We start from the raw sequence: 223,385 nt of genomic DNA, 5'->3' as shown, positions 1-223,385 counted from the left end.
GAGTCCGGCGCCGACCCGATGGCGATCCGGACGGCGCTGCTGGCCCACCACTACCGCTCCGACTGGGAGTGGACCCCGGACGCCCTCGACGAGGCCGGCCGCGGCTGCGCCTTTCGCTGCTGCTGTCGGCGCCGCTCGCCTGGCTGGTCGTCGTCTATCTCGGCGCGCTCGCCGCGATCTTCCTGACCGCGTTCTGGACCACGGACGTCTTCACCGGCGAGGTCGTCCGGCAGTTCACGCTCGCCAACTTCCAGACCCTCGTCGACGAGCCGGTCTACCGGACGGTCGCGCTGCGCAGCCTCGGCGTCGCAGCGGCCGTCACCCTCATCGACACCGCGATCGGCTTCCCGATGGCGCTGTACATGGCCAAGGTCGCCAGGCCGCGGCACCGGCCCTACCTGGTGATCGCGATCCTGGCGCCGCTGTGGGCCGCCTACCTCGTCAAGGCGTACGCGTGGCGGGTGATGCTGGCGGAGGGCGGCCTGGTCGACGAGGTGCTGGGGCCGTTCGGGCTCTCCAGCCCCGGCTACGGCCTCACGGCGACCGTGCTCGTGCTGGCCTACCTGTGGCTGCCGTACATGATCCTGCCGGTCTACGCGGGCCTGGAGCGGCTCCCGGACTCGCTGCTGGACGCCTCCGGCGACCTCGGCGCCCGCCCGCTGCGCACGCTGCGGTCCGTCGTGCTGCCGCTGGTGTTCCCCTCGCTGGTGGCCGGATCGATCTTCACGTTCTCGCTTTCGCTCGGCGACTACATCACCGTGAAGATCGTCGGCGGCCGGAGCCAGCTGCTCGGCAACGTCGTCTACGACAACATCGGCGCCGCCAACAACCTGCCGTTCGCGGCGGCGGTCGCCACGATCCCGGTGGTGGTGATGCTCGGCTACCTCGCCGCGGCCCGCCGCACCGGCGCGCTCAGGGAGCTGTGATGACCCTCTCGCCCGCCGCGCGGATCGCCCTGCGCGTCATGATGTTCCTCGGCCTCGCCGTCATCTACGTGCCGCTGCTGGTCGTCCTGATCAACTCCTTCAACGCCGACACCACGTTCGGCTGGCCCCCCTCGGGGTTCACCGGGCGCTGGTGGTCGCAGGCGCTGCACAACGAGGGCGCCCGGCAGGCCGTCCTCACCAGTGTCAAGGCGGGACTCGGCGCGACGGCCGCCGCGCTCGTCCTCGGCACCATGGCCGCCTTCGCGGTGTCGCGGTACCGCTTCTTCGGACGCGAGACGGTGTCGCTGGTCGTCGTGCTGCCGATCGCGCTGCCCGGCATCGTCACCGGCATCGCGCTCAGCAACGCCTTCCAGGTCGTGCTGAAGCCGCTCGGGATCGGGCTCGGCCTGTTCACCGTGATCGTCGGGCATGCCACGTTCTGCGTCGTCACGATCTTCAACAACGTGCTCGCCCGGCTGCGGCGGACGGGCACCAGCCTGGAGGAGGCGTCCGCCGATCTCGGCGCGGACACGTTCCAGACGTTCTGGCACGTCACGTTCCCGGCGCTGCGCTCGGCGCTGCTCGCCGGGGGGCTGCTGTCGTTCGCGCTGTCCTTCGACGAGATCATCGTGACCACGTTCACCGCCGGGCCGGGCGCCCAGACCCTGCCGATCTGGATCTTCAACAACCTGTTCCGGCCCAACCAGGCCCCGGTCGTCAACGTGCTCGCCGCCGCCCTGATCGTGCTGTCGGTCGTCCCGATCTGGATCGCGCAGCGGCTGTCCAGCGGCGCCCGCGGGGTCGCGTGAACGGGCTGGGAGCGCTGGTGAGCGGGGTGTGAGCGTCAGCCCCGCAGGCGACGGGAGGTGTCGATCCAGCGGTCGAGGAGGGCGGCGGCGCCTCCCGAGTCGACCGCTGCGGCGGCGTGCTCGTAGGCCGCCCCCAGCGTCGCGGTGAGGTCGGCGGCGGGCGGCGCCCCCTCGTAGGCGGTGATGAGCGCGGCGGCGTTCAGCAGGACCATGTCGCGGACGGGCCCCGGCCGCCCGGTGAAGATCTCGCGGGCCACCCGCCCGTTGAACACCGCGTCGGCGCCGCGCAGGTCCTCCGGCTTCGCCGGCGGGATGCCGAGGTCGGAGGGGTCGAAGGTCGTCTCCGTCGCCGTCCCGTCGCGCACGACCCACACCGTGGAGGTCCCCGTGGTGGTCAGCTCGTCCAGCCCGTCGTCGCCCCGGAACACCAGCGAGGAGCAGCCGCGCGCGGCGAACACGCCCGCCATCACCCCCGCCATCCGCGGGTGGAAGACCCCGACGGCCTGGGCCAGGGGACGGGCCGGGTTCGTCAGCGGGCCGAGGAAGTTGAAGACCGTGGGCGTGCCCAGCTCGCTGCGGGTGCGCGAGGCGTACTTCAGCGCCGGGTGGTAGAGCGGCGCGAAGCAGAACGTGATGCCGATCTCGTCGGCGACCCGCGCGGTGGCCTCGGGGGACAGGTCGATCGCCACGCCGAGGTGCTCCAGCAGGTCGGCGGCGCCGCACGAGGACGACGCGGCCCGGTTGCCGTGCTTGACGACCCGCACACCGGCCGCGGCCGCGACCACGGCGGCCATCGTGGAGATGTTGACGGTGTGGCCGCGGTCGCCGCCCGTGCCGACGAGGTCGGCGATGCGGCCGGGCACCTCGATGGGCGTGGCGTTGTCCATCATGCCCCTGGCGAGGCCGGTGACCTCCTCGACCGTCTCGCCCTTGGCGCGCAGCGCCACGGCGAAGCCCGCGATCTGCACGTCGGTGGCCTCGCCGGACATGATGCTGTTCATGGCCCAGGAGGTCTCCTCGCTGGACAGCGAGTCGCCCGACACGAGGGCGTTGAGCAGTGCGGGCCAGCTGGTGCGCGCGTCCATGTCGCCTACAGGGTCGTGGTGGGTGCGTCGTAGGGGTTTCGGTGCGTCGTGCGGGCTGCGTCGTGCGGGCTACAGGGCCGGCAGGCGGTTCTGGAGGCGCTGCCGCATGAGGCCGGCGAGGGCGTTCGCGAAACCCATCGGGTCGATGGGCAGGCCCACCACGGCGTCGGCACCCGACCAGGTGGCGAGCCAGCCGTCGTCGCGGCGCCCGATGACCGCGAGGACGGGCGGGCAGTCGTACACCTCGTCCTTGGCCTGCCGGCACACGCCGAGACCGCCCGCGGGCTGCGCCTCGCCGTCGACGATCAGGACGTCGACGCCGCCCTGGTCGAGCCGCGTGACGACGGCCGGCTGGGTGGCGCACTCCTCGAACTCGACCTTCGGGAGGTCGGCGGCGGGCCGGCGCCCGATCGCCATCCGGATCTCGGCGCGGGTGTTCGCGTCGTCGCTGTAGACGAGGATCTTCATCGGGCTCTCCGGGGCGGTGCTCATGGACGTGAGGGTACCGGGTCGCGGCACTGGTGACACGCTCGGGGAACTCTAGAAGGGGGGTCATGCGTCACTCACTGGATAGGGGCGCAATAATGCTGGCGTGACAGCATCCGCGATAGAGACAACACCTCACGCACGGGCGAACCGTCCCAATCTGGTCAGCGTGGGGACGATCGTTTGGCTGTCGTCCGAGCTGATGTTCTTCGCGGCGCTGTTCGCGATGTTCTTCACGATCCGCTCTGTGACGATCGGCCAGTCCGGCCACCACGCCTGGCCGGGCGCCCCCCTGGACCTGCCGCTCTCGGCGATCAACACGACCGTTCTGGTGCTGTCCTCGGTGACCTGCCAGATGGGCGTGTTCAAGGCCGAGGCGGGCAAGGTCGGACGTGACGGAAGCGTGTTCAACGTGGCGCGCTGGGGCCTGCGCGAGTGGTACGTGCTCTCGTTCCTCATGGGCGCCTACTTCGTCGCCGGCCAGGGCTTCGAGTACTCCCAGCTGGTCTCCAAGGACGGCCTCACCTTCTCGTCCTCGGCCTACGGCTCGGTCTTCTACCTGGCCACCGGCTTCCACGGCCTGCACGTCGTCGGCGGCCTCGTCGCGTTCCTGTTCCTCCTGGGACGCACCTACGCCGCGAAGCGGTGGACGCACGAGCAGGCGACGAGCGCGATCGTCGTCTCCTATTACTGGCACTTCGTCGACGTGGTGTGGATCGGCCTGTTCTCGGTCGTCTACCTGCTCGACCTCTGAACGACCCGACCGACCCGACCGACATGACCCGAACGGGGACTTCCGTGAAAAGGATCACCGCATGGCGACGGCGCCCGTGGGCGGGCTACGCCGTCGTGCTGGCGGCCCTGGCGGCGATCGGCGCGATCTACGCCGGCTTCTCGCCGCGGACTGACCGCGCAGAGGCGCAGACCACCGCCCAGGCGGCGCAGGACCTGAAGAACGGCCAGCAGCTCTTCAACAAGAACTGCGCGAGCTGCCACGGGCTGAACGCCGAGGGCACCAAGGACGCCAAGGGCAACCCGATCGCCCCGAGCCTCATCGGCGTCGGCGCCGCGGCCGTCGACTTCCAGGTCGGCTCGGGCCGCATGCCGGCGGGGAACCCCGGCGCGCAGATTCCGCGCAAGACGCCGATCCCCGAGTTCAACACCTCGATCAAGACCGACTACGAGGAGAAGGACAAGCGGGAGGCGGCCGAGAAGCAGAAGGCGCAGGCCGAGAAGAACCTGTCCGACCTCAGCGCCTACGTCGCCTCGCTCGGCGGCGGTCCGGCGGTCCCCCCGGCGTCGGCGGTGGACCCGAAGACCGGCAACGTCGCGCTCGGCGGGAAGCTGTTCCGCACCAACTGCGCGCAGTGCCACAACTTCACCGGCCAGGGCGGCGCGCTGACCGGCGGCAAGTACGCGCCCTCGCTGTCGGACCCCGAGGTCACGCCCACCCAGATGTACGAGGCCATGCTGACCGGCCCGCAGGCGATGCCGGTGTTCAACGACACCACGCTCACGCCGAAGGACAAGCAGGCGATCATCGCCTACCTCGTCCAGACGCGCGAGGAGCCGAACCCCGGCGGTAACGGCCTCGGCCGCATCGGCCCGGTGTCGGAGGGACTGGCCGGCTGGCTGGTCGGCATCGGCCTGCTGGTCCTGGCCGCCATGTGGATCACCGCGAAGAAGCCGAAGAAGCTGAAGAAGTCATGAGCGACGACAACAAGGACACGGCGGGCCGGCCCGGCCCGCGCGAACGCGTGATCGGCACGCCGTCCCCCGCGCGGGAGAAGGCACTGCTGGCCGAGGACAACATCTCGGCGCCCGCGGGCGTGGGAGAGCAGCTCGACGAGGCGTCGGCCAAGCGCGCCGAGCGGATCGTCGCGACGCTCTTCCTGGTCGCGTTCGCCGCCAGCGTGGCGTTCATCGCCTACTTCATCGGCTGGAGCGGCCGAGACGGCGGCATGCACGGCGTCACCCGGGCGCGCGAGAGCAACCTGTGGCTCGGCGGCCTGATGGCGCTGTCGTTCCTCGCGCTGGCCTTCGGCGTCACCATCTGGGTGCGCCGCCTGATGACCAGCAAGCCGATCGTGCAGGAGCGGCACGAGATGGCCGCCAGCGAGGAGACCCGGGCGGCCTTCACCGAGGACTTCCTGGAAGGCGCCGACGACAGCGGCATCACCAAGCGGCCCCTGCTGCGCCGCACGCTGCTGCTGGCCGCCGCCCCGCTCGGCCTGGCCCCGCTGGTGCTGCTGCGCGACCTCGGCCCGCTGCCGGAGAAGCGGCTCCGCCACACCTACTGGGGCGAGGCCGTCAAGAAGGCGCACTCGGAGGGCAAGAAGGGCGCCCGCCTGGTCGTGGACGGCACCAACAAGCCGCTGCGGGTCAGCGACTTCTCCTCCCCGGGCTCGATGATCACCGTCCTGCCCGAGGGGATCGAGGAGGAGCTCCCCGAGGACCAGGTGCTGACCCAGAACGCCAAGGCCGTCACCATCCTCATCAACGTCCCCGCGGACCAGTTCAAGCCCGCCAAGGGCCGCGAGAACTGGCACGTCAACGGGATCGTCGCCTACTCCAAGGTGTGCACGCACGTCGGCTGCCCCGCGGCCCTGTACGAGCAGACCACCCACCACATCCTCTGCCCGTGCCACCAGTCGACCTTCGACGCCACCGACGCGGCGAAGGTGATCTTCGGGCCGGCGGCGCGGTCGCTGCCGCAGCTGCCGCTGTCGGTGGAGGACGGGTACCTCATCGCCACGAGCGACTACCACGAACCCGTCGGACCGAGCTTCTGGGAGCGCGGATGAGCGAGGCGACAGCCCCGAAGGCGGTCGAGGCGCCGCTGACGTTCCTCGACGACCGCCTCGGCTCCACCACCTTCTTCAAGCGGAACATGAAGAAGGTCTTTCCGGACCACTGGTCCTTCATGCTGGGCGAGATCGCCCTGTACTCCTTCATCATCCTGCTGCTGACCGGGACGTTCCTGACGCTCTGGTTCCAGCCGAGCATGACGGAGACCGTGTACGACGGCTCGTACACGAAGCTGCAGGGCGTGAAGATGTCCGAGGCCTACGCCTCGACGCTGCACATCACGTTCGACGTCCGCGGCGGCCTGCTCATGCGGCAGATCCACCACTGGGCCGCGATCCTGTTCATGGCGTCGATCCTCGCGCACATGCTGCGCGTGTTCTTCACCGGCGCCTACCGCAAGCCGCGCGAGCTGAACTGGCTGATCGGCATCGGCATGTTCACGCTGGGCATGCTGGAGGGCCTGTTCGGGTACTCGCTGCCGGACGACCTGCTGTCCGGCACCGGCCTGCGCATCACGCAGGGCGTCGCGGAGTCGATCCCGGTGGTCGGCACCTACATCTACATGTTCCTGTTCGGCGGCGAGTTCCCCGGCCAGGACATCGTCCCGCGCCTGTACATGCTGCACATCCTGCTGATCCCGGGCCTGCTGCTCGGCATGGTCACCGCGCACATGATGATCATGTGGGTGCAGAAGCACACGGCGATGCCGGTCAAGAACCAGAGCGAGCAGCAGGTGTACGGCTACCCGTTCTACCCGGTCTTCATGGCCAAGACGGGCGCCTACTTCCTGTTCACCTTCGGCGTCCTGGCGCTGCTCGGCGCGTTCGCGCAGATCAACCCGATCTGGCTGTTCGGCCCGTACGACCCCGGCGCGATCTCCTCGGGCTCCCAGCCCGACTGGTACATGGGCGTCCTGGAGGGCGCGCTGCGGATCATGCCGAACTGGGAGATCACCGCCTGGGGCCACACGCTCAGCCTGAACGTGCTGATCCCGGCGCTGGTCCCGCTCGGCATCGTGTTCGGCGGCGCGGCCGCCTGGCCGTTCGTCGAGCAGTGGGTGACCGGCGACAAGCGCCACCACCACGTGAACGAGCGGCCGCGCAACGCCCCGGTCCGCACGGCCACGGGCATCGCCGCGGTCACGTTCTACGGGCTGCTGTGGGTCGCCGGCGCCAACGACGTCATCGCGGACAAGTTCCACGTGTCGCTGTTCGCCACGACGTGGTTCTTCCGGGTCACGTTCTTCCTCGGGCCGATCGTGGCGTTCATCGTCACCAAGCGGATCTGCCTGGGCCTGCAGCGCAAGGACGCCGACGTCGTCGGGCACGGCGTGGAGAGCGGCGTGATCATGATGTCGCCGGACGGGAAGTACTCCGAGCGGCACGAGGCGCCGCGCGACGAGGAGCGGCACGTCCTGCTCTCCAAGGAGAACACCCGGCCCGAGGCCCCGGCCCGGGACGCCAAGGGGATCCCGGCGCCCGGCACCAAGGGCCCGATCGGGCACCTGCGCTCGCGCCTCAACCGCGCGTGGACGTTCGACGACGTCCCCGTCGAGGAGCACGAGCACCCGCACGGCGAGCAGGCCGAGATCGAGGGCGGCGCCACGTCGCACGAGGTCAGGCACTGATCGTTCGCGCATCGGGGGCCCGTCACCGCATCGCCGGTGGCGGGCCCCTGCGCGTGCCGGGACGTCCGCGATGACCAGGACGCTGTTCGTCACCAACGACTTCCCGCCGCGGCCGGGCGGCATCCAGGCGTTCGTGCACGGCCTCGCCGTGCGGCGCCCGCCGGATTCGGTCGTCGTCTACGCCCCGGCCTGGAAGGGCGCCGCGGAGTTCGACGCGGCGCAGTCGTTCCCCGTCGTCCGGCATCCGGGCTCCCTCATGCTGCCGGAGCCGGGCGTGCTGCGCCGGGCCGCGGACGTGCTGCGCGCGGAGCGCTGCGACTCGGTCGTGTTCGGGGCGGCGGCGCCGCTCGGCCTGCTGGCCCCGGCGCTGCGGCGCCGCGGTGCCCGGCGGCTCGTCGGGATCACGCACGGGCACGAGGCCGGCTGGGCGGCGCTGCCGGTGGCGCGGACCCTGCTGGGCCGCATCGGGGACGGCGTCGACGTCCTCACCTACCTCGGCGAGTACACCCGATCCCGGATGGCGAAAGCCCTGTCGCCCGAGGCGGCGGCGCGGATGGCCCGGCTCGCGCCCGGCGTCGACGAGACGCTCTTCCACCGGGGCGCGGGCGGGGCGCGGATCCGGGAGCGGTACGGGCTGGGCGGCCGTCCGGTGGCGGTGTGCGTGTCCCGCCTGGTCCCGCGCAAGGGGCAGGACGCCCTGCTCCACGCCTGGCCCCGCGTCCTGAAGTCCGTTCCGGACGCCGCGCTGCTCCTCGTCGGCGGCGGGCCCTACCGCGGCGACCTGGAACGCCTCGCCGCGTCCCTCGGCGTCGGCCGTTCGGTCGTCTTCACCGGCGGCGTCCCCTGGGAGGAGCTGCCCGCCCACTTCGACGCGGGCGACGTCTTCGCGATGCCCTGCCGCACCCGTCGCCGCGGCTTGGACGTGGAAGGCCTCGGCATCGTGTACCTGGAGGCGTCCGCGACCGGCCTCCCGGTCGTCGCGGGCGACTCGGGCGGTGCCCCCGACGCCGTCCTGGACGGCGAGACGGGCCTTGTGGTGCCGGGCCGCTCCGTCCCCGACGTCGGCGAAGCCGTGGCGGGCCTTCTCGCGGACCCGGACCGGGCCCGCGCCATGGGCGAGAAGGGCCGGGCCTGGATCGAACGGGAGTGGCGCTGGGACGTCCAGGCGAGCCGCCTGGGAAACCTGCTGGTGCCCTGAACGACACCGTCCCCAGGGCGAGGACCCGCCCCCGCGCCGTAGGCGGGTCCTCGCCCCAGGGGCGGCGGCTCAGTGGCGCCCGAACACGCCGCACCCGCGGGCGCGCCGTTCCGGGCTCGGGCACCCGAGGGTGCCCGAGCCCGGAACGGCGCCGTGGGCGCATGCCCCGCCCCCGGAGACCGGTTCCACGCGGGCCGCCCCAGCCGAGGTGGGGTGGGTGTGATCCGCCGCCGCCCGGCCCGGCGCCCTCGTGGGGGAGGACCTGGAGACGGGCGCGCCGCGTGGGCCGGCCGGCGTGAACGGATCGGGTCCGCGTGGACGGGAGCGCGGGGCACGGCCCCGGCATCCGGCACCGTGGGGCCCGGCCCCGCGACGGTGCCCGGCCATGGACGCGCGGTGGGCACGGCCGCCCCCCGGGCCGATCCCGTGTCGCGGTGATCGTGTCATAGGGGCCACCTCCTGCCGCTTCCCGCGTCCATGGTCGCTGACGTTTCCGAAGTTAGAGCCGCCGACCGTCCGCGGCGGTACCGTTAACCCGCCCTTAATCAGCGGATCAGCCATCACTAAGCCACCCTCGGCCGAAATGCCGATCCGCCCAGGTCGGAGGGGTGCCGGCGCTGTGCGCCCGGAAGTGTGAACGCGGGGCGGCCCGCGTGCGTACAAGTGAGGAGCGCAAGCGCCGCGGGACAAGGCTCATCGGCCTTTTTTGGCACCAATGAACATCCAAGTGGCTTCAGGGGCGTATGCTCCCGAAGTGTTCGAGCGGATTCGCGAGAATCCGTTCGGGGATCGTGGTGGGAGCGAGCGGGCTCCTACACCGCGGTCCCGCCATGTCTCAGCGGGACGGCCACCGGGCGACAGGCCCGGCGGCGCGGAACCTGTCGGCGTTCGCCGTGCTCTCCGTCTCCTCCACAGGAGAGGGCATGGCGCGACGCGATTACGGGCATGCGTCCCGGAGCCAAACGCATGCTTCACCGTGGGCTGAGACGCCCGCGCGCCCGTCCTCGAGGCCCGAGCCCAAGCAGGGGCTCTGGTCCGAGGACCCCCAGTGGCCCGAAGGGTCCTGGTGGTCGGAGCAGCCGGACTGGTCAGAGCGGGGGCGCAGATCACCGCGGCGCGAGCCGTCGCGGCGCGAGATCAAGCGGCGCGAGGCCAAGGCCCGCGCGCGCCGTTCCGGCAAGGCATCCGAGCGGTCGCGCCCCCGGGCGCAGTGGCCGGAGCCTGCCGAACGGCGTGACGACGCGGGGGCCGAGCGTTTCGACGCGCGCGGCAGCTACGACCCCGCGGGCTATGCCGCCCGCACGAGGCGGGACGCGCGAACGGAGCGCCCCGACGCCCCGAGCGAGGGGTCGGAGCGCCGGGGCGAATCCCGTGACCCCAGGAAAGGCCGGAGGGATGCTCGCACTGAGCAGTTCGGTGCGCGCAACGAGCGGCGGGACTCCCGGACGACGCGCTCCGACGTCCGGGGCGAGGGGGCGGAGCGCCGGGACGAGTCCCGTGACGCCAGGAGTGGGCGGGGGGATGCTCGCACTGCGCAGTTCGGTGCGCGCAACGAGCGGCGGGACTCCCGGACGACGCGCTCCGACGCCCGCACCGAGCGGGATGCCCGGACCGAGCGTCCCGGTGGCCGCGGTAAGCCGCGCGACGAACGCACCGAAAGGTTCGATGCCAGGGTCGAGGGGCCCGGCGGGCGTGCGGAAGGGGCCGGGAGGGATCGGTCCCGCGAGTTCCCCGCGCGGGGCGGGCGCTCCCGCCGTGCGGAGCCGCCCCGCGCGGGGCGGGGCGGCCCCCAGCGGCGGCCCGCCCGGCCGGAGCAGCGGCGCCGCCAGTCGCCGCCGCGTCCCGGGCCGAAGGCGACGCCGCGCCGCGGCCGGCGGCCCGCCGACCGGCTGAGCATCGGCGCGATCGTCCTGTCCACCGCGGTCGGGCTGGCCCTGCTGGGCATCGCCGAGCGGGCCCTGCTCGACGGCGGACCCATCGGCGGCTCCTCGGGGCCGGTCGGCTCGCAGCGCGCGATCAAGCCGCCGAAGCCCGGCACCGGTACGCCCGCGCAACCCCAGCGGCCCCAGCAGCGGCCGGGAGCCGGCGGCGGCACGGCCACCGTTCCGGCGGGACCCGACCTCGGGGTCCTCGCCACGCAGGTCCGCAGGCTGACGCTGGCGCAGCGGGGCGCCGCGGCGCGGCAGGCCTACGGGGCGGCGCTGACCCGGCAGCCGTTCGTGGGCGCCACCCGCCAGAGCGCCGACCGGACCTGGGTCTTCGGCACCAGTGCGATCCCGGTTCCCGAGGCCAGCGCGGCCGGCCCCGAGCTCTCCTTCTACGCCGCCCACTGGACGGGCCGGCAGTGGCAGGTCGGGCTGTCGGGCGCGGCGGCGTTCGCCGCGCTCCTCGGCGCCGCGCCCGCGAACCTCATGTCGCCGTCGGAGTCGCGGCTCCTGCGCAAGTACGGCGCGCTGAGCGCCGCGCAGGCCACCACGCTCGTCAACGGGACGCGGGCGGGCGACCGGCTGATGCTGCCCTGGAAGATCGGCCAGGCGTGGTCGATGACGACCTCCGACGACGCCGCGTCCTCGCGCCCGCTGGCGTCGCTGGCGTTCTCCGGCGGCGACGGCCGCGTCCTCGCCGCGGGCGGCGGACGCCTCTACCGGTTCTGCTCCAGCCAGGCGGGCGCGGTGGTCATGGTGATCCACCCGAGCGGCCTCGCGTCCACCTACTACGGGATGCGGAGCGTGACCGAGCTGCGCGACGGCAGCGTCGTCGCGCGGGGCGACGCGCTCGGCCGCACCGGCGCCACCCGGCCCTGCGGCGGGGCGGCCGCGCCCCGCGCCGAGGTCGCGTTCGGGCTGCGCCGCGGCGGCGGTGCGGTCCCGCTCGACGCCGCCGAGATCGGCGGCTGGACGTTCCGCGAGCGCGCCAAGCCGCTCCTCGGCTTCGCCGAACGCGGCGTCCTCCAGGTGCTTCCCGGGGGCCTGCTGGCCAACCTCGGCCCGGTCCCCGCCGCGGACGACTCTCCGTCGTCATCGCCGTCTCCCGGCAAGAAGCCGAAGGACGGCGCCGGACCGGCCGGCGCCCCGGCGCCGGCCGCCACCTAGAAGAGGAGTCCGATCGGTGCGAATTCGCCACAGTGATGATCCCGCGGTGCCCACCTGGGCGCTGCGCGTGGTGCTCGCCGGCGCGGTGCTGGTGCTGGTCGGCGCGGCGACCCCGCAGGGCGCCGTCGCGGTCGCGAACGTGCAGTACTTCCTCAGCTTCTACGCCGGCGTCTTCGCGCTGGTCGCGCTGACCACCGCGGTGATGAGCGGGCTGCTGGCCACCGAGCGCCTCATCCTGAAGATCCGGCACCGGGTGCTCGCCCAGGCGGTGCACCGCGCCTCCGCCGTCATCGCGACGGCGATGCTGGTCGCGCACGTCACGGTGAAGGTGATGAGCGGCCTCGCGCTGCCCGTCCAGATCGTCGTGCCGGACGGCGGCGCGATCGGCCTCGGCACCATCGCCTCCGACCTGATGCTCCTCATCGTGGTCACCGGGCTGCTGCGGGCGCGGTTCGCGCTGCGCGGCAAGGCCTGGGTGTGGCGGTCGATGCACGCCGTCGCCTACGTGTCCTGGCCGCTCGCGATCGTGCACGGCCTGATCACCGGGCGCGCCGCGGCGCCGTGGGTCGTGCTCAGCTACGTGATGAGCGTGGTGTTCGTCGTGCTCGCCCTGGTCACCCGCATGGTCGTGGTGATCAAGCCGCGGGACGTCCACCTGGCCGGCGAGGAGGTCGAGGCGTACTCGCTGCCGGACGGCGCGGGCCGCCGCCGCGACCGGCGCGCCATGGCGGCGCGGGAGCACGAGGAGGGGCGCGCCGCCGCGAGGGCGCGCGCTCGGACGGGGGAGGACCGGTTCGACGACCCCCGCGACCTCGACGATCCGCGTGACTTCGACGACTCGCGCGACTTCGGGGGCCGCCGGGACTTCGCCGACCGGCGGGACGTCGACGACCCGCGCGACTTCGGGAACTCCCGGCGGACCGTCGCGGACCCGCGCGGCATGCCCGTGACCGGGCAGGGCCGCGACACCGAGGTCATCCGATGACCTCGACCGTCACCGTCTCCAACATCGGCGGGCCGCGGCTGACGCTCGGGTTCGACCGGTTCGACCGGCTGGACCTCGACCGGCACCTGGCGGTGCACGGCAGGCTCCGCGCGCCGGCGCTGGACGACCTGGTGCGCATGGCCGAGCAGGTCGACCTGAGGGGACGCGGCGGAGCGGGGTTCCCGTTCGCCCGCAAGCTGATGGCGGTCGCGGCGCGGGTCAACCACCCGACCGCCGACCGGACCGCGCTGCTGCCCGGCGAGAAGGGCGACGAGCGCGGGTCCAGCGAGGACGTCGTGGTGGTGGTGAACGGCGCCGAGGGCGAGCCCGGCAGCGCCAAGGACAAGGTCCTGCTCGGCCGGGCCCCGCACCTGGTGCTCGACGGCGCGCAGATCGCGGCGAACGCGCTCGGCACCCAGCGGATCGTGCTGGCCGTCGAGAGCGACGAGGCCGCCAGGTCGGTCCGCGCCGCGATCAGCGAGCGGCGGATGCCGGCCCGGGTCGTGCGGCTGACCGAGCGGTTCATCTCCGGGGAGAGCGGCGCGGTGATCCGCGCGATCAACGGGGAGACGCCGATCCCGCCGGGCGTCAAGGTCCGCGCGTCCGACGCGGGGGTGGACGGCTTCCCGACCCTGCTGTCCAACACCGAGACGTTCGCGCAGCTCGCGGTGCTCGTCTCGCTCGGCTCCGACCTGTACGCCTCGGCCGGGACGGACGACGAGCCGGGCACCACGCTGCTGACGATCGGCGGGACGCAGGTCGTGGAGGCCCCGCTCGGCACGCCGCTGCGGGCCGTCCTCGACCACTGCGACGTCCCGCCGTCGCCGGGGGTGCTCGTCGGCGGGTACCACGGGATGTGGCTCGACCCGGCCGCGGCGTCGCGGGCGGTGCTGTCGCGCGCCGGGATGCGGCGCGTCGGCGGGACGGTGGGCGCCGGGATCGTCCTGCCGCTCACCCAGGGCACCTGCCCGCTCGGCGAGGTCACGCGGATCGCCTCCTACCTCGCGGCGCAGTCCGCCGGGCAGTGCGGGCCGTGCCGGCTCGGGCTGCCCGACGTCGTCCGGTCCCTGATGGCGCTCACCGAGGGGGCCGGGACGGCGGAGGACGTGCGCCGCGCCGCCGGCATCGGCCGGGGCCGCGGCGCCTGCACCCACCCCGACGGGACGGCCAAGTTCGTCCTGTCGGCGATGGAGGCCTTCACCGCCGACATCGACGCGCACCGGTGGGGCGGCGGGTGCGGACAGTCGACCTACGGGGTCCTGCCGCTGCCGGTGCCGGACGGCACGGAGGGGCGGGTCGCGATCGACTGGAGCCGGTGCGACGGGCACGGCCTGTGCGCCTATGTCGTGCCCGAGCTGATCCAGCTCGACCGTTACGGCTTTCCCGTCGTGCTGGGCACCGACATTCCCTCGTGGATGGAGAAGGACGTCCAGAAGGCGGTCGCGATGTGCCCCGCATTGGCGCTCCGCGTCGTAGGCGGAGTTCCCGGGGCGCCCTCGCGGCGCTGAATTCGCCGCGCAGAAAAAAAATGACAACAGGTGGACATCGTTGAACCCGGTGAGGGGTCCGGTGCGTATCTCCGGACGAACCCGCGCCGGGTCCGTCGAGAGATCCTTGAAAGGAGGGACGAGAGCCCTTGAGGAAATCCTACGGAAACGCCGGAAAGCGCACGCTCCCGCGCCTCGGTAAAGGACGCCTGCTGCTGGTACTGGCGGCCGTGGCCGCCGTCGTGGCGGCCTTCGCGGTCGTCATGAGCCCGGTCGGCACACCTGCGAGCGGCGCGGCGAACCTCGGTGGCACCGTCAACACCCGCTGGGGTCGGCTCAGCACTCTGGACCGGCAGCTCCTGGTCAAGGTCCGGCAGGCCGGCCTCTGGGAGATGCCCGCGGGCCAGCAGGCCGCACAGCGCGCGTCCAGCCCCCGGGTGAAGGAGGTCGGCGAGATCATCATGCGCCAGCACATGCAGCTGGACGCCGACACCCGCGCCGAGGCGCAGAAACTGGGCGTGCTCCTTCCCAACGAGCCCAACGGCAGCCAGAAGAGCTGGCTGAGGGAGATGTCGGGAAAATACGGCGCCGACTATGACAAGACGTTCGTGCTGCGGTTGCGTGCCGCCCACGGGCAGGTCTTCACCGTCATCGCCAAGGTGCGCGCGGCGACCGAGAACACCGAGATCCGCGCGTTCGCCGAACGGTGCCTGAAATTCGTCAACACGCACATGTCGCTGCTGGAGAGCACGGGCCTGGTTCCCAGGCGCGCTCTGCACTGACGTACACCCCGCAAAGGGAGCAGTTTTTCGATGGGACGAAAGAAGAAAGCCTTCGCCGCGTTGATCCCGGCGCTCACCCTGGTCGCCACGGCGGGCCAGGGGACCCTCGGTGCGAACGCCTCCGAAACCCTCAGAACGGCGAACGCGGCCGCCTATCCGGCCTGGTCCGCCGACGGCGGCACCGGCACTCCGAGACTCCAGGGCGCCGGCCGGACGAACCCGCCCACCGCCGCGCCCACCGACCCCCAGGGCGGTCAGATGGGTGACGGCGGCCCGATGGGTGACGGCGGTCAGATGGGTGACGGCGGTCAGATGGGCGATGGCGGCCCGATAGGCGACGGCGGCCAGACGACTCCGCCGGCCGATCCCCAGGGCGGCCAGACATCACCGCCGACCGACCCTCAGGGCGGCCAGCAGAACGGCGGCCAGCAGAACGGCGGCCAGAACGGCGGGCAGGGGAACGGGCAGGGCAACCAGCCCCCGGCGAATCCGACCCTGCGCGCGGACCAGTTCGTCGACATCCGCAAGGCGCCGCGCGTGCAGCAGCCCCGCCGCGGCCGCCAGGCCTCGACCGGCGTGTTCGCGTCCAGTTGCGGTGTGAACAAGGGCCAGGCCCACAGCAACCCCGACAACGTGCTCGCGGCCCCGGGCGTCGTGAACGGCGCGCACCACATCCACGACTACGTCGGCAACCTCGACACGAACGCGTTCTCCACCGACGAGACCTTCGCGGCCGCCGGGACGACCTGCACCAATGGCGACAAGTCGGCCTACTTCTGGCCGGTGATCCGGCTCCGCAACGGTCAGGACAACTCGGACCGGGCGCAGCAGAGCCAGGCGGACGGCAACGTCGGCAGCATCGTCACCCCGTCGAGCGTGAAGATCCAGTACCTCGGCAACCCGCGCGCCAAGGTGACCGCGCTGCCGCGTTTCATCCGCGTCGCCACCGGTGACGCCAAGGCCGTGACGAACGGCCTGAAGAACGCGCACGCGAGCTGGACGTGCAGCGGCTTCGAGAACCGGGCCTTCACCGACAAGTACCCGCTGTGCCCGCGGGGCAGCAAGGTGGAGCGCGTGCTCAACTTCCCGAGCTGCTGGGACGGCCAGAACACCGACAGCGCCAACCACCGCGACCACATCCAGTTCGCGGACCCGCGGACGGGGCAGTGCCCGCAGGGCACCAAGGCCGTGCCGCAGCTGCGGATGACCCTGGCCTACAACCTGCCGGCCAAGCCGCTGGCGTTCGCGCTGGACAGCTTCCCCGAGTCGGGCCACGACCCGGTGACCGACCACGGCGACCTCATCAACGTGATGGACGAGCAGCTGATGGCCAAGGCGGTCAAAGCGATCAACGGCGCCAAGGCCGGGACGCGGATCAAGCGCCGCCGCTGAGCGGAACAGGTCCGGGGGACCCGGGCGCGCGTCCGCGCGCCCGGGTCCTCCGCGTCCTACGATCGCGGCATGAACATCGTGATCGCGGGCGGGCACGGGCAGATCGCGCTGCGGCTGTCCCGGCTGCTGGCCGCACGGGGGGACACCGTGCTGAGCATCATCCGCAACCCGGGCCACGCCGCGGACGTCCGGGACACCGGAGCCGGGCCGGTCGTGTGCGACCTGGAGTCGGCGACCGCCGACGAGGTCGCCGACCACCTGACCGGCGCGGACGCCGTCGTGTTCGCCGCGGGGGCGGGCCCGGGCAGCGGCGTGGCGCGCAAGGACACCGTCGACCGCGGCGCCGCGGTGCTGGCGGCGGACGCGGCCGAGCGCGCGGGCGTCCGCGACTTCGTGCAGATCTCCGCGATGGGCGCCGGCGAGCCGCCCGCGCCCGGGCGCGACGAGGTCTGGGAGGCCTACATCAGGGCCAAGGGGGAGGCCGAGGACGATCTGCGGCGCCGCGACGCGCTGGACTGGCTGATCCTGCGGCCGGGCCGCCTCACCGACGACCCGCCCACCGGCCTGGTGGCGCTGGCCGAGCCGCCGATCGGGCACGGCGCGGTCACCCGCGACGACGTGGCGGCGGTCATCGCGGCGCTGCTGGACGCCGGCGACGTGCGCCGCCACACGCTGGACCTGCTCAACGGCGCCACCCGGATCGAGGACGCCGTCGCCGCCCTGCGCCCCGCGCCCGGCGCCTGACCGCGCGGGACGCCCCGGCTCAGCCGGTGTAGAGGGCGTCGATCTCGTCGGCGAAGTCCTTCATCACCACGTTGCGCTTCACCTTCAGGCTCGGCGTCATGTGGCCGGCCTCCTCGGTGAAGTCGACGCCGAGGACAACGTGCTTCTTGATCGCCTCAGCGTGGCTGACCGACTTGTTGGCTTCGGCGACCGCGGCCTCGATCTCGGCGACGAGGTCGGGGTCGCGGCGCAGCTCGTCCACCGTCATCGCCTCGGGCTTGCCGTGCCGGGCCTTCCACGGGCCGAGCGCCTCCTCGTCCAGGGTGACGAGCGCGCTGATGAACTTGCGGCCGTCGCCGACGACCAGGCACTGGCTGATCAGCGGATGCGCGCGGAGCCGGTCCTCCAGCGGGGCCGGCGCCACGTTCTTGCCCGCCGCGGTGACCAGGATCTCCTTCTTCCGGCCGGTGATCCTCAGGAAGCCCTCCTCGTCGAGGGAGCCGAGGTCGCCGGTGTGGAGCCAGCCGTCCTCCAGGGCCTCCTTGGTGGCGGCCTCGTTGTTCCAGTAGCCGCGCAGGACGTTGATGCCGCGGACGAGGACCTCGCCGTCCTCGGCGATGCGCACGTCGACGCCGGGGATCGGCGGGCCCACCGTGCCGATCTTGAGGGCGGAGGGCCGGTTGACGGCGGCGGGCGCGGTCGTCTCGGTGAGGCCGTAGCCCTCCAGGATCGTGATCCCGACGCCGCGGAAGAAGTGCCCGAGGCGCTCGCCGAGAGCGGCGCCGCCGGACACCGCGTACTGCACCCTGCCGCCGACCGCGGCGCGCAGCTTGCGGTACACGAGCACGTCGAAGACCTTGTGCCGGGCCTTCAGCCCGAGGCCGGGGCCGCCGTCGTCCAGCGCCCGGCTGTAGGCCACCGCGGTCTCGGCCGCCGCCTTGAAGATCTTGCCCTTGCCGTCGGCCGCGGCCTTCTGCTCGGCGCCGTTGTAGACCTTCTCGAACACGCGCGGGACGGCGAGCAGGAACGTCGGCCGGAACGAGGCCAGGTCCGGCAGCAGGTTCGGGACGTCGCTGTGCCCGAGCACGATGCCGCCCTCGATGGTGGCGACCTCGATCAGCCGGGCGAACACGTGCGCCAGCGGCAGGAACAGCAGCGTGGAACTGCCCTCGACGGCGATCTCGGCGATCGCCCCCTGCACGGCGTTGCGGGCGGTCGCCACCAGGTTCCCGTGGGTGATCTCGCATCCCTTGGGACGCCCGGTGGTGCCGGAGGTGTAGACGAGCGTGGCGATGTCCGCGGCGCAGCGGGACCGGCGGCGCTCCTCGAGGACGCCGTCGCCGACGTCGGCGCCGAGCCGGGTGACCTCCGCGACCCCGCCTGCGTCGATGCCCCACACGTGCGCCAGCCCGGGGAGCCGGTCCCGGATCTCCTCGACGGTCGCCACGTGCGCCCCGGTCTCGGCGAACACGGCCTTGGCCCCGGAGTCGCCGACGATCCACTCGATCTGCTCGGCGGAGGACGTCTCGTAGATCGGGACGGAGACCGCGCCCGCCGCCCAGATCGCGTAGTCGAGGACCGTCCACTCGTAGCGGGTCGCCGACAGCAGGCACACCCGGTCGCCGGGCTCGACGCCGGCGGCGGCCAGGCCCTTGGCGACCCCCGCCGTCTCGGCGGCGAACTCCGCAGCGGTGACGGCGCTCCACGCGTCGCCGTTCTTGCGGCGCAGCACGATCCGGCCGGGCTCTTCGACGGCCCGGGTGAAGGGCGCGTCGGTCAGAGTGGCGGAGTCGGGTACCTCCACCATCGCGGGGACGCTGGACTCGCGCACGGCCCACTCCTGTCGTCGGTCTTCGAGGACGGCGGGGAGCCCCGCGGCGCACCGGGCCGTCCGGCCGGTGGCGCGCGAACTCCTCCGTTGCCGCATGATACCCACGAGTAGGAATCGCGCCGCGAACCACGGCGGTTAACGGCACGGCAAAGACCGCCCGGCGGCCCCCGGCGCGCGCCGCCGGGTCGCCTACCCTTGAGCCGGTCGCACAACGCAAACGGGTTCCGGGGGTCGCCATGTCGCTGCTCGAAGTGATCGCGCTGACCGTGGCCGACGCGCGCGCGGCGCAGGAGGGCGGCGCCGACCGCATCGAGGTCGTCGCCGACATGGCCGCGGACGGGCTCACCCCCGACCCCGACCTGGTCGCGGCCATCCGCGAGTCCACGTCCGTGCCGATGCGGGTGATGCTGCGCGCCAACGCGGGCTTCCGCACCACCGGGGCCGAGCTGGACCGGCTGCGGCGCGCCGCGGCGGGCCTCGCCGACGCGGGCGCCGACGGGTTCGTGCTCGGCTTCCTCGACTCCTCCGGGCACGTCGACGCGGGCGCCACCGGCAAGCTCGCCGCCGACACCGACCCGCTGCCCTGGACCTTCCACCGGGCGCTGGACCACGCCGCCGACCCCGCCCAGGCCTGGGGCGCCGTCCGCGCGTTCGGCGGCCGCCTGGACACGGTGCTGACGGCGGGCTCGGCCCGCGGCGTGGACGTGGGGGTCGACGTCCTCGTCCGGCGCGCGGTCGAGGACCCCGCCGCCGCCAAGATGATCATGGCCGGGGGCGGGCTGCGCCGCAAGCACGTCGCCGTCCTCGCCGCCGCGGGGATCACCTCGTTCCACGTGGGCACGGCCGTGCGTCCGGACGGCGACTGGGACGCGCGGGTCGACCCCGCCCTGGTGCGCGAGTGGCGCACCCTGGTGGCGGCCGCCGCCGGCTGACCGCTTCTCGCGGCCGTGCCTTCGCGGAGGACCGCGGGAGCGCCGGCCGCCGCGACCCGCCCGTTCACTCCGGCGGTCAGCGCTATTACATTCGGTTCATGAGGATCCATGTGGTGAGCGACGTCCACGGCCGCGCGGACGCGCTGGCGGGCGCGGCGGACGGTGCGGACGCGCTCATCTGCCTGGGCGACCTGATCCTGTTCATCGACTACCAGGACCACGGGCAGGGGATCTTCGCCGACCTGTTCGGCCAGGACAACGCCGACCGCTTCATCGGGCTGCGCACCGAGAAGCGCTTCGACGAGGCACGCGAGTTCTCCCAGGGCCTGTGGGCCTCGCTGGAGGGGGGCGCCCGGCCGCACATCGAGCGGGCCGTGAACCGCCAGTACGCCGAGCTGTTCGCGGCCATGCCCGCCCCGGCGTACCTGACCTACGGCAACGTCGACGTCCCCCGGCTGTGGGACGCGCACCTGCGCGACGGCCACCACGTCCTGGACGGCCAGACCACCGAGATCGGCGGCCTGCGGTTCGGGTTCGTCGGGGGCGGCCTGCGCACCGAGTACCGCACCCCCTACGAGCTGGACGAGGACGCCTATGCGGCCAAGGTCGAGGCGGTCGGCGAGGTGGACGTGCTGTGCTGCCACATCCCGCCCGCCGTCCCCGACCTGCTCTACGACACCGTGGCGCGCAGGTTCGAGCGCGGCAGCGAGGCGGTCCTGGAGGCGATCCACCGCACGCAGCCGAAGTACGTGCTGTTCGGGCACGTCCACCAGCCGCTCGCGAGCCGGATCCGCATCGGCCGCACCGAATGCGTGAACGTCGGGCACTTCCGTGCGCGCGGTGTGCCCTACGTCCTGACGGTGTGAACCATACTTCTCTAGGGACAGCGGGCCCGCAGGGGTTCGGGGCGAGCCGGAGGGAGACGCAGATGGCGGACCGCACGAGTTCCTCCGTCACGGTCAAGGCCGGGAGGTCCGAGATCATGGCGGTGATCGCCGATCTCGAGGCGTACCCGGAGTGGGCGAGCGGCATCCGCGAGTTCACCGTGCAGGAGAGGGGAGAGGACGGCCGGGCCGCCCGCGCCCGGCTCACGTTCGACGGCGGCCCGTTCAGCGACACCGTCGGGCTCGCCTACACGTGGGAGGGCGACGACCGGGTGACGTGGGAGTTGACGGAGCCGGGCACGGTCGTCACCGGGCTGCACGGCACCTACGGCCTGGCCGAGGAGGACGGCGTCACCGAGGTGACCTACGAGCTGGCCGTGGACGTCCGCATCCCCATGATCGGCATGGTGAAGCGCAAGGGCGAGAAGCGGATCATCGACTCGGCCCTCAAGGGCCTCAAGCGTCGCGTGGAGGGCTGAGCCCGCCCGCGGGTGGTGGCCTGAACACGGCGCGGAGGCGATACCGTTCACGCCGACGACGGATGGAAGATGGAGACATGAGCGACCAGTCGGGCGACGTCCTGGACGAGGCGGCCAAGCTCGTCGACGCGCTGATCAGGCGGGTGGGCGGCGGCGGCCGGGGCGGGCGCGCGGGCCGGGACGAGCCGGCCGGAGACGTGTGGGACCGTGCCATCGCCGACGAGCCGCCCGCCGGGCCGGCCGGGGACGCCCGCGGGCCGCACATCGCCACCGGCGCCCCCGAGTGCCGCGACTGCCCGGTCTGCCGGGCCATCGCCGTCAAGCGGGAGTCCGGCGGCGAGGTGGGACGGCACCTGCGCGAGGCCGGGCAGTCCCTGGTCGCCGCCGCCCTGGACGTCGTGGCGGCGTTCGACCGGACCCGCGGGCCCGACCGGGCGCAGGAGCCCCACCGGACGCGCGGGTCCGGCCCGACCGGGCCGCCGGAGGCGTCGGAGGGGGCGCGGGCGGGTACGTCCGATCGGTCGGAACGTCCCGATCCGGGCGACCCGTGGTCGGCCGCCACCGGCGGCCCCATCGACATCGGGTAGAGCGGGAGTGGCTCCAGCCAGGGGCGACGCGAGGAGGAGGAAGGGTTACATGGCCCTGACCATCGGCGTGGATGTGGGCGGCACGAAGGTGGCCGCGGGGGTCGTCGACGACCGGGGGACGATTCTGGAGAAGGTCCGCCGGCCGACTCCCTCGACCAACCCCAAGGAGACCGCAGAGACCATCGCCGAGGTCGTCGACCTGCTCAAGGGCAAGTACGAGGAGGTCGCGGCGGTCGGGCTCGGCACCGCGGGCTTCGTCGACGAGACCCGCTCCACCGTGCTGTTCGCGCCGAACCTCGCCTGGCGCGACGAGCCGATCAAGGAGAAGGTGGAGAGCCTCGTCGGGCTGCCGGTCGTCGTGGAGAACGACGGCAACGCCACCGCGTGGGGCGAGGCCCGGTTCGGGGCCGGGCGCGGCGAGAACTTCCTCGTCCTGGTGGCCCTCGGCACCGGCATCGGCGGCGGCATCATCATCAACGGCGAGCTGTACCGGGGCCGGTTCGGCATCGGCGCGGAGATGGGGCACTTCCGGGTCGTCCCGGACGGGCGCCGCTGCGGCTGCGGCAACCGCGGCTGCTGGGAGCAGTACGCCAGCGGCAACGCCCTCGTGCACGAGGCGCGCGACCTGGCCCGGGTGGCGCCCGCGATGGCGGGGCGCCTGCTGGAGCTCGGCGGCGGGCGGCCCGAGGGCATCAGCGGCCCGGAGGTGTCGCAGGCGGCCAGGGAGGGCGACAAGGCGGCGCTGGAGTGCTTCCGGACGATCGCGCACTGGGCGGGCCAGGGCCTGGCCGACCTCAGCGCGATCCTCGACCCGGGCGCCTTCATCATCGGCGGCGGCCTGTCGGACGCCGGCGACCTGCTGCTCGCCCCGATCCGCGCCGCGTTCGAGAACGCCCTGACCGGCCGCGGCCACCGCCCGCTGCCCGACATCCGGATCGCCGAGCTGGGCTCCGCGGCGGGCATCGTCGGCGCCGCCGACCTGGCCCGCGTCCGCCCGTTCCGGGACGTGATCGTCTAGGCGTGGCCGCCGTCCGGCTGCTCTCCTACAACATCCGGTCGCTGCGCGACGACCCGGCCGCCGTGGCCCGCGTCGTCCGCGCGAACGCCCCGGACGTGGTGTGCGTGCAGGAGGTCCCGCGCTTCTGGGGGTGGCGGCTGCAGCGCCGCCGCCTGGCGCGGGCCTGCGGCCTGCGGATCGCGGCGGGGCGGCGGGCCTGCGGGCTCGCCGTCCTCGCCGCGCCGCACGTGCGCCGCGTGGCCCGCGAGTTCCACCTGCTCACCCCGGACCCGGGCCTGCACCGCCGCGCCCTCGCGATCGCCGTCCTGGAGGCCGGCGGCGCCCGCCTGATCGCCGCGAGCACCCACCTGGACCTGGCGGACGGCCCGCGACTGCGGCACGTCCACGAGATCCTCGCCCACCTGGACCGCGCCCGCGACCGCCACGGCGCCCCGGTGGTCCTCGCCGGCGACGTCAACGAGGAGCCGGGCGGCCCGGCGTGGTCGCTGCTGGCCGAGCGCTTCCAGGACGGCTACGCGGGCGCTCCGGCGGGCGGGGAGCTCACCTTCACCGCGCGAGACCCGAAGCGCCGCATCGACGGCGTCTTCGCCGACCCGGCCGTGCGGATCAGCGCGTGCGGGGTGCCGCCGGACGACGCCGGCAACCACCCCCTGGCCACCGACCACCGGCCCCTGCTGGCCGAGCTGGCGCTGCCCTAGACGACGGCCCCGTCGTCGGGGTCGCGGGGCTCGTCGCCCATGCGCAGGACGAGGGTGACGAAGCCGCCGATGAACGCGGCGACGGCCAGGAATGCGGCCCAGCCGGGGACCTCCCAGTCGAGGATGACGGTGACCAGCAAGTAGACGGGGCCGCCGATGAGCGCGATCCAGGCGCCCTTGGTGAGGGGGTCGGCGCTCGGCAGCGGCGGGGGAGGGGGCGGGACGTAGTGCCCCTCGTCGTCATCGTCGTCACCGGCCGGGAACGCCGTTTCCTCGACGGGCTTGATCACGCGGGCGCGGGGCAGCCGCCCGGTGCGGTCCTCGCCCTCGCCCGGGGGGTCGGCGGGCTCGCGGATGTTCTCCTCGTCGGGCCACGGGACCTCGTCGCCCTCGGGGACGGCGTCGTACCCGGCGACGATCTCGGCCCAGATGGCGTCCTCGTCGCGCTCGGCGTCGCCGCCCGCCTTGCCCTTGCCCGGGTCGGCGAGGCCGGTCCCGGCGCGCTCGGCGGTGTCCGGCCGGTCGGTGCCGAGCGGGTCGGTGCCGAGCGGGTCGGCGTCGGCGAGCTCGGCGCCCTCGCGCTCGCCGTCGGAGCCGCGGGCGGAGGCCTCGCGCAGCCGGGCGAGGTGCACGCGCAGGATGCCCTCGGCGGCCGGCTTCATCTCGACGTCCACGTACAGCCGGTCGAGGACGTCGCCGGCGACCGGCTCGGCGGCCGCCTCGGCGATCTCCGGCAGTCCGGACGGGGACGCCGCGTAGGCCGCGACGCCCGCCTCGCCGAGCGCCGACAGCATCGCGTCCGCGAGATGCGGCGCGAGGTCGACCAGTGGGGCGTAGGTGTCCGCTGACAGTCCATTGCCACGGCGATTCACGGGGCCGGCTCCTTCGACGACTCCGGCGTGACCGACAGCACCGGCATGGCGGCCTCCGCTCCCCCCATTGACATGTGGTGCCCGGTCGCCCCCCGTGCGGAGGCACTCCCGGACACCCCGAAACGTGTGTCCCACGGTATTCGCTGCGCCGCCCGGGACAAGCCCCCGGGCGCACCCGATTGAGATTTACCGCTCCGAGCCTACGGTTATTCCCGGACCGCCGCCGGAGCGCGGCCGGGTTCCGGTGACGGGTACCGGCCGGTAGATCGCTGGGACGGAGAGTGGGAGGATGTCCCATCATCCCGTCGGCCAGGACCGGGGCACGCCCGCGCGGGGGCGTCCGGTCCGAGGGAAAGGTACCCGCATACGATGCTCTGGTTCTGGATCCTGCTGAGGATCGTCCTCTCCCCGGTCATGTACCTGCTGTGGTGGCCGCGGAACCGGGGGGCGGGCAACGTCCCGAAGCGCGGGCCGGCGCTGATGGTGAGCAACCACCTGTCGTTCGCCGACCACTTCTTCGGCCCGCTGCCCCTGATGCGCCCGATCTACTTCATTGGCAAGGGGGAGTACTTCACCGGCAGGGGGATCAAAGGCCTGGTGAGCAAGGCCTTCTTCACCGGCGTCGGGGTGGTCCCGGTCGACCGGACCGGCGGCTCGGCGGCCGAGGCGGCGCTGCAGACCGGGCTGCGGATCCTCGGCGAGGGCAAGCTGCTCGGCATCTACCCCGAGGGCACCCGGGCCCCCGACAACCGGCTGTACCGCGGCAAGACGGGGGTCGCGCGGCTGGCGCTGAAGTCGCGGGTGCCGGTGATCCCGATGGCGATGGTCAACACCTTCGAGCTGATGCCGCCCGGCAGGCCGTACCCGCGGCTCGGGATCCGGCCGGGCGTCCGGTTCGGCGAGCCCCTGGACTTCTCCCGCCACTACGGCCGCGAGGACGACCACGAGGTGCTCCGCGAGATCACCGACGAGATCATGATGGCGATCGGGGAGCTGTCGGGGCAGGAGTACGTCGACCGGTACGCCGCCGAGGTGAAGGCCGAGATGGCCGGCAAGGAGGTCCGTCCGGTCGAGGACGACGGAGGGCTGAGTGACGGCGGCTGAGCCGCGCGGGACGGGCCTGGAGACGGCGCTGTGGCGGGCCGTGGCCGTCTACCGCGGGCTCGCCCTGTGCTACGCGGCGGTCGTGATCGCCATGAACTCCGGCGGCTACGCCCACCCGCTCGGCGGATGGGCCGTCCTCGCCGTCATGGCCGGATGGACCGGCTACGCGTCGTTCGCCTTCGGGCCCGCCGCGTTCGCCCCGGGCGGCCCGGGACGCCGCGGCCGGGCGCTGGCCGCGGCCGACCTCGCCGTCGCGGCGGGGTGCGTACTGGCGACGGCGTGGGTGGAGACGCCCGCGAACATCGCCGCCGGGCGCCCGACGCTGCCGGTGTCGTGGGTGGCGGCCGCGGTGCTGGCGTGGGCGGTCGTGGGCGGTCGGCGGGCCGGCATCGCCGCCGCGGCCGTCCTGGCCGCCGCGAACCTGCTGGTGCACGCGCTCGCCGGGGAGAGCGGCGGCATCGGCGGCACGACGTTCAACGGCATCGTGCTGCTGTTCCTCGCCGGCCTCGTCGTCGGGCACGTCGTGCGGCTGGCGCGGGAGGCGGAGGCGCGGCTGGCGCGGGCCGTCGAGCTGGAGGCGGCGACCCGTGAGCGGGAGCGGCTGGCGCGCCGCATCCACGACTCGGTGCTGCAGGTCCTGGCGATGGTGCAGCGGCGCGGCGGCGAGCTCGGCGGCGAGGCGGCCGAGCTGGGCCGCCTCGCGGGCGAGCAGGAGGCGGCGCTGCGCTCCCTCGTCGGCGCGGGCCCGGCGGCGCCGCCCGCGGCCGCCCCCGGCGCCGGGACGGACCTTCGCGCGCTGCTGACCGGGCACGCCTCCACCTCCGTGACGGTCTCGACGCCCGCCACGGAGGTGCGGCTGCCGGCGCACGCCGCCGGGGAGGTCGAGGCGGCGGTGGCGGCGGCCCTGGACAACGTCCGGCGGCACTGCGGCGACGAGGCCCGCGCGTGGGTCCTGCTGGAGGACGGTGAGGGCGGGGTCACCGTCAGCGTCCGCGACGACGGCCCGGGCATGCCCCCCGGGCGGCTGGACCGGGCGGCGGCGGACGGGCGGCTCGGCGTCGCCCAGTCCATCCGCGGCCGCATCGCCGACCTCGGCGGCACCGTGTCGATCGTCTCCGCGGAGGGCGACGGGACCGAGGTCGAGATGACCGTGCCGCGGGCTAGGGTGTGACCGTGAGCGACGTTCCCCTCCGACCCCTCCGGATCATGGTCGTGGACGACCATCCGATGTGGCGCGAGGCGGTGGCCCGCGACCTGGCCGAGGCCGGCCACGACGTGGTCGCGACCGCGGGGGAGGGCCACGCCGCCGTCCGCATCGCCGCCGCCGCGCGCCCGCAGGTCGCCGTGGTCGACCTTCAGCTGCCCGACCTCAGCGGGGTGGAGGTGACCCGGCGCCTCGCCGCGGCCGACCCGCCCGTCCGCGTGCTGGTGCTGTCGGCGAGCGGCGAGCAGCAGGACGTCCTGGAGGCGGTGAAGGCGGGCGCGACCGGCTACCTGCTCAAGTCCGCCGCCCGCGAGGAGTTCCTCGACGCCGTCCGGCGGACCGGCGAGGGCGACGCCGTCTTCACCCCCGGGCTCGCCGGTCTCGTCCTCGGCGAGTACCGCCGCCTCGCCGCCGCCCCCGCCCGCGAGGACGACGACGCGCCGCGGCTGACCGAGCGCGAGACCGAGGTGCTGCGCCTCGTCGCGAAGGGGCTGACGTACAAGCAGATCGCGCAGCGCCTCGTCCTGTCCCATCGGACGGTGCAGAACCACGTGCAGAACACCCTCGGCAAGCTCCAGCTCCACAACCGCGTCGAACTCGTCCGCTACGCCATCGAGAAGGGCCTCGACGAGGAGCAGTAGCGCGGGGCGAACCGCCGCGGCGGCGCCTGCGTCTCATCGCCAAAGGCGCATAGCGACGGGAGCGCGTCATGGCGGACGAGATCCTGGGTCCCGCTCTGGGGTTCCTCGCGGCCCACGTCCTGGTCGGGCTCGTACTGCTGGTGATCCTCCGGAGAATGCGGGCCGCGGTGCTGCGGGGAAGGCCTCCCGCGCGCGAGTTGCACCCGTACGAGGTCGCCTACCTGAACGGCGGCGGCCGCCACGCGATCGCCGCCTCGGTCACGGCGCTGCGGCTGGACGGCGCGGCCGACGCCTACGCCGACGGCCGGCTGCTGGCACGCGAACCGTCCGCGGACGGCCCGCGCGCGGCCGGAACGCCCCTGGACACGGCGGTCCACTGGGCGATCGAGCGCCTGCGGGCCGAGACGCTCGCCCAGATCACCGCCGACCCGGACGTGCGCGCGGCGCTCCGGCGGCTCCGCGACGGGCTCGCCGCGCAGGGCATGGTGCTCGGGCAGGCCGGGCGCCGCCGGCTGCGCAACCTCCAGCTGGTCATGTACGGGTGGATCCTGCTCGGCTTCGCCGCCTTCGTCCTGAGCGACGCGTTCGACGGGTTCCCGGCCAAGCTCGTTCCGCTGGCCGCGCTGCTCGGCCTCGGCTTCGGAGCCCTCGCCCTCGGTCAGGGCGCCGAGCGGACGCGGGAGGGCGAGCGGGCCGTCGAGCGGCTCAGGGAGTCCCGGTCCGCCCTCGACCCGGCGAACGGGCCCTCCTACACCGGGCTGCCGGCCCCCGCCGCGCTGATGGGAGTGGCGCTGTTCGGCGCGGCCGCGCTCATGGCGCTCGACCCGGTGTTCGTCCAGACCGTCGGACTCGGCCGGTACCTGGAGATGGCCAGGGTCGTGGCCGCCTCCGGCGGCTCCTCGGGGGCATCCGGCTCGTCGACCTCCTTCGTGTGCTCGACGACCGCCGCGGTGTGCTCGTCCTCCTCCTGCGGTGGTGGGGGCGGTGGCTCGTGCGGCGGGGGGAGCGGCTGCGGCGGGGGGAGCGGGTGTGGAGGAGGAGGCGGTGGTGGCGGCGGCTGCGGCGGCGGAGGAGGGAGCTGAGATGCGGCTGGGCGTGGGGATCGGCTGGCGCCCCGAGATCGCCGGGTTCGTCGGCGCGCTGCCGGGGCTGCGCTTCACCGAGGTGATCGCCGAGTCGGTGCACCCGGCGGGCCCCGCCCCCGAGCTGCTCGCGCTGCGCGACCGCGGCGCGGCGATCGTCCCGCACGGGGTGCGGCTGTCGCTCGGCGGCGCCGAGCCCGTGGACGCCGGGCGCGTCGCGCACCTGGCCGCCTGCGCCGAGGCGCTCGGCGCGCCCCTGGCGAGCGAGCACGTCGCGTTCGTCCGCGCGGGCGGCGTCGAGGCGGGGCACCTGCTGCCGGTGCCGCGCACCCGGGCCGCGCTGGACGCGCTGACCGCCAACATCCGCCGGACGCAGGCGGAGCTGCCCGTCCCGCTGGCCGTCGAGCCCATCGCCGCGCTCTTCGACTGGCCTGACGCCGAGTACGCCGAGGCCGACTTCCTGACCGAGCTGCTGGAGCGCACCGGCGCCCTCCTGCTGCTGGACGTCGCCAACGTGTACGCCAACGCGCGCAACCGCGGCGAAGACCCCGCGGACCTCCTCGAACGCCTGCCCCTGGACCGCATCGCCTACTGCCACGTCGCGGGCGGCTCGCAGGAGGGCGGGCGCTACCACGACACGCACGCCGCCGCCGTTCCCGCCGAGGTGCTGGACCTGGTCGCGGAGCTGTGCGAGCGGCACCGCCCGCCCGGCCTCCTGCTGGAGCGTGACGGCCGCTACCCGCCCGCGGCGGAGCTGCGCGCCGAGCTGGACGCCATCGCCGCCGCCTCCGGGCTGGCGCCCGTCACATGAGGGGGTACGGGGCATGAGCGAATTCGACGCCGGGCTCGCGGCGGCGCAGGAGGCGCTCGTCCGGGCCATGACGGCGGGCGGGCCGTTGCCGGAGGGATTCGACGCCGAGGCGGTGGGGGCCGCCGCGCACGGAATCCTGCTCAAGCGGGCGGGCGAGGTCGCCCGCGCCTGGCCGGCGCTGGCCGCCTCGTACGGTACGTCCTGGAAGGCGGCCTTCGCCGCATGGGCCGCCGAGCGCCCGACGCGCGGCTCCTTCCGGGACGGCTGGGACTTCGCGCGCGCCGATCGGGGCCGGCTCGCCGGCGACGCGGCGCGGGAACTAGCCCTGGCCGAAGTCCGATGGTCGTATGACGGGCAGGACCCGCCGCGCCCGCGCGGCGCGGCGGCGCGGCGCGTGCCGGGGGGAGCGGCGGTGGTCTTCCGGGGGCGGGTCCGCGTCTTCGGCCGGGGCAGGTCCGGCTGAGGCCGCCGTCCCCGCGAACGACGTGCCGCGGGACCCCGCCACGGGCTATGGTCTAGACCAATGGCGGCGCGCGGGGACAGGTGGCGGAGGCCCGTGCCGCCGCGTGCGACGATCTAGTCTGTGAACGTGGACCGAGGGAGGAGCCCGGTGGCGGGAGAAGGTGACGGCATGCGCGTCGGAGTGCTGACCGGAGGCGGGGACTGCCCCGGCCTGAACGCGGTGATCCGCGCGGTCGTCCGCAAGGGCGTCCAGGTCTACGGCTACGAGTTCGTCGGCTTCCGGGCCGGCTGGCGCGGGCCCCTCGAAGGTGACACCGTGGCCCTCGACGTCCAGGCCGTGCGCGGGATCCTGCCCCGCGGCGGGACGATCCTCGGCTCCTCGCGGACCAACCCGGTCAAGGTCGAGGGCGGCGTCGAGCGGATCAAGGACAACCTCGCGGGCCTCGGCGTGGACGCGCTGATCGCCATCGGCGGGGAGGACACCCTCGGCGTCGCGAGCGAGCTGTACGCCAACGGCGTCAACGTCGTCGGCGTCCCGAAGACGATCGACAACGACCTGAACGCGACCGACTACACCTTCGGGTTCGACACCGCGGTGAACATCGGCATGGAGGCCGTCGACCGGCTGCACACCACCGCCGAGAGCCACCACCGCGCGCTGATCTGCGAGGTCATGGGCCGGCACGCGGGCTGGATCGCGCTGCACGTCGGCATGGCCGCCGGCGCCAACGTCATCCTCATCCCCGAGCGGCCCTTCGACATCGAGAAGGTCTGCCAGTACGTGGAGAGCCGGTTCAAGACGCGCTACGCCCCGATCATCGTGGTGTCGGAGGGCGCGCACCCCGTCGACGGGCAGATGCAGCTGCAGACCGGGGAGCGGGACGCGTTCGGGCACGTCCGGCTCGGCGGCATCGGGCAGGCCCTCGCCGACGAGATCGAGAAGCGCACCGGCAAGGAGGCCCGCGCCACCGTGCTCGGGCACATCCAGCGCGGCGGCACCCCCACCGCGTTCGACCGCGTCCTCGCCACCCGCTTCGGTCTCCAGGCGATCGACGCGGTCAAGGACGGCGACTACGGCAAGATGGTCGCCCTCCAGGGCACCGACATCATCCGCGTCGGCCTCGACGAGGCGACGAAGGAGCTCAAGACGGTCCCGCTGGAGCGCTACTCCGAGGCCGAGGTCTTCTTCGGCTGATCGCCCCCGGGCGGGAACAGGGAATGCGGGTCGCGGTGTTGGCTTCTCTGGGCCACACTGGAGGTTCCCTCTTTACCTGTTCCCGCCGGGAGGATCACGCATGACCACGCTCGACACCGCGCCCGACGCCGCGCCCGGCACCGCGGCGGCGGACGTCCGGGAGCAGTCGCCGGTCAACGGCGAGCCGTGCGTGCTGCTCAAACTGGGCGAGGTCGTCCTCAAGGGCAAGAACCGCGAGCAGTTCGAGCGCCGCCTCGCCGACAACGTGCGCACCGCCGTCCGGCCGATCGCCCGGGTGGACGTCGTCCGGCGGCACGGCGTGTTCATCGTCCGCCGACCCGGTGCCGATCTTGCCACCATGGAGCGGGTCGCGCAGCGGATCACCGACGTCATGGGCATCGTGTGGGCGCACCGCGCCTGGCAGGTCGGCAAGGACCTCGCCAGCGTCGAGCGCGCCGCGCTGGAGCTCATGGACGGGCGGACCGGCACGTTCGCCGTCCGGTCCCGGCGCCGCGACAAGCGGTTCCCGATGACCTCCACCGAGCTCGACCGGCACATCGGCACGCTCGTCACCGCCCGCTACGGCCAGCCCGTCCGGCTGAAGAACCCCGAGCACACCCTGTCGATCGAGGTCGACCGCGACGAGGTGTTCGTCTACTCCGGCGGCCTGCCCGGACAGGGCGGCCTGCCCGTCGGGATGAGCGGCCGCGGCCTCGTGCTGATGTCGGGCGGCATCGACTCGCCCGTCGCCGCGTACCGGATGATGCGCCGCGGCCTGCGCGTCGACTACCTGCACTTCTCCGGCATGCCGTTCACCGGCCCCGAGTCGATCTACAAGGCGTACGCGCTGGTCCGCGAGCTGGACAAGTTCCAGACCGGGTCCCGGCTGTTCGTCGTGCCGTTCGGCAAGGCGCAGCAGCAGATCAAGTCCTCCGGCGCCGACCGGCTCGCGGTGATCGCGCAGCGGCGGCTGATGCTGCGCACCGGGGAGGTCCTCGCCCGGCGGCTGCGCGGCTCCGCGCTGATCACCGGCGACGCGCTCGGCCAGGTGTCCAGCCAGACCCTCGCCAACATCACCGCGCTGGACGACGCCGTCGAGCTGCCCATCCTGCGGCCCCTCGTCGGCATGGACAAGGTCGAGATCATGGACCAGGCGCGCCGCATCCGCACCCTGACGATCTCCGAGCTGCCCGACGAGGACTGCTGCACCCTGCTCGCGCCCCGCCGCGCCGAGACCCGGGCCAAGATCGGCGACCTGCGGCAGATCGAGAAGCGCCTCGACGTCGGCGAGCTCGCCGACCAGCTCGCCGCGTCCGTCCAGGAGCACCGCCCCGCCTACGGCGACCCGGCCACCTGATCCGGCCGCTCGCGCCCGCCGCTAGCTAGCGGGCGTCGAAGTCCGTCGGGCGCGGCGGCTCGGGGCCGTCCGGGCCCATCAGGGTGATCCGCTCGATGCGGACGATGCGGAAGCGGCGGCCCGCGACGGCGATGCCGTTGCGGCGGCTGTCGTCCTCCATCAGCTCCGCCGCCTCGGCGAACCGGGCGACGTCGGTCGCGGCGGGGCTCTCCACCGCCGGCACCACGTGCCTGAAGTAGGTGGCCAGCGAGTCGCGGGCCTGCTGCGGCGCGTCGTACAGGCGCCCGACGGGCCGCCAGCGCCGCTCGCCGCGCTCGGCGACGGTGAACGCGGGCGCCAGCGCGACCGGGGTGAGGAACGCGCCGGACGGCTCGTTGCCCGTGGCCGCCGCGGCGTCCAGCACCTGGCACAGCAGCTCGGCGGTCGCGAGGTCGGACGCCGGGCCGTCGTCCGGCAGCAGCTCGTGCGGCCGGGCGGGCGGGACGCGGCCGCCCGCCGGCAGCGGGTCCAGGTCCGTCGGGCGGGGCGGCTCGGGCCCGTCCGGGCCGGTGCGGGCCAGTTGCTCGATCCGCACGATCCGGAACCGTCGCCCGGCGGCGGTCACCTCGTCGGCCGGCTCGCGCCGCAGCGTCCGGGCCGCGGCCGCCAGGTCGCGCGCCCGCGCGCCGGAGCCCGGCGCGGCCCGGTCCTCCAGATGGTCGGCGAGGATCTCGCGCGCGCCCTGCGGCAGCGGGTCGAACGGGCACACGACCTGCCAGCCGCCCGGAACCCGCTCGGCGGCGGTGTACACGGCGCCGAGGGCCACAAGTTCCGGGTAGGCGGCGAGGGCGCGGCGGGCATCCGCCAGCAGCACCGCGGCGACCGGGTCGACGCCGTCCAGGTCCTCCGGGAACAGCCGCCCCCCGGCGTCACCATCTCCCGTCGTCATGCCGGTCATCATCCTCGCCGCGCCGCGCCCGGCCAATGGTTCAGACCATTTCGTTACCGCCCTGTGCGCCTTCCCCGCGGCCCTGTGCGCCTTCTCCGCGGCCGCGCCGCCGGGGCGCCACGAGGACCACCAGGCTCGCCGCCAGCAGCACGAGGCCGCCCAGCGCCGAGCCGCCCAGCCGCTCGCCCAGCAGGACCGTGCCGAGCACCGCCGCGACCGCCGGCTCCGCGAGCGTCAGGGTCGTCGCCGTCGTCGCGGGCGTCGTGCGCAGGCCCCGGGCGAAGAGCAGGTAGCCGCCGCCCGTGGTGATCACCCCGAGGTAGAGCGCGATGAGCGCGCCGCTCCCGGTGACAAGCCAGCCCGTCGGGCCGGCGAGCAGCACGGGCACCAGCGGGAGGGCCGCCGTGCCGAACAGCGCCGCCGCGACGGCCCGGTCCTGCTCGCCCCGGGTGATGAGGACGGACGCCACCGTCGCGTACGCCGCGTACGCCAGCCCGGACAGCAGGGCGAGCCCGATGCCGAGCGGCTCCGCGCCCGCGTCCCGGCCGCCGCCGACGAGCAGCGCGCAGCCCGCGACGGCCCCCGCCGTGGCGAGCGTCCACCGCCCGGTCGGCGCGGACCTGCGCGCCAGCAGCCCGATCACGCCGGTGAACACGGGCGCGCTGCCGATCGTGACGATGGTGCCGACCGCGACGCCGGTGCGCCCGGCGGCGACGAAGAACGCCGTCTGGTACACGGTGATGGCGACCGCCCCGAGGCCGACGAGCGGCAGGTTGCGGCGGTCCGCCACCAGGTGGCGCAGCCCCGCGCCGCCGCGCGTGAGAGCGGCGAGGGCCAGCAGCACCAGGCCGCCGATGATGATGCGGATCGCGGCGACCGAGTACGGGGACGCGCCGTCCGCGAACGTGCGGACGGTGCCGGTCGTCCCCCACAGGGTCGCCGCCAGCAGGACGTCGGCGCCGCCGCGCCGGGCACGGGACCGCGAGGACTTTTCAGGCGCGCGGCCAAGGGAGGTGTTCTGTGACACGGAGAGAGGCTCCTGGGCTCGAATCGGAAGGAGAGATCCGGATCCGGGGCGCAGGACGGCACGGCCGGGCGCGTGATCGCGCCGGGCCGTGCCGTGATCAGCAGGGAATGCGGTCGTCGCGCCCCGTCAGGAGCGCGGCGGCCCGCAATCGGGTGCCCAGTAAGCCATGGTTCAGAACGATACCCGCTCCCCGTCCGGCGGGACGCCTGCCGGTCAGGCGGGGCCGGCGGGTTCGGCGGACCGGCGGGTCAGGCGGGCACGGCGTCGGGGTCCTCGCTCCGGGTGAGGGAGCGGCCGACGATCGGGGGCAGGTCGCGCACGAGCTTGGCGAGCTCGCGCAGGTCGCCGTCCACCAGGGCCTGCGGGCCGTCGCACAGGGCCGTCTCCGGGTGCGGGTGCACGTCGATGATCACGCCGTCGGCGCCGACCGCGATCGCCGCGCGGGTCAGCGGCAGGACGAGGTCGCGGCTGCCCCCCGAGTGCGACGGGTCCACGATGACCGGTAGGTGGGAGAGGCGCTGCGCCACCGGGACCGCGGAGATGTCGAGGGTGTTGCGGGTCGCACGCTCGAACGTGCGGATGCCCCGCTCGCACAGCACGATGTCGAGGTTGCCGCGCTGCGCGACGTACTCGGCGGCCATCAGCCACTCCTCGATCGTCCCGTTCATGCCGCGCTTCAGCATGACCGGCCTGCCGGACTCGCCGGCGGCCTGCAGGAGGGCGAAGTTCTGCGCGTTGCGGGTGCCGATCTGCAGCATGTCGGCGTAGGAGGCGACGAGCTCGACGTCGGCGGCGTCCACGACCTCGGTGACGATCGGCATGCCGGTCTCCTCGCGGACGTCCGCGAGGATGCGCAGCCCGGCCTCCCCGAGGCCCTGGAACGCGTACGGCGACGTGCGCGGCTTGAACGCGCCGCCGCGCAGCAGGGTCGCGCCGGCGGCCTGCGCCATCTGCGCCGCGCCGAGGGTCTGCTCGGGAGTCTCCACCGCGCACGGGCCGGCGATCAGCGTCATGGTGCCGGGGCCGATCGGCACCCCGCCGACCCGGACGACCGACCGCTCGGCGTGGTTCTCGCGGCTCACCAGCTTGTAGGGCGCCGAGATGCGGATGACGTCGCTGACGCCGCGCATCCCGCGCAGGTTCAGCGAGCCGAACTGCTGGACGTCGCCCACCAGCCCGACGATGGTGCGCTCCACTCCGCGGCTGACGAAGGCGTCGCCTCCCGCCGTCTCGACCAGTGAGACGACGGCTCTGACATCCGCTTCGCTGGCCTCCGGGGCCATGACGACGACCATGGGTTGCTGCCTCTCCTTCAGGCCCCGGGAGGCCGGCCGGTCCCCGGAACGACGAAAGCCCCGGGCCGGCCGGCCCGGGGCTTTCGCCTTCGTGGTCTGTCAGCGCAGCGTCTGGCAGACCAGCCGTCCGGGCTGGTCGGGCCAAAAGAAATACACGACGCTGCGCATGGGGCAAGCGTAGCCGATGTCCAGGTGCGCGGGCCCGCACGCACCCCGGATATGGCTCAGCTCACTCCGGATGGCAGGATGGCCGCGTCATGACCCACCCCGAACAGTCCGCGCCGCAGCCGGGCGAACTGCCGCCCGGGCAGTACGTCCCCCGGGGCTGGCCCGTCCTGCACTACGGTCCCGTGCCGAAGTTCCGTCCCAAGGACTGGGACTTCCGGGTCTTCGGCGCCACCGAGTCGGGGGAGCAGCACCGCTGGACCTGGGACGAGTTCGAGGCGCTGCCGAAGGCCACCTCGGTCGCCGACTTTCACTGCGTCACCAAGTTCACCATCCCGGACAACGAGTGGCAGGGCGTCCCCGGCGCGGTGATCATCGAGCTGGCGCCGCCCGCGCCGGAGGTCACGCACGTCATGGTCTGGGCCGAGTACGGCTACAGCGCCAACATCCGGATGAGCGACTTCCTCACCGACGGGACGATGTTCGCCACGCACCGCGACGGCGAGCGCCTGACCCCCGACCACGGCTTCCCCGTCCGCATCGTCATTCCGCACCTGTACGCGTGGAAGAGCGTGAAATGGGTCCGGGGCGTGGAGTACCTGGTGAAGGACCGCCGGGGCTTCTGGGAGGAGCGCGGCTATCACAACGTCGCCGACCCGTGGCGGGAGCAGCGCTACTCATACCAGGAGGACGAGGGCGAGTCGCCCCCGCTGTGATCGGTCCGGCGCGAATGGTCCGCTGGTACGCGCCTTCCGGCGGGCCGAGCGTGTCCCATTCGAGACCTCGGTAAATCGGCAACAGGCGCACCCGCGGCGATGATAGCCATTACCGTAAGTTTCCATGGACCTACCGTCCGTCACAGATGTCGTGGTGTGCGCCGCGGCAGCCGGGGCCAGCGGGGTCTGGGCGCCGCGCCGGTGGTGCCTCCTGCCGCGGCGCGGTCCCGCCGATCCGGCGGAGGCGGCCGCCCTGGCCGCCCTGCACCTGATCGCGCACGCCGCGCCCCCGCTGCGGGCCGGCCTCACCGGCGACGCGGCGCGCAGGGCGACCCGGCTGCTGCGCTCGCTCCTCGGCGCCGAGGCGGTCGCGATCGTGGGGGTGCGCCCGCCCGACGATCCGGACGACCCCGATGGACCTGACGAGCCGGGCGGCGACACGAGGGACGTGCCGCGGCTCCTGGCCTGGGACGGCGCCGGCCGCGGCGCCCACGCGGGCGAGGCCGTCGCGCACGCGCTGCCCGTCCTGACCTCCGGCAGACCCCGGGTCGTCACGCCGGAGCCGCTCGCCTGCGGCGACCCGCACTGCGGCGTCCGGGCGGCGATGATCGCCCCCCTCACCGTCGAGGGCCGCGTCGCGGGCACGCTGACCGCGTACTGGCCGAGCCCGTCCACCGCGCGGGTCCGCGCGGTCGGGGAGGCGGCCCGGCTCGTCACCGGGCAGCTCGAACTGGCCGGGCTGGACTCGGTCCGCGGACGCCTCGCCGAGGCCGAGATGCGCGCCCTGCGCGCGCAGATCTCGCCGCACTTCGTCTACAACTCGCTGACCACGATCGCCTCGTTCGTCCGCACCGACCCCGAGCGGGCCCGCGGCCTGCTGCTGGACTTCGCCGACTTCGCCCGCTACTCGTTCCGCAACCCGCGCGACTTCACCACGCTCGCCGACGAGCTGCGCTCGATCGACCGCTACCTGCTTCTGGAGCGCGCCAGATTCGGCGAGCGGCTGCAGTGCAACGTCGAGGTCGCGCCCGAGGTGCTGCCGGTCGCCGTCCCGTTCCTCGCGCTCCAGCCGCTCGTCGAGAACGCCGTCCGGCACGGCATGGCCGGGGGCCGCCGGGCGTTCCACATCTCGATCGTGGCCCGCGACTCGGGCGCCGAGGCCGCCATCAGCGTGGAGGACGACGGGATCGGCATGGATCCCGAGCGGCTCGAAGAGATCCTGTCGGCGCCCCTCGGACGTCCCGGGCCCACCGGCTGGGGGAGCGTCGCCACCCACGACCGGCCGGGGGGCGGCCCCGGCATCGGCCTCGCGAACGTCGACGCGCGCATGCGCCAGGTCTACGGGGACGAGTACGGCCTCACCGTCGAGACAGCGCTCGGCGCCGGAACCAAGGTCAAATTGCGCGTCCCGAAGTATCGTCCGGGGGTCTTTCCCGACTGAGGCGCGATCCGGGCGACACGCCACTCACTTTTCGGAACCGATTGCGGACAGACGGTAATCGCGGCAAAGTCGCCCTCATGCTTCACGTCCTCGCCGTCGACGATGAACGCCCGGCCCTGGAGGAGCTGACCTACCTGCTCAGCAAGGACCCGCGGATCGGGCGGGTCACCGGCGCCGGAGACGCCTCGGCCGCGCTCCGCGACCTGAGCCGGATGCTCGTCGAGGGCGAGCGCCTCGACGCCGTGTTCCTCGACATCCGCATGCCGGGCCTCGACGGGCTCGACTTCACCCGGCTGCTGACCGCGTTCGCCGCGCCGCCGCACGTGGTGTTCGTGACCGCGCACGACGACTGCGCCGTCACCGCCTACGAGCTCGGCGCGCTCGACTACCTGCTGAAGCCCGTCCGCCCGGAGCGGCTTGCCGAGTCCGTCCGGCGCGTGGCGGCGGCCGTGCGCCGGCAGTCCCCGCCCGCCGGGGAGGCCTCCGCCGACCCCGACGACGAGATGATCCCCGTCGAGCTCGGCGGGCGGACGCGGCTGGTGTCCCGCCGCGCCGTGACCCATGTCGAGGCGCAGGGCGACTACGTGCGGCTGCACACCGCCGACGGCGGCTTCCTGGTCCGCATGCCGCTGTCCGCGCTCTCCAAGCGGTGGGAGGGCGCGGGGTTCATCCGGATCCACCGCAGCACCCTCGTCGCGGCCGCGCACATCACCGAGCTGCGCTTCGACGGCGGCCGTGCCGCCGTCCAGATCGGGGACGAGCTGCTGCAGGTCAGCCGCCGCCACACCCGCGAGGTCCGGGACCTGCTCGTCCGCAAGTTCCACCAACCGGACGAGGACGCCGGGGACCCGGGGGAGGGCCGCGATGACCGATGAACGCCGCGACACGATGGCGGGGACGGCGGCCGCCCGCCCCGGCGCGCCGCCGGAGGGCGCGGCGTCGGGCACGGCGCAGGCCACCGAGACCGCGGCGCCCGCGGCCGGCCCGGCGGACCCCGATCCGCCCGATACCGACCCGCTCCCTTCCGGTCTGCCGATCGGCGCCGCCGAGACCCGCCTCCTCATCCGCGCCCAGTTGCGCACCGCCCTCGGCACCGGCGCGTTCGTCATGACCGTGGTGACGGCGCTCCCGGCGCTGATGGTGATCGTCCCGGCGGTGGCGCGGGCGCGCGTGCACGGCGTCCCGCTGCCCTGGCTCGTCCTCGCGTTCGGCATCCAGCCGGTCTGGGTCGCGGCGTCGTTCCGCCAGCTCGGCCGCGCCGAACGCGCCGAACACGACCTCACGCGACCGGCGGGGCGCCGATGACCGCCGTGGCGGTGGCGGCGGCGCTCCTGGCGCTGCTGGTGGCGACCGTCGCGTTCGGCACCTGCGACCGCCGCTCCGCCTGCACCGCCTCCGACCTCATGGTCGCCTCCCGGGGCGTCACCCCCTGGCGGAACGCCTCGGCGATCAGCGGCGAGTACCTCTCCGCCGCCGCGTTCCTCGGCACCGCCGGACTGGTGCTCGCCTACGGCGCCGACATGCTGTGGCTGCCGGTCGCGGCGACCGCCGGACACGTCCTGCTCCTGGCGTTCGTCACCGCGCCGCTTCGCCGGTCCGGCGCCTACACCGTCTCCGACTTCGCCGAGTGGAGGCTCGGCTCCCCGGCCGTGCGGCGCATCGTCACCTGCTGCGTCTGCTTCATCGGCTGGTTCTACCTGCTGCCGCAGTTCCAGGGCGCCGGCGTGACCCTGCGCGTGATGACGGGCGCCCCGGTGTGGGCGGGCTGGGCCGTCGTCGTCGCGGTCACGCTGCTCCTCGTCGCCTCCGGCGGGATGTGCAGCATCACCGCCGTCCAGAGCATCCAGTTCTGGGTGAAGCTGGTCGCCTTCGCCGTGCCCGCCCTGGCACTGCTGGTCGTGTGGCAGATGGACGGCCGCCCCGACCCCGTCGGCGACGGGCCCGCGCGCTTCGTGCACACCACCCGGGTCCACGTGGGCACCGAGGTGGCGGTCACCGCTCCCGCCGACGTCCTCGTCACCGCCCGGGGACGGGTGGACGGCGTCCGCCACGGCGGCGGGGCGATGACCCTCGCCGCGGGCCGGCACACCATCGGGCCCGGCGCCGAAGTGGTCTTCCCGGCCGGCGCTCCGGTGCCCCATGCCGAACGCCTGCCCGTCCAGAGCGGCGAGACCTGGGCCACCCCCTTCGGCCGCGGCGAGGAACACGGCTTCTACCGCACGTACTCGGCGCTCCTCGGCATCCTGCTCGGCACCATGGGGCTGCCCCACATCCTCATCCGCTTCTACACCAACCCGAGCGGAAGCACCGCCCGCCGCACGGCCGCCCTCGTGCCGGTCCTCCTCGCGCTCTTCTACGTCTTCCCCACCGTCTACGCGTCCATGGGACGCCTCTACGCGCCCGAACTGCTGATGACCGGCGACACCGACGCGACCGTCCTGCTGCTGCCCCAGCGCATCCCGGGACCGGCCGGCGCGCTGCTCACCGGGCTCATCACCCTCGGCGCCTTCGCCGCGTTCATCTCCACCTCCTGCGGCCTCGTCGTCACCATCGCCGGCACGGTCACGCAGTGCGCCCGCCGCAGCGGCGTCGCGTCCTTCCGCATCGCCACCTTGTTCGCGCTCGTCGTCCCCCTCGCCCTGCTCCCGAGGATCGGGACGCAGAGCGCCGCCGGCCTCGTCGCCCTGGCCCTCTGCGTGTCGGCGTGCTCCCTGTGCCCGCTCCTCCTGCTCGCCATCTGGTGGCGCGGCCTGACCGCCGCCGGCGCCGGCGCCGGCCTGCTCCTCGGTACCGGTCTCGCCGTCGCGTCCGGGGTCCTGCACCTGTACGAGGTCCCCCTGACGGGCTGGCCCGCCGCCGCCGTGGCCGAACCCGCCGCCCTGATCGCCCCCGCGGCGTTCGCCGTCATGGTCGCGGTCTCGCTCCTGACCCGCCGCCGCGTCCCCCGCCGCGCCGACCGCGCCCTGACGAAACTGCACCTTCCCGAGGACGTGTTCGCCCGCTGAGTCCCGTTATGAACCGTTCGCGACGGCGCTCCGCTCACCGCGCCCCGCCCTCGGACCGCTCGTCCCGCCGCAGAGACCGCTCATCCGACGACTACGCTCCGTATATCTCTGACTACACACCGTTCATCGAACGCCGCGTCGTCCCCGTGTCCAGGGGTGGCGAACCCCTCTAATGTTCTCAGTGGCACCACACGTCACACCGCCCGAGGAGGGGCGGGCGGTCCCCGGCCGCGAACCCTCCCACAAGAGCAAATCCGGAGATCCGGCGACACACGCCGGATCGTGAGTCGCAGGATCCCGTACCGGGGGGGTGGGATCCCGCGACCTGTGGCTCGGGCGTCGCTGAACAGTCGGGGGGTTGTTCAGCGGCGCTCGAGTCTTTCTTATTGCTTTTTTCTCCTCCTTCGGGCCTGGCGGCCCTCCATCGTCGATAAAGCGGGCGATCGCTGGCATCGCTTCGTCTCGCCTGGCGGCTCGCTTCGCGATCAGATTCTTGCTTCGCTCGAATCTGCCTTCGGACGCGATCGCGGCCCCCGTGTCGTCGCGGGGTTGCTGCACCGGCTGCGGCGGTTGCAGTAGTCGGTGCGGGTCGGCGCTCCCCCCAACGACCTCACCTGTTGCGATCGCATCCGACAGCAGTTTCGGGCTTGCAAGATGCCCGCGCATCCAGCCGTCAGGCGAGCGCTACGCGCCAACCTGCACCCACTACTGCGAAAATCCCAGGCCGCACCGCAACCACACAACGACCTCACGGCTGCGATCGCGTCCGAAGGCAGTTTCGAGCTTGCGAGAAACTGATCGCGCAGCGAGCCGCTGGGCGAGTCGGAGCGATGCCAGCGATCGCCCGCGGTGCCCGACGATGGAGGGCCGCCAGGCCCGAAGGAGGAGGGCACTGCAATAAGCACAGCAGGGCCGCCAGGCCCGAAGGAGGAGAAAAAGCAATAGGCTCAGCCGCGTAGGCGTTTTAGGGTTTTTATGTCTTCTGCGTGGGGGGCGGGGGCTCGGCCCGGGGTTTCGATGATGAAGGGGACGCCGGTCGTGGCGGGGTGGCGGAAGAGGTCGGCGAAGGGGGATTCGCCTATCTGGCCGGCGCCGATGTTCTCGTGGCGGTCCTTGGCGGAGGCGCAGGCGTCCTTGGAGTCGTTGGCGTGGACGAGTTTCAGGCGGCCCTCGCCCACGGCGGCGACCAGGGCGTCGAGGGTGTCCTTGGCGCCGCCCGGGGCCGCCAGGTCGTGGCCGGCGGCGAAGGCGTGGCAGGTGTCGAAGCAGACGCCGAGCTTCGGGTGGTGGTCGAGGCGCTCGAAGAACGGGGCCAGGTCCTGGACCTTGGCGCAGAGCATGTTGTTCTGGCCGGCCATGGGCTCCAGGAGCAGGTCGGGGCCGTCCTCGGGGATCTCGTCGAGGAGCGGCAGAACGTGCTCGCGGACCTGGGCCATGGCCTCGTCGTAGGTCCGGGTGACGGCGGAGCCGGTGTGGACGACGACGCCGCGGGCGCCGATGGCGCGGCCCCGGGTCAGGGAGTGGCGGACGGCCGCGAGCGACCTGTCGAGCGTCTCCGGGGCGGGGGAGCCGAGGTTGACCAGGTACGGGGCGTGGACGTAGACGGGGATGCCCTCGTCCCGGAGCTTGGCGTCCTCGGCCGGCTTCCCCTCGGGCAGGGCCCAGCCGCGGGGGTTGGAGACGAAGACCTGGACCGCCTCGGCGCCGATCTCGGCGGCGTACTTCAGGCCGCCGGTGGCGAGGCCGCCGGCCACGGGGACGTGCGCCCCGACGGGGCTGGTGGGTGAGGTCATGGCGCGTTCAGACTAGCCGGTCAGGGGCCCCGGACGATCGTGATGGTGGAGCCGCGCGGGGCCTCGCCGCTGTTGGGCGACTGGAAGCGGACGACGTTGCCGCCGAAGCCCGTCACGTTCACGCGGAAGCCGGAGTCCTCCAGCGCGCTCCTGGCGTCGTTGACGCGGCGGCCGGTGAGGTCCGGGACGGGGACGTTCTGGTTGCCGTCGCCGTCGTCGCAGCCGAACTGGAAGGGGCCCGCGTCGACGATGCAGTCGCGCTTGTTGACGACGATGGTGACCTTGTCCCCGCGGGAGACGCCGGTGCCCTCGGACGGGTCCTGCTCGATCACCGTGTCGGGGTCCTTGCCGTCCGCCTGCTTCTTCTTGACGGTGACGTCCAGGCCCATGGAGCGCAGCTGGTTGGCTGCGGTGTCGCCGTTCTGGCCGACGAGGCCGGGCATCGACATCCCCGTGGAGACGACGATGGAGACGCGCTCGTCGGGGGACTGCTTCTCGCCGGCGTCCGGGTCGGTGCTGATGACGTCGCCCTTGGAGACGGTCTGCGAGGGGGTGGTGCTCGTCCGGCCGACGGTGAAGCCCTTGTCCTCCAGGGCCTTCTTGGCGTCGGCGAGGGACTTGCCCCCGACGTCGGGCACCTCGCGGGGCGTGATGCCCCGGGAGGGCGTGAGCGTGACCGTCTGGCCCTTGGCGAGGCGGGCCCCTGCGGGCGGGTCGGACTTGGCGACGCCGCCCTTGTGGACGCGGTCGCTGTAGACCGCCTTGGCGGTGCGCACGTCCAGGCCGTCGGACTCCAGCTGGTCGCGGGCGTCGGCGACCTTCATCCCGATGATCGAGGACGGGACGTGCTCGTACTGGCCGGACGTCTGGTACCAGACGGCCCAGCCGAGGATGACCGCCGCGATCAGGCCGATGGCGATCAGGACGTAGCGGCCGGTCAGGGCCCCGATGGCGCGGTCGGCCCTGGTGGGGCGGGCGGCGTACTCGGGCGCCAGGGTCTCGGCGTCCATGACGGCGGTGCGGCCGTGGGCGGGCGGGGCCTCCAGGACGCTCGTCGCGTTGCGGGACGCCTCCTCGACGCGGCGGTCGAAGTCGCGGGGCAGGCCGCCGAACACCTCGGTGACCTCGGCCAGGTACTGGTTCGCGTCCTGCGGGCGGCGCACCGGGTCGTGGCTCGTGGCGTCGGTGACCAGGGCGTCCACCTGCGGGGGGATGCCGGGGACGACGCCGGACGGCGGCGGCACCGTCTCGTTCACGTGCTTGTAGGCGACCGCCAGGGGGGTGTCGCCCTGGTGCGGCAGCCGCCCGGTGATCAGTTCGAACAGCATGATCCCGGCGGCGTAGACGTCGGAGCGGACGTCGGCGTTGCCGGACAGCACCTGTTCGGGCGCCAGGTAGCCGACCGTCCCGATGATCATGCCGGTCTTGGTCATCTTGCTGGCTGTCTCGGCCCGCGCGAGGCCGAAGTCGGCGACCTTGACCTGGCCGTCCTCGGTGATCAGCACGTTCTCGGGCTTGACGTCGCGGTGCACGAGCCCGGCCCGGTGCGCGGCGCCGAGCGCGGCCAGCACCGGCTGCATGATCTCCAGCGCGGCGCGGGGGCCGAGGCGCCCGAGCGAGTTCAGCGCGTCGCGCAGGGTGCGGCCGGCGACGTACTCCATCACCAGGAAGACGTGCTCGCCGTCGGTGCGCTGGTCGTAGACGGCGACGACGTTGGGGTGGGACAGCGCCGCGGCGGCCTTGGCCTCGCCGATGAAGCGGGCGACGAAGTCCTCGTCGGAGGCGAGTCCGGCGTGCATCACCTTGATCGCGATGATGCGGTCGAGCCTGAGGTCGCGCGCGAGGTAGACCGTGGCCATGCCCCCGCGCGCGATGCGGGACTCAATGCGGTAGCGCCCGTCGAGCACCCGCCCGACGAGAGGATCTGCAACCGTCGTGTCCATCGGTGCGAGTTTACGGGCGAATCCGCATGGATCTCATCAGTCGCGAGTATGAGCATCGATGAGCCCGGAGGGTGACACCTCCGGGGCGCCCGGTTCGGGCGTGACGGGCGGGACGCGGCGGCGCAGCGTCCGCGTGCTGCGGGAGACGGCCACGCCGGCGAGGCACAGCAGCCCGCCGCCGAGGGTGACCAGCCCGGGGACCTCGTCGAGGAACAGCCACGACATCCCCACCACGAGGGCGGGCGCGGCGTAGGTGGTGGCGCCCATCTTCCCGGCGGTCGTGCGGGCCAGGGCGTATCCCCAGGTCGTGAAGGCGACCGCGGTCGGGAAGACGCCCAGATAGACCATGTTGAGGGTGGCGCCCGCGGAGGCGTCCGCGGCCTGCGAGACGAGCTGCCCGGAGAACGGCAGGCAGGCGACCGCGCCGATCGCGCAGGAGAACGTGGTGAACTGCAGCGCCGACGCGTGCCTCAAGGCCGGCTTCTGGGCGACGACGCCCGCCGCGTAGGTGACGGCGGCGGCCAGGCAGAGCAGCACCCCGCCGACGGACGAGCGTCCGTCGCCCGACATCGACAGTCCGACGACGGCGGCGCCGGCGAACGACACGGCCATGCCGAGCATCAGCCGGGACGACAGGCCCTCCTTCAGCAGCCAGCCGCCGAGGAGCGCGATGAGGATCGGCCCGATGTTGACGACGAGGGCGGCGGTGCCCGCGTCCACCAGCTGCTCGCCCCAGTTCAGCACGACCATGTAGGCGCCGAACCACAGGACGCCGGCGGTGACGATGCCGGGCCAGGCGGCCTTGGGCGGCAGGCCCCCGCCCCGGACGAGCCAGATCGTCCCCAGCACGACCGTCCCGGAAAGGAGGCGGCCGAGGGCGAGGGCGCCGGGACTGTACTCGGCGCCCGCACTGCGGATGGCGACGAAGGCCGAGGCCCAGAACACCACCGTGACCGTCGCCGCCGCCACCGCGAGCTTGCCGGCGCGCGCGCCGCTGTCCTGCTGCATGTCACGCACCTTAGGGAGAGGACGTTTCCATCAACACCGAAGCGTTCTGTGGGGTTGCGCCCCGGTATGCCCAGTCTGATGGCGCGTGACTTTTCAGGTCCAGCGAAATCTTCTACAGGTGGATCTTTAGCATCGCTACGAGGTCGCGAGTCCGTCGAACGGGGAGGACGCCTGGGCGTAGCGGCGCTTGGGGATGCGCCCGGCGAGCCGCGCGAGCCGCCCGCCCTCGACCGCGTGCCGCATCGCGGCGGCCATCCGCGCCGGGGACTGCGCGCGGGTGACGGCGGTCGCGAGGAGCACGGCGTCGCAGCCGAGCTCCATGGCCAGGGCCGCGTCGGACGCCGTGCCGAGCCCCGCGTCCAGGATCACCGGGACGGTCGCGCGCTCGACGATCAGCTCGATGTTGTGCGGGTTGCGGATGCCGAGGCCCGACCCGATCGGGGAGCCGAGCGGCATCACGGCCGCGCAGCCGATCTGCTCCAGCCGGTGCGCCAGGACCGGGTCGTCACTGGTGTAGGGCAGGACGACGAAGCCGTCGTCGACGAGCTGCTCGGCGGCCTCGACCAGCTCGATCGGGTCGGGCAGCAGCGTGCGCTCGTCGGCGATCACCTCTAGCTTGACCCAGTTCGTCCCGAGCGCCTCCCGGGCGAGCTTGGCGGTCAGGACGGCCTCGCCCGCGGTGAAGCAGCCGGCGGTGTTCGGCAGCACCCGGATGCCGCACTCGGTCAGCACGTCCAGCACCGAGCCGCGGGCGGACGGGTCCACCCTGCGCATCGCGACCGTGGTGAGCGCCGTCCCGGACGCGGTCAGCGCCTCGCGCAGCACCGCCATGCTCGGCGCCCCGCCCGTTCCCATGATCAGCCGCGAGCCCAGCTCCTCGCCCGCGATGACCAGCCCGTCGGTGCCCGCTTCTCCGGGGCCCGCTTTTCCGGTGTCCATCCTCAACCTCCCTGGACCGCGGTCAGCACTTCGATGCGGTCGGCGTCCCGCAGGGGCGTGGCCTCCCACTCCGCGCGCCGGACGACCTCGTCGTTCAGCGCCGCCGCCACGCCCGTCGCGACGGCCGTGACGGACGCGACGACCTCGGCCACGCTCACGCCGTCGGGCAGCTCGCGCGCCTCACCGTTGACGATCACTTTCATGCGCTCACCTCGGGGGAGAAGCGGTCGGGGGCGAACGGCCCGGCGACCTCGGGGACGGGCCCGTCCAGCAGCATCGCGGACAGGATGTCGGCGCTCACCGGCGTGAGCAGGATGCCGTTGCGGAAGTGCCCGGTGCCCACGAGCAGCCCGGGCAGCGCGGTCGGGCCCATCACGGGCGCGTTGTCGGGGGAGCCGGGCCGCAGCCCGGCGCAGACCTCCGCGAACTCCAGCTCGGTGATGCCGGGCAGCAGCTCGCGGGCGTCGCGCAGCAGCTCCCACAGCCCGCCGGCGGTGACGCGCGTGTCGAAGCCCAGCTCCTCCTGCGTGGCGCCGAGGACGATCTCCCCGTCCGCACGCGGCACCAGGTAGACCGACGACCCCCGGACGAGGCCGCGGGTCGCCCGCCGCAGGAACGGCGCGCGGGTGCGCAGCCGGATCACCTGGCCCTTGACCGGGCGGACGGGTGGAACGGTCCCGGGAGGCAGGCCGCCGAGGTCGCCCGACCACGGCCCCGCGGCCAGCAGCACCCGGTCCGCGCGGATCACGGTGCCGTCGTCCAGGCCCACGCCGGCGGCGGCGCCGTTCTCGACGACGACGCGCTCGGCCCGCCGCCGGACGAGCCGGACCCCCAGCCGCTCGCACGCCGCCAGCAGCGCCGGGGCGAGCCGGCGGGGGTCGACCGAGCCGTCCTCGGGGGCGAGCAGGCCGCCGCGCACGCCGGGCGCGAGCATCGGCTCCAGCCGCCGGCACTCGCGGCCGGTGAGCGCCTCGGCGGGGATGCCCAGGTCCTCCTGGAAGCGGCGCAGGTCGTCCAGGTGCCGCAGGTCGTCGGAGTCGAAGGCGACCTCGAGGATCCCGTCGGTGCGGTAGCCGGTCTCCAGGCCGGTCAGCTCCTCCAGTTCGGCGACGAAGGCGCCGTACCGGTCGCGGGAGGCGAGGCCGAGCCGCAGCAGCGGCTCCTCGCCGTAGGTCAGCTCGCTGACCGGGGTGAGCATGCCCGCCGCCACGGAGGACGCCCCGGACGCGGGCGCGGGATCGACGAGCGTCACGGCGGCGCCGCCGGCGGCGGTGCGCCAGGCGGTGGCCAGGCCGATCACCCCGGCGCCGATGATGACGATCTGCATGCGCGCTCCCTTCGCCGGCATGATCCGGATCAGGTCGTGGCGGTCGGCGGCCCGTTCAGCCGCCCTCTCAGCCCGGTCGCACCGGACTCCCGCGCTCTGTGCTGTTCTGCTGCCCCCACCTTACGACCTCGGCGAACCGGGCAACTGCCTGGACACCTGTCCATCCCCGGATCGCCGCCCGTTAGGGTGACCTTCATGGAGAGGGTCATCGTCGTGGGTGGCGGGCTGGCCGGCGTGCGCGCCGTGGAAGCCCTGCGGAGCAAGGGGTACGAGGGCGCGCTGACCCTCGTGTCGGCGGAGCGGCACCGGCCCTACGACCGGCCGCCGCTGTCGAAGGCCGTCCTCGCGGGCGAGTCCGACGACACGACCGTCGACGCCGACTGGGACGCGCTGCGCTGCGAGCTGCTGCTCGGCGAGCGCGCCACCGGCCTGCGGCTGGACGAGCCCGGACGGGGCGGAACGGTGGAGTCCACGGCGGGCGACCTGCGCTTCGACGGGCTCGTGATCGCGACCGGCGCCGCCCCGATCACGCTGCCGGGGGAGGGACGCCAGCACGTGCTGCGCACGATCGACGAGGCGCGCGACCTGCGCGCCCGGCTCACCGCGGGCGCCCGCATCGTGATCGTCGGGGCGGGCTGGATCGGCGCCGAGGTCGCGACCACCGCGGCCCGCCGGGGCTGCGCGGTCACCGTCGTGGAGGCGGCCGACACCCCGCTGGCGGGCGCGATCGGGCCCGAGGTCGGCGCGCTCACCGCCCCCTGGTATGCCGAGGCCGGCGTCGAACTGCGGACCGGGGTCAAGGTCGCGGAGGTGCGCGACGGGGGCCTCGCCCTCGCCGGCGGCGGCCGCGTCGACGCCGACGAGGTGGTCGTCGGCGTCGGGGTGCGGCCCGTCCTGTCGTGGCTGGAGGGCTCCGGGCTGCTGCTGGAGCGCGGCGTCGTCACCGACGGCTCGTTCCGGACCTACATGGGCGAGGAGGACACCGGGGCGCCGCGCCCGGACGTCGTGGCGGTCGGCGACTGCGCCGCCTGGTGGTCGCACCGCTACGGGCGGCGGCTCCTCGTCGAGCACTGGGACACCGCGCTGAACGCCCCCGAGGTCGCCGCCGCGGCCCTCCTCGGCCGGGACGCCGTGTACGACGCCGCCCCGTACTTCTGGTCGGAGCAGTTCGGGCGCATGGTCCAGTACGCGGGCGACCACTCGGCGTCCGAGCGGCTCGTGCGCAGGGGCGACCCGTCCGACCCCAGGTGGGCGGTGGCGTGGCTGACCGGCGACCGCCTCGACGCGATCCTCACCGTCGGCCGGCCCCGCGACCTGGTGCAGGCGAGGCGTGTGATCGCCGCCGGGACGCCGGTGGATCCGGAGGCGATCGCCGACCCGGACGTCCCCGTCCGGCAGGCTGTTCGCGCAGAGCGATCGGCGGGGACGTAACGGCTGCGCAGCGGGTTTGAGTCTTCCGAAGGCGTGGTAGCAAGGGGGCGTGACGCAGATGCACGCAACCGTTGACAGCGCACTGGACCCCCGCACCGACGCCCTGGCCGGCGAGTGGCTCACCCTCGGGGAGACCGCCGAGAGACTCGGGATCAGGCCCAACCGGATCAAGCAGCTCATCCACGAGCACCGCATCCTCGCGGTGCGCCGCGGCGGGGAGCCGATGGTGCCCGCGGCCTTCATCAAGGACGGCCAGGTCATCAAGGGTCTTCCCGGTACCCTGACCCTCCTGTCGGACGCCGGCTTCGACGACGCCGAGACGATCCGGTGGCTGTTCACGGCCGACGACACGCTGCCGGGGACGCCGGTGGACGCGCTCACCGAGAACCGGGGGACCGAGGTCCGCCGCCGCGCCCAGGCGCTCGCCTTCTAGGCCGCCGCCGGCGGCGCACGACGCACGTGACACGATCGCGGGGTCGCGCGCGGCGGGTCACCGCGCGCGCGACTCCGTGATCACCTGTGGAAAGGACGTCCCCGGCCGTGTCCAGGCACCTCCCCACCGAGCGCGCCGTCGCGCTGCGCGCCCGGCTGAGCCGAGCCCGCCTCTACCTCTGCACGGACGCGCGCGAGCGCCAGGGTGACCTGCCGGCCTTCCTCGACGCCGTGCTCGCGGGCGGCGTCGACCTCGTCCAGCTCCGCCAGAAGGGCCTGGAGGCCCGGCAGGAGACGGCCTACCTGGAGGTGTTCCGGGCGGCGTGCGAGCGGCACGGGGCGCTGCTGGCCGTCAACGACCGGGCCGACATCGCGCACGCGGTCGGCGCCGACGTGCTGCACCTCGGCCAGGACGACCTGCCGGTGCCCGCCGCCCGCGAGATCGTCGGCGGCGACATGCTGATCGGCCGGTCGACGCACTCCGGCGAGCAGGCGTCGGCGGCGGCCGCCGAGCCCGGCGCCGACTACTTCTGCGCGGGCCCGGTGTGGCCCACGCCGACCAAGCCCGGCCGCCCCGCCCCCGGCCCGAAGCTGCTGGAGTACGTCGCGGCGCAGCGCGTCGCGCGGCCCTGGTTCGCGATCGGCGGCATCGACCTCGGCAACCTGGACGAGGTCCTCGCCGCGGGCGCGGAGCGCGTCGTGGTGGTCCGGGCGATCACCGAGGCCGACGATCCGGGCGCCGCCGCGGCGCGGTTCGCGCGCCGGCTGGCCGCCCGGCCGCTCGGCACCGGCTGACCGCACGGTTTGACGCGGATCACGGTGCGGGCCGCGGCCCCGTCGCCGACAATGGGGATCATGAGCGTGGGACCTGACGACGACCGCACGGTCGACCTGGACGACGACCTGGACGTCCTGCCGGACCAGACGTCCGACGACACCGACGCCGGCTGGGGCGAGTGGCGTACCGGCGACGACGACGCGCGCCTGCTGGAGGACCGGCCGCCGCACTGGTGAGCGGCCGCCCGGGTCAGGTCAGGACGCCGAGGAGGAACCCGGCCGCCACGACGGCGCCGAGCGCGACCATCATCCGCCACCGGTAGCGCGGGATCCGCGTCGGGCGCGGCTTCGGCGCCGGGGCCTGACCCTCGCGCAGCGCCCGGACGATCTGCGACGCGGTCGGGCGCGCGGCGGGGTTCTTGTCCAGGCAGCGGGCCGCGAGTTCGCGCAGCGGGCCCTGCATGTCGCCGAGGTCGGGCTTGCGGGACGTCACGCGCCGCATGACGGCCGCGCTCGGCCCGGTGCCGAACGGCGGGCGCCCGGTCGCGGCGAACACCATCGCGGCGCCCCACGCGAACACGTCGGCGGGCGGCCCGACCGGCTCGTCCTCGATCTGCTCGGGCGCCATGTAGGCGGGCGTCCCGACCGGGCCGGTGGTCAGCGGGGTCGCGTCGGCGGTGCGGGCGATGCCGAAGTCGATGACCTTGGCGCCGTCCGGGCCGAGCAGCACGTTGCCGGGCTTGAAGTCGCGGTGCACGATCCCGGCGCGGTGGATCGCCGCCAGCGCGGCGGCGGTCCGCAGCGCGAGCTTGCGGAGCCGCGGCGGGGCGAGCGGGCCGTGGTCGGCGACGACGTGCTGGAGCGAGGGCCCCTCGACGAACTCGCTGACGATGTAGGGGCGGTCGCCGGTCATGTCGGCGTCCAGGACGCGCGCGGTGTGCCGCCCGGACACCCGCAGGGCCGCGTCCGCCTCCTTGGCGAAGCGGCTGCGCGCCCGCTGGCCGGCCGCCACGCCGCCGCGCAGCAGCTTGACGGTGACGAGATCGCCGTCGCCGTCCCGGCCGAGGTAGACGACGCCCTGGCCGCCCTCGCCGAGCCGCCCGAGCAGCGTGTAGGCGCCGAGGCCGCACGGGTCGTCGGGGCCGAGCGGGGCGCCGGCCCGGTGGTCGCGGCCGTGCGCGGGCCGGGCCGGGACGCGGCCCGGCCCCGGGTGCGCCTTGGCCGGGCGGCCGGCGTGCGCGCCGTGGGGCTGGCCGGCGCGGGCGGCGCGGCCGGGGCGGGGAGAAGAGGATCGCGGGGGATGGGGGTCCGTCCTCCCGCGGGAGGTGTCGTGCGGCACTGGGGACTCCGACTCGGCGGGGGCGGACGAAGATCTCCCCATTTGTACCGCGTAATCGGAACGTGGGGCAGGGGAACCGGGATCTTCTCCGTCAGCGGCACGCCCCGAGTGCCGCGGAGCCGACGATCCGCCGGGACGACTCGCCCACCATGATCTTGTAGCAGCCGGCGGCGACCTTCCACGCCTTCGCCTCCTCGTTCCAGTAGGCGAACGAGCGCGACGACAGCGGGAACGTCACCTTCGCGCTCCGCCCGGGCGCAAGGGCGACCTTGGCGTATCCCTTGAGCTGCTTGGGCGGTTGCGGGACCTCCGCGCCCGGCGAGGGCATGCCGATGTACAGCTGCGGCACGGCGACCCCGGCTCGTCGACCGGTGTTGGTGACGGTCAGCTGCACGGACTTGGAGGTCGCGACCAGCCCGCTGTAGGCGAACGTGGTGTAGGACAGGCCGTGCCCGAACGGGAACCGGGGCGCGATGCCCTTCGCGTCGTAGTGCCGGTAGCCGACCATGACCCCCTCGGAGAACGTGGTGTTCTTGTCGAGACCGGGGTACTGCGCCGGATTCCCGGACACGGGCGCGTCGTTCTCGTTGGCGGGGAACGTCACGGGAAGCCGTCCGCCGGGGTCCACGTCCCCGTACAGGACGCGGGCCAAGGCGTCCCCCGCTTCCTGACCCGGATACCAGGCCTCGACGATGCCCCTCACCTGTCCCGCCCAGGGCGTCAGCACGGGCCCGCCCGTGTTCAGCACGACGACCGTGTTGGGATTGGCCTTGGCGACCTCGGAGATCAGCCCGTCCTGGTCGCCCCTGAGCGGCTCACCGCATCGCAGCGTCAGGCACGACTTGTCGAAGAACTCGCCCTGGCTGTCGGTCGCGAACACGATGGCGAGGTCGGCGGCGCGGGCAGTGTCGGCGGCGCCCCCGCGGTCGTCGCCGTCGTGGTAGGTCACCCTGGTTCCGGAGCCCGCGCGGCGGGAGAGGCCGTCCTGCGCGCTCACGGTCGCGAACGGGACGACCTTCGCCGAGCCGAAGCCGCTCGGGCTCTGCCGCGCGGCCCGCCCGATCAGCGCGATCGACCCCGGGGCCCGGAGCGGGAGGACGCCGTCGTTCTTCAGCAGCGTGATCCCGCCCTCCTCGACGACCCGGGCGGCGTTCCGGCTCGCCGTCCGGTCGGCGCGGCCGAGGTCGTTGGGATACGCCTGCCGGTCGAACACCCCGAACCTGAACATCGTCCGCAGGACGGCGCGCACGTGTGCGTCGATGGCGGCCTGCGTGACCTTCTTCTGCGCGACGGCCAGCTTCAGCAGGAACGCGTTGTACTTCATGCCGAAGGGCAGTTCCATGTCCAGCCCGCCGTTGGCGGCGCCGGCGGCGTCCTGCACGGCGGTGTGGTCGGACGGGACGAACCCCGTGAACCCCCACTCCGACCGGAGGATCCCGTTGAGGACGGCGTCGTCCTGGCAGGCCCACCGGCCGTTCAGCTTGCCGAACCCGCACATCACCGTCGCGGTGCCCGCGTCCTTCACCGCGGCCTCGAACGGCGGCAGGTAGATCTCGCGGAGCGTGCGCGGGTCGACGTTCATGCCGAGCGACAGCCGGTCGGTCTCCTGCGTGTAGACGGCCATGTGCTTGACCGAGGTCATCACGCCCTGCGCCTGCGCGCCCCGGATCCACGGCACGCCGAGGGTCGCCGACAGGTAGGGGTCCTCGCCGAACCCCTCGAACGTCCGGCCGTTGCGGGGCGTGCGCAGGACGTCCACGGTCGGGCCGAAGACCAGGTCGTTGCCCCGGTGCCTGGCCTCCCACGCGACCGTCCCGCCGTACAGCCGGGCCGCCTCCGGGTCGAAGGCCGCCGCGAGCGCGATCGGCGCGGGCAGCGCCGTCGCCGTGCCCTGCCGGACGCCGGCCGGGCCGTCGGCCATGCGGACCGGCGGGATGCCGAGCCGGTCGATCCCGTCGGCGGTGTCGGCGTGCGCGTTCTCGGAGAAACCGCCGAGCGGCCCGCCGAGCGGATCGTCCGACGCGAGCATCGAGATCTTCTCGTCGTCGGTCATCCGCGGCAGCAGCAGCGCCGCCCGCCGGTCGGGCGCCAGCGCGGCGTCGCACCACGGCCGCCGGGCCGGGTCGCCGCAGCGCCCGGCCGCCGCCCGCGCCTCGCCGGGCGCGGACGCCGCGGTCACCACCGCCGTCAGGGCCAGCGCGGAGGCGACCGCGAGCGCCGCCGGCAGCCCGCGTCCCGGCCTCATCCGCCCGCCCCCTCCTCGCGCGGAACCTGATCCTCGTGCCGGCCGTCATCCTCGTTCTGGACGCGCAGGGCGTTCAGCGTGAAGGCGACCATGTGGTAGTGGCCGATCAGCATCACCAGCTCGATCAGCTCGTGCTCCCCGAAGCGCGTGGCCAGCTCCGTCCACGTCGCGTCGCTGACCGTGCCGCGCTCGTGCAGCTCGTCCGCGGCCGCCAGCACCATGCGGTCGTCGTCGCTCCAGCCGTGCCCGTTCGGATCCTCGCGGAGCGCGGCGATCTCGTCCTCGGTGAGCCCCGCGTCCAGCGCGACCCGGCGGTGGTGGTCCCACTCGTACGCGCAGGACCGGTGGTGCGCCGTGCGCAGGATCGCCAGCTCGCGGTCGCGGGCGCCCAGCGTCCCGTTCATCAGCAGCATCGAGCCGAACCCGATCCACGACCGGAACAGCTCCGGGTGCCGGGCGAGCGTGGTGATGACGTTGAGGGGCCCGATCGTCTCGGTCACGGCCCTGACCACGTCGTCCCACTCCTCCTCGGGGAGCGGGTCGAAGCGCGGGACGCGGTCTCCTGAGGTGTCGGCGCACATGGCGACATTTCTGCCACCAATCAGTGGGAAAGTTCTAGTGCGCCGGGGAAAGTTGGCCGAATCGTGTCACGGGAGGCGCGTGCGACGGCGGCCTCACGTGTTGCGCGTGGTGGCCGCCACCGCGAGCTCCGCCAGCGCCTCCCGGGCGCCGGCGGTGACGGGGGCCGCCCGCAGGGCCTTCTCCGCCTCGCGCAGGTAGCGCTCGATCATGGCCTCGCACGCGGCGAGGCCCCCGGTCTCCTCGATGATGGCGCGCAGCTCGTCCACGCCGGGGCGGTCCAGCGCCGGGTCGCCGAGGCGGCGCTCCAGCGCCGCGGCCTGGGCCGCGGAGGCACGTTCCAAGGTGAGGGCGACCAGGACGGTCCGCTTGCCCTCGCGCAGGTCGTCGCCGGCGGGCTTGCCGGTCTCGGCCGGGTCGCCGAACACGCCGAGCACGTCGTCGCGGAGCTGGAAGGCGATGCCGAGCGGCAGACCGTAGCCGGTGAGCGCGGCCGCCACGTCGGGACGGGCCCCGGCCAGGGCCGCGCCGAGGTGCAGCGGGCGCTCGATCGTGTACTTGGCGCTCTTGTACTCCACCACGCGCAGCGCCGTCGCGACGTTCGCCTGGCGGCGCGCCCCCTCCAGCATGTCGAGGTACTGGCCGCACATGACCTCGGTGCGCATGAGGTCGTAGACCGCCCGGCCGCGCAGCCTGCTCGCGCCGTCCAGCCCGGAGGTCTCGAACATCTCGCCCGACCAGGCCAGGCACAGGTCGCCGAGCAGGATGGCGGCGCCCCCGCCGAAGGACTCGGCGTCGCCCGGCCACGCCTGCGCGCGGTGCAGCGCCTCGAAGCGCCGGTGGGCGGACGGCTGGCCGCGCCGGGTGTCGCTGGAGTCCATCACGTCGTCGTGGATCAGCGCGCTCGCCTGGAGCAGCTCCAGGGACGCGGCGGCGGCCACGATGCCGGGCCCGTCCTCGCCGCCCGCCGCGCGCCACCCCCAGTAGCAGAACGCCGGCCGCAGCCGCTTCCCGCCGCCGAGCAGGGCGTCCAGGGCCGACAGCAGCGGTGCGAGGTCCTCGCTGATGGCGCGCAGCGCGGGGCGCCGGAGGTCGACGAAGGCCAGCAGCGCCTCGTCGACCTCCTTGCGGATCCGGGTGGTCGACATGCCGAGATCGTATCCACCTGGGTGCTTTCCACCCTCCATCACGAGCGTGTGATGTCACTAGATCTTCAGAAATATGGACATAACGCATGTTGGGTGTGGCGAGCATCACGCGGATCGGCGGCCCCGGGCGGTGCCCTCCGCCGCCCTCCGCTGCCCTCTGTTCCGGTCCGCCCGGGCGGCGCTTCTGTAGGCTTGGGGAATGCGACGCGTACGCCCCGACAGGCCCCCCACCGTCCGAGAACTGCTCGCTTCGGGCGAGCGCTCGTTCTCGTTCGAGTTCTTCCCGCCCAAGACCGACAAGGGCGCGCGGAACCTGTGGCGTACGATCCGCGAGCTGGAGTCCCTGCACCCGACGTTCGTGTCCGTCACCTACGGCGCGGGCGGCGGCACCCGCGACACGACCGTCGACATCGTCGAGCGCATCGCCACCGACACCACCCTCACGCCGGTCGCGCACTTCACCGCCGTGAACCACTCGCAGGCCGAGCTCCGCAACCTGATCGGCCGGTTCGCCGCCGTCGGCGTCCGCAACGTCCTGGCGCTGCGCGGCGACCCGCCCGGCGACCCGATGGGGGAGTGGGTCAAGCACCCGGACGGCGTGGAGTACGCCGCCGAGCTGGTCCGGATGATCCGCTCCTACGGCGACTTCAGCGTCGGCGTCGCCGCGTTCCCCTACAAGCACCCGCGCTCGCGCGACATCGAGAGCGACACCCGCCACTTCGTGGCCAAGTGCCGGGCCGGCGCCGACTACGCGATCACCCAGATGTTCTTCCGCGCCGAGGACTACTTCCGGCTGCGCGACCGCGTCGACGCCGCCGGCTGCGACGTGCCGATCCTGCCCGGCATCATGCCGGTCACCCGGCTCAGCACGATCGAGCGGTCCGAGCAGCTGTCGGGCGCGCCGTTCCCGCCCGAGGTCAGGGCACGCTTCGAGGCCGTCGCCGACGACCCGGAGGCCGTCCGCCGGCTCGGCATCGAGCACGCGGCCGAGCTGTGCTGCGAACTGCTCGACCAGGGCGCGCCGGGCATCCACTTCATCACGTTCAACCAGTCCACGGCGACGCGCGAGGTCTACTCGCTGCTGGACGGCGCCGGGTACGGCGCCAGGGGCAGCGTCCCGCCCATCACCGCGTAGCGGGGTCCGCCGCCCGGGAACTCGAAGTCGGTCAGCAGGTCGACCATGCCGACCGAACGGTAGAGGGTGCGCGCCGGGGTGTCCGGCCTCCTGTCGAGCGTCGACAGCACGACCGTCCGCTCCGGCCGCCCGTTGCAGAGCGCGGTGAGCAGGGCCCGGCCGAGGCCCTTGCCCTGCGCCTGCGGATGGACGTGCAGTTCGGCGACCTCGAAGGCGTTCTCCAGCCACGAGTCGGCGTGCTCGGGCCCCTCCCGGTCGGACAGCGCCTGGTGGACGACGTCGTGCCACCACTGGCCGCGCGCCCCGTGGAATCCGTAGGCGAACCCCTGGACGGGCGCCGGCATGACGGGCAGCGCTCCGCGCCGCTCGACCACGCACGCGCGGAACCCCGGATACGAGGCATGCCGCTCCATGATGGTGTGCCGGCCCGGGAGCTGCTCGTTCGGCGGCTCCATCGCGGCCGCGTACACGTCCAGCATGGGGCTCAGCCTGCGTAGGAAGGCACGTTCGTCGATCTCGCGCAGCTTCGGGTCCCTCACCCGACAGAGACTAGACCCGCGTGACGGTCCGCTGGGTGACGGAAAGCCGATCGTAGAGGTCCCAGAGGATCCGGTCGGCGGCCTTCCGCAGCGTTCCGCGGTTGGCGTCCAGCTGCCCGCCCCACTCGCGCGCCTCCGGGCCGAGCCACGCGTCCGTCCCGCCGAGCGACTTCACGGGCCCGTCCAGTGCCTGGCGGAGCCGGTCGATGCTGCCGTAGGCGTCCGCGTACGCCTGGTAGAGCTGCTGGTACTCCGGATTCGGCTGCTCGGCGGGCGACAGCCGCGCCGAAGCGGCGCCCGTGATCGGCGGGGGCAGGCTGCCGGGAGGCGGTGGAGCGGCCATGGCGACCTCTCAGGCGGTGGCGGTGGACGGGTGCAGGTCGAGCCTGGCGATGGCCTCGCGCGTGCGGCCGCTCATGTCGGCCCCCAGGAGCACCTGGACGGCGACGGGACGGACCCCGGCGTGGTCGGCCCCGGCCAGGAAGGCGCGCAGCCATCTCACGTCCATCGTCAGATGGTGGCTGGACGTGCCGAGGGACTGCTGCACGGCCTCCAGCCTCGCCTTGTCCCCCTGGGCGGCCTTCAGCAGACCGGCGGCGCCCGCCGGGCCGAGACGCTCGTACAGCTTCTCGGTGTAGTCGGGGTCGCCGGCGTTGGCCTCCAGGTGTCTCCACACCGGGTCCGGGACGGGGCGGCCGTGCTGGACGGACGCCGCCGCGGCCAGTGCGTCGGCCTTGGCGGCCCGGGCGGCGGCCGGCCGGTCGGGGAAGCTGCCGAGATCGCCGGCGCCGTGCGGGGTCGGCCGCGGCGCCGCCTTCGGGGGCGAGGTCCGGTGCGGCGGCGCCTTCACCGGGCGCGGCGTCCCCACCGGGCCGCCGCCGGTCTTGCGCGGCACCGGAGCCGGGGTGGGCGCCGGCGGCATGTCGATGCCACCGCCAGGGGAGGGATGCGTGACCGCGAAGTTGTACCGGCGCGTCAGCATCCCGAGCTGCTCGGCGGCCCACCGCGCCACCTCGTCGGCCTGCCTGTACCCGGCCGTGGAGACGCCGGGCGGCGGGCGATGGCCGTTCAGCCACCCCTGGATCGCGTTCTGCGCGTCCTGGAGCTGCCTGATGACCTGGTTGAGCGCGGGCGGGTCGATCCCCCGGAACTCCGGGTCGCGCGCCGCCGGACCCGTCCGCATCTGCGTCGCCATCACCCCTCCGGTGCTCGTCCTTCGCCGTTTCCCGACTCCCCAGAATCACACTGGTGTCACTGGCTGTCGAGTGCCCTGCCCACCGATTCGGCATCGCGCGCCACGACGGCGGTCTCGTCCGCCACGACGATCGGACGCTGGATCAGCACCGGGTTCGCCACCATGACCTCGATCCAGCGGGCCCGGTCGCGTTCGAGGTCCCTGAGCCCGAGCTCCTTGGCGACCGGCTCGTTCAGCCGCGCCACGTCCCACGGCTCGGCGCCGATCCGGGTGAGGACCTCGTCCAGCTCCTGCGCCGTGGGCGGCTCGTCCAGGTAGCGGCGCTCGGTGTACCGCACGCCGGCCTCGTCCAGCGCGGCCTTGGCGGCGCGGCTCTTCGAGCAGCGCGGGTTGTGCCAGAGTTCCATCACTCCACCTCCGCCGGGGCTCCCCCGGTGATCCTCAGCAGTTCGCCGTACGACGTGGGGAAGACGGTGTGCGGGTGCCCGCCCGCCGCCCACACCTCGTCGTACCTTTCCAGCCAGATGTCCACCAGCGTGCGGATCGGCTCCGGATGGCCGACCGGCGCGACGCCCCCGATCGGCTGGCCGGTCGCCTCCCGGACGAACTCCGGCGACGCCCGCCGCACCTTCGCCGCGCCCACCAGCGCCGCGACCTTCACCGTGTCGACGCGGTGCGCGCCGCTGGTCATCACCAGCAGCGGCGACCCGTCGGCGTCGAACACCAGGCTGTTGGCGATCGCGCCGACCTCGCAGCCGAGCTGCTCGGCCGCGGCCTGCGCCGTCCTCGCGGAGTCGGGCAGCTCGACGATCGCTCCCGTCGCGCCCAGGTCGAGCAGAGCCTTCGCGACGATTTCGGCATTCGGATGCATGGGTAGAACTTTAAGGTCAGTGCATGCGAGGGAGAGCGATCGACGTGCGGAAGAGCGCGGTTCTGCTGATCGGGGCCGTCGTCCTGACGGGCTGCAACGACATCGACGCGGCGGGGTCCGCCCCGTCGGAGGAGGCGCCGAAGGGGACGCCGTCCAAGGCGCCGGCGACGCCCACACCGAGCCCCGGGCACCGCAAACTGAAACCGGGCGCCAAGGGGCCCGACGTCCAGGCGCTCCAGCGGCGCCTCAAGGCATTGCACTACGACCCCGGAAAAGCGGACGGGAAGTACGGGCCGTCCACGCAGACGGCCGTGTGGGCGTTCCAGGCGGTGAACCGCCTCAAGCAGAAGAGCACCCTCTCCGCCTCGTTCTGGAAGGCCCTGGACGCTCCCAAGGAGCCGCGGCCGGTGGCCAAGAAGCGCGAGAAGAACCGCGTCGACGTGGATCTGAAGCGCCAGTACCTCGTCCTCTACAAGAGCGGCAGCCCGCGGCTCATCACGCACGTGTCGTCGGGTTCGGGGGAGTACTACTGCGCCAAGGACCGGGGCGCGACCGTCGCGCGCTGCCGCTACGCCACGACCGGCACGGGCGACTTCCGGACGGGACGCCGCGCCTCCGGCTGGGAGACCTCGCCGCTGGGGCAGCTCTACAACCCCATCTACTTCAACGGCGGCATCGCGTTCCACGGCGCCCTGGACGTGCCCATGCACCCCGCCTCGCACGGCTGCGTCCGCATGCCGATGCACATCGCCCGGTACTTCCCGGACGAGGTCGGCACGGGCGTCCCCGTGCATGTCAGGCGGCCTCGCTAGCCTCCGCGCGGGAGCCGCGTCCGGGCCGCTGTCAACCCCGCTGACCTGCGGGATACGACACGCGTTCGAACACGTTGACGAATCGCCGTCAGGGCGGTTTACTGTGAAGCGCGTCGAACTTATGTTCGATGTGGTGCGGGACTCGCGGCCCGCGCCAGGGCGACGTCCCCGCCGATCGCGGTGTTTCGGCGGGACGGACGGCCGGGCGGAGTGAGGGGAAGCTCTCCGCCCGGCCGGCCCGAGCCCCGGAAGGAGGCAGACATGTCCGGAACGATGACCGCACGCGGAGTCCACTCCGCAGCCCAGTCCGTCCCGTCCCCCAGTCCTCGCCCACGCCACCGGCCGATGCCCGCGCCGCGTCCGGCGCACACGGCCGTCGGGCAGTTGCACGCCGCCCGCATGGGCCTCGCCGAGGCGGCCGAGGCCACCTCGCCCGCCGTCCGCTACGTGTGCGCCCACCTGGCGGCGCTGCGCGCGGCCGCCGCGGTCCTGGCGTCCAAGGAGCCTTTGGAGACCCACCGCCGCGGCCGTCCGCGCAGCGTCTGGGTGCTGCTGCCCGAGGCCGAGCCCGCGCTGCGCGAGTGGGCCGCCTTCTTCGCCGCCGGCGCCGACAAGCGCGCCGCCGCCGAGGCGGGCCTGCCGCGCGCCGTCACCCCGCGGGACGCGGAGGAGCTCCTGCACGACGCCGAGGTCTTCGTCACCCTCGTCGAGGACACCCTCGGAGTCGACGGGCAGCCTACGCTCCCCGTCCCCGAAGCCGGCTGAGCCACCCCGGAGGCCGTCCCCCTCCCCGGGCCGGCCCCCGCCGGAGGCCGGGACGCCGCCCCGCCATGGGAGCGGCGTCCCCCTCCGGCGGCCGGACCGATCGCGCCGGCGGGGCCGCGACCCCCCGAGCCGGCCCCTCCGGCGCGGTCTCACCCCGGTCCCCGCGCGGGCGAGGGCCGGTTGGTAGACATGGCCGGATGACCGACCTACTGCCGCTGGACGGGATGCGCGTCGTCGAGTTGTCCAGCTTCGTCGCGACGCCGCTGGGCGGGATGACCCTGGCGCAGCTCGGCGCGGACGTCATCCGCGTGGACCAGATCGGCGGCGGGCCCGACATCGACCGGTGGCCGCTCGCGCCGTCCGGCCGGAGCCTGTACTGGGCCGGGCTGAACAAGGGCAAGCGATCGGTCGCCCTCGACCTGCGCTCGCCCGAAGGCCGCGAACTGGTCGCCGCGCTCGTCGCGGAGGGCGGTGTCGTCCTGACCAACGCGCCGCCGCGGCCAGGGTTGTCCTACGAGGAGCTGAAGGCCGCGCGGCCCGACCTGATCCACGTCCGGCTCCAGGGGACGCGGGAAGGCGGCAACGCCGTCGACTACACGGTGAACGCCGCCATGGGCTTCCCGTCGATCACGGGGCCCGCGGACCTGGAGGCGCCCGTCAACCACGCGCTGCCCGCGTGGGACGTGGCGTGCGGCCTCTACATGGCCGTCGGGCTGCTGGCGGCGGAACGGCACCGGTCGCGCACCGGAGAGGGCCGGCGGATCCAGGTCGCGCTCCAGGACGTCGCCCTGGCCACCGCGGGGAACCTCGGCTACCTCGCAGAGGCTCAGCTCGGCGAGCCCAGAGCGCGCCTGGGCAATCACCTCTTCGGCGACTTCGGTCGCGACTTCGCCACGTCCGACGGACGGGTCATGGTCGCGATCCTCACCGCCCGGCACTGGCGCGACCTGGTGGAGGCGACCGGTCTCGGCGAGGTGGTCGAGGCCCTCGAACGCGCCCTGGGCGCCGACTTCCGCCGCGCCGGCGACCGCCACGCCCACCGCGGGGCGCTCGGCGGCGTGCTCGCGTCCTGGTTCGCCCGCCGCACCTGCGAGCAGGTCGCGGACGGCCTGCGGCGGACGTCCGTCCTGTGGTCGCGCTACCGCGACTTCGCGGAGGTGGCCGCCGGGCTGCGGGACGAGCCGCTCATGGCACCGCTCGACCAGCCGGGCGTGGGCCCGCACCTGGCCCCGGGCTCGCCCGTGCGGCTCGGTGAGACGTCCCCGCCCCCGGTCCCGGCCCCGACCCTCGGCGAGCACACGGACGAGGTGCTCCGGGACGTCCTGGCCCTGTCCGCCGAGCGCGTCGAGGCCCTGCGGGGCAATGGGACGATCATGGGCTGGTGACGCGCGCGGGCTCGCGTCGGCGGCGGCGCCGATAGGCGACGGCCAGGGCGGCGAGGAGCGGGGCCCAGGCCACGAGGGGGAGGTAGAGGAACCCGACCACGGTGTGGCCGGCCGGGGTCATGTCGTCGCCCGGCATGCTCCACCAGGCCGCCAAGGGCGTCCACAGCACGGCGAGGACGGCTACACCGGCCCACGCGGGGATCAGGACCGCCGAGGGCGCGATGGTCCGGCCGCCGATGACCGGGATCCAGCGGGGGACCACCTCGCCCCAGCGCTGCACGAGTCCGAGGGCCGACAGGGCGGCGCCCTCGCTGAGGACGGCGAGCAGGACCAGGTAGCCGGGTCCCCAGAAGCCGGGCGGGCAGACCGTCCGGTAGCCCTCCTCGGTGTATCCGAGGTGGAGGCCCAGGGCGAGGCCGAGCCGCCAGATGCCGGACGGCAGCGCGAGCAGGGTGATCGTGTGCGCGGCCAGGTGCGCCCATCGGGGGGCGGGCCGCACCGCCGGTCGCGCGGCGCGGGCGGGACGGGAGAGCACGGTCATGCGGACGAGCATGTCCGCCCGGGGCGCGGCCGGTCCTCCCGCCGGAGGCCGAACCGGGTCCCCCACAGGGGGGAGGAGGGTGGTTCGTCCCGGTATGAGATTGTTAGGGGAGCGAACTTCAGGAGGGCACGGTGGCGGGGCGGGGCGGGCGGGGGCTGGTGCCGCTGCTGGCCTTCCTCGGCGTGATGGCGTACTCGCTCTCGATGGCCGTGGTGACGCCCGCGCTGCCGCAGATCCAGCACGGCCTGCACACGACCCCGGCGGGAGCGGCGTGGGCGCTCACGGCGATGACGCTGTCCGCGGCCGTCGCCACGCCGGTGGTCGGACGGCTCGGCGACCTGTACGGGGCGCGCCGCGTGCTGCTCTGCGTGCTCGCCGTCGCCACCGCCGGGACGGTCGTCGCGGCGCTGGCCGCAACGGTGCCGGTCATGCTCGCGGGGCGCGTCCTCGGCGGCGTCGGCGGCGGCGTCTTCCCGCTGGCGTACACGATCATCCGGGACGTCCTGCCGCCCGCCCGGCGGGCCCCCGCCGTCGGCCTCATGTCGTCCATGCTGGGCCTCGGCGGCGCCGTGTCGTGGTGCCTGGCCGGTCCGATCATCGACCTCCTCGGCTGGCGGTGGCTGCTGTGGCTGCCCGTCATCGGCCTGGTGCCCGGCGTCGTCCTCGCCTGGTGGATCGTTCCGGCCGGACGCCGCGACGGGTCGTCCCGCGCGGCGGCGCGCGTCGACTGGTGGGGCGCCGTCCTCTTCGCCGCCTGGCTCGTGGCCGCGCTGACCGCCCTCACCGAGGGGATGGACTGGGGCTGGACGTCCCCCGGCGTCCTCGGGCTGCTCGCGCTCGCGCTCGCGGGGGCCGGCGCCTGGCTGTGGGTGGAGGGCCGCGTCTCCGAGCCCCTGATCGACCTGCGCCTCATGCGGGTGCGCGGGGTATGGACGGCGAACGCCGCCTCGCTTCTGTCGGGCTATGCGCTGATGGCGGGCGGCCTGCTGTTCCCTCTGCTCGTCCAGCTCCCGGAGGACACCGGGTACGGCTTCGGCGGGACGGCCACGCAGGCGGCGCTGCTCCAGCTCCCCGCCAGCGTCGGGATGACCGTCGCGGGCATGACGGCGGGCCTGCTCGACCGGCGCGTCGGCTCCCGCACGGTGCTGCTCGGCGGCGCGGTGATGACCGGCCTCGGCTACGCGTTCGTGGCGTTCGAGCACGGCGCCATGTGGCACCTCTACGTCGGCGGCCTGGCGCGGGGCATCGGCCTGGGCTTCGCCTACGCCGCCGTGGCGACCCTGGTGGTCGCCGCCGTGCCGCCGGAGGAGACCGGCGTGGCCACCGGCATCAACACGCTGCTCCGCACCGTCGGCGCGTCCCTCGGGACGCAGGTCAGCGCGGTCATCGTCGTCGCGGTCCCCGGTGAGGGCGGGTTCTCCGCCGGGTTCGCGGTGAGCGCCGCGGTCACGGCGGCCGTCCTCCCGCTGGCCCTGCTCGTCCCGCGCCCGGGGCGCAGGCGCGAACACGGAACGGGGCCCGGCGCGGTGCCGGACCCCGTCACGGTCGTGCGGTGAATCGGGTGGTGCGGTGAGAGGCGGTGAATCAGAACGACTCGACGGCGCGGCGCGCCTCCGGGTCGAGGACGCCCCAGCCGATCAGCTCTTCGGTGAGCTCGGTCGGGGACTTGTCATAGATGACCGCGAGTGAACGCAAGTCCTCCTGACGGATGGACAGGACCTTTCCGTTGTAGTCGCCCCGCTGGCTCTGGATCGTCGCGGCGTAGCGGGCGAGAGGACCGGCCTTGTCTTTCGGAAGCTGCTGCAACCGCTCAAGATCGATAACGAGCTTGGGTGTAGGCCCGAGCGGGCTCGGCGCGGCTCCGCCGGGCAGCAACTCGGAAACCGGCACGCCGTAGAAATCGGCGAGCTCGGCCAGCTTCTGAACGGTGACGGCGCGGTCGCCCCGCTCGTACGAACCCACGACGACGGCCTTCCAGCGGCCGCGTGACTTCTCCTCCACACCGTGCAGGGACAGGCCCTGCTGGGTGCGGATGGCGCGCAGTCGCGCGCCGAGAGCCTTTGCATATTCAGACGGCATTCTGCGGCCCCCCAGGCTCACTTTCGTCGTCGTCGGACCCCGGCTTGTCACCGGGGGGAGACAGATTCGCGAAGCCAGGGGGCCTCAGGACTCTGTCTCCAGGGATGGTTACGGACAGTGACGGTAAAACGGGTAGGGCCCCAGGTCAAGCTGATTGGAAAAAAGCGGTCGAATCCGCAGGACTCGATCCGGGCCGTCCGGATCGCGTCCGGCCCGTGCGGACGGGGGCGCGGCGGGCCGGACGGGCGGCCGGGGCTCTCCCGAGCGCCCCCGAATGTGACCCCTCTCACCTGCGAAGACGTGGACGGTGCCGGGTGTCGGGCAGGCGGGACCGGCTGCTAACGTGTGGGGGACACGACGTCCTTTAAGGCCCGTCCCGTGAGGCGGGGAAGGAGGTTTCGGCGGTGAACGCTGCCTTCAGGCAGGAGCATCGCGTGGCGGACGGTGACCCCCGGCCCAAGGCCGTTCTGGAGGGTCCCGACATCCGGCGCGCGCTGACCCGCATCGCACACGAGATCCTCGAGCGGACCAAGGGCGGCCACGACGTCCTGCTGCTCGGCATCCAGACCCGCGGCGTGACGCTGGCCGAGCGGCTCGCCGGGGCGCTGCGCGAGGTCGAGGGCCGCCCGGTGCCCTGGGGCTCGCTCGATGTGACCATGTACCGGGACGACCTGCGGATGCGGCCAGCCCGCGCCCTCGGCCGCACGGAGCTGCCCGCCGAGGGGATCGACGACAGGGTCGTCGTGCTCGTCGACGACGTGCTGTTCTCCGGCCGGACGGTGCGCGCGGCGCTGGACTCGCTGAACGACCTCGGCCGGCCCCGCGCCGTCCAGCTGGCGGTGCTGGTGGACCGCGGGCACCGGCAGCTGCCGATCCGCGCCGACTACGTGGGCAAGAACCTGCCCACCTCCATGCGCGAGACCGTGAAGGTCCTGCTGGACGAGAACGACGGGCGCGACGCGGTGCTGCTCGGCCCGACGGGGGGTGCCGAATGAACCGCCATCTGATCTCCGCCGCCGACCTCAGCCGCGACGACGCGCTGCTCGTCCTCGACACGGCCGAGGAGCTCGCGCAGATCGCGGGCCGCTCCATCAAGAAGCTGCCGACGCTGCGCGGCCGGACGGTCGTCAACCTGTTCTTCGAGGACTCCACCCGCACCCGGATCTCGTTCGAGGCCGCGGCCAAGCGGCTGTCGGCCGATGTGATCAACTTCTCCGCGAAGGGCTCCAGCGTGTCCAAGGGCGAGAGCCTGAAGGACACGGCGCTCACGCTGGAGGCGATGGGCGCGGACGGCGTCGTCATCCGGCACAACGCCTCCGGGGCGCCGCACCGGCTGGCCGGCTGGGTGCAGGGCAGCGTGGTCAACGCCGGCGACGGCACCCACGAGCACCCCACGCAGGCGCTCCTGGACGCGTTCACGATGCGCAAGCGCCTGGGCGACCTGGAGGGCCGCAAGGTCACGATCGTCGGCGACGTGCTGCACAGCCGCGTGGCACGATCCAACGTCCTGCTGCTGGACACGCTCGGCGCCGACGTCACCGTGGTCGCGCCGCCGACGCTGCTGCCGGTCGCGATCGACACCTGGCCCTGCTCGGTGTCCTACGACCTGGACGCCGTCATCCCGAAGAGCGACGTGATCATGATGCTGCGCGTCCAGCAGGAGCGCATGAACGCCGCCTACTTCCCGACGGTGCGCGAGTACAGCCGCCGCTACGGGCTGGACGCCGAGCGCATGGCCGAGCTGCCCGACCACGCCATCGTCATGCACCCCGGGCCGATGAACCGCGGCGTCGAGATCGCCGCCGAGGTCGCCGACTCGGTCCGCTCCACGATCGTCGAGCAGGTCGCCAACGGCGTCAGCGCGCGCATGGCCGTCCTCTACCTGCTGCTCGGAGGCTCCGAGCCCGCCATCGGCCAGGAGGTCCCCCAGTGAGCACCCTCATCATCAAGGGCGCGCGGATCCTCGGCGGCGAGGCCGCCGACATCCTCGTGCGCGACGGCGCCATCGCCGCGGTCGGGACCGGCCTGGACGAGGCCGGTGCCGAGGTCGTCGACGCCGGCCGGCTGGTTGCCCTGCCCGGTCTCGTCGACCTGCACACCCATCTGCGCGAGCCGGGCCGCGAGGACGCCGAGACCGTCGAGTCCGGCACGCGGGCCGCCGCGATGGGCGGGTACACGGCCGTCCACGCGATGGCCAACACCGACCCCGTCGCCGACACGGCCGGCGTGGTGGAGCAGGTGTGGCGCCTCGGGCGCGAGGCCGGGTACTGCGACGTCCAGCCGGTCGGGGCCGTCACGCGCGGCATCGCCGGCGAGCAGCTCGCCGAGCTGGGCGCGATGGCCGACTCCGCCGCCGAGGTGCGGGTCTTCTCCGACGACGGGCACTGCGTGTCGGACGCGGTCATCATGCGCCGGGCCCTGGAGTACGTGAAGGCCTTCGACGGCGTCGTCGCCCAGCACGCCCAGGAGCCGCGCCTCACCGAGGGCGCCCAGATGAACGAGGGCGAGATGTCCGCGGCGCTCGGCCTGGCCGGCTGGCCCGCCGTCGCCGAGGAGGCGATCATCGCCCGGGACGTGCTGCTGGCCCAGCACGTCGGGTCGCGGCTGCACGTGTGCCACGTCTCCACGGCCGGATCGGTGGAGATCATCCGGTGGGCGAAGAGCAAGGGCTGCCCGGTGACCGCCGAGGTCACCCCCCACCACCTGCTGCTGAACGACGCCAGGGCCGAGTCCTACGACCCGATCTTCAAGGTCAACCCGCCGCTGCGCACCGCCGACGACGTCACTGCGCTGCGGCACGCCCTCGCCGACGGGACGATCGACTGCGTCGCCACCGACCACGCCCCGCACCCGGTCGAGGCCAAGGAGACCGAGTGGGCCGTGGCCGCCATGGGCATGATCGGCCTGGAGACGGCGCTGCCGGTCGTCCAGGAGGCCATGGTCGAGACCGGCCTGCTCGACTGGGCCGGGGTCGCCGACCGCATGTCGGTCCGCCCCGCCCGCATCGGCCGCCTTTCCGGACAGGGCCGTCCGCTGGAGGCGGGTTCGCCCGCCAACATCACGCTGTACGACCCGTCGCCGCGTCGCGCCGTGGACCCGTCCGCGCTGACCTCCAAGAGCCGCAACACCCCGTTCGCGGGGCTGGAGCTGCCCGGCCGGGTCGTCGCGACGTTCCTGCGCGGCAAGCCGACCGTCCTCGAAGGGAAGCTCCAATGAACCCTGCTCTGCTCGTTCTGGAAGACGGCAGGGTGTTCCGCGGAGTCGCGTACGGGGCCGAGGGGGAGGCCTTCGGCGAGATGGTCTTCAACACCGGCATGACCGGCTACCAGGAGACCCTGACCGACCCCTCGTACGCGCGCCAGATCGTGGCGATGACGTCCCCGCACATCGGCAACACCGGCGTCAACGCCGAGGACCCCGAGTCGCCCCGCATCCAGGTGGCCGGCTACGTGGTGCGCGAGCCCGCCCGGGTGGCGTCCAACTGGCGCGCCACGGGCTCGCTCGGCTCCGAGCTGCGCGAGCAGGGGGTCGTGGGCATCGCCATCCCCGGCACCCGGGCCCTGACGCGGCACCTGCGCGACCGGGGCGCGATGCGCGCCGGCATCTTCAGCGGCGCGGACGCCGCCCTGGCGGGGGAGGACGCCCTCGTCGAGCGCGTCCGGCAGAGCCCCTCCATGGAGGGCGCGGACCTGGCGCGGGACGTCTCCACCCGGGAGCCCTACGTCGTCCCGCCGTGGGGCATGAGGCGCTACAAGGTCGCGGCCCTGGACCTCGGCATCAAGGCGATGACGCCGTTCCGGATGTCCCAGCGGGGCTGCGAGGTGCACGTCCTGCCGGCGACCAGCACGGCCGAGGACCTCCTCGCCCTCGCCCCCGACGGCGTGTTCCTCTCCAACGGCCCCGGCGACCCGGCCGCCGCGGACTACGCCGTGGACGTGCTGAAGGGCGTCCTCGACACCGGGACGCCGTTCTTCGGGATCTGCTTCGGCAACCAGATCTTCGGCCGCGCGCTCGGCCTCGGCACCTACAAGCTGAGGTTCGGCCACCGGGGGATCAACCAGCCCGTCCAGGACCGGACGACCGGCAAGGTCGACGTGTCGGCGCACAACCACGGATTCGCCGTGGACGCGCCCGTCGACGGGCCGTTCGACACCCCCTACGGGCCCGGCGAGGTCAGCCACGTCAACCTGAACGACGGGTGCGTCGAGGGGCTGAGGCTGCTGGACCGCCCGGCGTTCAGCGTCCAGTACCACCCGGAGGCCGCGGCCGGCCCGCACGACGCCTCCGGGCTCTTCGACCGTTTCTGCGACCTGATGGAGGCGTCGAGGTAATGCCGCGCCGCGAAGACCTGAACTCCGTCCTGGTGATCGGCTCCGGGCCGATCGTCATCGGGCAGGCGTGCGAGTTCGACTACTCCGGGACCCAGGCGTGCCGGGTGCTCAGGGCCGAGGGCCTGCGGGTCACGCTGGTGAACAGCAACCCGGCCACGATCATGACCGACCCCGAGTTCGCCGACGCCACCTATGTCGAGCCGATCACCCCGGAGGTCGTCGAGAAGATCATCGCCAAGGAGCGGCCGGACGCGCTGCTGCCCACCCTCGGCGGCCAGACGGCCCTCAACACCGCCATCGCGCTCTACGAGAGCGGCGTCCTGGCCAAGTACGGGGTCGAGCTGATCGGCGCCGACGTGGACGCGATCCAGGCCGGGGAGAACCGGGAGCGGTTCAAGGACGTCGTCGCCAAGGTGGCCCGCGAGCAGGGCCTGAACGCCGAGTCCGCCCGATCGGTCATCTGCCACTCGATGCCGGACTGCCTGGCGGCGGCGGGCGAGCTCGGCTACCCGCTCGTCGTCCGGCCGTCCTTCACGATGGGCGGGCGCGGCTCCGGCTTCGCCCACGACGAGGACGACCTGCGCCGCATCGCCGGGGCCGGGCTCGACGCGTCCCCCACCGGCGAGGTGCTCTTGGAGGAGTCGATCCTCGGCTGGAAGGAGTACGAGCTGGAGGTCATGCGCGACCGCCACGACAACGTGGTGATCGTGTGCTCGATCGAGAACCTCGACCCGATGGGCGTGCACACCGGCGACTCGATCACGGTCGCGCCCGCGCTGACGCTGACCGACCGCGAGTACCAGAACATGCGGGACGTCGCGATCGCGGTGATCCGCGAGGTCGGCGTCGACACCGGCGGCTGCAACATCCAGTTCGCCGTGCACCCCGGCACCGGCCGGATGATCGTCATCGAGATGAACCCGCGGGTGTCGCGGTCCTCGGCGCTGGCCTCCAAGGCCACCGGGTTCCCCATCGCCAAGATCGCGGCAAAGCTGGCCGTCGGGTACACGCTGGACGAGATCCCGAACGACATCACCCGCGAGACGCCGGCCTCGTTCGAGCCGACGCTCGACTACGTCGTGGTGAAGGTGCCCCGGTTCGCGTTCGAGAAGTTCCCCGGCGCCGACGGCACGCTCACCACGCACATGAAGTCCGTGGGCGAGGCCATGGCCATCGGGCGGTGCTTCACCGAGGCCCTGCAGAAGGCCCTGCGGTCCCTCGAACAGAAGGGCACCTCGTTCAGCTGGGCGGGCGGCGCCGACGCCGCCGAGCTCGTCGAGTCGGCCCGGCGCCCCCACGACGGGCGGCTCAAGGACGTCCAGCGCGCGCTCTGGGCGGGGGCCACCGTCGAGGAGCTGTACGAGGCGACCGGCATCGACCCCTGGTTCCTGGACCAGATCGCCGCCATCAACGAGGTCGCGGACGAGATCCGCACCGCCGACGACGCGCTCACCAAGGACAAGCTGCTGCGCGCCAAGCGGCACGGGTTCTCCGACGCCCAGATCGGCGAGCTGCGCAACCTCTCCGAAGAGGTCGTGCGCGAGCTCCGGCACGCCCTCGGCATCCGCCCGGTTTACCTGACCGTGGACACCTGCGCCGCCGAGTTCGCGGCGCAGACCCCCTACCTCTACTCCGCCTACGACGAGGAGACCGAGGTACCGCCGGGGACCAAGCCGAAGGTCATCATCCTGGGCAGCGGCCCCAACCGCATCGGCCAGGGCGTCGAGTTCGACTACTCCTGCGTCCACGCGTCGTTCACGCTGGCCGAGGCGGGCTACGAGACCGTGATGGTCAACTGCAACCCCGAGACGGTCTCCACCGACTACGACACCTCCGACCGGCTCTACTTCGAGCCCCTCACGCTGGAGGACGTCCTGGAGGCCGTCTACGCGGAGCAGCAGTCCGGCGAGGTCGCGGGCGTCATCGTCCAGCTCGGGGGCCAGACGCCCCTCGGGCTCGCCCAGAAGCTGAAGGACGCCGGCGTCCCGATCGTGGGCACCTCGCCGGAGAGCATCCACCTCGCCGAGGAGCGCGGGGCGTTCGGACGCGTCCTGCACAGGGCGGGCCTGCTCGCCCCCAAGCACGGCACGGCCACGTCCTACGAGGAGGCCCGGGAGATCGCCGCCGAGATCGGCTACCCCGTCCTCGTCCGCCCGTCCTACGTGCTGGGCGGGCGCGGCATGGAGATCGTGTACGACGACGCCACGCTGGAGTCGTACATGGCCCGCGCCACCGAGGCGAGCCCCGAGCACCCCGTCCTGGTCGACCGTTTCCTGGACGAGGCCATCGAGATCGACGTGGACGCCCTGTTCGACGGCGAGGAGCTGTACCTCGGCGGCGTGATGGAGCACATCGAGGAGGCCGGCATCCACTCCGGCGACTCGGCGTGCGCCCTCCCGCCCATCACGCTGGGACACGACGACATCCGCCGCATCCGCGAGTCGACGGAGGCGCTCGCGCGCGGCGTCGGCGTGCGCGGGCTGATGAACGTCCAGTACGCGCTGTCCGCGGGCGTCCTGTACGTGCTGGAGGCGAACCCGCGGGCCTCCCGCACGGTGCCGTTCGTCTCCAAGGCGACCGCCGTGCCGCTCGCCAAGGCGGCGGCCCGCGTGATGATGGGCACGACCATCGCCGAGCTGCGCGCCGAGGGCCTGCTGCCCGAGGCCGGCGACGGCGGGACCCTGCCGCTGGACGCGCCGATCGCGGTGAAGGAGGCCGTCCTGCCGTTCGACCGGTTCCGCAACGAGCACGGGCAGGGCGTCGACATCGTCCTCGGCCCCGAGATGCGCTCCACCGGCGAGGTCATGGGCATCGACGAGGTGTTCGGCACCGCGTTCGCCAAGTCGCAGCAGGCCGCCTACGGGTCGCTGCCGACCAAGGGACGCGCGTTCGTGTCCGTGGCGAACCGCGACAAACGGCACATGGTGTTCCCCGTGAAGCGCCTGGCTGACCTGGGCTTTGAGATTCTTGCCACGGAAGGGACCGCGGAGGTCCTGCGCCGCAACGGCGTGCGTGCCAAGATCGTGCGCAAGCACAGCGAGGGTCCGGGCCCGTCCGGTGAGCCCACGATCGTGCGGCGTGTCCTGGACGGCGAGGTCGACCTCATCGTCAACACTCCCTTCGGCAGCCCCGGCCAGTCCGGGCCGCGGCTCGACGGCTACGAGATCCGTACCGCGGCCGTGCTGCGGGGCGTACCGTGCGTGACGACCGTCCAGGGGCTCGGGGCGGCCGTGCAGGGCATCGAGGCCGTCGCCGGCGGCCAGGTCGGCGTCCGCTCCCTCCAGGAGCACGCCGAGCGGCTCAGCGGCGCGCACGGCCGGGCCGGCGCTTCCGGCCAGGACGGCGCGGACGGCGCGGCGGCCCCGGACGGGGACGGCGCCGTGTCGCCCGGCTGACAGGACCGGGCGGGCCGGGCGGGGAGGACGCCGCCCGGCCGGCCCGGCGCACGCGATGAGGAGAGGGAGACGGGTGTCCGACACGCCGGTGCAGACCTCGGCGACGGTTCTGACGGTCCGCCAGGTGCAGGACTACCGTGCGATGACGCTGGTGGCCCCGGCCATCGCCGAACGGTTCAGGCCCGGCCAGTTCGTGGCGCTCGCCGTGGGCGGCGAGCACACCTCCCGCCTGGTGCGCCGGTGCATCGGGGTCCACGAGGTCAAGTCCGACTACGGCGGCACCGTCGAGCTGGTGTTCGCCGACACCGAGCCCGGCACCGCCTGGCTCGCCGGCCGTCGCTCCCGCGACCAGATCGACCTCCTCGGGCCGCTCGGCCGCCCTTTCCGGCTGCCCCGCGACCCCGTGACCTGCCTGCTCGTCGGCGGCGGGCCCGGCGGCGCGGCCGTGTTCGCGCTGGCCGACTCGCTGTTGCGGCGCGGCTGCCGGGTGCACTTCGTGCTCGCCGGCGCCTCGACCCGGCAGGTGTTCGGGTCCCGCATGGCGCAGCGCATCGGCGACAGTTCGACCGTCGTCACCGAGGACGGGTCGATGGGGGAGCGGGGCACCGTCCGCGACGTGCTGCCCCGCGTGATCGAGGAGACGGGCGCGGACGTCGTCTACGGCTGCGGACCCACGTCCCTGCTGCGCTCGGTCACCCAGATCGCCGGCGACTTCGGCCTGCCCTCGCAGGTGTCGGTCGAGGAGTTCCTCCAGCAGACGGGCGCGTGCGGCATCGGCGTGTGCATGACGTGCATGCTGCCCGTCCACGGCGAGGACGGCGTGACCCGCATGGTCCGCGCCTGCGCGGACGGGCCCGTCCTGCGCGGCGACCGCGTCCGCTGGGGCGACCTCGGCACCATCCCGTTCGACGCGCTCGGCGCGCCGCGCGTCCTGAGCGTCTCTGAAGGGGGCTCGCAGTGAGCGACCGGGTCACGACCACGCTCGGGCCGCTGGAGCTGCCCAATCCCGTCCTGACGGCCTCAGGGTGCGGCGGGACGGGACGGGAGCTCGCCCAGTTCTTCGACCTCACCCGCCTCGGCGCGTTCGTCACGACGTCGGTGATGGCGCAAGCGCGCGCGGGACGTCCCACACCGCGTGTGACCGAGACCCCGAGCGGCCTCCTGACCGCCATGGGCCTGCCCGGCCCCGGCGTGGAGACCTTTCTGGAACGTGACCTGCCCTGGCTCATCGAGCAGGAGGTCCGGACGATCGTGTCCGTCGCGGGCAGCAGCGTCGAGGAGTACGGCGACCTCGCGCGCCGCCTCCGCAACGTCCCGGGCGTCGCCGCGATCGAGGTCAACGTAGCCTGCCCCAACGTCGAGGACCGCGGCCGCATGTTCGGCTGGCACCCGGCCGCCGCCGCGTCCGTGGTGCGGGCCGTGCGCGCGCACGCCCGGCCCGGCGTCCCGGTCTTCGCCAAGCTCGCCCCCGACGTGACCGACATCGTCACCATCGCGCTCGCGTGCGTCGACGCGGGCGCCGACGGCCTCACCCTGATCAACACCATGGACGCCATGGCGATCGACCCGCAGACGCTGCGTCCGGCCCTCACGGGCGTGTCCGGCGGCCTGTCCGGGCCCGCCGTGCGGCCGGTCGCGGTCCGCTGCGTCTACCAGGTGCACGCCGCGCTGCCCACCACCCCCATCATCGGCGTCGGCGGCATCGCCACCGGCCTGGACGCCCTGGAGTTCATCCTCGCCGGGGCCTCCGCCGTCGCCGTCGGCACCGCCCTGTTCCACGACCCCGCGGCCGGCCCGCGCGTCCTGCGCGAACTGGAGGAGGCGCTCGCGGCCCGCCGCATCGGCCGCCTCGCCGACGCCGTCGGCCTCGCGCACAAGCCCGCCGGGTACGTCCCGCCCCAGGTGCGCCGGCAAGAACCCGAGAAGGAGAAGCTGTGACCGCCGCCCCCATCGCCGTCGCGCTGGACGCGCCCGACCTGGAGACGGCCGCGCGCTGGGCCACCCTGGTCACGCCGCACGTCTCCACCGTCAAGGTGGGCCTGGAGCTGTACCTGCGGTACGGGCCGGACGTCGTCGCCAGCGTGCGGGGCGCCAGCCGCGTCCAGGTGTTCCTCGACCTCAAGCTGCACGACATCCCCGCCACCGTCCGCGGCGCCGCCCGCGCCGTGGCCCGCCTCAAGCCGGCCTACCTGACCGTGCACGCCGCCGGAGGGCCCGCGATGATCCGCGAGGCGGTGCAGGCCGTCCCCGCCACCAAGATCGCCGCGGTGACGGTCCTGACGTCCCTCGGGGACGCCGATCTCGCCGCCCTCGGCCTCGCGGGGCCCGCCCCGGACGCCGTCCGCCGCCTCGCCGTCCTCGCCGTCGAGGCGGGCGCTCAGGCCCTCGTGTGCTCCCCGCAGGAGGCCGCCGCCGTCCGCGCGGAGGTCGGCCCGGACATCACGCTCATCACGCCCGGCGTCCGCCCCGCCGGCTCCGGCAACCAGGACCAGGCCCGTGTCGCCACTCCCGAGGACGCCCTGGCCGCCGGCGCCGACCTGCTGGTCATCGGCCGCCCCATCACCGCCGCCCCCGATCCCGGCGCCGCCGCGGCCGCCATCGCCGCCGCGCTGCGCCGCACGTCCGCCGGCACGGCCTGAACGCGGCCCGAGCACGCCCCGAGTGGGCACGGCCGCCCGCGCGGGGACATGCTCGGCGCGCCATTGGTGCGCGGGCGCACAGAACCGCTTTGTGCGTGTGAGTTTTGTGGCGCGGGCGATCGCGATTGTGGTTTTAGTCGCATGCGAATGCCGGGACGGAGTCGTCGCATTGCGATACGTGCCGAACGGCGAACTCGTTCACGCGGAGGGGCGATTCCGGACCGGGGGGAGTCTCCGGACGGGACGGCCGGCGTCTCCGCGTCCATGGGGTGCCCTGGCGGCGGGCTGGGGGGAGCTGGTGCGGTGCGGGTGTCCTCCGGGCCGAGCGGACGATCTTGGCGGGTGTTGTCGAGGATGACAGTAACGGTGCCGGGGCGACGTGCGGAACGGCGTGGCGTGACGAGTGTCACTCGGTCGGGATCATTTGTGGGAGGCCCCGCCACCGCCCTCCGGCGGGGCCCCGGGGGGCGGTGGCGGGACCGTGGCGGCCCGGCCGTCCGGGGGCGTGAAGTGCAGCGGCAAGGCGGTACCGGGTGCCACATTTGCGGTCAGAATGGGCGGATTTTCACGATCATGCGAAAGTCCCAGCAAGGCAAGGGGATGCGGCCCCGAGGGGGCCGAGTTGGGTACACTCTGTATTCAGGACACTCCGAGGAGTGATTTTCGTGAATTTGTGGCGGGCTAAACGGCACTTCACGTTGCCTTATGGGTGGTGAACTCGCTAGTTTCCCAACCCGTCCGACTCCGTCGAGTGGAAACCTGAGGTGACCCGGCGTGGCTCTTCCGCCCCTAACCCCCGAACAGCGCGCCGCAGCCCTTGAGAAGGCTGCCAAGGCTCGCAAGGAGCGGGCCGAGGTTAAGAACAAGCTGAAGCACGGGGGAACCTCGCTCGCCGAGGTTCTCAAAGAGGGTCAGTCCGACGACGTCATCGGAAAGATGAAGGTGTCGGCCCTTCTGGAATCGCTGCCCGGTGTGGGCAAGGTCCGTGCGAAGCAGATCATGGAGCGCCTGGGCATCGCCGAGTCCCGCCGTGTGCGGGGCCTCGGCGCCAACCAGCGCGCATCCCTGGAGCGTGAGTTCGGCGGAAGTGCGAACCGCTGACGCGCGACTCACGGGCGGGCGCGGCGGTCAGGCCGCCGCGGCCGGCTCGGGGCGACCCGTAGACGGCACCATCCCGCCCGGCTCCGGCGCACCCATCGCTGCGCCGGAGGACTCCAGGCCGCATGGCCCGCTCGCGCGGCGGCTGACGGTCCTGTCCGGGCCGTCGGGCGTCGGCAAGAGCACGGTCGTCGCCGAGATCCGGCGCTCACACCCCCGGGTGTGGCTGTCGGTCTCGGTGACCACCCGGGCCCCCCGCCCGGGTGAGACCGACGGTGTGCAGTACTTCTTCGTCGACGACGCCGGTTTCGACCGGCTCGTCGCCGAAGGGCAGCTCCTCGAATGGGCCGAGTTCGCGGGCAACCGCTACGGCACCCCCCGCCGGCCCGTCGAGGAACGCCTCGCCCGCGGCGAGCCGGTGCTCCTGGAGATCGACCTCCAGGGCGCCCGGCAGGTCCGCCGGTCCATGTCCGAGGCGCGCCTGGTGTTCCTCGCTCCCCCCAGCTGGGAGGAGCTCGTCCGCCGCCTCACCGGACGCGGCACCGAGCCCCCCGAGGTCATCGAGCGCCGCCTCGACGCGGCGCGCGTCGAACTCGCGGCCGAGAAGGAGTTCGACGTCACGCTCGTCAACACGTCCGTGCAGGACGTGTGCGACGAGCTGCTAGCCTTGATGGCTGACCAGTAGCCTGTTCAATCTACGGAAGGCCACCGAGTGGCAGCCAGCAACGAGGGCATCACCAACCCTTCGATCGACGAGCTCCTCGAGGTCGTCGACACCAAGTACGGCCTCGTGAGCATCGCGGCCAAGCGCGCCCGGCAGATCAACGCCTACTACGCCCAGCTGGGCGAGGGCCTGCTGGAGTACGTCGGCCCGCTCGTCGAGACGCAGGTCCAGGAGAAGCCGCTGTCGATCGCGCTCCGCGAGACGCGCGAGGGCCTGCTGAACGCCGAGCCCATCGAGGGCTGAGGCTTCCGGGGCGGCCGGCGCCGCTCGCCGGCCCGCCGCCTCCGCCGATGGCCGCGTCCGCGGCGTTCTCCGGGGGCCGTCCTCAGGCCCCGGAGCGGATACGCGCACCCCGGGGGGAGAGCGGGCGGCGTCTGATGGGATCGTGGGCCCTATGACCTCCCCCAAGCCGCGCGTCGTGCTCGGAGTGAGCGCCGGCATCGCCGCGTACAAGGCGTGCGAGCTGCTCCGGCGGCTCACCGAGTCGGGCCACGACGTCACCGTCGTGCCGACCGCGGACGCGCTCCGCTTCGTCGGAGAGCCCACCTGGGCCGCCCTGTCCGGCAAGCCGGTGTCCCCGCGGGTCTGGGACGGCGTCGCCGAGGTCCCGCACGTCCGGCTCGGTCAGCAGGCCGACCTGGTGTTCGTCGCCCCGGCCACCGCCGACCTGCTCGCCAAGGCGGCCCACGGCCTCGCCGACGACCTGCTGACCAACACCCTGCTCACCGCCCGCTGCCCCGTCGTGTTCGCGCCCGCGATGCACACCGAGATGTGGCAGCATCCGGCCACGCAGGCCAACGTGGCGACCCTGCGGGAGCGCGGCGCCGTCGTCGTCGAGCCCGCGTCCGGGCGCCTCACGGGCAAGGACACCGGGCCCGGCCGGCTGCCCGACCCCGCCGAGCTGTTCGAGGTCGCCCGGCACGTGCTGGCCCGCGGCGCCGCCGGACGCGACCTCGCCGGCCGGCACGTGGTCGTCTCCGCCGGGGGCACCCGGGAGGCCATCGACCCCGTCCGCTTCATCGGGAACCGCTCGTCCGGCCTGCAGGGCCACGCCCTCGCCAGGACGGCCGCGGCCCGCGGCGCCCGCGTGACGCTCGTCTCGGCGAACGTCGCCCTGCCCGACCCGGCGGGCGCCGAGGTCGTCGCCGTCGGATCGGCCGAGGAGATGCGCAAGGCCGTCGTGGAGGCCGCCGGATCGGCCGACGCGGTCGTCATGGCCGCCGCCGTCGCCGACTTCCGCCCGGCCGGCTACCGCGGCTCCAAGATCAAGAAGACCGAGGGGGCGGAGCCCGAGCCGATCCGGCTCGTCAAGAACCCCGACATCCTGGCCGAGCTGGGCAGGATCCGGAGGCCGGGCCAGGTCGTCGTGGGATTCGCGGCCGAGACCGACGACGTCCTCGCCAACGGGCAGGCCAAGCTCGCCCGCAAGGGCAGCGACCTTCTCGTCGTCAACCAGGTCGGCGAGAACCTGACCTTCGGCCGCCCCGACAACGCCGCGGTCATCCTCGGCGCCGACGGGTCGCGCACCGAGGTGCCGCGCGGGGCCAAGGAGGCGCTCGCCGAAGTCGTGTGGGACCTCGTCGCCGCGCGGCTGGAGCGCACGTCGTCAGGCGTACGTCAGGGTGAAGGGCATCGTGCCCGCTAGACTTCTGCCCCTAACATCGTGGGGAACCCATGGCGGGGGGCGGCCTCCCTCGCCGAACTCGACAAAGAATCCGTTCTGCGACGTCAGTCAGCAGCCGCTGCAAGGAGTTCACGTACGTGTCTCGCCGCCTGTTCACCTCCGAGTCGGTGACCGAAGGTCACCCGGACAAGATCGCGGACCAGATCAGCGACGCGATCCTCGACTCGATGCTCAAGGACGACCCGAAGAGCCGGGTCGCCGTCGAGACGATGATCACGACGGGTCAGGTGCATGTGGCCGGTGAGGTCACCACCGAGACCTATGTGGACATCCCGGGCGTGATCCGGGAGAAGATCCTGGAGATCGGCTACGACTCGTCCAAGAAGGGCTTCGACGGCCACTCCTGCGGCGTTTCGGTGTCCATCGGCGCGCAGTCGCCCGACATCGCGCAGGGCGTCGACGACGCCTACGAGACCCGCGAGGGCGAGGGCGTCGACGACCTGGACCGGCAGGGCGCCGGCGACCAGGGCCTGATGTTCGGGTACGCCACCAACGAGACGCCCGAGCTGATGCCGCTGCCGATCACGCTGGCGCACCGGCTCGCCCGGCGGCTGTCGGCGGTCCGCAAGAGCGGCGACGTGCCGTACCTGCGCCCCGACGGCAAGACCCAGGTCACCATCGAGTACGACGGCGACCGCGGCGTCCGCCTCGACACCGTCGTGGTGTCCAGCCAGCACGCTCCCGACATCGACCTGAAGGAGCTGCTGGGCCCGGACGTCAAGGAGCACGTCGTCGACCCGGTGCTCGCCGAGTTCGAGCTCGACACCGAGAACTACCGGCTGCTGGTGAACCCCACCGGCCGCTTCGAGATCGGCGGCCCGATGGGCGACGCCGGCCTCACCGGCCGCAAGATCATCGTGGACACCTACGGCGGCATGGCCCGGCACGGCGGTGGCGCGTTCTCCGGCAAGGACCCGTCCAAGGTCGACCGCTCCGCCGCGTACGCGATGCGCTGGGTCGCCAAGAACATCGTCGCCGCGCAGCTCGCCGACCGCGCCGAGGTGCAGGTCGCCTACGCGATCGGCAAGGCCCACCCGGTCGGGGTGTTCGTGGAGACGTTCGGCACCGAGAAGGTCGCCCCCGAGAAGATCGAGAAGGCGATCGGGGACGTCTTCGACCTGCGCCCGGCCGCGATCGTCCGCGACCTGGACCTGCTCCGCCCGATCTACCAGCAGACGGCCGCCTACGGCCACTTCGGCCGCGAGGAGCCCGACTTCTCCTGGGAGTCGACCGACCGCGCCAAGGACCTGGCCTCCGCCGCCGGCCTGTAACCGGTCTTCCGCGAAGAAGGGCCCCGGGGTGTCCCGGGGCCCTTCTTCGCGCGTCTGTGCCTGTCCTGCGCCCGGCGCGGTGGGCTGTCCCGTGAACCCCTCCCTGTACGTGCGGTGGGCGTCGTGCGGACCACGCAAGGCCGCTGCTTGTGCGGACGGGCGGAGGGGGTCAGCGGGCGCAGTGGTTGCCGCGGTGCAGGCCGTAGCGGGCGGCGATGGTGTAGCGGCCGGGGGTGTGCGCCTCCAGCCGGACGAACTCGCCCGCGCGCCTCAGGCAGGCGTCCCCGCCCGTCGCGCTCAGCCAGGGGGACCAGGAGACGCGCACCAGGACGGACCCGGGCGAGGGCATGTCGACGACGAGCTTGCCGGAGTCGAGGGTGCTGACGAACGCGGGCCTGTCGACGAGCGGCGTGGGGCCCGCCACGCGGTACAGCCGCCAGTGCTCGTCCCGCCAGATCTCCGTCAGGTACGGCTGGCCGCCTTCGACGAGGGCGGCCTCCTCCTGCGCCGACCAGTCGACCTCCTGCTCGGGCAGGACGACGTACTGGACGGCCCACTTGTGCAGCCAGTCGCGGTACGAGGCGGGCGTCAGCGCGCCCTTCTCGTAGAACAGCCCGTGGCGTTCGGCGTCGACCTGGCGGTTCCAGCCGCGGGCGAGCGCGAAGTGGCGGCTGAGGCCGGAGGACTCCCAGTGGGAGCGCAGCGGGACGACCTCGATGCGCGCGTCGCCCGCGCCGACGGCGCCCATCTGGGCGACGAGGCCGCGGGCGTGGTCGGCGGCGGTGGCCGCGGGCTCGGTGTGGATGAGGTCGTCGACGGGCTTCACGACCTGCCAGGACGCCGTCACGATGAACGCCAGCGACAGCACGGCGATCCGGACCCGCCCGTGCGCGCGTGCGACGGCCGACAGCAGGAACATGCCGCCGAACAGCAGCGAGAGGCGTTCGACGTTGCTGCCGATGGGGGAGGGGATCAGCCAGGTCAGCACGATCCCGGCCAGGTAGACGGCGGCGCCGGTCCGGACGAATCTCCAGCCCTTCGGCGCGCAGAACAGGATCGCGGCGACGCTGGTGACGGCGGGCAGCACGATCGCGTTCAGGGAGATCGGCTGGACGCCGCTGAACGGGAAGAGCAGGCTGGTCGTGCCGACCACGACGGGGAGGCCCACGGCGACGCAGACTCCGGCGCGGCGGCGTCCGGTGAGGAAGAGCGCGGCGGCAAGCACCAGCAGGAACAGGCCCGCGACGGGGCTCGCGAGCGAGGCCAGCACGCTCAGCACGACCATCGCGGCGGCGCGCAGGGCGGGCGTCCCGCGCGGGGTGAACGCCACGATGGCCGCCATCAGCGCGAACATCAGCCCCAGGCCGAACGTGACGCGGCCGGAGGCGGCGTTGCAGGACAGCGCGAAGGCGGCCCAGAGCGAGGCGGGCAGCGCGACCGGGGCCCTGAACTGCTTGAGCAGGTACGCGGTGAGCGTGGCGCAGAACGTGCCCGTGATCACCGCGACCGTGCGGATGCCGAACAGCGCCATGAGGTACGGCGACATGAGGCTGTAGGAGGCGGGGTGCATCCCGCCGTACCAGGCGAAGCTGTAGGCCGCGCCCGGGTGCTTCCAGGCGAAGTCCGTCCACGCGGCCTGCGCCGCGAGGTCGCCGCCCTCGGTCGCGAGGAACAGGCCCCACACCAGGTGCAGGACGGCGGCGGCCAGCGTGGCGGCGACCACGGGGTGGCGTGCCCACTTCTTCCACCGGGAGGCGGTTGAGGGGCCTGGGGAACGGCGTGACGCCCCGTTGCTGTCCGGGGAGTCCGTCCGCTCATGGGCATGAGCTGTGGTCACATCGCCTGCAGGGCTCGTCGGACGGCGAGGGTGCGGACGGCGTCGGGCAATGGGCCGGAGGACGCGCACCCGTTCAAACGGACCAACCCTAGCGCGCGAGTTCGGCTGTCGGATCGATCTGGTAGGACGGGGACGTGACGAAGGACGGCGGGGGAACGGACCTGATCCCGGGGCTGGACGCCCTTCCGGGCGCGGCCGCCGCCAAGCCGAACAAGCCCGGAGGACCCGCAAAATCGGGGAAGAAGGGGGCGCGCCGCCCGGCCGCGGAGCTGCCCGTCGCGCGGATCGCGGTCGACATGTCGCTCCCGCACCTGGACCGCCCCTTCGACTACCTCGTCCCCGCCGAGCTGGACGCCAGGGCGGTCCCCGGCTGCCGCGTGCGGGTGCGCTTCGCGGGCCAGCTCGTCGACGGCTTCCTCCTGGAGCGGGTCGCCGAGAGCGGCCACGGCGGCAAGCTGCTGTTCCTGGAGAGGGTGACCTCGCCCGAACCCGTCCTGGCCCCGGAGATCGTCGCGCTGGTGCGGGAGGTGGCCGACCGCTACGCGGGCACGTTCGCGGACGTCCTGCGGCTCGCCGTCCCGCCCCGGCACGCCCGCGTCGAAGCCGAGCCCGTGGAGGAGACCGCCCCCGTCCTGCCCGAGGCGCCCGAAGCCGGCGTGTGGCGGGAGTACCCGGCGGGGGAGTCGTTCCTGAGCGCGCTGGCCGCAGGGAGGGCGCCGCGGGCCGTGTGGACGGCGCTGCCCGGCCCCGACCGGACGGCGGCCATCGCGCGCGCGGTCACCGCCACGCTGAGCGGCGGGCGCGGTGCGCTGATCGTGGTCGCCGACGGACGCGACGTGGCGCGGGTCGACGCGGCGCTGGAGGCGGAGCTGGGAGAGGGGCTGCACGTCGCCCTGACGGCGGAGCTGGGCCCGGCGGAGCGCTACCGGAGATGGCTCGCCGTCCTGCGCGGCAAGGCGCGGGTGGTCGTCGGCACCCGCGCCGCCATGTTCGCCCCCGTCGCAGACCTGGGGCTGGTCGTGCTGTGGGACGACGGCGACGACGTCCACGCCGAGCCGCACGCGCCGTATCCGCATCCCCGTGACGTGCTGGCCCTGCGCGCCCACCGGTCGGGGGCCGGCGCCCTGATCGGCGGGTTCACCCGGACGACCGACGCGACGCAGCTCGTGGAGACCGGCTGGGCCCATGCGCTCGCCGCCGACAGGAACCGCGTCCGGGCGAGGATGCCCCGCGTCCGCTACGTGGGGGAGGACGCCCAGCTCGCCCGGGACGGCGCCGCCCGCACCGCGCGCCTGCCGAACGTCGCGTTCGAGGCCGCCCGGCAGGCGCTGGAGAGCGGGCCCGTTCTCGTCCAGGTGCCGAGGCGCGGTTACGTCCCCGGCATCGCCTGCGGGAGATGCCGCACGCCGGCGCGCTGCCAGACCTGCCAGGGGCCGCTGGCGCTCGCCTCGTCGCACGCGGCCCCGTACTGCGGCTGGTGCGGCCGCATCGCGGGCGACTGGCACTGCTCCGAATGCGGCTTCTTCCAGGTGCGCGCCGTCGTGGTGGGCGCCAAGCGCACGGCGGAGGAGCTCGGCCGGGCGTTCCCCGGTGTGCCCGTCCGCACCTCCGGCCGCGAGGCCGTCCTCGACCGGGTCGGCCCGGAAAGGGCACTCGTGGTGGCGACGCCCGGGGCCGAGCCTCCGGCGGAGAGCGGATACCTTGCCGCGCTGCTGCTGGACGGCTGGGTCCTCCTCGGACGGCCGGACCTGCGCGCCGGTGAGGAGACGCTGAGGCGCTGGATGAACGCGGCGTCGCTCGTCCGCCCGCAGGGCCCGGTGATCGTCGCGGCCGAGGGGGCGCTGCCGGAGGTCCAGGCCCTCGTCCGCTGGGATCCGGTCACCTACGCGGAGCGGGAACTGGCCGAGCGCAGGGAGGTGGGCTTCCCGCCCGCCGCGCGCATGGCGTCGCTGACCGCGTCCCCGGCCGCCATACGGGAGCTGCTGTCCGACACCCGGTTGCCCGATGGCGCGGAGGTCCTCGGGCCCGTTCCCGTCCCGCAGGCGGGCGCGGATGCCCAGGACAAGGAACGCGCACTGATACGAGTACCGCGCGCCGCAGGCAACGCCCTGGCGCGCGCGCTGAAGGAGGCCCAGGGCGTACGCAGCGCCCGCAAGGCGACCGAGACCGTACGCGTCCAGATCGACCCCCTGGAACTGATCTGACCGTGCCGAACTGATCTGACCGTGGGGAACTCGGCCGACCGCGTGGAACTCGACCGACCGTGGGGAACTCGGCCGAGGCTGTGGAACTCAACCGACCCCGGGGAACTCCACTGACCAATAGGGTTCTGGGGTGGCCGACAACTGGGTGGAGACCACCGCGGGCGACCTGCGGCGCTGGTCGGAGGAACGCGGCGAGGCGCTGGACGAGCAGGGCGTCCGCATCCTGCTCGATCTGGCGCGGGAGGAGATGGGCCTCGCGGGCCCGGAGGCGCTGGAGCCGCGGCACGTCCGCGAGCTGCTCCTGGAGGTCTTCCCCGAGTCCGTGGTCGCCGGGCGCGACGACGTCCCGACCATCCTGGGCGCCCTCCGCCGGGTCGTCGCCTACCTGCGCGACACCGGCGCCGTCCCCGCCGCGGCCGCCGGCGGGCTGGAGGCGGAGATCGACCGGACCGGCACCGAGTTCGCCGAGGTCGTCGCCGCCGTCGACAGCGAGGAGCGGCAGGCGGCCGCCGAGGTCGTCGCCGGGCTGATGCAGGTCGACGGGATCGACCTGGACGACCAGGACGCCGTCGACGCGTGGGTGCGCGACTTCGAGGCGCAGCCGGAGGAGGAGCGCTTCGCCCGCACCGAGGAGTACCTGCGGCAGGCCGGGGAGCTGGTGGTCCCGCCCGTCCGGCTGGCGCCGCAGGCCGAGGTCGCGGACGCGGCGCGGCGGTCCGGCCTCACCGGGGCGGTCCTGGACCTGGCCCGCTGGACGGGCGAGCGGCCGCTGACCGAGCACGGCGCGCTCACCGAACCCGACGCCGAGGCCGCCCGGCTCGCCCTCGGCCTCGACTCACCGCGGCGCCACGGGCAGATGGAGGACGACGGCGCGCTGGAGCGGCTGTGGTGGGCCGCCGTCGAGGCGAAGGTGATCGACGCCGGGAACGGCCGCGGCGCCCCCGGCCCCGCGCTGCCGGGCCTGGAGTCCGGCGACGACGCGGCGCTGCTCACCGCCTGGCTGCCGCTGTTCGACGCCGTCGTCGTCCCCGGCCACGACTACGCCGACGGCCTGGACGCGGTCGAGCTCGTCCAGAACGAGCTGACCGGCGTCCTCATCCACCTGTACGAGCAGGAGGAGCCGGCCGGGCCCGAAACCCTCGCCGAGGCGCTGCTGGGCCACATCGAGGAGGCCTACGACCTCACCGACGCCGACACCATGTACGCGCTCGTGGCCGACGCCCTCGCGCTGGAACTGGCGACCCTCGGGGACTGGGGCGTCATCGAGGCGTCCGGCGCGGGCCGCGTGCTGACGCCGCTCGGGGTGTGGGCCGTCAGGGAGCTGCTCCTCGCGGACGGGTTCACCGCCCCCGTCGTCGGCGAACTGGCCGGCGCCCGCGCGTCCGAGCTCGTCGACGGGCTGACCTGGTACCGGCCGGACGCCGCCGACGAGGAGATCGACGGCTGGCTGGCGTCCCACGACCCCAAGGACGCCGCCGCCGACCTGCTGGACGTCATGCGGACCGGCGGCCCCGGCGCCCGCAACCTCGCCGCCGCCGTCCTGCACCGCGTCGGCCCCGAGGCCGCCGGCGTGGTCCGCGCCGCGCAGGAGCACCCGTTCGTGGCGCCCTATGCCGCGATGTGGCTGAACGCCGCCGGCGACCCGGCGGGGCGGGAACTGGCCCGCGAGGAGTACCTCTGGGTGTTCGTCGACACGGTCGCCGGGATGCTGGAGACCGCGGAGCCGGAGGAGGCGGTCGACGCGGCGCTCACCGACGCGCCCCCAGGGGCGGAGATGAGGACCATGGTGGACGAGCTCTGGCGCACCCATCATCCCGGCGTGGCCGACGTCCTGGAGGCCTTGGGCGCCCACCACCCCGACAAGGCGACGGCCAAGGCCGCCCGTACCGCCGCCTACAAGGCGCGTTCGGCGCGCCAGAGCGCGCACCGCGGTGTGTGAACATGGCGTGAATGTTTCGGGCCCGCGCCTCCGTAGACTTGAGGGCGCGTCCCCGTAGTCGGTGGCACCCGGGATGACCGGGTGGCACTCGCAGTGATCAGCGACATTCGCAGGAAACGGAGTCCCCTTGGCCGTCAAGCCCATCCGCCTCTTCGGCGACCCCGTGCTGCGCACGCCCGCGGAGCCGGTGAAGGACTTCGACAAGGAGCTGCGCCAGCTCGTCAAGGACCTCACCGACACGATGATCGACGCCCCCGGGGCCGGCCTGGCCGCCCCCCAGCTCGGCGTCGGGCTGCGCGTCTTCACCTACTACGTCGACGACCGCCTCGGCCACGTGGTCAACCCGACGCTCGACCTGTCGGACGAGCAGGAGACCGACGACGAGGGCTGCCTCTCCCTGCCCGGCCTCACGTTCCCCACGCCCCGCTCCCTCGGGGTGGTGGCGAAGGGCTTCAACATGCACGGGGAGCCGATCACGCTGGAGGGCACCCACCTGCTGGCCCGCTGCGTCCAGCACGAGACCGACCACCTCGACGGGATCATCTTCATCGACCGGATGGACGCCGAGCAGCGCAAGGCCGCGATGAAGGCGATCCGGGAGGCCGAGTGGTTCGGCGACCCGGCCCCCGTCGTGAAGGAGTCGCCGCACCGCACCTTCGGGAAGGCGATCTAGATGCGGCTGGTCTTCGCCGGGACGCCCGAGACGGCGCTCCCGGCCCTGACGGCCCTCCTGGGGTCCTCGCACGAGGTCGCGGCGGTCGTGACCCGGCCCGACGGGCGTTCGGGGCGGGGGAGGCATCTGAGCGCCAGCCCGGTCGCCTCGCTCGCCGCCGAGGCCGGCGTCGAGGTGCTCAAGCCCGCGAAGGCCCGCGACCCCGAGTTCCTCGACCGGCTCCGGGAGATCGCGCCGGACTGCTGCCCGGTGGTCGCCTACGGCGCGCTGCTGCCCCGCGAGGCCCTGGACATCCCCCGGCACGGCTGGGTGAACCTGCACTTCTCGCTGCTGCCCGCCTGGCGCGGGGCCGCCCCGGTGCAGCGCTCGATCCTGCACGGGGACGACGTGACCGGCGCGGCCACGTTCCAGATCGAGGAGGGCCTGGACACCGGCCCGGTCTACGGCGTGCTCACCGAGCCGATCCGGCCGGACGACACCACCGGTGACCTGCTGGGACGGCTGGCCGTCGCCGGTGCGGCCCTTCTGCTGGACACCATGAACGGCATCGAGGCGGGCGTTCTGGAGCCCCGGCCGCAACCGACCGAGGGGGTGTCCCACGCGGCGAAGCTGACGCCCGAGGACGGCCACGTCGACTGGAAGAGCCCGGCCCTGCACATAGACCGCCTGATCCGCGCCTGCACCCCGGCGCCCGGTGCGTGGACGAACTTCCGCGACACGCGGGTCAAGCTCGGCCCCGTCCGTCCGGTGCCCGACGCCGCCAGGCTGGCGCCCGGCGAGATCGGCGGGGGCAGGAACGAGGTGCTGGTCGGCTCGGCCACGCATCCCGTCGCGCTGGGCGAGGTGCAGCCGCAGGGCAAGCGCCGCATGGCCGCCGCCGACTGGGTCCGCGGCCTCAACCTCATCGGCAAGGACGCGCTGCACTGATGCCTCCCGCCCGCGACCGACGACGCGCCCCGAACCGCCGACCGGGCGGTCCCCGCAAGACGGGCCGCCCCCAGGACCTCGTCCGCCGTACCGCGTTCGACGTGATCCGGGCGGTGGAGACCCGCGACGCCTACGCGAACCTCCTGCTCCCCGCACGCCTGCGCGACCGCGGCCTGACCGGACGCGACGCCGCACTCGCCACCGAGCTGACGTACGGGACCCTGCGCGGCAGGGGAACCTACGACGCGGTGCTCGCGCTGTGCAGCGACCGTGAACTGCGCCGTGTCGACGCGCCCCTCCTGGACGTCCTGCGCCTCGGCGCCCACCAGGTCCTCGCCACCCGCATCCCGCCGCACGCCGCCGTGGCGACGACGGTGGAACTGGCCCGCTCGGTCTCCGGCCCGGGCCAGGCCAAGTTCGCCAACGCGGTGCTCCGCAAGGTCGCCATGCGCGACATGGACGCCTGGCTGCAGATCGTGGCGCCCGCCGACGCCGACGCCACGACGCGCCTCTCGGTCGCCCACAGCCACCCGAAATGGATCGTGTCCGCCATGCGGGACGCCGTCGGGGCGGCCGAGATCGGCGAACTCCTCGCGGCCGACAACGCCCGCCCCCGCGTGACACTGGTCGCACGCCCAGGCCGGGCGACACTGGAAGAGCTGTACGGCGCGGGCGCGGAGCCCGCCCCCTACTCGCCCTTCGGCGCCGTTCTGACCGAGGGCGACCCGGCGGGTATCGACGCCGTCCGCGACGGGCGCGCCGCCGTCCAGGACGAGGCCAGCCAGATGGTCGCCCTGGCGCTCGCCGAAGCCCCCCTGGACGGCCCGGACGCACGTTGGGCCGACCTCTGCGCCGGCCCCGGAGGCAAGGCGGGGCTCCTGTCGGCCCTCGCCGCCCAGCGCGATGCCCGGCTCCTCGCCGCGGACCTCCAGCCGCACCGCGCCGGGCTCGTCCGGCGCGCGGTCGACGACCGCACGGGCGTGGTCGCCGCCGACGGCACCGCGCCCGCCTGGCGTCCGGCCTCGTTCGACCGCGTCATGGTGGACGCTCCCTGCACCGGCCTGGGCGCGCTCCGCCGCCGCCCCGAGGCCCGCTGGCGCCGGGGCCCCGAATCGGTCGCCGAACTCGGGCCGCTCCAGCGGAAGCTGCTCGCCACGGCACTGGAGTCCGTCCGGCCCGGCGGCGTGGTCGCCTACGTCACCTGCTCGCCCCACCTGGCGGAGACCCGCGTGGTGGTGGACGACGTCCTGGGCAAGCGCGAGGACGTCGAGCGACTCGACGCACCCGCCGTCCTGGCGGCGATCGCTCCCGGCCTCACCGGGCTGGGGGACGGCCCGTACGCCCAGTTCTGGCCGCACCGCCACGGCACGGACGCGATGTTCCTGGCGCTGCTCCGCCGGACCTGACCGCTGCACCGACCTCTGGGGGAGGCCCTCTGCTGACCGGCTTCATGATTTTCATGTCGTATCTGGGCAGCGCGGCCTTCTACGTCCCGCTGCTCCTGGCGCTGTTCTGGTGCGTGGCGCCGCGGCAAGCCGCGAGGGCCGCCGTCGTCCTGATGTTCGGCGCGGTCCTCAACGCGCTCCTCAAGCTGGTCTTCCACGCGCCCCGCCCCTACTGGACGGACCCGTCCGTCAAGGGCAGGCAGTCGCTGACGTCCTTCGGGATGCCGTCCGGCCACGCACAGAACAGCATCGCGGGCTGGGGCTTCTTCGCGGCCCAGACCAGGCGGTGGTACCTGTGGGCGGGCGCGGTGGCCGTGATCCTCCTGATCGGGGTGTCCCGCGTCTACCTGGGCGTCCACTCGACAGGGCAGGTACTGGCGGGCTGGGGCGTCGGCCTGGCCGTCCTGGTCGCCGCCCTCGGGCTTGAGCCCATCGCCGTCCCATGGTGGCGGCGGCAGCATCTGGCCCTGCAACTGGCGCTCTCCCTGACGGTCTCCTTGCTGATGCTCGCGGCGTCGTGGGGCGCCGCACGGCCGCTCCGGGACTGGCGGTGGCCCCAGGCGTGGGCCGAGGCCGTCCGGGCGGCCGGAGGCGTCGCCGAGCCCGTCACGCTGACCGATTCGGCCCAGGCGTCCGGCGCTCTCTGCGGCCTCCTGATGGGCCTGTCCCTCGTCGCGTGGCGCGGCTGGTTCGAGCCGGGCGGCAGGGCCTGGCAGCGCCTGGCGCGCCTCCCGGTCGGCCTCGCGGGGGCGGCGGTCATCGCCTTCTTCGAAGGGGCCGGCCTGGTCCAGGCGTTCGCCGTCCAGGCGCTGCTCGTGCTGTGGGTGACGGCGGGCGCGCCGGAGGTCTTCGTCCGCCTGCGCCTGGCGGCCCGTCCCACCCCGGGCCTCACCCGGGCGGGTGACGATCGGGCGGGGCTGCGCCAATAGAATCGGGGCATCATGGCTCCTCAGATCGCACCCAGCATCCTGTCCGCCGACTTCGCCCGCCTGGCCGAGGACGTCGCGCGCGTCGCCGACTCCGCCGACTGGGTCCACGTCGACGTGATGGACAACCACTTCGTCCCGAACCTCACCCTGGGACTGCCCATCGTGGAGGCGCTGCTCAGGAACAGCGCGCTGCCCCTCGACTGCCACCTGATGATCGAGGACCCCGACCGCTGGGCGCCGCAGTACGCCGAGGCGGGGGCCGGGAGCGTGACCATCCACGCCGAGGCGGCGAAGGCGCCCGTCCGCACCCTGCGGGCCATCCGCGCCGCCGGCGCGCGCGCGGGGCTGGGCGTCAACCCGGCCACCCCGGTGGACGGCTTCGAAGACATCCTCGGCGAGATCGACATGCTCCTGCTGATGACGGTCGAGCCCGGCTTCGGCGGCCAGAAGTTCCTGGACGTCGTCCTGCCGAAGGTCCGTCGCGCGCGGGAGCTCATCAAGGGCCGCGACCTGCCCGTCTGGCTCCAGGTGGACGGCGGCGTCAGCGCCGAGACGATCGAGCGCTGCGCGGAGGCGGGCGCGGACGTGTTCGTCGCGGGCAGCGCCGTCTACGGGGCCGACGACCCGGCCGAGGCCGTCCGCAGGCTCCGCGCCCAGGCCGAAGAGGCGACGGCGAAGGCGGACTGGTGAACGACCCCGCGGAGCGGGCGGGGGGTGTGGGGGGTCGTCCCCCCACAGTGAACGGCCCCGCGGAGCGGGCGGGGGGTGTGGGGGGTCGTCCCTCCACGATGACCCTGCCCTGCGCCGCCGTCCTGTTCGACGTGGACGGGACCCTCGTCGACTCGACGCCCCTCGTCGAGCGCGCGGGCCGTGAATGGGCCGCCGAGTACGGCATCGACCCGGACGCGTTCATGTCGGGCGCCCACGGCCGCCGCACGAGCGACCGTGTGGCCGAGTTCCTTCCACCCGAACGGGTCCGTGAGGCCACCGCTCGCCTGGACGCCCTGGAGGCGACCAGCACCGACGGCATCATCGCCCTGCCGGGTGCCCTGGAACTGCTGACGGACCTGGGCGGCCTGCCCCACGCCTTCGTGACGTCCATGGACCGGGCGCAGCTCAAGGTGCGCACCGGAGTGGCCGGTGTCCCCTCCCCGCCCGTCGTGGTGACCGCCGAGGACGTGGCGGACGGCAAGCCCGACCCGTCCGGCTACCTCCAGGCGGCCCGCCGCCTGGGCGTGGACCCGTCCGCCTGCGTGGTCGTCGAGGACGCCCCCGCCGGGATCGCCGCGGGGCGCGCGGCCGGGGCCACCGTCCTCGCACTGGTCACCAGCCATCCGGAGGAGTCGTTGGCCGCGGCCCACCACGTCGTCCAGGACCTGAGCCGCGTGCGGGCCACCCCGACCGGCCTGCGCCTCACCATCGCCTGAACACCCGGGGCCTCAGCCCCTGGCGCTCCCGGCCTGCGCGCCGTCGATGCCGAGCGAGGCGTGGAACATCGCGTGGACGCGGAACCGGCGCACGGCCGCGAGGTTGAGGTGCTGCACCTGGTGGCTGCCGAGGAACGGCCCGTCCGCGGAGGCCCGCGCCGTCAGCAGGCCCGCCCGCCACAGGATCTCGATCAGCTCGTTCGGGTCGCACGAGGGAAGCCACGACCCGGTCCCGTGCGTGGGGACGTCGCCGCAGGCCAGCTCCAGGCACAGCAGTTCGAGCTCGTCGCGGCCGAACGCCGGGGGACGGCTGCGGAACACCTCGAACACGCTCAGCAGGCCCGGGTACTGGGAGCGGTACTCGGCGGCGATGTCCTTCGTGCGCTCGGCGGAGTAGCCGTACTCCGACCGCTCGATCGACGAGTACGGCACCGGGAGCCTGGAGCGCCGGGCCCTGGCCTGCTCCAGCGCCTCCGAGCAGAACTGGATGAGCTCCCTCGGCCGGTACAGCGTCCGGTCGACCATGTAGCCGAACGACCCGTCCCGCCCCTTGCCGGGCGGCGGCGGCGCGAAGACCGCCGACCAGCAGGCCCGGTCCCCGGCGCGTTCGAGGGCGTCCACGGCGAAGCCGTTCTCGTGGGCCGAGTGCCGGATCCGCCTGGCGATCAGTTCGAGCAGCGAGTCCTCCGACCAGGAGATCTTCTCCAGCAGGTCCCGGTGCTTCTGCGCGTCGTCGTACAGGGCGGGGATGTCGTCGTACAGCTCCTGCCGCAGCGAGATGTAGACGCGCAGGTTCGGGTGCAGCGCGTTGATGGACACGCACGCCTGGAACAGCCCGGACACGAACGCCTTGGCGTCCTCGGAGGAGTCCCAGCCGCGGTCCAGCTCGTCCACGAGCACCACCACCCGCTGGTTGTCCAGCACCTTGCGCAGCGCCGGCAGCAGGTTCTGGATCTCCTCCAGCTGGTAGAGGCGGTCCAGCTCGCGGGTCCGCAGGCCGGCCTCGATCGGCCCGATCTTCACGGCCTCCAGCCGTTTGAGGTAGGAGACCAGCAGCGACAGGGGACCGAGCTGCTGGGCGCCGTGGATGTCCCGGATGTAGTTGTGGATCTGCCGGCCGCCGTTCCTGGTGAGCCGCATCCCCTTGCGCGCCAGCGCCTTCATGACGAGCACGTAGATCAGGTACTTCCACGCGGCGGCGTAGGCGCCCTGTTTGGCCCACGAGCCCGCGCTCTCCGCCGCCATCGTGGAGCTGAGCAGCTCGTAGGAGTAGTCCTCGGGCGACAGTTCGATCACGTGGCTGCCCTCGGAGCGTTCCCGCTTGGCCAGCACCTTGAAGATCGCGCTCTTCCCGGCCCCGCGGTTGCCCATCAGGATCGTCTTCGCCCCGGACCGGACGCGGTGGTAGGCCGAGGACTCCACGAAGTACTTCTCCAGCCCCCGCGAGATGTCGCGCTCGGCGGACGGCGTGCCGAAGTCGAGAACGTCAAGGATCTTGGGCGACAGGTTCAACCTCGCCATGGGCCTTCCCGAAAATGAAGAACAGGGGTTTGTTAACAACTTGCACCGCGCACTCCCTCCACGGCAAGAGCTGACGTCGGCGCCCGCGGGGCGATGGCACGCGCCGGGCCCCGCGCGGCGGCGCCGTGGCGATGGTCACAGGGGCGCGGAAGGGAATGCGTGGCACACTGGTTGGCAAAGCATGAAACGCGTGCTCCGGGGTCGGTGAAATTCCGAACCGGCGGTGACAGTCCGCGACCCGGCCGAAGCCATCGGCCGGTTGACCCGGTGGAACTCCGGGACCGACGGTGAAAGTCCGGATGGGAGGCAGCGCGCGGTACACCCCTGACCAGGGGTGTATTCGGACGCACGTACGTCCCCCGGAGCCACTGATCTAGGAGGCCCGGGAGATGTTCACCGGCATCGTCGAGGAGCTCGGCGAGATCGTGGCGATCGACCCCCAGGGGGACTCGGTCGCGCTCGCGGTCCGCGGGCCGCTGGTCGTCCAGGACGCCGTGCACGGCGCGTCGATCGCCGTCAACGGCGTCTGTCTCACCGTGGTGGACGTCAAAGGCGAGGTCTTCACCGCCGACGTCATCAAGGAGACGCTCGACAAGTCCAGCCTGGGCGTGCTGGAGCCGGGCTCCAAGGTCAACCTGGAACGTCCCGTGCGGCTGTCGGACCGGCTGGGCGGCCATCTCGTCCAGGGCCACGTCGACGGCGTCGGCGCGATCATCTCCCGCGAGCCGGGGGAGCGGTGGGACGTGGTGACGGTCTCCCTGCCTTCCGAGCTGAGCCGCTACCTGGTCGACAAGGGCTCGATCACCGTCGACGGGATCAGCCTCACGGTCGTCGAGGCGGGCGCCGACCGGTTCAGCGTCGCCCTCATCCCGACGACGCTCGCGCTGACCACCCTCGGCCGCAAGGGGCCCGGCGACCCGGTGAACCTCGAAGTCGACGTCGTCGCCAAGTACGTCGAGCGCATGCTCGGAGACCGGTCATGAACTGGCTCGGCGCCGGTTTCGAGGTCTTCGGCGAGCACATCCTGTGGACCGATCTCGCCGGCAACGTCCTGTCGCTCGCCGTGGTCTGGCTCGCCATGCGCAAGACCCTCTGGACCTGGCCGGTGCAGCTGGTCGGCGCCCTCCTGCTGCTCGCGGCCTCGCTGCACGCGCACGTCCCAGGAAACGCGCTCAAGCAGATCCTGTTCTGCGGGCTCGCCCTCTACGGGTGGTTCATGTGGACCCGCGGACGGCGCGAGGCCGACGGGCTGGCCGTCCGGCAGGCGACGGCCAGGGAGCGCGCCGTGCTGCTCGGCGCCCTCGTGGTCGGCACGGCCGTGGTCGCCGAGCTGTTCGTGCACCTCGACTGGCTGAAGGTCGCCTGGTCGCCGTGGGCGAACGCCTACATCTTCGTCGGCAGCGCGGTCGCGACGTTCGCGCAGAGCCGCGCGCTCGTCGACTTCTGGATCGTCTGGGTGCTGGTCGACCTGGTCGGGGTGCCGCTGGCGCTCAAGTCCGGGCTGTACGTCTCCGGCGCGGTCTACGGGATCTTCTTCGTGATGGTGATGGTCGGGTTCAGGAACTGGCTCCGGGAGTCCCGGAGCGCGCGCAACTCCACGCAAAGGGCGGTGACCGCATGAGCGGCAACGACACGGGGATCGACAACACGAGGCTCGACAACACGGGGCCCGACGACACGGGGATCTTCGACTCCATCGAGTCGGCGGTCGCCGACATCGCCGCGGGCCTGCCCGTCGTGGTCGTCGACGACGAGGACCGCGAGAACGAGGGCGACATCATCTTCGCGGCGTCCAAGGCGACGCCCGAGCTGCTGACGTTCACGATCCGCTACACCAGCGGCGTCATCTGCGTCCCCATGGAGGGCGCCGACCTCGACCGGCTGCAGATCCCGCTGATGACCGCGCAGAACACCGAGCGCATGCGCACCGCGTACACGGTCAGCGTGGACGCCCGGCTCGGCGTCAGCACCGGCATCTCCGCCGCCGACCGGGCGCGCACGATCCGCACGCTGTGCGACTCGGCGTCCGAGCCCGGCGACCTGGTCCGTCCCGGCCACATCTTCCCGCTGCGCTACCGCGAGGGCGGCGTCCTGCGCCGGCGCGGCCACACCGAGGCCGCCGTCGACCTCGCCAGGCTCGCCGGGCTCTCCCCGGCCGGCGTCCTCGCCGAGGTGGTGAACGAGGACGGCACCATGGCGCGCCTGCCCGAGCTCCAGGTCTTCGCGAAGGAGCACGGCCTCAAGCTCATCTCCATCGAGCAGCTCGCCGAGCACCGCAGGCGCACCGAGGCGATGGTGACCCGCGTCGTCGAGACCGGCCTGCCCAACCGGTTCGGGATGTGGCGCGCGGTCGGGTTCTCCAGCGCCATCGACGGCGGCGAGCACATCGCGCTCGTGCTGGGCGACATCGGCGACGGCGAGGACGTCCTGGTCAGGGCTCACTCCGAGTGCCTCACCGGCGATGTCCTGCACTCCGAGCGCTGCGACTGCGGAACCCAGCTCGACGCCGCCATGGAGCGGATCGCCGAAGAGGGACGCGGCATCGTGCTCTACCTGCGCGGGCACGAGGGACGCGGGATCGGCCTGCTCGCCAAGCTCCGGGCGTACGCCCTCCAGGACAACGGCTCCGACACCGTCGACGCCAACCTGGAGCTGGGGCTGCCCGCCGACGCGCGCGAGTACTCCAACGCCGGCCACATGCTGCGCGAGCTGGGCGTACGCTCGGTCCGGGTGCTCACCAACAACCCGGACAAGCTCAGGGGGCTGGGCGGTTTCGGGGTGGAGGTGCGGGGGCGCGAGGCCATGCCCGTCATCGTCACCGAGCACAACCGGCGCTACCTGACGGTCAAGCGCGACCGTCTGGGACACCAGATCGAACTGGACCACCAGAGCGAGGGACTCTCATGAGCGGCGCGGGACGCCCTGAGGACATCACGGTCGACGCTGCCGGGCTCACGCTCGGCATCGTGTGCACCCGCTGGCACGAGCAGGTCACCGACCGGCTGCTGGAGCGGGCGCTCGCCGCGGCGAAGGCGTGCGGCGTGGACGAGCCGGTCGTGGCCCGCGTCGCCGGCGCGCTCGAACTGCCCGTGATCGCCCAGCAGATGGCCCGCGAGTTCGACGCCGTCGTCTGCCTCGGCGCGGTCGTCCGGGGCGCAACCGCCCATTTCGACTACGTGTGCGACTCGGTGACCGCCGGTGTGACCCGCGTCGCGCTGGACGAGTCGACTCCGGTGGGCAACGGGGTGCTCACCTGTGACACCATTGAGCAGGCACTGGAACGCAGCGGGCTGCCGGGCAGCTCCGAGGACAAGGGATGGGAGGCGACTGTGGCCGCACTCGACACGGCACTGACCCTGCGAGGTCTGCGGCATCACGGTCACGCCGGGCACGGCCTGGAGCATCTGGGCTTCTAGGCGAGGAGCGCCTGAGCTCCCGAACGTCCCGGTATCCCGTACCCATCCTCATCGAAAGGCCGATCCGTGCTGTCACTCGTTCTGCCCAAGGGGTCGCTGGAGAAGGCGACCATGCAGCTGTTCGACGCCGCCGACCTCACCGTCCAGCGCGCCTCGGACCGCGACTACCGCGCCTCCATCGACGATCCCCGCATCGACCGCGTCCGGGTCCTGCGGCCGCAGGAGATCCCGACCTACCTCGAACAGGGCCTGTTCGACCTCGGCATCACCGGCCGCGACTGGATCACCGAGACCGACGCCGACGTCGTCAGCCTCGGCGAGCTGAAGTACTCCAAGGCGACCTCCAACCCCGTCCGCGTGATCATGGCGGTGCCGGACGGCGCGCCCTGGCAGTCGGTGGCGGACCTGCCGGAGGGCGTGCGGATCTCCACCGAGTTCCCGGCGATGACCAAGCGGTACCTCGACAGGCACGGCGTCAAGGCCACGGTCGTCCCGTCCTACGGCGCGACCGAGGCGAAGGTGCCCGACATCGTGGACGCGATCGTCGACCTCACCGAGACCGGCTCGTCGCTGCGCAAGAACGGCCTGCGCATCCTCGACACGCTCCTGACCAGCTACACCGAGCTGGTCGCGAACCGCGAGGCCTACGAGGACGCCGAGAAGCGCGCCGCGATGGAGGACATCTCCCTGCTGCTGCAGGGCGTGATCCGCGCCCGCGGCAAGGTGCTGCTCAAGCTGAACGTGGCGCACGGCGACCTGCAGAAGGTCCTGGACATCATGCCCGCGATGTCCTCGCCCACGGTCACCTCGCTCGCCGGCGGCGAGTCCAACGCCGTGGAGTCGGTGGTGGCCAAGCGCGGCGTCAACACGCTGATCCCGGCGCTGAAGGCGGCGGGCGCCCACGACATCCTCGAGATCCCCATCGCGAAGATCGTTGACTGACGTCCCGGCCCTGCCGGCGGTGTGGCGCCCCCGCACCACCCGGCTCGTCGCCTACACCACGGCGGGCGTGATCGTGCTCGGCATGATCGTGCTCGCCGTGGTGGTGGCGCCGCAGTTCAAGACGTTCGACCGGATCCTGATGGTCGCCTTCGGCGCGGTGGTGGCCTGGGTCCTGCACATGCTGGCCCGCTGCCGCGTCGGCGCAGACGAGTCCGGCCTCACGGTCGTCAACGCCTTCCGCACCCGCCGCCTGGCATGGCCCGAGGTGGTCGACGTCTCCATGACCACAGGCGACCCGTGGCCCACCCTCGACCTGGCCGACGGCACCACCCTCCCCGCCATGGGCATCAACGGCGCCGAGAAGGCCCGCGCCGCCCACCAGCTCGCCGAACTCCGCGCCCTCCTCCACACCCGAGGCGAAGCCCCCGACCCCACCTGACCCCGTCGCCCGGCCCTCCCGTACCGGCTCCCTGGGGTCACCAGGCGGTGAAGGCGGTCATGGTGCCGGCGCCTATGAGGGCGACGGCCCAGAGGCGGTCGAGGTTGAACCAGGCGCGGCGCAGGACGGCCAGGCCGACGACCTCGTAGACGAGCACGGCGATCACGCCGGCCACGGCGAACATCGACAGGGTGTGCACGGCGGTGACGAACACCCCGGTCGACAGGGCGCTGCCGGAGGACGACGCCAGGCCGTGGTCGTGGCCCGCCGGGGCCGTTCCGGACGCGGTGAGCACGGGCAGCAGCATCAGGCCCGCGCCGTGCACCGACGACATCAGGAACGACCAGCCGGCGAGCTGCCACAGCGAGATCCGCATGCCGACCCACCGGAAGTGCCGCCGCGACAGCAGCCGCCACAGGCCGAAGCCGACGAGCACGGCCCCGCCGCCGATCGCGACCGCGCGGGTCGCGACGACGGAGCGGGTGAGGGCGACCAGGACGGCGACGGCGCCGACGGAGGCGGCGTGGCCCGCGGCGATGGCCGGGAGCGACTGCAGCACGAGGGCACGGCTGCGCTCCTGGAGTCCGCGGGCCACGGCGAACAGCCATCCCATGGCCGGGTTGAGGCCGTGGAAGGCGCCGAGCGCGACGAGTGCGGCGAGCGACCCGTCGTTCACGGGTAACAGTAGGAGTCCGAGGAGGCGTCGCCGCCCTGGAGGCGCGTCTGGTGCGGGCGGCGGCCGCGGAAGTCGTCGCCGTTGGGGAAGAACCGCTCGTCGAACGAGAAACCGTCCGGGGTGGAGTCCAGCTTGGCCATCCACGCGCCGACGCCGTCGGGGTAGAACTGGTCGTCCCACGAGCCGTAGAGCGAGTTGGTGACGTAGACGCGTTCGCCGTCGCGGCTGACCTCCACCATCTGCGGCCCGCCCGCGAGAGGGCGCCCGGGGTCGGCGGGGTGGGGGGTCCGGCCGACGATGCCGCCGATGCGCACCGAGCCCGCCTCGACCGGGTGGAACGGGTCGCTGACGTCGTAGCGCTTCAGCTCGCCGGTGCCCCAGCACGAGACGTACAGCCACTGGTCGTCCACGGACAGGTCGATGTCCGTCACGAGCGGGGGCACGGCCCCGAACGGCCGGATGACGGGCGGCAGGGCGTCCGGGTCGGCCGGCTCGGCGGGGATCGTGATCACCTTCGTCGCGGCCCACCGGTCGCCGTCGCGGTGCCAGACCCACACCGACGCCGACAGGTCCTCGACGCTGACGACCACGCCCGCGAAACCGTACAGCTTCGTCGGGTCGTGCGCGGGACGCAGCTCCAGGACCATCTGGTGCTCGTCCCCGAGGTCGACGGTCTGGACGTGCTTGCGCTTGCGCAGGTCGAAGAAGTTCAGCGAGTGACCGTACTTGCGGCCCAGCAGCAGTTCGCCGACGACGCCGTCCTCGATCATGGACGGTGTGCCCCACTCGGACGCGACGAGCACGTCGTGCGCGATGTGCCACCAGGCGTCGTAGGCGAAGTACTGCGGGCCCCGGTCGACCTCCCAGCGTCCGAGCACCTCGAACGAGGCGTGGTCGATCAGTGCGATCCCGCCCGGGCCGTCCTCGCCGTTCGCCCCGCCGAGGGCCGTCAGGTAGAGGCCCTCCGGCCCGCAGTGGACGGTGTGCGGGCGCGAGTACCCGGCGCGCTTGGCCAGCTCGTCCGGCTCCAGCGTCTTGACGATCTTCGGGGCGGTCGGGTCGTCCTTGGTGTCGATGACGTAGATCCGCGACGACCGCAGCCCGGGGACGATCAGGTAGCGGCGCTCGACGTGCGGGTGCGGGGAGCCGGGGCACAGGGCGCTGCTGCACGCGTTCCATCCGAAGTGGTGCAGCTCGTCCCCGAGATAGGGCAGCTCGGTCCACCCCACCACGGAGCCGTAGGAGGCGGAGCCGGGGTCCACGTCGAGCACCGCGATCGCGTCCGGCTTCTCCGCGGCCCGGTCGAACGCCGCGACGTAGGCGAGCTTCTCCGGAGGCGCGGAGGCGGCGTCGCGCGGGGACGCGTAGAACGTCGGGTCTGGCTTCCACAGTGGCATGGGTGCCCTTTCAGGTGATGGTGACCGGGTGCCGGACGACGGCGCCGAAGAGATAGCCGAGCGTGTTGTAGGGGGCGGTCGCAGGCTGGGTGGTGCCGGTCTCGTCGGTCGCGCGCGCCAGGAGCTCGTGCCGGCCCGGTCGTTCGGGACGCCACGGCAGCTCCCAGCGGACCCATCCGCGAGGACTGGGGTGCCGGTCCCGCAGGCGGGCGCGGCGCCACGTCCGTCCGCCGTCCACGCTGACCTCGGTGTGCCGGATCCGGCCGTTGCCCGACCAGGACCGGCCGTGCAGGACGTGCGGGCGCGCGGGCAGGGAGGCATCCCAGGGCAGCTCGAACGCGGACTTGACGTTCATGCGGGTCAGGGGCGGCGACCCCTCCTCGGGGTAGCCGGGCCCGAAGAGCCGGTAGTAGCGGGTGTTCCACGGTGAGAACAGCGGCTCGTCGGCCACCTGGATGTCCCCCAGCCATTTGATGGACGCGATGCCCGCCCACGAGGGCACGACCAGGCGCACCGGATGGCCGTGGTCGGGAGGCAGGGGAGCGCCGTTCATCTCGTAGGCGAGAAGCGCGTCCTTCATGGCCTTCGCGATCGGCAGGGGACGCCGCACGCGGCCGAGGTTCTCGCCCTTGTCCACGAACTCAGCGTCCAGCCCGCGCGGCATGATGTCCACCGCCTCAGGGGTCACACCTGCGCGACGCAGGACGGTCGCCAGGCGGACGCCGCGCCAGCGGGCCACGCCGGCCGCGCCCAGCCGCCAGGGCGTCCCCGACACCTCCTGGCCCTGCTGGGAGGTGTAGAACCCGCGCGCGTTGCCCGTGCACTCGATGAACGCGGTGAGCTCCTCCGCCGGGAGCCGGAGGAGGTCCTCGTAGGTGAACTCGACGGGACGGTCCTCGGCGGGCGCGCCGCGCAGGCCCGTTCCCCACAGCCTCAGCCGCCAGGTGCGCGCGTCGATGAGCGGCGTGGCGACGTGGTTGCGGACGAAGAACCGGTCGGCGGGCGTGAGGTACCCCTGCCCGCGCATGGCCTCCCACCGCATCTCGGCGTTCGTGCCCTGCGGGATGAACAGCTCCGGGGGCAGCGGCTTCACGATCCCCGTCGCGGCGCCCGCGGGCCTCGGGCCGAGGGCCGCGGAGAGGCCGGCGGTCAGCCCGGCTCCCGCCGACAGCCGCAGCAGTCCCCTCCGGGTCGGGAACCGGACGTGCTCGTAGGTCGCCTCGTCGGTCAGGTCGTCCCCATGGGGCAGGTCACCGGGATCACCGCTTCGCATGGTTCCGATGCTGCTCAGCCCGCGTCCAAAAGTCAACTTTCCCTACTGCTTTAACAGGTTTTTGCAGAGGGGTGAGGTTCGTGGAACAGGACAAGACAGACGGCCGGCCGAACCGGATCCGTGCCGGGACCAGATGTGTGACTCGGGTCTCGGGCTGAGTAGCCTGTGATCCGTGGGGGAGGCGGCGCCGATGACCGTGGATCAGGTCGGATCGCCCGCGGAGCTCGCGGGCCTGCTCGACAGGCATGGCTACCTGTGCGACGAGGGGCTCGGCACGGCCTGCTTCCTCGCCCTGCGGATGGGGCGGCCCCTGTTCCTGGAGGGGGAGGCCGGCGTCGGCAAGACCGAGCTGGCCAAGACGCTCGCGCGGGGCCTCGGCGCGCCGCTGATCCGGTTGCAGTGCTACGAGGGGCTCGACGCGTCGCAGGCCCTCTACGACTGGGACTTCCCCCGCCAGCTCCTGCACCTGCGCGCCGCGGAGGCCGCGGGCGTCAGCGACGTGTCGCGGCTGGAGGGCGAGCTCTACGACCGGCGCTTCCTGCTGGCGCGGCCGCTGCTCCAGGCGCTGGAGACGTCCCCCAGCGTGCTGCTCGTCGACGAGCTGGACCGTGCCGACGACGAGTTCGAGGCCTTCCTGCTCGAAGTCCTCAGCGACTTCACGATCACCGTCCCCGAGCTCGGCACGATCCGGGCCGAGCGGCCGCCGGTGGTCGTGGTGACGTCCAACCGCACCCGCGAGGTCCACGACGCGCTGAAGCGCCGCTGCCTGTACCACTGGCTGGAACATCCGTCCTTCGACCGCGAGGTCGCGATCATCAGGCGCCGGCTGCCGGACGCGGCGGAGCGGCTGGCCGGGCAGGTGGCGCGGGCCGCGCAGCGGATGCGCGAGACCGACCTCCTGAAGCCGCCGGGCGTCGCCGAGTCCCTGGACTGGACGGAGGCGCTCGTGGCCCTCGGCGTCCGCGACCTCGACCCGGGGGCGGCGGCGGTGACGCTCGGCGCCGTCCTGAAGTACCGCGAGGACCAGCAGCGCGTGCTCGGCGGCGGTGGCGCGGCCGGGCTAGAGGCCCTGCTCAACGGGGGTTAGCCGTGGACCGGGACGTCACCGAGACGATGGTCGGCTTCGCCCGGACGGTGCGGGCGGCGGGCGGGGCGGCCGATCCCGAGCGCGTCCAGGCGATGCTCGCCGCGCTCGGCCACCTCGACGTGCTCGACGCCCGCGACGTGTACTGGGCGGGCCGGCTCACCCTGTGCGCCGACCCCGACGACCTCGCCCGCTACGACCGCTGCTTCGCCGCGTACTTCTCCGGCGCGACCGCCCGCCCCGGGCGCAGGACGCCGCCCGTCGTGGTGCGCCGGGTGCCGATGGCGGAGCCGGGCGGGCGCGGCGGCGGGCAGGAGCCGGAGGAGCTGGAGGCGGCCACGGCCAGCGACGTCGAGGTGCTCCGCGACCGCGACGTCGCACGGCTCGGCGCCGCCGAGCGCGCGGAGGTCGCGCGGCTCATCGCCCTGCTGGACGCGGGGGCCGAGCGGCGCAGGTCGCGGCGGTTCGCGCCGACGCCGACCGGGCGGCTCGACCCGGCGCGCACCGTCCGGGAGACGCTGCGGCGCGGCGGCGAGACGTCCCTGCTCCGGCACCGGAGCCACCGCACCCGGCCGCGCCGGGTCGTGCTGGTCGTGGACGTCAGCGGGTCGATGAGCCCCTACGCCGACGCGCTGCTGCGGTTCGCGCACGCCGCCGCGCGCTCGGGCGGGAGGAACGTCGAGGTGTTCAGCGCCGGGACGCGTCTCACCCGCCTCACCCGGGAGCTGCGGCACCGCGACCCGGACGCGGCGATGGCGGCGGCGTCCGCGGCCATCCCGGACTGGAGCGGCGGCACGCGGCTCGGCGAGGAGCTGAAGGAGTTCCTCGACCGGTTCGGGCAGCGGGGGCTGGCGCGGGGCGCGGTCGTGGTGATCGCCTCGGACGGGTGGGAGCGCGGCGACGCCGGCCTGCTCGGCGCGCAGATGGCGCGGCTGCACCGCCTCGCGCACCGGGTGGTGTGGGCGAACCCGCACAAGGCGCGGCCCGGGTACGAGCCGCTCACCGCGGGTATGGCCGCGGCGCTCCCGCACGTGGACGACTTCACCTCCGGGCACAGCCTGGCGGCACTGGAGGAGCTGGCCCGCCTCGTCGCGGGCACCGGAAAGGGGAGGGCTCATGCGTGACGTGCTCGGCGACATCGCCGGTTGGTACGGGTCCGGGCGGACGTTCGCGCTCGCGACCGTCGTGAACACCTTCCGCAGCGCCCCGCGCCCGCCGGGGGCCGCGATGGCCGTCTCGCCGGACGGGGAGGTCGCGGGCAGCGTGTCCGGCGGCTGCGTCGAGGGCGCCGTGTACGAGCTGGGGCAGACGGTGCTGGAGACCGGCGAACCCGTCGTCCAGCGGTACGGGGTGAGCGACGACGACGCGTTCGCCGTCGGACTGACCTGCGGCGGGATCCTGGACGTGCTGGTGGAGCCCGTCGGCCCGGACACCTTCCCCGAGTTCGCGGACGTCGCCGCCGCCATCGGGGCGCGCGAGCCGGTCGCGGTCGCCACCGTCGTGGCCGGGCCCGGTCGGATCGGCGCCCGCCGCGTGGTCTGGACCGACCGCGCGTCCGGGTCCCTCGCGCCCGGCGCCCCGCACGCGGCGCGGCTCGACGCGGCGGTGGACGACGACGCGCGCGGCATGCTCGCCCAGGGCCTCACCGGCCAGCGGCACTACGGGCCCGAGGGGGAGCGGCGGCTGGACGACCTCACCGTCTTCGTGCACTCCTTCGCGCCGCCGCCGCGGCTTCTGGTGTTCGGCGCGATCGACTTCGCGGCGGCCGTCGCCCGGGTCGGGAAGTTCCTCGGCTACCACGTGACGGTGTGCGACGCGCGGCCGGTGTTCGCGACGCCCAAGCGGTTCCCCGAGGCCGACGAGGTCGTGGTGAAGTGGCCGCACAAGTTCCTGGAGGAGGCGCGCGACGCCATCGACGGGCGGACGGCGATCTGCGTCCTCACCCACGACCCCAAGTTCGACGTGCCGCTGCTGGAGGTGGCGCTGCGCACCGAAGCCGGCTACGTCGGCGCGATGGGCTCGCGCCGTACCCACGACGACCGGACGGCGCGGCTCCGCGAGGCGGGCCTGTCCGACGCCGAACTGGCCCGGCTGCGCTCGCCGATCGGCCTGGACCTCGGGGCCCGCACCCCGGAGGAGACGGCCGTGTCGATCGCGGCGGAGCTGGTCCAGCTGCGCTGGGGCGGTTCCGGCCGCCCGCTCTCCGACACCAGCGGCCGGATCCACGCCGAGTCGGTCTGACCGCACTACCCTCGCGGGATGACGTTGCGCAGTGAGGAAGCGCCGGCCGGCCTGCTGCTGGCGGCGGGGGAGGGCCGCCGCCTCGGCCGCCCCAAGGCGACACTGGAGCTGGACGGCGAGCGGCTCGTCGACCGGGGCGTCCGCACGCTGCGGGACGGGGGATGCTCCCCGGTCCTGGTGGTGGCGGGCGCCGCGCAGATCGAGGTCATCGGCGCCGTCGTCGTCCCCAACCCGGACTGGCGCGACGGCATGGGCTCGTCCCTGCGCTCCGGGCTCGCCGCGCTGCCGCCCGGCTGCCCCGCCGTGGTCGTCGCGCTGGTCGACCAGCCCCTGGTGACGCCCGCCGCCGTGGAACGGCTGATCGCGGCGTTCGAGGAGGGCGCGGGCATCGCCGTCGCCACCTACGGGGGAGCGCCGCGCAACCCCGTGCTGCTGGGCGCCGGTCATCTCGCGGGCGTCGCCGAGGCGGCGGTCGGCGACCAGGGCGCGCGCGGCTACCTGCGCGCCCACCCGGACCTGGTGATGCCGGTCCCGTGCGACGACGTCGCCGCACCCGACGACATCGACACCCCCGAAGACCTGGCCGCGCTCAGCCGCCCGCGGGCAGGGCGCTCTCGTCCAGTGCCCCGCAGTCGACCGCGCGGCGCAGCCGGGCGGTGAGCGCCGTGATCGTGGCGGGCTCGTCCAGGACGCCGCTCGCGTTCCCCGCCTGCTCGTGCCAGGCGCGGACCCGTCCGATCACGTCGTCGACGCCGCTCAGGTGGAAGGCGTACACCGCCGCGTACCGGCTCGGCAGGTGCGCGGGATGCAGGTCCCAGCCCTGGTAGAAGCCGTGCGCCAGCGAGTGCCGGACGTGCGCGGCGTGCGCGGCCCACGCGGCGTTGACCTCGTCGGGCCCGTCGTTGCGGGGGATGATGTTGGTGGAGCCGCCCGACAGCCGCACCCCGGTGCCCGCCAGCGACACCTGCATGATGTGCCGGGCGAAGTCGCAGGCGGGGTGGTCGAGCCGCTGCTCGTGCGGCGGCAGGCCGAGCGCGGCGGTGTAGTCGAACACGCCGAAGTGGGCGGCGGTGATGCGGCCCCGCGCCTCGGTGACGAAGGACTGGAGCCCGATCCGGTCCTCCTCGGCGTCCATCAGCGCCTGCGGCGTCTCGATCTGGACCTCGAACCGCAGGATGCCCTGCGGCAGCCCGAGGGAGGTCTCCAGCCGGTCCAGGAACTCCACGAACAGCTTGACGTGATCGATCGAGGTCGCCTTGGGGAAGGTGATGGTGAACCCGCCGGGCAGCCGGCCGAGCCGGTCGCGCAGCGCGGTGAGGAAGCCGTCCAGCGTCCGCATCGCGCGCTCGTGGCCGCCGTCGGTGAACGACTTGACCCGCAGCCCCCAGTAGTGCGGCAGGCCCTTCACCTGGTACGCGGCGGCGACCGCCTCGACGACCTGCTCGACGTGGGCGTCCTCCTCCGCGTCGTCGCGGACGCCGTAGCCGTCCTCGAAGTCGATCCGGATGTCCTCCACCGGCTCGGCGGCCAGCTTCGCCGCGACGCGCTCCCGCACCGGCCCGGCGAGTTCGGGATCGAGCCCGAACGCCGCGCCGAACGACCCGGCGCCGGGCGTGTGCGTGTTCAGCAGCCGCAGCGCCTCGGCGCCGAAGTCGGCGGGCGTCGAGCGGGAGAACCGGTCCGCCGGGACGTAGACCGTGTGGACCGGCTGGCGGCCTTCCGCGCCGCCGGGGAAGCGCTCGCCGTGGACGTCGCGGACGGTGGCGATGCGCGCGGACAGATCGTCGTACGAGGAGACGCTGAGGTTCACCCTGCAATGATCCCCCAATCGCCACCGGCTAGGGAACCGTCCCGGGTGATCAGGACGCCTGGATCCCCCAGGTTCCGCTGAACACCGCGCCCGGTTCGAGGTCCACGACGCCCTCCCCGGAAGCGAAGGCGTTGGGCGGGCACGTCATGGGCTCGACGCCGAGCCCCGTGCGCGGTCGCGCGGCGTTGTCGGCGGTGTAGATCTCCATCCACGGGTGCGCCTCGTCGGCCCAGAGCCGGACCGTGCGGCCGCCGGTCAGGGTCACCCAGGTGCGGCCGCGGCCGTCGCGGTTGAGCCCGGTGAACGCGTTGTCGATCCTCCGGTCGCCGAACACGGGCCCGGTGCGCAGGTCGTACGGGGTGCCGGTGACGTCCAGGGACGGCCCGGACGGGATCATCCGGTCGTCCACGGGAAGGTAACGGTCGGCGCCCAGCGTGACCGTGCAGCCGTCGATGGGTTCGCCGACCGTCAGGTACGGGTGCGCCCCGTGGCCGTAGGGGGCCGTCCTCGTTCCGGCGTTGCGCGCGGTCATCCGCACGCGCAGTCCCGCGTCGGCGTCGAGGGTGTACTCGGCCTCCAGGTCGAGGCGGAACGGGTACCCGGCCGTGCCGAGCAGCCGGTGCGTGAGCCGCACGCGGTCGGGCCCGTGCTCGGCGGCCGTCCACGACGCCCAGCGGACGAGCCCGTGGATCGCGCAGTCCCGGTCGGGCTCGGACACGTCGAGCCGGTGCGCCTCGCCGCCGTACTCGTAGCGGCCGCGGTCGATGCGGTTCGGCCACGGGACCAGCAGGTGCCCCAACGCGGCGGGGGCCGGCTCGTCCGCGCCGTGCGTCAGCACCAGCGGGCGCCCCCGGTGGCTCAGCTCGCGCAGGCTGGCGCCCGACTCGGTGACGACGGCCTGGTAGTGCCCCGCGCTCAGGGCGTACTGCTCGCCCGTCAGGGCGGACTGCTCCCTGGTGATCGACTCGCTCATGCGGGCGACGTTACCCCCGCCGCGACCGCTACACCTCACCCGCGACGGCCGCGCCCCGCCGCGACCGCTACGCGGTCTCCGCGAGGGCGTGCAGGGCGTCGGTGAACACGTTCGCCGGCGGCTCGACCAGGCCCGCGCCGACCTGGCCCGTGCCGGCCTCCCGCCCGGCGATGCCGGTGTCGATGACGGGCAGGATCCCGGTGCGGACGACGCGGGCGACGTCCACGCCCACCGGGGTGCCGCGGAACGACAGCAGCGGGATCTGCAGCACCGGGTGCTCGGCGAGGGTGATCTCGTACATGCGCTGGGTCGCGGCGACCGCGTCCGGGACCTCGCCGCCCACGAACCGGACGATCGCGGGCGCGGCGGCGAGGGCGAACCCGCCCATCCCGGCCGTCTCGGTGATCGCCGAGTCGCCGATGTCGGGGTTGGCGTCGTCCGGGCCGTAGCCGCCGAGGTAGAGGCCGTCCGGGACGCCGGCGGGGCCGGTGAACCAGCGGTCGCCCGTCCCCGAGACCTGGATGCCGAAGTCGGTGCCGTTGCGGGCCATCGCCACGACGAGGCTGGAACCCGGCACGCCGCGGGCGGCGTCCGCGCACGCCTTCGCCGCCGCCATCCCCGCGTTCAGGAAGAAATGGTCGTTCCCCGCGGCGAACCGCAGCGCCTCGGCGGCCCTCGCGCGGGGCACCTCCTCGGCCGCCGCGAGCGCGGGCGCGAGCTCGCGCAGCAGCAGCGACGTCGCCGCCCGGTTGCGGTTGTGCAGCTCGTCGCCCATCTGCAGGGCCTGCGCGATGAGCGCCATCAGGTCGATCGGCCCGTGCCGCCGCACGGCCTCCCGCAGCGCCGGGCCGAGCACCTCGCCCATCCACGCCAGCCGCTCGATCACCTCCGGCCCGTAGGCCCCGTACCGCAGCACCTTCCCGAGGCCCTCGTTGAGCGAGCAGTAGGAGGTCCCGCCGTGCTCGGCGTCCTCGACCACGAGCATCCACATGGACGGGCTGACGACGCCCGCCATCGGGCCGACCGCGGCGTGGTGGTGGCACGGCTCGAACACCGCGGAGCCGCGCTCCAGCCGGCGCTCGGCGCCGCGCGGCGTCTCGGCGAGCCCTTCGAGGAGCATCGCGCCGACGAGGGCGCCGCGCATCGGGCCGGACGCGCGGTCCCACTCCAGCGGCGGGCCCGCGTGCAGGAACGTCCCCGGCTCCAGGCCGAGCACATCGCGCGCGGGGCGCACGTCCACCAGGTGCGGGCGCGCCGTCACCATCCTCCGGACGGCGCGCGCGTTGGCCTCGGCGTGGCCGGGGTCGCCGAGGACCGCCGCCAGCGCGGACTCCGTCCCGGCGGGCGGCGGCCGCCAGTCGACGGCCTCCACCGGGACGGCCTGGTAGGCGAGCGCGCTCGCGAGCACCTCCACCCCGGTCGCGACGACGCTCGGCTCACGGGAGAGCAGCCCGCCCAGCCGGTGCCCACGGTGCGTGTCCCGGTGGTCGCTCATCGGGGCGTCCCTTCGACGATCGACCCGTCCACCAGAGTGAGGGCGTGCCGGGTCGCCTGCGCGTTGGAGGCGAACACGTCGGCGCCCGCCTCGCACAGCGCGACGGCCTGCCGGTCGCGGTCCTGCGGGTCGGCCGGCGTCCCGCACAGCGACACCACGACCGCGAGGCCGGGACGGTCCCGCAGCGCGGCGGCGATCGCCGGGGCGAGCGCGGCGGCCGGATCGGGCTCGGCGCCGTACCCGAGCACCACGTCCAGGAGCAGGACGCCGCAGCCGTCGTCGGCGGCCTCGGCGCGCAGGGCCTCCAGGCGCAGCGTCGGGTCGATCATCGGGTGCGCGCGGCCGCGCGTGTAGGCGTCGTCGCCGAAGTCGGTGAACCGGTGCCCGCGCGCCTCCAGCTCCCAGCCGAGCGCGTCCCGCGCGATCATCTCGGCCTCGTCGCGCAGCGTCCCGCCCGCGAACAGGCCGCGCAGCGCCCGCCCGGACGCGGACGCGTCACCGCGGGACGAGGTCCAGCGCGGCCATGCCGGGACGGGCCGGCCGAGCGCCCTCAGCGCCTTCTCCGCCGCCCGCGTCAGGTCGTCCTCGCCGGGCAGCGGCAGCGCGAACACCACGGGGGTGTCCAGGCGCCGCGCCGCCTCCCGGATCAGGTCCAGCACCTGGGGCGCGGGCGGCTTGGACACCAGCACGATCAGTTCGGTGGCCGGGTCGGCGTCCAGCGCGGCCAGCGCCGCCAGCGCCGACCGCCCGCTCACCTCGGGCGACAGGTCCCGGCCGCCGACGCCGAGCACGTGGCTGACACCGGCGCCCGCCGCGTCCAGCAGGCACATCAGCTGCTGCGCGCCCGTCCCGGACGCCGCGACGACGCCCACCGGGCCGGGCCGCACCGCGTTGGCGAACCCCAGGCCCGCGCCGCCGATCACGGCCGTCCCGCAGTCCGGTCCCATCACGATCAGCCCGCGCCGCGCCGCCGCCTCCTTCAGCGTGATCTCCTGCGCGACCGGCACGTTGTCGCTGAAGATCATCACGTTGAGGCCGGCGTCCAGGGCGTCCATCGCCTCGGGGAAGACGTGCGGCCCCGGCACCGACAGCAGCGCCACGGTCGCGTCGCCGCGGGCCGCCGCGGACCCGGTCGTCCTGGCCGGTGCCGGCGCCCCCAGCACCCCCGCCTGCGCGGGCGGGCGGGACGCCTCGCGCAGCAGCCCGTCCACCGCCTTCCTGGCCTCTTCCAACCCGGCTTCGTCCGGTCCTTCGCCTTCGACCCGGATCGCCACGACGAGGTCGTCGGGCCCGGCCTCGTCCGGCACGGCGAAGCCCATGCGGCCGAACATCTCGCGGTTCAGCCCGGTGCCCATCGCGACCATGGCGCCGGCGACGTCCGGCCGCTCCGACAGCTGCCGGCTCACCCGCATCAGCGTGACCGAATCGTGGTAGCCTCCCCGCCGCACCTCGACCCAGTCCCTCATACGCGCACTCCGAGGGCGGCGCGGCACCCGGCGAGGACGCCGTGCGCCAGGTCCGTGCCCGACGTGTGGCCCACCGCCAGCAGACGCCGGACGGCGGCCTGCGGCGGCTCGTGGCCCGCGACGCCGCGCAGGACGGCGGCCACCTCGGCGCCCGCCTGGCCCGCCGCCGCGCAGTGCAGCAGCGTCGCGGACAGCGCGGTCGTGCGGGTGCCCGCGTCGGCGGTGACGGCCGCGCCGAGCCAGTCGGCCAGCCGTACCGCCCCGCCGTGCCGGACGGCGCCGCCGACCAGCCGCAGCGCGACCAGCAGGCCGCACAGGATGTCGTCGCCGGTCGGCGTCAGCCCGGGGCCGAGGCCCACGATCCGCTCGGCCGCCTCCACCGCGCCCGCGAGGTCGCCGGCGGCGCAGGCGGCGGCGAGCGCGTCCGGGTCGGGATGCCCGGCGAGGCCGCCGCCCGACGGCCCGGCGGCGGTGAGCGCGCCCGCCGCCGTCAGTTCGGCCTCCAGGGCGCGCACGCCCCGGGCGAGCGCGTCCGGCCGCAGCCCGCCGAGCGCGGGCGAGGGGTCCCACCAGCGGCGCACGCGCACGGTGAGGCCCTCCGCCTCGATCCGGCCGTCGCCGACGAACGCGTCCGCGCCCTCGCGGACGGACCGGAACGGGTGCTCGCGGCGGGTGGCGACGACCACCATCGCGTTCGGCAGGCGTCCCGCGTCGGAGGTGACGACGGCGAGCACGCGCGGCTCGGGGCGTCCCCGCATCTCCAGGTACAGCGCGGCCGGGAACACCGCGATGACGCGGGCCGGGCGGCGCGGCGGGTCGAGCAGCGGCCGCAGCGTGAGGCTCGCGGCGCCGGCGGCGGGGGGCCGTCCCGTGGGACGGGCCGGGAGCCGGATCGGGTCGCGGACGAGTGCGGTCACGGATCCTCCCGAGGCCGGTGTCGGCGGCCGCACGGCGTGCGGGCGGCCCGGCCTCCGGCATGACGGTAGAACGGGCCCGGCATCGGACGTATGGATAATTCTGCCAAGGATGGTTGTCATCGTTCGTCTTTGTTGTCAGTGTTGATCAGGAATCGGTAGCGATCACGCCGTTACGGGCGATGTACGCACCAAAAGGCGAGGTGACCCCTGGCATGAGTTACACCACTGCGGACCCGGGCCCACCGGCCCTCAGGCTCGCGAGTACCGGAACACTGACCTACGGCCTTTCGGTCGGCGAGGTCCTCGGCGTCAGCACCCTGAACGGCGCCCGCCTCATCGCCGGACGAGCCGGACTCGAACGCGTCGTCCAGCGGCTGAACGTGATGGAGGTCCCCGACATCCTGTCGTGGGTCAAACCGAACGAACTGCTGCTGACCACCGGCTACCCCCTCCGCAACACCCCCCAGTCGCTCGACAACCTGGTGTCCGACCTGGACGAGCGCGGCCTGGCCGCGCTGGCCATCAAGCTCGGCCGCTACCTGGACTCGCTGCCCGCCGAGATGATCGCGCAGGCGGACCGGCGCGGCTTCCCCCTGATCCTGCTCCCGAACGACGTCGGCTTCGACGACATCCTGAACCAGGTGCTGACCGACATCCTGAACCGGCAGGCGGCCGTCCTCGCCCGCACCGAGGAGGTGCACCGGGCGCTCGTGCAGATCGTGCTGTGCGGCGGCGGCCTCCAGGAGGTCGTGGACGAGGTCGCGACGCTGCTGGACGTGGCGGTCGTGGTGCTGGACGGCGAGCAGCGGGCGCTCGCGGGCGCCGGTCCCGACGAGCACGTCCAGGCGATGCGGGCCTTCGACGCGGGCCGGCACGCGGCGTGCGGCCGCGGCGGCTGCGGCATCATCGGCGCGCACGGCACCGGCGACCACCTGGTCGTGCCCGTGATGGCGGGCGGCTTCGACCACGGCCGGATCGTCGCGTTCAGCCCCGGCGGCACCCTGCGCGGCACCGACCTCGGCATCCTGGAGCGCGCCGCGACCGTCGCCGCGCTCGTGGTGACCAAGCAGCAGGCCGTCGCGGCCGTGGAGAGCAAGTACCGCGCCGACTTCCTGCGCGACATCCTCGCGGGGCGCGCGGGCGGCGACGACCGGATCGTCGCGCACTGCGGCGGGTTCGGCTGGGACCTGGACCGCCCGATGATGGTGGTCGTCGCCGAACTGGACGGGCGCCCGCGCGGAGCCGTCGCCCAGGAGGCCGAGGGGAAGGGCCGCGGCAGGGCGGCCGAGCCCGACGGCGGCCCTCGCGGCGTCCGCGGCACCGAGGAACGGGCCGCGCAGGAGCGGCTCGCCGCCGCGTGGACGACGGCCGTCCGGCGGCACGACCGGGGCGCGGCCGTCGCGAGCTTCGCCCACGAGGTCGTGGCGATCGTCGGCGCCGAGGGCGACGACCCCGCCGAGTGGACGGCGGGCCCGGTCCAGGCGATGGTCAAGGAGGCTTCGTCGATCTTCGCCGAGCACCTGCCGGTGCGGCGGACGTTCTCCACCGGCATCAGCCGGACGGTGGCGTCGCCGGCCGCGCTTCCCGAGGCCTACGAGCAGGCGGTGAAGGCCGTGCGGGTCGGGCGCCAGCTCAACGGCGCGGGCGCGCGGGCGCACTTCGACCAGCTCGGCGTGTACCGGCTGCTGAGCCTCGTCTCCGACCCCGAGGAGCTGCACGCGTTCGTCCGCGAGACGCTGGGCGACCTCGCCACCGACGACGAGCCGGAGCTGGTGGACCTGCGCCGCACCCTCCAGGTGCTGCTGGAGACGAACCTCAACGTCGCCGAGACGGCGCGCCGGCTGCACTTCCACTACAACACGCTGCGGTACCGCATAGGGAAGCTGGAAAGGATGCTCGGAGCGTTCACCGAGGACGCCCATCTGCGACTCAACCTCACCCTCGCCCTTCACGTCCTGCGCATGCGGGGTATCTGAGGGTAGCGCCGCCGTCCCGGTCGTCCCGGGACGCCGCACCGGAGCGTCCGGAGGGTCGTCCCCGACCGGCCCGCCGGCGCACCGGCCGGTCCTCCCAATCCTGGGCGCGGGGTTTGGCAGATGTCGCCGATGCCCGCCCAACAGGGTAGATCTACCTTGCCCGCATGACAGGCCCGCGGGAACGCGGCCGGCTGAGCAGGAGGACCCCCGATGGTGATCGGCTGGAAGCTGCACGGGGACGGGCGGACGCCGCCGCCCGGGGAGGTCGTGCGGCCGGACGAGCGGCTCTCGTGGCCGCGGACCGCGGGTATCGGCGCCCAGCATGTGGTCGCGATGTTCGGGGCGACCTTCGTGTTCCCGGTCGTGATGGGCCTGGACCCCAACCTGGCGATCATGATGTCCGGGATCGCGACGATCCTGTTCCTGCTGATCGTGGGCGGCCGGGTGCCGAGCTACCTCGGGACGAGCGCCTCGTTCGTCGGCGCGGTCGCGGCGATCCGCGCGGCGGGCGGCGACAGCGCCACCGTCACCGGGGCGATCTTCGTCGCGGGCCTGGTGCTCGCGGTGGTCGGCGTGCTCATCCACGTCGTGGGCGGCGAGGTCATCCACAAGGTGTTCCCTCCGGTGGTCACCGGCGCCGTGGTGATGCTGATCGGGTTCAACCTGGCCCCGGTCGTCGCCACCGTGTACTGGCCGCAGGACCAGTGGGTGGCGCTGGCCACGCTGGCGTTCGCGGTGCTCTGCGCGGTGCTGCTGCGGGGGTTCTGGGCGCGGATCACGATCCTGCTGGCGCTGGTCTTCGGCTTCGTCCTGTCGTGGCTCCTCGACGCCACCGCAGGCAAGATCACCTCCGTGCTGCCGGGTCAGAACCTGCTGGACGGCGCGGGCAAGCCGTGCGCGGCCGAGGGCCCCTACTGCATCGCCACCGCGTTCCCGCACGAGCGCGTGAACTTCACGAGCGTCAAGGCCGCCGACTGGTTCGGGTTCCCCGACCTGCACGCCCCGGACTTCAAGACCTCGGCGATCCTGCTGGCGCTGCCCGCCGTCATCGCGCTGATCGCGGAGAACACCGGGCACGTCAAGGCCGTCGCGGCGATGACGCACGACGACCTGGACCCGGTCCTCGGCCGGGCCATCGCCGCGGACGGCGTCGGCACCGCCCTCGCCACCGCCGTGGGCGGCTCGCCGACCACCACCTACGCCGAGAACATCGGCGTCATGGCCGCGACCCGCATCTACTCGACGGCCGCCTATCTCGTCGCCGCCATCGTGGCGATCCTGTTCGGTCTGTGCCCGAAGTTCGGGGCCCTCGTCGCCTCGACGCCGGGCGGCGTCCTCGGCGGCATCACCGTCGTCCTCTACGGGATGATCGGGCTGCTCGGCGCGAAGATCTGGATCGAGAACCGGGTCGACTTCGCCGACCCGGTCAACCTCGTCCCGGTGGCGGCCGCGATCATTCTGGCGATCGGGAACGTGACACTCCAGATCACCGACGACTTCCCGCTCCAGGGCATCGCGCTCGGTACCATCGCCGTCCTGGTCGGTTACCACGTCCTGAACGTGCTGCGCCGGCCGGAGGACACCGGCGGCGGCGTCATCGCCCCGGCGGAGGAGGAGATCGGCGGTCCCGTCCGGCACTCCGGGCACGAGCCGCCCGAAACGGGTACACCGAGGAACGATGCGAGCTGACGGAGCGGCGCGGTGAAACCACCTCCGTTCGGGTACCACGCGCCGGGCACGCTCGGCGAGGCCCTGGACGCGCTGGCGGCCGCGCCCGGCGGAAAGGTCCTCGCGGGCGGGCAGAGCCTCATCCCGCTGCTGAACATGCGGCTCGCCGCGCCGTCCGACCTCGTCGACATCAACCGCGTCGCGGAGCTGGACACGCTGCACGTCGGCGACCAGGGCGTGCGGATCGGCGCGCTCGCCCGGCACGCGCGGGTGGAGCGCTCGGCGGAGGCGGCGGCCGTGCAGCCGCTGCTCGGCCGGGCGCTCCGGCACGTCGCGCACCCGGTGATCCGCAACCGGGGCACGGTCGTCGGCAGCCTCGCGCACGCCGACCCCGCCGCCGAGATGCCCGCGGTGCTGGCCGTCCTCGGCGGGACGGTCGAGGCGGCGTCGGCGCGGGCCCGCCGCACCATCCCGGCCGCCGCGTTCTTCCGCGGGCCGCTGGAGTCGGCGCTGGAGCCCGGTGAGCTGGCCGTCTCGGCGTTCTTCCCGGCCGCGCCGCCCCGCACCGGCACCGCGTTCGCCGAGACGGCGCGGCGGCACGGCGACTACGCGCTCAGCGGCGTCGCCGCCGTCGTCGGCCTCGACGAGGACCTGCGGGTCGTCTCCGCGCGGGCGGGGTTCCTCGGCATCGCGCCGACGCCGCTCGTCCTCGACCTGACCGGCGCCGCCGGGCCCCGCGGCGACTGGGCGGCGGCGGCCGCGCACGTCCGGGAGCGGATCGACCCCGAACCCGACATCCACGCGGGCGCCGACTACCGGCGCCACCTGACCGGCGTGCTGGCCGAGCGCGCCCTGAACGCGGCCGCGGCCGAGGCGCTGCGGAGGGCGGAGGACTGATGGCCGAGAGCTTCGAGGTCGCGCTGACCGTCAACGGGACGCCCCGCACGGCCCGCGTCCCCGCGCGGCGGCTGCTGTCGGACCTGCTCCGGCACGACCTCGGGCTCACCGGCACGCACGTCGGCTGCGAGCACGGCGTCTGCGGCTGCTGCACCGTCCTGCTGGACGGGGACCCGGTGCGGTCGTGCCTGATGCTCGCCGTCACCGCCGCGGGCCACGAGGTCACGACCGTCGAGGGGCTCGCCGATCCCGACGGGACGCCGTCGCCGGTGCAGCGCGCGTTCCGCGAGTGCCACGGGCTGCAGTGCGGGTTCTGCACGCCCGGCTTCCTCTGCACCGTCACGGCGCTGCTGCGGGAGACGCCGCGCCCGACGGAGGACCAGGTCCTGGAGGGGATCTCGGGGAACCTGTGCCGCTGCACCGGCTACCAGAACATCGTCAAGTCGGTGCACCGCGCCGCCGACCTGCTCAGCAAGCCCGGGGGGTGCGGGGGGTCGTCCCCCCGCAATGAACACAGCGGGTCCGGGGGGTGCGGGGGGTCGGCCCCCCGCGATGAGACAGCTGAGGAGTCGTGAATGGGCACCCGGGTCTTCGGTGAACCGGTCGAGCGGCGCGAGGACGACAGGCTCCTCACCGGGCGCGGCCGCTACCTCGACGACCTCGGGCGGGACGCGCTCGCGGCGGCGTTCGTGCGCTCCCCGCACGCGCACGCCCGGATCGCCGACATCGACGTGTCGGAGGCGCTCGACGTCGACGGGCTGGTCGCCGTCTACACCTGGGAGGACCTGCCCGGGAATGTCGGGGACCCGCTGCCGCTGCTCATCCCGCACCCCGCGCTGACCCACGGCCGCACCGGGTACCCGCTCGCCCGCGACATCGTCCGGCACGTCGGCGAGCCCGTCGCGATGGTCGTGGCCCGCGACCGCTACCTGGCCGAGGACGCCGTCGAGCGCATCCGCGTGGAGTACGAGCCGCTGCCCCCCGTCGTCGGCATCGAGACGGCCGAGCGCGCCGAGCACCTGGTCCACGACGACGTGCCCGGCAACGTGGGCGCCGTCCTGGTCCAGGAGAACGGCGACGCCGCCGCCGCGATCGACGCCGCGCCGCACGTGCTGGAGTTCCGGCTCTCCATCGAGCGCAGCGCGTCCATGCCGCTGGAGGGCCGCGGCGTCTACGCGCGGTGGGACGCCGACGACGGGTCGCTGCGCGTGTACTCCTCCACGCAGACGTCCACCAGCGTGCGGGCGGCGATCGCGGCGCGGCTCGGGCTGCCGGGCGGCAAGGTCGAGGTGATCGCCCCGGACGTCGGCGGCGGCTTCGGCGTGAAGATCGTCCACCCGTGGCCGGAGGAGGTCCTCGTGCCGTGGGCGGCGCGGCTGCTGGACCGCGAGATCAAGTGGACGGAGGACCGCCGCGAGCACTTCGTCTCCGCCGCCCACGAGCGCGGGCAGCTGCAGGACGTGCGCGTCGGCTTCGACGGCGAGGGCCGCGTCCTCGGCCTGGACGTGCGGATCCTGCACGACCACGGCGCCTACACCCCGTACGGGATCATCATCCCGATCGTCACCTCCACCCAGCTCCTCGGCCCCTACAAGATCGGCGCCTACCGGGCGGAGGTCGTCAGCCTCTACACCACCACCCTCATCGTCACCCCCTACAGGGGCGCGGGCCGCCCGCAGGGGGTGTTCTGCATGGAGCGGACGATGGACCGCATCGCGCGCCACCTAGGCCTCGACCGCGCCGACGTGCGCGCCGCCAACGTCATCCAGCCCGACGAGTTCCCCTACGACCAGGGCCTGACGTTCCAGGACGGCCGCCCGCTGATCTACGACTCGGGGGACTACCCCGAGCTGCTCCGCAAGGCCCGCGAGCTGATCGGCTGGGACGGCTTCGAGGCCGAGCGCGCCGCCGCCGCGTCCCGCGGGCGCCGCCTCGGCATCGGCCTCGGCGTCTACGTGGAGGGCACGGGCGTCGGCCCCTACGAGGGCGGGCACGTCGAGATCGACACCGCGGGGCGGGTGCACGTGTCGACCGGGCTCACCTCGCAGGGCCAGGGCCACGAGACCGTGTTCGCGCAGATCGCCGCCGCCGAGCTGGGGGTCCCCATCGAGGACGTGCACGTCACGACGGGCGACACCCGGCGGTTCGGGTACGCGGTCGGCACGTTCGCGTCCCGCGCGGCCGTGATGAGCGGCAACGCGATCGCGCTGGCGTGCCGGAAGGTCCGCGGCAAGGCGCTGCGCATCGCGGGGGAGGCACTGGAGGCCGACCCGGAGGATCTGGAGATCACCGACGGGGTCGTGCACGTGCGCGGCGACTGGTCGGCGGCCGTCCCGCTGCGGACGGTGGCGGTGCTGTCCAACCCGCTGCGGTACGCGTTCGACGAGGAGGCCGCGGCGGCGACGCAGTTCGCGGTGGGGCGGCCGGTCACCGAGCCGCCCGTCGCGGCCGGGGACGAGCCCGGCCTGGAGGGCCGCGACTACTACTCGCCGGTGCGCTCGACGTTCGCCTCCGGCGCGCACGCGGCGATCGTGGAGGTCGACCCGGACACGGCCGAGGTCGCGATCCTGCGGTACGCGGTGGTGCACGACTGCGGGCGGCTCATCAACCCGATGGTGGTGGAGGGCCAGATCCACGGCGGCGTCGCGCAGGGCATCGGCGGCGCGCTGTACGAGCGGATGGTGTACGACGAGTCGGGGCAGCTGCTCAACGCCTCGTTCATGGACTTCCTGATGCCGTACGCGACGGAGGTCCCGCGCATCGAGACCGACCACCTGGAGACGCCGTCGCCGCTGAACCCGCTCGGCGTCAAGGGCGCGGGGGAGGCCGGCGTCATCCCGGTGTCGGCGGTGATCGCGTCGGCGGTCGAGGACGCGGAGGGGATCCGGGTGGACGCGATGCCGCTGTCCCCGGACGACCTGTACACGCTCCGGCTGCGCGCCGCGGACGACCCGTCGCTGCGCGTCCGCGAAGGCGCCGACGTCACCTGAGGCGGGGCCGGTTCCCGGGGCGGTCCTGTTCGATGCTGGCGGGGCCGGCTCGGGAAAGCAGGGGACCTCGACCCCGCCAGCGTGTTGACCTTAGGCACAGACCGCCCGGGCCTCCGGCCCAACCGGGTTTCCTCCGGGAAGGTCGCTTTCAGGCGTGGGACGGCTGGTCAGGGGCATTTCCGCCGAGCGACCGCGGCAGGTAGTTCTGCACGGCGGCGGGCCGGAAGCCGGCCTGCCGGATCCAGCCGAGGATCATCTGGAACTCCTGGGCGAGCCCCTTGCGGTAGTGCATGAGGATGATGTCGCCGGGCTTGAACCCCTTGCCGCCGTCGGCGCGCGCGAAGCCGTTGTAGCCGACGCCGGGCCCGGAGGTGCCGTTGTAGAACTCCGCCGACCACAGCAGCACCGACTTGATGCCGCACTCCTTGGCGACCTGCAGGGTGGTCTGGTTGTAGCTCCCGAACGGAGGACGGAAGACCTGCGGCCGGTGCCCGTACTGCTTCTGGATGGCGTCCGAGGAGTCGCAGATCTGCTTCTTCTGCGCCTCGGCGCTCAGCGTCGCCATGTTGGGGTGCGTGACGGTGTGGTTCTCCATCTGCGAGCCCGCGTTGCGCATGGCCCAGAAGTACTGTCCCTGCCCCTTGATGTAGGTGGAGGTCAGGAACGTCAGGATGGGGACCTTCTCCTTGCGGACGAGGTTCACGAACTCCGAGTCGTAGGTGTAGCCGTCGTCGATGGTCAGGAAGACGACGCGCTCCCGCGTCTCGATCTGCTTGACGACGGGCGGCAGGCCGTTGGCGGCGGGCCGCGGCATCGTCCAGGACCCGGGCTCGGGCGTCGCCCACCGCTGGTCGTCGAGCACGGAGGCGAGCTGCGTCCGCATGGACGGGCCGGACTCGCCGCCGAGCCCGGCGGTCACGACGGGCCAGCCGCCCGCGGCCACGCCGAACACTCCGGCGGCGACCATGGCGATCACGGGCGTCTTCCCTGGCATCGGCCGCGTACTCCGTTCGCTCGGGGGGTGCAGTTCTCAGGGGCGGGCGGTTCTCCGCGTGCTGAGGGTCCGCATCGGTTGACGCGCGAGCGGCGATCGGGGTTCGCGCCCGCGCACAACCTGGCGGACATATCTGACCATTCCCAGAGCCCCCGGGAGCGCATCTGCCCAATCCTCGGCGTGTACTCGGCAGATGTTGCCGTTCGGGGAGGCGGCGGGGTTCTCTAAAGTCGGGTCATGCAGCTCACCGGCAGTGCCAGCGTCGCCGCGCCGCTCGACCGCGTCTGGGACGCGCTCCAGGACCCGGCCGTGCTGGCGAGGACGATCCCCGGATGCCGCTCCCTGGAGGAGACGGGGGACGGCACCTACCGCATGACGGTCACCGCGGGCGTCGCGTCGATCCAGGGCACCTACGTGGGGCAGGTCGAGCTGGCCGACCCCGACCCGCCGCGCTCGTTCGTGCTGCGCGCCCGCGGCCAGGGCGCGCCCGGCACGGTGGACGCCACGGTCCGCGTCCGGCTGTCGGACGGCGACGGCACGACCCGGATCGACTACGACGCGGACGCGGTCGTCGGCGGGATGGTCGGCGGCGTCGGGCAGCGGATGCTCGGCAGCGTCGCCAAGCGCACCGCGGGCGAGTTCTTCACCGCCGTCGAACGCGACCTCACGGCGCCCGCCCCGGCCCGCGCCCCGGCCCCGGAAACGGCGCCCGCGGCCCCGGCCGCCGCCGGGGCCGTGTACCCGGGACGCGCCGCGGCCGCGGCGCCGCCCCCGGCCTGGCTCCCGATGGCCGTCGCGTTCGGAACCGGCGGCGCGGTCGCCCTCGCAGGCGTCGCGGTCGGCTACCTCATCGGCCGCCGCGGCCGCTGACACGCCCGCCGGAAACGGCGACGGCGGGCGCCCCGGGCGCTCTCGCCCAGGGCACCCGCCGTTCGGGGCGGCTAGCTGACGCCCACCAGGTCGACGACGAAGATGAGCGTCTCGCCGGGCTTGATGGCGGGGCTCGGGCTGCGGTCGCCGTAGGCCAGGTGCGGCGGGATGACGAGCTTGCGGCGGCCGCCGACCTTCATCCCGGCGATGCCCATGTCCCAGCCCTTGATGACGCGGCCGGAACCGAGCTCGAAGTCCAGCGTGCCGCCGCGGTTCCAGGACGCGTCGAACTCTTCGCCGGTCGACCACGACACGCCGACGTAGTGCATCGACACCTGCGAGCCCTTGACGGCCTCCGGGCCGTCGCCCTCGGTGATGTCGGTGATGTCGAGGTAGGCGGGCGGCTGGCCCTCGGGGAAGTCGATCTCGGGGCGTTCAAGCGCCATGAACGGGCTCCAGCGTCTCGTCAGATGTGAGGACAGAACAGAGCTGCTCAGCCTATCCGCACGCGGGTCACGAAAGAACGAGGCTCCCGTTGGCAGATTGCGACGGTTTCGCAGGTGGCCGGCGTCCGGTAGACCTCTGTTCATGGTGAGGCGGCTGCGGATCGGCATCGACACGGGCGGGACGTTCACCGACGTCGTCGCGCTGGACGGGGACGGGACCCTCGTCACCACCAAGACGCCCTCGACGCCCGCCGACCCGGCCGAGGGGTTCGCCGACGGCGTCGCCAAGATCCTCCGGCTGACCGGCGCGGGACCGCGGGACGTCGCGGCGCTGTCGCACGGCACGACGGTCGCGACGAACCGGCTCCTGGAGGACCGGATCGACGACCTCGGATTCGTCACCACCGAGGGCTTCGCGTCGATCCTGGAGATCGCCAGGCAGAGCGTCCCGGACGGCTACGGCAACAGCTACTTCTGGGTGAAGCCGCCGCGGATCGTCCCCGCGCACCGGGTGCGGGCGGTCGGCGGGCGGCTCGACCACACCGGCGCCGAGCTGCGCCCGTTCGACGAGGATTCGGCGGTCGCGGCGGCCCGCTGGTTCCGCGACCAGGGCGTTCTCGCGATCGGGGTGTGCTTCCTGCACTCCTACGCCGACCCGTCCCACGAGCTGGCGATGCGGGACGTGCTGGCCCGGGAGCATCCGGACGCGGTCGTGTCCCTGTCGTGCGAGGTGCTGCGCGAGTACCGGGAGTACGAGCGGTCGGTGACGACGCTCGTCGACGCCGCGGTCAAGCCCGCGATGAACGGCTACCTCGCGCGGATCGCCGAGCGCGTCGCGTCCCGGCTGCTGGTGATGAAGAGCAACGGCGGCGTCCTGTCGGCGGACGAGGTGGCGCGGCAGCCGATCACGACCGTGCTGTCCGGCCCGGCGGCCGGGGCGCTCGGCGCGGCGTTCGTGGTCGCGCGCAGCGGGCACGGCTCGGTGGTGACGCTGGACGGCGGCGGGACGTCCACCGACGTCGCGGTCGTCCTGGACGGCGAGCCCACCCTCACCACCGAGGGGTCCATCGGCCGCCACCCCGTCAAGATCCCGATGATCGACATCGTCACCGTCGGCGCGGGCGGCGGGTCGGTCGCGTGGCGCTCGCCGGAGGGCGCGCTGAAGGTCGGGCCGCGCAGCGCCGGCGCCGACCCCGGGCCGCTGTGCTACGGGCGCGGCGGCGCCGAGGCCACGGTGACCGACGCGCACGCCGTCCTCGGCCGCATCCCGCCGCATCTGCTGGGCGGCGAGGTGCCCCTGGACGTGGACGCCGCCCGCCGGGGCCTGGAGGCCCTCGCCGGGGACCTCGGCCTGCCGGTCGAGCGGGCCGCCGCCGGGATCCTGGAGATCTCCGCGTGGAACCAGGCCAACGCCATCCGGCAGATCACCGTCAAGCGCGGCCTGGACGTGCGCGACTATCCGCTCGTCGCGTTCGGCGGCTCCGGGCCCCTGCTGGCGTGCCGGCTGCTCGACGTCCTCGCCCTGCCCGCCGCCGTCGTCCCGGAGAACCCCGGCAACCTGTCGGCGTTCGGGCTGCTCACAGTGGACGTGAAGAACGACTACGTCCGGACCCGCGTCGTCCGCGACGCCGAGCTCGACCCCGCGCTCCTCGCCGGCGTCTACGCCGACCTCGAAGCCGAGGCCGCCGAGGCCCTGGCCCGCGAGGGGTTCCCCGAGGACCGCCGCCGCTTCGCCCGCTCCGCCGACCTGCGCTACTACGGCCAGGCGTTCGAGGTGCGGGTCGCCGCCCCCGCCGGGCCGCCGGACCAGGGGCTGCGCGCCGAGGTCGTCCGCCGCTTCCACGACGCGCACGAGGCCCTCTACGGCTACTGCTACCGGGACGACCCGCGCCATCCGGTCGAATGGGTCAACCTGCGGGTCTCCGGCATCGGACCCATCGAACGGCCGCGGCCGACCGAGCGTCCGCCCGGGGACGGCGACCCGTCGCGGGCCCGCACCGGAACGCGGACCGTCTACTTCGACGCGTGGGAGGAGGCGGCCGTCTACCGGCGCGAGAAGCTCGCGCCCGGGGACACCGTCGAGGGCCCGGCCGTCATCGAGGAGTTCGGCTCGACGCTCCCGCTGCACCCCGGCTTCACGGCGACCCTGGACGGCCACGGCAACCTGGTGGTGACCCGATGACCGGCCCCACGCCCGACCCGGCGACCGACCCGATCCTGCTGGAGATCGTCGAGGGGACGCTGGCGTCGGTGGAGCGCGAGGTCGAGACGGCCATCGCCCGCACCGCCCGCTCGCCGATGATCCGCGACGCGCACGACTTCCGCGCCGGGATCCACGACCGCCGCCTGCGCAAGCTGACCGGACGGTCCTACTCGGCGCTCGTCCAGCCGGTCGCCCGCGACTTCCCGCCGGACGAGATGCGGCCCGGCGACGTGTTCTTCCACAACGACGTCTACCTGTCCGAAGGCGGCATCGGGCACCTGCCCGACCTGTGCGTGACGGTCCCGGTGTTCCACGAGGACGAGGTGGTCGCGTTCGTCCAGGCGTTCGGCCACCACGACGACATCGGCGGCGCCGTCCCCGGGTCGATGCCGAGCCACGCCCGCAGCGCGTTCGAGGAGGGCCTGATGGTCCCCCCGATCAAGCTGTGGGACCGGGGCGTGCCGAACCGCGCGGCGCTGACCATCATGACCCGCAACTCGCGGATGCCCGACTCGCTCGCCGGCGACCTGGACGCCGAGTGCTCGGCGTGCCTGATGGGCGCCCGCCGCCTCGGCGAGCTGTTCGCCCGCTACGGCCGCGCCGACGTCGAGGCCTGCTTCGACGCGATCATCGACCGGACCACCGAGACGTTCCGCCGCGAACTGCTCGCCAAGATCCCGGACGGGACGTTCGTGTGGGAGGACTACGCCGAGCACGACGGCGTGGACCCGCCCCGCCTGCACGCCCAGCGCATCACGCTGACGGTCGACAAGGCCGCCGCCGTCCCGCTCGTCATCGACTTCACCGGGACGTCCCCGCAGGCCAAGGGGCCCATCAACCACGCCGGCGACTACTCGGGCGGGGTCTTCCTGAAGAAGTGGCTGGCGCCCGTCCTGCGCAACCTCGCCGACACCCCCGAGCGGGCCGCCGAACTCGACGTCAACGAGGGCGTGGTGCCGCTCATCGAGATGCGGTTCCCGGAGAAGGGCACCCTGCTCACGCCCGTGTTCCCCGCCCCGACGAACGCCCGCACGTTCGTCATCCTGCGGCTGCTCGGCGTCCTCGCGGGCGTGCTGGCCAAGGCGACGGGCGGCCGGATGCCCGCCGACCAGGAGACCATCCGCTACACGGGCGTCTACGGCGAGGACGACCGCGGCCCCTACCTGATGCGGGAGGTGCTCGGCGGCGGCTCCGGCGGCCGCTACTACGCCGACGGCGAGGACACCATCCACGTCGTGCCCGACTCCCGCAACATCCCCGCCGAGTTCGCCGAGGCCCGCTGGCCGTTCGTCGTCGAACGCCTCGGCCTCGCCGTCGACTCGGGCGGGCCGGGGGAGCACCGCGGCGGCCTCGGCTACGACAAGCACATCCGGATGCTCCGCGACGCCCGCTACATGTCGATCGCCGACCGCTCCATCCTGTCGTGCTGGGGCGTCAACGGCGGCCGCGCGGGACGTCCGTTCCGCGTCGACATCGACGGCGAGGAGATGGACGGCCTCGTGGACGACCGGCCCGTCCGCGCCGGGCAGGTCATCCGCATCCGCACGACCGGCGGGGGCGGCTGGGGCGACCCGCTGGACCGTGACCCGTCCCGCGTGGCCGCCGACGTCCGCGACGGCAAGGTCTCCCCGGCCGGCGCCCGCGACGACTACGGCGTCGTCCTCACCGAGGACGCCGCGCCGGCCGGCCGCTCCGTGGACGCCGAGGCGACCGAGATCCTCCGCGCACGGCTCCGCGCCGAACGCGGCCCCGTCCCGTTCTTCGACCGCGGCCCCGGGTACCCCGCGCTCTCCGGCGGCGCCACCTCCGCCGACGTCGACGCCCTCGACCCCTGAGAGGGCCTACCGCCTGGGTTCGCGCCCGGCGGCGAGCTCGGCGAAGACGTGGTCGGGGTCGTGCTGCATCCAGTACCGGAACATGAGCGAGACCCTGCCCCCGTCGTCGCCGAACGAACTGATCGGCCCGGACGCGTCCACGAGGAAGCGCGGCTCGTCCCACTGCTGCGCCACGACCGCCAGCGGACGATCGGCCACCAGGATCCACGTCGCCCGCCCACCGGCGATCATGGCGAGGAAGCGCCGTTCCAGCAGCCCCGCGACCACGTCGCTCAACGGGGTCTCGGGCGGCACGTCGATGCTCCGGGCATGGGGCAGGACGTCGTCGCCCGCGGCCACGCTGCCGCGGTCCACTTCGATGATCATCGTTCGACCGCCCCTCCGCGTCCGCCGGGCCTGGCCGGCCCGCCATCCGGGCGGCCAGCCTATCCACGGGGTCATCGCCGCCCTCGCACGCGCCCTGCGGCTCACCGACGCACAGTCGGGCCTGGTGCCGAAGGCGCTTGGTGGGGCGGTCGCATTTCGATTTGGTCTTCGGGTGGCTGGTCTTCCTGGTGGGGCACATTTTGAGGCGCGGTAAGGGCCATGGCCCGGCGGCGGTACGCTCGGTGTCCGGGTGCGTGCATTGTGTGGTGGGAAATGATGTCGATTCACTCACACCCACGGCACGGCGGCATGAAATGCGAATCCGGGGGGACGCATCCCGGCCGAGCGGCGATCACTTTCGTGCTTTCGGTGTGGCGGCACCAGTCCGTCGATCGTCGGCCTTGGCGTGAGGAGAAGACAGCAGATGACCGTGTCGCAGCAGGAGCCGACGCCCCCCGGAGACGACCTGCTCTCCTCTCCTTCCGATGACCGCGCGCACCGGATCCGCCGCGCCCTGGAGCGGCTGATCGGCGTGGCGGCGACGGAGGGCAATGCGGTGACGCCCCTGCGCAACGGAGATGAGATCTTTCCCCGGATGCTGGAGGAGATCGCCGGGGCGCGGAGCACCATCGACATGATGACCTACGTGTACTGGCGCGGGGACATCGCGCACCGGTTCGCCGACGCGCTGTCGGAGCGCGCCCGCGACGGGGTGCGGGTCCGGTTGCTCCTGGACGGCATCGGCGCCTGGCAGATCGAGAAGGACCTGGTGGAGCGGATGGAGCGGGCGGGCGTGACGGTCGCCTGGTTCCGCAAGCCCGTGTACGTGTCGCCGTTCAAGCAGAACCACCGCTGCCACCGCAAGGTGCTGGTGGTGGACGAGCAGGTGGCCTTCACCGGCGGGGTCGGCATCGCGGAGGAATGGGGCGGTGACGCCCGAGACGAGAGCGAGTGGCGCGACAGCCATTTCCGGGTCCGCGGGCCCGCGGTGGACGGGATCGCGGCAGCGTTCGCGCAGAACTGGGCCGAGTGCCACGACACGCTGTTCGACGACCGCGACCGTTTCATCGGCCATGAACCGGCCGGTGACGCCGTGGTGCAGGTGGTGCGAGGGTCGGCCAGCGTCGGCTGGCAGGACATGCAGACCCTTCTCCGCGTCGTCCTGCAGTTGGCCGAGCGGCGGCTGCGGCTCGCCTCCGCCTATTTCGCCCCCGACGACTACTTCGTCGATCTGCTGTGCAGGACCGTCGCCCGCGGTGTCGAGGTGGAAATGCTCCTCCCCGGCCCGCACGCCGACAAGCGCGTGAGCCGCCTGGCGAGTCAGCGCCATTACGAGGACCTTTTGAAGTGCGGTGTGCGCATTCACCAGTTCCAGCCGTCGATGCTGCACACGAAAATCCTCACCATGGACGGAATGGTCTCGCTCATCGGGTCCACGAACTTCAACCGGCGGTCGATGGATCATGACGAGGAGGTCATGCTCGCCGTGATCGACCAGGATCTGACCGCGACCCTGGACGCCCATTTCGACGAGGACCTCGCCCGCAGCCGGCGGGTCGACCATGCGCGGTGGGCCCGGCGTTCGGTGAGGCAGCGCGCCAAGGAAATGTCGATCACGCCCATCCGCCGTTTCCTCTAGGCCCCGGGGACCGGTCGGCCGGCGTTCCGGGGGAGGACCCCGAAGCGGTACGGGGTGAAGGTGGTGCCGTCCACGAGGAGGTCGCAGCGGTCGACGGTGGCGTCGGCGGTGAAGTGGGCCTGCTCGCGGACGGCCCAGTCCTCCCAGGCCCCGGCGTACTCGGGGCCGTCCCGGTCGAGGGCGCGGGCGCGGCGCAGGTCGTACGGTGCGTCGATCCAGATCCGGTAGGCGGCGGGCGCCTTCGCCCAGGCGGAGCCGACGCCCTCGACGATCAGGACGGGTGCGGGCGGGACGCTCTCCTCGGGGCCGTAGCGGTCGTGGTGCCAGTCGTAGCGGCGCAGCACGACGGGGCGCCCGTCCCGCAGCGGGCCGAGCACCGCGTGCCGCAGGGGGCGCCACCAGGTGAGCGGGTCCGCGTCCCACGGCACCCGGAAGTCGTCCGACCGGACCACCGGGGCGCCGACCAGGACCTCGGCCAGGTGGCCCGCGAACGTGGACTTGCCCGCGCCGCTCGGGCCGTCCACGGCGACGATCCGCACCGGGCCGCAGGACGGCGGCAGCGCGAGCAGCCGCGCGGCGAGCGCGGGGTAGGTCACGCTGGAACGGGCCCCACCGGGGTAGGACGCGGCGGACTGCGACACGGACGGCATACTTCCAGGTACCGGCCCCCCGAAGGAGCCGCCCCTCCAGACGGTCCCCCAGGAGCCCCCAGAAGGAGAACGTCCTTTGCCCGGACCGCTCGAAGGCGTCGTGATCGTCGACCTCAGCCGCGTCGTGGCGGGCCCGCAGGCCACGATGGCCCTCGCCGACCTCGGCGCCCGCGTGATCAAGGTCGAGCAGCCCGGCACCGGCGACGAGACCCGGGGCTGGGGCCCGCCGTTCGCGGGGGAGGACCGGGTCAGCACCTACTACCTGTCGATCAACCGGAACAAGGAGTCGATCGCCCTCGACCTGAAGTCGGACGAGGGCCGGGACGTCCTCACCCGGCTCGTCCGGCAGGCCGACGTGCTGGTGGAGAACTTCCGGGCCGGCGTGCTCGACCGGCTCGGCTTCCCGGTGGAGCGGCTGCACGAGCTGAACCCGGCCCTGATCGTCCTGTCCATCACCGGGTTCGGGCATGACGGGCCCGAGGGCGGACGGCCCGGCTATGACGCGATCATGCAGGGCGAGGCGGGCGTCATGAGCGTGACGGGGCCGCCCGGCACGCCGAGCAAGGTCGGTTTGTCGATCGCCGACATCCTCGCCGCGGGCAACGGCGTCGCGGGCGTGCTGGCCGCCCTGTACGAGCGGACCCGCACCGGGCGCGGGACCGTCGTCCGCACCTCGCTGCTGGCGTCGGTGGTCGGCGCCCACATGTTCCAGGGGACGCGCTGGACCGTCGCCCGGGAGGTCCCCGAGTCGGTCGGCAACGACCACCCGTCCATCGCCCCGTACGGGACGTTCCGCTGCAAGGACGGGCAGCTCCAGATCGGCGTCGCGAACCAGAACCTGTGGCGCAGGTTCGCGCCGATCGTCGGCCTGGACCCGGACGACGCCCGCTACGCGACGATCCCCGACCGCGCGGGCCGGCGTGCCGAGCTGACCGCCGACATCGAGCGGGTCCTCGCAACCGACACGCGCGACGCCTGGCTCGCGCGGTTCGGCGAGGCGGGCGTCCCGGCCGGGGCGATCCGGTCGATCGACGAGGTGTACGAGTGGGAGCAGACCCGCTCGCAGGGCCTGGTCGTCGAGGTGGACCACCCGCAGCTCGGTCCCATCGAGCTGCCGGGGCCGCCGCTGCGCTTCGACGGCGCGCCGCCGCGCGGGCACACCGCGCCGCCGCTGCTCGGCGAGCACACCGGCGCGGTCATGGCGTGGCTCCAGGAACGGGAGAACGAGGAGAGGGGCGAGTGATGGACCTGCTCGGCGGGACGGGCGGCCCGGTGCGGATCGCCGGACGTGAGCTGCCACGCGACGAGCTGTTCGGCTGGGCGTCCGCCGTCGCCGCGGAGATCCGGGGCGCGGACGCGGTCGCCGTGATCGCCACGGCGTCCCTGGAGACGGTCGTCGCGGTCGTGGGCGGCCTCCTCGCGGGCGTCCCCGTGGTGCCGGTGCCGCCCGACTCCGGGCCCGCCGAACGCGCGCACATCCTCGCAGACTCCGGCGCGAGCATGCTTCTCGCGGACGGAGGGGCGAAGGTCTCCCCGAGCGAGCCGCCCCTCCTCCCGGTCGACTGGCTGCCGCGCCATGGAGACGGCGGGAACGGCGGAAACGGCGAGGTCCCCGCCGACGCGACGGCCCTGATCCTCTACACGAGCGGGACGACGGGCGCGCCGAAGGGCGTGCTGATCTCGCGGAGCGCCATCGCCGCCGGGCTCGACGCCCTCGCCGAGGCATGGGCCTGGACGCCCGGCGACGTCCTGGTCCACGGGCTTCCGCTGTTCCACGTGCACGGGCTCGTCCTCGGCGTGCTCGGACCCCTGCGGGTCGGTTCGCCCCTCGTCCACACCGGGCGCCCCAAGCCGGAGCTGTACGCGGCGGCGGCGCGGGACGACGGCGGCAGCCTGTTCTTCGGCGTCCCCACCGTCTGGTCGAGGACGGCGGCGGACCCGTCCACCGCCGAGGCCCTGCGCGGCGCGCGGCTGCTCGTCTCCGGCAGCGCGCCGCTGCCCGTGCCCGTCTTCGAGCGGCTCTCGGCCCTCACCGGGCACCGCCCGGTCGAGCGGTACGGCATGACCGAGACCCTCATCACGATCAGCGCCCGCGCGGAGGGCGACCGGCGCCCCGGCCACGTCGGCACGCCGCTGCACGGCGTCCGGACCCGCCTCGCCGCCGAGGACGGCTCGGCCGTCCCCTCGGACGGGGAGACGCCCGGCGAACTGCACGTCCGAGCGCCGCTGCTGTTCAAGGGGTACCTCAACCGGCCCGAGGCGACCGCGAAGTCGTTCACGCCGGACGGCTGGTTCCGCACCGGCGACATCGCCACGATCGGCCCGGACGGCTGGCACCGGATCGTCGGGCGGGCGTCCACCGACCTCATCAAGAGCGGCGGCTACCGGATCGGCGCCGGCGAGATCGAGAACGCGCTGCTCGCCCACCCCGCCGTGCGGGAGGCCGCCGTCGTCGGCACGCCGCACGACGACCTCGGTGAGCAGGTCACCGCCTACGTCGTCGCCGACGGGGTGGGCGAGAAGGCGCTCATCGACTTCGTGGCCGAGCGCCTGTCGGTGCACAAGCGGCCCCGCGTCGTCCACCTGGTCGGCTCCCTGCCCCGCAACGCCATGGGCAAGGTCGTCAAGACCCGCCTGAGCGAGCTCTAGGGGAGGAGCTCGGCGAGGACGGGCCGGACCAGGTCGCGGGCGAACGGCTCGGGATGGCCGGGAGCGTCGTCTCCTTTCGCGAAGTAGAGCAGGAAGCCCTGCTGGAAGCACGCGCCCATCAGCAGGGCCGCCGCGGCCTGCGTGTCGGCGGACGGGGCGACCCGGCCGAGGTCGCGTTCGGCGTCCAGGTAGCGGGCCAGGGCGCGCACCGGCTCGTGCGGGCCCGCGCCGTACCTGCGCAGCGACTCGCGGGTCGCGTGCAGCAGCCGCGGCTGCGCCGCCATCGAGACCATCATCGGGAACGACCGCCGGTAGAAGTCCAGCGCGCCGTGCACGATCTTGACGAGGTTCGACTCGACGGTGCCCTCACCCGGGACGCCCATCGAGGTGAACGGCGGCATGCGCTCCTTCAGGACGCTCAGCATCAGCTCGTCCTTGTCGCGGAAGTGCTTGTAGAGCAGCGCCTCGGAGTAGCCGGCCGCCTTCGCGATCTCCTTGGTGGTGGCGCGGGCGACCCCGTGGCGCCGCATGATGTCCGCCGCGGCGTCCAGGATCCGTTCGCGCGCGCTCAATGAGGCCCCCTTGACAGGTGAGTGAACGCTCACCACCATAGGGGTTAGTAAGTACTCACTCACCCCCTTCTCCCCACCGATCTCCAGGAGGACACGATGAGGCTCACGGTGTTCGGGGCGACCGGCGGCACCGGCGTCCAGGTCGTCCGGCGCGCGCTGGACGCCGGGCACGAGGTGACCGCCGTCGTCCGCGACCCGGCCGCCCTGCCCGGCGAGATCCGCGCCTGCGCCGACGTGGTCCGGGCCGACGTCATGGACCCGGCCGCGATCGAGGAGGCGGTCAAGGGCCGCGACGCCGTCGTCACCGCGATCGGCACCCGCGACGGCCGCCGTCCGACCAGCGTCTGCGCGACCAGCACGGGCAGCATCATCGCGGCCCTGCGGGCGGCCGGGGCCGAGCGGTTCGTGCTGACCAGCGCGTCCGGGCTCCACGCCGGGCCGGGCGACGACCCGCTCACCCGGTTCGTGGTCAAGCCGCTGGTCCTGGGCCCGCTCCTCAAGCACGCGTTCGCCGACATGCGCGCCGCCGAGGCCCTCACCCGCGACTGCGGCCTCGCCTGGACGATCGTCCGCCCGCCGCGCCTCACCGACGGCCCCGGCAACGGCCGCTACCGCAGGGCGCTGGACCGCAATGTCCTCGGCGGCGCGTCCATCGCCCGCACCGATCTGGCCACCGCGCTCCTCGACGTCACCGGCGACCCGTCCACCATCGGGCACGTCGTCAGCGTCGCGGGCTGAGCCGCCGCGAAGGCCATGACACCTGTCACGCCGATCGCCTGACGGCGCGCCGCCGGAACCGGTGACACGCGCTTCTACCGGGGCGCCCCCGCGGTCGCGACGCTGGAGGCATGGAGACCAACCCAGCCATCCGCGTCGACGGCCTCCGGCAGCGGTACGGGGACTTCGAGGCCGTCGCCGGGATCTCGTTCGACGTCGCGCCGGGGGAGCTGTTCGCCCTGCTCGGCACCAACGGCGCGGGCAAGACCACCACCCTCGAAACGCTGGAGGGGCACCGGACCGTCCACGAGGGCACGGTCCGGGTCCTCGGCCACGACCCGCACCGGGAGCGCCGCAAGGTCCGCCCGCGCATGGGCATCATGCTGCAGGACGGCGGCTTCTTCGCCGACCTCACCGTCGCCGAGACCGTCGAGCACTGGCGCGGCTTCACCCCCTCCGCGCGCGACCGCGACGAGGCCGTCGCCATGGCGGGCCTCACCGAGAAGGCGGGGGTGCGGGTGCGGCAGCTGTCCGGCGGCCAGAAGCGCCGCCTCGACCTCGCGCTGGCCCTGCTCGGCAGGCCCGACGTCCTGTTCCTGGACGAGCCGACGAGCGGCATGGACCCCGAGGCCCGGCGCGCGACCTGGGACATCGTCAGGGAGGTGGTGGCCGGCGGCACGGCCGTGCTCCTCACCACCCACTACCTGGAGGAGGCCGAGCACCTCGCCGACCGGCTCGCGATCCTGCACCGCGGCCGGATCGAGGCGTCCGGCACGGTCGCCGACGTCGTCGCCGGGCACGGCGACCGCATCGACTTCCGGCTGCCCGGGCGCCTCCAGGTCGCCGAACTGCCCCCTCTGCGGGGCACCCGCGCCGACGTCCGCCTGGAGGGCGGACGCGCCGTCGCGTCCTACGCCCTGCCCTCCCGCGGCGGCGAGGACCCCGGGCTCCAGGCGGGGCTCTACGAGCTGCTGCGCTGGGCCGACGAGGAGGGCGTCCGCCTGGACGGCCTGCGGGCGCGCAGCGCCTCCCTCGAAGACGTCTTCCTGCGCACCGCCGAAGGAGCCTCCCGATGAGCCTCCCCCTGGTGAACATCCCCTCGGTGAACGCCGCCGCCGTACTGCGCGTCGCCCGGCTCGACCTCACCCTGCTCTGGCGCAACCGGACGGCCCTGTTCACCGCCGCCGGCCTGCCGGTCCTGTTCGCGGCCATGCTCGTCCCGGTCCGCGGCGAGAAGATCGACGGCGTGGACGGCGCCCTCCTGCAGGGCACCGGCCACCTGGGGTTCTTCCTGGTCTTCGCCGTCTTCATGAACCTCGTCAACGTGCTCACCGCCCGCCGCGAGGACCGCACGCTCAAGCGGCTGCGCGGCACCGCCCTGTCGGACGCGGAGATCACCGCGGGCAGCGTGCTCACCGCGACCGCGCTGTACGCGGTGCAGGCCCTCGCGCTGCTGGTCCTGCTCGGCGCCGCGATGGGCGGCGGGATCCCCGCCGACCCCGTCCTGGTGCTGGCGGGGCTCGCGGGCGGCGCCGCCGTGTTCGCGACGCTGGCGTTCGCCGTCTCGGGGATCACCCCGAACGCGGAGCTGGCGCAGCTCACCGTCCTGCCGATCATGTTCGGCTGCATGCTCGGGGCCGGCGTGATGTTCCCGATGGACGGCCTGCCCGGCTGGGTCCGGGAGGCCTGCCGCTGGGTGCCGCTCAGCCCGGTCGTGGAGATCGTCCGGACGGGGTACTTCGGCCAGGACTTCGTGCACCGCCCCGGCCACCCGTCCGTCGGCCTCGCCGAGGGCTGGCTCACCTGCGTGCGGCCGTTCCTCGTCCTGGCCTTCTGGGGCGCGTTCGGCCGCCTGCTGGCCGCCCGCTGGTTCCGGTGGGAGCCGCGCCGCGCCTGAATCATCGCGGGCCCGGCGTTACAGTGCGATGCGAGGAGGAACAAGGACATGGCGGTCGCGACCACGGCGGACATCGAGGAACAGGCCGCCCGCAAGCTGGAGCGGTATCGGCGGGTGACGTACCGCTCGTTCATGTTCGCCGCCGTGGGCTTCATCCTGCCGGGCCTGTACGGGCTCGAAGACGCCTACACCAACGGCGACGTGGGCGTGCCCGTCCTCGTCGCGGTCGTCGCGGGGCTCGCGGTGCTCGCCTGGTGCTACGCGCGTCTCGTGCGGGCGGGCCTCGAAGGCGCCGTGTCCAGGCGCAACGTCGTGGGCAGTGGCGTCGTCGCCGCCGCGTTGAGCCTGATGATGCTCACCGGCCCGTGGTTCAGCGTCATCCCCGTCTTCTGGGTCTCGGCGGTGGTGCTGGCGCCGATGGGGCGGGGACGGATCGTCGCGCTGTGCGCTGGCACCGGGGCGTACTGCGGGGTGGTCGCCACGGTCGCCGCGGGGCGCCTGTACCCCGAGGGCGACGCCCACTGGTACGAGATCTTCCCGGTGCTGTGCGCGCTGTACACCGCGGTCTGCGGGTTCGTCGTGTTCGTCAACCGGTACCAGCGGCGCATGTGGGAGCTGCACCAGGAGGCGTACGAGGCCCGCGACGCCCTCGCCCGTCTCGCGGTCACCGAGGAGCGGCTCCGCTTCTCCCGGGACCTGCACGATCTGCTCGGCCACAGCCTGTCCCTCATCGCGGTGAAGAGCGAGCTGGCCAGGCGGACGGTGCGCGACGACCCCGACCGGGCGGGGGCCGAGATGGCCGACGTCCAGCGCGCCGCCAGGGAGGCCCTCCGGGAGGTCCGCGCCGCCGTCCGCGGCTACCGGGCCGTGGAGCTGGACGCCGAACTGGCCGGGGTCCGGGCCGTGCTGGAGGCCGCCGGGGTGCGCTGCGAGATCGGCCGCCTGCCGGACGGGCTGCCGCCGGAGGTCCGCTCGGTGCTCGCCTGGGTGATCCGCGAGGGCGCCACCAACGTCATCAAGCACAGCGAGGCGAGGAACTGCGCGATCAGCCTCGGCGTGTACCGCGACTCCGCTCCCGGCGACGCACTCCACGGTGACTCCGTGGTCCTGGAGGTGCGCAACGACGGCGTCCGCGGCGCCGAGACCGCCGCGGGCTCGGGCCTGACCGGCCTCACCGAACGCGTCGCCGTGCTCGGCGGCGAGATCACCGCGGGCCGGCACGGCCGCGACGGGTTCCTGCTGCGCGCCGCCGTCCCGCTCCCGCCCGTGGACGGGCCGGTCGGCGGCGGCCCGCTGGGAAGCGGTCAGGGCGGGACCGGGACGGACGCCGGTCAGGTGCTCCCGGCCGGGAGGCCGGCGTGATCCGCGTCCTGCTCGCCGACGACGAGCACCTCATCCGCGGCGCCGTCGCCGCCCTCCTCGGGCTGGAGCCCGATCTGAAGGTCGTCGCCGAGGTCGGCCGCGGCGACGAGGTCGCCGCCGCGGTCGCCGCGCACGCGCCGGACGTGGCCGTCCTCGACATCGAGATGCCGGGCGCGGACGGCCTCGCCGTCGCCGAGGAGCTGCACGCCTCCGGCGCCCGCTGCGCGGTGTGCATCCTCACCAGCTTCGGCCGTCCGGGCTACCTGCGCCGCGCCATGTCCGCCGGGGTCCGCGGCTTCGTCGCCAAGGACGCTCCCACCGACGAGCTCGCCAGCGCCATCCGCAAGATCCACGGAGGCGGCCGGTACCTGGACGCCGAGCTGGCCGCCAGCGCGATGGCCGCGGGGGACAACCCGCTCTCCGAGCGGGAGCGCGACGTCCTCCGCCTCGCCGGGGCGGGCGCCGAGACCGCCCGCATCGCGGCCGACCTGCACCTGTCGGAGGGCACCGTCCGCAACTACCTGTCCACCGCCATGGCGAAGATGGGCGAACCCACCCGCATCCGCGCCGCCCGCGCCGCGATCGACATGGGCTGGATCTGACCGCGCTCCGAGCACCGTGGGATCCCCCGACACGATGCTCCCCGCGTGTGCGGGGACGGCGGGCGTTTAACCTTGCTGTGTGAGTGAGCCACTGGTCGAGCGCATGCGGGGATTCGGCGAGACCATCTTTGCTGAGATGTCCGCACTGGCCGTCTCGACGGGATCGATCAACCTCGGCCAGGGATTTCCCGATTCCCATGGTCCGCAACCCATGCTGGACGTCGCGATCGAGGCCATCCGGTCGGGGGCCAACCAGTACCCGCCCGGTCCCGGACTGCCCGAACTCCGGGAGGCGGTGGCGGCGCAGCGGCTGGAGCGGTACGGGCTGTCGTTCGATCCGGCGACCGAGGTGTTCGTGACGGTCGGGGCCACCGAGGGGATCGCCGCGTCCGTGCTGTCGCTGGCGGGGCCGGGCGACGAGGTCGTCGTGTTCGAGCCGTACTACGACTCCTACGCGGCCGTGATCGCGCTCGCCGGGGCGGTGCGCAGGCCCGTCACGCTGCGCCCGGTGGAGGGGCGCTTCACCTTCGACCCGGGCGAGCTGCGCGCCGCCGTCGGCCCGCGCACCCGGGCGATCCTGGTGAACTCGCCGCACAACCCGGCCGGCACCGTGTTCACGCGCGACGAGCTGGAGACCATCGCGGACGTCTGCCGGGAGCGCGACCTGGTGGCGATCACCGACGAGGTGTACGAGTACCTGACGTTCGACGAGACCGAGCACATCCCGCTGGCGACGCTCGACGGCATGCGCGAGCGGACGGTGTCGGTGTCGTCCGCGGGCAAGTCGTTCTCCGTCACCGGCTGGAAGACCGGGTGGGTGACGGCGCCCGCCCCCTACATCCGGGCCGTCCAGACCGTGAAGCAGTTCCTCACCTACGCGGTCAGCGCCCCCTACCAGCGCGCCGCCGCGTACGCGCTGCGCAACGAGATCCCGTGGGTGGAGGAGCTGCGCAAGTCGCTCCAGGCCAAGCGGGACCGGCTCATCACGGGCCTTGAGGCGGCCGGCTTCACGACCTGCCGTCCGCAGGGCACCTACTTCGTGCAGGCCGACATCCGCCCGCTCGGCTTCACCGACGGAAGGGAGCTGGCCCGGGCCCTGCCGGAGAAGGCGGGCGTCGTGGCGATCCCGAGCCAGGTGTTCTACGACCACGCCGAGGCGGGCGCCCACTTCGTCCGGTTCGCGTTCTGCAAGAAGGACGAGGTCATCGACGAGGCCGTGAGTCGCCTGGCGCGCCTGCGCTGAGGGATCCGCGCGGTGCGGGCGCCGTGGAGAACCGCCGGAACTTGCCGAAGAAACGGCGTTCGTTAGGCGGAATTCGCCCGTGAGCGGCGACCGCCGCGCGGGTTAGCGTCCGTCCCGTGACCTGGGGCCATGCAGGAGGACACGGCGGGACGCTCGGCGGCGAGCGGATCCTGATCGCCCTCGGCGGCAACGCCATGACCGCGCCGGACGGCAGCGCCACCCCGGACGCGCAGGCGGCCGCGATCGAGGCCGCGATGACGCGGGTGGCGGACCTGGCCGCGGCGGGCGCGCGGGTCGCGCTCACGCACGGGAACGGCCCGCAGGTCGGGAACCTGCTGATCAAGAACCAGCTGGCGGCGGGCGTGGTGCCGCCCGTCCCGCTGGACTGGTGCGGCGCGCAGACCCAGGCCACCGTCGGTGTGATGATCATGAATGCGCTGGAGCGGGCGCTGGCCGCGCGGGGCGCCGCCCGCCCGGTGTCGACGGTGGTGACGCGGACGCTCGTGGACGCCTCCGACCCGGGCTTCGCGGCCCCCGCCAAGCCGATCGGCCGCTACTTCCCCGAAGCCGAGGCCCGCCGATCGATGGCGCTCGGCCAGGTGTGGAAGCGGTTCGGCGCCCGGGGCTGGCGGCGCGTCGTCGCCTCACCCGAGCCGCAGGAGATCCTGGACGCCGACGCGGCGGCCGTGCTGCTGGAGGCCGGGCACGTCGTGGTCGCCGCGGGCGGCGGGGGAGTGCCCGTGGTCCGGGCGGACGGGGCGCTGCGGGGCGTCGAGGCCGTCGTCGACAAGGACCTGGCCGCGCAGCTGCTGGCCCGCCGCCTGGAGGCGACCACCCTCGTGATCGTCACGGACGTGGAGAACGCCATGACCGGGTTCGGGACGCCGCAGGCCCGCCCGCTGCACCGCACGACGGTCGCGGAGCTGACCGGGCTGGCCGCCGCCGGGCACTTCGCCGGCGGCAGCATGGGGCCGAAGGTCGAGGCGGTGCGGCGGTTCGTCGCGGGCGGCGGGCGGCGGGCGGCGATCGCCTCGCTGGCCCGGCTGGGCGACGCCGCGCACGGCGAGGCCGGGACGGTCGTCGAGAGCTGACCCCGGGTAGGGACGGATCAACACAGCAGGTGAGGAGCGATGACGGTGCCCGATCCGATCGAAGTCCGCAAGATCCCCATCGAGAGCGTGACCGACGCGTCCGGGCTGGCCCGGCTGATCGACGACGGCGTCCTGGAGGCCGACCGGGTCCTGGCCGTCGTCGGCAAGACCGAGGGCAACGGCGGCGTGAACGACTACACGCGGCTGCTGGCCGACCGGGCGTTCCGCGAGGTGCTCCTCGCCAAGGGCACCCGGACGGCGGACGAGGTGGCGCGGGTCCCGCTGGTGTGGTCGGGCGGCACGGACGGGGTGCTCAGCCCGCACGCGACCGTCTTCGCGACCGCCGATCCCGCCCGCGTCCCCGCCTCTGACGAGCCGCGGCTGTCGGTCGGCGTCGCGATGAGCGAGGTCATCCTGCCCGAGGACATCGGCCGTCCCGCGATGGTGGAGACCGTCGCCGCCGGCGTCCGCGAGGCCATGAAGGCCGCCGGAATCGACGATCCGGCCGACGTCCACTACGTGCAGACCAAGACGCCGCTGCTCACCCTCGACACGATCAACGACGCGAAGACCCGCGGCCGCGACGTGGTCACCGAGGACACCCTCAAGTCGATGGACATCTCCAACTCCACGACCGCGCTCGGCATCGCCGTCGCGCTCGGCGAGATCGAGGCGCCGTCGGCCGAGCAGATCCACAAGGACCTGGCGCTGTACTCGTCGGTGGCGTCGTGCTCGTCCGGCGTGGAGCTGGACCGGGCGCAGATCGTGGTCGTCGGCAACGTGCGCGGCGTCGGCGGCCGGTACCGCGCCGGGCACGGTGTGATGAAGGACGCGCTCGACGCCGACGGGATCTGGGACGCCGTCCGGTCGACGGGCCTGGACCTGCCCGAACGGCCCCGCACGTCCGACCTCGGCGACCGGCTCGTCAACGTGTTCATCAAGTGCGAGGCCGACCCGGGCGGCTCGGTCCGGGGCCGCCGCAACATCATGCTGGACGACTCCGACGTGCACTGGCACCGGCAGATCAAGGCGTGCGTCGGCGGTGTCGCCGCGTCCGTCACCGGCGACCCGGCGGTGTTCGTGTCGGTCGCGGCGGTGCACCAGGGGCCGTCCGGCGGCGGCACCGTCGCGGCCATCGCCGACCTCGGCTGAGGGCGCCGGAGACGCGGAGAGTATCCATGGAGTAGCCCCTTGTGGCCGCCGGAGGTTATAGCCTTCCTGGCGTGTCCGGACTGACCATTCCCGAACCACAGTTCCCCGGGGACGACGGAAGCGCCGATCCCCGGTTGTGCGAGGCGCTCGCCGGGTACGCGTCCGGCCGCGTCGGCGTCCACACGGTGCTGCGGCGGCTTCAGGGCGCGCGGCTGCTGGTGCCGATCGTCGCCGTCCTCACCGAGGAGGAGCCGGCCGCCCCCGGCGAGCTGCGGCGGGAGAAGTCGAGCGACATGGCGCTGCCCACCCTGATCGGCGACGACGGGCGGCGCGGCGTGCTCGGCTTCACCTGCGCCGAGACGATGAAGGCCTGGCGCGCCGACGCACGCCCGGTCGCGGTGCGGGCCGGCGACGCCTGCCGCGCCGCCCTCGACGAGGGCGCGGACGCCCTGGTCGTGGACGTGGCGGGCCCTGTCCCGTTCGCCGTGGACGGGTTGCGCCTGCACCTGCTCGCCGACGGCCGCGCCGTTCCGCCGCCCCACGAGGACCCCGACATCCTCGCCGCGGTCGAGGCCGCGTTCGGCTCCGACCCCTCCGTCAGCGGGGTCCGCGTCGTCGAGGGCACCTCCGCGGAGATCGCCGTCCGCTTCGCCGTCGTCCCCGGGCACGACGAGCGCGGCACCGTCCAGCGGGTCTCCGACCGCCTCGCGGAGCTGCTGCGCGGCCGGATCGTCGGCGGCATCGAGCTGAACGTGCTGCGCAGGTAGCCCTCCACGCGGGCGGGCCCGGGGGCGCGGTAAACCGCTGGCGTCCGCCGCGGCCGCTCTGCGACGCTGGCGCCATGATCGACGTTGACGCCTTCCTCGCCGACGGTTACGTCCGGGTGGAGCAGGCGTTCCCCCGGGAGCTGGCCGCCGAGTGCCGTGACATCCTGTGGCGCGACACCGGCTGCGACCCCGACGACCCCGCGACGTGGACGCGTCCGGTCGTGCGGCTCGGCGACCACACCGAGGAGCCGTTCCGGGCCGCCGTGAACACCGGCGCACTGCGTGCCGCGTTCGACGCCGTCGTCGGGAAGGACGCCTGGCTGCCGCGCGGCGGCCTCGGCACGTTCCCGGTGCGGTTTCCCAGCGACCAGCCGCCCGGCGACGACGGCTGGCACATCGACGCGAGCTTCCCCGGCGACGACCCGGCCGACTTCATGTCCTACCGGGTGAACGCCGCGTCGAAGGGCCGCGCGCTGCTGATGCTGTTCCTGTTCTCCGACGTGGGGGAGGACGACGGGCCGACCCGCATCCGCGTCGGCTCCCATCTGGACGTCCCGCCGATCCTGGAGCCCGCGGGGGAGGCGGGCCTCACGTTCATCGACCTGGCGGGCAGGGCCGTCCCCGCGACCGAGCACCGCCCGCTCACCTTCGCCACGGGGCAGGCGGGCGACGTGTACCTGTGCCACCCGTTCCTGGTGCACGCCGCGCAGGCGCACCGGGGCGCCGTCCCCCGGTTCATGGCACAGCCGCCCCTCCACCCGGCGGGGCCGCTTCCCCCGACGTCCCCCGTGCGGGTCGCGATCGACCGAGCCCTCGGCCGATCCTGACGCCGGGGACGAGGGCGTAGCGGCTTAGAACCAGGTGGTGGGGAGGCCGTGGGACGGGCCCTCGCCGAGGATCACCGGCTCCCCGCCCGGCCACAGCCGCAGCGTCACGACGTGCAGGACGTCCAGCCGTGAGGCGTCGCGCCCCTCGAACGACAGGTGCGCCACGGGTGCGTCGGGGGTGGCCGCCGCCCCGGCCCGCTCGATGCTCCGGTCGACGCGCGCGGCCTCGTCCCGCGACATGTACGCGCGCATCGTCGAGTGCCACACGACCGTGGCGACGCCCTGCTCGGGGGCCAGCCCTTCCAGGAAGTCCGCCGCGCCCGCCTTCACGACCGTCGCGGGTACCCGCGCGGCGACCTCGAACGCCGCCCGCAGCCGCGCCACCCGCGCCGCCTGGTCGGGCCACACGTACGACAGGAGCCGCTGCCGCCCGGCGGGCGAGGTCGTGTCCAGCGGGTTCGGGTCGCATCCCCGCCGCTCGGCGATGGCGAGCGGCGCGCCCACCGGGGGAAGGCCCCGCCAGGCGTCCGGCAGGACGACCGGCGACTCCGGCCCGTACGCGCCGCTCTCGTGCAGGAACCGGAACCGGTCGGCGCGCAGGTTCAGGCCCGCGCTGGCCCCGATCTCCAGCAGCCTGACCGGCGGGGAGGGCGCCGGGGTGCGCGTGGGACGGCAGGCGTCGGCGATCGTGAGGAGCCCGCCGACGAGCGGCGCCGACCGCCCGACCTCGTTGGTCTGCGGCGGGTCGAGGAGGCCGTCGCGGATCTCGGCCGCGTGCCCGGCCAGCACGTCCCGGAACGCGGGCCAGGCCTGCAGCGGGTCCTCCGTCCCGCCGGCGGTCGGGTAGTGCGCGGCCAGGTCCGGCACCCGTCCCTCAAGGACGAGCCGGTGCACCGTCCCCAGCATGCCCAGGATGTATCCGGTCTCCGTGCGCTCCCCGAGCACACCCGTCACGACCTTGCCCGGATCGTCCGCCGCCCGCGTGAGCAGTTCGGCGTACATCGGCGACCCCAGCTGGGCGGACGCCCGCGCCTGGGCCAGCAGCGCCCGCCTGGTCTCGGCCCCTTCCGAACCGGCTCTCCTCATCGCCACCTCCGCGAGGAGCCTCTCAGATGCTGGACGCCGTCACGGGCGGGCGCGCGGAGTCAATAGGATTCGTCCCATGCTGCGATGGTTGACTGCGGGGGAGTCCCATGGCCCGGCTCTGACCGCGATCGTGGAGGGGCTGCCGGCCGGTGTGCGCGTGACCTCGGGGGACATCGCCGAGGAGTTGCGCCGCCGGAGGCTCGGCCATGGGCGGGGCGCCCGGATGAAGTTCGAGCAGGACCAGGTCACGATCATCGGCGGCGTCCGGCACGGGGTGACGCTCGGCGGGCCGGTCGCGATCGAGGTCGGCAACACCGAGTGGCCCAAGTGGGAGACGGTCATGTCGGCCGACCCCGTGGACGCCGACGTCCTCGCGGCCCAGGCCAGGAACGCCCCGCTGTCGCAGCCGAGGCCCGGCCACGCCGACCTGGTCGGCATGCAGAAGTACGGCTTCGACGACGCCCGGCCCGTCCTGGAGCGGGCGAGCGCCCGCGAGACGGCCGCGCGGGTCGCGCTCGGCACCGTCGCCAAGGCGTTCCTCAAGCAGGCCCTCGGCGTGGACGTCCTGAGCCACGTGATCGCGCTGGGCGAGGTCGAGGCCCCCGAGGGCGTCCTGCCGGAGCCCGGCGACCTGGGGCGGGTGGACGAGAGCCCGGTGCGCTGCTTCGACGGCGAGGCGTCGGCGCGGATGGTCGCGCACATCGACGAGACCAAGAAGGCCGGCGACACCCTCGGCGGCGTGGTGGAGGTCCTCGCCTACGGGCTCCCGCCCGGCCTCGGCAGCCACGTCCACTGGGACCGGCGCCTGGACTCCCGGCTCGCCGGCATCCTCATGGGCATCCAGGCGATCAAGGGCGTGGAGCTCGGCGACGGGTTCACCACCGCCCGGCGGCCCGGCTCGCGGGCGCACGACGAGATCGACGCGACCCCCGACGGGATCCGCCGCCGCACCAACCGGGCCGGCGGCGTCGAGGGCGGCATGACGACCGGCGAGGTGCTGCGCGTACGGGCCGCGATGAAGCCGATCTCGACCGTCCCGCGGCGGCTCGACACGATCGACGTCACGACCGGCGAGCCCGCCAAGGCGATCAACCAGCGCAGCGACGTGACGGCCGTCCCGGCCGCCGGGGTGGTCGCCGAGGCGATGGTCGCGCTCGTCCTCGCGGACGCGGCGCTGGAGAAGTTCGGCGGCGACTCCGCCGAGGAGACCGCCCGCAACCTGCGCGGATACCTGTCCTCTCTGACGATCAAGTGAGCGGTGCCATGCGACCGAAGGCAGTCATCATCGGGCCGCCCGGCTCGGGCAAGTCCACGATCGGCGCCGCGCTCGCCGGCCGTCTCGGCGTCACGCTGCGCGACACCGACGCCGACATCGAGCGGGCGGCGGGCAAGCCGATCGGCGAGATCTTCATCGACGACGGCGAGGAGCGCTTCCGCGAGCTGGAGCGCGCCGCCGTCGCCGAGGCGCTGGCCGGGCACGAGGGCGTCGTCGCGCTCGGCGGCGGCGCCGTCCTCGCGGCCGAGACGCAGGACCTGCTCGCCGGGCACACCGTGGTCTACCTGCGGGTGGGCCTGTCGGAGGCGATCAAGCGGGTCGGCCTGGCGTCGGCGCGGCCGCTGCTCGTGCTGAACCCGCGCAGCCAGATGCGCAAGCTCCTGGAGGAGCGGCTCCCGATCTACGAGCGGCTCGGCGGCGTGCACGTCGACACCGACGGCCGCGAGCCCGCCGACATCGTGGAAGAGGTCGTGAAGGCCCTGGAGGGTGACGCGTGACGCGGGCGCGGGTGCACGTCGGCGGCGCCGATCCCTACGACGTCGTCATCGGGACGGGCGTCCTCGGTGAACTGCCCGCCATGATCGGAGACCGGGCCCGGACCGTCGCCGTCGTCCACGCCGAGGGGCTGCCGGAGATCGCCCGCCCCGTGTGCGGGGCGCTCGAACAGGCCGGGTACGCCGTGCACGCGCTGCCCGTCCCGGACGGCGAGGCCGCCAAGGAGGTCGGCGTCCTCGCCGGGCTCTGGTCGTCCTTCGCCCGCCTCGGCATGACCCGGACGGACGTCGTCGTCGGCGTCGGCGGCGGCGCCACCACCGACCTCGCCGGGTTCGCGGCGGCCTCGTGGCTGCGCGGCGTGCGGGCGGTGCTCGTCCCGACGACGCTGCTCGGCATGGTGGACGCGGCGGTCGGCGGCAAGACCGGCATCAACGTCCCCGAGGGCAAGAACCTCGTCGGCGCGTTCCACCCGCCCGCCGGCGTCCTGTGCGACCTGGCCACGCTGGTGACGATGCCGCGCGAGGACTACATCAGCGGCCTCGCCGAGATCATCAAGGCCGGGTTCATCGCCGACCCGGAGATCCTCGCCCTGGTCGAGGCCGACCCGAAGGGCGCCGCGGCCCCCGACGGCCCGCACACCCGCGAACTGGTCGAACGGGCCGTGCGGGTCAAGGCCGGCGTCGTGTCGGCCGACCTGAGGGAGGGCGGTCTCCGCGAGATCCTGAACTACGGCCACACCCTCGCGCACGCCATCGAGAAGAACGAGGACTACCGGTTCCGGCACGGCCACGCCGTCGCGATCGGCATGGTGTTCGCCGCCGAACTGTCCCGCCTCGCCGGGCGGCTGCCCGCCGACGTCGTCCGGCGGCACCGGGACGTCCTGGAGTCCGTGGGCCTGCCGGTCTCCTACGCCGCCGACTGGCCCGGCCTGCGCGCCACCATGACCATCGACAAGAAGTCGCGGGGCGCCACGCTCCGGTTCGTCGTCCTCGACGGCATCGCCGAGCCGGGCCGCCTCGAAGGCCCCGACGAGGACCTGCTCGCCGCCGCCTACCGGGAGATCGCCCGATGACCCGCGTCCTCGTCCTGAACGGTCCCAACCTGCGCCGCCTCGGCGTCCGCGAGCCCGACACCTACGGGACGGCCAGTTTCGACGACCTGGTCGCCGTCTGCCGCGACGCCGGGCGCCGCCTCGAACTGCACGTCGAGGTCCGGCAGACCGACGACGAGGCCGAGATGATGCGCTGGCTGCACGAGGCCGCCGACGAGCGCGTCCCCGTCGTGCTGAACCCGGCCGCGTTCACGCACTACTCCTACGCGCTGCGGGACGCGGTCGCCCAGCGCACCGCCCCGCTCATCGAGGTCCACATCACCAACCCGGCCGCCCGCGAGGAGTTCCGCCACAACTCCGTCGTCGCCGGCGTCGCCACCGGCACCATCGCCGGCTTCGGCACCCTGTCCTACGTCCTGGCCCTCCAGGCCGTGGCCGAGCTGGTCGCCGAGAACTCCTAGCCCTCTCCGGCGGGGCCCCTATCCCTCTTCGGCCGCGCTGCGGGCCATGGCCTTGAGCTCGGAGACGACGTCGTCCAGCGGGGCGACGTCGCGGTGGGCGCGGCACAGGATGGTGGCGCCCTCGACGGCCGCGACGATGAGGCGGGCCAGGCGGGACGCGCGGTCGTCGGGGACGCCGGCGTTGCCGAGCCCGGTGGCGAGGGTGTCCTGCCAGCGCCCGAACGCGGCCGCGGCGGCCGCGGCGAGCTGCGGGGCGTCGTCGTGGGACTCGACGGTGACGGCGACGACGGGACAGCCGGCGCGGAACTCGCTCTTGATCAGGACCTGCCGCCACCAGCCCACGAAGGCGTCCACGGCGGACGCGGCGTCGCCGCCCTCGGTGGCGGCGAGGATGCCGGCGTTGAGGAACTCGCCGGCGTAGCGGACGGCCTCCTCGGCGAGCTGCGCCTTGCCGCCGGGGAAGTGGTGGTAGATCGACCCGCGCGGTGCGCCGCTGTGCGTGATGACGTCGCGGAACCCGGTGCCGCTGTAGCCGCGCTCGCGGAAGAGGTAGGCGGCGCTGCGCACCATGCGTTCCCTGCTGTCCGTCCCCATGCGACGATTATGACATTCATCATACGGTCCTCGCGTTGACTATGACGACCGTCATGGAGAACTTTGGCTATGCCGTACGTCATAGTTAGTACCCGCGAGTAGGGTCGGCTGAGGCACGCGATGAGGGCACGTGCTCCGAGACGGGGCCGGGCGGGAAGAAGGAGACGTTCGTGATCGACCTCCAGCGCGACGGAGACGTGTACGTCCTGCGGTTCGACGAGGGTGAGAACCGGTTCGGCCCCGACTTCCTCGACGCGGTCGAGGGGGCCCTCGACACGGTGGCCAAGAACGACGGTCCGGGCGCGCTCGTCACCGTCGGCACCGGCAAGTTCTACTCCAACGGCCTGGACCTGGACTGGCTCGGCGCCAACCAGGACAGGTTCGAGGAGTACCTGCGGCGCGTGCACGCCCTGTACGCGCGCGTCCTGTCGCTGCCGATGCCGACGGTCGCGGCGCTGAACGGCCACGCCTTCGCGGGCGGTGGCATGCTCGCCCTCGCCCACGACTTCGCCGTGATGCGCACCGACCGCGGCTACTTCTGCCTGCCCGAGGTCGATCTCGGGATGAGCTTCACGCCGGGGATGAACGCGCTGATCACGGCGCGGCTGTCGACGGCCACCGCGCACGAGGCGATGCTCACCGGCCGCCGCTACGCCGCGGAGCAGGCGCGCGAGGCCGGGATCGTGCAGCGCGTCGCGCCCGAGGAGGAGGTGCTTCCCGCCGCCGTGGAGTGGGCGGCCTCACTGGCGAGCAAGAACGGGCCGGGCGTGGCGACGATCCGCACCGCGATCTACCGGCAGGCGCTGGACGCGCTGAACGGCCCCGCGCTGCCGTGAGCCCTCCTCTCGGACGCGGGCCGGGAGTAGGTTACGTTCGACTGGAATCGGATTCGGTTTAGGAAGGGGCGCGGGACACCATGCGCATCGGTATGGCGCTCAGCTACTCGGGCGGTTTCAAGGAGACCGTCGAGGAGCTCGCCGACTACGAGAAGGCCGGCCTCGACATCGTCTACGTCGCGGAGGCCTACAGCTTCGACGCGGTGAGCCAGATGGGCTACATCGCCGCCAGGACCGAGCGGGTGGAGATCGCCTCCGGAATCCTCAACATCTACTCGCGCACCCCGACCGCGATCGCCCAGACCGCCGCGGGGCTGGACTACGTCTCCGACGGGCGGTTCACGCTCGGCATCGGCGCGTCCGGCCCGCAGGTCATCGAGGGCTTCCACGGGGTCCCCTACACCGCGCCGCTCGGTCGCACCCGGGAGATCATCGAGATCTGCCGCAAGGTGTGGCGCCGCGAGCGGGTGCAGCACGACGGCAGGTACTACCACCTGCCGCTGCCGGAGGGGCAGGGCACCGGCCTCGGCAAGGCGCTCAAGCTCATCAACCACCCGGTGCGCGCCGACATCCCGATCATGGTCGCCGCCATCGGCCCGAAGAACGTCGAGCTGACCGCCGAGATCGCCAACGGCTGGGAGCCGATCTTCTACGTGCCGGAGAAGGCCGCGGACGTGTGGGGCTCCTCCCTCGCGGCCGGGAAGGCCAAGCGCGACCCCGCGCTCGGCGAGCTCGACGTGGTCGGGCAGTCCCCGCTCGCCATCGGCGACGACGTGAAGGGCTTCCTGGAGTTCGGCCGTCCGATGGCCGCCCTCTACATCGGCGGCATGGGCGCCAAGGGCAAGAACTTCTACAACGACCTCGCCCGGCGCTACGGCTATGAGAAGGAGGCCGAGGAGATCCAGGACCTCTACCTCGACGGCAAGAAGGACGAGGCCGCCGCGAAGGTCCCGCAGGAGCTGCTGGAGAAGATGTCCCTCATCGGCCCCGAGGCCCACGTCCGGGAGCGGCTCGCCGCGATGAAGGAGTCCGGCGTCACGACGCTCAACGTGGCCCCGATCGCGGGCGACCACAAGAGCCGGCTCGCCCTGATCGAGAAGGTCAAGGAGATGGCGGCCGGACTCTGACGGACCGCCTCCGCCGCCGGCGGCGGCGGAGGCGGCCGAGCCGGAGGCCCGTCCCGGGCCCGAACGGCGGGACGTCCAGCTCGAACAGCACGCGGAGCAGGACACCGCCGCCGAACAAGGCGGCCCCCCATTTCAGGGAGGTGCCCGGATCTCCCACCGAGCCGGCGGGGCGCGGGTCGAGGCGGCCGCGCGGGTCGTACACGACCTGGATGCGTTCGCCTCGGTCCGCGACCCTGGACCCGGTCGTCATCGTCCGCACCCGCGGCTCCGCGCAGGCGAGGTCGTGGTCGTAGTAGACGTCCGTGGTCGTGTTCCCGTCGCTGTCGGTGCTGGTGACCTCGCGCCGGTCGACCTTCTGAACCGTGCACGCCGTGGTCCGGCCGCGCTCGTGCAGAGCCTGGTCCGACACGGCGTGCGCGAGCATGGACGCCCCGATGACCAGCAGGAGGAAGGCGCCGAAGAAGACCAGGACGTTCTCGTAGCGCAGCTGTGTGAAGACCAGCAGGGCGTATCCGGCCATCATCATCACGAAGAGCAGCGCCGTGCCCGCCCAGTTGTCCGCCAGCGTCGACGGCCCGTAGGCGACCAGGGCGGCCTGCGCGACGATCAGCGCCGTCCCGGTCAGGGGCGCGCCGACCGCCAGCAGCGCCGCCAGGGCCCAGTCCGGCCGCTTCCCGTACCCCGCCATCGGAACCCGTTCCGTCGTCGATCCGTGTCCCTGATGAGATGCGCGGATCGGCCGACCGGATCGCCACCTGATCCTTACTTCTCGCGGCGGGCGGAACCGTAGGGGGAGAAGCCGGGGAGGGACGGGCTCACAGGGCCGCGTCGACCTCCTTGGCGACGCGCTCGCCGGAGCGGACGGCGCCGTCCATGTAGCCCGTCCAATAGCCGGACGTCTCGGTGCCCGCCCAGTGGATCCGGCCGCAGGGCTCGCGCAATGCGGGGCCGAACGCGGTGAGCGCGCCGGGCGGGGCGACGCCGACGGGACCGCCGCCGCTCCAGGTCTCGTTGTCCCAGCGCTGGAAGGCCGTCAGCGTCGGGTTCGCGGCCTTCTCGCCGAACAGCCTGGTGAACGAGTCGAGTCCCGCCGCCCGGACGTCCGCGGCGGGCGCGCCGTCCAGCTTCCTGATGTTGGCCTGGTTCATGAAGCCCATCAGGATGCCCCGCGACCCGTCCGGCGGGCTGTTGTCGAACGTCGCGTCGATGGCGCCGCTGTCGGCCACGGCCTGCCCGGTCAGCCCGTCCGCCCGCCAGAACGGCGTGTCGTAGACGGCGACGAACTTGGCGACCGAGCCCATCGGGTACCGCTGCACGAGCTGCGCCCGGCTCGCGGGCAGCGCCGGCGAGAAGTCGATCTTCCCGGCGATCGCCGGGGACATCGCCACCACGACCCGCTCGGCCGACACGGTGATCCCGTCGGCGGTCACCGTCGCACCGCCCGCTCCGGTGACGATCGACCGGACCGGCGCGTTGTAGTGGACGATGTCGCCGAGCCGTGCCGCAAGCCGGATCGGCACCTCCTGCGAGCCGCCGACGAACCGCGACTCCTGCGCCCCGCCCCTGGTGTTGATCAACCGGTCGATCGTCCCCGGGTTGGCCTCGTTGCCCGCCGAGGCCGCGTAGTTCAGCAGGTAGAGCAGCGAGACCTCCTGCGAGCGCATCGACAGCGTGGAGGAGGCGAACGCGTCCATCAGGAACCGCGCCCCGCTGCTCAGCGAGTTGGACCGCGACCAGGTGTGGAAGGTCTGCGCGTCCCATTCCTCGGCCTTGGCCGCCTTCCACGGCTCGCCGACCGGCACCTCCTTGACCATGCCGCCGAGCTTGAGCAGCGCCAGCTCCAGGTCGACCACGCCCCAGTCAGGCGGGACCGCCCCGAGCAGGCCGTCGGTCGCGTACAGCGACCGCTTGCCGCCCCGGTAGTAGACGTTCTTGCCCTCGTTGTAGGTGGCATAGGTGTCGACGCCCATGTCCTTGGCGAGCGCGGCGATGCGGTCCTGCGTCGGGCCGATGAACTCGGCGCCGCCCTCGTTGGTGGTGCCGTCGCCGAGCGGCATCCCGTAGACGCGGCCGCCGGGACGGTCCCGCGCCTCCAGCACGACCACGGACCGGCCCGCCGCGACGAGGTCGCGGGCGGCGGTGAGGCCGGAGAGCCCGGCGCCGACGATCACCACGTCGGCGGTGAGCGGCGCCGTCCGGGCGGCGGCGGAGGGGGCCGCGGCCGCGGAGACGACGGCTCCCGCGGCGGTGAGCGCGCCTGTGCCCAGCAGTCTTCTACGGCTGACTCGGGTCAAGGGGAATCACTCCTGGGGGAAGTCCATGAGGGGGAAGGACATTCGGGGGACGGAGCACACGCCCGGTCACGCTAGGCCAGCCCTCAGTCAGAAGTCGAGGGTTCTTCATGTTCGTGACCGCGTTGAGACGGCCCCTCCCGCGATGATCTAGAGTCCTGGCCATGGGGGAGACTCACTACGCGCGGCGCCGCCGGCTGGCCGCGCTCGTCGCCGACCGGGGCGCCGCCGCGCTGCTGGTGACCCGCCTGGTCAACGTCCGCTACCTGACCGGCCTGGACAGCTCGCGGGCCGCGCTGCTCGTCCCGGCCGACGGGCCGGCCGTGCTCGCGACCGACGGCCGCTACGCCGGAATGGCCGCGCAGGTCTGCCCGGAACTGCCCGTCGTCGTCGACCGGCAGGTGGCGGAGGCGCTGGTGACGCGGGCGGCCGAGGACGGCCACGGCCGCGTCGGCTTCGAGGCCCACGACCTGACCGTCGAGCACCACACGGCCCTCCTCGACCTCGATCTTCCTGCCGGCGCCGGGGCCGAACTGGTGCCGCTCGGCCGTCTCGTCGAACAGCTGCGCATGGTGAAGGACGAGGAGGAGATCGGCCTGCTCCGCGAGGCGTGCGCCGTCACCGACCGCGCCTTCGAGGCCGTCCTGCCCGAGATCCGCGCCGGGGTCACCGAGCGCGCCGTCGCGATCGCCCTCGAACGCGCCATGGTGGACCACGGCGCCGAAGGCCCCGCGTTCGAGTCGATCATCGCGTCCGGCCCCAACGGCGCCGTCCCGCACCACCACCCGGGCGGCCGCGAGCTCCAGCGCGGCGACCTCGTCACCCTGGACTTCGGCGCCCTCTACGGCGGCTACCACGCCGACATGACCCGCACCGTCGCGATCGGCGAGCCCGCCGCCTGGCAGCGGGACCTCTACGACCTCGTCCACCGCGCCCAGGCGGCCGCCCTCGCCGCGGCGCTGCCCGGCGCCGACACGAAGGACGTGGACGCCGCCGCCCGCGACGTCATCGCGGAGGCCGGGCACGGCGAGGCGTTCACCCACGGCCTCGGGCACGGCGTCGGCCTGGAGATCCACGAAGCGCCGCTCATGGGGTACGACAAGACCGGTAAGCTGATGGATCGGGTGCCGATCACCGCGGAGCCGGGGGTCTACCTCACGGGCCGGGGCGGGGTCCGCATCGAGGACACGCTGGTGGTCCGCACGGGCGGGCCGGAGCTCCTCACCACAACGACCAAGGACCTGCTCGTCCTGTAGGGCGCGCGGGCCCGCGACCGGGAGAACAACGCAGTGGCGACGACGAACGACCTGAAGAACGGCATGACGCTGAACATCGACGGCCAGTTGTGGACCGTCCAGGAGTTCCAGCACGTCAAGCCCGGCAAGGGCGGCGCGTTCGTCCGCACCAAGCTCAAGAACGTGCTGTCGGGCAAGGTCGTCGACAAGACCTTCAACGCCGGCACCAAGGTCGAGGTGGCCAGCGTCGACAAGCGCGAGATGCAGTACCTCTACCGCGAGGGCGAGGACTTCGTCTTCATGGACACCGAGACCTACGACCAGCCGCACATCCCCGCGGCCGTCGTCGGCGACGCCGCGAACTACCTGCTCCCCGAGCAGAACGCCGTGATCGCCTTCAACAACGAGAACCCCCTGTACGTCGAGCTGCCCGCCGCCGTCGTGCTGGAGATCACCGAGACCGAGCCCGGCCTGCAGGGCGACCGCTCCACCGGCGGCAGCAAGCCCGCCACCCTGGAGACCGGCGCGCAGATCCAGGTCCCGCTGTTCATCACCACCGGCGAGAAGGTCAAGGTCGACACCCGCTCCGGCGAGTACCTCGGCCGCGCCTGAGATGGCCGCGCGCACCAAGGCCAGGAAACTCGCCCTGGACATCCTGTTCGCCGCGGAACTCCGGGAGGAGGAGCCGACGGCCGTGCTCGCCGCCCGCGGCCGTCCGAACCAGGACGAACTCGCCGAGTTCCCGCACGCCGTCCGGCTGATCGAGGGCGTCCAGGAGAACCGGGAGCGCATCGACGACCTGCTCGCCACCTACGCGACCGGCTGGACGCTCGAACGCATGCCCGTCGTCGACCGCAACATCCTGCGGATGGGGACGTTCGAACTCCTGTGGGTGGACGACGTCCCCGACGGCGTCGCGGTGAGCGAGGCGGTGGGCCTGGCCACCGAACTGTCCACCGACGAGTCCCCCCGCTTCGTCAACGGCCTCCTCTCGCGCCTGCAACAACTGAAGCCCTCCCTGACGCTCTGATTGCGTTTTTCTCCTCCTTCGGGCCTTGCGGCCCTCCATCGTCGAGAAACGCGGGCGATCGCTGGCATCGCTCCGGCTCGCCTTGCGGCTCGCTTCGCGATCAGGTTCTCGCTTCGCTCGTACCTGCCTTCGGACGCGATCGCGGCTTTCCAGGTTGTCGCGGGGTTGGGGGGCTGGGGGTGGTGCGATCGTCAGCGGGTTGCTGAGGTTGCGGTTGTGCTCGGCTTGCACCGCTCGCTTCGTGGGCGGGTCTGCTTCGCTCGAATCCTCCTGCGGGCGCGCGACCGTCGGGGTGTCGGTTGTGGCGTCGGCGAGCCGGAGCGATGCAGCGATCGTCCGCGTTTCTCGACTATGGCGGCGGGCGGCCCGAAAGAGGAGAGAAACCCATAAGCTGAGCTCTGATGACGAACGTTAGGGGAGCGGCCGTGACCGGCCGGCAACAGAAGCGGGTGCGGGGCGGCAGCCGGGTGCGCAGCGCCGTCCTGTGGGACGCCCTGCGCGCGGTCCTCGACCGCATCACTCCCGAGGCCGGCCTGAGCGACGTCGTGGACGTCGGCGGCGGGACCGGCGGGTTCGCCGTTCCGCTCGCCGAACTGGGGCACCGGGTCACCGTGGTCGACGCCAACCCGGACGCGCTGGCCGCGCTGGAGCGCCGGGCCGCCGAGTCCGGGGTGCGGGTGCGCGCCGTGCAGGGCGACGCCGTCGACCTGCCCGACCTGCTCGGCCCGGACGCCGCCGACCTCGTGCTGTGTCACAGCGTCCTGGAGTACGTCGACGACCCGGACGCGGCGATGGCGGCGCTGACCGGCGCCGTCCGCCCGGGCGGCTCGGTCAGCGTGCTGGTGGCGGGGCAGATCGCGGCCGCGCTGCACCGCGCCGTCTCGGGGCACTTCGACGACGCGCGGCGGGTCCTGACCGACCCGTCCGGGCGGTGGGGCGAGGGCGACCGGATGCCCCGCCGGTTCACCCGCGAGTCGCTGTCGGCGCTGGTGCGCGACGCCGGGCTTCGGGTCGCCGAGCTGCACGGCGTCCGGATCTTCGCGGACCTGGTGCCGAGCGGCCTGCTGGACGGCGACGCCGACTCCGCCGACGCGCTGATCGCGCTGGAGTCCGTCGCGGCCGTCCATCCCGTCCTGCGGGACCTCGCCACCCAGCTCCACCTGGTGGCGGACAAACCGGCCGGCTAGCACCGTGAGCCGCAAGCAGCAGCTGCATCGGCCGGGGCCGCAGCCGGGTCCGCCCGCCGACGACACCGGCTGCGCCGTCCTGCACGTCGACATGGACGCCTTCTTCGTCAGCGTCGAGCTGCTGGAGCGGCCCGAGCTGCGCGGGCGTCCCGTCGTCGTGGGCGGGACCGGGCCGCGCGGCGTGGTGTCCGCGGCCTCCTACGAGGCCCGCAGGTTCGGCGTGCACTCGGCAATGCCGATGTCGCGGGCGCGGCGGATGTGCCCGCAGGCCGTCGTGCTGCCGGTGAGCCACGGCAAGTACGGCCGCGTGTCCGCCGCGGTCTTCGAGATCTTTCGCTCCATCACGCCGCTGGTCGAGGGCCTGTCGCTGGACGAGGCGTTCCTCGACGTGGCGGGCGCCCGGCGGCGGCTGGGCCGTCCCGCCGCGATCGCGCAGCTCATCCGCGACCAGGTGCGCGACCAGCAGGGCATCACCTGCTCGGTCGGCGTCGCCAACACCAAGTTCGTCGCGAAGCTGGCCTCGACCCGGTGCAAGCCCGACGGGCTGCTCGTGGTGCCGGCCGACGGCGTCGTCGACTTCCTGCACCCGCTGCCCGTCGCGGCCCTCTGGGGGGTCGGCGAGCGGACGGAGCAGGCGCTCACCCGCCTCGGGCTGCGCACCGTCGGGCAGCTCGCCCGGGTGCCCCTCGCCACGCTGCAGCGCGAACTCGGCAACGCGCTCGGCGCGCACCTCCACGAGCTGGCGTGGGGACGCGACCCGCGCGAGGTCGTCCCGCACACGCCCGACAAGAGCATCGGCGCCGAGGAGACCTTCGACACCGACGTCGACGATCCCGAGATCATCCGGCGGGAGCTGCTGCGGCTGGCGGAGAGGGTCGGCGCCCGGCTGCGCGAGAGCGGGAACGCCGGTCGGACGGTCAGCGTCAAACTGCGGATGGCCGACTTCAAGACGATCACTCGGGCGCGCACCCTGGCCGAGCCCACCGACCTGGCTCGTGTGATCTATGTCACAGCCCGCGAGCTGTACGAGGCGTCCGGCCTGGAACGGGTACGACTCCGTCTGGTCGGGGTACGGGTGGAGAACCTGGGTCCGGCCGGCGAGGCCCCCCGTCAGCTCGCCTTCGACGAGCCGGACAGCGGCTGGCGTGAGGCCGAGCGAGCCATGGATCAGGTCGCGCACCGGTTCGGGCGCGGCGCGGTGCGCCCCGCCGCGCTGGTCCGGCGTGCGGCGGAGGGTGACGCACGGGACGGCAGGGACGGAAGACAATGAAAAAAGGCTGTGAGGTGACCGGCGCCGGGCCCTCGGCGGGCCGTTCGCTTTCGTACGCTCGAGAGTGCTCGTATTCTGGGCATATCACCGTTGACGTTCGCGTCCCGCATCGGATACTCCGTCGCGGAGCTGTCGCTGGGAGGTGCCGTGCCGCTCTCTGAGCACGAGCAGCGCATGCTCGAACAGATCGAATCGGCGTTGTACGCCGAGGATCCGAAGTTCGCTCACGCGGTTCGCTCGACCAACCCCCAGGTCCATTACAAGCGCCGGATCGTCAAGGCGGCCCTCGGCTTCGTGGTGGGCGTGTGCGCACTGATGGCCGGTCTCGTGATCAACGAGGGCACGGTCACGATCGCCATCAGCGTGACGGGTTTCCTGCTGATGGTCGTGTGCTGCGTCTGGGCGCTGACGAGTTGGAAGCGGATGACGGGCATCGGCAACGAGTCCGCGCGCGGAGGCGGCCGGCAGGCGCGTCCCGCCAAGGCGGGCTTCATGGAGCGCATGGAGGAACGCTGGCGCCGCCGCACCGAGGGTGACTGAGCGGGAGACGACGCTCGGTCCCGTCCCGGGGTCTGGGGGCGTCCCCAGAGTCACCGGGCGCTGACGAGGGACCCGTCCCGGCCGTACGCGGGGTGACCGCGGGGCCGGGACGAACGCGTGTCCGGGCGCGATGCCCGGGGAGGATCATCCCTCACGAGCGCCGAGGCCGCCGAGGCCGCCGGCGATCGTGTCGGCCACGAGCCGGGCGTACCCTCCGCCGGAGTCGAGGTCGGGGTCGAAGACGCAGACATCGGCGCCGACCGCGCCGGCGGCCAGCTCGCCGAGCAGCGCGGTCAGTTGGCGGGGCGCGAGTCCGCCGGGGTCGGGGCTGTCGACGGCGGGCATGTACGCCGGGTCGAGGACGTCGATGTCGACGTGCAACCAGTAGCCGTCGAGGCCGTCGGCGGCGACGGTCCTCCGGATCGTGTCGAGCGCGCCGGCCGGGTCGGTGATCCACTGGCGTGCCGGCACGACCCCGGCGAGGACCTCCCGTACTTCGTCGAGTTCCTCGTCGCCGTCGCGGCAACCGACGTGGACGACGTGCTCCGGGGCGAAGTAGGGGGACAGGCCCTCGATGTCGGACACCGCCGTCCAGTGCATGCCGACGGCGGCGGCGAGGTCCTCACCGGCCACGCTCGCGCATCGGTCCGAGTTGCCGGGGTGGCGGAAGTCGGTGTGACCGTCGATGTGGACGAGGCCGTAACGGCCCCTGCGGGCGAGTGCGACTCCGGTGCCGACGAGGACGCTGCAGTCGCCCCCGAGGACGAGCGGAGCGCGCCCCTGGTCGAGGATCGCGTCGATGCGGCCGGCCAGCCGGGTCGCGTGGTCGACGAGGGCGTCCTGGTTGCGCACCCTGCCCGCGCCGGAGACCCAGTCGTCGACGTACCTCCCCGCGATGACGACACCGGCGTCCTCGGCGCCGTCGCGCAGGAGGCGGGCGTGGAGTCCGGCCTCGCGCAACGCCTCGGGCGCCTTGGCGCACCCCGGGACACTGGTCTCCTGCGGCGGCCGCAGTCCGAGGTTCGTCGGAGCCGCGAGAATGGAGATCATCAGTGGTCCTCCGTGGTGAGATGCCCGGTCAGCCATGCGATCGCGGGCGGGTAGCGATACTCGATGCGAGCGTGGGTGCCGTCGAACAGCTCGAAGTACATCCGCTCGGGTGACACGCCGATGTCCGTGAGCGCCTGGTGGAACGCGGAGGCACCCAGGTCGAGGTAGTACTCGTCCCGGCGTCCGGCGTCGATCCAGATGGCCCGCATCGAGCGGAGCGCCTCGGCGTGGCCCGCCGCCATCCGCACCGGGTCCCAGGCCAGCCAGCGCTGCCAGATCTCGGGGATGAGCCTGCCGGTCGCGGGATCGAACGGCACGTGCACCGTGCCGTCGGCGTCCGAGGAGTACGCCGCCGCGTAGCCGTAGGTTTCGATCAGCAGTTCGTCCAGCTCGTGCAGGAGCGGGACTTCGCAGTTCCGGAAGTACTCCAGGAACGTGTCGTACGACCCGCCGAACTCGTCCCGCAGCCTCCTGGCCAGCCGGGGGAAGGACGGCGTGTACGAGGCGTCGAAGAGCGCGTCCCCCGCGTGCGTGGCGAAGGCGCCGAACAGGTCGGGACGCAGCATGGCCGTCACCATCGCTCCGTACCCGCCGCTGGACTTTCCGGTGATCGCGCGCGCGTCGCGGTGGGCGAGGGTGCGATAGTGCTCGTCGACCCACGCCACCACGTCGTCGCACAGGTAGGTGTGATACGCGCCGATGGCCGGCGAGTCGAGATACTGGCTGCCGCCGTAGCCGGTCCAGGCGTCCACGTACACGACCAGCGCGGGCGCCACGTCCTCGCGGGCGAAGAGCGCGTCGATCAACTCGGGAAGGGTGCGGCGGAACGGCGTTCTGTTGCGCCACATGGAGATGGTCCCGCAGTAGCCCTGGATGATGTAGATCGTCGGATAACGGGCGTGATCGCCATAGCCGGGCGGGGTGTGGACCCACAGCTGCCGCTCGTGCGGATCGCCCAGCGGATTGCCGCGCAGTGCCTCGCTCGTGACGACATGTTCGTGCAGCTCCCCCTTGAGGTCTTCGGACCACGGCACCATGCGACCTCCCGGCTGTGCGTGTAACCGATGAAGAAGTTAGATGGTTAGAAGTTTGCGTGTCAACCAGTGATGGGGTTTGCTGGTTAAGGCGAGAACCATCAGGAGCGGGCATGCGAGAACTTCCTCCGGCGGTGCGACCCGTCGTCGACTTCCTCAACACCGTCGACGTCGAGGACGGCACGGACGTGTTCGGCGACGGTCCGGAGGCCCTGGCGGACTGGCTTGTCGAGAAGAGGCTGTGTCACTCCAGGCCGTCCGTCACCGCGGCGGACGTCCAGGCGGCGATCGACCTCAGGCGCGGGCTGCGCGGCCTGGCGCTCGCCAACACCGGCGAACCGGTCGACCCCGAGGACGTACGGGCCGCCCAGGAGGTTCTGGCCGCCCTGCCCCTGACCCTGCGCCTTCCGGCCGGCACGGACGCGGCGAAGGACGGACCGGACCTCGACGCGAGCGGCGGGTCGTTCTCCAAGGCCCTGGGGCGGATCGCCGCCGCCTACTTCGCCGCGTCTGCCGGGGGCGACTGGTCGCGAGTGCGACGCTGCCCGGCGCACGACTGCGCCTGGGTCTTCTGGGACTCCTCCAAGAACGCGTCCCGGCGGTGGTGCTCGATGCGGGTGTGCGGCAACCGCGCCAAGGCACGCGCGTTCACCGAGCGGCGAGCGACCCGCCCTGCCTGACCCCGGTCCTCGCGCGCCTACCTGCGGCGGAGGCGGGACGGCAGGTCGTTCACGCGGGCGGTGACGTCGAGGGCGCGGTCTCCGGCGGTGCGGAGCGCGGTGCGGGTCTGCGCCATCGTCGACGGCGGCAGCAGGCGGGCGCGCCACCGCGTCCGGCGGCCCACCGACCCGGCGAACGCCTCCCGGACCGTCCGCACGTCGGCGCGCAGCCGTTCGGCGGGCTCGAAGGTGCGGCTCCGCGAGTAGCGCGCCAGTTCCTCGGCGCGGGCGATCCGGGTGAGGGCCTGCACGCTCGGCGCGTCCATCTCCAGCAGCTCGCCGAGACGGCGCGCGGCGGCGCGCGGGGAGTCGCTGGCCCGCCATTCCAGGCCGTGGTCGAGCGCGTCCGCGCGCATCTCCTGCCAGGCGGCGTGCGCCGCCCCGGCCGGATCGGGGGCCCGCGTCCCGTTCGCGGGTTCCACCGTTCCGGCCGGATCCGGTGTCCGCTTCCGCCGCGCGGCCTTCGCCTCACCGGCCGGATCGGGGGCGGACGCCCCCGCGGGCGTCGGCGTCCCGGCCGCTGAGGCGGCCAGGGCCGCCCAGCGCCGCCACCGCGTGAAGATTCGCATCGTCATCGGCACCGCCATCAGCATCAGCACCAGCAGGATGCCGGCGAGCCACCCCGCCGCGGGGAACCCGCCGTCGTCCTCCTCCCGAGCGCCGGTCGCGCCGCCCGCGCCCTCGTCGTTGCGGTGCCGGGGGCCGGCGGGCGCGGCGGTCGAGCCCGCGTCCGGGGACGAGGGGTCCGGCGCCTGCGTGGTCTGCTCGTCCGGCCCGCCGCCGGTGCTGATCGCGGGTTGGCTGTAGGCGGGGGCGGCGGCGGTGCCCTGCCCGGCGGCGCCGCTCGGCGTGGGCTCGAAGCGCACCCATCCCGAACCCTCGAAGTACAGCTCGGGCCAGGCGTGCGCGTCGCGCGACCGCACCACCCACTCGCCGGGCTTGACCTCGCTGCCCGGCGTGTAGCCCATCGCGACCCGCGACGGGATCCCGAGGATCCGCGCCATCAGCGCCATCGCGGCGGCGAACTGCTCGCAGTAGCCGCGCTTGCTGTGCAGCAGGAAGTCGACGAGGTCGCTGCCGTGCTGCGGCGCGGGCGCGGACAGGTCGTAGGTGAAGCCGCCGGAAATGGTGAACCAGCGCTGCAGCCGCACGGCCTGGGTGAGCGCGGTCGCCGACCCGGCGGTGACGTCCGCGGCGAGCTTCCTGACCTGCGGCGGGACGTTCTTGGGCACCGCCGTGTACTGGGCGACGACCTCGGGCGGGTAGGGCCCCGAGGCGGCCAGCTGCCCGGCGGTCGGCTGCGGGATCAGGCTCTTGACGGTGTAGGAGCGCCCGCCCGCCGAGTCGCGCAGCGAGTAGATCATCAGCGACGGGCCGTGCACCCGCCAGTCGCCCTTGATCGACACCCTGGCCGGGGCGTACGGCACCGGCAGGAACGTCATGTTCCTGACCTCCGGCCGCACCCGCACCTCGGTGGTGACCTCGCGCGAGGGCGCGACGGTCAGCCCCGGTGGGGAGGGGAGGGCGCGGTCGCCGGTCAGCCGGTCCTTGGAGCTGCTCTTCAGCGGGCTGTAGGTCCACCGGTCCCCGTCGAACCGGTCGAGGGCGTAGAGGCGCAGGTAGCCGGGGCTCTCCGGGGCGTCGCTGCGGTAGGTCAGGACGGTCGAGTCGTCCAGCCGGGTCAGCTCCCGCTTCAGGCTGACCAGGGGGTCGGGCGTCGTCACGGTCTGCGTGCCCGGACCGGAGCCGCCGCCCACGCCGAACACGCCGCGCGGGTGCAGGCCGGGCACCGCGGCCGGCAGCAGCACGGCGACGGCGACCGTGCCGGCCGCGATCCGGCGGCCGCTGGCCGCCAGCGCCGAGGCGTCGGGCCGGTCGGCGGGGTCTCCGGGCGGCGGCTGCGCGCCCGCCAGCGGCACCTCCCGCGGGCGGCGGCGCGTCGCCACCGTCCGGCCCCAGCCGCCGACCTGCTCGCGGGCGTCGGCCATGAGCAGGGCGAGGAACCCGAACGCGCCGATGCCGAAGGCCAGCCAGCTGACGCCGTCCTCGCGGATCGCCGCGGGCACGCTGTACATGGCCAGCAGCGGCAGCCCGGCGGGCGCGGCGCGGCGCAACCGCACGGCCAGCAGGTCCACCAGGACGGCGACCAGGCCGATGCCCGCGGCGGCCAGCATCGCGATGCCGGGGACGAGCGGGACGGGCGCCGCGTACCGGTTGGCCGCCCGCCAGCCCTCGTCCGCCAGCTCGCCGAGGTGCCGCAGCGACCCCGGGGACGGCACGACCCCGAGCCATGCCTCGCCGCCGGCGAACGCGAGGTTGAGGTAGAGAAGGAGCGCCGCCAGCCCGAACATCAGGCCGACCGGAGCGGGCGTGCGCAGGCGCCGCGCCAGCAGGCCGCCGCCGGACACGGCCAGCACCGCGCCGAACCCCGCCCAGAACCAGCTCGCCTTCTCGAAGAGCGGATACAGCCCGAGCGAGCCGGCGAGCGTCGCCAGCCCGGCCATCACCGTCATCCGGCCCCTCATGCGCCGCCCTCGTTCATGCACTGCCCTCAGTCATGCGCCGACCCTGACACGAAATCCTCGCCGGCCTTGCCGGCCCGCGCCCACGCCCCGGCCAGCTCCGCCGCGGATCGGACGGTCACCACCCGCCAGCCGCCCGCGCGCAGCAGCCCCGCGGCCGTTCCGCCGTCCTGCGCTCTGCCGTCCTCGGGACCGCTGCGGAGGAGTACCGCGACGCACGTGCCGGTGCCGCGCCGGGCCGCGGAGACCGCGCGGGCCTCCTCGTCCGACAGCACGCCGAACACCCCGACGACCAGGCCGTCGCCCTCCCGGCCCGCGCCGCGCCCGCGCAGTGCGGCCAGTCCCGCCGACAGCGAGCCGCCCTTGGACCGGCGGGCGACGGCGAGCGCGTCGAGCAGCAGCCCCTCGAACGCGCCCTCGGAGGGCCCGGCTGGGAGCGCCTCCCCGCCGTCGGTGACGTACCGCAGGCTCATGCCGGTCCGGACGAGGTGGACGCCGATCGACGCGGTCGCCGACACGGCCTGCTCGAACGAGCCGCCCGGCCCGTCGCCCCAGTGCGCGGAGCGGCGGGTGTCGAGGAAGAGCGTGCCGCTGCTCTGGAAGTGCTGCTCCTCGCGCCGCACCATCAGCTCCCCGTACCGGGCGGTGGACCGCCAGTGCACGCGGCGCAGGTCGTCGCCGTGCCGGTACTCGCGCGGGGCCACGTCGTCCTCGCCCGCCGCGGAGACCGCGCGGGCCACGCTGTCGCCGCCGCCCGTCCACGCGCCCGACAGCCGGCTCGGCGGCAGCGGCACGACCGACGGCGTCACCGTGAGCGTGTCGGACAGGCTGAACGAGCGGACGAGCTCCACCATCCCGAACGGGTCGGCGAGCCGGACGGTCAGCGGCCCCACCCGGAAACGCCCGCGCACGTCCGAGCGGATCCGGTAGCCGAGCTCACGGAACGCGTGCGGCTCGATCCGCTCCAGCACGAACCGGGCCCGCCCGCCGAGCGCGTAGGGGACCCGGTCCTCCACCATCAGCAGCCCGCTCGGCAGCCGCGACACGTTCTCCAGCCGCAGGTCGACGCGGGACTCGTGACCGACCGGCAGCCGCAACGGCTCCAGCCGCCGCGCGCAGGCCAGCCGGTACCGCGTCCGCGCCACCGCGATCGTGCACAGCAGCGGCAGCGCCAGCACGAGCACGCCGGCGCGCAGCAGGTCGCGCTCTCCGAGCGCCACCGCGCAGACGATCGCGGTCGCCCCGGCGGCCACGAACGACCGCCCGCGCGTGGTGAGGCCGGCCAGCGCCCGTCGCACCCGTCACCTGCCGGGGGAGGGCACCGGCAGGCGCTTCACCAGGTCGGCGACGACCTGCTCGGGGCGGCGGCGCTCCACCTGCGCCTCGGCGGTCGGCAGCAGCCGGTGGGCGAGGACGGGGCCGGCGAGGTCCTGGATGTCGTCGGGGACGACGTAGTCGCGGTCGTCTAGCGCGGCGTAGGCCCGCGCGGCGCGCACCAGGTGCAGGGTCGCCCGCGGGGACGCGCCGAGCCGCAGCTCCGGGTGCCTGCGGGTGGCGGAGACGAGGTCGATCGCGTACTGCCGGACCGCCGGAGCGACGTGCTGGGCCCGCACCACCTCGATGAGGGCGCGGACGTCGGCGGCGTGCGCGACCGGGGTGAGCCGGTCGAGCGGGGACGACGAGCCGTGCGTCTCCAGCATCTCCAGCTCGGCGGCCGGGTCCGGGTAGCCCATCGAGATGCGGGCGGTGAACCGGTCGCGCTGCGCCTCGGGCAGCGGGTAGGTCCCCTCCATCTCCACCGGGTTCTGCGTGGAGATCACCATGAACGGCGGCTCCAGCGCGTAGGTGGTGCCGTCGACCGTGACCTGGCGCTCCTCCATGCACTCCAGCAATGCGGACTGCGTCTTCGGGGACGCCCGGTTGATCTCGTCGCCGACCACGATGTTGGCGAACACCGGGCCCGGCTTGAACTCGAACTCGCGCCGTTCCTGGTTGTAGGCGCTGACCCCGGTGATGTCGCTCGGCAGCAGGTCGGGCGTGAACTGCACGCGCCGCACCGAGCAGTCGACCGAGCGCGCGAGCGCCTTGGCGAGCATCGTCTTGCCGACCCCGGGCACGTCCTCGATGAGCAGGTGCCCCTCCGCCAGCAGCACCGTCAGCGCGAGCCGGACCACCGAGGGCTTGCCCTCGATCACCGACTCCACGGCGTCGCGGATCTTGTTCGCGACGTGGGCGAGCCCGTCGAGCCCGCCGCCTCCCGCGCCACGGCCCGCGTCACGGCCCCCCGCGTCGCCGCCGGCGTCACGGCCGCCGCGCCGGGCCGGGTGGGATGCCGGGGGGTCGGTCTCCATGAACGACTCGCCGTGCGTGCCTACTGCCACCAAACCCTCCTCAGCCGTTCCAAACGACAGTACGTCTTTGGAACGCCCACTGCGATGTTCATGTGGAACGCGAGCCAATTGTGCTCCACGGGGACGACGACAAACGACGCGCGCAACGCACCACTTCACTCCACCCCGCCCCTCAGGACCGTGCCGCGCCCCCGCGCGGGGGCGGTCTGAACCGGCTTGTGCCGATGCGGCGCGCTGAGGGGGCGCCGCTGGGCCCCACTCCACACCACCCCCGTTGACCTGGGATTTCGTCGCAGAAAACGGCGCGTGGACGGTGTTTTTCTTGTTGACGGTGGGGAAGAGTGGAGTAGAGTGGGGCGCCGTGGGGGGCGGTAGCACCCCATGCGGCGCGGGAGGTGGGGCCGGTGTTTCTCGGCACTCACTCACCGCGCCTCGACGACAAGGGACGACTGTTCCTGCCGGCGAAGTACCGCGAGGAGCTGTCGGGGGGATTGGTGATCACGAAGGGCCAGGAACGCTGCCTGTACGTCTTCCCCATGGCGGAGTTCCAGCGGATAACCGAGGCTCTGCGTGCCGCGCCGGTCACCGAGAAGGCGGTCCGGAGCTACAGCCGGGTCTTCTTCGCCAGCGCCTCCGACGAGGTACCCGACAAGCAGGGCCGCGTCACGATTCCCCCGCCGCTGCGCAAGTACGCGGGGCTCACCCGCGACTGCACGGTCATCGGGGCCAACACGCGTCTGGAGATCTGGGACACCCAGGCATGGGAGACCTACCTGGAGCAGGAGGAGCAGACCTTCTCCGACGTCTCGGAGGAGGTGTTGCCAGGGATTCTCTGAGATACGACTCGTCGGTCCGTTGACCGGCACTGGCCCACGTTCGGCCAGGTCTCCAGCCGCTCTCCAGCCAGCTGGCGCAGCTTCCCCGGTGCCAGACGGCGACCCCCCGCGGGCAACGCGGTGATCTTCCTCCAGGGCAGCGGATGGGGACCTGGCCGGGCGAGGCCGCCGCCGGGGGCGCGGGACGGTCCGGTCCGGCGATGCCACACAGTCCGCGAGCGAGGTGGCAGTACAGGGGGTGAGGCATGGACGGCGTGGAGAACGGAGCGGGGAACAGCGCAAGGAACCACGCGGCGCAGGACCGGGGGCCCGACGGCGGCCACATCCCGGTCATGCTCGGCCGCGTTCTCGAACTTCTCGTCCCCGCCGCCGAGGCCGTCGCCGGCCGCGCTCCCGTGTACCTCGACGCCACGCTCGGCATGGGCGGCCACGCCGAGGCGATGCTGCGGGCCGTCCCGGAGCTGCGCCTGATCGGCCTCGACCGCGACACCACGGCGCTGGAGCGGTCCGCGCGCAGGCTCGCGCCGTTCGGCGACCGCGTGACGCTGGAACACGCCGTCTACGACGAGATCCCCTCCGTGCTGCGCCGGCTCCGCGTCCGGGCGGTCGACGCCGTCCTGTTCGACCTCGGCGTGTCCTCCCCGCAGCTCGACGAGGCCGACCGCGGCTTCGCCTATTCCTATGACGCCCCCCTCGACATGCGGATGGACCGCACCCAGAGCCTCACCGCGGCCGAGGTCGTCAACGGCTACCCGCCCGCCGAGCTCGCCCGCATCCTGCGCGAGTACGGCGAGGAGCGGTTCGCCCAGCGCATCGCCGCCGCGATCGTCCGGGAGCGCGGGCGCGCCCCGCTGGACTCCACCCGGCGACTCGCCGACCTGGTGCGCACCTCCATCCCCGCCGCCACCCGCCGCACCGGCGGCAACCCGGCCAAGCGCACCTTCCAGGCGCTGCGCATCGAGGTGAACGCGGAGCTCGACACCTGGCGCCGGGCGCTGCCCGCCGCGCTCGCCGCGCTGCCGGTCGGCGGCCGGGTGGCCGTCCTGTCGTACCACTCGCTCGAAGACCGCATCACCAAGCAGGTCCTCGCCGCCCAGGCGGCCGACACGACCCCGCCGGAGCTGCCGGTCCCGCTGCCCGAGCACGAGCCGAGGTTCCGGCTCCTGACACGCGGGGCCGAACTGGCGTCCGACGAGGAGACCACGACCAACCCACGGGCCGGATCGGTGCGGATGCGCGCCGCGGAGCGCGTCCGGGAGGCGACATGACCACGACGAGCAGGCGGCCGCCGACCAAGGCGCCCAAGAAGAGGACCCCGGAGCGCCTGGACGGCGCCGCCCCGGCCAGGCCCGCGCCGCCGAAGAGCCGGTCCGCCGGGACCGCTCCCGTCAAGCCGCCCCCCGCGAAGCCGACGCCCGCGAAGCCGACGCCGGCCAAGGCGACGCCGGCCAAGAGCACGAAGGTCGCGAAGAACACGAAGGGCGCCGGCAGCCCGACCGGTGGTGCGCAGGGCGCCGCCGCGTCGGCGCGCGGCGGGCAGACCGCGCCGCGCGCCCCGTTCGTCCTGCTCATCGTCGGGCTGCTCGGCGGCGCGCTGGTCAGCCTGCTGCTGCTCAACACCGTCCTCGCCAAGGACGCCTTCACGCTGACGCGGCTGCAGCAGAGCAACAAGCAGCTCGAACAGCAGCGCCAGGCCTACGAGGAGGAGATCGCCCGCGAGGGGGCCCCGCAGCAGCTGTCGAAGAAGGCCGAGGGGCTCGGCATGAGGCAGGGCAAGGACCCGGCCTTCTTCTCCACCGAACCCGGCCGCCCCGGCGGCACCATCCGCCCGGTCCCGCACTCGGCGGCGGCGTCGGCCGGCGCGGCGGGCGTTCTCGGCGTGCCCGGCACCGTGATCCCCGGCGACGGTGTCCCGCCCGCCGACGCCCGGACGAACGGGACCGGCGCGGGAACGCGGAACGGGACCGGCGCGGGCACACGGAACGGCACAGGAACACGGAACGGCACAGGTGCACAGACCGGGCACGGGGCACCGTGAGCGGGCGCGGGCACGGCGGGGAGCGGGTGGAACGGTGACGAAGGGCCCGGGACGCGGTCCCGCCGGGCCGCCCCCCGGGCGCAAACGCGGCTCGGACGGGCGCGGCCCGCGCGGCGCGGCCGGGCGGGACGACAAGAGCGGCCCGGGCGCGGCGCGCGCGTCCGGGCGTCAGACAGGGAGCACGCCGCGCCCGCCCGCGGGACGGGCGGACGGCGCGGGACGGGCGGGCACGAAGGGCGGCGGTGCCCGCCGTCCCGCGCGCGGCGGCACGGTTCCGGCCCCCCGCAAGGAGACCCCGCGCAAGGAGACCCCGGGTAAGGACACCGCCCGCAAGGACACCGCACGCAAGGAGAAGAAGCCGAGGGGGCGGACGGGCGGCGCCGCGACGGCCCTCAAGCGATCCGCGCGGAAGAAGGCGCCCGCCAAGGGCACGGCCGCGGAGGGCCGCACCGCGGGCAACGCCCAGAGCGCGCGGCCGAAGCCGGACGGCGCGGCCCCCCGCGGCTCGCGCGCCGGCGGCTCCGGACGGCGCCCCCCGCCCGGCCGCCCCCCGCGGTCCCGGGTCCCCTTCCACCGGCGCGACCCGCTCAAGCGGCTCAACGTCGGTCTGCTCGTCGTCGCGTTCGTGCTGTCGCTGTTCGCCGGGCGGCTCGTCCAGCTCCAGACGATCGACTCGGGGCAGTACACCGAGCAGGCGATGCTGCAGCGGATGCGGGAGCTCACGCTGCCCGCCGTCCGCGGCGACATCACCGACGCGCAGGGCAACCCGCTCGCCATGACGGTGGAGGCCCGCGCGATCTTCGCGGACCCCTCGCTTATCAAGGCGGACCGGCGGCAGCCAATCGTCAACGCGCTTGCCCCGACGCTCGGGCTGAACCCGGCGACGCTGCTGAAGCAGATCAGCAAGCCCGGGACGCGGTTCGTGTACCTCGCGCACGGGGTCCGCCCCGACCAGGCGCGGCTGGTCAGCTCGTGGAACTTCCTCGGCATCGGTACTTTGCCGGAATATCGCCGGGAATATCCCAACGATTCGCTGGCCGCCAGCGTCATAGGTTTCGTGAACGACACGGGGAGCGGGGCCGCCGGCCTGGAGAGTTCGCTGAACGGCGTGCTCGCCGGCAAGGAGGGCTGGCAGCGGGTCGAGATCAGTCCCGAGGGCCAGCACATCCCCATGGGCGAGGACCAGAAGCGCCCGTCGGTGCCCGGCCGCGGGATCCGGCTGACGCTGCAGCGCGACCTGCAGTTCAAGGCGCAGCAGGCGATCGAGCAGCAGGTCAGGGCGAGCAGGGCCAAGAGCGGCACCGTGATCGTCATGGACCCGCGCACCGGCCGGCTCCTCGCGATGGCCTCCGCGCCGGGGTTCGACCCGAACGACTACGCCGACTCCGACCGGTCCCGCTGGGGCAGCCCCCTGGTGCAGGACGCCTACGAGCCGGGCAGCACCGGCAAGGTCGTCACCGCCGCGGCCGTCATGGAGCACGGCGGCGTCACCCCGCAGACGCCCTACACCGTCCCCGACAAGATCAAGAAGTACGACCTGGTGTTCCACGACTCGCACACCCACCCGCCCGAGCGGCTCACGTTCGCCGGCGTGCTCGCCAAGTCGAGCAACGTCGGCACGATCATGGCCAGCGAGAGCATCGGCCCGCAGCGGCTCTACCAGACGCTGCGGGACTTCGGGTTCGGCCGGCGGACCGGCCTGCCGCTGCCCGGCGAGACGGCGGGCCTCCTGGAGCCGCCGACCAGGTGGTCGGGCACCGACCGGTACCCGATCGCGTTCGGGCAGACGGTCTCGGTGAACGCGGTGCAGATGGCGAGCGTGTACTCGACGATCGCCAACGGCGGCGTCCGCGTCGCGCCGAACCTGGTCGCGGGCACCGTCGGGGATCACGACAGGTTCACCCCGGCGCCCGCGCCGGAGCGCAAGCAGGTCATCAGCGCGAAGACGGCCCGGCAGATCAGCGACATGCTGGAGGGCGTCACGACGAAGGAGGGCACCGCCCCGAAGGCCCAGATCAAGGGATACCGCGTCGCGGGCAAGACCGGCACCGCCGAGATCGTCAACCCGCGCTGCGGCTGCTACGACGGCGGCGGCTACACCGCCTCGTTCGCCGGGTTCGCGCCCGCGGACGACCCGCGCCTGGTGGTGCAGGTCGTCCTGCAGGATCCGAAGCGCGGGAGCCACTATGGTGGCGATGCGGCGGCACCGGTCTTCAAGGACGTGATGAGCTTCGCGCTTCAGTCCGAGAAGATCCCGCCGACGGGGAGCAGGCCGCCGATCATCGAGATCCGCGCCCGCGACTGAGCGCAGCGAGTACCCTCCTCGCCTGTGAGTCCACCACCCGTGTCCCACCAGTCCCGTACCGTCCGCAACGAAAGAAACGCCATGCGTCCCACCACCAACCCGGCTCGTCCGCTGAGCGGACTCGCGGCGCTTCTCGGAATCGGACAGGACGGGCAGGGCGGGGGGACCGCGGGGGACGCGGTGTCCGTCACGGGGATCACACACGACTCGCGCGCCGTGCTGCCCGGCGACGTCTACGTGGCGCTGCCCGGCGCCCGCGCGCACGGCGCCCAGTTCTCCGCCCAGGCCGCGGAGGCCGGCGCCGTGGCGATCCTCACCGACGTCGAGGGTCACGACCGGGCCGCGGCGACGGGCCTGCCCGTCCTGGTGACGAGGGACGTCCGGGCGCGGCTCGGCGACGCGGCGTCGTGGGTGTACGGCGAGCCCGGCAGCGACATCACCCTCATCGGCGTGACCGGCACCAGCGGCAAGACCACCACGGTGTTCCTGCTGGAGGCGGGCCTGCGCGCCGCCGGGATCGAGACGGGCCTGGTCGGCGGCGTCGAGATCCGGGTGGGCGGCGACCGGGTGCCGAGCGCGCTCACCACGCCGGAGGCGACCGACCTGCACGCGCTGCTGGCGGTGATGCGCGAGCGCGGCGTCGGCGCCGCCGCGATGGAGGTGTCCAGCCACGCGCTCGTCCAGGGCCGGGTCGGCGGCGCCCGCTACGAGGTCGCGGTGTTCACCAACCTGTCCCAGGACCACCTCGACTACCACCCGACCATGCAGGACTACTTCCTCGCGAAGGCGCGGCTGTTCACGCCCGAGTACTCGCGGGTCGGCGTGATCAACCTCGACGACCACTACGGCCGCGAGCTGCTGGAGATCGCCACGGTGCCGGCGACGACGTTCTCCCCGACCGGGGACCCGGCGGCCGACTGGCGGGCCGAGGACGTGCGCGTCGGCGCCGACGGCAGCGTGTTCCGCGTCGTCGGGCCCCTCGGCATCGAGGCCGACGGCGAGGTCCGCCTCGCCGGGCCGTTCAACGTCGCCAACGCCCTGGCCGCGATCGTCGCGCTGGTGGAGGCGGGCATCCCGCTGCAGGCTGCGGTCCGGGGGGTGGCGTCGCTGCCGGGCGTCCCCGGGCGGCTGGAGCGGGTCGACGAGGGGCAGGACTTCGTGACCCTCGTCGACTACTCGCACAAGCCGGGCGCGGTCGAGGCCGTCCTGAACGCGCTGCGGCCCGTCACCGAGGGCGACCTCGCGGTGGTGATCGGCTGCGGCGGCGACCGCGACCGCGGCAAGCGGCCGCTCATGGGCGAGGCCGCCGCGCGGCTGGCCGACATGGCGTACCTCACCAACGACAACCCGAGGTCGGAAGATCCACTGGCCATCCTTGCCGCTATGGTCGAGGGCGGGCTCAAGGTGCCGCAGCCGGAGCGCGCGCACATCGTCGTGGAGCCCGACCGCGCCGCAGCGATCGACCTGGCCGTCGGCCGCGCCCGCCGCGGCGACGTCGTCGTCGTCGCGGGCAAGGGGCACGAGCAGGGCCAGAACGTGGCGGGCGAGATACACCCGTTCGACGACCGGGACGTCGTGCGCGCCGCGCTCCGGCGCCGTGCGGACGCGTTCCGGCGCCATGGACAAGGGACAAGAGGGGACGGGACGCAGGCGTGATCCCACTTCCGCTGTCGACGATCGCGGAGATCACGGGAGGGACCCGGCACGGGCCGCCGGACCCGGTGGTGGACGACCCCGTACTGGACGACCCCGTGGTCACCGGCCCGGTGGTGATCGACTCCCGCGCGGTGGAACCCGGGGCGCTGTTCGCGGCGCTGAAGGGCGAGCGCGCGGACGGGCACGACTTCGCGGCCGGGGCCCTCGCGGCCGGGGCGGCGGGCGTGCTCGCACAACACCCGGTGGACGGGCCGTGCGTCGTCGTCGACGACGTCCAGGAGGCGCTCGGACGGCTCGCCAGGGCCGTCCTGGAGCGGCTGCCGGACGTGACCGTCGTCGCGGTCACCGGCTCGGCCGGCAAGACCTCCACCAAGGACCTCATCGGGCAGGTCCTGAGCGGCGCGGGCCCGACGGTCTACCCGCCCGGCTCGTTCAACAACGAGATCGGGCTGCCGCTCACCGTGCTGCGCGCCGACCCCTCCACCCGGCACCTCGTGCTGGAGATGGGCGCCCGCGGCATCGGCCACATCGCCTACCTGACCGGGATCGCGCGCCCGGACGTCGGCGTCGTGCTGAACGTCGGCACCGCGCACGTCGGGGAGTTCGGCAGCCGGGAGAACATCGCCGTGGCCAAGGGCGAGATCGTGGAAGCGGTCCCGCCGGGCGGCACGGCCGTCCTCAACGCCGACGACCCGCTGGTCGGCGCGATGGCATCCCGGACGAAGGGCGAGGTCGTCACGTTCGGCCGCTCGCCGGGCGCCGCGGTCCGCGCCGAGGACGAGACCCTAGACGACCAGGGCCGGGCGCGCTTCACCCTGGTCACGCCGGAGGGCGCCGCGCCGGTCGCGCTGCGCCTGCACGGCTCGCACGCCGTCCCGAACGCGCTGGCCGCGGCCGCCGCCGCGCGCGCGGCGGGCCTCGCGACCGGAGCGATCGCCGAGGCGCTCTCGGCGGCCGTGCCGGTCAGCCGGTGGCGGATGGAGGTCACCGAGCGGGCCGACGGGGTGACCGTGGTGAACGACGCCTACAACGCCAACCCCGACTCGACCCGCGCCGCGATCGACGTGCTCGTGCATCTGGCCCGCGGCCGCCGCGCCTACGCGGTGCTGGGCGAGATGGCCGAACTAGGTGACTCGTCCGTGGCGGAACATGCCAGGATCGGGCAGCATGTCGCGCGCAGCGGGATCGCCGGGTTCGTGGTGGTCGGCGCGAACGCGGCGGCGATGGCCGAAGGGGCCGGGCAGGTGGCGTCATGGACGGGAGAGTGCGTACAGGTGGATGACGTCGGCGCGGCGGTGACCGTGCTCAGGGAGCGGCTCGCGCCGCGGGACGTCGTGCTGGTGAAGGGCTCCCGCGTGGCCGGCCTGGAACGGGTGGCCGAGGCGATCCTCGCGGAGGACGGCCGATGACCAACATCATCATCGCCGCGGGGATCGCGCTGATCTTCGTCGGGGTCGGCACGCCGGTGTGGATCCGCATCGTCAACCGGCTCGGCTACGGCCAGATGATCCGCGACGAGGGCCCCGAGGCCCACCTGAACAAGCGCGGCACCCCCACGATGGGCGGGACGGTCTTCATCGTCGGCTCGCTCGTCGGCTACGCGGCCGCGCACCTGTTCACCGGGGAGGTCCCCACCATCTCGGGGATCCTCGTGCTGTTCCTGATGACCGGCCTCGGCCTCGTCGGGTTCGTGGACGACTACATCAAGGTGTTCAAGCAGCGCAGCCTCGGCCTGCGCAGCGGCGCCAAGATGATCGGCATCGTCCTGGTCGGCGTCGTGTTCGCGGTCGGGTCGCTGAACTTCCCCAACGGCTACGACGTCACCCCCGCCGACCCCCACCTGTCCTTCCTGCGCGACTTCGGCCCCTCGATCGGCCCGTACCTGTTCGTTGTGTGGGCGCTGCTGCTCATCGCGGCCATGTCCAACGGCGTGAACCTCACCGACGGGCTGGACGGTCTCGCGGCGGGCCCGGCCGGCATGGTGCTGGCCGCCTACGTCATCATCGGCAACTGGCAGCTGCGCAACAGCTGCGCCGCCGCCCTCGCCCCCAACTGCTACAGCGTCCGCGACCCCCTTGACCTCGCGGTGGTCGCCGCGGCCGTGCTCGGCGGCGTGTTCGGGTTCCTGTGGTGGAACGCCCCGCCCGCGAAGATCTTCATGGGCGACACCGGTTCGCTGGCCCTCGGCGGCGTGCTGGTCGGCCTGGCGATCCTCACCCGCACCCAGTTCCTGCTCGCCATCCTGTGCGGGCTGATCGTGATGATCACGCTGTCGGTGATCATCCAGGTCGGCGGGTTCAAGATGACCGGGAAACGCGTGTTCAAGATGGCGCCGCTGCAGCACCACTTCGAGCTGTCGGGATGGGCCGAGACCACCATCGTCGTGCGCTTCTGGCTGATGTCCGCGCTCTTCGTGGCGATCGGCATCGGCCTGTTCTACCTGGAATGGATGCCGAAGAAGTGAGCGAGAGCCCCTGGGAGGGCCGTTCCTGGGACGGCCTGAGCGTGTGCGTGGCCGGGCTCGGCGTGTCCGGCCGCGCCGCCGCCCGCGTCCTCGCCGCGCGCGGTGCCCGCGTCACCCTCGTGGACGCCCGCGACGGCGCGGAGCAGCGCGGGCACGCCGCCGAACTGGAGGCCTGCGGGGTCGTGGTCCGGCTCGGCGACGGCGAGTCCCTCCCGGCGGGCACCGGCCTCGTTGTGACCTCGCCGGGCTGGCGGCCGGACGCGCCGCTGCTCGCCGCGGCCGCCGCGGCCGGCATCGAGATCATCGGCGAGGTGGAGCTGGCGTGGCGGCTCCGCCCCGAGGGCGCGGCGCCCTGGCTGGCCATCACCGGGACGGACGGCAAGACCACCGTCGTGCGGATGCTGGCCTGCATGCTCACCGCCGCCGGCCGCAAGGCCCTCGCCGTCGGGAACGTCGGGACGCCGATCGTGGAGGCCGTCGGCGAGCCCTACGACGTGCTGGCGGTGGAGCTGTCGAGCTACCAGCTGCACTGGTCCCGCTCGCTCGCCCCGTACGCCGCCACGGTGCTGAACGTCGCGCCCGACCACCTCGACTGGCACGGCTCGATGGACGCCTACGTCGGAGCCAAGGCGAAGATCTTCGCCCCGGGCTGCGTCGCCGTCTACAACGCCGACGACGACACCTCCGCGGCACTCGCCGAACGCGCCGAGGGCGTGCCCCGGCGGATCGGCTTCACCCTCCGGGTGCCGCGCCCCGGGGAGCTCGGCGTCGTGGAGGAGCTGCTGGTCGACCGGGCCTTCACCGACGACCCCGCGAGCGAGGCCGCCGAACTGGCCGCGCTCGGCGACGTGCGGCCGTTCGCGCCGCACAACGTCGCCAACGCGCTCGCCGCCGCCGGGCTGGCCCGCGCGTTCGGCGTGCCGCCCGAGGCCGTCCGCGAGGGGCTGCGGGCGTTCGTCCCCGACCCGCACCGCATCCAGCACGTCGCCGACGTCGCGGGCGTCGCCTACGTCAACGACTCCAAGGCGACCCAGCCGCATGCCGCCGCAGCGTCCCTCGCCGCCTATGACAGCGTCGTGTGGATCGCCGGCGGCCTCCTCAAGGGCCTGGACGTCGACGACCTCGTGCGCTCGTGCGCAGGGCGGCTGCGCGGCGCCGTGCTGATGGGACGGGACCGGCACCGGATCGCCGAGGCACTCGCGCGACACGCCCCGGATGTCCCCGTGGTGGACGTCCCCGACACCGACACTGGGGCCATGGACCGCGTCGTCGCCCGCGCCTCCGGCCTCGCCCGGCCCGGGGACACCGTGCTGCTCGCGCCCGTCGGGGCCTCCTTCGACATGTTCGCCAACTACCCGGCCCGCGGGGACGCCTTCATAGCGGCGGTCGAGCGCCTCTCCCGGGACGCCCGGTAGCGATGACCACCGCGGCCGGGGAGGACGGCGCCGCCCGGCGTCCGGGGCCACGGGAGCAGGTGGTCGCCGCCGTCGGGCTGCTCGACCGCCCCCTCACCTCCTACTACCTGGTGCTGGGCTGCTCGGTGATGCTGCTCGCGCTCGGCCTGACGATGGTGCTGTCGGCCTCCAGCGTGAAGCAGCTCCAGGCGACGGGCTCGGCGTACACGCTGTTCCAGAAGCAGGCCGTGTGGGTCGCGATCGGGCTGCCCGGCATGTGGCTGGCGTCCCGGCTGCCGGTGAAGACGTTCCGCGCGCTCGCCTACCCGCTGCTGCTGCTGTCGGTGGTCGCGCTGGCGCTGGTGCTGGTCCCCGGGCTCGGGCGCAGCGCGGGCGGCGCGACCCGCTGGGTCGACCTCGGCCCGGTGCAGATCCAGCCGTCCGAGCTGGCCAAGCTCGCGCTCGTGCTGTGGGGCGCCGACCTGCTGGCCCGCAAGGACCGGCTCGGCCAGCTCACCGAGTGGCGGCCGCTGCTGGTGCCGCTGATGCCGGGCGCCGGGGTGCTCGTCCTGCTGGTGATGCTGGGCAGCGACCTCGGCACCACGCTGGTGCTCCTCACGATCTTCCTGGCGCTGCTGTGGGTCGTCGGCGCCCCGGGCCGGCTGTTCGTCGGCATCGCGGGGCTCGTGTGCCTGCTCGTGTCGATCCTCATCATCGTCGAGCCCTACCGGATGCAGCGCCTCACCGGGTTCCTCGACCCGTCCGGCAACCAGCTCACCACCAACTACCAGGGCACGCAGGGGCTGTTCGCGGTCGCCTCGGGCGGCCTGTTCGGCACGGGCCTCGGCGAGGGCCGCGCCAAGTGGGACTACCTGCCGCACGCCGAGACCGACTTCATCTTCGCGATCGTGGGGGAGGAGTTCGGCCTCGTCGGGACGCTCGTCGTGCTCGGCCTGTTCGGCCTGCTCACCTACGCGGGCCTGCGCATCGCCAGGCGCGTGAAGGACCCGTTCACCCGGCTGGCCGCCGCGGGTGCCACGGCGTGGCTGGTGGTCCAGGCGATCGTGAACATCGGCGCGGTCATCGGCGTCCTGCCCATCACGGGGATCCCCCTCCCGCTCGTCTCCTACGGGGGCTCGGCGCTCATCCCGACCCTGTTCGCGCTCGGCATGCTCCTGGCGTTCGCCAAGCGCGAGCCCGGCGCGCGGCAGGCACTCTCCGCACGGGGTCCCGGACCGGTCGTGAGGGCTCTAAGCTGGCTGGGTCTGGCACGGCGTTGAAATCCCCCCTTCGAACCACGCTGAGGAGTTGTCAACGGACATGAGGGTTGTCCTGGCCGGCGGCGGCACCGCCGGACACATCGAGCCCGCCCTGGCGCTCGCCGACGCGCTGCGCCGCAACGACCCGAACACCGGGGTCGTCTGCCTGGGGACCGAGCGGGGCCTGGAGACCCGGCTCGTCCCGCAGCGGGGCTACGAGCTCGCCCTGATCCCGCCGGTGCCGCTGCCGCGCACGCTCACCCCGCAGCTGCTGTCGGTGCCCGGCCGGCTGCGCGGGGCGATCAACGCGGCCGCCTCCGTCCTCGACCAGGCCCAGGCCGACATCCTGGTCGGCTTCGGCGGCTACGTCGCCACCCCGGGCTACCTCGCGGCGCGCAAGCGCAAGGTTCCGATCATCGTCCACGAGGCCAACCCGAAGCCCGGCCTGGCCAACAAGCTGGGCGCCCGCTTCACCGAGCACGTCGCGGTCTCGCACGCCGACTCGCCGCTGCCGAACGCCCGGTTCGTGGGGATCCCGCTGCGCCGCGAGATCGCGACGCTGGACCGGCTCGCGATGGGGGACAAGGCCCGCTCCTACTTCGGGCTGCTCCCCGACCTGCCCACGCTGCTGATCTTCGGCGGCTCGCAGGGCGCCCGCTCGCTGAACCAGGCCGCCGTGGCCTCCGCGCCGTACTTCCGGCAGGCGGGCATCCAGGTGCTGCACATCGTCGGGCCGAAGAACACCGAGGAGCCCGAGCCCGCGGCCGGCGGCCCGCAGTACGTCACGATCCCCTACTGCGACCGGATGGACCTCGCCTACGCGGCCGCCGACATGGCGATGTGCCGCGCGGGCGCGATGACCTGCGCCGAGCTGGCCGCGGTCGCGCTGCCGGCGGTGTACGTCCCGCTCCCGATCGGCAACGGCGAGCAGCGGCTGAACGCCGAGCCGATCGTCGCGGCGGGCGGCGGCATGCTGGTCGACAACGCCGAGCTGTCGCCGGACTGGATCGCCCGGCACCTGCTGCCGGTGCTGGCCGACCCGGCCCGCGTCGCGCACATGTCGGAGGCCGCCGGCCGGATGGGCCGCCGCGACGCCGACGTCGCGCTCGCCCAGATGGTCTACGAAGTGGTCCGGTCCGCGGGCGCGGCCCGATGAGCCTGATCGATCCGGGGGAGGTGGTGCCCGCCGCCGAGCTCGGCCGGGTCCACTTCATCGCGATCGGGGGCGCCGGGATGTCCGGCGTCGCGCGCATCATGCTGCGGCGCGGCATCGCCGTGTCCGGCAGCGACGCGCGCGACTCCGAGCTGCTCGCCCAGCTCGGCGACCTCGGCGCCAAGGTCTTCGTCGGGCACGACGCCGCGCACGTGGGGGACGCCGACACCGTCGTGGTGTCCACGGCGATCCGCGACACCAACCCCGAGCTGGTCGCCGCCCGCGCGCGCGGCCTGCGCGTCCTGCACCGCTCGGCCGCGCTCGCCTCGCTGATGGCGGACCGCCGGGCCGTCGCGGTCGCCGGCACCCACGGCAAGACCACCACCACCTCGATGCTGACGGTGGCGCTCCAGCACGCCGGCGCCGACCCGTCCTACTGCATCGGCGGGCAGCTCGTCACCACCGGCCTCGGCGCCGACGAGGGCACCGGCGACGTGTTCGTCGCGGAGGCCGACGAGAGCGACGGCTCGTTCCTCATGTACACCCCGCGCATCGCGGTCGTCACCAACGTCGAGGCCGACCACCTCGACAACTACGGCGGCTTCGAGATGGTCAAGGAGAACTTCGCCCGTTTCGTCGACCGGATCGAGCCGGGCGGCACCCTCGTCGCCGGCGCCGACGACCCGGTCGCGATGGAGCTGGTCGAGCGGGCGCGGGCCCGCGGCCTGACCGTGCTGACCTACGGGGAGGCCGAGGGCGCCGACCTGCGCGTGACCGGGTTCACGCCGCGCGGCCTCGGCTCCCGCTTCGAGATCGAGGGCGACGGGGAGTTCGCGCTGGCCGTGCCGGGGCGGCACAACGCGCTCAACGCCGCCGCCGTCATCGCGGTCACGCGTTCCCTCGGCCTGGACGACGCGCCGGTGCGCGACGGCCTCGCCGCGTTCGGCGGGGCGATGCGGCGGCTGGAGCGCAAGGGCGAGGCGGGCGGCGTCGAGGTGTTCGACAGCTACGCCCACCACCCGACCGAGCTGACCGCCGACCTGGACGCCACACGCGACTACCTGGGGGAGAAGGGCGGGCAGGGCCGCATCGTCGCCGTCTTCCAGCCGCACCTGTACAGCCGCACCCGGTTCTTCGCCGCCGAGTTCGGCGTCGCGCTCGGCCTCGCCGACGTCGCGGTCGTCCTGGACGTCTACGGCGCCCGCGAGGACCCCGAGCCCGGCGTCACGGGCGCGCTGGTCGCCGACGCCGTCCCGGCGCGCACCGAGACCGTCTACGCGCCCGAGCGGGACGAGGTGCCCGGTATCGCCGCGTCGCTCGCTCGTCCCGGCGACGTCGTCATCACGCTGGGCGCCGGGGACGTGACGCAGCTCGGCCCGCTCGTCCTGGCGCGCCTCGCCGGGGCACCGGGCCCGTCGGGGAGATAGGGCCCGTCAGGGGATCGGGCTTGCCAAGAGGATCGGGCCTGCCGGGGCGTACGGCTTGCCGGGGGACGGGGCGTGACACGCCGTCGCCCGCGCGGTCGGCCGCGGACGCGGGGATCACTGTCAGGCTTGGGGCATGACCGAGGCGCAGACGGGCCGCCGCGCGTCGCCGGAACCGGAGCACGAACCGGAGGCCGCGGAGCCGGACGGACGCGCCCGCGCGAACCGCTGGAAGGTGGTGTTCGTCACCCTCCTGGTGGTCGGCGCGCTCGGCGCGGTGTCCTGGGTCCTGCTCGGGTCGAGGCTGCTGGTGGTGCGGCATGTCGAGGTGACGGGCACCCGCCTCGCGTCCGCCGACCGGGTGGTGGCTGCGGCCGGGATCGATCTCGGCACGCCGATGGTGCGGCTCAGGACGGGCGCGGTCCGCGACCGCGTCGAGCGGCTCCGCGAGGTCGAGACGGCGGCGATCGAGCGGCGCTGGCCGGGGACGGTCCGCATCGTCGTCCGGGAGCGCGAGCCGGTCGCGGTGTTCCGTGGCGGAGGCGGCTACCACCTGCTCGACCGGCACGGCGTGACGGTCGCCGACGAGGAGTCCCGCCCGGAGGGGCTTCCCATGCTCACCGTCGCCTCGCCAGGGCCGTCCGACCGGGCGACCCTGGCGGCGCTCGGCGTGCTGTCCGCCCTGCCCGAACGCCTGAGCGGCAAGCTCACCGAGGTGGAGGCGAGCGGCCCGGAGGCGGTGACCCTCTACATGGCGGGCGGTCAGACGGTGGTGTGGGGAGCCGCCGAACGGGCGGACGAGAAGATCAGGTTGCTGGACGCCGTGCGGCGGACGGCGGCGGGGCGCGCGGTCCGCACCGTCGACGTCAGCTCGCCGGAGGTCCTCAAGACGGAATGAGGCCGTTCGGGCGACCGGGCGGAGGACCTGCTGAGGCGGGCGGTCCGCGACACGCCGGTCGAGTTCGGGGGAGGTTAGTTGACCCTGGCGGTAAGGCCGCCCTACTGTCCGTATCAGTCCTCAGGTTGACATAACTGTAAGCCTCAAGTTGAGGGTGAGGGTTCACCCCGCTCGCACGGGGCTTCACAAACGAGTTCGAGCACACGGCTCGAAGAACACAGTCGGAATACAGGTCGGGAACACCGCGACGGCACGGTCGGCAGATCGGGCAGGGCGGTCAGAGAGAGCGGAAAGGCCCCTCGTCGTGGCAGCACCGCAGAACTACCTCGCGGTCATCAAGGTCGTCGGCATCGGCGGCGGCGGCGTCAACGCCGTCAACCGGATGATCGAAGAGGGCCTCAAGGGCGTCGAGTTCATCGCGATCAACACGGACGCCCAGGCGCTGCTGATGAGTGACGCCGACGTGAAACTGGACGTGGGCCGCGAGCTCACCCGGGGCCTCGGCGCCGGGGCGAACCCCGACGTCGGCCGCAAGGCCGCCGAGGACCACCGGGAGGAGATCGAGGAGGTCCTCAAGGGCGCCGACATGGTGTTCGTCACCGCAGGCGAAGGCGGCGGCACCGGTACCGGCGGCGCGCCCGTGGTCGCCAACATCGCCCGCACGCTCGGCGCCCTGACGATCGGCGTGGTCACCCGCCCGTTCAGCTTCGAGGGCAAGCGCCGCGCGATGCAGGCCGAGGCCGGCATCGAGACCCTGCGCGACGAGGTCGACACCCTCATCGTCATCCCGAACGACCGGCTGCTGACGATCTCCGACCGGCAGGTCAGCGTCCTGGACGCCTTCAAGGCCGCCGACCAGGTGCTGCTGTCCGGTGTCCAGGGCATCACCGACCTGATCACCACCCCGGGCCTGATCAACCTGGACTTCGCCGACGTCAAGTCCGTGATGTCCGGCGCCGGCTCGGCGCTGATGGGCATCGGCTCGGCGCGCGGCGACGACCGCTCGGTCGCCGCCGCCGAGATGGCGATCTCCAGCCCGCTGCTGGAGGCCAGCATCGACGGCGCGCACGGCGTGCTGCTGTCCATCTCCGGCGGCTCCGACCTCGGGCTGTTCGAGATCAACGAGGCGGCGCAGCTGGTGTCCAACGCCGCCGCCCCCGACGCCAACATCATCTTCGGCGCGGTCATCGACGACGCGCTCGGCGACGAGGTGCGGGTCACGGTGATAGCGGCGGGTTTCGACGAGGGGCGTCCGGCCAAGCCCATCCCTGAACCGGAGAGCAAGCGGCTGCCCCCGCCTCCGCGTCCCGTCCCGCCGCCGGCGGCCCCGCCCGCGCCGGCCAACCCGATCCCCAGCCGGGTCGGGCGGTCCGAGCCCCCGGCGGCGCAGCCGACCGCGCAGCAGCAGTCGGTGGCGCAGGCCGCCGCCGCGCCGCCGCCCCCGGCCCCCGCGCAGCAGCGGTCCGAGGCCGACCGGGCGCCGGCGCCCGTGCGGGCCCAGGACGACCGGTCCGCCGGACGCGGCGAGCAGTCCCGGTCCGAGGGGGCGGCGTCCGGGCAGCCGGGCCCGCCGGCCGACCGGGACGCCGGCGCGTCCGGTGGCGAGTCCGGCGGTTCCCGCGCACCCGCGCCCCGCCCGCCCTCCGAGCAGCCCTCCCCCCGCGTGCACGCGGGGGAGAACGACGGCGGCCCCTCCTCCGGGCAGCGCCGCCGTCCCGTGGTCTTCGACGAGGACGACGACCTCGACGTCCCCGACTTCCTGAAGTGATCACCGCCGTCGCCCTGGGCGACGGCGTCGGCGCCGGCTTCACCGGCCGCGCCGGCGGCGTGAGCGGGCCCCCCTTCGACTCCCTGAACCTCGGTGGCGCGGTCGGCGACGACCCGGCCGCCGTCCTGGACAACCGGCGGCGCGCCGCCGCCGAGCTCGGCGCCGACCCCGAGCGCACCGTCTTCATGCGGCAGGTGCACGGCGCCGAAGTCGCGTTCGTCACCTCGACCGACCTGCCGGGACCGGTCGACGCCGTCGTCACGACCGTGCCCGGGCTCGCCCTCGCCGTCCTCGTCGCCGACTGCGCGCCCGTCCTGCTGGCCGACCCGGCCGCCGGGGTCGTCGGCGCCGCCCACTCCGGCCGTCCCGGAACGGCCGCCGGGGTGGTCCCGGCCCTGGTGAAGGCGATGTGCGAGCGGGGCGCCGACCCCGCCCGGATGGCCGCGGCCATCGGGCCCGCCGCGTGCGGCGGCTGCTACGAGGTCCCCGCGGAGATGCGGGACGAGGTCGCCGCCGTCGTCCCCGCCGCGCGCGCCACCACGTCCAAGGGCACCCCGGGCCTCGACATCCGCGCCGGCGTCGCCGAGCAGCTCGCGTCCGCGGGGGTGACCCGCGTGACCGTCGACGGCCGCTGCACGATCGAGGACCCGGACCTCTACTCCTACCGCCGCGAGGGGCGCACCGGCCGTTTCGCTGGATATGTCTGGTTGAAGGAAGGCACGTGACCGACCGGGACCACACCGGCGCCGCCGGAGACGACACGGCAGGAGACCGCGCCGCGGCCGAGCGGTGCGCCGAGATCGCCGAGGGCCTGGCCGCCGTCCGGGCGCGCATCGCCGCCGCGTGCGCGGTCGCCGGCCGGGCCGAGGACGAGATCACGCTGATCGCGGTGACCAAGACGTTCCCCGCGTCCGACGTGCGGCTGCTGGCCGGGCTGGGCGTCGCCGAGGTCGGGGAGAACCGCGACCAGGAGGCCCGCCCGAAGGCCGCCGACTGCGCCGACCTCCCGCTCACCTGGCATTTCGTCGGACGACTCCAGACCAACAAGGCGCGCGCCGTGGCCGGCTACGCCGACGTCGTGCACTCCGTGGACCGTCCGCGGCTGGTCACGGCCCTCGCGGAAGGCGCCGCCCGCACCGGACGCCCGCTCCGCTGCCTGGTGCAGGTCTCGCTGGACGAAGCGGGGAAGAAGGGCGAGGTGGGGGAGAGGGGCGGGGCCGTACCCGGCGACGTCCCCGGGCTGGCGGACGAGATCGCCGCCGCCCCCGGCCTGGAGCTCGGCGGCGTGATGGCCGTCGCGCCCCTCGGCGCGGACCCGCTGCCCGCCTTCGCCCGGCTCGCGGAGACGGCGGCGCAAATGAGGCGGAACCATCCGGACGCGCGGATCGTCAGTGCGGGTATGAGCGGCGATCTGGAGCAGGCGATCGCGTGCGGCGCGACACACCTGCGGATCGGTACGGCGTTGCTCGGCGGCCGACGGGCAATCGTCAGGTAATGTCCCCCCAGTGGTACCTGCCTGAACGCGGGACGCCACAACGGATCAGTCCAACGGCGGGGCCGGACGCGCCCGGCGCCGAGGCCACAGGACACGGAGGGACGTATGGCCAGCGCGATGCGCAAGATGGCGGTCTACCTCGGCCTTGTGGAGGACGACCGCTACGACGACAAGTACGGCGAATACGACGAGTACGAGGTCTACGACGAGGAGACCGACACCGGGCAGGGCCGCCGTCGAGATGACGAATCCGGCGGTCAGCTTACCCGAGCCGAAGAGGCGCCGGACCGCGATCGCGATCATCACTCCACGTCGACCATCGAGCGACGGTCCGTGGCGCTCTACGAGTCCGGTACCACCGACCTTGCGCGTATCACTACGCTGCATCCGAGGACCTACAACGAGGCGAGGACGATCGGGGAGCACTTCCGGGAGGGCACGCCGGTGATCATGAATCTGACCGAGATGGTCGACAGCGACGCCAAGCGGCTGGTCGACTTCGCGGCGGGTCTCGTGTTCGGGCTGCACGGCAGCATCGAGCGTGTTACCAACAAGGTGTTCCTGCTGTCGCCCGTCAACGTCGAGGTGACGGCGGAGGACAAGGCCCGGATGGCAGAACGTGGGTTCTTCAACCAGAGCTGAGAGTCGCATGCGAGAGTATCCGTGAACATCGTTGGATCCGTACTGCAGGGGGTTCTGTACCTCTTCCTGCTGTTCCTGATCGGCAGGCTGGTCCTGGAGGTCCTGCAGTCGTTCGCCCGGCAGTGGAAGCCGACCGGGGTGGTGCTGGTGATCGCCGAGGTGACCTACACGGTCACCGATCCGCCGCTGAAACTCCTCAGGCGTTTCATCCCGCCCATCCGGCTGGGTAACGTTGCCCTGGACCTCAGCTTCACGGTCCTCATCCTTGTGGTCTGGGTCTTGATCGTCTTCGTCGGTTCCATATTCGGCGGAGGTTAGGTCGATCGGATACCGTCCTTCGGGGACAGACTCCAAGCGCGCCAAGGAGACGAGAACATGCCGCTGACACCCGCCGATGTGCGGAACAAGCAGTTCAGTACCACCAGGCTGAGGCCGGGGTACGACGAGGAGGAGGTGGACGCCTTCCTCGACGAGGTCGAGGCCGAGCTCGACCGCCTCATCCAGGAGAACGAGGAACTGCGGGCCAAGCTGGCCGAGTGCCTGCGCGGCAAGGTTCCCGCCATGGCCGCTCCCATCGTGGAGCCCAAGCCGGACATCCAGAAGATCCCCGAGCCTCCCCGCCCCGAGCCGGTGCCGCAGCCCGAGCCGGAGCCCGTCCTCGGCGGCCTCGGCATGTCCCCGGCTCCCACCGGCGAGGACAACATGGACACCGCGGCCCGCGTGCTGGCGCTCGCGCAGCAGACCGCCGACCAGGCGATCGCCGACGCCCGGCGCGAGGCCGACGAGACGCTCGGCCGCGCCCGCCGCGAGGCCGAGGAGATCCTCGGCAAGGCCCGCCGGCAGGCCGACCAGATCGTCAGCGAGGCCCGCTCCCGCGCCGAGGCCCTCGACCGCGACGCCCAGGAGCGGCACCGCCAGGTCATGGGCTCGCTCGTGCAGCAGCGCGAGGAGCTCGAGCGCGAGGTCGACAACCTGCGCGCCTTCGAGCGCGAGTACCGCAGCCGCCTGAAGGTCTACCTGGAGGGCCAGCTGCGCGACCTGGAGGCGGGCAGCACCGAGACCGGCGCGTTCGCCGCCGTCCCGGGCGCGGCGCCCGTGCAGACGCAGCAGAACCCGCCCCAGGCAGGTCCGCAGACGGGCCCGCAGAACGCCCTGCCGCACGCCGAGAACCGCAACGGCGGTGGCGCGCCGGCGCCGGGCACCTTCCCCGCGCCCGAGCACGCCCAGCAGGTCCAGCACTCGGCGACGGGCGCTTTCCACTCCGGCGGCGACAACCCGCCGCACGACAGGCGCTGACACGGGCGCCTCAGGCGATAGTGTCGTTCCGATCGCCGCGCCGGGGATGGCGCGCAGCCATCCCCGCGGCGCCGGGTGGTCGTGCCCTGGGCCGGCCGCCGGCTTTTTCGCGCGGCCCGGAGCCTAGCGGTCTGAACGAGTGGGAGTGACCCTGTGATCATCCTGAGTGGCGTTCTCGTGGTGGTGGCGATCGCCCTGCTGGTAGCGGGAATCGTCGCGGGCAACGGAGACAGTGCCCAGGTCTTCGGCCTGGACGCCCTGGTGGTGATCTACATCTCGATCGCCGTCAGCATCGTCTCCGCGGTGTGCCTGGCCATCGGGGTGTTCCTGCGGCGCAAGGAGCTGTTCGGCCCAGGCGCGTCGCCGGGCCCGGCCCGCCCGAGCAAGAAGGCGCAGAAGGCCAAGAAGGACAAGCGGGCCAAGCGCAAGGACAGCGCCCCGGCCGCGTCCGTTCCGGCCAAGGACGCGCAGGGCGCCGTGGAGGCCAAGCCCCCGGCCGACCCGGCCGACGACGAGGTCGAGATCCCCGCGCCCGCCGTCGACGTCCCCGACGACACGCTGGTCTTCGTCGTCCGCGGCCGCAAGCGCTACCACCTCGACACCTGCCGGCAGCTCGCCGGCCGTGACACCGAGGAGCTCACCTACGCCGAGGCCAAGGAGGAGGGGTTCAGCCCCTGCACCGCCTGCCTGCCCGACACCGCACTGGCGGCGCGCGCCGCGGCGTCGGCACCCGCGTCCTCCGACGCGAGCAAGGCGGCGGGGACCGCGCCCGCGGCCCGCAAGCCCGGCGCCGAGCGATCCGAGAGCGGCCTCGCCGGCCTCGCCAAGCCCGCGCCCACCTCGTTCGACGAGCCCGGCGCTTTCGACAAGCCCACCTCGTTCGACAAGCCAGGCGCTTTCGACGAGCCCAGCTCCTTCGACGAGCCCAGCTCCTTCGACAAGCCCAGTGCCTTCGACAAGCCCGGCGGGTTCGACAAGACGGCCGAGATTCCGCGGGCCGGCGAGCACGCCGCCGCCGAGGCCGATGACCGGAGCGCCGAGGACGCGAGCGCCCCGAAGCGGACCAAGGCCGGGCCCACCCGCACCGACATGCCCGTCGCGGGCCTCTTCGCTTCCGGCGACACCGCCGAGGAGGCCTCCACGGCGCCGGAGAGGGCCGAATCCGCCGACGTCGAGGCCGAGGACCGGCGGAGTGCGGAACAGGGCGCTGCGACCGAATCCGCGCCGCCGGACGTCACCGCCGACCTCGGCACCGCGCCGTTCGGCGACGCCGACGGCGAGGACGTCCCCGCGCCGGGGCACGAGCCGTCCGGCGCCGAGCTCGCCGGGGAGCGCGAGCCCGAGCCGTCCGCCGGCGACGCGGCGGAGGAGTCCGGCGCCGACGGCCCGCAGGTCCGCATCCTGAGCGGCACCAAGCGCTACCACCGCGTCGACTGCGCCCTCATCGAGGACATCGGCGACGAGGCCGACGACCTGGAGTCGCTGTCGCGCGCGGAGGCCAAGGCCCGGGGCTGCACGCCCTGCCTGGTCTGCCAGCCCGACCGCGAGCACGCCCGCGACTGACCCCGCCCCGGCTCGAACAGGCCCGGCTCGTGTCCGGCTGAGCCCCGGGCGGCCGCAGCCGTCCGGGGCTCAGCGGCCTTGGTGCCGTTCGTCGCGCAGTTCGCGGAGGCGGTCCCGGCGCACGTCGCGCCGCTCCTCGCGCCGCTCCCGGTGCGCCCGCCGCCTCTCCTCGCGGTGCTCGCGATGCTCGCGGTGCAGTTCCTGGTGCTGAAGGTGCAGTTCCGAGTGGTGACGGTGAAGCTGGTGGCGCTCCCGGTGCCGGGCGCGGCCGCGCTTCTCGCCCACGGCCCTGCGCTCGACCGAGATGCCGCCGAACAGCAGCACCCCGGTCAGCCGGATGACGGGCGCGTCCGGATCCGTGGTGTCGTCCTCGGGCAGGTCGGTGCCGCCGAAGACCGCGAAGTTGGAGCCGACGACCCGCACACCCGGCGGCACCACGATGTTCACGCCGCCGAACAGGCAGGTGACCGAGAGGGTCACCTCGTTCCTGCTGAGGACCGCCTGCCGGAGGTCCAGCTCCGCGCCGCCGAACACGCAGGTGACGGTGGTGGTCGGCTCGACCAGCCAGCGCCCCTTGCGCTCCACCCCGCTGAAGATCGCCACGAGGTGGGGCGACTGCGGCGCGGGCGGGGCGGGCGCCTGCTCCTTGCGCAGGTCGACCCGCGGTCGCGGCATGTCCTGCGAGGGCAGGTCGCTGAGCACGGGCTCCAGCTCGGCGTAGGTCTTGGCGTTGTAGACGACGTCGATGCGCTCGGCGTGCTCCTCCGGCGTGATGCGTCCCTCGGCCAGGGCCTCGCGCAGGCGGTCGGCGACCTCGTCACGATCGGCGTCCGACGCGCGCATGCTCGCGGGGGAGGGGCGCGCGGGCGGCTCGGAACCGGACGGCTGCTCGGGAAGATTCACGGGTCCATCATCGCAAACGCGATGTGTCGCGAAGAACCCCATCCCGAAATTTCTCCGAAACCGCGAAAGCCCCCCAATCGCGCCGAGCGCCCCGGCCGCAGAGTCCTTCCTCGCGGAGTTCCCCCGCTCGTGGCGGTCTCCCCACCCCCGAGGGGTCTTCCATCAAGAGGGGTCCTTGGTCGCGAGAGGCTCTCCATCACGGCGGGGGCCTCGGTCGCGTGGGGTTCTTAGTCGCGTTGGGGTCTCGGTTGTGAGGGGTTCTCGGTTGCGCGGGATCGTCGGTCGCGTGGGTTCTTGGTTGCCCGGGACCCTCGGTTGTGGGCGGTTCTCGGTTGTGAAGCGTCTTCGGCCGCGGGGGCTCCGCCGCGGCCGGGCCCGGTGGGGGCGGGGCCGCGGCGGAGAGGGTCACGCCTTGCGGAGGTAGTACGTGAGGCCGAGGTCCTCGTCGCGGGTGGCGGTCAGGCCCTCGGGGCGGCCCTCGGCGACCGTGGCGGCGAGGACCTCGGCGGCGACCTCGTCGCCGTGGGCGCGCAGCGCCTCGGCGAGGTCGGTGCCGGTGGCCTCCCACCACAGGTCGATGCGGTCGGTCACCTCCAGCCCGGCGGCCTTGCGGCCCTCCTGGACGAGCCGGACGGCCTCCCGCACCAGTCCCGCGCGGCGCAGTTCGGGCGTGACGGTGAGGTCGAGCGCGACCGTCTCGCCGGCGGCGCTCTCGACCGCCCACCCGCTGCGCGGGCGCTCGGTGACGATCACGTCGTCCGGGCCGAGCGGCACCGCGCCGACGCCGTCGGCCTCGACCTGCGCCGAGCCCGCCCGCAGCGCCTGGACGAGGGCGGCCGGATCCGCGGAGGTGATCGCCTTGGCGACCTTCGGGGTGTCCTTGGCGTACCGCTTGCCCAGCTCGCGGAAGTTGGGCTTGACCGCGTACTCGACCAGGTCGCCGCCGATCGAGGACAGCTCCTCGAAGCCGAGCACGTTCAGCTCCTCGGAGATCTGCGCGCGCAACTGCTCGGGCAGCGCGGACCAGCCGGGCGCGCCGACCAGGGCGCGGCCGAGGGGCTGCCGGGTCCGCACGCCGCTGGCGGCCCGCGCGGACCGGCCGAGCTCGACCAGGCGGCGGACGAGCGCCATCCGCTCGGTCAGCTCCTCGTCCAGGAGGCTCTCGTCGACGGTGGGCCAGGCGGTGAGGTGCACCGACTCGGAGCCGTCCTCGGGGCGGATCACGTCCCAGACGTGGTCGGTGATGAACGGGACGATCGGCGCCATCAACCGGGTGAGGGTCTCCAGGCACTCGTAGAGCGTCGCGAACGCGGCCGAGCCCTCGGGCGACTCCGGGCCCTCCCAGAAGCGCCGCCGGGAGCGCCGCACGTACCAGTTGGACAGGTCGTCCACGAACTGCGAGAGCCGGCGTCCCGCGCGGGCGGTGTCGAACTCCTCCAGCGCGGCGTCGACCTCGCGGACGGTGCGGTGCAGCTCGGCGAGCGCCCAGCGGTCCAGGAGCGGGCGGTCGGCGGGGGCGGGGGCCTCGGGAAGCCGGTCGGGCGTCCACGCACGCCCCTGCGCCTGCGCCGCGTTGGCGTACAGGACGAAGAAGGACGCGGTGTTCCAGTAGGTGAGGAGGACCTTGCGGACGATCTCCTCAAGGGCACCGTGCCCGACACGGCGGGACGCCCACGGCAGCCCGCTCGCGGCCATGAACCAGCGCACCGCGTCGGCGCCGTGCTGGTCCATCAGCGGGATGGGGCGCAGCACGTTGCCGAGGTGCTTGCTCATCTTGCGGCCGTCCTCGGCGAGGATCAGGCCGAGGCACACGACGTTCTCGTAGGACGACTGGTCGAACACCAGCGTCCCGACGGCCATGAGCGAGTAGAACCATCCGCGGGTCTGGTCCTGGGCCTCGCAGATGTACTGGGCCGGGTAGGCGTCCTCGAAGACCTCGTTGTTGCGGTGGGGGGCGCCCCACTGCGCGAACGGCATGGACCCGGAGTCGTACCAGGCGTCGATGACGTCCGGGACGCGGCGCGCCTCCGTCCCGCACTTCGGGCAGGGGAACGTGACGTCGTCCACGTACGGGCGGTGCGGGTCGAGCGCGGACAGGTCGCTTCCCGCCAGCTCGCCCAGTTCCTTCAGCGACCCTACGCAGGTGACGTGCTCCTCGTCCTCGCCGCAGACCCACAGGGGGAGCGGCGTGCCCCAGTAGCGGCTGCGGGACAGCGACCAGTCGACGTTGTTGCGCAGCCACTCCCCGTACCGGCCGTGCTTGACGGTCTCGGGGTACCAGTTGGTCTTCTCGTTCTCCTCCAGCAGCCGGTCCTTGATCTGCGTGGTGCGGATGTACCAGGCCGGGAGCGCGTAGTAGAGCAGCGGCGTGTGGCAGCGCCAGCAGTGGGGGTAGCTGTGGTCGAAGTGCCCGCCGCGGAACAGCAGCCCGCGCGCGCGCAGGTCGTCGGTGAGCGGCTCGTCGGCGTCCTTGAAGAACTTGTTGCCGACCAGGGGCACCTCACGCAGGAACCTCCCGTCCGGCCCGATCGGGTTGACGATCGGCATGCCGTAGTTCTTGCAGACGGTCATGTCGTCGCCGCCGAACGCGGGGGCCTGGTGGACGAGCCCGGTGCCGTCCTCCACGGTGACGTAGTCGCCCAGGACGACGTAGTGCGCGTCGGGGATGTCGACGAGGTCGAACGGCCGCCGGTAGGGGGTCCGCTCGAGCTCGGTGCCCTGGAACGTGGCGAGCCGCTCGGCGCCCTCGCCGAGGACCTGGTCGACCAGGGGTTCGGCCACCACGAGCACCTCGTCGGACCCCTGCGGCCGGGCGGCCACGTACGTGACGTCAGGGTGGACGGCCACGGCGGTGTTCGACACCAGCGTCCAGGGGGTCGTCGTCCAGATCAGCAGCGCGGCGTCCATCTCGGCCAGCGGGCCGGACGTGACGGGCATCCGCACGAACACCGACGGGCTGGACACGGTCTCGTACCCGCCCGGCTGGCCCAGCTCGTGGTCCGACAGGCCCGTCCCGCAGCGCGGGCAGTACGGCGTGATGCGGAAGTCGCGGAACAGCAGGCCCTTGTCGAACACCTGCTTCAGGGACCACCAGACGGCCTCGACGTACTCGGGGTCCATCGTGCGGTAGGCCTGGTCGGTGTTGACCCAGTAGCCCATCCGCTCGGTCATCTCCTCGAAGGCGTCCACGTGGCGCAGGACCGATTCGCGGCAGCGGGCGTTGAACTCCGCGACGCCGTACTCCTCGATGTCCTTCTTGCCGGTGAGGCCGAGCTCCTTCTCGACGGCGACCTCGACGGGCAGGCCGTGGCAGTCCCAGCCGGCCTTGCGCGGGACGTGGTGGCCCTTCATGGTCTTGAAGCGCGGGAAGACGTCCTTGAAGACGCGGGCCTCGACGTGGTGGACGCCGGGCATCCCGTTGGCGGTCGGAGGCCCCTCGTAGAACACCCACGGGGTCCCGGACGCGGTGCGCTCGAGCGACCGCTCGAAGACCTTGTTCTCCTGCCAGCGGCGCAGCATGTCCCGCTCCAGGGCGGGCAGATCGACCTGCGCGGGCAGCGGCCGAAAACCTCGGCTCACGATGCGGACCTCCGGATCGACGCGAACACGTTGACCGGAGGGACGAGGCGGCTGCCCCGCGGTACCACCCTCCTTGACCGTGCCCGTACGGCGCGGTCCGCTTCGTTCCAGTCTGGGCGGCCGGATCTACTGGGCCCCTCGGCGGGGCGGTTCTTCCGGCGGCTCCGGGGTGATCAGACCGCCGGGCTCGCCCCCGGGCTCGCACCGTCCCCGGGTCGCTCATGGCTGCGTGCGGCGGCAGGTGTCCCCATCAGTGCCTGCCATGCGACTGCTGGTCCCGACCTTAACGCACGCCGGACCCCGGCTCTTCCCCTTTTCCCGTCCAGGGGACACGGTTCCTTTGCGATCTCGTACGCCGTGCTGGAGTTTCCATGCGTTCGGCGACCGGGCATAAGCGGTCGGTAACGCGGCCCAGGTTGTTTACCGTGTCCGAGAGAGGGGACCAATGCTGCCCGCACTGCCCGTCGAGGCGACCAGCGCGAGGGAGGCCGACATGGCCGGCGCGATGAGGGGCGCGACGCCCGCCGAAAGCAAGAGCCGGGGCGCGGCGCGGCCGTCCCAGACCAGGACGCCCGGCGCGAGAACGGATTCGGCTGGGAAAGGCGCGGCAGAAAAAGGGACGGCTGAGAAAGACGCTCCTGGAAAGGGCGCCGCCGGAAAGGGGAGAGCCGCAAAGGGCCCGGCCAAGCCGGGCGCCGCCAAGAACCCCGCGAGGGGCCCGGCCGCGAAGCCGGGCAGGCCGGGGGCCGGGCGCGGACCCGCGAAGCGCGGCAAGGGCGGGACGGCCGCGAAGACCGGCGAGGCGGCGGCGCCGGACGCGCGGGAACCGGCGAGGACGGCGGCCGCGGAGCTGCCGGTCCGCGAGGGGGAGCACCAGTGGACGCCGGGTGAGCTGGCCGAGGTGCGGGCGGGCCTGGAGGAGCAGGTCCAGGGGCTGCGCAGCGAGATCGCCGCCTCCGCCAGCCAGATCGCCGAGGGCGACGCCAGCGACGGGGCGGGCGACGACCAGGCCGACGCGGGCGCCAAGACCTACGAGCGCGAGCACGAGCTCGCACTGGCCTACAATTCACAGGACCTGCTCGCCCAGATCGAGCGGGCCGTCCAGCGGATGGACGCCGGCACGTACGGGATCTGCGAGTCCTGCGCCAGGCCGATCGGCAAGGCGCGCCTCCAGGCCTTCCCGCGTGCGACCCTGTGTGTGACATGCAAACAACGCGAGGAACGTCGCTGAGCGACTCAACGAACCCAGAGCGGCAGGCCGGGGAGACCGCGGGATCTCCCCGGCCGCGCCGCGTCGGCGTGCTGGTCGCCGTGGCCCTGGCCGCGCTCGCCGCCGACATCGTGTCCAAGATCATCGTGGTGTCGACGCTGCAGGACCGCGCGCCGGTCCGGCTGCTCGGCGGGCTGCTGACGCTGCGCGAGACCCGCAACAGCGGCGCCGCGTTCTCGATCGGCACCGGCTACACCATCGTGTTCACGCTGATCGCCTGCGGGGTGGTCGTGGCGATCCTGCGGACCGCCCGGAACCTGCGCAGCGCACCGTGGGCGGTCTGCCTCGGGCTGCTGCTCGGCGGCGCGGTCGGCAACCTCATCGACCGGCTGCTGCGGGCCCCGGCCCCGCTGAAGGGCCACGTCGTCGACTGGATCCAGCTGCCGCACTGGCCGGTGTTCAACCTGGCCGACTCCGCGATCGTCTGCGGCGGCGTGCTGGCCGTCCTGCTGGCGGCGCGCGGCCTCCAGGTGGACGGGACGCGCCTCAAGGACGATGCCCCCGGCACGGACGGTGCTCCGAACGCGGGCGAGAGTCCGGAAGCGGTGGCCTCCCCCGGCACGGGCGGCACCGCCGAGGGCGAGGGCCCCGAGGACCCCCCGAAAGACGCCCCCGAGGATGCACCCGAGGACGCACCCGCCCGTGAGCCCGAGGACGGGGCCGAGGTCCCGGCCCCGGAGGAGAAGTCATGATGGGCGACGTGCGAAGCCTCCCCGTCCCGGACGGACTGGAGGGCGAGCGGATCGACGCCGCGCTGGCGCGGCTGTTCGGGCTGTCGCGCGGCAGCGCCGCCGACATCATCGCCGCGGGCGACGTCGTGCTGGACGGCGCGCCCGTGGCCACCAAGTCCGAGCGGCTGCACGCCGGCGCCTGGCTGGAGGTCACGCTCCCGCCGCCGCCCGCGCCGCCCGCCCCGGTCGCCGAGCCCGTCCCCGGGATGGGCGTGCTTTTCGAGGACGACGACATCGTCGTGGTGAACAAGCCGGTCGGCGTCGCCGCCCACCCGACCACCGGCTGGACGGGCCCGACCGTCCTCGGCGGGCTGCTCGGGGCCGGGCACACGATCGCCACCAGCGGCGCGTCCGAGCGGCAGGGGATCGTGCACCGGCTGGACGCCAACACCACCGGCGCCATGGTCGTGGCGAAGAGCGAGGTCGCCTACTCGCGGCTCAAGCGCGCGTTCAAGGAGCGCCGCATCGACAAGCGCTACCAGGCGCTCGTGCAGGGCCATCCCGACCCGTTCCGCGGGACGGTCGACGCCCCCATCGACCGGCACCCCTCCGGCGACGGCCGGTTCGCGGTCGTCGCGGGCGGGAAGCCGTCCGTCACCCACTACGACACCGTCGAGGCGTTCCGGGCCGCATCGCTGCTCGACATCGACCTGGAGACGGGCCGCACGCACCAGATCCGCGTCCACATGTCCGCGATCCGGCACCCGTGCGTGGGCGACATGGCCTACGGCGCCGACCCGACCCTGGCCGAGCGCCTCGGCCTCAGGCGGCAGTGGCTGCACGCCGCCCGGCTCGGGTTCGAGCACCCCACCAGGGGTGAGTGGGTGGAGTTCGAGAGCCCCTACCCGGACGACCTGGCCCGCGCCCTGGAGATCGTCGCGGCGGAGTCCTGAGCTCAGAGGCCGAGCAGGCGCAGCCCCGCAGCGACACCGGCCGCGGCGACCAGCACCACCAGGAACGGCGCGCGCAGCAGGAGCGCGGCGACGGCGGCGCCCAGGCCCGCCAGCCGCGCGGCGTCCAACTCCAGGGCCCGGCCGTCGGCGAGCGCCTGGACGGCGATCAGCGCGGTGAGCAGCGCCACCGGGACCAGTTCGGTGAACCGGCGCACCCGCGGGTCGTCCAGCATCCGGCGCGGGGTGACGAGCCCGCCGAGCTTCAGCGCGTAGCAGCCGAGCCCGGTGGCGATCACCGCGATCCAGACGCTCACGGCGCCGCCCTCCGGCCGAGCAGCGCGGGCAGCGCGGCGACGGCGGCCAGCATGACCGGCACGCCCGGCGGCAGGACCGGCGTCGCCGCCACCGCGATCACCGCCGCGGCGACGGCGACGCGGACCGCGGCCCGCCCGCCGGTGAGCCGCGGCCAGAGCAGGGCGAGGAACGCCGCCGGGCCGAGGACGTCCAGGCCCACGGCCTCGGGGTCGCCCAGCCGCGCCGCGCCCACCCCGCCCAGCAGCGTGGTGAGGTTCCACACCAGGTAGAGGGTGATCGCCGTCGTGTAGAACCCGGCGCGGGCGGCGTCCCGGCCGCGCTGCGCGGTCGCCACGGCGGCCGTCTCGTCGATGACGACGTGCGCGGTGACCAGCCTGCGCCGGCCGCGCACGCCGAGCGTCGCCGCGAGCCGCATCCCGTACAGGGCGTTGCGCCCGCCGAGCAGGACCGCGCCGAGCGTCCCGGCGACCAGCCCGCCGCCCCCGCCGATCACCCCGGCCAGCGCGAACTGGGACGCGCCCGTGAACGCCAGCAGGCTCAGGGCGCACGCCTGCGCGACCGTCAGCCCCGCCGTCACCGCCGCCGCGCCGAACGCCAGGCCGGACACCCCGACGGCGACGCCCACGCTGAGCCCGTCGCGGACCGCCGCGGCCCGCGCGGCCTCGTCCGGGGCGGCCTCGTCCGGAGCGCTCTGGTCCGGGGCGGCGTCGTCACGAGCGGGCTCGTCGGGGACGCCCTCACCGGCCGCCCGCGCGGACCCGTGCGCGCTCATCGGCCGGACTCGGCCGCGTCCAGCCCCGCCTCGATGATCGCGTTCACGATGGGAGCGAGCCGGTCCGGGCCGAGGGACGGGGCGTGCGCCGCCATGGCCTCGACGATCCGCCGCTCGCGCTCGGGGTCGCGGCCGGCGAAGCCGCCGACCGGCTTGAGCCGCTGGACGACGGCGGCGACCGCGGTGCGGTGCTCCAGCAGCGTCGCGAGGGCGGCGTCGAGGCCGTCGATCGCCTCGCGGGCCTCGGCGAGCGTGGTGATGGCGGCGGCCGACGGCAGCGCGACCCGCACCTCGCCGGACGGCCCGCAGGCCGGGCAGCAAGCGTCCGCGGCGGCGGGATCGATCACCTGGTCGTTCATCTCGGGTCCCCTCTCGTGCGGCCCGTCCGGGCGAGGGGAGCAGGTGCCCCGGGCCGCGCCTGATCAGCAGAAAAGGCAGCTCCAGCAGAAAGGCAGAGTCCCTTGGACTCTGCCTCGGCCGGCTCCGGGGTCGTCGCTAGGTCGCGGGGGCGACCGGCTCACCCGGAGCCGGCTGCGTAAACCTGAAATGGCGACGTTCCACGGGGACGATCGTATTCCGTGCCGCCCCGGCGGCCAAACTCCGGACCTCCCGTCCCGGGTTTCGAGACGACCGGAAGGGGTCTCCCGGGATTGGGCGCGTCGGGGCGCGAGTGACCAGGGATGCGGGTTAGGCTCTCAGAGCCGCGTCGTTCCGGCGCCCGCCGGCCCGACGACCTTCCCCCGGTACCGATGCCGCGACCACGTGCCGATCCTGCACGTGGGCGGTCGCATGCGACGAGCAGGAGGCGCAGCACGCATGGCCGACTCTTTCGTTCACCTGCACGTTCACACCGAGTACTCCATGCTCGACGGAGCCGCCCGGTTGAAGCAGATGTTCGAGGAGGTCGGCCGGCAGAAGATGCCGGCGATCGCGATGACCGACCACGGCAACATGCACGGCGCCTACGACTTCCACAGGCAGGCGACCGCGGCCGGCGTCACCCCGATCATCGGCATCGAGGCCTACATGGCGCCGGAGTCCCGGTTCCACAAGAAGAAGATCCAGTGGGGCGAGCCGAGCCAGAAGCGCGACGACGTCTCCGGCGGCGGCCTGATCAACCACATGACGCTGTGGGCGCGCAACAGGGCCGGCCTGCACAACCTCTTCAAGCTCTCCAGCCGCGCCTACACCGAGGGCTTCGTCTTCAAGTACGCGCGCATGGACGAGGAGCTGCTCGCCGAGCACTCCGAGGGCCTGATGGCCACCACCGGCTGCCCGTCCGGCAAGGTCCAGACCCGGCTGCGGCTCGGCCAGTTCGACGAGGCGCTGAAGGCCGCCGCGAACTTCCAGGACATCCTCGGCAAGGAGAACTACTTCCTGGAGCTGATGGATCACGGCCTCGACATCGAGCGCCGTGTCCGCGACGGCCTCATCGAGATCAGCAAGCGGCTGAACATCCCGCCGGTCGTCACCAACGACTCCCACTACACGCACGAGTCCGAGGCCACCGCGCACGACGCGCTGCTGTGCGTGCAGGTGGGCAAGCAGCTCGCCGACCCCGACCGGTTCCGGTTCGACGGCAGCGGCTACTACCTGAAGACCGCCGACGAGATGCGCGCCATCGACTCCTCCGACATCTGGGCCGAGGGCTGCAGGAACACCCTGCTGATCGCCGAGCGCGTCGACCCCGCCGGGATGTTCGAGTACCGCGACCTCAGCCCCCGGTTCCCCGTCCCGGAGGGCGAGACCGAGGAGAGCTGGTTCCGCAAGGAGGTCTGGAAGGGCCTGGAGCGCCGCTTCCCGGACGGCCTCCCGGACGGCTACAAGGAGCAGGCCGAGTACGAGATGGGCGTCATCCTCGGCAAGGGGTACCCGTCCTACTTCCTCGTCGTCGCCGACTTCATCATGTGGGCCAAGGAGAACGGCATCCTGGTCGGCCCCGGACGCGGCAGCGCCGCGGGCTCGCTGATCGCCTACGCGATGGGCATCACCGACCTCGACCCCATCCCGCACGGGCTGATCTTCGAGCGGTTCCTGAACCCCGAGCGCGCGTCCATGCCCGACATCGACATCGACTTCCCTGAAGACCGGCGGGCCGAGGTCATCAGGTACACGACCGAGAAGTGGGGCGCCGACAAGGTCTCCTTCATCGCCACGTTCGGCACCATCAAGGCGAAGGCCGCCATCAAGGACGCGGGCCGCGTCCTCGGCTTCCCGTACGCGCTCGGCGACCGCATCTCCAAGGCGTTTCCGCCCGCCGTCATGGGCAAGGACATCCCGCTGTCGGGCATCTTCGACGACAAGCACCCGCGCTACGGCGAGGCGGGCGAGCTGCGCAAGCTGTACGAGGAAGAGACCGACGTCAAGCAGATCATGGACCTGGCGCAGGGCCTGGAGGGGCTGATCCGCCAGACCGGCGTGCACGCCGCCGGGGTCATCATGTCCGGTGAGACGATCACCGACCACATCCCGATCATGCGCCGGGACGCCGACGGGGCGATCATCACGCAGTTCGACTACCCGACCTGCGAGTCGCTCGGCCTGCTGAAGATGGACTTCCTCGGCCTGCGCAACCTGACGATCATCGACGACGCGCTCAAGGGCATCCGGAAGAACAAGGGCGTCGAGGTCGACCTGCTCGCCCTCTCGCTGGACGACCAGAAGACCTACGACCTGCTCGCCCGCGGCGACACCCTGGGCGTCTTCCAGTTCGACGGCGGCCCCATGCGCTCCCTGCTCCGGCTGATGAAGCCGGACAACTTCGAGGACATCTCCGCCGTGGGCGCCCTGTACCGGCCGGGCCCGATGGGCGCGAACTCCCACACCAACTACGCGCTGCGCAAGAACGGCGCGCAGGAGATCACCCCGATTCACCCGGAGCTGGAGGAGCCGCTCAGGGAGATCCTCGACACCACCTACGGCCTGATCGTCTACCAGGAGCAGGTCATGGCGATCGCGCAGAAGGTGGCGGGCTACACGCTCGGCAAGGCGGACCTGCTGCGCCGCGTCATGGGCAAGAAGAAGAAGGCCGAGCTGGACGCCCAGTTCGTCGGGTTCGAGCAGGGCATGATCGACAACGGTTTCTCCAAGCAGGCCGTGAAGACGCTGTGGGACATCCTCGTCCCCTTCTCCGACTACGCCTTCAACAAGGCGCACTCCGCCGCGTACGGCCTCGTCTCCTACTGGACGGCCTACCTCAAGGCGAACTACCCGGCCGAGTACATGGCGGGCGTGCTCACCTCCGTCGGCGACGACAAGGACAAGAGCGCCCTGTACCTGTCGGAGTGCCGCCGGATGGGCCTGAAGGTGCTGCCGCCCGACGTCAACACCTCCGAGGCCGACTTCACCCCGCTCGGCGACACCGAGATCCGGTTCGGTCTGTCGGCCGTCCGCAACGTCGGCACCAACGTCGTGGACGGGATCGTCGCGGCCCGCCGCGAGAAGGGCGCCTACACCGACTTCAACGACTTCCTCAACAAGGTCCCGCCGCCGGTGTGCAACAAGCGGGTGGTGGAGTCGCTGATCAAGGCGGGCGCGTTCGACGAGCTCGGCCACCAGCGCAAGGCGCTGCTGATGGTGCACGAGCAGGCCATCGACTCGGTCATCGACATCAAGCGCAAGGAGGCCGTCGGCCAGGACTCCCTGTTCGGCGCCCTGGAGGACGACGGCGGCGAGGACGCGTTCGCCGTCGCGATCCCCGAGGCCGAGGAGTGGGACAAGACCACCCTTCTCGCCTTCGAGCGGGAGATGCTCGGCCTGTACGTGTCGGACCACCCGCTCCTCGGCGTCGAGCACATCCTCGAACGGGAGGCCGACTGCACGATCGCCGTCCTCAACGGCGGCGAGCGTCCCGACGGCCAGGTGGTCATCGTGGCCGGGCTGCTCTCCGGCCTCCAGCGCAAGGTCACCAAACAGGGCAACTCCTGGGCCATGTTCCAGCTGGAGGACCTCGGCGGCTCCATCGAGGTGATGTGCTTCCCGTCGTCCTACCAGCTGTGCTCGACCCTCCTCGCCGAGGACGCCATCCTCGTCGTCAAGGGCCGCCTGGACCGCCGCGAGGACGTCGCGAAGATCATCGCGATGGAGGTCGTCCAGCCCGACCTCAGCGTCACCGACGCGACCGGCCCGCTCTCGGTCACGATGCCACTCGGCCGCTGCACGCCCCCCACGGTCTCCCGCCTCAAGGAGGTGCTGATCACCCACCCCGGCACCGCCGAGGTGCACCTCCACCTCCAGAACGGCCCGCGCACGACCGTCGTCCGGCTGGACGACAGGCTCCGCGTGGCACCGTCCCCGGCCCTGATGGGCGATCTGAAACAACTCCTGGGCCCCTCCTGCCTGGGCTGAGGAGGCGTTCAACGTCCGGCGCAGTGAGCACCACACGCGGTTTCTCGGGTTCGGGCCCCAGGCCTGAACCTAGGAAACCGCAATAAGCTCGGCTCTCCAGTCGACGAAGCGGCCGATTCCGTCGAAGTGGGCGCGGGCGGTGCCGCCGCCGGGGAGGGACACTTCGGTGAGCACGTCGCTCTGCCGGTAGGGGACGCGGTGGTGCGACAGGAGCCCGGCGAGGGTGAGGCGCGGCTCGTGGGGGAAGAGGCTGGCGGCGTTGGCCACCAGGCGGGGCAGGGGAACGGGGTCCCACTGGGCGGGCGGCGCCTGGGGGTCGTCGACGTGCAGGTAGGCGGAGCCGCCGTCGTAGCCCGCGCCGATGTATCCGGCGCCGCCGAGGACGCCGCCGGCGGCCATCGCGATCAGTTCGCCGCCGTGCCCGGCGGGGCCCTCGTACCAGGACAGGTCGATCTCGGGGGTGGTGAACTCGGTGATCCCGAGCCGTTCGCCGATGGCCCGGATGACCAGGGTCGGGGCGACGGCGGGGTGCGCGTCGCCGAACTGGGGGTTGGCCCAGCCCCACAGCCAGGTGCGCTCGCGGGCGGCGTAGCTGCCGAGCAGCGAGACGCGGACCGTGACGCCGCCGCTGGTGTAGCTGCGGGCGGTCAGGTCGGCGCTCCAGTCCTCGCGCGGCAGGAACTCGGCGAGCGTCTCCTGCTGCTGCAGGACGACGGCCGCCAGTGCGGCGCCGAGGCGTTCGAACGCAGGGCTGAATCCGGACATGTCGGGCACATTATCCCAGTAATCGGGGCTGCCGTGGGCGGGAATCGGACACCCTTCGAGAGTCGATCGGCTGACCGGGGCAGGCTAGGCTTTCGCTGTCGGACGACTTGCAACTAGGAGCGTACGAGGTGCGGCGACCCACCGGGAGGCTCTTGGCGATCTGGGCGGTCACCAGCGCCGTCGTCACGCTGCTGGGGCCGCTCGCCGGCCTGCTGTGGGCGGCGGTCGTCCCCGACGTGACGTACGTGGTCGTGCAGGGTGAGGCCCTTCTGGCCGACCCGGAAGGCCAGGGCCCGATCGGAATCGACGCCCGCTTCGCCCTGATCGCGCTCGTCGCCGGGATCGCGTGCGGCGTCGGCGCCTACCTGGCGGGCGGGCGCGGCAACGACTCCGCGCTGCTGCTCGGGCTGGCCGTGGGCGGCGCCGCCGCGGCCGTCCTCGCCTGGCAGACCGGCCACCTGATCGGCCTCGGGCACTTCGAGGACGCGGTCCGGCACGGGCGCGACGGCACCACCGTCACCGGCGTCGCCGACCTGCGCGCCAAGGGCGTGCTGGTGTTCTGGGCGCTGCCGGCGGTCGCCGCCTACGGGCTGCTGGAACTGGTCGTGCGGCGGCTACCCGCGGGCGATGGCGGCGACGCGGGCGCCGGTGAGGCGGACGAGATCGGCGGGGACGAGTTCGATCTGGAGTCCGCGCCGGCCGGCCGAGACGTAGACGGTCGCGAGCCCTGACGCCGACGCGTCGACCACGGTCGGCAGCCGCCTGCGCTGCCCGAGCGGGCTGATCCCGCCGACGACGTACCCGGTGGCGCGCTCGGCGTCGCGGGGGTCGGCCATCCGGGCCTTCTTGCCGCCGGCCGCCGCCGCGAGCGCCTTCAGGTCGAGGGTGGACGACACCGGGACGACACCGACCGCGAGGTTCCCGTCGATCTCGGCCAGCAGCGTCTTGAAGAGCCGGTCGTGCGGGACGCCGAGGGCGTCGGCGGCGGCCTCCCCGTAGGAGTCGGCGTTCGGGTCCACCTCGTAGGCGTGCAGCGTGAACTCGACGCCGGCCTTCGCCGCGGCGATCGTCGCGGGGGTGCCCTTGCCGCCCTTGGCCTTGGCAGTGCTCATGGGGGCAGTCTGCCGTGATCGCTCAGTTCGGCGTGAACGACCCGTCCAGGAACTGCCCGGCGGGGATCATCGGGAGCACGTCCAGGATGCGGTTCTCCCTGGCCAGCAGCTCGCCCTCCGCCGCCAGCCGCAGCGCCGCGTCCTCGTGCTCCAGCAGGCGCTGCTTCTCGTGCCCGTCCAGCACGAGCGACGCCGCGATCGCATACGACAGCGCGACCGGTTCGCCCGGCGGGTCGATCTCCTCCAGCGGGCCGGCGCCGGCCGCGCTGAGGCGCCGCCGGTAGCTCCGGAACAGCCGCCGGACCCGCGCCGCGGCGGGCTCAGGGTCGGCGCCGGGCTCCTCGGGCAGGAACTCGACCTCGCCCTGCAGGTAGGGCCGGGACCGGTCCAGCTCCTTCAGCCGGAACCGCCGTGCGCCGACGGCGACGATGTCGTACCGCCCGTCCGGGTGGGGCGTCACCTCGCGCAGCTCGGCGACGCAGCCGACCTCGGCGAGGCGGTGCGCCGCGCCCTCGCCGACCTCGTGGCCGAGTTCGATGCCGACGACGCCGAAACCGCGGGGCTCGGGCAGTTCGAGGAGGTCGGCGACCAGCCGGCGGTAGCGGTCCTCGAACAGGTGCAGGGGGAGCACCAGGCCGGGGAACAGCACGGTGCCGAGGGGGAACAGGGCGAGCCGCTCGGTCACATCTTCTCTCCCGCGCTCCTGGGCGCAATCGGAAACGCCCGTGCCGCCAGGGTACGTCGCAAATGATGATCTTGGTAAGGGGTGATTTTTCACAGGGTGAAGCAGGTGTAACGTCGGCGCCATGAGGATGCTCGTCGTCGACGCCTTCGCCGGCCGCGCGTTCGCCGGCAACCCCGCCGGGGTGTGCCTGCTCACCGGTGCCGCCGACGCCGCATGGATGCAGCGCGTCGCCGCGGAGATGCGGCACTCCGAGACGGCGTTCGCCCGCCCGCTCCAGGACGGGGGCGCCGACTTCGAGTTGCGGTGGTTCACCCCGAAGACGGAGGTCGCCCTCTGCGGGCACGCCACACTCGGTTCCGCCCACGCCCTCTACGAGACGGGGACGGCCGAGGCGGGGCGCCCGATCAGGTTCCGCACGCTCAGAAGCGGCGTCCTCACCGTCACCCCGGAGGAGGACGGCGCGCTGGCGATGGACTTCCCGGTGATGCGCGCCGACCCCGTCGAGGTGCCCGGGGGGCTCGCGGAGGCACTCGGCGCCAAAGTGCTGCACACCGGGCGCAACGCCCAGAACGACCTGCTGGCCGAGGTCCCGGACGAGACCTCCGTGCGGGACCTCGCCCCGGACGTCCGGGCGCTCGCCGGGATCGACGCCCGCGGCGTGATCGTCACGGCGGCCGCCGACCCCGGCCGGGACCACGACTTCGTGTCCCGGTTCTTCGCCCCGCGCGTCCTGCCCGGCGACGCCGAGGACCCGGTGACCGGCTCCGCCCACTGCGCCCTCGCTCCCTACTGGGCCGAGCGCCTCGGCCGCGACGCCCTGACCGGCTACCAGGCGTCGCCGCGCGGCGGGTACGTCCGCGTGGCCCTGCACGGCGACCGGGTGACCCTCGCCGGCCGGGCCGTCACCGTCCTGGACGGCGCCCTGCGGGTCTGACTCCCCGCACCGGGCCGACACGGGCGTCTCGGGACGTGAGACGGTGCGCGAGGGACGGAGGGCACTCCGTAGACTGGACGGGTGATTTCCCGTATCGACCTGCGCGGCTCGCTTCCCGGCGATCTGCGCTCCGTGCTGCCCCGCGCCGAACTCGACGTCGAGGCCGCCCTGGACAAGGTGCGGCCCATCTGCGAGGACGTGCGCCATCGCGGCTCGGCGGCGGTACGGGAGCACACCGGCCGGCTCGACGGGGTCGAACTGGAGCGCGTCCGGGTCCCGGTCGAGGTCGTGCACCGGGCGCTCGCCGACCTCGATCCGGCCGTCCGGGACGCGCTGGAGGAGAGCATCCGCCGGGCTCGCGCCGTGCACCGCGCCCAGCGCCGCACGGACGTCACCACGCAGGTCGTGCCCGGCGGCACCGTCACCGAGCGGTGGATCCCGGTCGGGCGCGTCGGCCTGTACGTGCCGGGCGGCCGCGCCGTCTACCCGTCCAGCGTGGTCATGAACGTCGTCCCCGCGCAGGAGGCGGGCGTCGGCTCCCTCGCCGTCACCTCGCCCGCGCAGAAGGACTTCGGCGGGCTGCCGCACCCCTCGATCCTCGCCGCGTGCGCGCTGCTCGGCGTCGACGAGGTGTACGCCGCGGGCGGCGCGCAGGCGATCGCGATGTTCGCCTACGGCACCGACGAGTGCCCGCGCGCCGATCTGGTCACCGGGCCCGGCAACGTCTACGTCGCCGCCGCCAAGCGGCTGCTCAAGGGCGTGATCGGCATCGACGCCGAGGCCGGCCCGACGGAGATCGCGATCCTCGCCGACGGCACCGCCGACCCGGTGGAGGTCGCCGCCGACCTGATCAGCCAGGCCGAGCACGACACGCTCGCGGCCGCCGTCCTGGTCACCGACTCGGTGCGGCTCGCCGACGAGGTCGAGGCCGAGGTGAAGGCGCAGGTCGCCCGCGCCCGGCACAACGAGCGGATCACCGAGGCGCTGGCCGGGCGGCAGTCCGGCATCGTCCTGGTCGACGACGTCGACGACGGACTGAAGGTCGTGGACGCCTACGCCGCCGAGCACCTGGAGATCCAGACCGCCGACGCCGCCGCGGTCGCCGCGCGCGTCCGCAACGCCGGGGCGGTCTTCGTGGGCCGGTACGCGCCGGTGTCGCTCGGCGACTACCTGGCCGGGTCCAACCACGTCCTGCCGACCGGCGGGTGCGCCTGCCACTCCTCCGGGCTGTCGGTCCAGTCGTTCCTGCGCGGCGTGCACGTCGTCGAGTACGACCGCGACGCCCTCGCCGAGGCCACCGCGCGCGTCGTCGCGCTCGCCGAGGCCGAGGACCTGCCCGCCCACGGCGCCGCCCTCAAGGCCCGCTTCGACTGGGAGATCCCTTCGTGACCTCGCTCAACGACCTGCCGCTGCGGGACGACCTGCGCGGCCGGGAGCCCTACGGCGCGCCCCAGCTGGACGTCCCGTACGCGCTGAACACCAACGAGAACCCCTACCCGCCGTCCGAGCGGCTCGTGAAGGCCCTCGGCGAGGCCGTCATGGACGTCGCCGGGTCCCTGAACCGCTACCCCGACCGGGACGCGGTCGCGCTCCGCGAGGACCTCGCCGCCTTCCTGAACGCCGACACGCCCGGCGCGGGCCTCACCGCGGCCCGGGTGTGGGCCGCGAACGGCTCCAACGAGATCATCCAGCAGATCCTGCAGGCGTTCGGCGGGGCCGGCCGCACCGCGCTCGGCTTCGAGCCGTCCTACTCGATGCACCCGATCATCACCGGGGTGTCCGGGACCCGCTGGGTGAACGCCTTCCGCGACGAGGACTTCGGCCTCGAACCCGAGCGCGCCGTCGCGGCCGTCGAGGAGCACCGCCCCGACATCGTGTTCCTGACCTCGCCCAACAACCCGACCGGCACGGCGCTGCCCCTCGACGCGATCGAGGCCGTCCTCGCGGCCGCGCCCGGCATGGTCGTCGTCGACGAGGCCTACGCCGAGTTCCGCCGCGCGGGCACCCCGTCCGCGCTGACGCTGCTGGACGGCCACCCGCGGCTGATCGTCACCCGGACGATGTCCAAGGCGTTCGCGATGGCCGGGGCCCGGCTCGGCTACCTGGCCGCCGCCCCCGCCGTGATCGACGCGCTGCTGCTCGTCCGGCTGCCCTACCACCTGTCGGCCGTCACCCAGGCCGTCGCGCGCACCGCCCTCGCCCACGGCGAGGAGCTGCTCGGCGGCGTCGACGCGCTGCGCCGCGAGCGCGACGACCTCGTCGTGTGGCTGCGGGCCGAGGGGCTCCGGGTCGCCGACTCCGACGCCAACTTCGTCCTGTTCGGGACGTTCCCCGACCGCCGCCGCGTCTGGGAGGACCTGCTGGAACGCGGCGTGCTGATCCGGGAGGTGGGCCCGCCCGAGTGGCTGCGGGTCAGCGTCGGCACCCCGGCGGAGATGGCCGCCTTCCGCACCGCGCTCCGGCAGGCGCGCGGAGCCGGCACCGAGAACAGCGAGGAGAGTCTGTGACGCGCAAGGGACGAGTCGAGCGCGGGACCGGGGAGACCCAGGTCCTCGTGGAGATCGACCTCGACGGCACCGGGCAGGTCGACGTCGCGACCGGCGTGGGGTTCTTCGACCACATGCTGGCGCAGCTCGGCAAGCACGGGTCGTTCGACCTGACCGTCAAGACCACCGGCGACCTGCACATCGACAGCCACCACACCATCGAGGACACCGCGATCGCGCTCGGCGCGGCGTTCCGCGAGGCGCTGGGCGACAAGTCCGGCATTCGCCGCTTCGCCGACGCCTCCATCCCGCTCGACGAGGCGCTCGCCCAGGTCACCGTGGACGTCTCCGGTCGCCCCTACCTGGTGCACGTGGAGCCGGACGGCATGGCGCCGATGATCGGCCCCGAGTACGACACCACGATGACCCGGCACATCTTCGAGTCGTTCGTGTCGAACGCGCGGGTCGCGCTGCACGTCCACGTTCCCTACGGCCGCAACGCCCACCACATCGTCGAGGCGCAGTTCAAGGCCCTCGCCCGCGCGCTGCGCGACGCCGTGGCGTTCGACCCGAAGGTGCACGGCATCCCCTCCACCAAGGGGGCCCTGTAGCCGTGGACATCGGTGGCCTGCACCTCACCTACGGCACCGTGGCGATCTTCGCGGTCGCCGTGTTCCTGCTGGCGGGCGTGTACAGCTTCGTCAAGCAGGGTCTCAAGATCGCCGCGCTGCTCCTGCTGGTGCTCGCCGGGGCGGCCGTCGCCGGGGGAGTGATGTGGTCGTGAGGGTGATCCGGCCGTGAAGAAGATCGTCATCCTGGACTACGGCTCGGGGAACCTGCGCTCCGCCGAGCGCGCGGTGGCCCGCGCCGGCGCGGAGGTGACCGTCACCGCCGACCGGGACGCCGCGCTCGCCGCCGACGGCCTGGTCGTCCCGGGCGTCGGCGCGTTCGCCGCCTGCATGGCGGGCCTGCGCTCGGTGCACGGCGACCAGATCATCGGCCGCCGCCTGGCGGGCGGCCGCCCCGTCCTCGGCATCTGCGTCGGCATGCAGATCCTGTTCTCCAAGGGCATCGAGCACGGCGTCACCACCCAGGGCTGCGACGAGTGGCCGGGCACGGTCGACCGCCTGAACGCCCCGGTCGTCCCGCACATGGGGTGGAACACGGTGGACGTCCCCGAGGGCTCCGTGCTCTTCGAGGGCCTGCGCGACGAGCGCTTCTACTTCGTCCACTCCTACGCGGCCCGCAGCTGGGACCTGGAGACCGACCCGACCGGCACCATCCCGGCGCCCCTGGTCACCTGGTCCGAGCACGGCGACCGCTTCGTCGCCGCGGTCGAGAACGGCCCCCTGTGCGCCACCCAGTTCCATCCGGAGAAGTCCGGCGACGCCGGCGCCCACCTCCTGCGCAACTGGCTCGCCACCCTGGCCTAGGCACCCGTCCCATCTGCATCGATAGGGTTTCCGCATGACTTTGACGCTCCTTCCCGCCGTCGACGTCGCCGACGGCCGGGCAGTCCGGCTGGTGCAGGGCGAGGCCGGCACCGAGACCTCCTACGGCGCGCCGCTGGAGGCCGCGCTCGCCTGGCAGGGGGCGGGGGCGGAGTGGATCCATCTGGTGGACCTCGACGCCGCGTTCGGGCGCGGCTCCAACCGGGAGCTGCTCGCCGAGGTGACCGGGAAGCTGGACGTGAAGGTGGAGCTGTCGGGCGGCATCCGCGACGACGCGTCGCTGGAGGCGGCCCTGGCCACCGGGTGCGCCCGGGTCAACATCGGCACCGCCGCGCTGGAGGACCCCGCCTGGTGCCGCAAGATCATCGCCTCGCACGGCGACCGGATCGCGGTGGGGCTGGACGTGCGGGGAACGACGCTGGCCGCGCGCGGGTGGACGCGGGAGGGCGGCGACCTGTGGGAGGTCCTCGCGCGGCTGGAGGACGACGGCTGCCCCCGGTACGTGGTCACCGACGTCACCAAGGACGGGACGCTGCGCGGCCCCAACACCGGATTGCTGCGCGAGGTCTGCTCCCGGACGGACAGGCCCGTCGTCGCCTCCGGCGGCGTCTCGTCGCTGGACGACCTTCGGGCGCTGGCCGGGCTCGTCCCGAACGGCGTCGAGGGCGCGATCGTCGGCAAGGCGCTCTACGCCGGGGCGTTCACGCTGGAAGAGGCCCTGGAGGCCGTGAAGTGACCGTCGCCGTGCGGGTGATCCCGTGCCTGGACGTCGACGCCGGGCGCGTGGTCAAGGGCGTCAACTTCCAGAACCTGCGGGACGCGGGCGACCCCGTGGAGCTGGCCCGCCGCTACGACGCCGAGGGCGCCGACGAGCTGACGTTCCTGGACATCACCGCCTCCAGCGCCGACCGCTCCACGACCTACGACGTGGTGCGGCGCACCGCCGAGCAGGTGTTCATCCCGCTGACGGTCGGCGGCGGCATCCGCACCGTCGAGGACGTCGACCGGCTGCTGCGCGCCGGCGCCGACAAGGTCTCGATCAACACCGCGGCGATCGCGCGGCCGGAGTTCCTGCGGGAGGCCGCGCACCGGTTCGGGTCGCAGTGCGTCGTCCTGTCGGTGGACGCCCGGCGCGCCGCGGGGACGCCGTCCGGGTTCGAGGTCACCACGCACGGAGGCCGCAAGGGCACCGGCATCGACGCGATCGAGTGGGCCCGCCGCGGCGCGGAGCTCGGCGTCGGGGAGATCCTGCTGAACTCGATGGACGCCGACGGCACCAAGGCCGGCTTCGACCTGGACATGCTGCGCCGCGTCCGGGAGGCCGTCACCGTCCCGGTGATCGCCAGCGGAGGCGCGGGGGCGGTCGGGCACTTCGCCCCCGCCGTGGAGGCGGGCGCGGACGCCGTCCTCGCCGCCAGCGTCTTCCACTTCGGGGAATTGAAGATCTCCGACGTCAAGGCCGCGCTGGGCGCCGCAGGCAACCCCGTTCGCTGAAGAGGAATCCCCCCGCATGCGTATCGCTCTCGCGACCTGTTCGCTGCTGCCCGACGGAAGCGACGACGTCCAGGACCTGATCCGCGCCCTGGCGGCCGAGGGCGTCGCCGCCGAGCCCGTCGCCTGGGACGCCGACGTCGACTGGCCCCGGTACGACCTGGTCGTCATCCGCTCCACCTGGGACTACACCGCCCGACGGGACGAGTTCGTGGCATGGGCGGAGAGCCTGCCCCGCGTCCTCAACCCCGCCGCGATCGTGCGGTGGAACACCGACAAGCGCTACCTGCGCGACCTCGCCGACGCGGGCGTCCCCGTCGTCCCGACGCTGTGGGACCCGGACGACATCCCCTCCAAGTGGCCCGAGTACGTCATCAAGCCGGCCGTCTCGATCGGCGCGGGCGACACCGCCCGCTGGGGCCCCGGCGAGGAGGACGCGGCCCGCGCCCACCTGCGCTCGCTCCGCGAGGCGGGCCGGACGGTGATGGTCCAGCCGTACCTGTCCGCCGTCGACACGGTCGGCGAGACGGCGCTGATCTTCTGCGACGGCGAGTACAGCCACGCCGCCCGCAAGGCGCAGATCCTCGCCGCGGGCGCGGGCGTCCAGGGCCACGTCCGGGACGACCCGACGCGCGGCCAGGTCACCGCGTCCACGGCCACGGAGGCCGAGCTGGAGGTGGCCCGCCGCGCCCTGGCCGCCGTCCCGCACGGCGACGATCTCCTCTACGCCCGCGTCGACATGATCCCCGGCCCGGACGGCGCCCCGATGCTCATCGAGCTCGAACTGACCGAACCCGCCCTCTACCTCCACCACGCCCCCGGCAGCGCCGAGAGATTCGCCGTGTCCATAGGCGCCGCCCTCGCGTCAGGCGCTGGAGCGCCTTCCTGACGGGCGACGCGGCGATCGCTGCATCGCTCCGGCTCGCCTTGCGGCTCGCTGCGCGATCAGGTTCTCGCAGCTCGAACCCGGCTTCGCACGCGATCGCACGCCGGAGTCGGCGCGCTTCCGGGCGCGGTCACGGGGCGTCCTCGTCGGGAGCCGGGACGGCGGTCTCGGGGGAGTGCTCGACGACGGGGAGGATGATCGCGGACGGGTGGTCGGGGTCGTGCAGAACCTCCTGCCGGGCGGTGACCATCCTCGTCGCGGTGGTGGCGAGGGGCTCGCCGGTGCCGGGGTTGGCGGCGACCTTGGGGTGGGCGCCGCTGGTGACGTGGACCCGGACGCGGTGGCCGCGCTGGAACCGGTGGCCCGTGGGCCACAGGTCGACGGCGAGGCGGAACACCCCGCCGGTCCCGACGGGCCCGGCCGCGGCGGAGGGCAGGCGCAGGCCGCCCTCGCAGACGTTGCGGGACGTCCCGTCCGGGGAGACGTCGCAGAGCCGGACGACGAAGTCGGTGTGCTCGCGGTCCGAGCGGACGAACAGGTCGGCGCCGACCGGGCCGATCACGTCCAGGTCGGCGTCGAGCGGCGGAGAGGTGAACACCAGCACGTCCGGCCGCCGCTCCAGGGGGCGGTTGTCGACGGGTCGCGAGCTGCCGAGCAGGGTGGGGCCGCCGAGCGCGGGCGTCGGGCGTGCGGGGTCGAAGCGGTAGGCGCTGGGCGGGGCGTCGAGCGGGCCGTCCTCGCCGAGGCCCCCGCCGGCGTGCAGGTGCCAGCGCGTCTGCCGCGCCCCCGGCGGGGGCCATTCGCGGTAGTGCCGCCACTCGCGGGCGCCGGTGACGTAGAGGCGGACGGGGTCGCGCCGCAGCCCGGACGGGTCGCCCTGCAGATGGGCGCGGAACCAGGCGAGCGACTCGCGGATCGCCGGCAGGCCGTGGCGCGCGTCGGTGTGCCACCAGGGGCCGATCGTCAGGTACGGGACGCGCCCGGCGGCGCGCAGCGCCAGGTAGTCCTTGATCATCCAGGGCAGGAACACGTCGTACCAGCCGCCGAGGAGGGTGGCGGGCGCGGCGACCTCGCCGACGGTGGCGCTGAAGTCGCGGGTGTCCCAGTAGCCGTCGGCGGTACCGTGGCCCGCGAGCAGGTCCTGGTAGAAGCGCATGGGCTCGCCGCCGGCCAGCACGTCCAGCTCGGCGAGCGGGCGGCCGGAGCGGGCGGCGCGCAGGACGCGGCGCCGCGACGTCAGCGGCGCGGTCAGCATGCCGAGCCGCCGCTGCTGCCGGTGCGTGAGGTCGGTCCAGGTGAGCGTGGACTCCAGGGCGAACGACCCGCCCACGTAGGCGGCGTCCCGGAACGTGGACGCGGTGATCTGCAGGGACATCGCCTTCAGCTCGGGCCCCGCCTCGGCGGCGATCGCCCAGGCCGCGTAGCCGAGGTAGCTCGGCCCGAACGTGGCGAACGAGCCGTGGAACCAGGGCTGCCGCTTCAGCCACTCGACGGTGGCGAGCCCGTCGGCGCGCTCGCTGCCGAGGGGGTCGAACTCGCCCCCGGACCCGGAGGTCCCGCGGGCGCTCTGCACGACCAGCTGGAAACCGAACGGGACGAACAGCAGGCCGTTGGCGAGGGCGGCGGGGCCGCGCCGCCCGTAGGGGGTCCGGACGAGGATGGTGGGGGGCCGCTCGACACCGGCCGGGACGTACCGGTCGGCGAGGAGGGTGACCCCGTCCGGCATGGTCACCGGCAGGGCGCGCTCGACGGTGTAGGGGGCCAGGCCGCGCGGCCACGACAGACCTGCCGCCCACGGCAGGCCCTTCGGCCGGGGCAGCCTGATGGGCGGGACGGGCAGTCGGTCCCAGGGCGCCATGCTGTCTCCGAACGCGGTCCGCTACTCCTGGTGAGATTACCGGCCCCTCCCGCCGGCCCGGCGTTCAGGTGCCGGTGACGAGCGCCCAGGGGTCGGGCGCGGCGGCGAGCGCGGCGCCGAGATCGTCGGCCCAGGCGGTCTCGTTTCCGTACTCCTCCCGCCACGACCAGAGCCGCAGGGTGACCCGGCGCAGGGGGTGCTCCTCGGTGACGCCGAGCGCGCCGTGCACCTGGTGGGCGATCGCGGCGACCGCGCCCGCGGCCCGCGACGCGTTCGCCTTGGCGGCGGCCACCGCGAACGGGTCTGCCGGTGCGCGGACGGCGGCGCGCACCGCGACGTCCGCGACCGTCGCCTCCCCGGCCAGCTCCGCCAGCATCTGCTGCACGGCCTGGAACCGCCCGATCGGCCGCCCGAACTGCTCCCGCTCGCCCGCGTACCGGACGGACAGGTCCAGCGCCCGGGCCATCGCCCCCGTCAGCTGGACGGCCCGCGCCAGCGCGCCGCGCCGCCGCAGTTCGGCCGCGTCCACCGCGCACGGCGCCGCCTCCTCCGCCGTGACGCCGGACAGGACGACGTCGTCGCGCGGCTCGCCCGCGACGTTCGCGCCCTCGGTGATCTGCGCCCGCGCCGGATCGACGGCGGCGACGACGCCGTCGCCGAGGACGACCAGCGACTGTGCCGAACGTGCCCAGGGGACCCGGCGGAACGTCCCGCTCAGGACGAGGCCGCCGCGGCCTCTCACCGCCTCGACCTCGCCGGACATGACGGTGAGAGCGCCGGGGGCCGCCCGCAGCCCGGCATCGGCGAGCAGCCGCCCGGCCAGCAGGGTCTCGGCCAGGGGCACGCCCGCGGCGTGGTACCCGGCCGCGCGCAGGACGGCGGCGGCGTCCGCGAGGTCACCGCCGCTCCCGCCCGCCTCCTCCGGCACTCCGGCCAGCGTCAGACCGGACTCCTCCAGCGCCCGCCACGGGTCGCCGCCGGCGAGGATCTCGTTCGCGGTCTCTTCCAGAAGCCCCATCAGCGCACTCCCAGGCCGCGGGCGACGATGCCGCGCAGGATCTCGTTGGTGCCGCCCCGCAGCGTGAACCCGGGCGCCTGGACGACCGACTCCGCCAGCGCGCGCGCCAGCGGGTCGGGGGAGCCGGGGTCGGGCTCCACGCCCGCGTGCTCGCGAACCGCCTCGATGACCTCGCGCTCGAACCGCGTCCCGAGGTCCTTGACGAGGGCCGCGGCCAGGTCGGGGGTCTCGCCCCGGGCGAGGGCGCCCGCGACGCCCAGCGACGCCTGCCGCAGCGCCCACAGGCGCGCGGTCAGCCCGCCGAGCGCCCGCCGCGCCGCGGGACCTGCGGCGCGGCCGTGCAGGAGCCGGATGAGCATGAACGTGCTGAGCAGCCGTTCGGGGCCGCTGCGCTCGTGGGCCAGCTCGGCGGTGACCTGCCGCCACCCGTCCCCGGCGCGGCCGAGGACGAGCGCGTCCGGCACGAAGACGCCGTCGAGCACGACCTCGTTGAAGTGGTGCTCGCCGGACAGCCCCCGGATCGGCCTGATCGTCACGCGGTCGTCCGGCAGGGGCACGATGAACTGGCCGAGGCCCGCGTGCCGGTCCTGCGAGCGGGGCGCGCTCCGGGCCAGCACGAGGATCGCGTGCGCGAGGTGGGCGCCGCTCGTCCACACCTTGGCGCCGCGCAGCCGCCACCCGCCGCCGTCGCGCTCGGCGCGGGTCCGGACCGACGCCAGGTCGGAGCCGGAGTCGGGCTCGCTCATCCCGATCGCGAAGAAGCACTCGCCGCGCGCGATCGCCGGCAGGAACCGCTTCTTCTGCTCCTCGGTGCCGTGGGCCAGGATGGACGGGCCGGTCTGCCGGTCGGCGATCCAGTGCGCGCCCACCGGGGCGCCGGCGGCCAGCAGTTCCTCGATCACCACGAACCGCTCCAGCGGTGAGCGCCCGTGCCCGCCGTAGCGCTCGGGGAGCGTCATGCCCAGCCAGCCGCGCTCGCCCAGCAGGCGGCTGAAGGCGGGGTCGGCGCCGGTGAGCCAGCTGTCGCAGCGGGCCGTGAAGGGCGTCTCGGCCAGGAACTCCCGCACCCGGGCCCGCAGCGCGGCGGCCTCGGGCGGGAGCGTGCCGGGGGTCAGGCCGGGCAGTGCCGCCACATGCGCCTCCTCTGTCCAGGGGGACGTTACAGACGTGCCTCAACCCGTCGGTCAGCGGCCCCTTACACAAGGCCGCCTGGCGGGGTGGACGGTTCTCTGGGATCGTGTCGTCCTGCACAGGCGTTCCGCAGGGGGAGAAGATATGTGGCCCGGGTCCAACCCGCCGATGGGACCGCCGCCCGTAGGACAGGGCCAGCCGGAACCGGGCTGGACGCCGCGGCGGCAGCGCATCAGGCCGAGCGCCGGATGGTACGCACTGCCGATCGTCCTGGTCCTGGTCGCCGTCATCGGTTTCTTCACGGTGCTGGCGCTCCTGTGGGACGACTCGGAGGCCGCTGAAGGCCCGGCGGCCGTGGGCGACCCGGCGACCGGGGTCAGCCTTCGGCTCACGGAGGGCTACGGCTACTTCGTCTACGTCCGGGAGGGCGGCCCGTCCCCGTACGCGTGCCGGGTCGAGGCGGGAGAGCGGTCCGGGCCCGTCCAGCTCACGCGGAAGAACTCCTGGAGCGCCTCCGACCACACGTCCTATCGCTACACCGCCACGTTCACGGCGCCGGTGTCGGGCGCCGCCCGGCTGACGTGCCGGGGCGCCGACGGGCCGATCCTCGTGACGCCGGACGACACCGCCCACGGCTACCTCGGCCTCGCCCTGCTGACCGCGCTCGGCCTCGGCGGTCTCGCCGCCGTCGCCTTCGTCGTGACCATCCTCAGGCGCGGCGGGGCCAAGCGCCGGGCCGCGACGACCGCGGGCCCCTACTTCTGACGACCTGACCCTGGCCGGGCCAGTGGGAGGCAGGGCTCCGGCTCATGCCGTCAGTTCGCGCTCCAGCGGGGTGCGGAACCGGGGGATCGCGCGGACGTCGCCGAACCACTCCGCCATGCGCGCGGCCTCCCGCTCGACGGCGGACTCGGCGTCGGCGCCGACGTCCTCCAGGAGGCGGACGGCGATCTCGCCGTCCCTGCGCTGCGCCCATCCGCCGACGATGCGGCCGTCCCACCAGACCGACGGCCCGATGTTGCCGTTGCGGTCGAACAGCCGCGGGCGGTGGGCGCCGAGGAACCAGCCGCGCTCCTGCCAGCCCATCGGGGTCGGGTCGAGCGCGGGCAGCAGCGCCGCCCACGGCTCCGGCGCGGGCGCGGGTTCCAGGTCGTCGGACAGGACGATGCCGGTGGCGCCGTCGAGGTCGACCTCGGTGACGTCCAGCAGGGCGAGGGCCTTCTTGACGTCGCCGGCGCTCCAGCCCGTCCACCACTTCAGGTCCGCGGCCGGCGCGGGCCCGAACGCGCGCAGCCAGCGGCGGACGAGGTCGGCGCGGGCCTCGGCGGCCGGGAGGTCCTCGATGCCGCCGGGCAGCCACGTCTCGACGGGCGACCACATGTACTGGCTGCTCGTCCACGACCCGTTCGGCCGCCCCCGCACGATGCGGCCCTCGCAGCCGAGCGTGACCAGGACCCAGGTGGTGATGTTCGTGGGCCGCGAGTAGGACTTGCCGGGTGCCGGATCGACCTGCGTCCGCAGCAGGGGCACGTCCGCGCTGAGCTGGGCCCCCGTCGCCTCGCCGCGCGCCAGCAGCGCCGCGTGGGCGGCCTCCTCGGCCCTGGTGAACAGGGCCGGAGCGTCGGCGATGTCGCTGCCGCGCCCGATCATCCGCGCGTAGGTGGCGCGCTGCCTGGCCGCCAGCCCGTTCGCCGTGGACGCCTGCAGCACCGGGACCAGATCGGTCGGCGCGACGAACATCGTCCGGCGCATCGCGAGCATCCGCAGCAGCGTGCGGTCGCCGTACAGGGCCTTCTCCACCGCCGCCGGGACGGCGCGGACGCTGCGCGCCGCGACCGACAGGAAGACGGTGGCCGGATCCGTGGCGTGCAGCACCAGCATGGACCGGGCGATGTCAAGGACGTCGTCGGTCCTGGCCGGGGCGGCGAGCCGGTGGCGGAGCGCGAGACGGGCCCGGCGCTCCGCCCTGTTCATCGAACGCATGAGCGAATACTAGACCGGGTCAGCCGCTGTTGGAGATCTTCACCACTACCTGGTCCTTGGTGACGGACTGCACCGAGACGTCGAAGCCCTCGGCCTGCTGCCCGTCCCCGACCGGCACCGTCACCGTCTGCCCGCCGATCTTGAGGGTGACCATCTCGCCCTGCACCTTCACCAGCTCGGCCTTCACACCGAGGATGGACGCGCTCGCGTCGACGCCGCGGTCGAAGGTCACCGTGCACGAGTTGACGCTGCAGGAGGTCTTGCTGTTCTCGCCGCCGCACGCGGCCGCGGCGCCGAGGGGCAGCAGGACGAACGGGAGGACGGCCAGCTTCCGCCGAAGGGGAAAGGAGGTCGAGGTCATGTCGGCGAGTCTAGGCGGGCGCGGCGGCCTCCCGCGCCCTCCGCGAGGCGGATCCGCAGGACGCGAATCCGGCACCGCGCGGTGATGGCGCTGGATCTCGGGATGACCTCGTGTTTCGCTGGACGGGTGAACTTCACCGAAGGGGCGGACGCCGCTGGCGGGGTGAGCTGGGACGATGCCGTGGACGCGCCGATGCTCGGCCCGGTGGTGTGCGCCGCGCTCGGCATGGAGGCGCGCGCGATCCGGCGCGGCCTCACCCGGACGCCGGTCGTGGTCGTCGGCTACCGGGCGCGGCGCGCCGACCGGCTCCCGGCCGCCTGCGCCGCCCTCGTCGTCGCCGGGTTCGGCGGCGCGCTCGACGAGCGGCTGCGGCCCGGCGACGTCCTCGTCGCCGACGAGATCCGCGCCGCCGGCACGGGCGGGAAGGCGGTGCCGTGCGCCGCGCCGCGCCTGCTCGCCGAGGAGATGATCCGGGACGGCCTGAGCGTGCAGGTCGGCCCCCTGGTCACCACCGACCGCGTCGTCCGGGGCGCGGAGCGCGCCCTGCTGGCGGCGCAGGGCGCTCGGCTGGCGGACATGGAGTCGGCGCTCGTCGCCGAGCGCGCCGGACCGCTTCCGGTCGCGGCCGTCCGCGTCGTCGTCGACGGCCCGCGGCACCCGCTGTGGCACCCGGGCATCGTCCGCCGCGGGCTGGCGGGACGGCGCGTGCTGGCCCGCGTCGGCCCCGCCCTGGAACGCTGGAGCGTCCTGCTCGTGCGGGGCGAGGAGGGCACGAGCGAGGGGAGCCCGGCCGGCCGGGCCTGACCGCCGCTCAGCCGTGCCCCGAACCGTGGCCCGAACCGTGGCCGTCCCCCTGGACGATCTTGCCGCCGAGATCCCCGCGGAGCGACTCCAGGGTCTGCTGCTGGCTGACCGCCACCCAGCGCGCCCCGACCAGATACGTCCCGCCCCAGGGCTTGGCCTCCTCCAGCCAGGCGTTCATGCCGTTGTCGGAGGTGAAGCTCAGCAGGACGTAGCGTCCCCGCGCGGTCTTGCAGTTCCCCTGCTCCAGATCCTGGACCTTGCGCTTCCCGGTCAGGGAGCAGTCCGTCTGCTGCGCCAGCTCGGCAAGGCTCGCCGGCTTGGCGGCCTTGCCGTCGGACGCGTCCGACGCGGCGGAACAGCCGGCCGCCAGCGGCATCGCCAGCGCGGCGGCGCACAGCGGCACCGTCTTCAACAAGCCGAGATGGTGTCGGGAACCCATCGCTCTTCCTCTCCGGGGTGAGACGCGCGATTCGAGGAAGGAATACGCGCCCCGCCCCGCAGGGGTTCATCCAGGCTCAGGTCACCGGAGGCTCAGGGCATCAGGCGGGCGCCCGCGGCGGCGCGGACGCCGGGTTCTTCGGCGTCGTCGTGGTGGAGCCGCTGGAGCCGCAGCGACGTCTCGCCGGTCAGCGGCGCGGTCCGGGCGGCCTCGGCCCGCACGCCCTCCTCGCAGTCCCACAGCCCTTCGACGGTGAAGGACTCGGCGGTGTGCGGGGCGGTTCTCGTCAACGCGGTCAGGATGCGGGGTCTCAGATAGGCATAGGTGGATTCGGTCCAAGCGGTCTTCAACAGCGGGACGGCCTCGCCCGCGCGCAGCCGCCCCAGCCCTTCGATCGGGCTCGCGGCGTCGGCCCAGTCGCGCCGGGCGACGGCGGCGTTCAGCTCGTCCATCAGCAGGGGGATGTCCTGGCGGGTGCCGTAGCGGGCGAGGATGCGCAGCCCCATGTCCGCGCAGCCGCCGCGCTGCGCCGCCCACATCCGCGCCCGCGGCAGCGTCTCCGGCCCGTACTCCCGCAACGCCCGGCACACCGCGCCGCCGAACCTGCTCGGCCGCTGGGGCAACAGCTCCTCCGCGAGGTCCAGCAGGGCGAGCGTCCGGCGGCGGCCCAGCTCGAATATCGCCGCTATGGAGCCCTCGCCGCGCCGCCGCGCCAGATCGAGCAACTCGGCCTCGCTCTGCGCGTCCTTCCCGGGAGTGGGAACCATCGCGCGGCGCGCCGCCCGGCCCGCCTCCCGCTGCCTCGCCAGCGCCTCGGCCACCCGCGGCTGCCGCGCCGCCCACGCCTCGATCACCGGGTTGTACCGGCCCGGGACCAGCAGCGCGAGGTCCGCGTCGTCGCACCGCGCGGCGACCAGGGTGTCCAGTCCGACCGCGAGCGAGGGGTCCTCAAGATCGATGAGCTCGGCGACCGCGTCGAACCACTGCGCGCCCTCCTCGGCGTACCGGCGCAGCGGCCCGGCGGCCTCCCGCCGGCTCAGCCGCACCAGCTCGGCCAGCACGCCCAGCGCCAGGTCCACCCGCCACTCGTCGGGGTCGGTGTGGTCGGACGGGTCGAACAGATGCTCCGCCACCGGCCCGACCGACAGCTCCAGATCCACCATCAACCGGGCGTAGTACAGCCGCCGCGACTCGCACTGCCGATCCCAGCGCGGATCCCTCCGGACGCAGGCGTACACGTACTCGCCCGCGCCGGGCTTGTCCGCCGCGCGGCGCGCGGCCCTCCCGAGTCCACGCTGCAGTTGACCGTGCAGCGTGCTCGCCGATTCCAACACGACCTCGTTGCTCACCCCAGCAGAATGCGCACTGGACCAGATATCGGGCAAGTGCTTTAGCTTGCGTTTACCCAGGAAGTAGCCCTGTGGAACCCGTCACAGGCTCCGCTGGGCCACCCAGGAGGCGTGCAGATCGGCGTACACGCCCGGCTCGGCGACGAGCTCGGCGTGCGAGCCGCGCTGCACGATCCGCCCCGCGTCGAAGACGATCACCTCGTCCGCCGCCTCGGCCGTGGACAGCCGGTGCGCGATCGAGATCGCCGTGCGGCCCCGCGTCACGCCGTCCAGCGCCCGCTGGATCCGCACCTCGGTGGCGGGATCCACGGCGGAGGTCGCCTCGTCCAGGACGAGCAGGTCCGGGTCGGCGATGTAGGCGCGGGCCAGCGCGACGAGCTGCCGCTCGCCCGCCGACAGCGACTCGCCCCGCTGCCCGACCGGCGTGGCGAGGCCCTCGGGGAGGCCGTCCAGCCAGTCGGCGAGGCCCAGCTCGGTCAGCGCGAGGACGAGGTCCTCGTCGGAGGCGTCCGGGCGCCCGTACCGGATGTTGTCGGCGAGCGAGGCGTCGAACAGGAATCCGTCCTGCGGCACCATGACGATCCGCTCGCGCAGCGACGAGAACCGGACGCGGTCCAGCGGCACGCCGTCCACGAGGACGCGGCCCGACACCGGGTCCATGAGCCGGGTGAGGAGCTTGGCGAACGTCGTCTTGCCCGACCCGGTCTGCCCGACGATCGCGATGCGGCTGCGCGGCGCGATGCCGGCGCTCACCTCGTGCAGGACGGGCGGGCCGCCCGGGTAGGCGAACCCCACCGACTCGAACCGCACCTCGATGGGGCCGCGCGGCAGCGTCTCGCCGGCCTCGCCCGGGTCGGCGACGTCGGGGACGGTGTCCAGCACGCCGAGCACCCGGCGCCACCCCGCGATCGCGTTCTGCGCATCGTTCAGGACCTCCGTGGCGGTCTGCATCGGGCTGACGAACAGCGTGACCAGGAACAGGAACGCCACGAGCCGTCCGGCCGACAACTCCCCGGCGACGCCGAGCAGCGTCCCGGCGATGACGACGGCGCCGGTGGCGAGCGCCGCCACCAGCTCGCTGACCGGGAACGTGAGCGCGACCATCGCCTGCGCCCGCGTCTGCGCCGACCGGTAGGACTCCACCGTCTCGTCCACCCGCCGGCCGGTGCGCTCCTCCGAGGCGTAGGCGCGGATCACCGGGGCGCCCACGACCGACTCGCTGACCGCCGCCAGCAGGTCGCCCATCCGCTCCCGCACCCGCATGTACGCCCTTGACAGGATCCGCTGGAAGCGGCGCAGCGCGAACGCCAGCGGCACGAACGCCACCCACACCAGAAGCGCCAGCGGCCACGAGTAGACGACCATCAGCACGCTCGCCACGACCAGCTGCCCGATCGACACGATGAACATCAGCCCGCCCGACTGCATGAACTGGCTGATCTGGTCGACGTCGCCGGTCACCCGCGACACCAGCGCGCCCCGCCGCTCCCCGCTCTGGGTGAGCATCGACAGGTCGTGGACATGCCGGAACGCCCGCACCCGCAGCGACGCCAGGCCGCCCTCGGACGTCCTGTACAGCCGCACGTTCATCAGGTACGAGCACACGGCCGTCACCAGGACGGCCCCCGCGCACAGCAGCACCGCCGTCCGGATGAAGGCCAGGTCGGGGCCGTCCGGGCGGCCGAGGCCCTTGTCGATCGTCTGCTGGACGGCGACGGGCACCACCACGCGCCCGGCCGTCGACACCAGCGCGAGCGCCAGCGTCCCGGCCAGGCCGGCCCGGAACTCCGGGGTCAGCCGCAGCCCGCGCCGCAGCGTGCTGATCGCGCCCTCCGCCGCGGTGTCGCTCAGTCCCGGCGCGCTTCTCTGCTTCGAGCCCGCCGTGTCGGTCACCGTCGTCATGCCATGGCCTCCTCGCCGCCCTCGACCGCTTCCTGCTCCGCCTCGGCCCGCTCGTAGGCGTTGACGAGGTTGCGGTAGCCCTCCGAGCCGTCCAGCAGCCCGGCGTGGGTGCCGCGCGCGATGACGCGGCCGTGCTCCATGTAGACGACCTCGTCGGCGAGCGCGATCGTGGCCTTGCGGTAGGCGACGACCACGACGGTCGCGCCGCCGGCCTCCTCCGCCTGCGACTCCCGCAGGCTCTGCAGGATGCGCGCCTCGACCTGCGGGTCGACGCTGGACGTCGCGTCGTCCAGGACGAGCAGCCGGGGCCGCCGCACCAGCGCCCGCGCCAGCGCGAGCCGCTGGCGCTGGCCGCCCGACAGCGTCGCCCCGCGCTCGCCCACCCGCGTGTCGAGCCCGTCGGCGAGGGCCGCCACGAACCCCTCGGCCTGGGCGAGCCGCAGCGCCTCCCAGACCCGCTCGTCCGGCACGTCGAGGCCGAGCGTCACGTTGCCGCGCACGGTGTCGTCGAACAGGAACGTCTGCTGCGGGACCAGGGCCGCCGTCGCCGCGACCCCGCCGCGCTCCACGTCCCGCAGGTCGACGCCGTCCAGCAGGACGGACCCGTCGGCCGGGTCGACCAGCCGGACGAGCAGCGAGGTGAGCGTGGACTTGCCCGAACCGGTCGGACCGACGACCGCGATCGTCCGGCCGGGCGCCGCCGCGAAGGAGACGTCGTGCAGGACGCGGCGCCGCGCGCCCTCGCCGCCGCCCGCCGCCTCGTAGGCGAACCTGACCTCCCGGACCTGGAGCTCGGTCGCCGCGCCGCCGGAACCGTCCAGCGAGCCGTCCCCGAACGGCAGCGACCCCGTCGCGTCCAGGACGCCGCGGACCCGCTTCCACCCGACGACGCTGCGCGGCACCTCGCCCAGCACCCAGCCCAGCGCCCGGATCGGCCACGACAGCAGCGTGAACAGGTAGGCGACGTTCACCAGGTCGCCCGGCGACATCGCGCCCGAATCCAGCCGGATCGACCCGATCAGCAGGACGGCCAGCACCCCGAGGTTCGGCAGCGCCTCCAGCACCGGGTCGAACAGCCCGCGGATGCGGCCGACCGCGATGTTGGCGTCCCGCAGATCCCGCGCCCGCTCGGCGAACCGCTCGGTCTCCGCCGCCTCCCGGCCGAGGGTCTTGACCACGAGGCCGCCCTCGAAGCTCTCGTGCGCGACCTCGCTGACCTCCGCGCGCAGCTGCTGCGCGCGGGTCGCCACCGGCGACAGCCGCCGCTGGTACACCACGTTGATGAGGGCGACGGCGGGGAACACCAGGAACCCGACCCCGGCCACGACCACGTCGGTGACCAGGATCGACACCGCCGCGATCAGCAGCATGAACACGACGCCGACCGCCATCGGCAGCGGCGCGATCGGCGCCCACACCGCCTCGACGTCGGCGTTGGCGTTCGACAGCAGCTGCCCGGTCGGGTGCCGGTGGTGCCACGCCAGCGGGAGCCGCAGGTACTGCCTGGTCACCGCGCGGCGGTAGGACGCCTGGAGCCGGTACTGCATGAGGCCCGCGTAGAACCGGCGTCCCGCGACGCCGAGCGCCTTCAGCAGCGCCACCGCCATGATCAGGGCGGCGGCCCCCGCCAGCGCCCCGGCGGTCGTGTGCCCGGACTCGAACGCCGGCAGCACCACGTGGCCGGTCGCCCAGCCCAGCACCTGCGCGGTCCCCACGGTCATCGCCGCGTACAGGGCGCTCGCCAGCACCGACAGCGCGAACACCCGCGGCTCGGCCTTCACCGCCACCCACAGGACGCCCATGCCCTCCCTCAGGACAGGCGGGCTGACGCGTCTGGACGCAGGTGGCACGGCGACTCCTCGATCACGGCGGCGCCCCGAAAATGCCCCCTTGCGACCGCGGCTGGGGGTTTGTGGGGCTGGATATTGCCTACCATCCGGCCGGAGCGCTTATTCCCGGCCGCCCCGCCGCGGCCTACGATCGGTCGATGAGCACGCCCGACGACGGCCCCCCGCCGTCCGCCCCGAAGCAGGCTGGTTCCGGCCCGGCGGACCCCGGCCCGGTCCGCCGCGAACGGCTGCTGCTCGCCGCGGCCCTCGCGGAGGCCGGACCGGAGGCGACCACCGGGTGCGCGGGCTGGGACGCCCGCGACCTGGCCGCCCATCTGGTCGTCCGCGAGGGGCGCCCCGACGCCGCCCCCGGGATCCTGCTGCCCCCGCTGGCCTTCTACACCGAGCGGGTGCGGCGGCGGACGGCCCGCGCCGTTCCGTTCGAACGGCTGGTGGAACGGTTTGCGCAGGGTCCGCCGAAGTTCTCCCCCTACGCCCTTCCCGGAGTCGACAAAAACGCGAACGCCGTCGAGTTCTTTGTTCACCACGAGGACGTCCGGCGGGCACGTCCCGACTGGGAGCCCCGCGACATCTCGCCGGAACTAGAGGAACTACTCTGGCGAAGGATAAAAATTGCCCGCTTTGTCCTAAGAAAAGTTCAGGTCGAGGTCACCTTCGTCCGGCCCGACGGCCGCGCCGCCCGGGTGTCCGGCGGCGGTCGAGGAGCCGTGCGCGTGCACGGCCCGGTAGGCGAACTCGTCCTGTGGGCACTGGGCCGCCGGGACGTCGCGAAGGTCCGCCTCACCGGCGCCACGGACGCTGTCAAGACCCTGACCGAGACGGGTTGGAGTCTTTAACGGGCAGGTAACGGCACGGTTCGCCGAGAGGAGAAACGCAAGTCTTGCGGCTCCTCCGCTTTACGCGGAACCGGTGATACGGTGGGGCGGTCGGTTGCAGTCGTGGTTCTCGATCGTTCAGGCGCCCGCGAACTGATGGCAGCGGGCGTTTTGGCTTTTCCGGGACCGTACCGGGGGCGAGGGCGTTCCGCAGCGACCGCACGGGCCCGCGAGGTGTGGGCCCAGGTTTTGCCGCAAGGAGAAAGACATGCCCCAGCAGGGCACCGTGAAGTGGTTCAACGCCGAGAAGGGCTTCGGCTTCATCGCCGTGGACGGCGGCGGGCCGGACGTCTTCGTGCACTACTCGGCCATCCAGAGTTCCGGCTACCGCAGCCTGGACGAGAACCAGCGTGTTCAGTTCGAGGTGACGCAGGGTAACCGGGGCCCGCAGGCCGACCAGGTCGTCCCCCTGTAACGCCCGCCAGCCGTACGTGGCAGAGCCCGCCCCCCACCGCCAGGGGGAGGCGGGCTCTGTTTAATTGCGTTCTTCTCCTTCTTCGGGCCTGGCGGCCCTCCATCGTCGATGAACGCGGGCGATCGCTGGCATCGCTCCGGCTCGCCTTGCGGCTCGCTTCGCGATCAGGTTCTTGCTTCGCTCGAACCTGCCTTTGGACGCGATCGCCGGTCCTCAGCTCGTTGCGTGGTTGCTCCGCCGGCTGAGGTGGTGCGTGCCTGTGCGGCCGGGGTCGCCCTTTGGGCCTTCGGCCCTGGGGCTTGTGTGGTGAGGGTGCCGGCTCGCTTCGCGGTTCGGTTCTCGCAGGCTCGAACCTCTCTTGGTGCGGTTGTCGGCCTTCGGGTTGTTGCGTGGTTGCTTCGCCGGTTGAAGTGGTGCGCGCCTGTGCGGCCGGGGTCGCCCTTTGGGCCTTCGGCCCTGGGGCTTGTGTGGTGAGGGTGCCGGCTCGCTTCGCGGTTCGGTTCTCGCAGGCTCGAACCTCTCTTGGTGCAGTCGTCGGCCTTCGGGTTGTTGCGTGGTTGCTCCGCCGGTTGAGGTGGTGCGTGCCTGTGCGGTCGCCCTTTGGGCCTTCGGCCCTGGGGCTTGCGGGGTGGGGCGGGGGTGGGGGTTGGGGGTGCTGCAATAAACTCGGGCGCATGTCCATGGGAACGTCTGAATTGGCCCCTTTGATCGCTGCGCGGGCCGTCTCGTGACGCCTGGGCGTGAACGTGGGTTGACGGCGGTGCTGTGTGCCGCGGGGGCGGGGCTTGCGCTGCTTGCGGCTGGACGTACCTGGGCCACCGTTCGGGCGCAGGACGCCATCACGCCGTTCACCCAGCAGCTGACCGGCGGCGACCTCGGGGGTGCGGCCGGTGCGCTTGGGTGGGCCGGGCTGGCCGGGCTTGCCGCGCTGCTGGCGACCCGTGGGCGGGTGCGTTCGGGTGTCGGCGTCCTCATCGCGCTGTTCGGCGTCGGGATCGCCTATGCGTCGACCGCGGCCGTGCAGCGGTCCAGTGTGCTGGCGGCCGCCGGGGACAAGAGCGCTCTGCTGAGGCTCGGCGCGCATCCCGTGCTGGATGTGAACCTTTGGTGGCTGGTCTCGGTCACCGGTGGGGTCGTCCTTGCTGTGGGCGGGATCCTTACCGCCGCGCGGGGGACGCGTTGGCCTGGCATGTCGGCCCGCTACGAGCGCAGTGCCCCGCGCAAGGCGGCGGAGGACGACCCGTCCGCGCTGTGGAAGTCGCTCGACCGAGGCGAGGACCCGACCGCGCACGAGCGGTCGTGAGCGGCGACGGTGGCGGGGTCGTGCTCGTGATCGACGCGGCGGCATTTGCCGACATATAAGTTGGGCTCGATGCGGACAGGCTGGCACAAAATGACACCCAGAACACCATCCTGATACGACAATTTCGG

209 protein-coding genes and 2 riboswitches are annotated in these 223,385 nt (G+C 73.6%); of the genes, 144 read left to right on the top strand and 65 right to left on the bottom strand.

Features of this window, described 5'->3' with window-relative positions; all coding sequences use genetic code 11:
- The first annotated feature begins 68 nt into the window (after positions 1-68).
- Positions 69-926, top strand: a complete 858-nt coding sequence (locus AB0H37_RS18745; protein ID WP_360613977.1) for an ABC transporter permease — start codon at positions 69-71, stop codon at positions 924-926.
- Positions 926-1,735 (top strand): ABC transporter permease, encoded by an 810-nt coding sequence (locus tag AB0H37_RS18740; protein WP_179833742.1) that lies wholly within the window; start codon positions 926-928, stop codon positions 1,733-1,735. Before AB0H37_RS18745 ends, AB0H37_RS18740 begins: the two co-directional genes overlap by 1 nt.
- 35 nt (positions 1,736-1,770) lie before the next feature.
- Here AB0H37_RS18740 and trpD read toward each other — a convergent pair whose 3' ends face one another.
- Together trpD and AB0H37_RS18730 are read right to left on the bottom strand one after the other, a co-directional pair.
- On the bottom strand, positions 1,771-2,820 hold the full coding sequence (gene trpD, locus AB0H37_RS18735; RefSeq protein WP_360613974.1) for an anthranilate phosphoribosyltransferase: 1,050 nt from the start codon (positions 2,818-2,820) through the stop codon (positions 1,771-1,773).
- A gap of 69 nt (positions 2,821-2,889) precedes the next feature.
- Positions 2,890-3,312, bottom strand: coding sequence for a hypothetical protein (locus AB0H37_RS18730; protein ID WP_360613972.1), 423 nt, complete (start codon positions 3,310-3,312; stop codon positions 2,890-2,892).
- A gap of 163 nt (positions 3,313-3,475) precedes the next feature.
- Between AB0H37_RS18730 and AB0H37_RS18725 the strand changes: the two genes are divergently transcribed.
- The 11 genes from AB0H37_RS18725 to AB0H37_RS18675 all read left to right on the top strand — a co-directional run bounded on the left by AB0H37_RS18725 (position 3,476) and on the right by AB0H37_RS18675 (position 17,421).
- Positions 3,476-4,060, top strand: a complete 585-nt coding sequence (locus tag AB0H37_RS18725) for a heme-copper oxidase subunit III (RefSeq protein ID WP_218826103.1) — start codon at positions 3,476-3,478, stop codon at positions 4,058-4,060.
- A 44-nt stretch (positions 4,061-4,104) separates the two neighbouring features.
- Positions 4,105-5,016, top strand: a complete 912-nt coding sequence (locus AB0H37_RS18720; protein ID WP_179833745.1) for a c-type cytochrome — start codon at positions 4,105-4,107, stop codon at positions 5,014-5,016.
- A complete protein-coding gene (locus AB0H37_RS18715; protein WP_329093351.1) occupies positions 5,013-6,110 on the top strand; it encodes a Rieske 2Fe-2S domain-containing protein in 1,098 nt (365 codons plus the stop codon). The genes AB0H37_RS18720 and AB0H37_RS18715 overlap by 4 nt, the downstream gene beginning before the upstream one ends.
- A complete protein-coding gene (locus AB0H37_RS18710; protein ID WP_179833747.1) occupies positions 6,107-7,741 on the top strand; it encodes a ubiquinol-cytochrome c reductase cytochrome b subunit in 1,635 nt (544 codons plus the stop codon). The genes AB0H37_RS18715 and AB0H37_RS18710 overlap by 4 nt, the downstream gene beginning before the upstream one ends.
- 70 nt (positions 7,742-7,811) lie before the next feature.
- Complete coding sequence (locus AB0H37_RS18705; protein ID WP_360613970.1) at positions 7,812-8,939, top strand: glycosyltransferase family 4 protein; 1,128 nt, start codon at positions 7,812-7,814, stop codon at positions 8,937-8,939.
- Between the two features lie 923 nt (positions 8,940-9,862).
- A complete protein-coding gene (locus AB0H37_RS18700; RefSeq protein ID WP_360613968.1) occupies positions 9,863-12,031 on the top strand; it encodes a hypothetical protein in 2,169 nt (722 codons plus the stop codon).
- A 46-nt stretch (positions 12,032-12,077) separates the two neighbouring features.
- Positions 12,078-13,016, top strand: coding sequence for a hypothetical protein (locus AB0H37_RS18695; RefSeq protein ID WP_329093344.1), 939 nt, complete (start codon positions 12,078-12,080; stop codon positions 13,014-13,016).
- The gene (locus tag AB0H37_RS18690; RefSeq protein WP_360613966.1) at positions 13,013-14,524 is read left to right on the top strand and encodes a ferredoxin; all 1,512 of its coding nucleotides are present in this window, start codon (positions 13,013-13,015) and stop codon (positions 14,522-14,524) included. Before AB0H37_RS18695 ends, AB0H37_RS18690 begins: the two co-directional genes overlap by 4 nt.
- 128 nt (positions 14,525-14,652) lie before the next feature.
- Positions 14,653-15,285, top strand: a complete 633-nt coding sequence (locus tag AB0H37_RS18685) for a DUF4142 domain-containing protein (protein ID WP_229809898.1) — start codon at positions 14,653-14,655, stop codon at positions 15,283-15,285.
- Positions 15,286-15,315: 30 nt separating this feature from the next.
- On the top strand, positions 15,316-16,677 hold the full coding sequence (locus AB0H37_RS18680) for a DUF1996 domain-containing protein (protein ID WP_360613963.1): 1,362 nt from the start codon (positions 15,316-15,318) through the stop codon (positions 16,675-16,677).
- A 69-nt stretch (positions 16,678-16,746) separates the two neighbouring features.
- Positions 16,747-17,421, top strand: coding sequence for an NAD(P)H-binding protein (locus AB0H37_RS18675; RefSeq protein ID WP_329093337.1), 675 nt, complete (start codon positions 16,747-16,749; stop codon positions 17,419-17,421).
- Between the two features lie 19 nt (positions 17,422-17,440).
- On the opposite strand, the gene AB0H37_RS18670 is transcribed toward AB0H37_RS18675, so the two are convergent.
- Complete coding sequence (locus AB0H37_RS18670) at positions 17,441-19,231, bottom strand: long-chain fatty acid--CoA ligase (protein WP_360613961.1); 1,791 nt, start codon at positions 19,229-19,231, stop codon at positions 17,441-17,443.
- A gap of 236 nt (positions 19,232-19,467) precedes the next feature.
- Here AB0H37_RS18670 and AB0H37_RS18665 point away from each other — a divergent pair, with 236 nt between their 5' ends.
- The 6 genes from AB0H37_RS18665 (at position 19,468) to AB0H37_RS18640 (ending at position 23,829) form a co-directional block, all read left to right on the top strand.
- Positions 19,468-20,163, top strand: coding sequence for a copper homeostasis protein CutC (locus AB0H37_RS18665; protein WP_179833755.1), 696 nt, complete (start codon positions 19,468-19,470; stop codon positions 20,161-20,163).
- Between the two features lie 98 nt (positions 20,164-20,261).
- On the top strand, positions 20,262-21,029 hold the full coding sequence (locus tag AB0H37_RS18660) for a metallophosphoesterase (protein ID WP_179833756.1): 768 nt from the start codon (positions 20,262-20,264) through the stop codon (positions 21,027-21,029).
- 62 nt (positions 21,030-21,091) lie between these two features.
- A complete protein-coding gene (locus tag AB0H37_RS18655) occupies positions 21,092-21,526 on the top strand; it encodes an SRPBCC family protein (RefSeq protein WP_329093332.1) in 435 nt (144 codons plus the stop codon).
- 77 nt (positions 21,527-21,603) lie between these two features.
- Positions 21,604-22,113, top strand: a complete 510-nt coding sequence (locus AB0H37_RS18650) for a hypothetical protein (protein ID WP_360613957.1) — start codon at positions 21,604-21,606, stop codon at positions 22,111-22,113.
- 49 nt (positions 22,114-22,162) lie between these two features.
- Complete coding sequence (locus AB0H37_RS18645) at positions 22,163-23,131, top strand: ROK family glucokinase (RefSeq protein ID WP_179833759.1); 969 nt, start codon at positions 22,163-22,165, stop codon at positions 23,129-23,131.
- A gap of 2 nt (positions 23,132-23,133) precedes the next feature.
- The gene (locus AB0H37_RS18640; RefSeq protein WP_360613956.1) at positions 23,134-23,829 is read left to right on the top strand and encodes an endonuclease/exonuclease/phosphatase family protein; all 696 of its coding nucleotides are present in this window, start codon (positions 23,134-23,136) and stop codon (positions 23,827-23,829) included.
- Here AB0H37_RS18640 and AB0H37_RS18635 read toward each other — a convergent pair.
- Positions 23,826-24,701, bottom strand: a complete 876-nt coding sequence (locus tag AB0H37_RS18635) for a hypothetical protein (protein ID WP_179833761.1) — start codon at positions 24,699-24,701, stop codon at positions 23,826-23,828. The two genes, AB0H37_RS18640 and AB0H37_RS18635, sit on opposite strands and share 4 nt — an antisense overlap.
- A gap of 369 nt (positions 24,702-25,070) precedes the next feature.
- Between AB0H37_RS18635 and AB0H37_RS18630 the strand changes: the two genes are divergently transcribed.
- The 8 genes from AB0H37_RS18630 (at position 25,071) to thiI (ending at position 32,557) form a co-directional block, all read left to right on the top strand.
- Positions 25,071-25,805 carry a lysophospholipid acyltransferase family protein gene (locus tag AB0H37_RS18630; protein WP_329093325.1) on the top strand — a complete coding sequence of 245 codons (735 nt, stop codon included), beginning with the start codon at positions 25,071-25,073 and terminating at the stop codon, positions 25,803-25,805.
- Entirely contained in the window at positions 25,792-26,976 is a 1,185-nt protein-coding gene (locus AB0H37_RS18625; RefSeq protein WP_329093323.1) for a DUF5931 domain-containing protein, read from the top strand. Before AB0H37_RS18630 ends, AB0H37_RS18625 begins: the two co-directional genes overlap by 14 nt.
- Positions 26,977-27,011: 35 nt before the next feature.
- A complete protein-coding gene (locus tag AB0H37_RS18620; RefSeq protein WP_179838538.1) occupies positions 27,012-27,650 on the top strand; it encodes a response regulator transcription factor in 639 nt (212 codons plus the stop codon).
- Positions 27,651-27,718: 68 nt separating this feature from the next.
- Entirely contained in the window at positions 27,719-28,732 is a 1,014-nt protein-coding gene (locus AB0H37_RS18615) for a TIGR04222 domain-containing membrane protein (RefSeq protein WP_360613953.1), read from the top strand.
- Complete coding sequence (locus AB0H37_RS18610) at positions 28,680-29,543, top strand: DUF692 domain-containing protein (RefSeq protein ID WP_360613951.1); 864 nt, start codon at positions 28,680-28,682, stop codon at positions 29,541-29,543. Before AB0H37_RS18615 ends, AB0H37_RS18610 begins: the two co-directional genes overlap by 53 nt.
- 13 nt (positions 29,544-29,556) lie before the next feature.
- Positions 29,557-30,006 carry a hypothetical protein gene (locus AB0H37_RS18605; protein WP_329093318.1) on the top strand — a complete coding sequence of 150 codons (450 nt, stop codon included), beginning with the start codon at positions 29,557-29,559 and terminating at the stop codon, positions 30,004-30,006.
- A 168-nt stretch (positions 30,007-30,174) separates the two neighbouring features.
- Positions 30,175-31,200: a 6-phosphofructokinase gene (locus AB0H37_RS18600; RefSeq protein WP_179833766.1), complete on the top strand. Its 1,026-nt coding sequence runs from the start codon at positions 30,175-30,177 to the stop codon at positions 31,198-31,200.
- 100 nt (positions 31,201-31,300) lie between these two features.
- Positions 31,301-32,557 carry a tRNA uracil 4-sulfurtransferase ThiI gene (gene thiI, locus AB0H37_RS18595; RefSeq protein WP_179833767.1) on the top strand — a complete coding sequence of 419 codons (1,257 nt, stop codon included), beginning with the start codon at positions 31,301-31,303 and terminating at the stop codon, positions 32,555-32,557.
- A gap of 25 nt (positions 32,558-32,582) precedes the next feature.
- Here thiI and AB0H37_RS18590 read toward each other — a convergent pair whose 3' ends face one another.
- The 3 genes from AB0H37_RS18590 to aroF all read right to left on the bottom strand — a co-directional run bounded on the left by AB0H37_RS18590 (position 32,583) and on the right by aroF (position 35,807).
- Positions 32,583-33,485 carry a DUF5954 family protein gene (locus tag AB0H37_RS18590; RefSeq protein ID WP_360613948.1) on the bottom strand — a complete coding sequence of 301 codons (903 nt, stop codon included), beginning with the start codon at positions 33,483-33,485 and terminating at the stop codon, positions 32,583-32,585.
- 40 nt (positions 33,486-33,525) lie between these two features.
- Entirely contained in the window at positions 33,526-34,512 is a 987-nt protein-coding gene (locus AB0H37_RS18585) for an EamA family transporter (RefSeq protein WP_360613946.1), read from the bottom strand.
- Positions 34,513-34,760: 248 nt separating this feature from the next.
- Positions 34,761-35,807: a 3-deoxy-7-phosphoheptulonate synthase gene (aroF, locus tag AB0H37_RS18580; RefSeq protein WP_179833770.1), complete on the bottom strand. Its 1,047-nt coding sequence runs from the start codon at positions 35,805-35,807 to the stop codon at positions 34,761-34,763.
- A 257-nt stretch (positions 35,808-36,064) separates the two neighbouring features.
- On the opposite strand from aroF, the gene AB0H37_RS18575 reads away from it, so the two are divergent.
- The 5 genes from AB0H37_RS18575 (at position 36,065) to AB0H37_RS18555 (ending at position 41,134) form a co-directional block, all read left to right on the top strand.
- A complete protein-coding gene (locus AB0H37_RS18575; protein WP_179833771.1) occupies positions 36,065-36,688 on the top strand; it encodes a sulfite oxidase-like oxidoreductase in 624 nt (207 codons plus the stop codon).
- 124 nt (positions 36,689-36,812) lie between these two features.
- A complete protein-coding gene (locus AB0H37_RS18570; protein ID WP_360613943.1) occupies positions 36,813-38,129 on the top strand; it encodes a histidine kinase in 1,317 nt (438 codons plus the stop codon).
- Positions 38,130-38,206: 77 nt separating this feature from the next.
- Positions 38,207-39,004, top strand: a complete 798-nt coding sequence (locus AB0H37_RS18565) for a LytTR family DNA-binding domain-containing protein (protein ID WP_179833773.1) — start codon at positions 38,207-38,209, stop codon at positions 39,002-39,004.
- Positions 38,994-39,434 (top strand): hypothetical protein, encoded by a 441-nt coding sequence (locus tag AB0H37_RS18560; protein WP_360613941.1) that lies wholly within the window; start codon positions 38,994-38,996, stop codon positions 39,432-39,434. The genes AB0H37_RS18565 and AB0H37_RS18560 overlap by 11 nt, the downstream gene beginning before the upstream one ends.
- Positions 39,431-41,134: a cation acetate symporter gene (locus AB0H37_RS18555; protein ID WP_329093306.1), complete on the top strand. Its 1,704-nt coding sequence runs from the start codon at positions 39,431-39,433 to the stop codon at positions 41,132-41,134. Before AB0H37_RS18560 ends, AB0H37_RS18555 begins: the two co-directional genes overlap by 4 nt.
- A 947-nt stretch (positions 41,135-42,081) precedes the next feature.
- On the opposite strand, the gene AB0H37_RS18550 is transcribed toward AB0H37_RS18555, so the two are convergent.
- The 6 genes from AB0H37_RS18550 to thiO all read right to left on the bottom strand — a co-directional run bounded on the left by AB0H37_RS18550 (position 42,082) and on the right by thiO (position 48,144).
- Entirely contained in the window at positions 42,082-42,927 is an 846-nt protein-coding gene (locus AB0H37_RS18550; RefSeq protein ID WP_360613939.1) for a deoxyribonuclease IV, read from the bottom strand.
- Positions 42,928-42,947: 20 nt separating this feature from the next.
- Entirely contained in the window at positions 42,948-44,870 is a 1,923-nt protein-coding gene (gene pknB, locus AB0H37_RS18545) for a Stk1 family PASTA domain-containing Ser/Thr kinase (protein ID WP_360613937.1), read from the bottom strand.
- 36 nt (positions 44,871-44,906) lie between these two features.
- Positions 44,907-45,878, bottom strand: coding sequence for a DMT family transporter (locus AB0H37_RS18540; protein ID WP_179833778.1), 972 nt, complete (start codon positions 45,876-45,878; stop codon positions 44,907-44,909).
- 135 nt (positions 45,879-46,013) lie between these two features.
- Positions 46,014-46,817 (bottom strand): thiazole synthase, encoded by an 804-nt coding sequence (locus AB0H37_RS18535; protein ID WP_329093302.1) that lies wholly within the window; start codon positions 46,815-46,817, stop codon positions 46,014-46,016.
- A gap of 2 nt (positions 46,818-46,819) precedes the next feature.
- Complete coding sequence (gene thiS, locus AB0H37_RS18530; RefSeq protein WP_360613935.1) at positions 46,820-47,020, bottom strand: sulfur carrier protein ThiS; 201 nt, start codon at positions 47,018-47,020, stop codon at positions 46,820-46,822.
- Positions 47,017-48,144: a glycine oxidase ThiO gene (gene thiO / locus AB0H37_RS18525; protein ID WP_360613933.1), complete on the bottom strand. Its 1,128-nt coding sequence runs from the start codon at positions 48,142-48,144 to the stop codon at positions 47,017-47,019. Before thiO ends, thiS begins: the two co-directional genes overlap by 4 nt.
- A riboswitch (TPP riboswitch) is annotated at positions 48,134-48,247 on the bottom strand. (Overlaps the previous gene by 11 nt.)
- A gap of 92 nt (positions 48,248-48,339) precedes the next feature.
- On the opposite strand from thiO, the gene AB0H37_RS18520 reads away from it, so the two are divergent.
- The 4 genes from AB0H37_RS18520 to AB0H37_RS18505 all read left to right on the top strand — a co-directional run bounded on the left by AB0H37_RS18520 (position 48,340) and on the right by AB0H37_RS18505 (position 51,021).
- A complete protein-coding gene (locus AB0H37_RS18520) occupies positions 48,340-49,575 on the top strand; it encodes an FAD-dependent oxidoreductase (RefSeq protein ID WP_360613932.1) in 1,236 nt (411 codons plus the stop codon).
- 58 nt (positions 49,576-49,633) lie between these two features.
- A complete protein-coding gene (locus tag AB0H37_RS18515; RefSeq protein ID WP_179833783.1) occupies positions 49,634-50,008 on the top strand; it encodes a helix-turn-helix domain-containing protein in 375 nt (124 codons plus the stop codon).
- A 107-nt stretch (positions 50,009-50,115) separates the two neighbouring features.
- Positions 50,116-50,802 (top strand): thiamine phosphate synthase, encoded by a 687-nt coding sequence (thiE, locus tag AB0H37_RS18510; RefSeq protein ID WP_179833784.1) that lies wholly within the window; start codon positions 50,116-50,118, stop codon positions 50,800-50,802.
- Positions 50,803-50,862: 60 nt separating this feature from the next.
- A complete protein-coding gene (locus AB0H37_RS18505; protein WP_179278861.1) occupies positions 50,863-51,021 on the top strand; it encodes a hypothetical protein in 159 nt (52 codons plus the stop codon).
- A 13-nt stretch (positions 51,022-51,034) separates the two neighbouring features.
- Here the strand turns inward: AB0H37_RS18505 and AB0H37_RS18500 are convergent, their stop codons facing one another.
- From AB0H37_RS18500 to AB0H37_RS18485, 4 genes are all read right to left on the bottom strand, one after another.
- Positions 51,035-52,123: a serine/threonine-protein kinase gene (locus AB0H37_RS18500; RefSeq protein ID WP_329093292.1), complete on the bottom strand. Its 1,089-nt coding sequence runs from the start codon at positions 52,121-52,123 to the stop codon at positions 51,035-51,037.
- 91 nt (positions 52,124-52,214) lie between these two features.
- Positions 52,215-54,368 carry a glycoside hydrolase family 3 C-terminal domain-containing protein gene (locus AB0H37_RS18495; protein ID WP_360613928.1) on the bottom strand — a complete coding sequence of 718 codons (2,154 nt, stop codon included), beginning with the start codon at positions 54,366-54,368 and terminating at the stop codon, positions 52,215-52,217.
- Entirely contained in the window at positions 54,365-54,949 is a 585-nt protein-coding gene (locus AB0H37_RS18490) for a carboxymuconolactone decarboxylase family protein (RefSeq protein WP_360613926.1), read from the bottom strand. The genes AB0H37_RS18495 and AB0H37_RS18490 overlap by 4 nt, the downstream gene beginning before the upstream one ends.
- Before the next feature lie 93 nt (positions 54,950-55,042).
- Complete coding sequence (locus AB0H37_RS18485; protein ID WP_329093287.1) at positions 55,043-56,095, bottom strand: polyprenyl synthetase family protein; 1,053 nt, start codon at positions 56,093-56,095, stop codon at positions 55,043-55,045.
- Between the two features lie 199 nt (positions 56,096-56,294).
- Here AB0H37_RS18485 and metF point away from each other — a divergent pair, with 199 nt between their 5' ends.
- Positions 56,295-57,230: a methylenetetrahydrofolate reductase [NAD(P)H] gene (gene metF, locus AB0H37_RS18480; RefSeq protein ID WP_179833788.1), complete on the top strand. Its 936-nt coding sequence runs from the start codon at positions 56,295-56,297 to the stop codon at positions 57,228-57,230.
- Here the strand turns inward: metF and AB0H37_RS18475 are convergent.
- From AB0H37_RS18475 to AB0H37_RS18455, 5 genes are read right to left on the bottom strand one after another with little or no spacing between them, the layout of a single operon-like run.
- Positions 57,167-57,769 (bottom strand): GNAT family N-acetyltransferase, encoded by a 603-nt coding sequence (locus AB0H37_RS18475; RefSeq protein ID WP_329093283.1) that lies wholly within the window; start codon positions 57,767-57,769, stop codon positions 57,167-57,169. The two genes, metF and AB0H37_RS18475, sit on opposite strands and share 64 nt — an antisense overlap.
- A gap of 10 nt (positions 57,770-57,779) precedes the next feature.
- The gene (locus AB0H37_RS18470; protein ID WP_329093281.1) at positions 57,780-58,112 is read right to left on the bottom strand and encodes a hypothetical protein; all 333 of its coding nucleotides are present in this window, start codon (positions 58,110-58,112) and stop codon (positions 57,780-57,782) included.
- Between the two features lie 9 nt (positions 58,113-58,121).
- Positions 58,122-58,964 (bottom strand): hypothetical protein, encoded by an 843-nt coding sequence (locus AB0H37_RS18465; RefSeq protein ID WP_360613923.1) that lies wholly within the window; start codon positions 58,962-58,964, stop codon positions 58,122-58,124.
- A 56-nt stretch (positions 58,965-59,020) separates the two neighbouring features.
- On the bottom strand, positions 59,021-59,371 hold the full coding sequence (locus AB0H37_RS18460; protein WP_360613921.1) for an arsenate reductase family protein: 351 nt from the start codon (positions 59,369-59,371) through the stop codon (positions 59,021-59,023).
- Entirely contained in the window at positions 59,371-59,835 is a 465-nt protein-coding gene (locus AB0H37_RS18455) for a YbaK/EbsC family protein (protein ID WP_360613919.1), read from the bottom strand. Before AB0H37_RS18455 ends, AB0H37_RS18460 begins: the two co-directional genes overlap by 1 nt.
- A gap of 23 nt (positions 59,836-59,858) precedes the next feature.
- On the opposite strand from AB0H37_RS18455, the gene AB0H37_RS18450 reads away from it, so the two are divergent.
- The 3 genes from AB0H37_RS18450 to AB0H37_RS18440 all read left to right on the top strand — a co-directional run bounded on the left by AB0H37_RS18450 (position 59,859) and on the right by AB0H37_RS18440 (position 62,797).
- Positions 59,859-60,647, top strand: a complete 789-nt coding sequence (locus AB0H37_RS18450) for a L,D-transpeptidase family protein (protein ID WP_329093274.1) — start codon at positions 59,859-59,861, stop codon at positions 60,645-60,647.
- Positions 60,648-60,908: 261 nt separating this feature from the next.
- Positions 60,909-61,412, top strand: a complete 504-nt coding sequence (locus AB0H37_RS18445) for an SAV_6107 family HEPN domain-containing protein (RefSeq protein WP_089312401.1) — start codon at positions 60,909-60,911, stop codon at positions 61,410-61,412.
- 197 nt (positions 61,413-61,609) lie between these two features.
- Complete coding sequence (locus AB0H37_RS18440) at positions 61,610-62,797, top strand: CoA transferase (protein WP_329093272.1); 1,188 nt, start codon at positions 61,610-61,612, stop codon at positions 62,795-62,797.
- Here AB0H37_RS18440 and AB0H37_RS18435 read toward each other — a convergent pair.
- Positions 62,784-63,338 carry a hypothetical protein gene (locus tag AB0H37_RS18435; RefSeq protein WP_360613917.1) on the bottom strand — a complete coding sequence of 185 codons (555 nt, stop codon included), beginning with the start codon at positions 63,336-63,338 and terminating at the stop codon, positions 62,784-62,786. The two genes, AB0H37_RS18440 and AB0H37_RS18435, sit on opposite strands and share 14 nt — an antisense overlap.
- Positions 63,339-63,469: 131 nt before the next feature.
- On the opposite strand from AB0H37_RS18435, the gene AB0H37_RS18430 reads away from it, so the two are divergent.
- Complete coding sequence (locus AB0H37_RS18430) at positions 63,470-64,894, top strand: MFS transporter (RefSeq protein ID WP_360613915.1); 1,425 nt, start codon at positions 63,470-63,472, stop codon at positions 64,892-64,894.
- 28 nt (positions 64,895-64,922) lie between these two features.
- Here the strand turns inward: AB0H37_RS18430 and AB0H37_RS18425 are convergent, their stop codons facing one another.
- Positions 64,923-65,417: a transcriptional regulator gene (locus tag AB0H37_RS18425; protein WP_021597992.1), complete on the bottom strand. Its 495-nt coding sequence runs from the start codon at positions 65,415-65,417 to the stop codon at positions 64,923-64,925.
- A gap of 434 nt (positions 65,418-65,851) precedes the next feature.
- Between AB0H37_RS18425 and pyrR the strand changes: the two genes are divergently transcribed.
- From pyrR to metK, 13 genes are all read left to right on the top strand, one after another.
- Entirely contained in the window at positions 65,852-66,412 is a 561-nt protein-coding gene (gene pyrR / locus AB0H37_RS18420) for a bifunctional pyr operon transcriptional regulator/uracil phosphoribosyltransferase PyrR (RefSeq protein ID WP_141577110.1), read from the top strand.
- Positions 66,409-67,350 (top strand): aspartate carbamoyltransferase catalytic subunit, encoded by a 942-nt coding sequence (locus AB0H37_RS18415; RefSeq protein WP_179833796.1) that lies wholly within the window; start codon positions 66,409-66,411, stop codon positions 67,348-67,350. The genes pyrR and AB0H37_RS18415 overlap by 4 nt, the downstream gene beginning before the upstream one ends.
- Positions 67,347-68,633 carry a dihydroorotase gene (locus tag AB0H37_RS18410; RefSeq protein WP_360613912.1) on the top strand — a complete coding sequence of 429 codons (1,287 nt, stop codon included), beginning with the start codon at positions 67,347-67,349 and terminating at the stop codon, positions 68,631-68,633. Before AB0H37_RS18415 ends, AB0H37_RS18410 begins: the two co-directional genes overlap by 4 nt.
- Positions 68,630-69,748, top strand: a complete 1,119-nt coding sequence (gene carA, locus AB0H37_RS18405) for a glutamine-hydrolyzing carbamoyl-phosphate synthase small subunit (protein ID WP_329093249.1) — start codon at positions 68,630-68,632, stop codon at positions 69,746-69,748. The genes AB0H37_RS18410 and carA overlap by 4 nt, the downstream gene beginning before the upstream one ends.
- The gene (gene carB / locus AB0H37_RS18400; protein ID WP_360613909.1) at positions 69,748-73,143 is read left to right on the top strand and encodes a carbamoyl-phosphate synthase large subunit; all 3,396 of its coding nucleotides are present in this window, start codon (positions 69,748-69,750) and stop codon (positions 73,141-73,143) included. Before carA ends, carB begins: the two co-directional genes overlap by 1 nt.
- A 73-nt stretch (positions 73,144-73,216) precedes the next feature.
- Entirely contained in the window at positions 73,217-74,104 is an 888-nt protein-coding gene (locus AB0H37_RS18395) for a dihydroorotate dehydrogenase electron transfer subunit (RefSeq protein ID WP_329093245.1), read from the top strand.
- Positions 74,101-75,081, top strand: a complete 981-nt coding sequence (locus tag AB0H37_RS18390) for a dihydroorotate dehydrogenase (protein WP_179833800.1) — start codon at positions 74,101-74,103, stop codon at positions 75,079-75,081. Before AB0H37_RS18395 ends, AB0H37_RS18390 begins: the two co-directional genes overlap by 4 nt.
- Positions 75,078-75,782, top strand: coding sequence for an orotidine-5'-phosphate decarboxylase (pyrF, locus tag AB0H37_RS18385; RefSeq protein ID WP_179833801.1), 705 nt, complete (start codon positions 75,078-75,080; stop codon positions 75,780-75,782). Before AB0H37_RS18390 ends, pyrF begins: the two co-directional genes overlap by 4 nt.
- A 774-nt stretch (positions 75,783-76,556) precedes the next feature.
- A complete protein-coding gene (gene mihF / locus AB0H37_RS18380; RefSeq protein WP_021597647.1) occupies positions 76,557-76,883 on the top strand; it encodes an integration host factor, actinobacterial type in 327 nt (108 codons plus the stop codon).
- Positions 76,884-76,977: 94 nt separating this feature from the next.
- Entirely contained in the window at positions 76,978-77,565 is a 588-nt protein-coding gene (gene gmk / locus AB0H37_RS18375) for a guanylate kinase (RefSeq protein ID WP_179838542.1), read from the top strand.
- Positions 77,566-77,592: 27 nt separating this feature from the next.
- Positions 77,593-77,847 carry a DNA-directed RNA polymerase subunit omega gene (gene rpoZ, locus AB0H37_RS18370; RefSeq protein WP_021597645.1) on the top strand — a complete coding sequence of 85 codons (255 nt, stop codon included), beginning with the start codon at positions 77,593-77,595 and terminating at the stop codon, positions 77,845-77,847.
- A 151-nt stretch (positions 77,848-77,998) separates the two neighbouring features.
- Entirely contained in the window at positions 77,999-79,249 is a 1,251-nt protein-coding gene (gene coaBC, locus AB0H37_RS18365; RefSeq protein WP_360613907.1) for a bifunctional phosphopantothenoylcysteine decarboxylase/phosphopantothenate--cysteine ligase CoaBC, read from the top strand.
- Between the two features lie 116 nt (positions 79,250-79,365).
- Positions 79,366-80,559, top strand: a complete 1,194-nt coding sequence (gene metK / locus AB0H37_RS18360; protein WP_089312389.1) for a methionine adenosyltransferase — start codon at positions 79,366-79,368, stop codon at positions 80,557-80,559.
- A gap of 169 nt (positions 80,560-80,728) precedes the next feature.
- Here the strand turns inward: metK and AB0H37_RS18355 are convergent, their stop codons facing one another.
- The gene (locus AB0H37_RS18355) at positions 80,729-82,282 is read right to left on the bottom strand and encodes an MFS transporter (RefSeq protein ID WP_360613904.1); all 1,554 of its coding nucleotides are present in this window, start codon (positions 82,280-82,282) and stop codon (positions 80,729-80,731) included.
- Between the two features lie 248 nt (positions 82,283-82,530).
- Between AB0H37_RS18355 and AB0H37_RS18350 the strand changes: the two genes are divergently transcribed.
- The 8 genes from AB0H37_RS18350 (at position 82,531) to AB0H37_RS18315 (ending at position 91,940) form a co-directional block, all read left to right on the top strand.
- On the top strand, positions 82,531-84,600 hold the full coding sequence (locus AB0H37_RS18350; RefSeq protein ID WP_360613902.1) for a primosomal protein N': 2,070 nt from the start codon (positions 82,531-82,533) through the stop codon (positions 84,598-84,600).
- 130 nt (positions 84,601-84,730) lie between these two features.
- Positions 84,731-86,539 (top strand): hypothetical protein, encoded by a 1,809-nt coding sequence (locus AB0H37_RS18345; RefSeq protein ID WP_360613900.1) that lies wholly within the window; start codon positions 84,731-84,733, stop codon positions 86,537-86,539.
- Positions 86,540-86,666: 127 nt separating this feature from the next.
- A complete protein-coding gene (gene def / locus AB0H37_RS18340; RefSeq protein ID WP_179833807.1) occupies positions 86,667-87,212 on the top strand; it encodes a peptide deformylase in 546 nt (181 codons plus the stop codon).
- A complete protein-coding gene (gene fmt, locus AB0H37_RS18335; protein ID WP_179833808.1) occupies positions 87,213-88,139 on the top strand; it encodes a methionyl-tRNA formyltransferase in 927 nt (308 codons plus the stop codon).
- Positions 88,139-89,545: a transcription antitermination factor NusB gene (locus AB0H37_RS18330; RefSeq protein WP_329093219.1), complete on the top strand. Its 1,407-nt coding sequence runs from the start codon at positions 88,139-88,141 to the stop codon at positions 89,543-89,545. Before fmt ends, AB0H37_RS18330 begins: the two co-directional genes overlap by 1 nt.
- Positions 89,546-89,598: 53 nt before the next feature.
- A complete protein-coding gene (locus AB0H37_RS18325) occupies positions 89,599-90,513 on the top strand; it encodes a phosphatase PAP2 family protein (RefSeq protein ID WP_360613896.1) in 915 nt (304 codons plus the stop codon).
- 12 nt (positions 90,514-90,525) lie between these two features.
- Complete coding sequence (rpe, locus tag AB0H37_RS18320; protein ID WP_329093215.1) at positions 90,526-91,203, top strand: ribulose-phosphate 3-epimerase; 678 nt, start codon at positions 90,526-90,528, stop codon at positions 91,201-91,203.
- 98 nt (positions 91,204-91,301) lie between these two features.
- Positions 91,302-91,940, top strand: coding sequence for an HAD-IA family hydrolase (locus AB0H37_RS18315; protein WP_360613894.1), 639 nt, complete (start codon positions 91,302-91,304; stop codon positions 91,938-91,940).
- A 12-nt stretch (positions 91,941-91,952) separates the two neighbouring features.
- Here the strand turns inward: AB0H37_RS18315 and AB0H37_RS18310 are convergent, their stop codons facing one another.
- Complete coding sequence (locus AB0H37_RS18310; RefSeq protein WP_179833813.1) at positions 91,953-93,461, bottom strand: hypothetical protein; 1,509 nt, start codon at positions 93,459-93,461, stop codon at positions 91,953-91,955.
- Between the two features lie 186 nt (positions 93,462-93,647).
- Positions 93,648-93,778, top strand: a riboswitch (FMN riboswitch).
- Between the two features lie 72 nt (positions 93,779-93,850).
- Here AB0H37_RS18310 and AB0H37_RS18305 point away from each other — a divergent pair.
- The 6 genes from AB0H37_RS18305 to AB0H37_RS18280 all read left to right on the top strand — a co-directional run bounded on the left by AB0H37_RS18305 (position 93,851) and on the right by AB0H37_RS18280 (position 98,258).
- Complete coding sequence (locus AB0H37_RS18305; RefSeq protein ID WP_329093210.1) at positions 93,851-94,444, top strand: riboflavin synthase; 594 nt, start codon at positions 93,851-93,853, stop codon at positions 94,442-94,444.
- Positions 94,441-95,082, top strand: coding sequence for a nicotinamide riboside transporter PnuC (gene pnuC, locus AB0H37_RS18300; RefSeq protein ID WP_179833815.1), 642 nt, complete (start codon positions 94,441-94,443; stop codon positions 95,080-95,082). Before AB0H37_RS18305 ends, pnuC begins: the two co-directional genes overlap by 4 nt.
- Positions 95,079-96,368: a bifunctional 3,4-dihydroxy-2-butanone-4-phosphate synthase/GTP cyclohydrolase II gene (locus AB0H37_RS18295; protein ID WP_360613891.1), complete on the top strand. Its 1,290-nt coding sequence runs from the start codon at positions 95,079-95,081 to the stop codon at positions 96,366-96,368. Before pnuC ends, AB0H37_RS18295 begins: the two co-directional genes overlap by 4 nt.
- Positions 96,365-96,877 carry a 6,7-dimethyl-8-ribityllumazine synthase gene (gene ribH / locus AB0H37_RS18290; protein ID WP_179833817.1) on the top strand — a complete coding sequence of 171 codons (513 nt, stop codon included), beginning with the start codon at positions 96,365-96,367 and terminating at the stop codon, positions 96,875-96,877. The genes AB0H37_RS18295 and ribH overlap by 4 nt, the downstream gene beginning before the upstream one ends.
- Positions 96,878-96,943: 66 nt before the next feature.
- Entirely contained in the window at positions 96,944-97,819 is an 876-nt protein-coding gene (gene hisG, locus AB0H37_RS18285; protein ID WP_179833818.1) for an ATP phosphoribosyltransferase, read from the top strand.
- Positions 97,812-98,258 (top strand): PH domain-containing protein, encoded by a 447-nt coding sequence (locus AB0H37_RS18280; RefSeq protein ID WP_229809904.1) that lies wholly within the window; start codon positions 97,812-97,814, stop codon positions 98,256-98,258. Before hisG ends, AB0H37_RS18280 begins: the two co-directional genes overlap by 8 nt.
- Positions 98,259-98,295: 37 nt before the next feature.
- Here AB0H37_RS18280 and AB0H37_RS18275 read toward each other — a convergent pair whose 3' ends face one another.
- From AB0H37_RS18275 to AB0H37_RS18265, 3 genes are read right to left on the bottom strand one after another with little or no spacing between them, the layout of a single operon-like run.
- Complete coding sequence (locus AB0H37_RS18275) at positions 98,296-98,934, bottom strand: hypothetical protein (protein WP_360613888.1); 639 nt, start codon at positions 98,932-98,934, stop codon at positions 98,296-98,298.
- Complete coding sequence (locus AB0H37_RS18270; protein ID WP_179833820.1) at positions 98,931-100,331, bottom strand: selenium-binding family protein; 1,401 nt, start codon at positions 100,329-100,331, stop codon at positions 98,931-98,933. The genes AB0H37_RS18275 and AB0H37_RS18270 overlap by 4 nt, the downstream gene beginning before the upstream one ends.
- Before the next feature lie 10 nt (positions 100,332-100,341).
- Complete coding sequence (locus AB0H37_RS18265) at positions 100,342-101,604, bottom strand: sulfite oxidase (RefSeq protein ID WP_360613886.1); 1,263 nt, start codon at positions 101,602-101,604, stop codon at positions 100,342-100,344.
- Positions 101,605-101,794: 190 nt separating this feature from the next.
- Between AB0H37_RS18265 and AB0H37_RS18260 the strand changes: the two genes are divergently transcribed.
- From AB0H37_RS18260 to AB0H37_RS18245, 4 genes are read left to right on the top strand one after another with little or no spacing between them, the layout of a single operon-like run.
- Positions 101,795-102,691 carry a MoxR family ATPase gene (locus tag AB0H37_RS18260; RefSeq protein ID WP_329093196.1) on the top strand — a complete coding sequence of 299 codons (897 nt, stop codon included), beginning with the start codon at positions 101,795-101,797 and terminating at the stop codon, positions 102,689-102,691.
- Between the two features lie 2 nt (positions 102,692-102,693).
- Positions 102,694-103,812, top strand: coding sequence for a VWA domain-containing protein (locus tag AB0H37_RS18255; RefSeq protein ID WP_329093194.1), 1,119 nt, complete (start codon positions 102,694-102,696; stop codon positions 103,810-103,812).
- Complete coding sequence (locus AB0H37_RS18250; RefSeq protein WP_179833823.1) at positions 103,805-104,929, top strand: XdhC family protein; 1,125 nt, start codon at positions 103,805-103,807, stop codon at positions 104,927-104,929. The genes AB0H37_RS18255 and AB0H37_RS18250 overlap by 8 nt, the downstream gene beginning before the upstream one ends.
- Before the next feature lie 18 nt (positions 104,930-104,947).
- Positions 104,948-105,589, top strand: coding sequence for a nucleotidyltransferase family protein (locus tag AB0H37_RS18245; protein WP_360613883.1), 642 nt, complete (start codon positions 104,948-104,950; stop codon positions 105,587-105,589).
- Here AB0H37_RS18245 and AB0H37_RS18240 read toward each other — a convergent pair.
- The 5 genes from AB0H37_RS18240 to AB0H37_RS18220 form a co-directional block, all read right to left on the bottom strand.
- Positions 105,519-106,739 (bottom strand): aldolase, encoded by a 1,221-nt coding sequence (locus tag AB0H37_RS18240; protein ID WP_360613881.1) that lies wholly within the window; start codon positions 106,737-106,739, stop codon positions 105,519-105,521. The two genes, AB0H37_RS18245 and AB0H37_RS18240, sit on opposite strands and share 71 nt — an antisense overlap.
- A 49-nt stretch (positions 106,740-106,788) precedes the next feature.
- Positions 106,789-107,712, bottom strand: coding sequence for an aldose 1-epimerase family protein (locus tag AB0H37_RS18235; RefSeq protein WP_360613879.1), 924 nt, complete (start codon positions 107,710-107,712; stop codon positions 106,789-106,791).
- Positions 107,713-107,779: 67 nt separating this feature from the next.
- Complete coding sequence (locus tag AB0H37_RS18230) at positions 107,780-109,207, bottom strand: DUF1116 domain-containing protein (protein ID WP_360613877.1); 1,428 nt, start codon at positions 109,205-109,207, stop codon at positions 107,780-107,782.
- Positions 109,204-110,673, bottom strand: coding sequence for an FdrA family protein (locus AB0H37_RS18225; RefSeq protein ID WP_360613874.1), 1,470 nt, complete (start codon positions 110,671-110,673; stop codon positions 109,204-109,206). The genes AB0H37_RS18230 and AB0H37_RS18225 overlap by 4 nt, the downstream gene beginning before the upstream one ends.
- The gene (locus AB0H37_RS18220; protein ID WP_329093180.1) at positions 110,670-111,590 is read right to left on the bottom strand and encodes a DUF2877 domain-containing protein; all 921 of its coding nucleotides are present in this window, start codon (positions 111,588-111,590) and stop codon (positions 110,670-110,672) included. The genes AB0H37_RS18225 and AB0H37_RS18220 overlap by 4 nt, the downstream gene beginning before the upstream one ends.
- A 212-nt stretch (positions 111,591-111,802) precedes the next feature.
- Here AB0H37_RS18220 and AB0H37_RS18215 point away from each other — a divergent pair, with 212 nt between their 5' ends.
- From AB0H37_RS18215 to cutA, 5 genes are all read left to right on the top strand, one after another.
- Positions 111,803-113,566 (top strand): PucR family transcriptional regulator ligand-binding domain-containing protein, encoded by a 1,764-nt coding sequence (locus AB0H37_RS18215; protein ID WP_329093178.1) that lies wholly within the window; start codon positions 111,803-111,805, stop codon positions 113,564-113,566.
- A gap of 210 nt (positions 113,567-113,776) precedes the next feature.
- On the top strand, positions 113,777-115,255 hold the full coding sequence (locus tag AB0H37_RS18210; RefSeq protein ID WP_179833831.1) for a solute carrier family 23 protein: 1,479 nt from the start codon (positions 113,777-113,779) through the stop codon (positions 115,253-115,255).
- A 12-nt stretch (positions 115,256-115,267) separates the two neighbouring features.
- Entirely contained in the window at positions 115,268-116,131 is an 864-nt protein-coding gene (locus AB0H37_RS18205) for an FAD binding domain-containing protein (RefSeq protein WP_360613872.1), read from the top strand.
- Complete coding sequence (locus AB0H37_RS18200; RefSeq protein WP_360613870.1) at positions 116,131-116,706, top strand: (2Fe-2S)-binding protein; 576 nt, start codon at positions 116,131-116,133, stop codon at positions 116,704-116,706. Before AB0H37_RS18205 ends, AB0H37_RS18200 begins: the two co-directional genes overlap by 1 nt.
- Positions 116,707-119,121: an aerobic carbon-monoxide dehydrogenase large subunit gene (cutA, locus tag AB0H37_RS18195; RefSeq protein WP_360613868.1), complete on the top strand. Its 2,415-nt coding sequence runs from the start codon at positions 116,707-116,709 to the stop codon at positions 119,119-119,121. It abuts the gene before it with no gap.
- A 148-nt stretch (positions 119,122-119,269) separates the two neighbouring features.
- Here cutA and AB0H37_RS18190 read toward each other — a convergent pair whose 3' ends face one another.
- Entirely contained in the window at positions 119,270-120,115 is an 846-nt protein-coding gene (locus AB0H37_RS18190) for a polysaccharide deacetylase family protein (RefSeq protein ID WP_329093169.1), read from the bottom strand.
- A 237-nt stretch (positions 120,116-120,352) separates the two neighbouring features.
- Between AB0H37_RS18190 and AB0H37_RS18185 the strand changes: the two genes are divergently transcribed.
- Entirely contained in the window at positions 120,353-120,985 is a 633-nt protein-coding gene (locus AB0H37_RS18185; protein ID WP_360613866.1) for a carbon monoxide dehydrogenase subunit G, read from the top strand.
- 71 nt (positions 120,986-121,056) lie between these two features.
- Here the strand turns inward: AB0H37_RS18185 and AB0H37_RS18180 are convergent, their stop codons facing one another.
- The gene (locus AB0H37_RS18180; RefSeq protein WP_179833837.1) at positions 121,057-121,431 is read right to left on the bottom strand and encodes an FKBP-type peptidyl-prolyl cis-trans isomerase; all 375 of its coding nucleotides are present in this window, start codon (positions 121,429-121,431) and stop codon (positions 121,057-121,059) included.
- Between the two features lie 142 nt (positions 121,432-121,573).
- On the opposite strand from AB0H37_RS18180, the gene AB0H37_RS18175 reads away from it, so the two are divergent.
- Positions 121,574-123,613 carry a hydantoinase/oxoprolinase family protein gene (locus AB0H37_RS18175; RefSeq protein WP_360613863.1) on the top strand — a complete coding sequence of 680 codons (2,040 nt, stop codon included), beginning with the start codon at positions 121,574-121,576 and terminating at the stop codon, positions 123,611-123,613.
- Positions 123,610-125,469, top strand: coding sequence for a hydantoinase B/oxoprolinase family protein (locus AB0H37_RS18170; RefSeq protein ID WP_360613861.1), 1,860 nt, complete (start codon positions 123,610-123,612; stop codon positions 125,467-125,469). The genes AB0H37_RS18175 and AB0H37_RS18170 overlap by 4 nt, the downstream gene beginning before the upstream one ends.
- 6 nt (positions 125,470-125,475) lie before the next feature.
- Here the strand turns inward: AB0H37_RS18170 and AB0H37_RS18165 are convergent, their stop codons facing one another.
- Entirely contained in the window at positions 125,476-125,835 is a 360-nt protein-coding gene (locus AB0H37_RS18165; RefSeq protein ID WP_329093163.1) for a hypothetical protein, read from the bottom strand.
- Positions 125,836-126,259: 424 nt separating this feature from the next.
- Here AB0H37_RS18165 and AB0H37_RS18160 point away from each other — a divergent pair, with 424 nt between their 5' ends.
- Positions 126,260-127,474 (top strand): phospholipase D-like domain-containing protein, encoded by a 1,215-nt coding sequence (locus tag AB0H37_RS18160; protein WP_329093161.1) that lies wholly within the window; start codon positions 126,260-126,262, stop codon positions 127,472-127,474.
- Here the strand turns inward: AB0H37_RS18160 and AB0H37_RS18155 are convergent.
- Positions 127,471-128,115 carry a hypothetical protein gene (locus tag AB0H37_RS18155; protein WP_360613859.1) on the bottom strand — a complete coding sequence of 215 codons (645 nt, stop codon included), beginning with the start codon at positions 128,113-128,115 and terminating at the stop codon, positions 127,471-127,473. The two genes, AB0H37_RS18160 and AB0H37_RS18155, sit on opposite strands and share 4 nt — an antisense overlap.
- Before the next feature lie 85 nt (positions 128,116-128,200).
- On the opposite strand from AB0H37_RS18155, the gene AB0H37_RS18150 reads away from it, so the two are divergent.
- Positions 128,201-129,367: a CoA transferase gene (locus AB0H37_RS18150; protein WP_360613857.1), complete on the top strand. Its 1,167-nt coding sequence runs from the start codon at positions 128,201-128,203 to the stop codon at positions 129,365-129,367.
- A complete protein-coding gene (locus tag AB0H37_RS18145; RefSeq protein ID WP_360613983.1) occupies positions 129,367-130,773 on the top strand; it encodes an acyl-CoA synthetase in 1,407 nt (468 codons plus the stop codon). Before AB0H37_RS18150 ends, AB0H37_RS18145 begins: the two co-directional genes overlap by 1 nt.
- On the opposite strand, the gene AB0H37_RS18140 is transcribed toward AB0H37_RS18145, so the two are convergent.
- A complete protein-coding gene (locus AB0H37_RS18140; protein ID WP_360613855.1) occupies positions 130,770-131,345 on the bottom strand; it encodes a helix-turn-helix domain-containing protein in 576 nt (191 codons plus the stop codon). The genes AB0H37_RS18145 and AB0H37_RS18140 overlap by 4 nt on opposite strands.
- A gap of 96 nt (positions 131,346-131,441) precedes the next feature.
- Here AB0H37_RS18140 and AB0H37_RS18135 point away from each other — a divergent pair, with 96 nt between their 5' ends.
- The 10 genes from AB0H37_RS18135 (at position 131,442) to AB0H37_RS18090 (ending at position 141,003) form a co-directional block, all read left to right on the top strand.
- Complete coding sequence (locus AB0H37_RS18135; RefSeq protein WP_329093151.1) at positions 131,442-132,083, top strand: NAD(P)H-binding protein; 642 nt, start codon at positions 131,442-131,444, stop codon at positions 132,081-132,083.
- A gap of 110 nt (positions 132,084-132,193) precedes the next feature.
- Positions 132,194-133,138, top strand: a complete 945-nt coding sequence (locus tag AB0H37_RS18130; RefSeq protein WP_360613853.1) for an ABC transporter ATP-binding protein — start codon at positions 132,194-132,196, stop codon at positions 133,136-133,138.
- Complete coding sequence (locus tag AB0H37_RS18125; protein WP_360613851.1) at positions 133,135-133,959, top strand: ABC transporter permease; 825 nt, start codon at positions 133,135-133,137, stop codon at positions 133,957-133,959. Before AB0H37_RS18130 ends, AB0H37_RS18125 begins: the two co-directional genes overlap by 4 nt.
- Before the next feature lie 48 nt (positions 133,960-134,007).
- Positions 134,008-135,321: a sensor histidine kinase gene (locus tag AB0H37_RS18120; RefSeq protein WP_360613849.1), complete on the top strand. Its 1,314-nt coding sequence runs from the start codon at positions 134,008-134,010 to the stop codon at positions 135,319-135,321.
- A complete protein-coding gene (locus AB0H37_RS18115) occupies positions 135,318-135,923 on the top strand; it encodes a response regulator transcription factor (protein ID WP_179833854.1) in 606 nt (201 codons plus the stop codon). Before AB0H37_RS18120 ends, AB0H37_RS18115 begins: the two co-directional genes overlap by 4 nt.
- Before the next feature lie 79 nt (positions 135,924-136,002).
- Positions 136,003-137,166: a pyridoxal phosphate-dependent aminotransferase gene (locus AB0H37_RS18110; RefSeq protein WP_329093142.1), complete on the top strand. Its 1,164-nt coding sequence runs from the start codon at positions 136,003-136,005 to the stop codon at positions 137,164-137,166.
- A 116-nt stretch (positions 137,167-137,282) separates the two neighbouring features.
- Positions 137,283-138,257 carry a carbamate kinase gene (locus AB0H37_RS18105; RefSeq protein ID WP_360613846.1) on the top strand — a complete coding sequence of 325 codons (975 nt, stop codon included), beginning with the start codon at positions 137,283-137,285 and terminating at the stop codon, positions 138,255-138,257.
- 39 nt (positions 138,258-138,296) lie between these two features.
- A complete protein-coding gene (locus tag AB0H37_RS18100; RefSeq protein ID WP_329093138.1) occupies positions 138,297-139,409 on the top strand; it encodes a ring-opening amidohydrolase in 1,113 nt (370 codons plus the stop codon).
- Between the two features lie 71 nt (positions 139,410-139,480).
- Complete coding sequence (locus AB0H37_RS18095) at positions 139,481-140,176, top strand: SseB family protein (protein WP_360613844.1); 696 nt, start codon at positions 139,481-139,483, stop codon at positions 140,174-140,176.
- Between the two features lie 74 nt (positions 140,177-140,250).
- Entirely contained in the window at positions 140,251-141,003 is a 753-nt protein-coding gene (locus AB0H37_RS18090; protein WP_360613842.1) for a phytanoyl-CoA dioxygenase family protein, read from the top strand.
- Between the two features lie 24 nt (positions 141,004-141,027).
- On the opposite strand, the gene AB0H37_RS18085 is transcribed toward AB0H37_RS18090, so the two are convergent.
- Positions 141,028-142,089, bottom strand: a complete 1,062-nt coding sequence (locus AB0H37_RS18085) for a DUF2332 domain-containing protein (RefSeq protein WP_360613840.1) — start codon at positions 142,087-142,089, stop codon at positions 141,028-141,030.
- A 76-nt stretch (positions 142,090-142,165) separates the two neighbouring features.
- On the opposite strand from AB0H37_RS18085, the gene aroC reads away from it, so the two are divergent.
- Genes aroC through aroQ form a run of 4 tightly spaced genes read left to right on the top strand, consistent with a single transcriptional unit; the run spans position 142,166 to position 145,372 of the window.
- A complete protein-coding gene (gene aroC, locus AB0H37_RS18080) occupies positions 142,166-143,344 on the top strand; it encodes a chorismate synthase (RefSeq protein ID WP_360613838.1) in 1,179 nt (392 codons plus the stop codon).
- Positions 143,345-143,352: 8 nt separating this feature from the next.
- Entirely contained in the window at positions 143,353-143,862 is a 510-nt protein-coding gene (locus AB0H37_RS18075; RefSeq protein WP_329093131.1) for a shikimate kinase, read from the top strand.
- Positions 143,859-144,932, top strand: coding sequence for a 3-dehydroquinate synthase (aroB, locus tag AB0H37_RS18070; RefSeq protein WP_179833861.1), 1,074 nt, complete (start codon positions 143,859-143,861; stop codon positions 144,930-144,932). Before AB0H37_RS18075 ends, aroB begins: the two co-directional genes overlap by 4 nt.
- A complete protein-coding gene (gene aroQ / locus AB0H37_RS18065) occupies positions 144,929-145,372 on the top strand; it encodes a type II 3-dehydroquinate dehydratase (RefSeq protein WP_329093129.1) in 444 nt (147 codons plus the stop codon). Before aroB ends, aroQ begins: the two co-directional genes overlap by 4 nt.
- A gap of 18 nt (positions 145,373-145,390) precedes the next feature.
- Here aroQ and AB0H37_RS18060 read toward each other — a convergent pair whose 3' ends face one another.
- Positions 145,391-145,966 carry a TetR/AcrR family transcriptional regulator gene (locus AB0H37_RS18060; protein ID WP_179833863.1) on the bottom strand — a complete coding sequence of 192 codons (576 nt, stop codon included), beginning with the start codon at positions 145,964-145,966 and terminating at the stop codon, positions 145,391-145,393.
- 170 nt (positions 145,967-146,136) lie between these two features.
- Between AB0H37_RS18060 and AB0H37_RS18055 the strand changes: the two genes are divergently transcribed.
- Entirely contained in the window at positions 146,137-146,802 is a 666-nt protein-coding gene (locus tag AB0H37_RS18055) for an enoyl-CoA hydratase-related protein (protein ID WP_360613834.1), read from the top strand.
- Positions 146,803-146,882: 80 nt separating this feature from the next.
- Positions 146,883-147,929: an LLM class F420-dependent oxidoreductase gene (locus AB0H37_RS18050; RefSeq protein WP_329093125.1), complete on the top strand. Its 1,047-nt coding sequence runs from the start codon at positions 146,883-146,885 to the stop codon at positions 147,927-147,929.
- Here the strand turns inward: AB0H37_RS18050 and AB0H37_RS18045 are convergent.
- Both AB0H37_RS18045 and AB0H37_RS18040 read right to left on the bottom strand, forming a co-directional pair.
- Positions 147,904-148,617: a hypothetical protein gene (locus AB0H37_RS18045; RefSeq protein WP_329093123.1), complete on the bottom strand. Its 714-nt coding sequence runs from the start codon at positions 148,615-148,617 to the stop codon at positions 147,904-147,906. The genes AB0H37_RS18050 and AB0H37_RS18045 overlap by 26 nt on opposite strands.
- 127 nt (positions 148,618-148,744) lie before the next feature.
- A complete protein-coding gene (locus AB0H37_RS18040; protein ID WP_360613832.1) occupies positions 148,745-150,223 on the bottom strand; it encodes an FAD-dependent oxidoreductase in 1,479 nt (492 codons plus the stop codon).
- A gap of 161 nt (positions 150,224-150,384) precedes the next feature.
- Here AB0H37_RS18040 and AB0H37_RS18035 point away from each other — a divergent pair, with 161 nt between their 5' ends.
- From AB0H37_RS18035 to AB0H37_RS18010, 6 genes are all read left to right on the top strand, one after another.
- A complete protein-coding gene (locus AB0H37_RS18035) occupies positions 150,385-151,476 on the top strand; it encodes a Xaa-Pro peptidase family protein (RefSeq protein ID WP_360613830.1) in 1,092 nt (363 codons plus the stop codon).
- A gap of 33 nt (positions 151,477-151,509) precedes the next feature.
- Entirely contained in the window at positions 151,510-152,067 is a 558-nt protein-coding gene (efp, locus tag AB0H37_RS18030) for an elongation factor P (protein WP_179833869.1), read from the top strand.
- A 1-nt stretch (position 152,068) separates the two neighbouring features.
- Complete coding sequence (gene nusB / locus AB0H37_RS18025) at positions 152,069-152,485, top strand: transcription antitermination factor NusB (RefSeq protein ID WP_329093117.1); 417 nt, start codon at positions 152,069-152,071, stop codon at positions 152,483-152,485.
- Between the two features lie 401 nt (positions 152,486-152,886).
- A complete protein-coding gene (locus AB0H37_RS18020; protein ID WP_179833871.1) occupies positions 152,887-153,672 on the top strand; it encodes a methyltransferase domain-containing protein in 786 nt (261 codons plus the stop codon).
- Between the two features lie 4 nt (positions 153,673-153,676).
- The gene (locus AB0H37_RS18015; RefSeq protein WP_329093115.1) at positions 153,677-154,942 is read left to right on the top strand and encodes a DNA polymerase IV; all 1,266 of its coding nucleotides are present in this window, start codon (positions 153,677-153,679) and stop codon (positions 154,940-154,942) included.
- 147 nt (positions 154,943-155,089) lie between these two features.
- Complete coding sequence (locus AB0H37_RS18010; RefSeq protein ID WP_179838549.1) at positions 155,090-155,482, top strand: DUF3040 domain-containing protein; 393 nt, start codon at positions 155,090-155,092, stop codon at positions 155,480-155,482.
- A 144-nt stretch (positions 155,483-155,626) separates the two neighbouring features.
- On the opposite strand, the gene AB0H37_RS18005 is transcribed toward AB0H37_RS18010, so the two are convergent.
- Entirely contained in the window at positions 155,627-156,532 is a 906-nt protein-coding gene (locus tag AB0H37_RS18005; RefSeq protein WP_360613828.1) for an arginase family protein, read from the bottom strand.
- Positions 156,532-157,569: an alpha/beta hydrolase-fold protein gene (locus tag AB0H37_RS18000; protein ID WP_360613826.1), complete on the bottom strand. Its 1,038-nt coding sequence runs from the start codon at positions 157,567-157,569 to the stop codon at positions 156,532-156,534. Before AB0H37_RS18000 ends, AB0H37_RS18005 begins: the two co-directional genes overlap by 1 nt.
- Before the next feature lie 110 nt (positions 157,570-157,679).
- Between AB0H37_RS18000 and AB0H37_RS17995 the strand changes: the two genes are divergently transcribed.
- Positions 157,680-158,246 carry a CGNR zinc finger domain-containing protein gene (locus AB0H37_RS17995; RefSeq protein ID WP_360613824.1) on the top strand — a complete coding sequence of 189 codons (567 nt, stop codon included), beginning with the start codon at positions 157,680-157,682 and terminating at the stop codon, positions 158,244-158,246.
- 17 nt (positions 158,247-158,263) lie between these two features.
- Here AB0H37_RS17995 and AB0H37_RS17990 read toward each other — a convergent pair whose 3' ends face one another.
- From AB0H37_RS17990 to AB0H37_RS17980, 3 genes are read right to left on the bottom strand one after another with little or no spacing between them, the layout of a single operon-like run.
- On the bottom strand, positions 158,264-160,810 hold the full coding sequence (locus tag AB0H37_RS17990; protein ID WP_360613823.1) for a DUF3488 and transglutaminase-like domain-containing protein: 2,547 nt from the start codon (positions 160,808-160,810) through the stop codon (positions 158,264-158,266).
- 26 nt (positions 160,811-160,836) lie between these two features.
- Complete coding sequence (locus AB0H37_RS17985) at positions 160,837-162,105, bottom strand: DUF58 domain-containing protein (protein ID WP_179833876.1); 1,269 nt, start codon at positions 162,103-162,105, stop codon at positions 160,837-160,839.
- 3 nt (positions 162,106-162,108) lie between these two features.
- Positions 162,109-163,188, bottom strand: a complete 1,080-nt coding sequence (locus AB0H37_RS17980; RefSeq protein WP_360613820.1) for a MoxR family ATPase — start codon at positions 163,186-163,188, stop codon at positions 162,109-162,111.
- Positions 163,189-163,562: 374 nt separating this feature from the next.
- Here AB0H37_RS17980 and mraZ point away from each other — a divergent pair, with 374 nt between their 5' ends.
- The 19 genes from mraZ (at position 163,563) to AB0H37_RS17885 (ending at position 185,349) form a co-directional block, all read left to right on the top strand.
- Positions 163,563-163,994 carry a division/cell wall cluster transcriptional repressor MraZ gene (gene mraZ, locus AB0H37_RS17975; RefSeq protein ID WP_089312308.1) on the top strand — a complete coding sequence of 144 codons (432 nt, stop codon included), beginning with the start codon at positions 163,563-163,565 and terminating at the stop codon, positions 163,992-163,994.
- 245 nt (positions 163,995-164,239) lie between these two features.
- Complete coding sequence (gene rsmH / locus AB0H37_RS17970; RefSeq protein ID WP_179833878.1) at positions 164,240-165,262, top strand: 16S rRNA (cytosine(1402)-N(4))-methyltransferase RsmH; 1,023 nt, start codon at positions 164,240-164,242, stop codon at positions 165,260-165,262.
- Entirely contained in the window at positions 165,259-166,032 is a 774-nt protein-coding gene (locus AB0H37_RS17965; protein ID WP_360613818.1) for a hypothetical protein, read from the top strand. Before rsmH ends, AB0H37_RS17965 begins: the two co-directional genes overlap by 4 nt.
- Before the next feature lie 34 nt (positions 166,033-166,066).
- Complete coding sequence (locus AB0H37_RS17960; protein WP_360613816.1) at positions 166,067-168,337, top strand: penicillin-binding transpeptidase domain-containing protein; 2,271 nt, start codon at positions 166,067-166,069, stop codon at positions 168,335-168,337.
- 81 nt (positions 168,338-168,418) lie between these two features.
- Positions 168,419-169,993 carry a UDP-N-acetylmuramoyl-L-alanyl-D-glutamate--2,6-diaminopimelate ligase gene (locus AB0H37_RS17955; protein ID WP_360613814.1) on the top strand — a complete coding sequence of 525 codons (1,575 nt, stop codon included), beginning with the start codon at positions 168,419-168,421 and terminating at the stop codon, positions 169,991-169,993.
- Complete coding sequence (gene murF / locus AB0H37_RS17950; RefSeq protein WP_329093096.1) at positions 169,990-171,402, top strand: UDP-N-acetylmuramoyl-tripeptide--D-alanyl-D-alanine ligase; 1,413 nt, start codon at positions 169,990-169,992, stop codon at positions 171,400-171,402. Before AB0H37_RS17955 ends, murF begins: the two co-directional genes overlap by 4 nt.
- On the top strand, positions 171,399-172,457 hold the full coding sequence (gene mraY / locus AB0H37_RS17945; RefSeq protein WP_179833883.1) for a phospho-N-acetylmuramoyl-pentapeptide-transferase: 1,059 nt from the start codon (positions 171,399-171,401) through the stop codon (positions 172,455-172,457). The genes murF and mraY overlap by 4 nt, the downstream gene beginning before the upstream one ends.
- Complete coding sequence (murD, locus tag AB0H37_RS17940) at positions 172,454-173,872, top strand: UDP-N-acetylmuramoyl-L-alanine--D-glutamate ligase (RefSeq protein WP_360613811.1); 1,419 nt, start codon at positions 172,454-172,456, stop codon at positions 173,870-173,872. Before mraY ends, murD begins: the two co-directional genes overlap by 4 nt.
- Positions 173,873-173,874: 2 nt before the next feature.
- Complete coding sequence (gene ftsW, locus AB0H37_RS17935; RefSeq protein ID WP_179833885.1) at positions 173,875-175,131, top strand: putative lipid II flippase FtsW; 1,257 nt, start codon at positions 173,875-173,877, stop codon at positions 175,129-175,131.
- A 40-nt stretch (positions 175,132-175,171) separates the two neighbouring features.
- Positions 175,172-176,266: an undecaprenyldiphospho-muramoylpentapeptide beta-N-acetylglucosaminyltransferase gene (murG, locus tag AB0H37_RS17930; protein WP_089312300.1), complete on the top strand. Its 1,095-nt coding sequence runs from the start codon at positions 175,172-175,174 to the stop codon at positions 176,264-176,266.
- Positions 176,263-177,690: a UDP-N-acetylmuramate--L-alanine ligase gene (murC, locus tag AB0H37_RS17925; RefSeq protein ID WP_329093091.1), complete on the top strand. Its 1,428-nt coding sequence runs from the start codon at positions 176,263-176,265 to the stop codon at positions 177,688-177,690. The genes murG and murC overlap by 4 nt, the downstream gene beginning before the upstream one ends.
- 133 nt (positions 177,691-177,823) lie before the next feature.
- Entirely contained in the window at positions 177,824-178,585 is a 762-nt protein-coding gene (locus tag AB0H37_RS17920) for an FtsQ-type POTRA domain-containing protein (RefSeq protein WP_360613808.1), read from the top strand.
- A 304-nt stretch (positions 178,586-178,889) separates the two neighbouring features.
- Positions 178,890-180,353, top strand: a complete 1,464-nt coding sequence (gene ftsZ, locus AB0H37_RS17915; protein WP_360613806.1) for a cell division protein FtsZ — start codon at positions 178,890-178,892, stop codon at positions 180,351-180,353.
- Positions 180,350-181,078, top strand: a complete 729-nt coding sequence (pgeF, locus tag AB0H37_RS17910; RefSeq protein WP_360613804.1) for a peptidoglycan editing factor PgeF — start codon at positions 180,350-180,352, stop codon at positions 181,076-181,078. Before ftsZ ends, pgeF begins: the two co-directional genes overlap by 4 nt.
- 74 nt (positions 181,079-181,152) lie before the next feature.
- Entirely contained in the window at positions 181,153-181,848 is a 696-nt protein-coding gene (locus AB0H37_RS17905) for a YggS family pyridoxal phosphate-dependent enzyme (RefSeq protein WP_360613981.1), read from the top strand.
- 105 nt (positions 181,849-181,953) lie between these two features.
- On the top strand, positions 181,954-182,490 hold the full coding sequence (sepF, locus tag AB0H37_RS17900) for a cell division protein SepF (protein ID WP_179833890.1): 537 nt from the start codon (positions 181,954-181,956) through the stop codon (positions 182,488-182,490).
- 21 nt (positions 182,491-182,511) lie between these two features.
- On the top strand, positions 182,512-182,808 hold the full coding sequence (locus AB0H37_RS17895) for a YggT family protein (RefSeq protein ID WP_173397743.1): 297 nt from the start codon (positions 182,512-182,514) through the stop codon (positions 182,806-182,808).
- Between the two features lie 57 nt (positions 182,809-182,865).
- The gene (locus AB0H37_RS17890) at positions 182,866-183,786 is read left to right on the top strand and encodes a DivIVA domain-containing protein (protein ID WP_329093082.1); all 921 of its coding nucleotides are present in this window, start codon (positions 182,866-182,868) and stop codon (positions 183,784-183,786) included.
- A gap of 153 nt (positions 183,787-183,939) precedes the next feature.
- The gene (locus tag AB0H37_RS17885) at positions 183,940-185,349 is read left to right on the top strand and encodes a hypothetical protein (RefSeq protein WP_360613801.1); all 1,410 of its coding nucleotides are present in this window, start codon (positions 183,940-183,942) and stop codon (positions 185,347-185,349) included.
- A gap of 69 nt (positions 185,350-185,418) precedes the next feature.
- On the opposite strand, the gene AB0H37_RS17880 is transcribed toward AB0H37_RS17885, so the two are convergent.
- Together AB0H37_RS17880 and ileS are read right to left on the bottom strand one after the other, a co-directional pair.
- On the bottom strand, positions 185,419-186,252 hold the full coding sequence (locus AB0H37_RS17880; RefSeq protein ID WP_308427161.1) for a DUF1707 domain-containing protein: 834 nt from the start codon (positions 186,250-186,252) through the stop codon (positions 185,419-185,421).
- 405 nt (positions 186,253-186,657) lie between these two features.
- A complete protein-coding gene (gene ileS / locus AB0H37_RS17875) occupies positions 186,658-189,831 on the bottom strand; it encodes an isoleucine--tRNA ligase (RefSeq protein WP_360613799.1) in 3,174 nt (1,057 codons plus the stop codon).
- A gap of 850 nt (positions 189,832-190,681) precedes the next feature.
- On the opposite strand from ileS, the gene AB0H37_RS17870 reads away from it, so the two are divergent.
- The 3 genes from AB0H37_RS17870 to AB0H37_RS17860 are packed head-to-tail and all read left to right on the top strand — an operon-like array spanning position 190,682 to position 192,725.
- Positions 190,682-191,062, top strand: coding sequence for a TraR/DksA C4-type zinc finger protein (locus AB0H37_RS17870; RefSeq protein WP_229809944.1), 381 nt, complete (start codon positions 190,682-190,684; stop codon positions 191,060-191,062).
- Complete coding sequence (lspA, locus tag AB0H37_RS17865) at positions 191,035-191,793, top strand: signal peptidase II (RefSeq protein ID WP_360613797.1); 759 nt, start codon at positions 191,035-191,037, stop codon at positions 191,791-191,793. The genes AB0H37_RS17870 and lspA overlap by 28 nt, the downstream gene beginning before the upstream one ends.
- The gene (locus AB0H37_RS17860) at positions 191,793-192,725 is read left to right on the top strand and encodes an RluA family pseudouridine synthase (protein ID WP_329098325.1); all 933 of its coding nucleotides are present in this window, start codon (positions 191,793-191,795) and stop codon (positions 192,723-192,725) included. The genes lspA and AB0H37_RS17860 overlap by 1 nt, the downstream gene beginning before the upstream one ends.
- Before the next feature lie 2 nt (positions 192,726-192,727).
- On the opposite strand, the gene AB0H37_RS17855 is transcribed toward AB0H37_RS17860, so the two are convergent.
- Genes AB0H37_RS17855 through AB0H37_RS17845 form a run of 3 tightly spaced genes read right to left on the bottom strand, consistent with a single transcriptional unit; the run spans position 192,728 to position 194,171 of the window.
- Positions 192,728-193,039 carry an AzlD domain-containing protein gene (locus AB0H37_RS17855; protein WP_329093073.1) on the bottom strand — a complete coding sequence of 104 codons (312 nt, stop codon included), beginning with the start codon at positions 193,037-193,039 and terminating at the stop codon, positions 192,728-192,730.
- A complete protein-coding gene (locus AB0H37_RS17850; protein WP_360613795.1) occupies positions 193,036-193,812 on the bottom strand; it encodes an AzlC family ABC transporter permease in 777 nt (258 codons plus the stop codon). Before AB0H37_RS17850 ends, AB0H37_RS17855 begins: the two co-directional genes overlap by 4 nt.
- The gene (locus AB0H37_RS17845; protein ID WP_329093068.1) at positions 193,809-194,171 is read right to left on the bottom strand and encodes a chorismate mutase; all 363 of its coding nucleotides are present in this window, start codon (positions 194,169-194,171) and stop codon (positions 193,809-193,811) included. Before AB0H37_RS17845 ends, AB0H37_RS17850 begins: the two co-directional genes overlap by 4 nt.
- A 457-nt stretch (positions 194,172-194,628) precedes the next feature.
- Between AB0H37_RS17845 and dnaE the strand changes: the two genes are divergently transcribed.
- The gene (gene dnaE, locus AB0H37_RS17840) at positions 194,629-198,159 is read left to right on the top strand and encodes a DNA polymerase III subunit alpha (protein WP_329093066.1); all 3,531 of its coding nucleotides are present in this window, start codon (positions 194,629-194,631) and stop codon (positions 198,157-198,159) included.
- Positions 198,160-198,228: 69 nt separating this feature from the next.
- Here the strand turns inward: dnaE and AB0H37_RS17835 are convergent, their stop codons facing one another.
- Complete coding sequence (locus AB0H37_RS17835; RefSeq protein WP_179833900.1) at positions 198,229-198,924, bottom strand: DUF6882 domain-containing protein; 696 nt, start codon at positions 198,922-198,924, stop codon at positions 198,229-198,231.
- A gap of 128 nt (positions 198,925-199,052) precedes the next feature.
- On the opposite strand from AB0H37_RS17835, the gene AB0H37_RS17830 reads away from it, so the two are divergent.
- Positions 199,053-199,655 carry a hypothetical protein gene (locus AB0H37_RS17830; protein WP_360613793.1) on the top strand — a complete coding sequence of 201 codons (603 nt, stop codon included), beginning with the start codon at positions 199,053-199,055 and terminating at the stop codon, positions 199,653-199,655.
- Here the strand turns inward: AB0H37_RS17830 and ybaK are convergent.
- On the bottom strand, positions 199,539-200,036 hold the full coding sequence (ybaK, locus tag AB0H37_RS17825; RefSeq protein WP_360613791.1) for a Cys-tRNA(Pro) deacylase: 498 nt from the start codon (positions 200,034-200,036) through the stop codon (positions 199,539-199,541). The two genes, AB0H37_RS17830 and ybaK, sit on opposite strands and share 117 nt — an antisense overlap.
- A gap of 22 nt (positions 200,037-200,058) precedes the next feature.
- A complete protein-coding gene (locus AB0H37_RS17820) occupies positions 200,059-200,721 on the bottom strand; it encodes an LON peptidase substrate-binding domain-containing protein (protein ID WP_360613789.1) in 663 nt (220 codons plus the stop codon).
- A gap of 121 nt (positions 200,722-200,842) precedes the next feature.
- Between AB0H37_RS17820 and AB0H37_RS17815 the strand changes: the two genes are divergently transcribed.
- From AB0H37_RS17815 to AB0H37_RS17775, 9 genes are all read left to right on the top strand, one after another.
- Positions 200,843-201,655 carry a PhzF family phenazine biosynthesis protein gene (locus tag AB0H37_RS17815; RefSeq protein WP_360613787.1) on the top strand — a complete coding sequence of 271 codons (813 nt, stop codon included), beginning with the start codon at positions 200,843-200,845 and terminating at the stop codon, positions 201,653-201,655.
- An 81-nt stretch (positions 201,656-201,736) separates the two neighbouring features.
- The gene (gene hisD / locus AB0H37_RS17810) at positions 201,737-203,044 is read left to right on the top strand and encodes a histidinol dehydrogenase (protein WP_179833904.1); all 1,308 of its coding nucleotides are present in this window, start codon (positions 201,737-201,739) and stop codon (positions 203,042-203,044) included.
- Positions 203,041-204,162 carry a histidinol-phosphate transaminase gene (locus AB0H37_RS17805; protein ID WP_360613785.1) on the top strand — a complete coding sequence of 374 codons (1,122 nt, stop codon included), beginning with the start codon at positions 203,041-203,043 and terminating at the stop codon, positions 204,160-204,162. The genes hisD and AB0H37_RS17805 overlap by 4 nt, the downstream gene beginning before the upstream one ends.
- Positions 204,159-204,752 carry an imidazoleglycerol-phosphate dehydratase HisB gene (gene hisB / locus AB0H37_RS17800; protein WP_329093055.1) on the top strand — a complete coding sequence of 198 codons (594 nt, stop codon included), beginning with the start codon at positions 204,159-204,161 and terminating at the stop codon, positions 204,750-204,752. Before AB0H37_RS17805 ends, hisB begins: the two co-directional genes overlap by 4 nt.
- 2 nt (positions 204,753-204,754) lie before the next feature.
- The gene (locus AB0H37_RS17795; RefSeq protein ID WP_179833907.1) at positions 204,755-204,925 is read left to right on the top strand and encodes a hypothetical protein; all 171 of its coding nucleotides are present in this window, start codon (positions 204,755-204,757) and stop codon (positions 204,923-204,925) included.
- A gap of 13 nt (positions 204,926-204,938) precedes the next feature.
- Complete coding sequence (hisH, locus tag AB0H37_RS17790; protein ID WP_179833908.1) at positions 204,939-205,574, top strand: imidazole glycerol phosphate synthase subunit HisH; 636 nt, start codon at positions 204,939-204,941, stop codon at positions 205,572-205,574.
- A 34-nt stretch (positions 205,575-205,608) separates the two neighbouring features.
- Positions 205,609-206,328, top strand: coding sequence for a bifunctional 1-(5-phosphoribosyl)-5-((5-phosphoribosylamino)methylideneamino)imidazole-4-carboxamide isomerase/phosphoribosylanthranilate isomerase PriA (gene priA / locus AB0H37_RS17785; protein WP_360613782.1), 720 nt, complete (start codon positions 205,609-205,611; stop codon positions 206,326-206,328).
- Positions 206,325-207,086, top strand: a complete 762-nt coding sequence (gene hisF, locus AB0H37_RS17780) for an imidazole glycerol phosphate synthase subunit HisF (RefSeq protein WP_179833910.1) — start codon at positions 206,325-206,327, stop codon at positions 207,084-207,086. The genes priA and hisF overlap by 4 nt, the downstream gene beginning before the upstream one ends.
- 16 nt (positions 207,087-207,102) lie before the next feature.
- Complete coding sequence (locus AB0H37_RS17775; RefSeq protein WP_360613780.1) at positions 207,103-207,972, top strand: hypothetical protein; 870 nt, start codon at positions 207,103-207,105, stop codon at positions 207,970-207,972.
- 127 nt (positions 207,973-208,099) lie between these two features.
- Here AB0H37_RS17775 and AB0H37_RS17770 read toward each other — a convergent pair whose 3' ends face one another.
- From AB0H37_RS17770 to AB0H37_RS17760, 3 genes are all read right to left on the bottom strand, one after another.
- Positions 208,100-209,827 (bottom strand): CocE/NonD family hydrolase, encoded by a 1,728-nt coding sequence (locus AB0H37_RS17770; protein WP_360613778.1) that lies wholly within the window; start codon positions 209,825-209,827, stop codon positions 208,100-208,102.
- A 64-nt stretch (positions 209,828-209,891) separates the two neighbouring features.
- Positions 209,892-210,845, bottom strand: a complete 954-nt coding sequence (locus AB0H37_RS17765) for an acyl-CoA dehydrogenase family protein (RefSeq protein ID WP_360613777.1) — start codon at positions 210,843-210,845, stop codon at positions 209,892-209,894.
- Positions 210,845-211,978: an acyl-CoA dehydrogenase family protein gene (locus AB0H37_RS17760; protein ID WP_179833915.1), complete on the bottom strand. Its 1,134-nt coding sequence runs from the start codon at positions 211,976-211,978 to the stop codon at positions 210,845-210,847. The genes AB0H37_RS17765 and AB0H37_RS17760 overlap by 1 nt, the downstream gene beginning before the upstream one ends.
- Positions 211,979-212,120: 142 nt before the next feature.
- Here AB0H37_RS17760 and AB0H37_RS17755 point away from each other — a divergent pair, with 142 nt between their 5' ends.
- Positions 212,121-212,741 carry a hypothetical protein gene (locus AB0H37_RS17755; protein ID WP_329093048.1) on the top strand — a complete coding sequence of 207 codons (621 nt, stop codon included), beginning with the start codon at positions 212,121-212,123 and terminating at the stop codon, positions 212,739-212,741.
- Between the two features lie 42 nt (positions 212,742-212,783).
- Here AB0H37_RS17755 and AB0H37_RS17750 read toward each other — a convergent pair whose 3' ends face one another.
- Positions 212,784-213,959 carry a winged helix DNA-binding domain-containing protein gene (locus tag AB0H37_RS17750; protein WP_360613774.1) on the bottom strand — a complete coding sequence of 392 codons (1,176 nt, stop codon included), beginning with the start codon at positions 213,957-213,959 and terminating at the stop codon, positions 212,784-212,786.
- A 19-nt stretch (positions 213,960-213,978) separates the two neighbouring features.
- Positions 213,979-214,320, bottom strand: a complete 342-nt coding sequence (locus tag AB0H37_RS17745; RefSeq protein ID WP_179833918.1) for a hypothetical protein — start codon at positions 214,318-214,320, stop codon at positions 213,979-213,981.
- Positions 214,321-214,446: 126 nt separating this feature from the next.
- Between AB0H37_RS17745 and AB0H37_RS17740 the strand changes: the two genes are divergently transcribed.
- Complete coding sequence (locus AB0H37_RS17740; protein WP_329093044.1) at positions 214,447-215,124, top strand: hypothetical protein; 678 nt, start codon at positions 214,447-214,449, stop codon at positions 215,122-215,124.
- Between the two features lie 7 nt (positions 215,125-215,131).
- On the opposite strand, the gene AB0H37_RS17735 is transcribed toward AB0H37_RS17740, so the two are convergent.
- From AB0H37_RS17735 to AB0H37_RS17720, 4 genes are all read right to left on the bottom strand, one after another.
- A complete protein-coding gene (locus AB0H37_RS17735; RefSeq protein ID WP_360613771.1) occupies positions 215,132-215,563 on the bottom strand; it encodes a hypothetical protein in 432 nt (143 codons plus the stop codon).
- A 92-nt stretch (positions 215,564-215,655) separates the two neighbouring features.
- Complete coding sequence (locus AB0H37_RS17730; protein ID WP_229809913.1) at positions 215,656-216,912, bottom strand: hypothetical protein; 1,257 nt, start codon at positions 216,910-216,912, stop codon at positions 215,656-215,658.
- Between the two features lie 81 nt (positions 216,913-216,993).
- Positions 216,994-218,814, bottom strand: coding sequence for an ABC transporter ATP-binding protein (locus AB0H37_RS17725; protein ID WP_360613769.1), 1,821 nt, complete (start codon positions 218,812-218,814; stop codon positions 216,994-216,996).
- Positions 218,811-220,616, bottom strand: coding sequence for an ABC transporter ATP-binding protein (locus AB0H37_RS17720; RefSeq protein ID WP_360613979.1), 1,806 nt, complete (start codon positions 220,614-220,616; stop codon positions 218,811-218,813). The genes AB0H37_RS17725 and AB0H37_RS17720 overlap by 4 nt, the downstream gene beginning before the upstream one ends.
- Positions 220,617-220,801: 185 nt before the next feature.
- Here AB0H37_RS17720 and AB0H37_RS17715 point away from each other — a divergent pair, with 185 nt between their 5' ends.
- The 3 genes from AB0H37_RS17715 (at position 220,802) to AB0H37_RS17705 (ending at position 223,257) form a co-directional block, all read left to right on the top strand.
- Positions 220,802-221,500, top strand: coding sequence for a TIGR03085 family metal-binding protein (locus tag AB0H37_RS17715; RefSeq protein ID WP_360613767.1), 699 nt, complete (start codon positions 220,802-220,804; stop codon positions 221,498-221,500).
- A 247-nt stretch (positions 221,501-221,747) separates the two neighbouring features.
- Positions 221,748-221,954, top strand: coding sequence for a cold-shock protein (locus AB0H37_RS17710; RefSeq protein ID WP_030144886.1), 207 nt, complete (start codon positions 221,748-221,750; stop codon positions 221,952-221,954).
- Positions 221,955-222,714: 760 nt separating this feature from the next.
- Complete coding sequence (locus tag AB0H37_RS17705) at positions 222,715-223,257, top strand: Trp biosynthesis-associated membrane protein (protein ID WP_360613765.1); 543 nt, start codon at positions 222,715-222,717, stop codon at positions 223,255-223,257.
- Positions 223,258-223,385 lie beyond the last annotated feature (128 nt).

It is taken from the genome of Actinomadura sp. NPDC023710, assembly GCF_040639875.1.
Classification (GTDB): domain Bacteria; phylum Actinomycetota; class Actinomycetes; order Streptosporangiales; family Streptosporangiaceae; genus Spirillospora; species Spirillospora citrea.
Note: the sequence above shows the minus strand (reverse complement) of the source record. Positions and strands in the feature narration are given on the sequence as shown.

What these genes read in the sequence shown, in the direction of transcription:
- AB0H37_RS18465 (WP_360613923.1), bottom strand. Translation starts at nt 58,964, where the DNA reads ATGGCGACGCAGATGCGGACGGGTCCGGCGGCGCGCGACCCGGAGTTC.
- AB0H37_RS17815 (WP_360613787.1), top strand. Translation starts at nt 200,843, where the DNA reads ATGAGGATGCTCGTCGTCGACGCCTTCGCCGGCCGCGCGTTCGCCGGC.
- AB0H37_RS18715 (WP_329093351.1), top strand. Translation starts at nt 5,013, where the DNA reads ATGAGCGACGACAACAAGGACACGGCGGGCCGGCCCGGCCCGCGCGAA.
- AB0H37_RS18295 (WP_360613891.1), top strand. Translation starts at nt 95,079, where the DNA reads ATGAGCGGCAACGACACGGGGATCGACAACACGAGGCTCGACAACACG.
- AB0H37_RS17735 (WP_360613771.1), bottom strand. Translation starts at nt 215,563, where the DNA reads ATGGGTTCCCGACACCATCTCGGCTTGTTGAAGACGGTGCCGCTGTGC.
- AB0H37_RS18260 (WP_329093196.1), top strand. Translation starts at nt 101,795, where the DNA reads ATGACCGTGGATCAGGTCGGATCGCCCGCGGAGCTCGCGGGCCTGCTC.
- AB0H37_RS18655 (WP_329093332.1), top strand. Translation starts at nt 21,092, where the DNA reads ATGGCGGACCGCACGAGTTCCTCCGTCACGGTCAAGGCCGGGAGGTCC.
- fmt (WP_179833808.1), top strand. Translation starts at nt 87,213, where the DNA reads ATGCGGCTGGTCTTCGCCGGGACGCCCGAGACGGCGCTCCCGGCCCTG.
- AB0H37_RS18700 (WP_360613968.1), top strand. Translation starts at nt 9,863, where the DNA reads ATGGCGCGACGCGATTACGGGCATGCGTCCCGGAGCCAAACGCATGCT.
- AB0H37_RS18085 (WP_360613840.1), bottom strand. Translation starts at nt 142,089, where the DNA reads ATGAGGAGAGCCGGTTCGGAAGGGGCCGAGACCAGGCGGGCGCTGCTG.
- ybaK (WP_360613791.1), bottom strand. Translation starts at nt 200,036, where the DNA reads ATGAGCACTGCCAAGGCCAAGGGCGGCAAGGGCACCCCCGCGACGATC.
- AB0H37_RS18535 (WP_329093302.1), bottom strand. Translation starts at nt 46,817, where the DNA reads ATGGACACCGGAAAAGCGGGCCCCGGAGAAGCGGGCACCGACGGGCTG.
- AB0H37_RS18630 (WP_329093325.1), top strand. Translation starts at nt 25,071, where the DNA reads ATGCTCTGGTTCTGGATCCTGCTGAGGATCGTCCTCTCCCCGGTCATG.
- AB0H37_RS18170 (WP_360613861.1), top strand. Translation starts at nt 123,610, where the DNA reads ATGACCGGCCCCACGCCCGACCCGGCGACCGACCCGATCCTGCTGGAG.
- AB0H37_RS18310 (WP_179833813.1), bottom strand. Translation starts at nt 93,461, where the DNA reads ATGGCGAGGTTGAACCTGTCGCCCAAGATCCTTGACGTTCTCGACTTC.
- AB0H37_RS18520 (WP_360613932.1), top strand. Translation starts at nt 48,340, where the DNA reads ATGGAGAGGGTCATCGTCGTGGGTGGCGGGCTGGCCGGCGTGCGCGCC.
- priA (WP_360613782.1), top strand. Translation starts at nt 205,609, where the DNA reads ATGACTTTGACGCTCCTTCCCGCCGTCGACGTCGCCGACGGCCGGGCA.
- lspA (WP_360613797.1), top strand. Translation starts at nt 191,035, where the DNA reads ATGCAAACAACGCGAGGAACGTCGCTGAGCGACTCAACGAACCCAGAG.
- AB0H37_RS17765 (WP_360613777.1), bottom strand. Translation starts at nt 210,845, where the DNA reads ATGGGGCTTCTGGAAGAGACCGCGAACGAGATCCTCGCCGGCGGCGAC.
- cutA (WP_360613868.1), top strand. Translation starts at nt 116,707, where the DNA reads ATGGGCACCCGGGTCTTCGGTGAACCGGTCGAGCGGCGCGAGGACGAC.
- AB0H37_RS18740 (WP_179833742.1), top strand. Translation starts at nt 926, where the DNA reads ATGACCCTCTCGCCCGCCGCGCGGATCGCCCTGCGCGTCATGATGTTC.
- thiO (WP_360613933.1), bottom strand. Translation starts at nt 48,144, where the DNA reads ATGCAGATCGTCATCATCGGCGCCGGGGTGATCGGCCTGGCCACCGCC.
- AB0H37_RS18000 (WP_360613826.1), bottom strand. Translation starts at nt 157,569, where the DNA reads ATGGTGCCGTGGTCCGAAGACCTCAAGGGGGAGCTGCACGAACATGTC.
- AB0H37_RS18100 (WP_329093138.1), top strand. Translation starts at nt 138,297, where the DNA reads ATGACGGTGCCCGATCCGATCGAAGTCCGCAAGATCCCCATCGAGAGC.
- AB0H37_RS17890 (WP_329093082.1), top strand. Translation starts at nt 182,866, where the DNA reads ATGCCGCTGACACCCGCCGATGTGCGGAACAAGCAGTTCAGTACCACC.
- AB0H37_RS18620 (WP_179838538.1), top strand. Translation starts at nt 27,012, where the DNA reads ATGGTCGTGGACGACCATCCGATGTGGCGCGAGGCGGTGGCCCGCGAC.
- AB0H37_RS18485 (WP_329093287.1), bottom strand. Translation starts at nt 56,095, where the DNA reads ATGTCGACCACCCGGATCCGCAAGGAGGTCGACGAGGCGCTGCTGGCC.
- AB0H37_RS17770 (WP_360613778.1), bottom strand. Translation starts at nt 209,827, where the DNA reads ATGGCGCCCTGGGACCGACTGCCCGTCCCGCCCATCAGGCTGCCCCGG.
- AB0H37_RS18470 (WP_329093281.1), bottom strand. Translation starts at nt 58,112, where the DNA reads ATGGCCGCTCCACCGCCTCCCGGCAGCCTGCCCCCGCCGATCACGGGC.
- AB0H37_RS18565 (WP_179833773.1), top strand. Translation starts at nt 38,207, where the DNA reads ATGCTTCACGTCCTCGCCGTCGACGATGAACGCCCGGCCCTGGAGGAG.
- AB0H37_RS18045 (WP_329093123.1), bottom strand. Translation starts at nt 148,617, where the DNA reads ATGGCGGGGTACGGGAAGCGGCCGGACTGGGCCCTGGCGGCGCTGCTG.
- AB0H37_RS18305 (WP_329093210.1), top strand. Translation starts at nt 93,851, where the DNA reads ATGTTCACCGGCATCGTCGAGGAGCTCGGCGAGATCGTGGCGATCGAC.
- AB0H37_RS18665 (WP_179833755.1), top strand. Translation starts at nt 19,468, where the DNA reads ATGTCGCTGCTCGAAGTGATCGCGCTGACCGTGGCCGACGCGCGCGCG.
- AB0H37_RS18315 (WP_360613894.1), top strand. Translation starts at nt 91,302, where the DNA reads ATGACCCTGCCCTGCGCCGCCGTCCTGTTCGACGTGGACGGGACCCTC.
- trpD (WP_360613974.1), bottom strand. Translation starts at nt 2,820, where the DNA reads ATGGACGCGCGCACCAGCTGGCCCGCACTGCTCAACGCCCTCGTGTCG.
- AB0H37_RS18560 (WP_360613941.1), top strand. Translation starts at nt 38,994, where the DNA reads ATGACCGATGAACGCCGCGACACGATGGCGGGGACGGCGGCCGCCCGC.
- AB0H37_RS18540 (WP_179833778.1), bottom strand. Translation starts at nt 45,878, where the DNA reads ATGCAGCAGGACAGCGGCGCGCGCGCCGGCAAGCTCGCGGTGGCGGCG.
- AB0H37_RS18130 (WP_360613853.1), top strand. Translation starts at nt 132,194, where the DNA reads ATGGAGACCAACCCAGCCATCCGCGTCGACGGCCTCCGGCAGCGGTAC.
- AB0H37_RS17965 (WP_360613818.1), top strand. Translation starts at nt 165,259, where the DNA reads ATGACCACGACGAGCAGGCGGCCGCCGACCAAGGCGCCCAAGAAGAGG.
- AB0H37_RS18075 (WP_329093131.1), top strand. Translation starts at nt 143,353, where the DNA reads ATGCGACCGAAGGCAGTCATCATCGGGCCGCCCGGCTCGGGCAAGTCC.
- AB0H37_RS17990 (WP_360613823.1), bottom strand. Translation starts at nt 160,810, where the DNA reads ATGAGGGGCCGGATGACGGTGATGGCCGGGCTGGCGACGCTCGCCGGC.
- AB0H37_RS18245 (WP_360613883.1), top strand. Translation starts at nt 104,948, where the DNA reads ATGACGTTGCGCAGTGAGGAAGCGCCGGCCGGCCTGCTGCTGGCGGCG.
- AB0H37_RS17775 (WP_360613780.1), top strand. Translation starts at nt 207,103, where the DNA reads ATGCGTATCGCTCTCGCGACCTGTTCGCTGCTGCCCGACGGAAGCGAC.
- aroC (WP_360613838.1), top strand. Translation starts at nt 142,166, where the DNA reads ATGCTGCGATGGTTGACTGCGGGGGAGTCCCATGGCCCGGCTCTGACC.
- thiI (WP_179833767.1), top strand. Translation starts at nt 31,301, where the DNA reads ATGACCACGCTCGACACCGCGCCCGACGCCGCGCCCGGCACCGCGGCG.
- mraY (WP_179833883.1), top strand. Translation starts at nt 171,399, where the DNA reads ATGACCAACATCATCATCGCCGCGGGGATCGCGCTGATCTTCGTCGGG.
- coaBC (WP_360613907.1), top strand. Translation starts at nt 77,999, where the DNA reads ATGACCTCCCCCAAGCCGCGCGTCGTGCTCGGAGTGAGCGCCGGCATC.
- AB0H37_RS18425 (WP_021597992.1), bottom strand. Translation starts at nt 65,417, where the DNA reads ATGCCGTCTGAATATGCAAAGGCTCTCGGCGCGCGACTGCGCGCCATC.
- AB0H37_RS18210 (WP_179833831.1), top strand. Translation starts at nt 113,777, where the DNA reads ATGGTGATCGGCTGGAAGCTGCACGGGGACGGGCGGACGCCGCCGCCC.
- AB0H37_RS17955 (WP_360613814.1), top strand. Translation starts at nt 168,419, where the DNA reads ATGCGTCCCACCACCAACCCGGCTCGTCCGCTGAGCGGACTCGCGGCG.
- AB0H37_RS18125 (WP_360613851.1), top strand. Translation starts at nt 133,135, where the DNA reads ATGAGCCTCCCCCTGGTGAACATCCCCTCGGTGAACGCCGCCGCCGTA.
- AB0H37_RS18440 (WP_329093272.1), top strand. Translation starts at nt 61,610, where the DNA reads ATGACCGACCTACTGCCGCTGGACGGGATGCGCGTCGTCGAGTTGTCC.
- AB0H37_RS18600 (WP_179833766.1), top strand. Translation starts at nt 30,175, where the DNA reads ATGCGCGTCGGAGTGCTGACCGGAGGCGGGGACTGCCCCGGCCTGAAC.
- AB0H37_RS18145 (WP_360613983.1), top strand. Translation starts at nt 129,367, where the DNA reads ATGGACCTGCTCGGCGGGACGGGCGGCCCGGTGCGGATCGCCGGACGT.
- AB0H37_RS18570 (WP_360613943.1), top strand. Translation starts at nt 36,813, where the DNA reads ATGGACCTACCGTCCGTCACAGATGTCGTGGTGTGCGCCGCGGCAGCC.
- AB0H37_RS18035 (WP_360613830.1), top strand. Translation starts at nt 150,385, where the DNA reads ATGGGGGAGACTCACTACGCGCGGCGCCGCCGGCTGGCCGCGCTCGTC.
- AB0H37_RS18005 (WP_360613828.1), bottom strand. Translation starts at nt 156,532, where the DNA reads ATGATCTCCATTCTCGCGGCTCCGACGAACCTCGGACTGCGGCCGCCG.
- nusB (WP_329093117.1), top strand. Translation starts at nt 152,069, where the DNA reads ATGGCCGCGCGCACCAAGGCCAGGAAACTCGCCCTGGACATCCTGTTC.
- AB0H37_RS17745 (WP_179833918.1), bottom strand. Translation starts at nt 214,320, where the DNA reads ATGACCTCGACCTCCTTTCCCCTTCGGCGGAAGCTGGCCGTCCTCCCG.
- AB0H37_RS18705 (WP_360613970.1), top strand. Translation starts at nt 7,812, where the DNA reads ATGACCAGGACGCTGTTCGTCACCAACGACTTCCCGCCGCGGCCGGGC.
- AB0H37_RS18615 (WP_360613953.1), top strand. Translation starts at nt 27,719, where the DNA reads ATGGCGGACGAGATCCTGGGTCCCGCTCTGGGGTTCCTCGCGGCCCAC.
- AB0H37_RS17920 (WP_360613808.1), top strand. Translation starts at nt 177,824, where the DNA reads ATGACCGAGGCGCAGACGGGCCGCCGCGCGTCGCCGGAACCGGAGCAC.
- AB0H37_RS18650 (WP_360613957.1), top strand. Translation starts at nt 21,604, where the DNA reads ATGAGCGACCAGTCGGGCGACGTCCTGGACGAGGCGGCCAAGCTCGTC.
- AB0H37_RS18235 (WP_360613879.1), bottom strand. Translation starts at nt 107,712, where the DNA reads ATGAGCGAGTCGATCACCAGGGAGCAGTCCGCCCTGACGGGCGAGCAG.
- AB0H37_RS18135 (WP_329093151.1), top strand. Translation starts at nt 131,442, where the DNA reads ATGAGGCTCACGGTGTTCGGGGCGACCGGCGGCACCGGCGTCCAGGTC.
- AB0H37_RS18435 (WP_360613917.1), bottom strand. Translation starts at nt 63,338, where the DNA reads ATGACCGTGCTCTCCCGTCCCGCCCGCGCCGCGCGACCGGCGGTGCGG.
- murG (WP_089312300.1), top strand. Translation starts at nt 175,172, where the DNA reads ATGAGGGTTGTCCTGGCCGGCGGCGGCACCGCCGGACACATCGAGCCC.
- thiS (WP_360613935.1), bottom strand. Translation starts at nt 47,020, where the DNA reads ATGAAAGTGATCGTCAACGGTGAGGCGCGCGAGCTGCCCGACGGCGTG.
- AB0H37_RS18060 (WP_179833863.1), bottom strand. Translation starts at nt 145,966, where the DNA reads ATGGGGACGGACAGCAGGGAACGCATGGTGCGCAGCGCCGCCTACCTC.
- AB0H37_RS18445 (WP_089312401.1), top strand. Translation starts at nt 60,909, where the DNA reads ATGTCCGGAACGATGACCGCACGCGGAGTCCACTCCGCAGCCCAGTCC.
- dnaE (WP_329093066.1), top strand. Translation starts at nt 194,629, where the DNA reads ATGGCCGACTCTTTCGTTCACCTGCACGTTCACACCGAGTACTCCATG.
- AB0H37_RS18490 (WP_360613926.1), bottom strand. Translation starts at nt 54,949, where the DNA reads ATGTGCGCCGACACCTCAGGAGACCGCGTCCCGCGCTTCGACCCGCTC.
- AB0H37_RS18185 (WP_360613866.1), top strand. Translation starts at nt 120,353, where the DNA reads ATGCAGCTCACCGGCAGTGCCAGCGTCGCCGCGCCGCTCGACCGCGTC.
- AB0H37_RS17750 (WP_360613774.1), bottom strand. Translation starts at nt 213,959, where the DNA reads ATGCGTTCGATGAACAGGGCGGAGCGCCGGGCCCGTCTCGCGCTCCGC.
- AB0H37_RS18495 (WP_360613928.1), bottom strand. Translation starts at nt 54,368, where the DNA reads ATGAGGCCGGGACGCGGGCTGCCGGCGGCGCTCGCGGTCGCCTCCGCG.
- pknB (WP_360613937.1), bottom strand. Translation starts at nt 44,870, where the DNA reads ATGGACACGACGGTTGCAGATCCTCTCGTCGGGCGGGTGCTCGACGGG.
- AB0H37_RS18215 (WP_329093178.1), top strand. Translation starts at nt 111,803, where the DNA reads ATGAGTTACACCACTGCGGACCCGGGCCCACCGGCCCTCAGGCTCGCG.
- AB0H37_RS18265 (WP_360613886.1), bottom strand. Translation starts at nt 101,604, where the DNA reads ATGCGAAGCGGTGATCCCGGTGACCTGCCCCATGGGGACGACCTGACC.
- AB0H37_RS18730 (WP_360613972.1), bottom strand. Translation starts at nt 3,312, where the DNA reads ATGAGCACCGCCCCGGAGAGCCCGATGAAGATCCTCGTCTACAGCGAC.
- aroQ (WP_329093129.1), top strand. Translation starts at nt 144,929, where the DNA reads ATGACCCGCGTCCTCGTCCTGAACGGTCCCAACCTGCGCCGCCTCGGC.
- ribH (WP_179833817.1), top strand. Translation starts at nt 96,365, where the DNA reads ATGAGCGGCGCGGGACGCCCTGAGGACATCACGGTCGACGCTGCCGGG.
- AB0H37_RS18175 (WP_360613863.1), top strand. Translation starts at nt 121,574, where the DNA reads ATGGTGAGGCGGCTGCGGATCGGCATCGACACGGGCGGGACGTTCACC.
- AB0H37_RS18225 (WP_360613874.1), bottom strand. Translation starts at nt 110,673, where the DNA reads ATGAGGGACTGGGTCGAGGTGCGGCGGGGAGGCTACCACGATTCGGTC.
- AB0H37_RS17995 (WP_360613824.1), top strand. Translation starts at nt 157,680, where the DNA reads ATGCGAGAACTTCCTCCGGCGGTGCGACCCGTCGTCGACTTCCTCAAC.
- AB0H37_RS18050 (WP_329093125.1), top strand. Translation starts at nt 146,883, where the DNA reads ATGCGCATCGGTATGGCGCTCAGCTACTCGGGCGGTTTCAAGGAGACC.
- AB0H37_RS18450 (WP_329093274.1), top strand. Translation starts at nt 59,859, where the DNA reads ATGCGAGGGAGAGCGATCGACGTGCGGAAGAGCGCGGTTCTGCTGATC.
- rsmH (WP_179833878.1), top strand. Translation starts at nt 164,240, where the DNA reads ATGGACGGCGTGGAGAACGGAGCGGGGAACAGCGCAAGGAACCACGCG.
- AB0H37_RS18460 (WP_360613921.1), bottom strand. Translation starts at nt 59,371, where the DNA reads ATGGAACTCTGGCACAACCCGCGCTGCTCGAAGAGCCGCGCCGCCAAG.
- AB0H37_RS18575 (WP_179833771.1), top strand. Translation starts at nt 36,065, where the DNA reads ATGACCCACCCCGAACAGTCCGCGCCGCAGCCGGGCGAACTGCCGCCC.
- AB0H37_RS18515 (WP_179833783.1), top strand. Translation starts at nt 49,634, where the DNA reads ATGCACGCAACCGTTGACAGCGCACTGGACCCCCGCACCGACGCCCTG.
- AB0H37_RS18590 (WP_360613948.1), bottom strand. Translation starts at nt 33,485, where the DNA reads ATGACGACGGGAGATGGTGACGCCGGGGGGCGGCTGTTCCCGGAGGAC.
- pnuC (WP_179833815.1), top strand. Translation starts at nt 94,441, where the DNA reads ATGAACTGGCTCGGCGCCGGTTTCGAGGTCTTCGGCGAGCACATCCTG.
- AB0H37_RS18165 (WP_329093163.1), bottom strand. Translation starts at nt 125,835, where the DNA reads ATGATCATCGAAGTGGACCGCGGCAGCGTGGCCGCGGGCGACGACGTC.
- AB0H37_RS18675 (WP_329093337.1), top strand. Translation starts at nt 16,747, where the DNA reads ATGAACATCGTGATCGCGGGCGGGCACGGGCAGATCGCGCTGCGGCTG.
- carB (WP_360613909.1), top strand. Translation starts at nt 69,748, where the DNA reads ATGCCGCGCCGCGAAGACCTGAACTCCGTCCTGGTGATCGGCTCCGGG.
- AB0H37_RS17710 (WP_030144886.1), top strand. Translation starts at nt 221,748, where the DNA reads ATGCCCCAGCAGGGCACCGTGAAGTGGTTCAACGCCGAGAAGGGCTTC.
- AB0H37_RS17860 (WP_329098325.1), top strand. Translation starts at nt 191,793, where the DNA reads ATGGGCGACGTGCGAAGCCTCCCCGTCCCGGACGGACTGGAGGGCGAG.
- AB0H37_RS18505 (WP_179278861.1), top strand. Translation starts at nt 50,863, where the DNA reads ATGAGCGTGGGACCTGACGACGACCGCACGGTCGACCTGGACGACGAC.
- AB0H37_RS17725 (WP_360613769.1), bottom strand. Translation starts at nt 218,814, where the DNA reads ATGACGACGGTGACCGACACGGCGGGCTCGAAGCAGAGAAGCGCGCCG.
- AB0H37_RS17845 (WP_329093068.1), bottom strand. Translation starts at nt 194,171, where the DNA reads ATGAACGACCAGGTGATCGATCCCGCCGCCGCGGACGCTTGCTGCCCG.
- AB0H37_RS18250 (WP_179833823.1), top strand. Translation starts at nt 103,805, where the DNA reads ATGCGTGACGTGCTCGGCGACATCGCCGGTTGGTACGGGTCCGGGCGG.
- AB0H37_RS18555 (WP_329093306.1), top strand. Translation starts at nt 39,431, where the DNA reads ATGACCGCCGTGGCGGTGGCGGCGGCGCTCCTGGCGCTGCTGGTGGCG.
- AB0H37_RS18415 (WP_179833796.1), top strand. Translation starts at nt 66,409, where the DNA reads ATGAACCGCCATCTGATCTCCGCCGCCGACCTCAGCCGCGACGACGCG.
- AB0H37_RS18330 (WP_329093219.1), top strand. Translation starts at nt 88,139, where the DNA reads ATGCCTCCCGCCCGCGACCGACGACGCGCCCCGAACCGCCGACCGGGC.
- AB0H37_RS18270 (WP_179833820.1), bottom strand. Translation starts at nt 100,331, where the DNA reads ATGCCACTGTGGAAGCCAGACCCGACGTTCTACGCGTCCCCGCGCGAC.
- AB0H37_RS18020 (WP_179833871.1), top strand. Translation starts at nt 152,887, where the DNA reads ATGACGAACGTTAGGGGAGCGGCCGTGACCGGCCGGCAACAGAAGCGG.
- AB0H37_RS17850 (WP_360613795.1), bottom strand. Translation starts at nt 193,812, where the DNA reads ATGAGCGCGCACGGGTCCGCGCGGGCGGCCGGTGAGGGCGTCCCCGAC.
- sepF (WP_179833890.1), top strand. Translation starts at nt 181,954, where the DNA reads ATGGCCAGCGCGATGCGCAAGATGGCGGTCTACCTCGGCCTTGTGGAG.
- AB0H37_RS18550 (WP_360613939.1), bottom strand. Translation starts at nt 42,927, where the DNA reads ATGACCTCACCCACCAGCCCCGTCGGGGCGCACGTCCCCGTGGCCGGC.
- AB0H37_RS17715 (WP_360613767.1), top strand. Translation starts at nt 220,802, where the DNA reads ATGAGCACGCCCGACGACGGCCCCCCGCCGTCCGCCCCGAAGCAGGCT.
- AB0H37_RS18455 (WP_360613919.1), bottom strand. Translation starts at nt 59,835, where the DNA reads ATGCATCCGAATGCCGAAATCGTCGCGAAGGCTCTGCTCGACCTGGGC.
- metF (WP_179833788.1), top strand. Translation starts at nt 56,295, where the DNA reads ATGCGACGCGTACGCCCCGACAGGCCCCCCACCGTCCGAGAACTGCTC.
- AB0H37_RS17720 (WP_360613979.1), bottom strand. Translation starts at nt 220,616, where the DNA reads ATGGGCGTCCTGTGGGTGGCGGTGAAGGCCGAGCCGCGGGTGTTCGCG.
- AB0H37_RS18690 (WP_360613966.1), top strand. Translation starts at nt 13,013, where the DNA reads ATGACCTCGACCGTCACCGTCTCCAACATCGGCGGGCCGCGGCTGACG.
- AB0H37_RS18090 (WP_360613842.1), top strand. Translation starts at nt 140,251, where the DNA reads ATGATCGACGTTGACGCCTTCCTCGCCGACGGTTACGTCCGGGTGGAG.
- murC (WP_329093091.1), top strand. Translation starts at nt 176,263, where the DNA reads ATGAGCCTGATCGATCCGGGGGAGGTGGTGCCCGCCGCCGAGCTCGGC.
- rpe (WP_329093215.1), top strand. Translation starts at nt 90,526, where the DNA reads ATGGCTCCTCAGATCGCACCCAGCATCCTGTCCGCCGACTTCGCCCGC.
- AB0H37_RS18645 (WP_179833759.1), top strand. Translation starts at nt 22,163, where the DNA reads ATGGCCCTGACCATCGGCGTGGATGTGGGCGGCACGAAGGTGGCCGCG.
- AB0H37_RS18660 (WP_179833756.1), top strand. Translation starts at nt 20,262, where the DNA reads ATGAGGATCCATGTGGTGAGCGACGTCCACGGCCGCGCGGACGCGCTG.
- ftsW (WP_179833885.1), top strand. Translation starts at nt 173,875, where the DNA reads ATGACCACCGCGGCCGGGGAGGACGGCGCCGCCCGGCGTCCGGGGCCA.
- AB0H37_RS18200 (WP_360613870.1), top strand. Translation starts at nt 116,131, where the DNA reads ATGGCCGAGAGCTTCGAGGTCGCGCTGACCGTCAACGGGACGCCCCGC.
- AB0H37_RS18180 (WP_179833837.1), bottom strand. Translation starts at nt 121,431, where the DNA reads ATGGCGCTTGAACGCCCCGAGATCGACTTCCCCGAGGGCCAGCCGCCC.
- AB0H37_RS18230 (WP_360613877.1), bottom strand. Translation starts at nt 109,207, where the DNA reads ATGAGCGACCACCGGGACACGCACCGTGGGCACCGGCTGGGCGGGCTG.
- AB0H37_RS17835 (WP_179833900.1), bottom strand. Translation starts at nt 198,924, where the DNA reads ATGTCCGGATTCAGCCCTGCGTTCGAACGCCTCGGCGCCGCACTGGCG.
- AB0H37_RS18710 (WP_179833747.1), top strand. Translation starts at nt 6,107, where the DNA reads ATGAGCGAGGCGACAGCCCCGAAGGCGGTCGAGGCGCCGCTGACGTTC.
- AB0H37_RS18120 (WP_360613849.1), top strand. Translation starts at nt 134,008, where the DNA reads ATGGCGGTCGCGACCACGGCGGACATCGAGGAACAGGCCGCCCGCAAG.
- AB0H37_RS18325 (WP_360613896.1), top strand. Translation starts at nt 89,599, where the DNA reads ATGTCGTATCTGGGCAGCGCGGCCTTCTACGTCCCGCTGCTCCTGGCG.
- AB0H37_RS18680 (WP_360613963.1), top strand. Translation starts at nt 15,316, where the DNA reads ATGGGACGAAAGAAGAAAGCCTTCGCCGCGTTGATCCCGGCGCTCACC.
- AB0H37_RS18190 (WP_329093169.1), bottom strand. Translation starts at nt 120,115, where the DNA reads ATGCCAGGGAAGACGCCCGTGATCGCCATGGTCGCCGCCGGAGTGTTC.
- AB0H37_RS17755 (WP_329093048.1), top strand. Translation starts at nt 212,121, where the DNA reads ATGTGGCCCGGGTCCAACCCGCCGATGGGACCGCCGCCCGTAGGACAG.
- carA (WP_329093249.1), top strand. Translation starts at nt 68,630, where the DNA reads ATGAACCCTGCTCTGCTCGTTCTGGAAGACGGCAGGGTGTTCCGCGGA.
- aroF (WP_179833770.1), bottom strand. Translation starts at nt 35,807, where the DNA reads ATGGTCGTCGTCATGGCCCCGGAGGCCAGCGAAGCGGATGTCAGAGCC.
- AB0H37_RS18160 (WP_329093161.1), top strand. Translation starts at nt 126,260, where the DNA reads ATGACCGTGTCGCAGCAGGAGCCGACGCCCCCCGGAGACGACCTGCTC.
- AB0H37_RS18605 (WP_329093318.1), top strand. Translation starts at nt 29,557, where the DNA reads ATGAGCGAATTCGACGCCGGGCTCGCGGCGGCGCAGGAGGCGCTCGTC.